The organism is Nitrospirillum guanabarense (assembly GCF_034653355.1).
In the GTDB taxonomy this organism is placed as follows: domain Bacteria; phylum Pseudomonadota; class Alphaproteobacteria; order Azospirillales; family Azospirillaceae; genus Nitrospirillum.
In genome coordinates this window covers 1,654,699-1,885,384 of the sequence record NZ_JAYEER010000003.1, presented here as the reverse complement: position 1 = coordinate 1,885,384, position 230,686 = coordinate 1,654,699, and the positions used below count along the sequence as shown (strand labels likewise).

At 67.4% G+C, this 230,686-nt stretch carries 196 protein-coding genes, 1 tRNA gene and 3 pseudogenes (1 of these 200 cut by a window edge); 103 read left to right on the top strand and 97 right to left on the bottom strand.

Annotation, left to right across the window (positions count from 1 at the left end; all coding sequences use genetic code 11):
* The 9 genes and pseudogenes from UAA55_RS17620 to UAA55_RS17580 all read right to left on the bottom strand — a co-directional run.
* A protein-coding gene (locus UAA55_RS17620; protein ID WP_322954340.1) for an HPP family protein crosses the window boundary here: on the bottom strand, window positions 1-643 show its 5' portion. Its footprint begins 416 nt before the window's first position; only the first 643 of its 1,059 coding nucleotides appear in the window; the start codon lies at window positions 641-643; the stop codon falls past the left edge of the window.
* Between the two features lie 280 nt (window positions 644-923).
* Window positions 924-1,286 carry a hypothetical protein gene (locus tag UAA55_RS17615; protein WP_322954339.1) on the bottom strand — a complete coding sequence of 121 codons (363 nt, stop codon included), beginning with the start codon at window positions 1,284-1,286 and terminating at the stop codon, window positions 924-926.
* A 35-nt stretch (window positions 1,287-1,321) separates the two neighbouring features.
* The gene (locus UAA55_RS17610) at window positions 1,322-2,854 is read right to left on the bottom strand and encodes a SulP family inorganic anion transporter (protein ID WP_322954337.1); all 1,533 of its coding nucleotides are present in this window, start codon (window positions 2,852-2,854) and stop codon (window positions 1,322-1,324) included.
* Between the two features lie 9 nt (window positions 2,855-2,863).
* Complete coding sequence (locus tag UAA55_RS17605; RefSeq protein WP_322954335.1) at window positions 2,864-3,592, bottom strand: carbonic anhydrase; 729 nt, start codon at window positions 3,590-3,592, stop codon at window positions 2,864-2,866.
* 131 nt (window positions 3,593-3,723) lie between these two features.
* On the bottom strand, window positions 3,724-5,100 hold the full coding sequence (locus UAA55_RS17600) for an ATP-binding protein (protein WP_322954333.1): 1,377 nt from the start codon (window positions 5,098-5,100) through the stop codon (window positions 3,724-3,726).
* On the bottom strand, window positions 5,097-5,819 hold the full coding sequence (locus UAA55_RS17595; protein ID WP_322954331.1) for a response regulator transcription factor: 723 nt from the start codon (window positions 5,817-5,819) through the stop codon (window positions 5,097-5,099). Before UAA55_RS17595 ends, UAA55_RS17600 begins: the two co-directional genes overlap by 4 nt.
* Window positions 5,820-5,904: 85 nt before the next feature.
* Entirely contained in the window at window positions 5,905-7,005 is a 1,101-nt protein-coding gene (locus UAA55_RS17590) for a glycoside hydrolase family protein (protein WP_322954330.1), read from the bottom strand.
* Between the two features lie 325 nt (window positions 7,006-7,330).
* A complete protein-coding gene (locus tag UAA55_RS17585; protein ID WP_322954328.1) occupies window positions 7,331-7,777 on the bottom strand; it encodes a DNA polymerase III subunit chi in 447 nt (148 codons plus the stop codon).
* 79 nt (window positions 7,778-7,856) lie between these two features.
* A pseudogene (locus UAA55_RS17580) lies at window positions 7,857-9,349 on the bottom strand (leucyl aminopeptidase).
* Between the two features lie 400 nt (window positions 9,350-9,749).
* Between UAA55_RS17580 and lptF the strand changes: the two are divergent.
* The 6 genes and pseudogenes from lptF (at window position 9,750) to UAA55_RS17550 (ending at window position 15,882) form a co-directional block, all read left to right on the top strand.
* Complete coding sequence (gene lptF / locus UAA55_RS17575) at window positions 9,750-10,913, top strand: LPS export ABC transporter permease LptF (protein ID WP_322954326.1); 1,164 nt, start codon at window positions 9,750-9,752, stop codon at window positions 10,911-10,913.
* Between the two features lie 4 nt (window positions 10,914-10,917).
* A complete protein-coding gene (lptG, locus tag UAA55_RS17570) occupies window positions 10,918-12,024 on the top strand; it encodes an LPS export ABC transporter permease LptG (RefSeq protein ID WP_322954324.1) in 1,107 nt (368 codons plus the stop codon).
* A gap of 120 nt (window positions 12,025-12,144) precedes the next feature.
* The gene (locus UAA55_RS17565) at window positions 12,145-13,500 is read left to right on the top strand and encodes a peptidylprolyl isomerase (protein WP_322954322.1); all 1,356 of its coding nucleotides are present in this window, start codon (window positions 12,145-12,147) and stop codon (window positions 13,498-13,500) included.
* Between the two features lie 35 nt (window positions 13,501-13,535).
* Window positions 13,536-14,559: pseudogene (gene pdxA / locus UAA55_RS17560) on the top strand (4-hydroxythreonine-4-phosphate dehydrogenase PdxA).
* Window positions 14,560-14,580: 21 nt separating this feature from the next.
* Window positions 14,581-15,429: a 16S rRNA (adenine(1518)-N(6)/adenine(1519)-N(6))-dimethyltransferase RsmA gene (gene rsmA / locus UAA55_RS17555; protein WP_322954321.1), complete on the top strand. Its 849-nt coding sequence runs from the start codon at window positions 14,581-14,583 to the stop codon at window positions 15,427-15,429.
* A 165-nt stretch (window positions 15,430-15,594) separates the two neighbouring features.
* Window positions 15,595-15,882: a hypothetical protein gene (locus UAA55_RS17550; protein WP_322954320.1), complete on the top strand. Its 288-nt coding sequence runs from the start codon at window positions 15,595-15,597 to the stop codon at window positions 15,880-15,882.
* 28 nt (window positions 15,883-15,910) lie between these two features.
* Here UAA55_RS17550 and UAA55_RS17545 read toward each other — a convergent pair whose 3' ends face one another.
* A complete protein-coding gene (locus tag UAA55_RS17545; protein WP_322954319.1) occupies window positions 15,911-16,912 on the bottom strand; it encodes a GlxA family transcriptional regulator in 1,002 nt (333 codons plus the stop codon).
* A complete protein-coding gene (locus tag UAA55_RS17540) occupies window positions 16,909-17,469 on the bottom strand; it encodes an isochorismatase family protein (protein ID WP_322954317.1) in 561 nt (186 codons plus the stop codon). The genes UAA55_RS17545 and UAA55_RS17540 overlap by 4 nt, the downstream gene beginning before the upstream one ends.
* A 222-nt stretch (window positions 17,470-17,691) precedes the next feature.
* Between UAA55_RS17540 and UAA55_RS17535 the strand changes: the two genes are divergently transcribed.
* Window positions 17,692-18,867, top strand: coding sequence for a sterol desaturase family protein (locus UAA55_RS17535; RefSeq protein ID WP_322954315.1), 1,176 nt, complete (start codon window positions 17,692-17,694; stop codon window positions 18,865-18,867).
* Between the two features lie 13 nt (window positions 18,868-18,880).
* Here UAA55_RS17535 and xth read toward each other — a convergent pair whose 3' ends face one another.
* Window positions 18,881-19,654 (bottom strand): exodeoxyribonuclease III, encoded by a 774-nt coding sequence (xth, locus tag UAA55_RS17530; protein WP_322954314.1) that lies wholly within the window; start codon window positions 19,652-19,654, stop codon window positions 18,881-18,883.
* A gap of 204 nt (window positions 19,655-19,858) precedes the next feature.
* Entirely contained in the window at window positions 19,859-20,248 is a 390-nt protein-coding gene (gene erpA, locus UAA55_RS17525; RefSeq protein WP_416235200.1) for an iron-sulfur cluster insertion protein ErpA, read from the bottom strand.
* A gap of 179 nt (window positions 20,249-20,427) precedes the next feature.
* Between erpA and dgt the strand changes: the two genes are divergently transcribed.
* The 7 genes from dgt (at window position 20,428) to scpB (ending at window position 27,897) form a co-directional block, all read left to right on the top strand.
* On the top strand, window positions 20,428-21,765 hold the full coding sequence (gene dgt, locus UAA55_RS17520; RefSeq protein WP_322954312.1) for a dGTP triphosphohydrolase: 1,338 nt from the start codon (window positions 20,428-20,430) through the stop codon (window positions 21,763-21,765).
* Window positions 21,766-21,890: 125 nt separating this feature from the next.
* A complete protein-coding gene (gene argS, locus UAA55_RS17515) occupies window positions 21,891-23,645 on the top strand; it encodes an arginine--tRNA ligase (protein ID WP_322954311.1) in 1,755 nt (584 codons plus the stop codon).
* A gap of 3 nt (window positions 23,646-23,648) precedes the next feature.
* The gene (locus tag UAA55_RS17510) at window positions 23,649-24,635 is read left to right on the top strand and encodes an SPOR domain-containing protein (RefSeq protein WP_322954310.1); all 987 of its coding nucleotides are present in this window, start codon (window positions 23,649-23,651) and stop codon (window positions 24,633-24,635) included.
* Between the two features lie 13 nt (window positions 24,636-24,648).
* Window positions 24,649-25,698, top strand: a complete 1,050-nt coding sequence (gene nagZ / locus UAA55_RS17505; protein WP_322954308.1) for a beta-N-acetylhexosaminidase — start codon at window positions 24,649-24,651, stop codon at window positions 25,696-25,698.
* A gap of 5 nt (window positions 25,699-25,703) precedes the next feature.
* Window positions 25,704-26,396, top strand: coding sequence for a site-2 protease family protein (locus UAA55_RS17500; protein WP_322954306.1), 693 nt, complete (start codon window positions 25,704-25,706; stop codon window positions 26,394-26,396).
* Window positions 26,396-27,247, top strand: a complete 852-nt coding sequence (locus UAA55_RS17495; protein ID WP_322954305.1) for a segregation and condensation protein A — start codon at window positions 26,396-26,398, stop codon at window positions 27,245-27,247. The genes UAA55_RS17500 and UAA55_RS17495 overlap by 1 nt, the downstream gene beginning before the upstream one ends.
* Entirely contained in the window at window positions 27,244-27,897 is a 654-nt protein-coding gene (gene scpB / locus UAA55_RS17490; RefSeq protein ID WP_322954304.1) for an SMC-Scp complex subunit ScpB, read from the top strand. Before UAA55_RS17495 ends, scpB begins: the two co-directional genes overlap by 4 nt.
* A 42-nt stretch (window positions 27,898-27,939) precedes the next feature.
* On the opposite strand, the gene UAA55_RS17485 is transcribed toward scpB, so the two are convergent.
* A complete protein-coding gene (locus UAA55_RS17485; protein WP_322954303.1) occupies window positions 27,940-28,404 on the bottom strand; it encodes a HEAT repeat domain-containing protein in 465 nt (154 codons plus the stop codon).
* Window positions 28,405-28,565: 161 nt separating this feature from the next.
* On the opposite strand from UAA55_RS17485, the gene UAA55_RS17480 reads away from it, so the two are divergent.
* Entirely contained in the window at window positions 28,566-29,240 is a 675-nt protein-coding gene (locus UAA55_RS17480; protein WP_322954301.1) for an SCO family protein, read from the top strand.
* Window positions 29,241-29,257: 17 nt separating this feature from the next.
* Here the strand turns inward: UAA55_RS17480 and UAA55_RS17475 are convergent, their stop codons facing one another.
* From UAA55_RS17475 to UAA55_RS17465, 3 genes are read right to left on the bottom strand one after another with little or no spacing between them, the layout of a single operon-like run.
* Window positions 29,258-30,154, bottom strand: a complete 897-nt coding sequence (locus UAA55_RS17475) for a serine hydrolase domain-containing protein (RefSeq protein ID WP_322954299.1) — start codon at window positions 30,152-30,154, stop codon at window positions 29,258-29,260.
* Window positions 30,155-30,183: 29 nt separating this feature from the next.
* On the bottom strand, window positions 30,184-31,299 hold the full coding sequence (locus UAA55_RS17470) for a branched-chain amino acid ABC transporter substrate-binding protein (RefSeq protein WP_322954297.1): 1,116 nt from the start codon (window positions 31,297-31,299) through the stop codon (window positions 30,184-30,186).
* A gap of 39 nt (window positions 31,300-31,338) precedes the next feature.
* Window positions 31,339-32,448 carry a branched-chain amino acid ABC transporter substrate-binding protein gene (locus tag UAA55_RS17465; protein WP_322954295.1) on the bottom strand — a complete coding sequence of 370 codons (1,110 nt, stop codon included), beginning with the start codon at window positions 32,446-32,448 and terminating at the stop codon, window positions 31,339-31,341.
* Between the two features lie 193 nt (window positions 32,449-32,641).
* On the opposite strand from UAA55_RS17465, the gene gor reads away from it, so the two are divergent.
* Complete coding sequence (gor, locus tag UAA55_RS17460) at window positions 32,642-34,006, top strand: glutathione-disulfide reductase (protein WP_322954293.1); 1,365 nt, start codon at window positions 32,642-32,644, stop codon at window positions 34,004-34,006.
* 32 nt (window positions 34,007-34,038) lie between these two features.
* Here gor and UAA55_RS17455 read toward each other — a convergent pair whose 3' ends face one another.
* On the bottom strand, window positions 34,039-35,193 hold the full coding sequence (locus UAA55_RS17455) for a hypothetical protein (RefSeq protein WP_322954291.1): 1,155 nt from the start codon (window positions 35,191-35,193) through the stop codon (window positions 34,039-34,041).
* A 485-nt stretch (window positions 35,194-35,678) separates the two neighbouring features.
* Here UAA55_RS17455 and UAA55_RS17450 point away from each other — a divergent pair, with 485 nt between their 5' ends.
* Genes UAA55_RS17450 through UAA55_RS17435 form a run of 4 tightly spaced genes read left to right on the top strand, consistent with a single transcriptional unit; the run spans window position 35,679 to window position 38,962 of the window.
* Window positions 35,679-36,617 (top strand): aspartate carbamoyltransferase catalytic subunit, encoded by a 939-nt coding sequence (locus tag UAA55_RS17450; RefSeq protein WP_322954290.1) that lies wholly within the window; start codon window positions 35,679-35,681, stop codon window positions 36,615-36,617.
* Window positions 36,618-36,674: 57 nt separating this feature from the next.
* Window positions 36,675-37,973 carry a dihydroorotase gene (pyrC, locus tag UAA55_RS17445; RefSeq protein WP_322954289.1) on the top strand — a complete coding sequence of 433 codons (1,299 nt, stop codon included), beginning with the start codon at window positions 36,675-36,677 and terminating at the stop codon, window positions 37,971-37,973.
* 5 nt (window positions 37,974-37,978) lie between these two features.
* Window positions 37,979-38,677, top strand: a complete 699-nt coding sequence (gene plsY, locus UAA55_RS17440) for a glycerol-3-phosphate 1-O-acyltransferase PlsY (RefSeq protein WP_322954287.1) — start codon at window positions 37,979-37,981, stop codon at window positions 38,675-38,677.
* 54 nt (window positions 38,678-38,731) lie between these two features.
* A complete protein-coding gene (locus UAA55_RS17435; protein ID WP_322954286.1) occupies window positions 38,732-38,962 on the top strand; it encodes a hypothetical protein in 231 nt (76 codons plus the stop codon).
* A gap of 18 nt (window positions 38,963-38,980) precedes the next feature.
* On the opposite strand, the gene UAA55_RS17430 is transcribed toward UAA55_RS17435, so the two are convergent.
* Window positions 38,981-39,751 (bottom strand): alpha/beta fold hydrolase, encoded by a 771-nt coding sequence (locus UAA55_RS17430; protein WP_322954285.1) that lies wholly within the window; start codon window positions 39,749-39,751, stop codon window positions 38,981-38,983.
* 168 nt (window positions 39,752-39,919) lie between these two features.
* Between UAA55_RS17430 and UAA55_RS17425 the strand changes: the two genes are divergently transcribed.
* The 4 genes from UAA55_RS17425 to UAA55_RS17410 all read left to right on the top strand — a co-directional run bounded on the left by UAA55_RS17425 (window position 39,920) and on the right by UAA55_RS17410 (window position 41,856).
* Window positions 39,920-40,507 carry a sigma-70 family RNA polymerase sigma factor gene (locus tag UAA55_RS17425; RefSeq protein WP_322954284.1) on the top strand — a complete coding sequence of 196 codons (588 nt, stop codon included), beginning with the start codon at window positions 39,920-39,922 and terminating at the stop codon, window positions 40,505-40,507.
* Complete coding sequence (locus UAA55_RS17420) at window positions 40,504-41,145, top strand: NrsF family protein (protein ID WP_322954283.1); 642 nt, start codon at window positions 40,504-40,506, stop codon at window positions 41,143-41,145. Before UAA55_RS17425 ends, UAA55_RS17420 begins: the two co-directional genes overlap by 4 nt.
* A 73-nt stretch (window positions 41,146-41,218) precedes the next feature.
* Window positions 41,219-41,479, top strand: a complete 261-nt coding sequence (locus UAA55_RS17415) for an AbrB/MazE/SpoVT family DNA-binding domain-containing protein (protein WP_322954282.1) — start codon at window positions 41,219-41,221, stop codon at window positions 41,477-41,479.
* On the top strand, window positions 41,476-41,856 hold the full coding sequence (locus UAA55_RS17410; RefSeq protein ID WP_322954280.1) for a type II toxin-antitoxin system VapC family toxin: 381 nt from the start codon (window positions 41,476-41,478) through the stop codon (window positions 41,854-41,856). The genes UAA55_RS17415 and UAA55_RS17410 overlap by 4 nt, the downstream gene beginning before the upstream one ends.
* 19 nt (window positions 41,857-41,875) lie before the next feature.
* On the opposite strand, the gene UAA55_RS17405 is transcribed toward UAA55_RS17410, so the two are convergent.
* Window positions 41,876-42,568, bottom strand: coding sequence for an alpha/beta fold hydrolase (locus UAA55_RS17405; protein ID WP_322954279.1), 693 nt, complete (start codon window positions 42,566-42,568; stop codon window positions 41,876-41,878).
* Window positions 42,565-45,447 carry an excinuclease ABC subunit UvrA gene (gene uvrA / locus UAA55_RS17400; RefSeq protein ID WP_322954278.1) on the bottom strand — a complete coding sequence of 961 codons (2,883 nt, stop codon included), beginning with the start codon at window positions 45,445-45,447 and terminating at the stop codon, window positions 42,565-42,567. Before uvrA ends, UAA55_RS17405 begins: the two co-directional genes overlap by 4 nt.
* A 319-nt stretch (window positions 45,448-45,766) precedes the next feature.
* On the opposite strand from uvrA, the gene ssb reads away from it, so the two are divergent.
* Window positions 45,767-46,315: a single-stranded DNA-binding protein gene (gene ssb, locus UAA55_RS17395; protein WP_322954277.1), complete on the top strand. Its 549-nt coding sequence runs from the start codon at window positions 45,767-45,769 to the stop codon at window positions 46,313-46,315.
* 70 nt (window positions 46,316-46,385) lie between these two features.
* Here ssb and UAA55_RS17390 read toward each other — a convergent pair whose 3' ends face one another.
* On the bottom strand, window positions 46,386-49,724 hold the full coding sequence (locus UAA55_RS17390) for a tetratricopeptide repeat protein (RefSeq protein WP_322954276.1): 3,339 nt from the start codon (window positions 49,722-49,724) through the stop codon (window positions 46,386-46,388).
* 89 nt (window positions 49,725-49,813) lie between these two features.
* Window positions 49,814-50,074 (bottom strand): hypothetical protein, encoded by a 261-nt coding sequence (locus UAA55_RS17385; RefSeq protein WP_322954274.1) that lies wholly within the window; start codon window positions 50,072-50,074, stop codon window positions 49,814-49,816.
* Window positions 50,075-50,279: 205 nt separating this feature from the next.
* Here UAA55_RS17385 and UAA55_RS17380 point away from each other — a divergent pair, with 205 nt between their 5' ends.
* From UAA55_RS17380 to UAA55_RS17350, 7 genes are all read left to right on the top strand, one after another.
* Complete coding sequence (locus tag UAA55_RS17380) at window positions 50,280-51,080, top strand: hypothetical protein (RefSeq protein ID WP_322954272.1); 801 nt, start codon at window positions 50,280-50,282, stop codon at window positions 51,078-51,080.
* A gap of 127 nt (window positions 51,081-51,207) precedes the next feature.
* Window positions 51,208-51,726 (top strand): nitrilase-related carbon-nitrogen hydrolase, encoded by a 519-nt coding sequence (locus tag UAA55_RS17375; protein ID WP_322954270.1) that lies wholly within the window; start codon window positions 51,208-51,210, stop codon window positions 51,724-51,726.
* Window positions 51,630-52,946: an NAD(+) synthase gene (gene nadE / locus UAA55_RS17370; RefSeq protein WP_322954268.1), complete on the top strand. Its 1,317-nt coding sequence runs from the start codon at window positions 51,630-51,632 to the stop codon at window positions 52,944-52,946. Before UAA55_RS17375 ends, nadE begins: the two co-directional genes overlap by 97 nt.
* 141 nt (window positions 52,947-53,087) lie before the next feature.
* Window positions 53,088-54,800, top strand: a complete 1,713-nt coding sequence (locus tag UAA55_RS17365) for a ShlB/FhaC/HecB family hemolysin secretion/activation protein (RefSeq protein WP_322954266.1) — start codon at window positions 53,088-53,090, stop codon at window positions 54,798-54,800.
* A gap of 141 nt (window positions 54,801-54,941) precedes the next feature.
* Window positions 54,942-56,390: an MATE family efflux transporter gene (locus tag UAA55_RS17360; RefSeq protein ID WP_322954264.1), complete on the top strand. Its 1,449-nt coding sequence runs from the start codon at window positions 54,942-54,944 to the stop codon at window positions 56,388-56,390.
* Between the two features lie 46 nt (window positions 56,391-56,436).
* On the top strand, window positions 56,437-57,267 hold the full coding sequence (locus tag UAA55_RS17355) for a helix-turn-helix transcriptional regulator (protein ID WP_322954263.1): 831 nt from the start codon (window positions 56,437-56,439) through the stop codon (window positions 57,265-57,267).
* Between the two features lie 95 nt (window positions 57,268-57,362).
* Window positions 57,363-57,509: a hypothetical protein gene (locus UAA55_RS17350; protein WP_322954261.1), complete on the top strand. Its 147-nt coding sequence runs from the start codon at window positions 57,363-57,365 to the stop codon at window positions 57,507-57,509.
* Window positions 57,510-57,571: 62 nt separating this feature from the next.
* Here the strand turns inward: UAA55_RS17350 and UAA55_RS17345 are convergent, their stop codons facing one another.
* The 5 genes from UAA55_RS17345 to UAA55_RS17325 form a co-directional block, all read right to left on the bottom strand.
* Window positions 57,572-58,384 carry a DUF4198 domain-containing protein gene (locus tag UAA55_RS17345; protein WP_322954259.1) on the bottom strand — a complete coding sequence of 271 codons (813 nt, stop codon included), beginning with the start codon at window positions 58,382-58,384 and terminating at the stop codon, window positions 57,572-57,574.
* A gap of 8 nt (window positions 58,385-58,392) precedes the next feature.
* A complete protein-coding gene (locus UAA55_RS17340; RefSeq protein WP_322954258.1) occupies window positions 58,393-58,869 on the bottom strand; it encodes a hypothetical protein in 477 nt (158 codons plus the stop codon).
* Window positions 58,866-59,957, bottom strand: coding sequence for a HupE/UreJ family protein (locus UAA55_RS17335; RefSeq protein ID WP_322954256.1), 1,092 nt, complete (start codon window positions 59,955-59,957; stop codon window positions 58,866-58,868). Before UAA55_RS17335 ends, UAA55_RS17340 begins: the two co-directional genes overlap by 4 nt.
* Entirely contained in the window at window positions 59,896-60,648 is a 753-nt protein-coding gene (locus UAA55_RS17330) for a hypothetical protein (RefSeq protein ID WP_322954255.1), read from the bottom strand. The genes UAA55_RS17335 and UAA55_RS17330 overlap by 62 nt, the downstream gene beginning before the upstream one ends.
* A gap of 71 nt (window positions 60,649-60,719) precedes the next feature.
* Entirely contained in the window at window positions 60,720-61,148 is a 429-nt protein-coding gene (locus UAA55_RS17325; RefSeq protein WP_322954254.1) for a VOC family protein, read from the bottom strand.
* Window positions 61,149-61,381: 233 nt separating this feature from the next.
* On the opposite strand from UAA55_RS17325, the gene gyrA reads away from it, so the two are divergent.
* The 4 genes from gyrA to UAA55_RS17305 all read left to right on the top strand — a co-directional run bounded on the left by gyrA (window position 61,382) and on the right by UAA55_RS17305 (window position 66,214).
* Window positions 61,382-64,189: a DNA gyrase subunit A gene (gyrA, locus tag UAA55_RS17320; RefSeq protein ID WP_322954253.1), complete on the top strand. Its 2,808-nt coding sequence runs from the start codon at window positions 61,382-61,384 to the stop codon at window positions 64,187-64,189.
* Window positions 64,190-64,296: 107 nt separating this feature from the next.
* Window positions 64,297-64,854 (top strand): pantetheine-phosphate adenylyltransferase, encoded by a 558-nt coding sequence (gene coaD / locus UAA55_RS17315; protein WP_322954251.1) that lies wholly within the window; start codon window positions 64,297-64,299, stop codon window positions 64,852-64,854.
* Between the two features lie 166 nt (window positions 64,855-65,020).
* A tRNA-Lys gene (locus UAA55_RS17310) sits at window positions 65,021-65,096 on the top strand.
* A 221-nt stretch (window positions 65,097-65,317) separates the two neighbouring features.
* Window positions 65,318-66,214 carry a SphA family protein gene (locus UAA55_RS17305; protein ID WP_322954249.1) on the top strand — a complete coding sequence of 299 codons (897 nt, stop codon included), beginning with the start codon at window positions 65,318-65,320 and terminating at the stop codon, window positions 66,212-66,214.
* A 2-nt stretch (window positions 66,215-66,216) separates the two neighbouring features.
* Here UAA55_RS17305 and UAA55_RS17300 read toward each other — a convergent pair whose 3' ends face one another.
* Window positions 66,217-66,909, bottom strand: coding sequence for an SOS response-associated peptidase (locus UAA55_RS17300; RefSeq protein ID WP_322954248.1), 693 nt, complete (start codon window positions 66,907-66,909; stop codon window positions 66,217-66,219).
* Between the two features lie 104 nt (window positions 66,910-67,013).
* Here UAA55_RS17300 and UAA55_RS17295 point away from each other — a divergent pair, with 104 nt between their 5' ends.
* The 4 genes from UAA55_RS17295 (at window position 67,014) to UAA55_RS17280 (ending at window position 69,512) form a co-directional block, all read left to right on the top strand.
* Window positions 67,014-67,460, top strand: coding sequence for a nucleotide triphosphate diphosphatase NUDT15 (locus UAA55_RS17295; protein ID WP_322954246.1), 447 nt, complete (start codon window positions 67,014-67,016; stop codon window positions 67,458-67,460).
* Window positions 67,461-67,721: 261 nt separating this feature from the next.
* Window positions 67,722-68,489, top strand: coding sequence for a phosphatase PAP2 family protein (locus UAA55_RS17290; protein WP_322954244.1), 768 nt, complete (start codon window positions 67,722-67,724; stop codon window positions 68,487-68,489).
* 142 nt (window positions 68,490-68,631) lie between these two features.
* A complete protein-coding gene (locus UAA55_RS17285) occupies window positions 68,632-68,895 on the top strand; it encodes a hypothetical protein (RefSeq protein WP_322954243.1) in 264 nt (87 codons plus the stop codon).
* Window positions 68,896-69,134: 239 nt separating this feature from the next.
* The gene (locus UAA55_RS17280) at window positions 69,135-69,512 is read left to right on the top strand and encodes a PilZ domain-containing protein (protein ID WP_322954241.1); all 378 of its coding nucleotides are present in this window, start codon (window positions 69,135-69,137) and stop codon (window positions 69,510-69,512) included.
* Window positions 69,513-69,539: 27 nt separating this feature from the next.
* Here the strand turns inward: UAA55_RS17280 and UAA55_RS17275 are convergent, their stop codons facing one another.
* On the bottom strand, window positions 69,540-70,160 hold the full coding sequence (locus UAA55_RS17275) for an EAL domain-containing protein (RefSeq protein ID WP_322954239.1): 621 nt from the start codon (window positions 70,158-70,160) through the stop codon (window positions 69,540-69,542).
* Between the two features lie 26 nt (window positions 70,161-70,186).
* Window positions 70,187-70,846: a diguanylate cyclase domain-containing protein gene (locus UAA55_RS17270; RefSeq protein WP_322954237.1), complete on the bottom strand. Its 660-nt coding sequence runs from the start codon at window positions 70,844-70,846 to the stop codon at window positions 70,187-70,189.
* Window positions 70,847-71,076: 230 nt separating this feature from the next.
* Here UAA55_RS17270 and UAA55_RS17265 point away from each other — a divergent pair, with 230 nt between their 5' ends.
* The 9 genes from UAA55_RS17265 to UAA55_RS17225 all read left to right on the top strand — a co-directional run bounded on the left by UAA55_RS17265 (window position 71,077) and on the right by UAA55_RS17225 (window position 80,544).
* The gene (locus tag UAA55_RS17265; RefSeq protein ID WP_322954235.1) at window positions 71,077-71,889 is read left to right on the top strand and encodes a YdcF family protein; all 813 of its coding nucleotides are present in this window, start codon (window positions 71,077-71,079) and stop codon (window positions 71,887-71,889) included.
* A 53-nt stretch (window positions 71,890-71,942) separates the two neighbouring features.
* Window positions 71,943-73,046 carry a lytic murein transglycosylase gene (locus tag UAA55_RS17260; RefSeq protein ID WP_322954234.1) on the top strand — a complete coding sequence of 368 codons (1,104 nt, stop codon included), beginning with the start codon at window positions 71,943-71,945 and terminating at the stop codon, window positions 73,044-73,046.
* A gap of 43 nt (window positions 73,047-73,089) precedes the next feature.
* Window positions 73,090-74,175, top strand: coding sequence for a septal ring lytic transglycosylase RlpA family protein (locus UAA55_RS17255; RefSeq protein ID WP_322954233.1), 1,086 nt, complete (start codon window positions 73,090-73,092; stop codon window positions 74,173-74,175).
* Between the two features lie 188 nt (window positions 74,176-74,363).
* Window positions 74,364-75,536, top strand: coding sequence for a D-alanyl-D-alanine carboxypeptidase family protein (locus UAA55_RS17250; protein WP_322954231.1), 1,173 nt, complete (start codon window positions 74,364-74,366; stop codon window positions 75,534-75,536).
* A 7-nt stretch (window positions 75,537-75,543) separates the two neighbouring features.
* On the top strand, window positions 75,544-76,188 hold the full coding sequence (gene tmk, locus UAA55_RS17245) for a dTMP kinase (RefSeq protein ID WP_322954230.1): 645 nt from the start codon (window positions 75,544-75,546) through the stop codon (window positions 76,186-76,188).
* Window positions 76,188-77,306, top strand: coding sequence for a DNA polymerase III subunit delta' (locus UAA55_RS17240; protein ID WP_322954228.1), 1,119 nt, complete (start codon window positions 76,188-76,190; stop codon window positions 77,304-77,306). The genes tmk and UAA55_RS17240 overlap by 1 nt, the downstream gene beginning before the upstream one ends.
* A gap of 64 nt (window positions 77,307-77,370) precedes the next feature.
* The gene (gene metG, locus UAA55_RS17235; protein ID WP_322954227.1) at window positions 77,371-78,924 is read left to right on the top strand and encodes a methionine--tRNA ligase; all 1,554 of its coding nucleotides are present in this window, start codon (window positions 77,371-77,373) and stop codon (window positions 78,922-78,924) included.
* A complete protein-coding gene (locus UAA55_RS17230) occupies window positions 78,924-79,844 on the top strand; it encodes a TatD family hydrolase (RefSeq protein ID WP_322954226.1) in 921 nt (306 codons plus the stop codon). Before metG ends, UAA55_RS17230 begins: the two co-directional genes overlap by 1 nt.
* The gene (locus tag UAA55_RS17225) at window positions 79,777-80,544 is read left to right on the top strand and encodes an MBL fold metallo-hydrolase (protein WP_322954225.1); all 768 of its coding nucleotides are present in this window, start codon (window positions 79,777-79,779) and stop codon (window positions 80,542-80,544) included. The genes UAA55_RS17230 and UAA55_RS17225 overlap by 68 nt, the downstream gene beginning before the upstream one ends.
* 34 nt (window positions 80,545-80,578) lie before the next feature.
* Here the strand turns inward: UAA55_RS17225 and UAA55_RS17220 are convergent, their stop codons facing one another.
* Entirely contained in the window at window positions 80,579-82,189 is a 1,611-nt protein-coding gene (locus tag UAA55_RS17220) for an OprO/OprP family phosphate-selective porin (RefSeq protein ID WP_322954224.1), read from the bottom strand.
* 651 nt (window positions 82,190-82,840) lie between these two features.
* Between UAA55_RS17220 and UAA55_RS17215 the strand changes: the two genes are divergently transcribed.
* Window positions 82,841-84,808, top strand: coding sequence for an SPFH domain-containing protein (locus UAA55_RS17215; RefSeq protein WP_322954222.1), 1,968 nt, complete (start codon window positions 82,841-82,843; stop codon window positions 84,806-84,808).
* A gap of 445 nt (window positions 84,809-85,253) precedes the next feature.
* Window positions 85,254-86,624: a hypothetical protein gene (locus UAA55_RS17210; RefSeq protein WP_322954220.1), complete on the top strand. Its 1,371-nt coding sequence runs from the start codon at window positions 85,254-85,256 to the stop codon at window positions 86,622-86,624.
* Window positions 86,625-86,666: 42 nt separating this feature from the next.
* On the opposite strand, the gene UAA55_RS17205 is transcribed toward UAA55_RS17210, so the two are convergent.
* Complete coding sequence (locus tag UAA55_RS17205) at window positions 86,667-88,091, bottom strand: mannose-1-phosphate guanylyltransferase/mannose-6-phosphate isomerase (RefSeq protein WP_322954219.1); 1,425 nt, start codon at window positions 88,089-88,091, stop codon at window positions 86,667-86,669.
* Between the two features lie 483 nt (window positions 88,092-88,574).
* Between UAA55_RS17205 and UAA55_RS17200 the strand changes: the two are divergent.
* Both UAA55_RS17200 and UAA55_RS17195 read left to right on the top strand, forming a co-directional pair.
* A pseudogene (locus UAA55_RS17200) lies at window positions 88,575-89,577 on the top strand (glutathione S-transferase family protein).
* Window positions 89,578-89,681: 104 nt separating this feature from the next.
* Window positions 89,682-90,350 carry an HAD-IA family hydrolase gene (locus UAA55_RS17195; protein WP_322954217.1) on the top strand — a complete coding sequence of 223 codons (669 nt, stop codon included), beginning with the start codon at window positions 89,682-89,684 and terminating at the stop codon, window positions 90,348-90,350.
* Here UAA55_RS17195 and UAA55_RS17190 read toward each other — a convergent pair whose 3' ends face one another.
* Complete coding sequence (locus UAA55_RS17190; protein WP_322954216.1) at window positions 90,351-91,214, bottom strand: LysR family transcriptional regulator; 864 nt, start codon at window positions 91,212-91,214, stop codon at window positions 90,351-90,353.
* A 208-nt stretch (window positions 91,215-91,422) separates the two neighbouring features.
* Between UAA55_RS17190 and UAA55_RS17185 the strand changes: the two genes are divergently transcribed.
* Both UAA55_RS17185 and UAA55_RS17180 read left to right on the top strand, forming a co-directional pair.
* A complete protein-coding gene (locus UAA55_RS17185; RefSeq protein WP_322954215.1) occupies window positions 91,423-92,679 on the top strand; it encodes a cupin domain-containing protein in 1,257 nt (418 codons plus the stop codon).
* A gap of 82 nt (window positions 92,680-92,761) precedes the next feature.
* A complete protein-coding gene (locus UAA55_RS17180; RefSeq protein WP_322954214.1) occupies window positions 92,762-93,241 on the top strand; it encodes a hypothetical protein in 480 nt (159 codons plus the stop codon).
* A gap of 56 nt (window positions 93,242-93,297) precedes the next feature.
* Here UAA55_RS17180 and UAA55_RS17175 read toward each other — a convergent pair whose 3' ends face one another.
* Complete coding sequence (locus UAA55_RS17175; protein ID WP_322954212.1) at window positions 93,298-93,954, bottom strand: response regulator transcription factor; 657 nt, start codon at window positions 93,952-93,954, stop codon at window positions 93,298-93,300.
* Between the two features lie 250 nt (window positions 93,955-94,204).
* Here UAA55_RS17175 and UAA55_RS17170 point away from each other — a divergent pair, with 250 nt between their 5' ends.
* On the top strand, window positions 94,205-94,717 hold the full coding sequence (locus UAA55_RS17170; RefSeq protein ID WP_322954211.1) for a hypothetical protein: 513 nt from the start codon (window positions 94,205-94,207) through the stop codon (window positions 94,715-94,717).
* Window positions 94,718-94,851: 134 nt separating this feature from the next.
* Window positions 94,852-95,655 carry a hypothetical protein gene (locus UAA55_RS17165; protein ID WP_322954209.1) on the top strand — a complete coding sequence of 268 codons (804 nt, stop codon included), beginning with the start codon at window positions 94,852-94,854 and terminating at the stop codon, window positions 95,653-95,655.
* 158 nt (window positions 95,656-95,813) lie between these two features.
* On the opposite strand, the gene UAA55_RS17160 is transcribed toward UAA55_RS17165, so the two are convergent.
* The gene (locus tag UAA55_RS17160; protein WP_322954208.1) at window positions 95,814-96,311 is read right to left on the bottom strand and encodes an Lrp/AsnC family transcriptional regulator; all 498 of its coding nucleotides are present in this window, start codon (window positions 96,309-96,311) and stop codon (window positions 95,814-95,816) included.
* Window positions 96,312-96,448: 137 nt separating this feature from the next.
* On the opposite strand from UAA55_RS17160, the gene UAA55_RS17155 reads away from it, so the two are divergent.
* Window positions 96,449-97,360: an EamA family transporter gene (locus UAA55_RS17155; protein ID WP_322954206.1), complete on the top strand. Its 912-nt coding sequence runs from the start codon at window positions 96,449-96,451 to the stop codon at window positions 97,358-97,360.
* Here UAA55_RS17155 and UAA55_RS17150 read toward each other — a convergent pair.
* Window positions 97,320-97,898: a DUF4269 domain-containing protein gene (locus UAA55_RS17150; RefSeq protein ID WP_322954204.1), complete on the bottom strand. Its 579-nt coding sequence runs from the start codon at window positions 97,896-97,898 to the stop codon at window positions 97,320-97,322. The genes UAA55_RS17155 and UAA55_RS17150 overlap by 41 nt on opposite strands.
* A 19-nt stretch (window positions 97,899-97,917) precedes the next feature.
* Window positions 97,918-98,745, bottom strand: a complete 828-nt coding sequence (locus UAA55_RS17145; RefSeq protein WP_322954202.1) for a hypothetical protein — start codon at window positions 98,743-98,745, stop codon at window positions 97,918-97,920.
* Window positions 98,746-98,955: 210 nt separating this feature from the next.
* Here UAA55_RS17145 and UAA55_RS17140 point away from each other — a divergent pair, with 210 nt between their 5' ends.
* Window positions 98,956-99,369, top strand: coding sequence for a hypothetical protein (locus UAA55_RS17140; RefSeq protein WP_322954201.1), 414 nt, complete (start codon window positions 98,956-98,958; stop codon window positions 99,367-99,369).
* A 12-nt stretch (window positions 99,370-99,381) separates the two neighbouring features.
* Here UAA55_RS17140 and msrB read toward each other — a convergent pair whose 3' ends face one another.
* Window positions 99,382-99,780, bottom strand: a complete 399-nt coding sequence (gene msrB / locus UAA55_RS17135) for a peptide-methionine (R)-S-oxide reductase MsrB (protein ID WP_322954200.1) — start codon at window positions 99,778-99,780, stop codon at window positions 99,382-99,384.
* Between the two features lie 155 nt (window positions 99,781-99,935).
* Here msrB and UAA55_RS17130 point away from each other — a divergent pair, with 155 nt between their 5' ends.
* A complete protein-coding gene (locus UAA55_RS17130) occupies window positions 99,936-100,652 on the top strand; it encodes an MgtC/SapB family protein (protein ID WP_322954197.1) in 717 nt (238 codons plus the stop codon).
* Between the two features lie 3 nt (window positions 100,653-100,655).
* Here UAA55_RS17130 and UAA55_RS17125 read toward each other — a convergent pair whose 3' ends face one another.
* Complete coding sequence (locus UAA55_RS17125) at window positions 100,656-102,092, bottom strand: helix-turn-helix domain-containing protein (RefSeq protein WP_322954196.1); 1,437 nt, start codon at window positions 102,090-102,092, stop codon at window positions 100,656-100,658.
* A gap of 200 nt (window positions 102,093-102,292) precedes the next feature.
* Between UAA55_RS17125 and UAA55_RS17120 the strand changes: the two genes are divergently transcribed.
* The 4 genes from UAA55_RS17120 to UAA55_RS17105 all read left to right on the top strand — a co-directional run bounded on the left by UAA55_RS17120 (window position 102,293) and on the right by UAA55_RS17105 (window position 109,417).
* Window positions 102,293-103,828, top strand: a complete 1,536-nt coding sequence (locus tag UAA55_RS17120; protein ID WP_322954195.1) for an acyl-CoA carboxylase subunit beta — start codon at window positions 102,293-102,295, stop codon at window positions 103,826-103,828.
* Between the two features lie 11 nt (window positions 103,829-103,839).
* Complete coding sequence (locus UAA55_RS17115) at window positions 103,840-105,846, top strand: acetyl/propionyl/methylcrotonyl-CoA carboxylase subunit alpha (RefSeq protein WP_322954194.1); 2,007 nt, start codon at window positions 103,840-103,842, stop codon at window positions 105,844-105,846.
* A gap of 5 nt (window positions 105,847-105,851) precedes the next feature.
* Window positions 105,852-108,002, top strand: coding sequence for a methylmalonyl-CoA mutase (scpA, locus tag UAA55_RS17110; protein WP_322954193.1), 2,151 nt, complete (start codon window positions 105,852-105,854; stop codon window positions 108,000-108,002).
* 134 nt (window positions 108,003-108,136) lie between these two features.
* Window positions 108,137-109,417: a DUF3422 family protein gene (locus UAA55_RS17105; RefSeq protein WP_322954190.1), complete on the top strand. Its 1,281-nt coding sequence runs from the start codon at window positions 108,137-108,139 to the stop codon at window positions 109,415-109,417.
* A 3-nt stretch (window positions 109,418-109,420) separates the two neighbouring features.
* Here the strand turns inward: UAA55_RS17105 and UAA55_RS17100 are convergent, their stop codons facing one another.
* Both UAA55_RS17100 and UAA55_RS17095 read right to left on the bottom strand, forming a co-directional pair.
* Window positions 109,421-109,801: a hypothetical protein gene (locus UAA55_RS17100; RefSeq protein WP_322954188.1), complete on the bottom strand. Its 381-nt coding sequence runs from the start codon at window positions 109,799-109,801 to the stop codon at window positions 109,421-109,423.
* Window positions 109,802-109,962: 161 nt separating this feature from the next.
* Window positions 109,963-111,027: an NAD(P)-dependent alcohol dehydrogenase gene (locus UAA55_RS17095; RefSeq protein WP_322954187.1), complete on the bottom strand. Its 1,065-nt coding sequence runs from the start codon at window positions 111,025-111,027 to the stop codon at window positions 109,963-109,965.
* A gap of 394 nt (window positions 111,028-111,421) precedes the next feature.
* On the opposite strand from UAA55_RS17095, the gene UAA55_RS17090 reads away from it, so the two are divergent.
* Window positions 111,422-112,129 carry a sulfotransferase domain-containing protein gene (locus tag UAA55_RS17090; RefSeq protein ID WP_322954185.1) on the top strand — a complete coding sequence of 236 codons (708 nt, stop codon included), beginning with the start codon at window positions 111,422-111,424 and terminating at the stop codon, window positions 112,127-112,129.
* Between the two features lie 2 nt (window positions 112,130-112,131).
* On the opposite strand, the gene UAA55_RS17085 is transcribed toward UAA55_RS17090, so the two are convergent.
* On the bottom strand, window positions 112,132-112,560 hold the full coding sequence (locus tag UAA55_RS17085; RefSeq protein ID WP_322954184.1) for a spore germination protein GerW family protein: 429 nt from the start codon (window positions 112,558-112,560) through the stop codon (window positions 112,132-112,134).
* A 198-nt stretch (window positions 112,561-112,758) separates the two neighbouring features.
* Here UAA55_RS17085 and UAA55_RS17080 point away from each other — a divergent pair, with 198 nt between their 5' ends.
* The 6 genes from UAA55_RS17080 to cysN all read left to right on the top strand — a co-directional run bounded on the left by UAA55_RS17080 (window position 112,759) and on the right by cysN (window position 122,493).
* The gene (locus UAA55_RS17080) at window positions 112,759-114,720 is read left to right on the top strand and encodes a CocE/NonD family hydrolase (protein ID WP_416235199.1); all 1,962 of its coding nucleotides are present in this window, start codon (window positions 112,759-112,761) and stop codon (window positions 114,718-114,720) included.
* Between the two features lie 165 nt (window positions 114,721-114,885).
* Window positions 114,886-116,691, top strand: coding sequence for a CHASE domain-containing protein (locus UAA55_RS17075; RefSeq protein WP_322954183.1), 1,806 nt, complete (start codon window positions 114,886-114,888; stop codon window positions 116,689-116,691).
* A gap of 2 nt (window positions 116,692-116,693) precedes the next feature.
* On the top strand, window positions 116,694-119,006 hold the full coding sequence (locus tag UAA55_RS17070; RefSeq protein WP_322954182.1) for a response regulator: 2,313 nt from the start codon (window positions 116,694-116,696) through the stop codon (window positions 119,004-119,006).
* Window positions 118,948-119,286: an Hpt domain-containing protein gene (locus UAA55_RS17065; protein WP_322954181.1), complete on the top strand. Its 339-nt coding sequence runs from the start codon at window positions 118,948-118,950 to the stop codon at window positions 119,284-119,286. The genes UAA55_RS17070 and UAA55_RS17065 overlap by 59 nt, the downstream gene beginning before the upstream one ends.
* Before the next feature lie 376 nt (window positions 119,287-119,662).
* Complete coding sequence (gene cysD, locus UAA55_RS17060; protein WP_322954479.1) at window positions 119,663-120,556, top strand: sulfate adenylyltransferase subunit CysD; 894 nt, start codon at window positions 119,663-119,665, stop codon at window positions 120,554-120,556.
* Window positions 120,556-122,493: a sulfate adenylyltransferase subunit CysN gene (gene cysN / locus UAA55_RS17055; protein WP_322954180.1), complete on the top strand. Its 1,938-nt coding sequence runs from the start codon at window positions 120,556-120,558 to the stop codon at window positions 122,491-122,493. Before cysD ends, cysN begins: the two co-directional genes overlap by 1 nt.
* A 68-nt stretch (window positions 122,494-122,561) precedes the next feature.
* Here cysN and UAA55_RS17050 read toward each other — a convergent pair whose 3' ends face one another.
* Window positions 122,562-123,701 (bottom strand): LGFP repeat-containing protein, encoded by a 1,140-nt coding sequence (locus UAA55_RS17050; protein ID WP_322954179.1) that lies wholly within the window; start codon window positions 123,699-123,701, stop codon window positions 122,562-122,564.
* Between the two features lie 628 nt (window positions 123,702-124,329).
* Here UAA55_RS17050 and UAA55_RS17045 point away from each other — a divergent pair.
* The 7 genes from UAA55_RS17045 to UAA55_RS17015 all read left to right on the top strand — a co-directional run bounded on the left by UAA55_RS17045 (window position 124,330) and on the right by UAA55_RS17015 (window position 130,995).
* Window positions 124,330-125,382 (top strand): efflux RND transporter periplasmic adaptor subunit, encoded by a 1,053-nt coding sequence (locus UAA55_RS17045; RefSeq protein ID WP_322954178.1) that lies wholly within the window; start codon window positions 124,330-124,332, stop codon window positions 125,380-125,382.
* A gap of 84 nt (window positions 125,383-125,466) precedes the next feature.
* A complete protein-coding gene (locus UAA55_RS17040; protein WP_322954176.1) occupies window positions 125,467-126,162 on the top strand; it encodes an ABC transporter ATP-binding protein in 696 nt (231 codons plus the stop codon).
* Window positions 126,159-127,322 carry an ABC transporter permease gene (locus UAA55_RS17035; protein ID WP_322954174.1) on the top strand — a complete coding sequence of 388 codons (1,164 nt, stop codon included), beginning with the start codon at window positions 126,159-126,161 and terminating at the stop codon, window positions 127,320-127,322. Before UAA55_RS17040 ends, UAA55_RS17035 begins: the two co-directional genes overlap by 4 nt.
* A 44-nt stretch (window positions 127,323-127,366) precedes the next feature.
* Window positions 127,367-128,584 (top strand): ABC transporter permease, encoded by a 1,218-nt coding sequence (locus UAA55_RS17030; protein ID WP_322954173.1) that lies wholly within the window; start codon window positions 127,367-127,369, stop codon window positions 128,582-128,584.
* A gap of 492 nt (window positions 128,585-129,076) precedes the next feature.
* The gene (gene flaF, locus UAA55_RS17025) at window positions 129,077-129,589 is read left to right on the top strand and encodes a flagellar biosynthesis regulator FlaF (RefSeq protein ID WP_322954172.1); all 513 of its coding nucleotides are present in this window, start codon (window positions 129,077-129,079) and stop codon (window positions 129,587-129,589) included.
* A gap of 160 nt (window positions 129,590-129,749) precedes the next feature.
* Entirely contained in the window at window positions 129,750-130,475 is a 726-nt protein-coding gene (locus tag UAA55_RS17020; RefSeq protein ID WP_322954171.1) for a hypothetical protein, read from the top strand.
* 160 nt (window positions 130,476-130,635) lie between these two features.
* Window positions 130,636-130,995 (top strand): hypothetical protein, encoded by a 360-nt coding sequence (locus UAA55_RS17015; RefSeq protein WP_322954170.1) that lies wholly within the window; start codon window positions 130,636-130,638, stop codon window positions 130,993-130,995.
* 53 nt (window positions 130,996-131,048) lie between these two features.
* On the opposite strand, the gene UAA55_RS17010 is transcribed toward UAA55_RS17015, so the two are convergent.
* From UAA55_RS17010 to UAA55_RS16940, 15 genes are all read right to left on the bottom strand, one after another.
* Window positions 131,049-131,843, bottom strand: coding sequence for a putative metalloprotease CJM1_0395 family protein (locus UAA55_RS17010; RefSeq protein WP_322954169.1), 795 nt, complete (start codon window positions 131,841-131,843; stop codon window positions 131,049-131,051).
* A gap of 186 nt (window positions 131,844-132,029) precedes the next feature.
* Complete coding sequence (locus UAA55_RS17005; protein ID WP_322954168.1) at window positions 132,030-134,834, bottom strand: flagellar hook-basal body complex protein; 2,805 nt, start codon at window positions 134,832-134,834, stop codon at window positions 132,030-132,032.
* Window positions 134,835-135,276: 442 nt separating this feature from the next.
* The gene (locus UAA55_RS17000; RefSeq protein WP_322954167.1) at window positions 135,277-135,558 is read right to left on the bottom strand and encodes a hypothetical protein; all 282 of its coding nucleotides are present in this window, start codon (window positions 135,556-135,558) and stop codon (window positions 135,277-135,279) included.
* Window positions 135,559-135,570: 12 nt separating this feature from the next.
* The gene (locus UAA55_RS16995; RefSeq protein ID WP_322954165.1) at window positions 135,571-137,757 is read right to left on the bottom strand and encodes a hypothetical protein; all 2,187 of its coding nucleotides are present in this window, start codon (window positions 137,755-137,757) and stop codon (window positions 135,571-135,573) included.
* Complete coding sequence (gene flgK / locus UAA55_RS16990; protein WP_322954164.1) at window positions 137,754-139,163, bottom strand: flagellar hook-associated protein FlgK; 1,410 nt, start codon at window positions 139,161-139,163, stop codon at window positions 137,754-137,756. Before flgK ends, UAA55_RS16995 begins: the two co-directional genes overlap by 4 nt.
* Before the next feature lie 211 nt (window positions 139,164-139,374).
* Window positions 139,375-140,730, bottom strand: a complete 1,356-nt coding sequence (locus UAA55_RS16985) for a LysM peptidoglycan-binding domain-containing M23 family metallopeptidase (protein ID WP_322954163.1) — start codon at window positions 140,728-140,730, stop codon at window positions 139,375-139,377.
* 26 nt (window positions 140,731-140,756) lie between these two features.
* Window positions 140,757-141,521 (bottom strand): protein-L-isoaspartate(D-aspartate) O-methyltransferase, encoded by a 765-nt coding sequence (locus UAA55_RS16980; protein ID WP_322954162.1) that lies wholly within the window; start codon window positions 141,519-141,521, stop codon window positions 140,757-140,759.
* Window positions 141,518-142,300, bottom strand: coding sequence for a 5'/3'-nucleotidase SurE (gene surE / locus UAA55_RS16975; protein ID WP_322954477.1), 783 nt, complete (start codon window positions 142,298-142,300; stop codon window positions 141,518-141,520). Before surE ends, UAA55_RS16980 begins: the two co-directional genes overlap by 4 nt.
* A gap of 10 nt (window positions 142,301-142,310) precedes the next feature.
* Entirely contained in the window at window positions 142,311-143,582 is a 1,272-nt protein-coding gene (gene serS, locus UAA55_RS16970) for a serine--tRNA ligase (protein ID WP_322954161.1), read from the bottom strand.
* 111 nt (window positions 143,583-143,693) lie between these two features.
* Window positions 143,694-144,530, bottom strand: a complete 837-nt coding sequence (gene tatC / locus UAA55_RS16965; protein ID WP_322954160.1) for a twin-arginine translocase subunit TatC — start codon at window positions 144,528-144,530, stop codon at window positions 143,694-143,696.
* Between the two features lie 15 nt (window positions 144,531-144,545).
* The gene (gene tatB / locus UAA55_RS16960; protein ID WP_322954159.1) at window positions 144,546-145,109 is read right to left on the bottom strand and encodes a Sec-independent protein translocase protein TatB; all 564 of its coding nucleotides are present in this window, start codon (window positions 145,107-145,109) and stop codon (window positions 144,546-144,548) included.
* A gap of 130 nt (window positions 145,110-145,239) precedes the next feature.
* Window positions 145,240-145,467: a Sec-independent protein translocase subunit TatA gene (locus UAA55_RS16955; RefSeq protein WP_088873272.1), complete on the bottom strand. Its 228-nt coding sequence runs from the start codon at window positions 145,465-145,467 to the stop codon at window positions 145,240-145,242.
* Between the two features lie 165 nt (window positions 145,468-145,632).
* On the bottom strand, window positions 145,633-146,037 hold the full coding sequence (locus UAA55_RS16950) for a hypothetical protein (RefSeq protein WP_088873271.1): 405 nt from the start codon (window positions 146,035-146,037) through the stop codon (window positions 145,633-145,635).
* Between the two features lie 49 nt (window positions 146,038-146,086).
* Window positions 146,087-146,344: a hypothetical protein gene (locus UAA55_RS16945; RefSeq protein WP_088873270.1), complete on the bottom strand. Its 258-nt coding sequence runs from the start codon at window positions 146,342-146,344 to the stop codon at window positions 146,087-146,089.
* Between the two features lie 26 nt (window positions 146,345-146,370).
* A complete protein-coding gene (locus UAA55_RS16940) occupies window positions 146,371-146,685 on the bottom strand; it encodes an ArsR/SmtB family transcription factor (RefSeq protein ID WP_322954157.1) in 315 nt (104 codons plus the stop codon).
* A gap of 169 nt (window positions 146,686-146,854) precedes the next feature.
* Between UAA55_RS16940 and trmFO the strand changes: the two genes are divergently transcribed.
* Window positions 146,855-148,216, top strand: a complete 1,362-nt coding sequence (gene trmFO / locus UAA55_RS16935; protein WP_322954156.1) for a methylenetetrahydrofolate--tRNA-(uracil(54)-C(5))-methyltransferase (FADH(2)-oxidizing) TrmFO — start codon at window positions 146,855-146,857, stop codon at window positions 148,214-148,216.
* A 9-nt stretch (window positions 148,217-148,225) separates the two neighbouring features.
* Here the strand turns inward: trmFO and UAA55_RS16930 are convergent, their stop codons facing one another.
* Complete coding sequence (locus tag UAA55_RS16930; RefSeq protein WP_322954155.1) at window positions 148,226-149,083, bottom strand: phytoene/squalene synthase family protein; 858 nt, start codon at window positions 149,081-149,083, stop codon at window positions 148,226-148,228.
* 212 nt (window positions 149,084-149,295) lie between these two features.
* On the opposite strand from UAA55_RS16930, the gene UAA55_RS16925 reads away from it, so the two are divergent.
* Window positions 149,296-151,551: a TonB-dependent receptor gene (locus UAA55_RS16925; protein WP_322954154.1), complete on the top strand. Its 2,256-nt coding sequence runs from the start codon at window positions 149,296-149,298 to the stop codon at window positions 151,549-151,551.
* Window positions 151,552-151,632: 81 nt separating this feature from the next.
* Here the strand turns inward: UAA55_RS16925 and wrbA are convergent, their stop codons facing one another.
* Window positions 151,633-152,238, bottom strand: coding sequence for an NAD(P)H:quinone oxidoreductase (gene wrbA / locus UAA55_RS16920; RefSeq protein ID WP_322954153.1), 606 nt, complete (start codon window positions 152,236-152,238; stop codon window positions 151,633-151,635).
* Window positions 152,239-152,284: 46 nt separating this feature from the next.
* Window positions 152,285-152,998, bottom strand: coding sequence for an alpha/beta fold hydrolase (locus UAA55_RS16915; protein WP_322954152.1), 714 nt, complete (start codon window positions 152,996-152,998; stop codon window positions 152,285-152,287).
* A gap of 185 nt (window positions 152,999-153,183) precedes the next feature.
* On the opposite strand from UAA55_RS16915, the gene UAA55_RS16910 reads away from it, so the two are divergent.
* Window positions 153,184-154,023, top strand: a complete 840-nt coding sequence (locus tag UAA55_RS16910; RefSeq protein ID WP_322954151.1) for an IclR family transcriptional regulator domain-containing protein — start codon at window positions 153,184-153,186, stop codon at window positions 154,021-154,023.
* Between the two features lie 14 nt (window positions 154,024-154,037).
* Here UAA55_RS16910 and UAA55_RS16905 read toward each other — a convergent pair whose 3' ends face one another.
* The 3 genes from UAA55_RS16905 to UAA55_RS16895 form a co-directional block, all read right to left on the bottom strand.
* Complete coding sequence (locus UAA55_RS16905) at window positions 154,038-155,192, bottom strand: CaiB/BaiF CoA transferase family protein (protein ID WP_322954150.1); 1,155 nt, start codon at window positions 155,190-155,192, stop codon at window positions 154,038-154,040.
* Between the two features lie 36 nt (window positions 155,193-155,228).
* Window positions 155,229-156,041 (bottom strand): citryl-CoA lyase, encoded by an 813-nt coding sequence (locus UAA55_RS16900; protein ID WP_322954149.1) that lies wholly within the window; start codon window positions 156,039-156,041, stop codon window positions 155,229-155,231.
* A 61-nt stretch (window positions 156,042-156,102) separates the two neighbouring features.
* Window positions 156,103-156,666: a VOC family protein gene (locus tag UAA55_RS16895; RefSeq protein ID WP_322954148.1), complete on the bottom strand. Its 564-nt coding sequence runs from the start codon at window positions 156,664-156,666 to the stop codon at window positions 156,103-156,105.
* A 228-nt stretch (window positions 156,667-156,894) separates the two neighbouring features.
* Here UAA55_RS16895 and UAA55_RS16890 point away from each other — a divergent pair, with 228 nt between their 5' ends.
* Window positions 156,895-157,863, top strand: a complete 969-nt coding sequence (locus UAA55_RS16890) for a squalene/phytoene synthase family protein (RefSeq protein ID WP_322954147.1) — start codon at window positions 156,895-156,897, stop codon at window positions 157,861-157,863.
* Window positions 157,864-158,112: 249 nt separating this feature from the next.
* On the top strand, window positions 158,113-158,709 hold the full coding sequence (locus tag UAA55_RS16885; protein ID WP_088873261.1) for a superoxide dismutase: 597 nt from the start codon (window positions 158,113-158,115) through the stop codon (window positions 158,707-158,709).
* A 111-nt stretch (window positions 158,710-158,820) separates the two neighbouring features.
* Here the strand turns inward: UAA55_RS16885 and UAA55_RS16880 are convergent, their stop codons facing one another.
* Both UAA55_RS16880 and yajC read right to left on the bottom strand, forming a co-directional pair.
* Window positions 158,821-159,198: an Mth938-like domain-containing protein gene (locus UAA55_RS16880; protein ID WP_322954146.1), complete on the bottom strand. Its 378-nt coding sequence runs from the start codon at window positions 159,196-159,198 to the stop codon at window positions 158,821-158,823.
* A gap of 117 nt (window positions 159,199-159,315) precedes the next feature.
* Window positions 159,316-159,666: a preprotein translocase subunit YajC gene (yajC, locus tag UAA55_RS16875; RefSeq protein WP_322954144.1), complete on the bottom strand. Its 351-nt coding sequence runs from the start codon at window positions 159,664-159,666 to the stop codon at window positions 159,316-159,318.
* Window positions 159,667-159,916: 250 nt separating this feature from the next.
* Between yajC and UAA55_RS16870 the strand changes: the two genes are divergently transcribed.
* The gene (locus tag UAA55_RS16870; RefSeq protein WP_322954143.1) at window positions 159,917-160,804 is read left to right on the top strand and encodes an ATP-binding protein; all 888 of its coding nucleotides are present in this window, start codon (window positions 159,917-159,919) and stop codon (window positions 160,802-160,804) included.
* A gap of 306 nt (window positions 160,805-161,110) precedes the next feature.
* Complete coding sequence (locus tag UAA55_RS16865) at window positions 161,111-161,587, top strand: Ros/MucR family transcriptional regulator (RefSeq protein ID WP_145614927.1); 477 nt, start codon at window positions 161,111-161,113, stop codon at window positions 161,585-161,587.
* A gap of 113 nt (window positions 161,588-161,700) precedes the next feature.
* On the opposite strand, the gene torT is transcribed toward UAA55_RS16865, so the two are convergent.
* Window positions 161,701-162,840 carry a TMAO reductase system periplasmic protein TorT gene (torT, locus tag UAA55_RS16860; RefSeq protein ID WP_322954142.1) on the bottom strand — a complete coding sequence of 380 codons (1,140 nt, stop codon included), beginning with the start codon at window positions 162,838-162,840 and terminating at the stop codon, window positions 161,701-161,703.
* Window positions 162,841-163,131: 291 nt separating this feature from the next.
* Here torT and UAA55_RS16855 point away from each other — a divergent pair, with 291 nt between their 5' ends.
* From UAA55_RS16855 to UAA55_RS16840, 4 genes are read left to right on the top strand one after another with little or no spacing between them, the layout of a single operon-like run.
* On the top strand, window positions 163,132-164,499 hold the full coding sequence (locus UAA55_RS16855; RefSeq protein WP_322954141.1) for a DUF1800 domain-containing protein: 1,368 nt from the start codon (window positions 163,132-163,134) through the stop codon (window positions 164,497-164,499).
* A gap of 14 nt (window positions 164,500-164,513) precedes the next feature.
* Window positions 164,514-165,767, top strand: a complete 1,254-nt coding sequence (locus UAA55_RS16850; protein ID WP_322954140.1) for a DUF1501 domain-containing protein — start codon at window positions 164,514-164,516, stop codon at window positions 165,765-165,767.
* 57 nt (window positions 165,768-165,824) lie between these two features.
* Window positions 165,825-166,457, top strand: coding sequence for a phosphohydrolase (locus UAA55_RS16845; RefSeq protein WP_322954139.1), 633 nt, complete (start codon window positions 165,825-165,827; stop codon window positions 166,455-166,457).
* Window positions 166,454-168,475, top strand: a complete 2,022-nt coding sequence (locus UAA55_RS16840) for a tetratricopeptide repeat protein (RefSeq protein WP_322954138.1) — start codon at window positions 166,454-166,456, stop codon at window positions 168,473-168,475. The genes UAA55_RS16845 and UAA55_RS16840 overlap by 4 nt, the downstream gene beginning before the upstream one ends.
* 93 nt (window positions 168,476-168,568) lie before the next feature.
* Here UAA55_RS16840 and UAA55_RS16835 read toward each other — a convergent pair whose 3' ends face one another.
* From UAA55_RS16835 to UAA55_RS16770, 14 genes are all read right to left on the bottom strand, one after another.
* Window positions 168,569-169,591, bottom strand: coding sequence for an aldose epimerase family protein (locus tag UAA55_RS16835; RefSeq protein WP_322954137.1), 1,023 nt, complete (start codon window positions 169,589-169,591; stop codon window positions 168,569-168,571).
* The gene (gene xylE, locus UAA55_RS16830; protein ID WP_322954136.1) at window positions 169,588-171,051 is read right to left on the bottom strand and encodes a D-xylose transporter XylE; all 1,464 of its coding nucleotides are present in this window, start codon (window positions 171,049-171,051) and stop codon (window positions 169,588-169,590) included. The genes UAA55_RS16835 and xylE overlap by 4 nt, the downstream gene beginning before the upstream one ends.
* 144 nt (window positions 171,052-171,195) lie before the next feature.
* A complete protein-coding gene (locus tag UAA55_RS16825) occupies window positions 171,196-172,974 on the bottom strand; it encodes an IlvD/Edd family dehydratase (RefSeq protein WP_322954134.1) in 1,779 nt (592 codons plus the stop codon).
* A complete protein-coding gene (locus UAA55_RS16820) occupies window positions 172,967-173,830 on the bottom strand; it encodes an SMP-30/gluconolactonase/LRE family protein (RefSeq protein WP_322954476.1) in 864 nt (287 codons plus the stop codon). Before UAA55_RS16820 ends, UAA55_RS16825 begins: the two co-directional genes overlap by 8 nt.
* 16 nt (window positions 173,831-173,846) lie before the next feature.
* Window positions 173,847-174,608 carry an SDR family NAD(P)-dependent oxidoreductase gene (locus UAA55_RS16815; RefSeq protein ID WP_322954133.1) on the bottom strand — a complete coding sequence of 254 codons (762 nt, stop codon included), beginning with the start codon at window positions 174,606-174,608 and terminating at the stop codon, window positions 173,847-173,849.
* Between the two features lie 52 nt (window positions 174,609-174,660).
* Window positions 174,661-175,842, bottom strand: a complete 1,182-nt coding sequence (locus UAA55_RS16810; protein WP_322954132.1) for a fumarylacetoacetate hydrolase family protein — start codon at window positions 175,840-175,842, stop codon at window positions 174,661-174,663.
* 138 nt (window positions 175,843-175,980) lie between these two features.
* Window positions 175,981-176,769 carry an anti-sigma factor family protein gene (locus UAA55_RS16805; RefSeq protein WP_322954131.1) on the bottom strand — a complete coding sequence of 263 codons (789 nt, stop codon included), beginning with the start codon at window positions 176,767-176,769 and terminating at the stop codon, window positions 175,981-175,983.
* Window positions 176,766-177,314, bottom strand: coding sequence for a sigma-70 family RNA polymerase sigma factor (locus UAA55_RS16800; RefSeq protein WP_322954130.1), 549 nt, complete (start codon window positions 177,312-177,314; stop codon window positions 176,766-176,768). Before UAA55_RS16800 ends, UAA55_RS16805 begins: the two co-directional genes overlap by 4 nt.
* Window positions 177,315-177,326: 12 nt before the next feature.
* Window positions 177,327-177,677, bottom strand: coding sequence for a cupredoxin domain-containing protein (locus UAA55_RS16795; protein WP_322954129.1), 351 nt, complete (start codon window positions 177,675-177,677; stop codon window positions 177,327-177,329).
* 12 nt (window positions 177,678-177,689) lie between these two features.
* Window positions 177,690-178,655 (bottom strand): metallophosphoesterase family protein, encoded by a 966-nt coding sequence (locus UAA55_RS16790; RefSeq protein WP_322954128.1) that lies wholly within the window; start codon window positions 178,653-178,655, stop codon window positions 177,690-177,692.
* 83 nt (window positions 178,656-178,738) lie between these two features.
* Window positions 178,739-179,785 (bottom strand): LacI family DNA-binding transcriptional regulator, encoded by a 1,047-nt coding sequence (locus tag UAA55_RS16785; protein WP_145610081.1) that lies wholly within the window; start codon window positions 179,783-179,785, stop codon window positions 178,739-178,741.
* A 311-nt stretch (window positions 179,786-180,096) separates the two neighbouring features.
* On the bottom strand, window positions 180,097-183,018 hold the full coding sequence (locus tag UAA55_RS16780) for a TIM-barrel domain-containing protein (protein WP_322954126.1): 2,922 nt from the start codon (window positions 183,016-183,018) through the stop codon (window positions 180,097-180,099).
* 52 nt (window positions 183,019-183,070) lie between these two features.
* On the bottom strand, window positions 183,071-183,670 hold the full coding sequence (locus UAA55_RS16775) for a DUF5597 domain-containing protein (protein WP_322954125.1): 600 nt from the start codon (window positions 183,668-183,670) through the stop codon (window positions 183,071-183,073).
* Window positions 183,671-183,692: 22 nt separating this feature from the next.
* Window positions 183,693-184,709 (bottom strand): beta-galactosidase, encoded by a 1,017-nt coding sequence (locus UAA55_RS16770; protein ID WP_322954124.1) that lies wholly within the window; start codon window positions 184,707-184,709, stop codon window positions 183,693-183,695.
* Window positions 184,710-185,006: 297 nt separating this feature from the next.
* On the opposite strand from UAA55_RS16770, the gene UAA55_RS16765 reads away from it, so the two are divergent.
* From UAA55_RS16765 to UAA55_RS16740, 6 genes are all read left to right on the top strand, one after another.
* Window positions 185,007-185,534 (top strand): isochorismatase family protein, encoded by a 528-nt coding sequence (locus UAA55_RS16765; RefSeq protein WP_322954123.1) that lies wholly within the window; start codon window positions 185,007-185,009, stop codon window positions 185,532-185,534.
* A gap of 975 nt (window positions 185,535-186,509) precedes the next feature.
* Window positions 186,510-189,380, top strand: a complete 2,871-nt coding sequence (locus UAA55_RS16760) for a TonB-dependent receptor (protein WP_322954121.1) — start codon at window positions 186,510-186,512, stop codon at window positions 189,378-189,380.
* Between the two features lie 121 nt (window positions 189,381-189,501).
* Entirely contained in the window at window positions 189,502-191,157 is a 1,656-nt protein-coding gene (locus UAA55_RS16755; protein ID WP_322954120.1) for a tryptophan halogenase family protein, read from the top strand.
* A 487-nt stretch (window positions 191,158-191,644) separates the two neighbouring features.
* Entirely contained in the window at window positions 191,645-194,578 is a 2,934-nt protein-coding gene (locus tag UAA55_RS16750) for a TonB-dependent receptor (protein ID WP_322954118.1), read from the top strand.
* 148 nt (window positions 194,579-194,726) lie between these two features.
* Complete coding sequence (locus tag UAA55_RS16745; protein ID WP_322954117.1) at window positions 194,727-196,253, top strand: tryptophan halogenase family protein; 1,527 nt, start codon at window positions 194,727-194,729, stop codon at window positions 196,251-196,253.
* Window positions 196,254-196,317: 64 nt separating this feature from the next.
* Complete coding sequence (locus UAA55_RS16740) at window positions 196,318-197,562, top strand: DUF418 domain-containing protein (RefSeq protein ID WP_322954116.1); 1,245 nt, start codon at window positions 196,318-196,320, stop codon at window positions 197,560-197,562.
* Window positions 197,563-197,623: 61 nt separating this feature from the next.
* Here UAA55_RS16740 and UAA55_RS16735 read toward each other — a convergent pair whose 3' ends face one another.
* Window positions 197,624-198,373, bottom strand: coding sequence for an SGNH/GDSL hydrolase family protein (locus UAA55_RS16735; protein WP_322954115.1), 750 nt, complete (start codon window positions 198,371-198,373; stop codon window positions 197,624-197,626).
* 58 nt (window positions 198,374-198,431) lie between these two features.
* Window positions 198,432-200,906 (bottom strand): glycoside hydrolase family 3 protein, encoded by a 2,475-nt coding sequence (locus UAA55_RS16730; protein ID WP_322954114.1) that lies wholly within the window; start codon window positions 200,904-200,906, stop codon window positions 198,432-198,434.
* Between the two features lie 480 nt (window positions 200,907-201,386).
* Here UAA55_RS16730 and UAA55_RS16725 point away from each other — a divergent pair, with 480 nt between their 5' ends.
* Window positions 201,387-203,786: a glycosyl hydrolase family 95 catalytic domain-containing protein gene (locus UAA55_RS16725; RefSeq protein WP_322954112.1), complete on the top strand. Its 2,400-nt coding sequence runs from the start codon at window positions 201,387-201,389 to the stop codon at window positions 203,784-203,786.
* A gap of 36 nt (window positions 203,787-203,822) precedes the next feature.
* On the opposite strand, the gene UAA55_RS16720 is transcribed toward UAA55_RS16725, so the two are convergent.
* The 5 genes from UAA55_RS16720 to UAA55_RS16700 all read right to left on the bottom strand — a co-directional run bounded on the left by UAA55_RS16720 (window position 203,823) and on the right by UAA55_RS16700 (window position 212,277).
* The gene (locus UAA55_RS16720; protein ID WP_322954111.1) at window positions 203,823-205,490 is read right to left on the bottom strand and encodes a methyl-accepting chemotaxis protein; all 1,668 of its coding nucleotides are present in this window, start codon (window positions 205,488-205,490) and stop codon (window positions 203,823-203,825) included.
* Between the two features lie 43 nt (window positions 205,491-205,533).
* A complete protein-coding gene (locus UAA55_RS16715; protein WP_322954110.1) occupies window positions 205,534-206,373 on the bottom strand; it encodes a transporter in 840 nt (279 codons plus the stop codon).
* Window positions 206,374-206,460: 87 nt separating this feature from the next.
* Complete coding sequence (locus tag UAA55_RS16710; protein ID WP_322954109.1) at window positions 206,461-207,942, bottom strand: efflux transporter outer membrane subunit; 1,482 nt, start codon at window positions 207,940-207,942, stop codon at window positions 206,461-206,463.
* Window positions 207,939-211,112, bottom strand: a complete 3,174-nt coding sequence (locus UAA55_RS16705) for an efflux RND transporter permease subunit (protein WP_322954108.1) — start codon at window positions 211,110-211,112, stop codon at window positions 207,939-207,941. The genes UAA55_RS16710 and UAA55_RS16705 overlap by 4 nt, the downstream gene beginning before the upstream one ends.
* Before the next feature lie 4 nt (window positions 211,113-211,116).
* Complete coding sequence (locus UAA55_RS16700; RefSeq protein ID WP_322954107.1) at window positions 211,117-212,277, bottom strand: efflux RND transporter periplasmic adaptor subunit; 1,161 nt, start codon at window positions 212,275-212,277, stop codon at window positions 211,117-211,119.
* A 724-nt stretch (window positions 212,278-213,001) separates the two neighbouring features.
* On the opposite strand from UAA55_RS16700, the gene UAA55_RS16695 reads away from it, so the two are divergent.
* From UAA55_RS16695 to UAA55_RS16685, 3 genes are all read left to right on the top strand, one after another.
* Complete coding sequence (locus UAA55_RS16695) at window positions 213,002-213,259, top strand: hypothetical protein (protein WP_322954106.1); 258 nt, start codon at window positions 213,002-213,004, stop codon at window positions 213,257-213,259.
* Window positions 213,256-213,441 (top strand): hypothetical protein, encoded by a 186-nt coding sequence (locus UAA55_RS16690; protein ID WP_040845379.1) that lies wholly within the window; start codon window positions 213,256-213,258, stop codon window positions 213,439-213,441. The genes UAA55_RS16695 and UAA55_RS16690 overlap by 4 nt, the downstream gene beginning before the upstream one ends.
* Before the next feature lie 147 nt (window positions 213,442-213,588).
* Window positions 213,589-214,365, top strand: coding sequence for a ribonuclease T2 family protein (locus tag UAA55_RS16685; RefSeq protein WP_322954105.1), 777 nt, complete (start codon window positions 213,589-213,591; stop codon window positions 214,363-214,365).
* Window positions 214,366-214,436: 71 nt separating this feature from the next.
* Here UAA55_RS16685 and gatA read toward each other — a convergent pair whose 3' ends face one another.
* Window positions 214,437-215,921, bottom strand: a complete 1,485-nt coding sequence (gatA, locus tag UAA55_RS16680) for an Asp-tRNA(Asn)/Glu-tRNA(Gln) amidotransferase subunit GatA (protein WP_322954104.1) — start codon at window positions 215,919-215,921, stop codon at window positions 214,437-214,439.
* Window positions 215,921-216,208 carry an Asp-tRNA(Asn)/Glu-tRNA(Gln) amidotransferase subunit GatC gene (gene gatC / locus UAA55_RS16675; RefSeq protein WP_040845375.1) on the bottom strand — a complete coding sequence of 96 codons (288 nt, stop codon included), beginning with the start codon at window positions 216,206-216,208 and terminating at the stop codon, window positions 215,921-215,923. The genes gatA and gatC overlap by 1 nt, the downstream gene beginning before the upstream one ends.
* Window positions 216,209-216,309: 101 nt before the next feature.
* Between gatC and ruvX the strand changes: the two genes are divergently transcribed.
* Entirely contained in the window at window positions 216,310-216,888 is a 579-nt protein-coding gene (gene ruvX / locus UAA55_RS16670; RefSeq protein ID WP_322954102.1) for a Holliday junction resolvase RuvX, read from the top strand.
* 6 nt (window positions 216,889-216,894) lie between these two features.
* Window positions 216,895-217,821 (top strand): AEC family transporter, encoded by a 927-nt coding sequence (locus tag UAA55_RS16665; RefSeq protein WP_322954100.1) that lies wholly within the window; start codon window positions 216,895-216,897, stop codon window positions 217,819-217,821.
* Between the two features lie 64 nt (window positions 217,822-217,885).
* On the opposite strand, the gene UAA55_RS16660 is transcribed toward UAA55_RS16665, so the two are convergent.
* The 6 genes from UAA55_RS16660 to UAA55_RS16635 all read right to left on the bottom strand — a co-directional run bounded on the left by UAA55_RS16660 (window position 217,886) and on the right by UAA55_RS16635 (window position 227,596).
* Window positions 217,886-219,208 carry a sugar MFS transporter gene (locus UAA55_RS16660; protein ID WP_322954099.1) on the bottom strand — a complete coding sequence of 441 codons (1,323 nt, stop codon included), beginning with the start codon at window positions 219,206-219,208 and terminating at the stop codon, window positions 217,886-217,888.
* A 135-nt stretch (window positions 219,209-219,343) separates the two neighbouring features.
* Window positions 219,344-220,945 carry a carboxylesterase/lipase family protein gene (locus UAA55_RS16655; RefSeq protein ID WP_322954097.1) on the bottom strand — a complete coding sequence of 534 codons (1,602 nt, stop codon included), beginning with the start codon at window positions 220,943-220,945 and terminating at the stop codon, window positions 219,344-219,346.
* Window positions 220,946-221,026: 81 nt separating this feature from the next.
* Window positions 221,027-222,274: a glycoside hydrolase family 3 C-terminal domain-containing protein gene (locus UAA55_RS16650; protein WP_322954096.1), complete on the bottom strand. Its 1,248-nt coding sequence runs from the start codon at window positions 222,272-222,274 to the stop codon at window positions 221,027-221,029.
* 23 nt (window positions 222,275-222,297) lie between these two features.
* Window positions 222,298-223,257, bottom strand: coding sequence for a glycoside hydrolase family 3 protein (locus UAA55_RS16645; RefSeq protein ID WP_322954095.1), 960 nt, complete (start codon window positions 223,255-223,257; stop codon window positions 222,298-222,300).
* Between the two features lie 38 nt (window positions 223,258-223,295).
* Complete coding sequence (locus UAA55_RS16640) at window positions 223,296-225,290, bottom strand: glycoside hydrolase family 3 protein (protein ID WP_322954093.1); 1,995 nt, start codon at window positions 225,288-225,290, stop codon at window positions 223,296-223,298.
* A 110-nt stretch (window positions 225,291-225,400) separates the two neighbouring features.
* Window positions 225,401-227,596, bottom strand: coding sequence for a TonB-dependent receptor (locus UAA55_RS16635; protein ID WP_322954092.1), 2,196 nt, complete (start codon window positions 227,594-227,596; stop codon window positions 225,401-225,403).
* 657 nt (window positions 227,597-228,253) lie between these two features.
* Between UAA55_RS16635 and UAA55_RS16630 the strand changes: the two genes are divergently transcribed.
* Complete coding sequence (locus UAA55_RS16630; RefSeq protein WP_322954090.1) at window positions 228,254-229,288, top strand: LacI family DNA-binding transcriptional regulator; 1,035 nt, start codon at window positions 228,254-228,256, stop codon at window positions 229,286-229,288.
* A gap of 98 nt (window positions 229,289-229,386) precedes the next feature.
* The gene (locus tag UAA55_RS16625; RefSeq protein WP_322954089.1) at window positions 229,387-230,661 is read left to right on the top strand and encodes an Hsp70 family protein; all 1,275 of its coding nucleotides are present in this window, start codon (window positions 229,387-229,389) and stop codon (window positions 230,659-230,661) included.
* Window positions 230,662-230,686: the final 25 nt, after the last annotated feature.

The window sequence follows — 230,686 nt, the reverse complement described above, 5'->3', positions numbered from 1 at the left end:
AAACGGCGTCCAGGTCGTCGCGGTCCACGTCCAACTGCTCGCCGTAATGGGCCAGCACCTGGTCCAGGTCTTCGATGGTGTAGCCGGCGGTGTTGCGGGCGACGTGTGGCTGGGCAGGCGCCACGTGGGGATAACGGTGCCGGGTCAGGTTGTTGAAGGCCAGGCCCATGGCGATGAGGATCGCCGTGTTCACCGCCACGGGGGCGGCGACGAAGCCAACGCCCGCCGCCTGGATGGCCGGGCCGCCCAGCACGGCGGTCAGCGCCACGGCGCCGCCCGGCGGGTGCAGGCAGCGCAGGTAGGACATGCCCAGGATGGCCAGGGCCACGGCGCAAGCACCGGCCAGCACCGGGTCGGGGATCAGCCTGGCGCACAGCACGCCCGCCATGCCTGACACAACGTTGCCGCCGAACACCGCCCAGGGTTGGGCCAGCGGCGTGGCGGGAGCGGCGAACACCAGCACGCTGGAAGCGCCGATGGGCGCCACCAGATAGGGCAGGCCAGCGGCGCTGCCGCCCAGCCACCAGCGGCTGATCAGCGTGGTCAGCAGGATGCCCAGCAGGGCGCCGACAAAGATGCGGATACGGCCCGGCGCCGGCAGGCCCGGCTGGGTGGGTCGGAAGGAGCGCAGATAGGGATGCATGGGGCGGCACGGTCGGCAATTACGCGGACAAAGATGTGGGAAATATCCATGTTATGCCGGCTTGATAGCATGAACGCGGCGAACCGCAAAGCCGACGATCCGGTGGAGCGCGCAGGCCCGCCCCCCTTGTCTTCCCCAAGAAAAAAGCCCATCCCCCGAGGAAGAGGGATGGGCACGGGCGGACGCTGGGGTAGGGACCGGGTGGATGGGAGCCGCACCCGGGCAGTCAAGGACGCCGCCCGATTTCAAGGTTGAGATGAAGGGATGACGCGGATGCCGCTCAGTTCAGCGGCGTCTGGGCGTGGCTGACCGCGGACGCCAAGTGGGCGACGCAGTGGCGGTGGTCGGTGCCGCCGGGGGTGTGGCCCATCTCGGCGCAGGCGCGGGCTTCCGGGACCGGCTGCTGGGCGGCGGCGGCCTGGGTCTTCAGGCTGTCGACACAGGCCGCGAAGTCCACGTTGGCCGGGGCCAGGCCCAGCGTGTCGCGGCAGACGCGGCGCGCGGCATCGGTCTGCGCGGCGGTGATGGTGATGGCGGGCACCTGGGTGCCTGCCGCGGCCGTGCCGGACGCCTGGGCGGCGCCCAGGGGAATGGCCAAGGCGGCCAGCACGGGGATCAGGGCCAGGGTCTTGGTGAAGCGCATGGTTTCCTCCTTGATGAATGATGCCGGGTTGGGGATCAGCCGTGGCTGACCTGAAGCTTGGCGGCGAATTCCTGGTGGCGGGCGACGTCGCCGTCATCGATGACCACCCGCTCGCCCTGGGCACGCCGCCGTTCCATCCAGCCGCTGATCAGCTCGGCGCAGGTGTGGTCCATGAACCAGAGGGACCGCAGGCGCAGGGTGACCCGCCCGGCGGGTGGCAGGCTCTCCAGCGCCTGGGCCAGGCGCGGCAGCTGCACGAGGCTGGCGGAGCCGGACAGCACCACTTCCCACTCGCCCGCCCCCTTCTCGCGGGTGACGACCAGCAGGCGCAGGCGGCGCACCTGGGGCAGCAACTCAATGAGGCTGAGACCCAGGCCCACCAGCACGCCGGTCAGCAGGTCGGTGGCGACCACGGTGATCAAGGTGGCGGCCCAGATGGCGGCCGGCAGGGCGCCATAGCGTTCGAACAGGTGGCGGGCATGGGCCACGCTGACCAGGCGATACCCCGTGACCACCAGCACGCCGGCCAGGGCCGACATGGGGATGGCCCGCAGCAGCCAGGGCAGCAGGGCGACGGCACCCAGGATCCACACGCCGTGCAGGATGGTGGAGGCGCGGGTGGCGCCGCCGGCCTGCACGTTGGCGGAACTGCGCACGATGACGCCGGTCATGGGCAGGGCGCCGGCCAGGCCGCAGAGCATGTTGCCCACGCCCTGGGCGGTCAGTTCCCGGTTGTAGTTGGTGCGCACGCCGTCATGCATGCGGTCCACCGCCGCCGCCGACAGCAGGGTTTCGGCGCTGGCGATGAAGGCGATGGCCACCGCCATGATGATCAGCCTGGGTTCGAACAGACCGAAGCCATTGGCCAGGTCGGGCATCTGGATGCTGCCCCACAGGCTTTCCGGCACGGCCACCTTGGCCACGGGCAGGTTCAGCAGGGTGGCGGCCAGAGTGGCGGCCACCACGCCCACCAGGGCGCCCGGCACCAGGCGCAGGCGCTGGGGCCGCACCCATTCCCACACCAGCATCGTCGTGATGGTCAGCAGGCCGATGCCCAGCGCCGCCTCGGCCGCGTCGCCGTTGAAGGGGAACAGGCCGAAATAGGCGGCGGGGGCGGCCAGGATGTTGGCCAGGCCGCCCGCCTGGGGCTTGGCGTCCAGCATGACGTGCAGCTGACCCGCCACGATCAGCACGCCGATGCCGGCCAGCATGCCGTGCACCACGGCGGGGGAGATGGCGCGGAACCATTGCCCCAGCTTCAGCATGCCGGCGGCCGTCTGGATCAGGCCGGCCATGATCAGCACGGGACCCAGGGCGCCGATGCCGGCGTCGCGGATCAGTTCGAAGACGATGACCGCCAGGCCGGCGGCGGGGCCGCTGACCTGCAGGGGCGACCCCGCCAGCAGGCCGACGACGATGCCGCCGATGATGCCGGTGATCAGCCCCTTTTCAGGTGGCGCGCCGGAGGCGATGGCGATGCCCATGCACAGCGGCATGGCCACCAGGAAGACCACGATGGACGCGGGGAGGTCCCGCGCCAGCGTGGCGGGAAAAAAACGCTGCATCATCACGCTCCCTTACTCGGCCGCGGTGACGTGATGGGCGTGCTGGGCGCAGCAGGGATCGGCCCCAAGGGGCGTCACGGCCCGGCGCATGCCGCGCACGGCCACCTGCAAGGTCTGGTTCTTGTCGCCCACGGGCAGGAACGTCCCCGTCTCGCCGTCCAGGGCCAGGATGTGACCGTTCTCCAGGTCGAAGAACCAGCCGTGCAGGTTCAGCTGTCCGGCGGCGAGCTTGGCGGCGACGGAGGGATGGCTGCGCAGGTGGTTCAGCTGCGCCACCACATTCTCCATGGCCAGCACGCGGGCGGCCTCCGCCTCCGGCAGCAGGCTGTAGGCCTCGCGCAGCACATGGCGGGCGCTTTCGGCGTGGCGCAGCCAGGCGGCCACGTTGGGCATGTCCTTCAGCGCCTCGGGCTTCAGCAGGGCCTTCATGGCGCCGCAGTCGGAATGGCCGCAGACGACGATGTCGTTCACGCCCAGGCCCACCACCGCGTATTCGATGGCGGAGGAGACGCCGCCGTTCACCTGGCTGAAGGGCGGGACGATGTTGCCGGCGTTGCGGCAGACGAACATCTCGCCCGGGCCGCTCTGGGTGATGATCTCCGGCACAACGCGGCTGTCGGCGCAGGAAATCACCAGCGCCTTGGGCTGCTGCCCGTGGTGGGCCAGCTTGCGGTACAGCGACCGCTGTTCGGGGAAGACAACAGATCGGAAGTGCGACACGCCGTCGATGATGCTGTCCATGATGGGAAGACCCTCGCGTTCAAGTCGATGATCCCTGGCCGGACGGTGGGGGGCGAAGGGCGCCTGGAACCACCGTCCCCGTTGGGGGCCATCAAGACTTAAGGCCTGAGTTTTTCCCGGATACGTTTCGATTATGACAAAGTGTGTCTGCCGATCTTTTGCGCCGGATCATCCCGTTTCGGAATCGTAATGATGACCGAAAGCCCGCCCTCCGGTCGGTTCCGCAGGACGATAGTGCCGCCCTCCCGCGTTACCGCCTGGCGGGCGATGGTCAGGCCCAAGCCGGTGCCGCCGGTGCCCCGGTTGCGGGATTCCTCCAGCCGGTGAAAGGGTTCGAACACCGCCTCGGCCTGGGCCTCGGGGATGCCCGGGCCGTCGTCGCTGATGGTGACGACGGCGTTTTTTTCCGTGTCGCGCACCGAGACCCGGGCCGCTCCGCCATACGCGATGGCGTTGTTGATGATGTTGGAAAACGCCCGGCGCATGCCCAGCGGCCGCAGGGTCAGGGGCAGGCGATCCGGCCCCTCATAGCTGGCGACATGGCCGGCGTCGGTGGCGTTGTCCACCAGGGTGGACAGCAGGGCCGGCAGGTCTGTGCGGCGCGGCTTTTCCGGATCCTCCTCGCCGCCCAGATAGTCCAGCAGATCGTTGACCATGCCCTCCATCTCATCCAAGTCGCTGTCGAAGGCGGCGCGGTCCTCGGCGCTGGGCAGGAAGCCGGCGCGCAGGCGCAGGCGGCCGATGGGTGTGCGCAGGTCATGGGAGACGGCGGCCAGGGCTTCCGTCCGGCTGGTGATCAGGCGGTCGATGCGCCGCTGCATGGCGTTGAAGGCCTGGGCCACATGCCGGATCTCCTGCGGGCCCCGCGTGGGGATGAAGACCGGTGGGCCGTTGCCCACCGCGTCCGCCGCCTTGACCAGCATCTTCAGGGGAGAGGCCAGGGTCTGCACCAGGAACAGGGCCATCAGCAGCACGCCAATGGACAGCAAGGCGATGGAGCCCAGCTGGGCGTAGATGACCGGCACGGTGGAGGGCAGGTCGGTGACGCCGAAGCGCAGGCTGCTGCCATCCGTCAGACGCACGTCGCCGTCAAAGGCCTTCTCCGGCGTCGCCGGGGCTGTGCGCAGACGCAAGTCCATGCCGGCCAGGGCGAACCGATGCTGGATCATCTCGCGGCGCAGCAGCCAGCTGGCCGGATTGTCGCCTTGCTCCCCCCGCGCTTGGGACGCGCCCACCCAGGTGAAGGTCAGGTAGGGGGAGGAGAGGGAGGAGGCGACGCTGTCCCGCCGCGCCGGATCGATGGCGGACAGGACATGGCCCGCCGTCTCCACCTGTTCGGCGATATGCCAGGTCTGGGTCTCGTCGCCATAGTGCTGCTCCGCCTGGCCCAGCACGATGGCGTTGCCGATGACGGCCAGCAGCACGGCCCCGAACAGCACCATGCCCAGGCGGCCAATGAGGCTGCGCGGCCAGAGATGAGCCCAGCGATGGAAACGACCCCGCGTCACAGGATGGTCACGTCGGCGGTGAAGATGTAGCCGACGCCGCGTATGGTGCGGATCAGCCGGTTCTCGTCGCCCAGCTTGCGGCGCAGACGGCTGACCAGTACGTCGACGCTGCGGTCGTTCACCTCGCCCAGGCGGGCGCGGGACAGCTCCAGCAGGCGCTCCCGGCCGATGACCCGCTGCCGATTTTCCAGGAAGCTGACCAGCAAGTCGTGCTCCGCCCCCGACAGGTCCACCGCCACACCGTCCGGATCCGTCAGTTCGCGCCGCCGGCGGTCCAGGCGCCAGCCGGCGAAGACCATGACGTCCTGGGGCACCGATCCGATGGGGCTCGCGTCGCCCCCATTACCGGCACGGCGCAGCAGGGCGCGGATACGGGCCAGCAGTTCCTTGGCGCGGAAGGGTTTGGGCACATAGTCGTCGGCGCCCATCTCCAGGCCCAGCACCATGTCGATCTCCTCGCCATGGGCGCTGACCATGATGATGGGCACCTGGCTGGCGCGCCGCAGCTCCCGGCAGATGTCCAGCCCGCTCTGCCCCGGCAGCATGACGTCCAGCAGCACCAGGTCGAAGCTGCCTTGGCCCAGCGCGTCCGCCATCTCCCGGCCGTCGCGCACGCCGGTGGCTTCGAAGCCGTTTTCCTTAAGCACGCGGAGGATCAGGGTGCGCATCGCCGGATCGTCCTCGACCAGCAGGATGCGCGCGATGGATAGGCTGTTCATCGGCCTTAGATAAGGGCCGCCCGCCGCCTTTCCAGGGGCGGGGGAACGATCCATGCTGCATATGCACAGGGGACGAGGGGCGGTGTCAGCCGCCACACCAGTCGAAGGATCGCGGCGACAAGCGTTGCTCCAGATAGCCGCCAGCCTCTTGCAGGTTCCACAGCTCCGTCTGGTTATCGGTGTCCCAGGTCCAGTACGCCCAGCCGGCCAGGCCCAGTGAGCAGGCCTGACGCAAAACCCCGCGCAGCGTGCCGGCCACCTGGCCGATGTCCGCGATCTCGCTCTTGAACGCGCCGGTTTCCGCCAGCACGACGGGCTTGCGCATCGCGGCCGCCGGATATTCCAGGGACGCCATCTGCGCGTCCAGCGTGCCGCCATTGGTGTGGGGATAGAGGTGGATTTCCAGGAAGTCCACCTTTGACGCCGCGATGGCGGACAGGCGGAAGGGCTGGCGCGGGTCGCCCCATTTGGCGTCGCGCTGGTACACGCCGACATAGCCGCCGCGATAGACATCCAGGGGCGGGAAGATGCTGGCGGTAAACAGCATGCCGGGCGCCACCTGTTTGGCCTGGCTGATGACGCCGTCGATCCAGCGCGTGGTGGCCCTGTCCGCCAGGGCTTGGCGGCTGGCGGGATCGGCCAGGTCGACGACGCTGCCATCCTCCGCCGTGAAGCGGCCTGCCTCCCGGGAAAAAGGCAGGTCCTTGGATTCGAAGCCGAGTTCATTCCACACATCGACGCAGAAGATGGCGGACAGCAATCGGGGATCGGCGGCCTTTATGCCGGCCAGGACGTCGGCGATGTAGCGGCCGTAGGCGTAGGCCAAGCCCCGGCTCAACAGCAGTTGGTTAATGCCCGAGGTGTTCTTGCGGTCCGGATCGGGAAAGCCGTCGCGCGACACCAGCATGTAATAGTTGGCGGGCAGCCACTGCCCGGTCAGTTCCACATAGAGGCCGCTGTCCGCCGCCGCACGGACGAAATCCACCACGTTGCCCATGTAGGCCGCGTCCAGCGTGTAGGTTCCCGGTTTGCCGGCGATGGCGTCGGCATCCAGGCGGATGCGGACGAAGGTGTAGCCGTCCTTGGCCATCGCCCGCAGGCTGGCATGGATGGCGGCCCTGCGCGCCGGGTAATAGTCCGGGTTGAAGCTGATGTTCTTTTGCGTGGTGGGGGTACCGGGCGACACGGCGACCCAGTTGACCCCCTGGGGATGAAGGGCTGTCCCGTGGCGGTGACGAAGTGCGGCCGCTGGTCCGGGCCGGCCGCGACCGCGACGGCCGGCGGTGCCGCCCGCGCCGCGGGGCTCAGCGCCAGCAGCGCCACGCACGCCAATGTCCTGATCGTGAGACGCGTCATCCCCATGCCAGCCTCCATATCGGTCCCATGGGACGATGGTGGGGGCTGCCGACGATGGCGCAAACCATGGCGGCGGATCCGTTACAAAAAATCACGGACGGGAAATCCGGGGCGATGGCGGATGGTGGGTGCTTTGCCGTGGTGTTGCGGCAGCGTCAGGCCTTCTTCTCCCAGCCCTTGTCCGTCTGCTGCCAGTAGGTGAGGTCCAGCCCGGCGTCCTTGGCGGCCTTCCATCGCTGGCGGGCGGCGGCCACGGCGTCGGGATCGATGCCGTCGAAGATGTCGCAGACGCGGGTGTAGTCGGCCATGCGGGCGCTGGTGGCCCCGTCGGTCAGGAACAGCACCTGGGCGTCGTTGGGGCGCTCATCCACCGCCGTCAGCCAGATGGGCTGGTCGGCGGCGTGGCCGTCCTTGGCCGTGCCGTGGGGCAGGAAGCTGTCCGGCCGCCAGGTCCACAGGTGCTGGGCCAGCTGCTCCGACCGCTCCTCCACCGTCGACAGCACCACCGCCCGCCAGCCGCGCTTCAGCGACCGTTCCAGCAGGTCGGGCAGGGTCTGCTCCAGGCTGCTGCGCTGCAGGTGGTAGAAGTTGACCTCGGTCATGGGAACGATCCGCGCGGCAAGGAAAAGGGGCGGCCCCTGGGAGCCGCCCCTGATCTTACCCTGACCGCAAAGGCTTTTGTCAGCCTTCGTAATAATCGGCCACCAGCCGGTCCAGCAGGCGGACGCCATAGCCGGAGGCGCCCTTGGGCACGGTGGCGCCGTCCTTCCTGGTCCAGGCGGTGCCGGCGATGTCCAGGTGGGCCCACGGCACGTCGTTGACGAAGCGCTGCAGGAACACGGCACCGATGATGCTGCCGGCCTTGCCCGGGCTGCCGATGTTCTTCATGTCGGCGACGTCGCAGTCGATGTCCTTGTCGTAGGCGGCGCCCAGCGGCAGGCGCCACAGGGTTTCGCCCGTCTTCAGGCCGGCGTCGGTCAGGCGCTGCGACAGTTCGTCGTTGTTGGAGAACAGGCCGGCGTGCTCGTTGCCCAGCGAGACGATGATGGCGCCGGTCAACGTCGCCAGATCGACCATGAAGCGCGGCTTGAACGTCGCCTGGGTGTACCACAGGGCGTCGGCCAGGATCAGGCGGCCCTCCGCGTCGGTGTTCAGCACCTCGATCGTCTGGCCGGACATGCTGGTGACCACGTCGCCTGGGCGCTGGGCGTTGCCGTCGGGCATGTTCTCCACCAGGGCCACCACGCCGACGACGTTGGCCTTGGCCTTGCGGCCGGCCAGGGCGGCCATCAGGCCGATGACGGCGCCGGAGCCCGCCATGTCCCACTTCATGTCTTCCATGCCGGCGGCGGGCTTGATGGAGATGCCGCCGGTGTCGAAGGTGACGCCCTTGCCCACGAAAGCCAGGGGGCGGCCCCCTTCTCACCGCCGTCCCAGCGCATGATGATCAGGCGCGGCGGCTTGGCCGACCCCTGGCCCACGCCCAGCAGCGCGCCCATGCCCAGCTTCTTCATCTGCTTTTCGTCCAGCACCTCGACCTTCACGCCCAGTTCGGTCAGGGCCTGGCAGCGCTCGGCCAGGGTTTCGGGGTAGATGACGTTCGGCGGCTCGGACACGACGTCGCGGGTCAGGAAGACGCCATCGGCGATCTTCTCCAGCTTGCCGTAGGCCTTCTTGGCGGCGGTGTGCTCGGCCGTGGCCAGGGTCAGCTTCTTCAGCGTGGGCTTCTGGTCCTTCGGCTCCTTGGTGCGGTACTTGTCGAAACGGTAGGAGCGCAGGCGGGCGCCATAGCCGACATTGGCGGCGAAGGTGGCCGGCGACAGCACCAGGCCGTCGTGGCCGTCCAGCACCAGGGTGGCGTCGGAGTTGCCGGCGCGGGCCAGGCTGGCCGCCACGGTGCCGCCCAGGGACTGGGCCGACAGATCCGTCACCTTCTCCGCGGCGCCGATGCCCACCAGCAGGATGCGCGTGTGGTCGGTGCCGCCGGGCGCCAGAAGGGTCAGCGTCTCATCCGCCTTGCCGGTGTAGCGGCCGGCTTCCATGGCGCGGGCCAGCGCGCCACCGGTCTTCTGGTCCAACTCGGCGCCCAGGCTGCCCAGGCCGCGGCCCTGCGACACCGTGATGGCCAGGATGCCGGATTGCGGCAGGGCGTTCTGGGCGTAAGCGATCTTCATCTTGCCTCTCTTGGTCGATCCCTTGGGATTCCTTGGGACGGTGGCGCCTCTGGGCGCCTACCCGTCCGGACGGCTTCGCCTTATGGCGTTGGGAGTCCTATACAGGATTTCTCAATGTTGTACGTCAACGCTCGAAATCCAGACCTTTTGTCCCAGGCGGTTGTTTCCGGAGACGGGAGTTGATAAGAACTGCGTGCCAAGCCTAGTCGGGCGGGGTTCCATGCCGGCTGCCGCCGGCTTGGCGGCGGGGGTGTCGCGCCCTGGTTTCGCCAAATTGTGGGGCCCTATAGTGGCCGGGCCGCCGGTGCCTCTTATGTGGGGTGCCGCGGTGTCGGATCGGCGGGATGCGCGGGCGCCGTTGTGGCGGGCGCCGGTCCCGCCTTGTGTGTTGTGGAGCACGATGAACCTGATCGGCCGGTATTTGTCGCGCAACCTCGTCGTGGCGATGGTTTTCATCACGGCCGGGTTGTCCTCGACCATCTGGATGACGCAGTCCCTGCGCCTGATCCAGCTGGTGGTCGAGGGCGGTGCGCCGATCAGCATGTTCCTGCGCCTGGCGTTCTCCACCTTGCCGACCTTCCTGGCGCTGGTCATGCCCTGGGGCGTGCTGATCGCCACGCTGTTCACCTACAACCGCCTGACGCTGGACAGCGAGCTGGTGGTCATGCGCGCGGCGGGCATGGGGCCGCTGACACTGGCCCGGCCGGCGCTGCAGCTGTCGGCCATTGTCTTGTTCCTCTGCCTGCTGCTGAACCTGTTCCTGGCGCCGGCGGCGCAGCGCGAGTTCGTGCGCCTGCGCGAGGAAATCCGCACCGACTATTCCTCCGTCCTGCTGCGCGAGGGCACGTTCAACGACGTGGGCGAGGGCAAGACCGTCTATGTCCGCCAGCGCGGGGCGGAGGGTATGCTGAGCGGCCTGATCATCTATGACAACAGCAAGCCGCAGCGCCCGGTGATGACCATCGCCGACCACGGCATCCTGGTGACGGCCGAGGCCGGCCCCCGCGTCATCGTCTATGACGGCGTGCGCCAGGAATATGACCGGGACACCGGCCATGCCTCCAACCTGGAATTCAAGCGCTACACCGTGGACCTGAAGGTCCTGAACGCGGGCGAGGCGCCGCGCTGGCCCGACCCGCGCGAACGGACCCTGAGCGATCTGCTGTTCGATACCGGCAACCCCACCGACACCCAGTTGCGCCCGCGCCTGAACCAGGAGCTGCACCAGCGCTTCGCCACGCCGCTGCTGGCGCCGGCCTTCGCCATGATCGCGCTGACCGCGCTGATGTCCGGCGAATTCTCACGCCGGGGGCAGGCCCGCCGCATCGCCTTGGCCGTGGTCTTCGGCATGCTGCTGCAGGCGATGATGCTGGGCATCTCCAACCTGGCGGTGAAGACCCAGGCCTTCAATGCCGTGCTGTATGTCGTGGGCATCCTGCCGGTGGCCATTGGCTACTGGTACCTGGAGAACTGGCGACGTTTGAGCCGGGGAGGGGCGGGCCGGTCCGGCACCCCGCCGGCGGGGTCATCCCCCACGGAATCTCTGGGCGGAAAGGCGGCCTGACATCATGCGCATCTCGCCCACGCTGTCCGTCTACATCACCCGCCAGTTCGTGTTCTGGTTCCTGATCATCCTGGGGGGCATGCTGGCGCTCGTCCTGCTGCTGGACACCGTGGAACTGCTGCGCCGCGCCGCCGCCAAGACGGACGCCACCTTCCAGATCGTCCTGAGCATGGCGCTGCTGAAATTACCGGAGATCGGCCAGCAGATCTTCCCCTTCGGCGTGCTGTTCAGCGCCATGTACACCTTCTTCCGCATGACGCGCAGCGCGGAGCTGGTGGTGGTGCGCGCGGCCGGCATCTCGGTCTGGCAGTTCATGACGCCGGTGCTGCTGACCGCGCTGGTGGCCGGCGTCCTGAACATCACCCTGCTCAGTCCCGTGTTCGCCACCATGCTGGCGCGGTACGAACAACTGGAAAGCCGCTACCTGCGGGGCCAGCAAAGCTCCCTGGACGTGGCGCGCTCCGGCGTCTGGCTGCGCCAGGTGCAGGAGGGGGAGAACGGCAACTACCTGATCCACGCCGAATCCGTGGGGCCGGGCAAGCCCGTGAACCTGCGCACCGTCACCATCCTGCTGTTCAACGGCAGTGACCAGATTCCCGTGGGCCGCCTCGATTCCGAGACGGCGGAACTGCGGAAGGGCCAGTGGGTGCTGCGCAACGCTTGGCTGAACCGGCCGGGCCGCCCCACCCAGCATGTCGACGGCATGGCCCTGCCGACCGATCTGACCGAGGCCCGCATCCAGGAAAGCTTCGCCCCCCCGGACACGCTGTCGTTCTGGGAATTGCCGAGCTTCATCCAGACGCTGGAACAGGCGGGGCTGTCGTCGGTGCGGCACCGCATGTACTACGAATTGATGTTGGCCGTGCCCGCCTTCTTCTGCGCCATGGTGTTCCTGGCTGGCACCTTCTCCCTGCGCCACGCGCGCCGGGGCGGCACCCTGCAGATGCTGGGCACCGGCCTGCTGACGGCGCTGGTGCTGTTCGTCAGCCAGAACATTATCCAGGCGCTGGGCCGCAGCGGCGTGCTGCCGGTGTTTCTGGCCGCCTGGGCGCCGGCCGGCGTCTGCCTGATGCTGGGAACGGCCGCCCTGCTGCACCTGGAGGATGGCTGAGCGGCCGCCCTTTTCCGCTGCGTCCGGGGGTGCGGGGGCCGTTTGCCTTCGCCCATCCTTGGCACTATAAGTTTCCGTTCCCGGTTTCTCCCCGGTCCCCGCTTTTCCCGGTAAGGTCAGATGATCCAACTTTCCCGCCGTTCCACCGCTGCCGTGCTCGCCTTCGGTCTGGCCCTGACCTCCAGCCTGGCCACGCCCGCGTTGGCACAGTTGGCCGGCCCCCGGACGGCCGCCGCGACCAACGGCATGGCCTTGGGCCCGCGCGTCGCGGCCCAGCCGCAGGGCCAGCAGGAAGAGCGTATCGTCGCCGTGGTGAACGACGAGGCCATTTCGCAGACCGACCTGGCCGGCCGCATGCGCCTGGCCATTGTCAACACCGGCCTGCCCGACACGCCGGACGTGGAACAGAAGCTGAAGCCCCAGGTGCTGCGCCTGCTGATCGACGAGAAGCTGGAGCTGCAGGAAGCCAAGAAGCAGAACCTGGTGGTGACGGACGAGGAAGTGGACCGGGAGTTCGCCCGCCTGGCCAAGCAGAACAAGGCGCCCTCGCCGGAGAGCTTCGCCGATAACCTGGCACGCGAAGGCGTCCCCGTCTCCTCCCTGAAGGAGCAGATGCGCGCCAACATCGCCTGGAACAAGGTGGTGCAGCGCCGCATCCGCCCCACCATCCAGGTGAGCGACGAGGAGATCGACAGCCGCACCTCGCGCATCATCGCCAACGCGGGCAAGCCCGAATACCTGCTGACGGAAATCTTCATCTCCGTCGACAATCCCAAGCTGGACCAGGATGCCCACCAACTGGCCGACAAGCTGGTCGGTGAAATCACCCACGGCGCCAACTTCGCCGCCGTGGCCCAGCAGTTCTCGCAGAGCGCCACGGCGGCGGCCGGCGGTGACATGGGCTGGGTGCAGCAGGGGCAGCTGGAGCCGGCGCTGGACCGCGCGCTGCAGCGCCTGCCCACGGGCCAGGTCTCGGTGCCGCTGCGCGGCGCCGGTGGCTATTACATCTTCCTGGTGCGCGATGAGCGCACGGTGACCGGTGGCGATCCCGCCGACATCCAGGTGTCCGTGGGCCAGGTTGTGGTGCCCGTTCCACCCGGCACGGACGTCCAGGCCCTGGGCCAGACCGTGAAGAAGATCGGTGACACCTCGCACAGTTGCGAGGCGCTGGCCGCCGCCGCCAAGGCCAACCTTCCGGGTTCCACCACCCGTGCCCAGCCCATGACCCGCCTGGGCGACATCCCCGGCGAGCTGTCGAAGCTGATCGGCCGCCTGGGCGTGGGCCAAGCCACCGATCCGCTGGAAACCCAGGCCGGCCTGATGCTGTTGATGGTGTGTGACCGCAAGGTGCCGGAGGGCAGCGCCCCGCCGCGCGACCAGGTGGCCAACATGATCGGCGGCGAACGTATGGACATGCTGCAGCGGCGCAACCTGCGCGACCTGCGGCGCGCCGCCACCATCGACATCCGCAGCTGAGGGGCGGGGGGCGTCGAAGCCCCCCGATCCGTTTCATGACCGTGCCGCTTCCCTCGTCCGTCCCGCCCCTGGCCCTGACCATGGGCGAACCGGCCGGCATCGGCGGCGAGATCGCCTTGATGGCCTGGCGGCTGCGGCGTGACCGCGGTCTGCCGCCCTTTTTCCTGATCGACAGTCCTGGACCGCCTGGCGGCCCTGGCCCACGCCACCGGCCTCAGTGCCCCGGTGCGGGAGATTGCCGATCCGGCGGAAACCGCCGCCGTCTTCGATGAGGCCCTGCCGGTGTTGCGCCAGGATCTGGCTGCCCCCGTGGTCCCGGGCCAGCCGGATCCGGCCAACGGCGCCGCCGTTATCGCCAGCATTGACCGGGCCGTGGCCCTGGTGCGGGGGGGTCGGGCGGCGGCCGTAGTGACCAACCCCATCCAGAAAAGCAGCCTCTACGCCGCTGGTTTCCGCCATCCCGGCCACACCGAATACCTGGCCCATCTGGCGGGGATGGGCGAGGAGCCCGTCATGCTGCTGGAGGGGGGCGGCCTGCGGGTGGCCCTGGCCACCATCCATGTGGCGCTGAAGGACGTGGCCGGCCTGCTGACGCGCGACGTGCTGCTGCACACCGCGCGGGTGACCTATCAGGCGTTGCGCCGCGATTTTGGCATCGTCCAGCCGCGCCTGGCCGTGGCCGCCCTGAACCCGCATGCGGGGGAGGGCGGCGCCATGGGGCGGGAGGAGATCGAGGTCATCGCCCCCGCCGTGGCCACCTTGCGGGCGGAGGGGTTGGACGTGACCGGCCCGCTGCCGGCCGACACCCTGTTCCATGCCGGCGCGCGCGCCACCTACGACGCCGTCATCTGCCAGTACCACGACCAGGGCCTGATCCCGCTGAAGACCCTGGATTTCGACACCGGCGTCAACATCACCCTGGGCCTGCCCTTCATCCGCACCTCCCCCGACCATGGCACCGCCCTGTCGCTGGCCGGCACCGCCAAGGCCAGCCCGTCCAGCCTGGTGGCGGCCTTGCTGTCCGCCGACCGCCTGGCGCGGCAGCGCGCCGCCGCCTGATCCCCCCTGTAAGATCATCCCATGACCAGCCTCACCCACCTGCCGCCCCTGCGCGATGTCATCGCCCGCTTCGACCTGGGTGCCCGCAAGGCGCTGGGCCAGCACTTCCTGCTGGATTTGAACCTGACGGCGCGGGTGGCCGCCGCCGCGGGCGACCTGGCCGGGGTCACCGTCATCGAGGTGGGGCCTGGCCCCGGCGGCCTGACGCGGGCCCTGGTGGAAAGCGATGCCAAGGCCGTGGTGGCGGTGGAGCGGGACAGCCGTTTCGTCGCCGCCCTGGCCGATGTGGTGGAGGCCGCCGCCGGCCGCCTGATCATCGTGGAGGGCGACGCGCTGGAGGTTGACATGACCGCCATCGCCCCGGCGCCGCGCGCCATCGTCGCCAACCTGCCCTACAACGTGGGCACGCCCATGCTGGTGGGCTGGCTGCGCCAGATCCAGGAATTCCGCAGCCTGACGCTGATGTTCCAGAAGGAAGTGGTGGACCGCATCGTCGCCAAGCCACGCACCAAGGATTACGGCCGCCTGGCGGTCATGAGCCAGTGGCTGGCCGACGCGCGGCTGGTGTTCGACATCCCGCCGCAGGCCTTTTCCCCGCCGCCCAAGGTCATGTCGGCGGTGGTGCACATCACTCCGCGCGCCCTGCCGGCCGACGCCCCGTCGTTCAAGGATATGGAGCGGGTGGTGGCAGCATGCTTCAACCAGCGGCGCAAGATGCTGCGCGCTGGGCTGAAGAGCCTGGTGGCCCAGCCCGAACCCCTGCTGGAAGCCGCCGGCATCCTCCCCACGTGCCGGGCGGAGGAGGTGGACGTGGCGGGTTTCGTGCGCCTGGCCCACGCCTGGCGGGCGCACCAGGGCGTGCAGAGTTAACAAATTGCCCACGGTTAGATTGTCTCCTGGTTCTGCCTGTTATGCGGTCCACGCAGGCTGTCCATGCCTGAGTGGTGACGCGTTTATGACGTCCGTCACTCCCGCTCGCGTCTCGCTTCGCTAGCTTTGCGATACGGAACGACGCTGAAATTTGGGGATGACACCATGACCAAGCAGATCAATCACTGGGTGCGCCGACTGCTGCCCGCCCGCCTGCTGCCCACCCTGGGCGTGCTGTTGCCCATCGCCGCCTGCAGTGGCGCCCCGGACCATGACTACGTCCAGGTGGCAGACGAGAACCCCGCCTTTTCCAGCTGCTCCCAGTCGGCTTTCGACCTGTATCCCGGGGTCGAGCAGGGCGCCCTGCGCGCCGATCACCTGAACGCCTGCCTGGCCACGCACCAGGCCTACGCCAACGATCAGCTGGCCGTGGCCCGTATCCACAGCTTCTAAGATCGGTGTCCGTCGTTCCGGTGTTGAATTAGGCGTTCCCCAATCCCCGCGCCGCCTTGGGTGACGTGAGATGATACACCCGCCAGACGCGCCGCATCTGGCGGGTGGACGCGAAGCCCGCCCGCTCCGCCACGCTTTCCATGTCCAGCCGCGTATGGCCCAGCAACTGGGCCGCCAGTGCCACCCGCAGCCGGTTCACATAGTCCGGCAGGGTCATGCCCGTATGCTCGTTGAACAGCCGCGACAGGTGGCGGGGACTGGCTCCCGCCACGTCGGCCAGGGACTCTTGCGTCCAGGGATGGGCCGGGTCGGCGGCGATGGCGTCCTGCACGCGGTGGACTGCCGGATGCACGTGGTTGCGTCCCTCCAGCCAGGCTGACAGCTGCGGATCGCCGCCCGCCCGCCGCAGATAGACCACCAGGGCGCGGGCGGCCGCCAGGGCCACCGCTGGTCCCACCATCTCTGCCACCAGATGCAGCATCAGATCGATGCCGGCGGTGACGCCCGCGCTCGTGGCCACCAAGCCATCCTCGACATACAGCCGATTTTCCAGCACCCGCGCCCGGGGCGCCAGGCGCGCCAGGGTCTCACAATCGCTGTAGTGGGTGGTGCAGGGCCGGCCGTCCAGCAGGCCGGCGCGGCCTGCCAGCAAGGCGCCGGCGCAGATGCTGACCAGCCTGTGGCCTGGCCCGACGCTGCGCCGCAGCCACTCGACGATGGCCTGATTGCCGCCTTCCGTCTGCGCCGCGTCCGGTCCTTCATCCCCCAGCATCCGCTCCACCGAGCCCACGACCATCACCATGGCCTCGGGCGGCAGGGCGTCGGGCAGGGGCCCGATGCCCGTCACCGTCAGCCCGATGGACGTGAGCAGCGATGCCGCCGGGCCGACATAGCGGACGACGAAGCGCAGCCCGTCCTGTTCCACATTGGCCCGGCGCAACACCTCCACTGGCCCCGCCACGTCCAGCAGCAGCGTACGGGGCGGCAGCACCACATAGACGGGCAGGACGCGGGGGCCGGTTTTCGTCATGCGTCGAACGCCGTGGCGACGGTGGCGATGCGGGCGAAGCGGCCGTCCAGCACCAGCTCAGTGGCGGCCTTGATCTCCGCCGTGGGCCAGGTGCGCCCGTGCGTATCGGTCATGGGGAAGGTCAGCGTCGCCTCCGTCACGTAGGTGACATCGAAGCCCAAGTCGGAGGCATGGCGGGTGGTGGTTTCACAGCACTGCTCCGTCCGCGCGCCGGAGATGACGACGCGCCGGATGCCGTGGCTGATCAGCCAGACGTCCAGCCCGCTGCCCACCAGGGCGCTGTGCCGCGCCTTGTGGAAGGTGGCGTCTGGCGTGATGTCCAGCCCCTCCAGCGTGCGGATGGTGCCGGATTCGTGGGTGAACGGCGCGTCGCCATCCACATGGAAGATCTGGATGACGGGAATGCCGCGCGCCTTGGCCTGGTTCACCAGCGCCTGCTGCGCCGGGCGATAGGCCTCATACTCCGCCTGCATCCAATAGGGCCGGTGGCGGAAAGACTCCTGCGCGTCGATGACAATCAGGGCGGTGGATGCGGTGCCGGCGGTCGCGGTACTCATGGGGGCTATCTCCTGCCATCGGGGTGGGGTGATGGCCCGGATGCTAGCCCGCAGCGTACCATGGGATAATGGAGCTGGCGGACAAAGATGGGACAGTTCACGCCATTTGCGGATTAACCGGAGCCAGCGGATGGCACCTGCCGTTTACACCGTGCTGGTTGCGGCGGGTCGCCATTCTTGATTGATTTGTGACCCATGGTTCAACGGCCGCAGGAGCGGGGCATGGCCTCTGTGAACACCCAGGGCGATGAAACGACGGTTTCCGCCACGTCCTCATCCGGCTTGTGGCACCGGCTGATGTCCAGCCAGGCCGCCGGCACCATCTCCCTGGCCATCGGCCTGCTCAGCATCGGCGCGGTGCTGTGCCTGCGCTATCCCGCCTGGCTGACGACGCCGGAGCTGCGGCCGCACTACGACATGGATCTGCTGCGCCTGATCCTGGCGCTGTCCATGGGCGTGGGCGTGTTTCTGGGGGTGGCGGCGTGCGTCCTGAACCGGCGCCGGCGGGCGGGGGTCATTGGCATCAGTGGCGTGGTGCTGGCCCTGTTGCTGGGCGGGCCCTATGTGCCGTATGAGGATTTTGACCAGGCCCGGACCTGGGTGGGGCTGGACTGGCTGGTGCTGGACCTGTTCTTCACTGGCAGCGCCTTCATCCTGCTGGAGCGCTTGTTGCCCCGTGTGGCTCCGGACCAGCCCGTGCTGCGTGAGGGCTGGCGGCTGGACCTCAGCTATTTCACCGTGAACCATTTGCTGATTGGCGCCTTTCTGCTGACCTCCAACCACTTCGCCCATGACGTCTTCGGTTGGGCGGTCAATGGCTGGGTGCAGGCGCAGGTCGTGGCCTTGCCGGGATTTGTGCGCTTCCTGCTGGTCATCCTGGCCGCCGACGCCGTGGAATATGCAAGCCACCGCGCCTATCATGAGATTCCCTGGCTGTGGCGCTTGCATGCCGTCCACCACTCGCCCCAGCACATGGATTGGCTGTCCGGTTCCCGCCTGCATGTGCTGGAGGTGCTGATCACCCGGTCGCTGATCCTGGTGCCCATCTTCCTGTTGGGTTTCCCTCAAGACACGGTGTTCGCCTATCTGATCTTCGTGTCCATCCAGGCGGTGCTGATCCATTCCAACATCGCCATGGACCTGGGCTGGCTGCGCTACGTCATCGTGACGCCGCAGTTCCACCACTGGCATCATGCGTCGGACGCGGAGGCGCTGGACCGCAACTACTGCGCCCACACCCCCTTCTGGGATCTGGTATTTCGCACCTATCACCAGCCCAAGGACCGGTGGCCGGAGAAATACGGAACGGTGAAGCCGATCCCCGGCGGCTTCGTCCAGCAATTCCTCTACCCCTTCAGCGGCCCCGTGGAACTGCTGACCGGCAAGCGGGAGGGATAGGAAGGGACTGGAATCAAACCGCCAGTTCCAGCACCACCGGCGTATGGTCCGACGCCTTTTCCTGGCCGCGCGGGCCCTTGTCGATGGCGCAGCCCACCAGGCGGTCGGCGGCCTGGGGCGACAGCAGGAAATGGTCGATGCGCAGGCCATTGTCACGGGGCCAGGCGCCGGCCTGGTAGTCCCAGAAGGTGAAGGCGCGCTCGGCGTCCGGGTGCACAGCGCGGAAGGCCTCGACCAAACCCAGGTGAGTGATCTCGCGGAACTTGGCGCGGGTCTCGGGCCGGAACAGGGCGTCGGTGATCCAGGCGGCGGGGTCATAGACATCGCGCGCTTCGGGGATGACGTTGTAGTCGCCGCCCAGCACGAAGGGGATTTCCTGCGCCAGGAGGCTGCTGGCATGGGCCTTCAGCCGGTCCATCCACCGCAGTTTGTAGGGGTATTTCTCCGTGCCCACCGGGTTGCCGTTGGGCAGGTACAGGCTGGCGATGCGGATGCCCCCAACCGTGGCCTCGACATAGCGGGCCTGCTCATCCTCCGGCTCGCCCGGCAGGCGGGTGATGATGTCCGTCGGCTCTTCCCGTGACAGCAGTGCCACGCCGTTGTAGGCCTTCTGGCCCACGACGGCGCAGTGATAGCCCAGATCCTGGAAGGCCAGCAGCGGGAAGGCGGCCGTCTCGCACTTGATCTCCTGGAACAGCACGACGTCCGGCTTGGCGCTGTCCAGCCACTCGGTCACGTTCCCCAAGCGGGCTTTGACCGAGTTCACGTTCCAGGTGGCGATGCGCATGGGAAGGCTCTCATCAGGCGGCGGTTCGCGCGCACCTTAGAGCGAAGCCAAGCCCAAGGCGAGGGGCTTGCGCCGAAGCGTTCTCCGCATCCTTTCTTTCCCAGGACGCGACCGCGTCCGCCGGAGATTTCCGGGGAGCGAAGCGGACTGGAAATCGAGGATGCCCAGCGGCCGGATGGCCGCGCCCGGCACCTGAGGGAAAGCTTAAAGCGAGAAACTCTGCCCGCAGCCGCAGGAGGAGCTGGCGTTGGGATTGTTGACCTTGAAGTAGGACCCGGCCAATTCCTCGACGAAATCCACCTCGGCGCCGGCCAGCAGATCCAGTGAGGTGTCGTCCACCACCAGGCGAGCGCCGTCGCGCTCGAACACATGGTCGTCATCGTTGGTGGTGGCGTCGAAGCTGAAGCCGTACTGGAAGCCGGAGCAACCCCCGCCCGACACGGACAGGCGCATCATGACATTGGGGCCGCCCTCCATCTCCGCCAGCTTGCGCACGCGCTTGGCGGCGCTGGCGCTCAGGCTCATGGCCCGGGGGGCCGAAGGCGCACCGGCGAGGGAGGTCGTCGTCTCGGCGGCGATGTCGGTCATGCTCATCGACGGTGTCTTTCCAGTTGCGGAACGCTGGCCACACACCCACGTACCCGCTGAAAAGGCGACTGGACAGGGGCGGCGTTCCTCTGTAACGCCCATAGTATGTAGGCGCTCCAGACGGTTCCGTCAAAGGACCAGGAACCATTCGGTGCCCGCACGGGTCTGGCATGAGGTATGCGGCGATGATGAACTGGAACAGCCTGCTGTCGCGCAAGCGCTTGGCCAAGACGACGGCCGATCCGGAATTGCCGCACCGCAGCGCCTATGAGATCGACATCGACCGCATCACCTTCACCACCAGCTTCCGCCGCCTGGCGGACAAGCAGCAGGTGCACGGCATCGGCGGATCGGACTATGTCCGCTCCCGCCTGACCCATTCCATGGAGGCGGCGCGGGTGGGCCGGTCGCTGGGCATGTGGGTGGGGCCGGCCATCCTGGAAAGCGTGGACTACGAGGTGAAGGCGAAGCCCGCCGACATCGGCCATGTGGTGGCCGCCGCGTCCCTGGCCCATGATGTCGGCACCCCCTGCTTCGCCCACACGGGCGAGGACGTGATCTCCGACTGGTTCGCCGACAGCGACATCGGCCGCGCCATCCGCGCGGGTCTGAGCGACGTCCAGCAGGCGGAGCTGTGCAAGTTCGAGGCGAACGCCCAAGGTTTCCGCGTGCTGACCCGGCTGCAGGGCTGGCGCGGCGTGGGCGGCCTGCAGCTGACGGCGGCCACACTGGGCGCCGGGGCCAAATACCCCTGGGGGGTGGAGGTGCCGGACGGCCCCCTGAAGCGCCCGCACAAGCGCAAGTACGGCTTCTTCGAGAGCGAGCAGGCGGTATTCGCCGAGGTGGCGGCGGAGGTGGGCCTGGTGGAGAAGGGCCCGGGCGCCTGGTGCCGCCACCCGCTGGCCTATCTGGTGGAGGCGGCGGACGACGCCTGCTACCACGTGGTGGATATCGAGGACGCGGCCAAGATGCGCATGCTGAGCTTCGAGCATGCCGAGGATCTGTTGCTGGCCTTCATCCGCGACGACACGTCCAAAGACTGGGCGGCGGACTACAAGACCCTGGAGGATGAGGACCGCAAGCTGATCTTCCTGCGGGCGCAGGCCATCGACCGGCTGGTGCGCGACGCGGCGGAGATTTTCCTGGAGCGGCTGCCCGGCCTGATGGCGGGGGAGTTCTGCAAGCCGCTGCTGACCCTGTCGGCCCGCGCACCCGCGCTGCGGAAGATCGAGCAAGTCAGTCACGAGCGCATCTATCGCGGCCAGCAGCGCTGCGAGACCGACATCATCGCCGCCCGCACCATCACAACCCTGCTGGATGCCTATGGCCAGGCGCTGCTGGACCGGGAGAAGCTGGGCCCGGGCGCCAAGCTGCCCCGGCGCTGGGCCTCGCTGCTGGAAACCATGCCGGAGTCGCGCCAGCTGCCCTACGAACGCGCGGCCTGGGTGCGGGGGCTGCTGGACTACGTCGCCGGCATGACCGACCGCTTCGCCATCCGCCAGGCGCAGCTGATCGCGGGGTAGTATCCGCAAGCCGCTCCCGCCAACTCCGCCCGTGACCTGCACCGCAGGAACCTTGTAAGGTGCGCCGCCGCCGGTCACCATGGCCGGCGAACGTGTCCCTATTTGGATTTGCCGGTTCTAACGCCATGAACGTCTACAAGGAATTCGAAGCCCTGGTCCGCCGCGCGCTGGAGGCCCTGGCGGCCGACGGCGGCATTCCCGCCGGGCTGGACCTCTCCCGCGTGACGGTTGAGCCGCCGCGCGAGGCGGCGCATGGCGATATCTCGACCAACGCCGCTATGGTGCTGGCCAAGCCCGCAGGCAAGCCGCCGCGCGCCATCGCCGAGGTGCTGGCCCCGCACCTGCGGGCCCTGCCGGACGTGACCGAGGTGACCATCGCCGGCCCCGGCTTCGTCAATCTGCGCGTGGCGCCCAGCTACTGGCGCGCCCGCCTGGCCGACGTCTTGACGGCCGGCGTGGGCTTCGGCGCCAGCACCATCGGCAGCGGCATCCGCGTGAACGTGGAATACGTCTCCGCCAACCCCACCGGCCCGCTGCACGCGGCGCACGCGCGCGGCGCCGTGGTGGGTGACGCGCTGTCGGCCCTGCTGGAAAAGGCCGGCTACGACGTCACGCGCGAGTATTACATCAACGACGCCGGCGCCCAGGTGGACGTCCTGGCCCGCTCCACCCACCTGCGCTACCGCGAGGCCCTGGGCGAGACGGGCATCGAGATCCCGGCCGGCATGTACCCGGGCGAATACCTGAAGGACGTGGGCCAGGCCTTGGCCCAGCGGGACGGCGCCAAGTGGCGCGACCTGCCCGAAGAGGAATGGTTGGCCCCGGTGCGCGCCTTCGCCATCGACCAGATGATGGCCGGCATCAAGGAAGACCTAGCCGCCCTGAACATCCACCATGACCTGTTCAGCAGCGAACGCGCGCTGGTGGACAACGGGGCGGTGGACCAGGCCTTCAAGGCCCTGGAGGACGCCGGCCTGATCTATGTCGGCGTGCTGGAGCCGCCCAAGGGCAAGAAGCCCGACGATTGGGAGCCGCGGCCCCAGACCCTGTTCAAGGCCACCCAGTTCGGCGACGACGTCGACCGCCCGCTGAAGAAGTCCGACGGGTCCTGGACCTACTTCGCCAACGACATCGCCTATCACTACGACAAGTACCGGCGCGGCTGCCCCGTGCTGATCGACGTGTGGGGGGCGGACCATGGCGGCTATGTGAAGCGCATGGCGGCGGCGACCAAGGCCATCTCCGACGGCAAGGCCGCGCTGGACGTGAAGCTGTGCCAGCTGGTGCACCTGCTGCAGAACGGCGAGCCGGTGAAGATGTCCAAGCGCGCCGGCACTTTCGTCACCCTACGCGACGTCATGGACGCCGTGGGCCGTGACGTGGTGCGGTTCATCATGCTGACCCGCCGCAACGACCAGACGCTGGAGTTCGACTACGCCAAGGTGACGGAGCAGTCCAAGGACAATCCCGTCTTCTACGTGCAGTACGCCCATGCCCGCTGCCGCTCCGTCTTGCGCCAGGCCGCCAGCCTGCACGCCGACTGGGACCTGTCCGCCGGCGCCCTGGCCGGCGTGTCGTTCGACGGCCTGGCCTCCACGGCCGAGGTCGACCTCATCCGCCTGATGCTGAACTGGCCGCGCACGGTGGAATCGGCGGCGGAGGCGCATGAGCCGCACCGCGTCGCCTACTACCTGCAGGAACTGGCCGCCGCCTTCCACGGCTTTTGGAACCAGGGCAAGGACGACGCCACCCTGCGCTTCATCATCGAGGGGGACGACGCCCTGACCCGGGCCCGCCTGGCCCTGGTGACGGCGGTGTCCCTGGTCATCGCGTCCGGCCTCGCCATCATGGGCGTGGTCCCGGCCGAGGAGTTGCGCTGATCCATGAGCGACATGCACGACCATCACGGCGACCCGGACTACGACTACGATCCCGGCTATGACTGGCAAGGGCGGCGCCAGCCGGCCCCGCGCCGGCGTGGCTTTCTCAGCCTGGCCGTGGTCCTGGCCGCCGTCGGCAGCTTCGGCGGGCTGATCTACTTCGTCTACACCCAGGGCCAGCGGGCGGGGACGGAGGCCGTGGCCCCCGTCATCCACGCCGACCCTGGCCCGACGAAGGTGAAACCGGAGACGCCGGGCGGGATGGACGTGCCCAACCAGGACCGTCTGATCTACGACCGCCTGCGCGCCGACACCAAGACGGACCAGGGCGTGGAACGCCTGCTGCCGCCGCCCGAAGCCCCCATGGAGCGGCCCACGGCCCCACCGCCAGCCGCTGTCCAGCCTGCGCCCCAGCAGGCGGCCCAGGCACCCGTCCCGACTCCTGCCCAGGCCCCCGCCGCCCAGCCGCCGGCGCCGACCGTCCTGCCGCCCACAGTGCTGCCCCCAACGGTCGCCAATGGCGCCACGCCGAAACCGGTGACGCCGGCGCAAGCCGCACCAGCCGCGCCACAGACAACCCAGGCCAACGCGCCCACCCCCCTGGTGCCGCCGCCCCAGCCCCCGCCTCAACCAGTTGCCCCCAAGCCCATCGCGGCCGCCCCGGTGACGCCCGCGCCCAAGCCGGCGGAAAAGCCCGCTGACAAGCCCGTGGCCCCCGCGGCCGCCGCCCCCACGGCCACAGGCGGTGGTTCCATGAAGCTGCAGTTCGCCTCCATCCCGTCGGAACCGCAGGCGGAGGCGGAAATGCAGCGCATCCAGCGCAAGCACGCCAGCGTCCTGGGCGGTCTCAGCCTGCGCCTGGTCAAGGCGGACCTGGGTGCCAAGGGCATTTACTACCGCGTGCAGTCGGGCCCCGTGGATGAGGCCCAGGCCAAGCGCATCTGCGAGGCGGTGAGGGCGGCCAAGGATGGCTGCATCCCCGTTCACTAAGGCGGTGCCCGCGATGACCGACACCACTGTCCCCGCGGCCGTCATCTTCGGCTGCACCGGCCCCGTCCTGACCGAGGCGGAGCGGGCGCTGTTCGCGGCGGCCAATCCCCTGGGTTTCATCCTGTTCCGACGGAATTGCGAGACGCCGGAGCAGGTGACGGCCCTGACGGCGGCCCTGCGCGACAGCGTCGGCCGGCCCGACGCGCCTATCATGATCGACCAGGAGGGCGGCCGCGTCGCCCGCCTGCGACCGCCGCACTGGCCCACCCTGCCGCCCGCCGGGCGCATCGGCGCCATCGCGGACGATGACTTGGCCAAGGAAGCCGCCTGGCTGCACGGCCGCCTGCTGGCCGCCACCCTGGCGCCGCTGGGCATCGACATGGATTGCGCCCCGGTGGCGGACGTGCCGCAGGCGGGCGCCCACGACGTCATCGGCGATCGCGCCTTCAGCCGCGACCCGGCGCGGGTGGCGTTGCTGGCCGGCGCCCAGGCGGACGGCCTGCTGGCGGGTGGCGTGCTGCCCATCGTGAAGCATCTGCCCGGCCACGGCCGCGCCACGGCCGACAGCCATAAGGAGTTGCCGACGGTGACGGCCGACCTGGCGACGCTGGACGCGGTGGACTTCGCGCCCTTCAAGGCCCTGGCCGGCCAACCGGCGGGCATGGTGGCCCATATCCTGTTCACCGCCGTGGATGCTCGACACCCGTCGAGTACCTCGCCCCTGGTCATCACCAAGATCGTGCGCGGGATGATCGGCTTCGACGGTCTGCTGTTCAGCGACGACCTGGACATGCGGGCCCTGTCCGGCACGGTGGCGGAACGTGCCGCCGCCGTGGTGGCGGACGGCTGCTGCGATGTGGCCCTGCACTGCAACGGCACGGTGGAGGACATGGCCGCCGTGGCCGCCGTGGTGCCCCGCCTGTCGGAAAAGGCGCAGGAACGCTGGGCCCGGGCGCGGGCCCGCCGTCCCCAATCCATCGCACAAGCCGCCGCTGACGACGACGCTGCCACCATCGCCGCCTGGCGTGCACGCCTTATCGACCTTGTCGGCAACTGGGACTGACCCCTTTGGACACCTCGATTCAGGAACTGATCGTCCGCCTTTCCGTGATGGCCATCCCCATGGTGCTGGCCATCACGCTGCATGAGGCCGCCCACGCCTGGGTGGCGTGGAAACTGGGCGACGACACCGCCTATTCCCAAGGGCGGGTCAGCTTCAACCCGGGCAAGCACATCGACCCCATCGGCACCATCCTGATGCCGGCGACGCTGTTCTTGTTCACGGGCTTCGTCTTCGGCTGGGCCAAGCCCGTGCCCATCACCCAGAGCCGGCTGCGCCGCCCGCGCCGCGACATGGCGTTGGTGGCGCTGTCCGGCCCCGGCATAAACTTCCTGCTGGCCATCGTCTTCGCCCTGCTGCTGCACACCCTTTTCCTGCTGCCGGCCTCGGTGGCGGACTGGGTGGGGCAGAACTTCGTGGCGGGCATCCAGATCAACCTGATGCTGGGCGTGCTGAACATGCTGCCCTTCCCGTCGCTGGACGGCGGCAAGGTGCTGGAGCAGATGCTGCCCTACCGCCAGGCGCAGTGGTTCGCGGCCCAGGAGGTGCGGGGCAACATGATCCTGCTGACGATTTTTTTCCTGCTGCCCTACCTTTTCAATAAGATGGGCCTGTCGGCCTACGACCCCTACATGTGGCTGGTGCGTTGGCCGACCAGCGGCTTGTGGAACGTGATCGCCACGGTGACGGGACTGAGCTGATGGCCGATGCGCGGGGCCCGGATGAGGATTGGAGCGCCGCCCCCGCCCTTGAACCGGTGGGGGAGGGGGAGCCCGCCTTGCTGGTCGACCTGGGGGAATTCGAAGGCCCCATCGACCTGTTGCTGACCCTGGCGCGTGACCAGAAGGTCGACCTCACCCGCATCTCCATCCTGGCCCTGGCCGAGCAGTACCTGGCCTTCGTCGAAGAAGCGCGGCGCCTGCGGCTGGAGGTGGCGGCCGATTATCTGGTGACCGCCGCTTGGCTGGCCTATCTCAAATCCCGCCTGCTGCTGCCTACGCCCGAGACGGAGGAGCCGACGGGCGAGGAGCTGGCGCAGGCCCTGGCCTTCCAGCTGCAGCGGCTGGAGGCCATGCAGAACGCGGCCGCCCGCCTGATGGCCCGGCCGCGCCTGGGCCGCGATGTCTTTCCCCGGGGCGCACCCGAAGATCTGCCGGTGTTCGAACGGCGGGTCACGGAGGTAACGCTCTACGACCTGCTGCGGGCCTATGGCGACATCAAGCGCCGGCAGCAGAAGACCGGTCCCCTGCACCTGCCGCCGGTGGATCTGTTCACCATCGAGGACGCCATCCGCCGGGTGGAGGCCATGCTGGGCCGCCTGCCGGATTGGACCCGCCTGGACCGTTTCCTGCCGCCCGACTGGCGGGGCGGCGGCACCAGCCGGGAGGACAAGCTGAAGGCCCGGTTCGCCCTGGCGGCGACCTTCGTCGCCACCCTGGAACTGGCCAAGGCCGGTCAGCTGGAGGTGCGGCAGGACGGCACCTTCGGTCCCCTGTACGTTCGCCGTATCGACACGCCCGCCGAAACCCCGGCCCCGGATAAAGAGCCATGACCGCCCAAACCGTTACCGAGGCGCCCGCCGAACTGGAAGAGGGCTTCGACCGTCGCGCGGAGCAATTGCGCCTGGTGGAGGCGGTGCTGTTCGCCTCCGCCGAGCCGGTGGAGGAGGCGGCTTTGGCCGCCCGGCTGGGCGAGGGGACTGATCTGCGCGGCATCCTGGACGAACTGCAGGCCCACTACAGCCATCGCGGTGTGCACCTGGTGGCGGCGGCCGGCCGCTGGGCCTTCCGCACGGCGCCGGACCTGGCGCCCCTGCTGCAGCGGGAGACGGAAGTGACCTCGCGCTTGTCGCGCGCCGCTGTGGAGACGCTGTCCATCATCGCCTACCACCAGCCGGTAACCCGGGCCGAGATTGAAAGCATCCGTGGCGTGGCCACCAGCAAGGGTACCCTGGACATCCTGATGGAAGCGGGCTGGATCAAGCCCGGCCGCCGGCGAGAGACGCCGGGCCGGCCGCTGACCTGGCTGACAACCCCGGCCTTCCTGGATCATTTCGGTCTGGAATCGTTGCGCGACCTGCCGGGCGTGGACGATTTGCGCGCCGCCGGCCTGCTGGACGCCCGCCCCGCCATCACCACCCTGTTTTCACGCGGCGACGACGCGGCGTTGCCGCGCGCCGTGGAGGATAGCGCGGAGGATTAGTTTTCCCCACCCTGATCAGCTTGCCGCGCTGGTGGCTGCGCGTTACCTCGCGCTGGCCTCACAGGCGGCGAGGGCTTCGGCCACCATCTGGTCGACTTCCTTGTCGCCGGTGGCCTTCAGCCAGCCGCGCAGGGGCTTGATCAGGTCGGGATGGGCGCACAGGGCCGCCGCTTCGAACACGGTGGGGTATATTCCCTCGGCGCTCAACGCTTCCAGCACATGGGGACGGGCCAGGTCGCCGTCGCGCTGGGCCAGGGCCACCAGGGCCTCGGCGCGCACGCTGTCGTCCTCGTCCCCCAGCGCCTGGACCAGGGCGTCGCGCACGGCCTTGGTGTCGACCTCGGATTGGCCCAGCAGAAAGACGGCCCAGTCGCGGTTGGCGGCGTCGGCATCCTGGAAGAAGGACAGCAGGCGGGTGACCGTGGCCTTGTCCTCCACCTCGATCTCCACATCCTCGTCGATCAGATCCCGCAGGAAGTCCGACGGGGGCATGTAGTCCTTGGCCATTCGCTTTTCCTCTCTCAGCCGTGGGCCCGCCGGGGATAGTCGGGCGGGTCGATCTTGTAAAGGGCGCAACGGGTGGGTGGCGAACCATCTGGGCGGATAACCTTGACCCCGTGCGCGGCAGGGTTCCAAATGGCGCGGTCCCTGGTTGCCTTGAGCCTGCCATGCCCCGTCAGACCGTGCCGTCCCACCGCTCCGCCGCCCTGCGCTGGGTGGGGCCCGTCCTGGTGCTGGGGGCCGTCGCCATCGGTGCCTGGGGCGTCATCGGCCGGCCGCTGGTAAGCGCCAAAGGGGATGGCGGCGTGACCAGCCTGGCCAGTATCGGCGGTCCCTTCGCCCTGACCGACCAGGATGGCCAGGCGGTAACGGACAAGACCTATGCCGGCAAGACCCTGATGGTCATGTTCGGCTATACCAACTGCCCCGACGTCTGCCCCACGGGCCTGGCATCCATGAGCGTCATCCTGGATGGCCTGGGCCCGGACGCCGACCGGGTGCAGGGCTTGTTCATCACCGTGGATCCGGCCCGCGACACCACGGCGGTGCTGAAGGACTACATGGCCAACTTCAACCCGCACATCGCGGCCCTGACCGGCACGGCCGGGCAGATCGCCCAGGCCGCCGCCAGCTACAAGGTGACCTACCGCAAGGTCTCGACCGACGGCACGCCCTTGCCTCCCGACGCGCAGCCGGCCGACTATGGCATGGACCACAACGCCGCCATCTTTCTCATGGATCCGGCCGGGCGTCTGAAAAGCACCATCAACCCCTTCGAACCGCCCACCACGGCGGAGGGCAAGGTGCGCCATGCGCTGGGATTGCCGGTGGCGGCTGACTGAGCCCCACCAGTCCTGGTTCAGTCGGCCAAACCGGCCGGGGGACCTTCCATCGTCTGTGTCAGGCGCCGGAAAACCATATCAACCACGAGGTCGGGATTTTGGGTCGACGCATGCCAGATGGCGCACGCTCTTTGGCCGTAGGCGTAGGCCGCGACGGTGCTGCCAGGACCGGCCCCCCGATGGCCTATGGGATGGTCCAGCGGCGTACCCGCAGTCAACATGAGGCCCAGCCCGTACGCCGGGTCCTTGAAGATCTCGTTCCGGTGCTCCGGAAGGGCGCGATGGTCAAGCATCGACGCAAATGTCGTGGGTCGCAGCACGACGCCCGCCGCTAGACCCTTGAGCAATCTGGCCGCGTCCGCGACGGTTCCGGTGACGAGGCCATGATAGACCCAACCCGGATGATAATCCGCCCCGGCGGGCCCCATCTCAACGTCGTGCAGATCCGCCGGTTGGGTGGCCAATCGCGCCGTCGTCAATCCCGCCGGCGTGAACACCAGACGATCGAGGGCGTCGGCCAGGGATAGGCCGGTGGCCTCCTCAATCAATTGCCGTACCTTAAGATAGCCGATGTTCGAATATGCCCAGCCGTTTCCAGGTTGGTAGCGTGATCGCTTCACATCCAGCGCCTGGAGAAGGCGTCCAACCGGCCATGGCGATTTGCCGGCCTGGACATCCTCATGATAACGGGCCAGGCCGCCATAGTCGGGAAGCCCGGCCTCGTGCCGCAGGAGGTGCGCCAGTGTGAACGGCTCTCCAGCGACTTTTCCATTCAAGGAAAGCGAGCCATCCTCAACAAGGCGCAATGCCGCAATCGCCAGGACGGTTTTGGTGACGCTCCACCAGGGCACGGGATCCAGTGTGCCGCTTACCGCGACGGTTCCATCCGCATCGATAAGGGCAATAGACTCCATGTTGTCCATCCTGGCTTTGTGCGCTGGATTTACGGCTTGGCCAGCGGGGCGTAGGCGCCGTTGTGCCAGGCGTAGATGACGTAGTCGTTCTGCTTGCGGTCGCCCTTGGCGTCGTAGGAGACGGGGCCGACGGCGGTGGTGAATTCCTGGCCGCTGTGCAGGACGGCGGCAACCTTCTTGGGATCGGTGCTGCCCGCCTTGGCGGCGGCCTGGGCCCAGACCTGGACGGCGGCGTAGGAATAGAGCGAGAAGATGTTGGGCTCGCCGCCGTTCTTGCGGAAGCTGTCCAGCGCTTCCTTGGCGGCCGGGCTCTGCCGCACATCGGCGTTGTAGGCCATCATCACGCCTTCGCCCATGGCGCCGGCGGTGGTCCAGAACTCATCGCTGGCCAGGGTGTCGCCCGCCAGGAAGGCCGCCTTCAGGCCGGCGGTGCGCGACTGGCGCACCAGCAGGCCCGCCTCCGGATACAGGCCGCCATAGAACACGGCGTCCACGTCCGCCGACTTCAGGCGCGTGACCATGCTGCTGAAGTCCTTCTCACCCGCGGTCAGGGTGCCGTTGAGGGCCACGGGGACACCGCGGGCCTTCAAGGTGGCGCGCACGGCGTCGGCCAGGCCCTTGCCGTAGGTGGTCTGGTCGTCGACGATGGCGATCTTGCCGCCCTTGTAGTGGTCGACCAGGTAGGCGCCGATGACCTGGCCCTGCTGGTCGTCACGGCCGCAGGTGCGGAACAGCGTGTCCCAACCCTGGGCCGTCAGCTCCGGACTGGTGGAGCTGGGCGTGATGACGATGACGCCCTCATCGGCGTAGACCTGGGCGGCCGGCATGGTGGTGCCGGTGGTCATGTGGCCCATGACCATGGCGACGCGGTCGGTCACCAGGCGGTTGGCGGCGGCCACGGACTGCGTGGGTTCGCCACCATCATCCACCGCGTCCACCACCAGCTTCTGGCCCAGCACACCGCCCTTGGCGTTGATGTCCGCCACGGCTTGGTCGGCGCCCCGACGCAGCTGGGTGCCCACGGCGGCGAGGCGGCCGCTCAGGGGGACGCCAACGCCGACCTTGATATCCGCCAAGGCGGGCAGGCTGATCGACAGCAGGGGCAGGGCGAAAACGGCGGCACGCGCGAAGGAAGGGACACGCATCGAACTGTAATTCCTGAACCAAGGGAAAGCTAATTCACACTATTTCACCTCGGTATAGGATCCATCGCGCCATTGGTAAACTGTGTAATCGGCAGTGGTGCGATCTCCTTTTGCATTGAAGGAGAGGGGGCCGATCACAGTCTGGAAGCTGCCCTTGTGCAAGGCGTCCGCCACCTTGGCCGGGTCCGTGCTCTTGGCCGTGGTCACGGCTTGCGCCCAGGCTTGCACGGCGGCGTAGGAATAAAGCGTGTAGGCCTCCGGCTCATAGTTCTGGGCGCGGAAGCTCTTCACGACCTCCGCCGCCACCGGCTGCTGGCGGTAATCCGCGCCGAAGGTGTTCAGCACGCCGTTGCCCATGGCGCCGGTGATGTTCCAGAACTCATTGGAGACGATGCCGTCACCGGCCATGAACTTGGCCTTGAGGCCCTTTTCCGCCATCTGACGCACCAGCAGCCCGGCCTCGGTATGCAGGCCGCCGAAATAGACGAAGTCGACCTGCGCGTCCTTCATGCGGGTGATGACGGAGGACATGTCGCGGTCACCCACCGTCACCGCCTCGTACACCACTTCCTTCAGGCCCAGCTTGGCCAGGGCGGCGCGGGTGGCGTCGGCCAGGCCCCGGCCATAGGTGGTCTGGTCCTGCAGGATGCCGATGCGCGCCTTCGGGTAGGTCTTGGCGATGTACTGGGCCGCCACCTCGCCTTGCTGGTCATCGCGACCGCAGGTGCGGAAGGTGGTGTGGCTGCCCATCTCCGTCAGCTGCGGATTGGTGGAGCCGGGGGAGATTTGGACCACGCCCTCCTCGGAATAGACCTTGGCGGCGGCGATGGAGACGGCGGAGTTGTAGTGGCCGATGACGGCCACCACGCCCTGGGTGATCAACTTGTTGGCCGCGGCCACGCCCTGGCTGGGGTTGCTGGCGTCGTCGGCCTGGACCAGCACGATCTGCTCACCCAGCACGCCGCCTTTGGCGTTCAGGTCCTTGATGGCCTGCTCGCTGCCCCGGCGCAGCTGTTCGCCCACCACGGCGTTGGGGCCGGTCAACGGGGCGCCAAGGCCCAGCTTGATCTCCGCGTGGGCGGCGCCGGCACCCGTGCCCGCCGCCACCATGATCGCCACCGCCGCGACACGACCCTTCATGCGCACCATGCCACTTTTCCCCCATTCCGATGCCGGCGCCCCATGCCAACGATGGGCCCGCCCGGTTCGAAACCGAGGGTAGCATGCCCTTGGCGCCACAATTCCAGCGCATCGCCATCCCTTGCGCGGAATGGAAAAAGATACGACATCTGGGCACACCCGATCGTCCTATACCCCCCTCTCCACCACAGGGAATCCGGCCATGGCCGCCTATGACTACGACCTTTTCACCATCGGCGCCGGCTCCGGCGGGGTGCGCGCCAGCCGAATCGCGGCCGGTCACGGCGCCCGGGTGGCGGTGGCGGAGGAGCGGTACCTGGGCGGCACCTGCGTGAACGTCGGCTGCGTGCCCAAGAAGTTCCTGGTCTACGCCGCCCAGTACTCGGCCGGTTTCCAGGACGCCGCCGGCTATGGCTGGGATGTGGACGCGCGGGACCATGACTGGCGGCGCTTGATCGCCAACAAGGACGCGGAGATCACGCGCCTGAACGGCATCTATCGCCGCCTGCTGGAGAATGCCGGCGCCACCATATTCGAGGCGCGCGCCACCATCGTGGATGAGCACACGGTGGACGTGGGCGGCAAGCGCGTCACGGCGGAGCGCATCCTGATCGCCACCGGCGGCTGGCCGGAGCTGCCGGAGAAGCCCGGCGTGCGCGACTATGCCATCACCTCCAACGAGGTGTTCCACCTGGACAAGCGCCCCGAGCACATCGCCATCGTCGGCGCCGGCTACATCGCCACGGAATTCGCCGGCGTGTTCAACGGCTTAGGCTCCCGCACCACCCAGATCTATCGGGGCGACAAGCTGCTGCGCGGCTTTGACGAGGACGTGCGCGACTTCCTGGGCGCGGAGATGGTCAAGGCCGGCGTGGACCTGCGCCCCGGCACCACCATCGAACGCCTGGAGAAGACGGGCCGCTGCCTGGTCGCCACCCTGTCGGACGGCACCGCCCTGGAACTGGACGCCGTGCTCTACGCCACCGGACGCCGTCCCAACGTGCGCGGCCTGGGGCTGGAGCGCGTGGGCGTGGAACTGAACGAGCGCGGCGCCATCAAGGTGGACGACCAGTACCGCACCACCGTGCCCAACATCTACGCCTTGGGCGACGTCACCGACCGCGTGAACCTGACGCCGGTGGCGACCGCCGAGGGCCATGTGCTGGCCGACACCCTCTACGGCAACAAGCCGCGCAGCGTGAATTATCACAACATCCCGACCGCCGTGTTCTCCATCCCTCCCGTCGCCACCTGCGGCATGACGGAGGCGCAGGCCCGCGCCATCTATCCGGCGGTCGACATCTACCGCACCAACTTCAAGCCCATGAAGCACACCATCTCCGGCCGCGACCAGCGTATGCTGATGAAGCTGGTGGTGGACCGCGCCAGCGACCGGGTGGTGGGCTGCCACCTGGTGGGCGACGACACGCCAGAGATGATCCAGGGCGTGGCCGTGGCCATGAACGCCGGCGCCACCAAGGCCATCTTCGACGGCACCATCGGCCTGCACCCGACGGCGGCGGAGGAGTTCGTGACCTTGCGGACGAAGGTGCCGGATTCGGTTTGAGGAGCGGCGGGAGCGTGTGACCCGGCCTGACCTCAGGCCGGGCGCGCTTGGGTCACCGGCGCGTGCCGGTTGGCGGCGAGGCCGGTTTCGACCAATTGCGCCAGGCCTGGCACCATTTCCTGCCGCAGCCAGTCCAGCTTCTGGCCCGGCGCGCCCCGGCCCACCGTGGGGAAGGCGCGCTTCCAGCCGCCCAGTTTCACCGCCAAGCCGCAGCACAGGGCGCCGACGCCGGTGTGGTGCGCCTCGATCTCGCGTCGCATGGCCTGGAATCCCTCAGCCGACAAATCGTCCCACAGCTGCCGCGTCATGCGGTCGAAGCTGCGGAAGCAGCCCTCCAACTGGGTCATGATGGTATCCAGGCTGGTGTCCACCGTGGTGATCAGCCGCTGGGCGGCGCTGTCGGTCTGCACAAGCGGCGCCCGTTTCAGGTCCACCAGCCACCGGCCGAATTCCTCCAGCAGGGCGTGGGCGCCATCACGGCAGCTGCGGAAATAGGCGACCGACAGGAAGATGTCGCCGTACTGCGCCAGGAACTCCGGGATCTCGGTCAGCTTCAGGCCCAGCCGCCCGGCGATGTGGCGCAGGTTGGCCAGGGTCTCCGCCCGGTCGGGGCTGGAGAGCAGGGCGGTCAGGTCGCCCATGTTCTCAACCCGCGCCGCCTGCTCGCCATAGACGCGGCGCAGCAGGGGGCGGGTGAAGCCCTGCATGTACTGGGTCAGCTCTTCCTGCTTTTCCGGCGACAGCACCAAATGCTGGTGCTCATCGACCGCGATGCCCAGGGCGCGCAGCTCGATGCGCAGGGAATAGACATCGAAAGACGCCACGGCGCCCAGCTTCAGCAGCAGGGCCATGTCGCGCTCCAGCGACATCTTGTCGGCCGCGAACTCCCGCCCCAGACCCTCGATTTGGATCAGGCCGGTGCCGGCGCGGGCGTCGCGGAAGAGTTCCACCATCGTTTCCAGCCGCGCCGTCTTCACCAGGCGCGCGCGCTTCAGACCGCTGACGGTCAAGGGCAGCAGGTGCAGCGGCAGCAGGTGCAGGGCATCGGTCTCATCCGACCAGGCGGCGGTGTCGCGCACCGGGCGGTCGGCCGCCGTGTGGGAAATGCCGTCCGCCCGGGGCGTCTCCAAGGGCGGCGGACGCAGGGGCATGGGACGGGGCAGGGATGAGGGCGGCGGTGGGGCCATGGGGTCGGCGCCTGGCGGCGCATCTTGGACTGCAAGCGGCATATGGTCGTCCTGAAAGCCGTAATGCGGTCCGTCACCCGGTTGGACGGCCGATGGGAAGGGCGGCACGGGGGCTGCCACCCCAGTTCCGTCAATCAGCATAAATCCAATTGAGTACTAGTAAAGTACTAACTCGGCAGGAGGGGCGAGCGGGCGGCATGTTTTCTCCATTTTTAGTGTGACTTGCAGTAATTGCATCAAATCCAATATAACTATTCGTCACAATTCATCATTTTCCGTGAGGGAAGTGCGGCCCCATATGGTTGATCCCGCTGAGGGTTGAGGACCGCGACCGGGCAACCGCGTGGGGGCGGCCCCGCGTCGGTCGCCGGGCAGCCATCCCGTTCTTGCCTGTGGGCGGCGGCGGGGCCATAGTCCGGCCCCGATACGGCGGCGCCACCCGTACGGGGGGCGTATCCGTTCCCCTCTGACCCCCACGGGATCCCATGCGCTTTCCGCACCGGCATCTGCTTGGCATCGAAGGCCTGAGCCAGGCCCAGATCAACACCATCCTGGATCTGGCCGACACCTACGTCGAACAGAACCGCAGCCCCAACAAGAAGTCGGACGTGCTGCGCGGCAAGACGGTGGTGAACCTGTTCTTCGAGAACTCCACCCGCACCCGCACCAGTTTCGAACTGGCGGCCAAGCGGCTGGGGGGCGACGCCATCAACATGTCGGTCGACGGCTCCAGCGTGAAGAAGGGCGAAACCCTGCTGGACACCGCCACCACCCTGAACGCCATGCACCTGGACGTGCTGGTGGTGCGCCATCCGGAGTCGGGGGCGGTGAAGCTGCTGGCCGACAAGGTCAACTGCGCCGTCATTTCCGGCGGCGACGGCGCGCACGAGCATCCGACCCAGGCCCTGCTGGACGCGCTGACCATCCGCCGCAACAAGGGGCGCCTGGACGGCCTGACCGTCACCATCTGCGGCGACATCCTGCACAGCCGCGTCGCCCGCTCCAACATCCAGCTCCTGAACATCATGGGTGCCCGCGTGCGCGTGGTGGCGCCGCCCACCCTGCTGCCCCGCGCCATCGGCGAACTGAGCGTGGAGGTGCATCACGACATGGCCACCGGCCTGAAGGATGCCGACATCGTCATGATGCTGCGCCTGCAGCTGGAGCGCATGCAGGGCCAGTTCGTGCCCTCCGTGCGGGAGTACTACCGCTTCTTCGGTTTGGATTACGAGAAGCTGGCGGCGGCCAAGCCGGACGCCCTGATCATGCACCCGGGCCCCATGAACCGCGGGGTGGAGATCGACAGCCTGGTGGCCGACGACATCAACCGCAGCGTCATCCTGCAACAGGTCGAACTGGGCGTGGCCGTGCGCATGGCCTGCCTGGATCTGTTGACCCGCCACGGCCGCAACGATCCGTCCTGACGCGCCGACACGTTCCCGCCCCGCCTCAACGCCTCTCGCTCTCCCGGGACCATCTCCATGGCCACACACGCCCGCACCGCCATCCTGAACGCCCGCCTGCTGGATCCGGACAGCCGCCTGGACCAGCGCGGTTCCCTGCTGATCGACGGCGGCAAAATCGCCGACCACGGCCCCGGCCTGTTCCGGGACGGCGTGCCGGAAGGCATCGAGGTCATCGATGCGGAGGGGGCCTGCGTCGCCCCCGGCCTGGTCGACCTGCGCGCCCAGGTGGGGGAACCGGGGCATGAGGATAACGAGACCCTGAAGACCGCCAGCCAGGCGGCGGCGGCCGGCGGCGTCACCGCCCTGGCCTGCCTGCCCGACACCGACCCCGTCATCGACGACGTGGCGGGCCTGGAGTTCATCGCCCGGCGCGCCCGTGAGGTGAAGCTGGTCAAGGTCTTCGCCTACGCCGGCGTCACCCGCGACCTGGGCGGCAAGGAACTGACCGAGATGGGCCTGCTGGCCGAGGCCGGCGCCGTGGGCTTCACCGACGGCGGCAAGGCCGTGGCCGACGCCCTGGTCATGCAGCGCGCCCTGGCCTACGCCAGCATCTGGGGCCGCCCCATCTTGCAGCATCCGCAGGAACCGCGCCTGGCGACCGGCGCCATGAATTCCGGGGAGATCGCCACCCGGCTGGGCCTGTCCGGCATTCCCGCCGTGGCCGAGGTCATCATGCTGGAGCGTGATTTGCGCCTGGTGGAGGCCACGGGCGGCCGCTACCACGCCGCCGACATCTCCACCGCCGAGTCCGTGGCCGTCATCCGCGCCGCAAAGCGCAAGGGCCTGAAGGTCACCTGCGACACCGCCCCGCCGTACTTCACCCTGACCGAGCGGGACGTCGGCGACTACCGCACCTTCTTCAAGCTGTCGCCACCGCTGCGCACCGAGGACGACCGCCAGGCGATCGTGGAAGGGCTGGCCGACGGCACCATCGACTGCATCACCAGCGACCATCTGCCCTGGAACCAGGACGCCAAGCGCGTGCCCTTCGCCCAGGCGGCTTTCGGTTCGGTGGGCCTGGAGACGCTGCTGCCCCTGACGCTGGATCTGGTGCACAAGGGGCACTTGAGCCTGCTGGACGCCCTGGCCACCGTCACGATCAAGCCGGCCGCCGTGCTGGGCCTGAATCTGGGCCGCCTGCGCACCGGTGCCGCCGCCGACCTGGTCATCTTCGATGCCGAGCGGCCCTGGCGCGTGGATGCCGAGGCGTTGCACAGCAAGTCGAAGAACAGCTGCTTCGACAAGCACCCGGTGCAGGGCCGCGTGCTGCGCACCCTGGTGGATGGCCGCACCGTCTTCCAGCTGGCGGCCTGACGTCCATGGACACGGCGGCGCTGCCCCTGATGCCCCTGCTGCTGACGCTGGCCGGCGGCTACCTGCTGGGCTCCATCCCCTTCGGCCTGGTGCTGGCCTATCTCGGCGGCTATGGCGACATCCGCAAGATCGGCTCCGGCAACATCGGCGCCACCAACGTTCTGCGCACGGGCAACAAGCCCTTGGCCGCCGCCACCCTGGTGCTGGACAGCGGCAAGGGCGCCATTGCCGTGGGCATCGCCCACTGCCTGGCCATGAGCTTCCTGCCGTCGCCTGACGCACCGCACTTGGCTGCCCTGGTGGCCGGCGGGGGCGCCATGCTGGGCCACACCTTCCCGGTGTGGCTGGGCTTCAAGGGCGGCAAGGGGGTTGCGACCGCCCTGGGCGTGCTGCTGGCCACCTGCTGGCCGGTGGGCGTCATCGCCTGCATGACCTGGTTGCTGATGGCCGTCCTGTTCCGCATCTCCTCCCTTTCCGCCCTGGTGGCCCTGGCCTTGGCGCCGCTGGTCGCGTGGTTCCTGCCGGCGGTGTGGCCGGATACCGCCGATTTCGGCGCCGGCGGGGCGGAGGCGGCCCTGGCGCTTGCCATCGCCGTGCTGGTGTGGATTCGCCACCACGCCAACATCCGCCGTCTGCTGGCGGGGACGGAACCCCGGATCGGGCGGGGAAAAAGAAGGAAGGCTGACCCAGCTCAGCCCGTTTGAACCTCAGGGCGCCTATCCTTATTTCAAGGATTGTCCCCTTGAGGAGGAATGGTGATGAGCAAGAAGACGGACAAGGACGCCGATACCGGCAGCATCCTGGGCAACATCATCCTGGAAGAGGTGGTGGAGGCCATCGAAGAGGCGCGCTCCCCCACGCCCGACATCTTCCCGCCCATCCCGCATGAGGCGCCGCAGCCCAAAGGCACGCCCGCCGTGGACAAGCGGGAGGACGAGCGAGAATCCCCGAGGAAGCGGCCGGACGCGCCGGGGCATCACAGCCGCTAGCCTGCGAGGCATTGTCCTTCAGGACTGACCCGCCGCCTTGAGGATCAAGCCAGCGATTTCCTGCGCGTGCGACACCAGGGTCAGGTGGCCGCCGTCGACCTCGATGGTGGTGGCGTTCATGCGCTTGGCCAGGAAACGCTCCAGGTCGGGAGAGATGGTCAGGTCCTGCTTGGACACGGCATAGTAGCTGGGCTTGTCATGCCAGGCGGCGGCGGTGGTGCGGCCGGCGAAGATGCTGGCCGCCGTCGGGCCCTGTTCGGCGTACAGCGCCTTGGCCTGCGCCGGGGCCACGCCGTTGGCGAAGTAATCCAGGAAGCCTTTTTCCGAGATGACGGTCATGCCGTCATGGTTCTGCACCTCCGCCCGCACGGGCATGGTGGGGAACTTGGCCGACAGGGCGACGAAGTCCTCGTTGGCGTCCGGCGCGCGCGCGGCGACATAGACCAGCGCCGTCACCTTCGGATCGGTGCCGACATCGCTGATCACCGTGCCGCCCCAGGAATGGGCCACCAGCACGGTGGGGCCGTCCTGCAGCGCCAGGACGGCACGGGTGGCGGCGTCGGAGTCCGCCAGCGAGGTCAGCGGGTTCTGCACGGCGGTGACGTGCAGGCCCTTGGCCTGCAGGATCTTGATGACCTCGTTCCAACTGGACCCGTCGGCCCAGGCGCCGTGCACCAGGACGACGTTATGGGCGGCCGGCGCGGTCCGCGTGGATTGGGCGGTGGCGGGCAGGGCGACGGTGGCCGCGGTCAGGGCCAGGGCGGCAACAAAGGACAGCTTGCGGAACATGATGGATTTCCTAGCATGGGGTCGATCAGGGGACGAGGCGTTGGGCCTCATTCCTGTCTTCGGCGGCCCGGCCCGGGGCGTAACAGCGCGGGCAAATTTTTTTTGAAATCTTTTTTCGCCGCCCTGTAACAACCCGGCCGCCCCCGGCGAAGGATGGATATGGACCCGTTGGAAAGTCGGTGGGCGGAGGCGATGCGCGCGGAACGGCGCGGCGACGCCGCCGCCTACCATCGCTTCCTGGCCGAGGCGGCGACACTGTTCCGGCGCGTGGTCCACAACCGCCTGGGCCGCTTCGGTCTGGGCACGGCGGAAACGGAAGACATCGTGCAGGAAATCCTGATCGGCCTGCATACCAAGCGGCACACCTGGGACCCCGGGCGGCCCCTGATGCCCTGGCTGCACGGCATCGCGCGCTACAAATTCCTGGACGCGGCGCGCAAGCTGCGGCGAGAGGCGCTCAGCACCACCGACCTCACCATCGATGATCTGGCGGACGCCCTGGCGGCGCCGGAGGAGGAACAGGAACGGACGCTGGTTGACGTGGATCGCCACATCGCCCAGCTCCCCGCCGGGCAACAGGGCGTGGTGCGGGCCCTGGCCATGGACGGCCTGTCGCCCCAGGCGACGGCCCGGCGGTTGAACCTCAGCGAGGGCTCCGTCCGCGTGCTGTTCCACCGGGCGCTGAAGGCCCTGTGGAACGCCGCCGATCCGCCGGACGGCCCCCCGGACGCGCGCACAGGAAAGAAAACGCCATGACCCGCTCGACCGAGACCCTTATCGCGCGGATGGCGGAGCAGGCGGGGGGGCGCTCCGGCCTGCGCATGGAGGCGTTTTCCACGGTGCTGGCCCTGGTGGTGACCCTGGCCTTGGCCCTGGCCATCGCCGTGGTCCTGGCTTTGGCCGGCGTGCGGCCGGACATCGGCACGGCGGCCATGCAGGCGCCCTTCCTGTTCAAAGTGGCTGGCACCGGCGCGTTGGCTCTGGCCGGCGCCTGGCTGGTACTGCGCTCGGCGGCGCCTGGGCGGGGGCTGCCGCGCCTGGCGCCCCTGCTGCCCGGCTTCCTGATCATGACCTTCAGGGCGGCCACCGACCGCTCCGGCCTGTCCTACTTGGGCTTGCACACCTATTCCGTGGTGACGTGCATGGGCATCATCATCGCGGCCTCCCTGCCGGCGCTGGCCGCCCTGATCCTGCTGCTGCGCCACGGCGCCCCCACGGAGCCCGCGCGGGCCGCCGCCATGGCCGGCGGCCTGGCCGGCGCCCTGGGCGCCATGGCCTACGCCCTGGCCTGCGAAAACGACGCCGGCACCTTCGTGCTGCTGTGGTACAGCGCCGCCATCGCCATCATGGCGGCGGTGGGGGCGGTGGCGGGGCGCATGGCGCTGCGGTGGTAGGGGCTTGGCCCCTTGTCAAAGTCAATTGAGGGACTATTGTAAGGTAACCATAGCCTTACTAATGATGTCTGCCATGACATTGGAACTGACCATCACCGCCAAGGGCCAAGTCACGCTGAAACAGGCTGTGCTTGACCACCTTGGGCTCCGCCCGGGCCAAAAGGTCGGCGTCGTTTTCTTGCCTGATGGGCGTGTTGAACTCCAGCCCGCCGCGGCACGTCCCAGCATTGTCCGTGCCCGCGGCATGCTCCGGCGGCCAGGGCAGCGGGTGATATCCCTGCAAGAGATGCAGGAGGCGATCGAGGCCGAGGCCGCCTGCGCCGTCAAGGGATGAGGGTTGCCATCGACACCAACGTGCTGGTCCGTTATCTGACCTGGGACGATGAGGCACAGGCCCAAAAAGCGGCGGTGGTCATCGAGGATGCTGAAACGCTGATCATCCCTCTGCAGGTCTTGTGCGAGACGGCGTGGGTTCTGAAAAGGCTTTATCGGTATGGCGATCAGGAAATCGCGACGGCCCTACGGACGGTGACCGACGCCAGGAGTGTCCAGGTAAACCGGCCCGCCCTGGAGACCGGGCTCCTGCTGTTGAGCCAAGGCGGGGATTTCGCCGATGGTGTCATCTTGGCCGAAACCGATGCGGCGCGCGCCGACACGCTGATGACATTCGACCGGACGTTCGCGTCGCTATCAAAAGCGACCTTGTTGTAGGATTGACGCCCCTCCGGCCTCAACCGCCGATCCACGCCACCAGCGCCTGGTTCACCGCCGCCGGCTGTTCCAGGGTGGCGGCGTGGCCGCATTGGGGCACGATCACCAACCGGGAATCGGGAATGGCGGCGGCCATGTCGCGGGACCGGTCCGGCGGCATCAGGGGATCGCTGTCGCCCACCAGAACCAGGGTGGGCACGCGGATGGTCGGCAGGATGGCGCGGGAGTCCGGGCGACCGATGATGGCCGTCGTCTGGCGCGCCAGCCCGTCCACCCCGACCGTCAGGCCCATGCGCAGGTTCACCGCCTCCAATTCCTCATCATTCCGGCGATCGGGGTGCAGGATGGTGGCCATCGCCTGGCGCAGCACGGCGGCGAACTTGGCCTTGCGCGCCAGGGCCACGAAGGCCCGGCGCTGATCCGACTGCTCCGGTGTGTCGGGCAGGGCCTGGGTGCTGATCAGTGCCAGCCTCACCACCCGTTCCGGCGCCTGGCGCATGATCTCCAGGGCGATGTAGCCACCCATGGAGAGGCCGGCCAGGGCGAAGTGGGGTGGAGCATCCGCCAGGATGACGGCCGCCATCTCCGCCATCGTCTCGCCCGTCAGCGTGTTGGCCACGGTGACGGGGCCATGGGGCCATAGCGCCGCCACCTGCGGGGCGAACACCTCGGCCGTGCACAGCAGGCCGGGGATGAGGACGACGGGCGTCATGCCCCCTTGGCCCTGCGCTTCTTGGGCGCCACGGCCTCCACCGCCGGCGCCACCTCCGACAGGTAGGGCTTCAGGTAGTGGCCGGTGTGGCTCGCCGCCACGGTGGCCACATGCTCCGGCGTGCCTTCGGCCACGATGCGGCCGCCGCCGGCGCCGCCCTCGGGCCCCATGTCGATGATCCAGTCGGCGGTCTTGATGACCTCCAGGTTATGCTCGATCACCAGCACGGTATTGCCCTGGTCCACCAGGGCGTGCAACACCTCCAACAGCTTGCGCACATCTTCGAAGTGCAGGCCGGTGGTGGGCTCGTCCAGGATGTACAGGGTGCGGCCGGTGGCCCGGCGCGACAGTTCCTTGGCCAGCTTCACGCGCTGGGCCTCACCGCCCGACAGGGTCGTCGCCGCCTGGCCGACGTGGATGTAGCCCAGGCCGACCTCATTCAAGGTTTCCATGCGGTCACGGATGGCGGGAACGGCCTGGAAGAAGCCGGCGGCCTCTTCCACCGTCATGTCCAGCACATCGGCGATGCTCTTGTCCTTGTACAGGACCTCCAACGTCTCGCGGTTGTAGCGCTTGCCGTGGCAAACGTCGCAGGTGACATAGACGTCGGGCAGGAAGTGCATCTCGATCTTGATGACGCCGTCGCCCTGGCAGGCCTCGCACCGGCCGCCCTTGACGTTGAAGCTGAAGCGGCCGGCGCCGTAGCCCCGGGCCTTGGCCTCCGGCAACCCGGCGAACCAGTCGCGGATGGGCGTGAAGGCGCCGGTGTAGGTCGCGGGGTTGGACCGCGGCGTGCGGCCGATGGGCGACTGGTCGATGTCGATGATCTTGTCGAGATGCTGCAAGCCCAGGATGTCGTCATGCGCGCCCGGATGCTCGCGCGCGCCGTTCAGGCGCTTGGCCAGGGCCTTGTACAGCGTCTCGACGATCAAGGTGGACTTGCCGCCGCCCGACACGCCGGTGACGCAGGTGAAGGTGCCCAGGGGGATGCGGGCATGCACGTCCTTCAGGTTGTTGGAGCGCGCGCCGATGACCTCCAGGAACTGGCCCTTGTGGCCGGCGCGGCGGCGGTCCGGCAGGGCGATGCGCCGCCGGCCGGTCAGGTAGTCGCCGGTGACGCTGGCCGGGTTGGCCATGACCTCCGCCGGGGTGCCGGCGGCCACCACGGTGCCGCCATGGACACCGGCGCCCGGCCCCATGTCGACCAGATAGTCGGCGGTGCGGATGGCGTCCTCGTCATGCTCCACCACCAGCACGGTGTTGCCCAGGTCCCGCAGGCGCTTCAGCGTGGCCAGCAGGCGGTCGTTGTCGCGCTGGTGCAGGCCGATGGAGGGCTCGTCCAGCACATAGAGCACGCCCGTCAGGCCGCTGCCGATCTGGGACGCCAGGCGGATGCGTTGGCTCTCGCCGCCCGACAGGGTGCCGGAGGCGCGATCCATGGCCAGGTATTCCAGGCCGACGTTGTTCAGGAAGCCCAGCCGCTCGTTGATCTCTTTCAGGATGCGTCCGGCGATGTCCTTCTGCTTCTGGGTCAGGTGGGCGTCCAGGCCCATGAACCAGGCGCCGGCCTCCTGGATGGACATGCGGCTGACCTCGGCCACGTTCAGGCCGTTGATCTTGACGGCCAGGGCCTCGGGCTTCAGGCGGGCGCCGCCGCAGGCCTCGCAGGGCTGGGCCGACTGGTACTTGGAAAGCTCCTCCCGCATGAAGTTGCTTTCCGTCTCCTTCCAGCGGCGCTCCAGGTTGCGCACCACGCCCTCAAAGGCCTTGTTGGTCTCGTAGGAGCGCAGGCCGTCGTCATAGCGCAGGGTCACCGGCTTGCCGCCGGAGCCGAACAGGATGAGGTTCTTCAAATCCTCCGGCAGGTCGCTCCACGGCGTGTCCATGCGCGCGTTGTGGTGCCGCGCCAGGCTTTCCAGGGTTTGGGCGTAGTACTGGGAGGTGGAGCCCGCCCAGGGGGCGATGGCGCCGTCCTTCAGCGACAGGCGCGTGTCCGGCACCACCAGCTCGGGATCGAAATACAGCTTCTGGCCCAGGCCGTCGCAGGCCGGGCAGGCGCCGAAGGGGTTGTTGAAGGAGAACAGCCGCGGCTCGATCTCTTCAATCGTGAAGCCGCTGACCGGGCAGGCGAATTTGGCGGAGAAGACGGTGCGCTCGCCCCCGTCCGCGTTCTCCGCGAACACCAGGCCGTCGGCCAGTTCCAGCGCCGTCTCGATCGAGTCCGCCAGGCGGTTGCCCAGGCCTTCCTTCACGACGATGCGGTCGACCACCACCTCGATGTCGTGCTTCAGCTTCTTGTCCAGCGCCGGCGCCTCGTCGATCTCCATCATCTCGCCGTTGATCTTCACGCGCTGGAAGCCGCGCTTGCGCAGTTCCTGAAGCTCCTTTTTGTACTCACCCTTGCGGCCGCGCACGACGGGGGCCAGCAGATAAAGGCGCGTGCCCTCCGGCATGGCCATGATGCGGTCCACCATCTGGCTGACCGTCTGGCTTTCGATGGGCAGGCCCGTGGCGGGGGAATAGGGGATGCCGACCCGCGCGTAGAGCAGGCGCATGTAGTCGTAAATCTCCGTCACCGTGCCGACGGTGGAGCGGGGATTGCGGCTGGTCGTCTTCTGCTCGATGGAGATGGCGGGGGACAGTCCCTCGATGCTGTCCATGTCCGGCTTCTGCATCAGCTCCAGGAACTGGCGCGCGTAGGCCGACAGGCTTTCCACGTAACGCCGCTGGCCTTCGGCGTAGATGGTGTCGAAGGCCAGCGAGGATTTGCCCGACCCCGACAGCCCGGTGATGACCACCAGCTTGTCGCGCGGCAAATCCACGTCGACGTTCTTCAGATTGTGTTCCCGCGCGCCGCGGACGCTGATATATTTGTTCATGGTATGTTCTGAATAATCGATCGGGGCAGGCGCTGGCAAGGGGGATTACGCCGGTAGGGCGCCCTCCCACCGGCCAGCCGGCGACAGCGCCTTAATATGGGGATGCCTGTGTCAAAAGGCGACAGCAGGATTTACTCCCTTACGGACGATTTCGTGACGGGGGCCAGGGTGCCCCGAAAGGGCGTCCTGATCGATATTTTGGGTATGCCGGGGGCCTTGACCACCATCGCTGTGGCGTTGAACGCGGGCGGCGGTGTAGGCTCTCCCCATCAACGGCGGGGCGTTTTTCGCCCTCATTTGGATTCAGGACGGATCGGACATGGCTGGCAGCGTCAACAAAGTCATCCTCATCGGCAACCTGGGCAAGGAGCCCGAGGTCAGGTCCATGCAGAACGGCGGCAAGGTGTGCAACCTGCGCATCGCCACCTCTGAAACGTGGAAGGACCGCAACAGTGGGGAGCGGCAGGAACGCACCCAGTGGCACCAGGTGGTGATCTTCAATGAGGCGCTGATCGGCGTGGCCGAGCGCTTCCTGAAGAAGGGGTCCAAGGTCTACATCGAGGGCCAGCTGGAAACCCGCAAGTGGACCGACCAGTCCGGCCAGGAGAAGTACACGACCGAGGTGGTGCTGCGTCCCTTCCGGGGGGAGCTGACCATGCTGGAAGGCCGTGACGGCGGCGGCGGTGGCGGCGGCTACGAGTTGGGTGGCGACTTCGGCGGTGGCGGCTCCAGCTACGGCGGCGGTTCGTCCGGCGGTGGCGGTGGCTACGGTGGGGGTGGTTCCTCCTCCGGCGGCGGTTCGCGCGGCGGCTTCGGCGGCGGTGGCGGCAAGCCGGCCGACGACCTGGACGACGAAATCCCGTTCTGACCAGCGGGCATTGAACAGGGGCGGGTCCTGAGGCCGGGACGCGCCCTTGGTTTTCCGGCGTTTCCTTGGTCTACGCGTCTGCTTCCAGGTGTTCGGCGATCAGTTGCCGCCCCCAATCCCCCAGTCCCTCCCACGCCATGCGCGCCGCCATCAGATGGTTCCGCCGCTGGTTCTCTGTTTCGGCAACGTGGGACAGGAGCAGCGACGTCCAACCCATGGAGTAGGGTTCCGGAATGCGCCCATACAAGTCCAACGCTTGTTGGTAATTCTCGCGGGCGTTTCCCGGACGGTTTTCCCGCTCGAAAATTTCCCCCAAACTCTTGATGCAGTTTGCTTCGCCCAGCACGTTCCCGACCTTTTGGTAAAGCGGCAGAGCTTTCTCATAGCCGATACGGGCCGCGTCGTGGTCGGAGCGTGCCAGGGCGATGTCTCCCAGGCTCTTGATGCAGTTTGCTTCGCCCAGCATGTTCCCGACCTTTTGGTACAGCGGCAGGGCTCTCTCAAAGCGGGCACGAGCCGCGTCGTGGTCGGAGCGTGCCAGGGCGATAGCCCCCAGGCTCTTGATGCAGTTTGCTTCGCCCAGCACGTCCCCGACCTTTTGGTACAGTGGCAGGGCGTCCTCAAAGCGGGCGCGGGCCGCGTCGTGGTCGGAGCATCTTAAGGCGATGTCCCCCAGGCCTTTGATGCAGTTGGCTTCGCCCCGTACGTTCCCGACCTTTCGGTACGGCGGCAGGGCTCTCTCATAGCGGGCGCGGGCCGCGTCGTGGTCGGAGCGTGCCAGGGCGATGTCCCCCAGGCCTTTGATGCAATTGGCTTCGCCGCGCACGGCACCGACCTTTTGGTACAGCGGCAGGGCTTTCTCATAGCGGGCACGGGCCGTGTCGTAGTCGGAGCGCCTTAAGGCGATGTTCCCCAGGCTCTTGATGCAGTTGGCTTCACCCAGCACGGCACCGAGCTTTTGGTATAGCGGCAGGGCTTTCTCATAGTGGGCACGGGCCGCGTCGTGGTCGGAGCGTCTTAAGGCGATGTCCCCCAGGCTCCTGATGCAGTTGGCTTCGCCGCGCACGGCACCGAGCTTTTGGTATAGCGGCAGGGCTTTCTCATAGCGGGCACGGGCCGCATCGTGGTCGGAGCGTGCCAGGGCGATATCCCCCAGGCTCTTGATGCAGTTGGCTTCACCCAGCACGTCCCCGACCTTTTGGTACAGCGGCAGGGCGTCCTCAAAGCGGGCACGAGCCGCGTTGTGGTCGGAGCGCTTTAAAGCGATGTCCCCCAGGCTTATGATGCAGTTCGCCCGGCGTAGGGTGTCATCCAGCGCTTCAGTCCTGGCTGCGGCCTCCTCCAGCAACTTCGTGGTGCCGGCACCTGATAAAGACTGGAACTTGGCTAAAGCCACCACCGCGTCAATGACCGGCTGACAGGCCGTGTCCTTCAGGCATGCCTCCAGGACGCTGTTGATGTTTTGGAATTCTAGCGTGATTCGCACGGCGGCGGCCTGGCCATCCTGCCTCCCTACTTGATGCCCCAGATTGGCCAGGGCGATCATGGTCTTCGCCAGAGCGTCGTTGTCCGTCGCCGTTGGCTGCACCGTTGCCCTCACTACCTCCCTAACCGGTACCAACAGGCGTAACCTATCCTTTTCCTCCCGGGCCAGGGCCAGTTGAATTAGGTTGGTCGCGGCGGACGCCGCCGCGTGTCGCCCCAGCAGATGATCACGCAGGGGACGCGCCAGACCATCCGGCAGCCACCCCAGCAGGCCCAGCAGCCGGCGGCCCTCCGGCGTCAGACGGGTGCTGTCCAGGCTGAGGGATACCGAGGTGGCGAAGTCCGTTTCCCGGTTGTCGGCGCGGCCCTGCCGCAGCAGGGCCGCGCGTTCGGCCTGCCAGCGGGTCCATAGGTCGCGCAGGTCGGCCAGGCCATCCGCCTGCGCCGCCAGCAGCCGGATGGCCAGGGGAACGCCATCGGCCACGTCGACGATCTGGGGCAACAGGGGATCCGTTGCCAGATGGTGACCGGCCAGGCCCAAGAACAAGCGACGGGCTTCGTCTCCGCACAGACCGTCAAGCTCCAGGCGAACCCAAGCCAGTCCCTGGGGACATTGCCGGCCCCGGATGGACAGCAGGATTCGCGCGGCGGCGCCACACTCCGCCAGAACCTGCCGCACGCCATCGGGGTCAGGGGCCCAGGGGGTTTCGGCGTTGTCCAGGATCAGCAAGGTCGGCTGTTGCCTCAAGGCCGCCACAGCGCGTTCCAGGGGTTGGGGCCCGGCCTCCAAGCCCAGGGCGCTGGCGATCTTCAGCGCCATGTCGGCGCCGGTGGTGGCTGCCTCCAGGCGCACGAAAACCCGACGGCGGAATGCCGCGGTGATGCGGGGGTCATGACCCACATGCTGGGTCAGGCCTGTCTTGCCAATGCCGCCATGGCCCAGGATGGCGACAGGGGCGCCGTTCAGCAGGGCGGCCACCACCGTTTCCACCTCTCGGTCTCGTCCCACGAAATTGTCGACGGGACGGGGTACGGTGGCGATCACCGGGGACGGGGCGGTCGCCGCGCCGGTGGGCGGAACCGCTACGCCGGCCGGCAGTAATCCTTCAAGGAAAACGGGCAGGTCACCGTGGTCGGGGCCGAAGGACAGCGGCACGATGCGTTTCCAGCCCTTCGCCCGCCAACCGTTAATCTCACTCTCGCGGCACAGCAGGTAATGCCGATGCTCAGCCCCCAGCAGCACGGTGTCGATCCAATCCAGCAGGGGGCCGATGTTGGGATCGTCCAGGGTACCGCCGCAGCCGACGAAAACCAGGGAGGCGCTGGCGGCCAGCCCCTGTTGCAGGAATTGCTGGAACGGGGATTGGGCCGTTTCCCAATAGCGTCGGTCACCCAGCACGACGCTTTCAGGCTGCCGCCAATGGCCGTGCAGATGCAGGATGCCCTTGTCCTCTCCCTGAAACAGCCGCAGGCAATCATTTGCCCTCGCCAGCATGACAGGGTCGACCTCGCAGGCCTCACACAGTATCGAGTCGTAGTTGGTGGTGGCGATCATGACGCCATGACCGTGCAGGCGGGCCAACGCTGTCGGCACGGATTTGTTGATAACCGTCAGCTCTCCCACGGCGGACCGCAGCCATGAGGTGAATTCGCCGTCGCTGATGCGTTGTCCCAGGCTATCCGCGACGGTCTCGGCGGCGGACAGCAGTTTCTGCATATTGCTGAGCTTGAGGGCCGCCAAGTCCAGATCGAGCGTGCCTTGGTCGATACGGCGCAACTCGTGCGCCCGATGCAGGCCGTGTTCGATCAGGCCGGTCCAACTGGCATGTTTGACGCCCGGCCCCACGGCCGCGATGGTGGTGCCCGCACCCGCCATGATGATCGCCCGCTTGGTTGCGATCGCGTTTTTCAGGTCATCGAGCAACGCCATACCAGTCTCCCGTGCATACTCGCAGATTGGCACGGAATTTCTGGTGATGACAACGGTGCGGCCACATCAATGTGGAGGCCCTGTCAGGAGGTGCTGCCCCGCCCGCGGCTGCTGTTGGCCTTGGTTGCCGTGCCCGCCGTGCTTTCCGACCGGTCGCCCTGCGGGCCGCGCTGGCCGCTGCCGCCGGCGTCCCAGTCGCCTTTGCCGCTCGGGGCGGCGCGGGAGCCCCCTTCCTGGGGTGGCGAGGCATGCTCCGGCCCCGGCCCGCCCGGTTTCTTGGTCGCGGCGTACCCGGTCATGGCCCATTCGTCCTTGAGGCGCCGGGTGTCGCTGGCCTCCCCCACGTCGCGCTTCCTATCCGCCGGGCTGCGATGATCGGGCTGGGGCGCTGCTTGATTGGTAGGGGGATGGTGGTGTTGTGGCATCTTTCCCTCTATCTTTTGGAGTGATTCCTCTGCTGCTTAAATGTCCGAAAGGGGGCAATGGTTCCCTGATAGCATAGTAAGCAGGTGAAAATATTTTGATTTTTTTTATGAAATGGAGGTTGGTTTGGAAGTGACTGAATTGGATATTATTATGACAAGTCCCGGCCCTGGATGGAGCGGCAATGCCGATCAATATTTTGTGGAAATAGTGACTAAATATGGGGATTGTGCCGACTTAATTGCCTTCCCTGGGTGGACATTATCTTCCGACCAGTTCGAAAATATAAAAGGAGAAATCGCCGGTATTTCCAAAAAGAAAGCGCGTGTGCTCTGGGAGGTCGGAGAGCCGTCCGATGCCGAAGAAAAGGCAAAACTTGTTGAGTTGTATAGCAATCAATGTGGGGATTTCACGTGCCATGGGCGGCAGTTTTTTGTTTCTCCAAAGGACCGACAGGGGCGAATTGATTTTATGAATGCCTGCGACGATTGGAATGGTGGAAATAAGCTGGGTCGCTGGATAAAAGTAAAAGGAAAGTATTTCTTCTGGCTTAATTGTGGTGAGATTTTCTTACTCAGAAGTCCACAAAATACCGAATGCTCCTGTCCCCGGGACGACGTCAAGGAGTGGTTTGAGGGAATCAAGAAAAAAGCGGCGGGCTTCTTCAATCCCACGCACACTGAATTTCAACGTCGTCATATCACGGCGAAGCAGGCTCGCTATCTTTCACAGGGTAACCGCATTTTTCTCCGCCCTACCCGACATGATAAAGCAGACCGGACAGGGGATGATGCTTATCGAAAGCGTCACCTCATAGTCTATCGGGGTTCAAAGTTTGAAAATCCCTCTTCCAATGAAGATAGGCGTTGGGGAGACGATGCGGGCGGCGCGTACATGCTGAGCAGGTTCAACGTGCCGGCTCCGTGAGGTCAGCCTTTCGGTATGGCCACCTTCTAATTCGGAGGATTGCAGGCGACAACCCGACTGATGCTAGGGTGACAGCCGCGCCTTGATGATCTTTGGGCGCTCCGTGTCGGTATCGAGAGATGGAAGCATGCGTACGCTGAAGGTCGCCCTGCACCAGATGAACTACACCACGGGCGATTTCCGGGGGAATTTCGAGCGGACCAAGGCCAGCATCCTGGGCCAGCCCGATGCGGACCTGCATGCCCTGCCGGAGTGCGCCGTGGCCAATTACGCCGCCGGCGACTACCTGCTGGAGGCGGACTACCAGCGGGCCATCGTCCACTGGACGGAGCAGTACCGCCTGCTGTCTGAGCAGACCGGCACCGCCATCGCCGTGGGCACCCCTCTACGCGGCAAGGTGCAGGGCCGCAAGATGGGCAACGGCCTGGTGGTGTTCGACCGGGGCCGCGCGGTGCTGAGCCAGTTCAAGACCCATCTGCCCAACTATGACGTCTTCGACGACGTGCGCTGGTTCGAGGCGCGGGGGAACAGACGGGCGCCGATGCCGAAATGGGCGTGCTGCGGTTCCAGGCGGCCGGCGGCGCCGTCACCCTGGGCTTCTGCATCTGTGAGGACATCTGGTTCGACGATGTCACCCATGACCTGAGGGAGATGGGCGCGGAGGTCATCGTTTCCCTCAACGCCAGCCCCTACGCCATCGCCAAGGGCAATTTCCGTCGCCGCCTGTTCGCCCAGCGTATCCAGGAGACGGGCCTGCCCCTGGTCTACGTCAACCAGGTGGGCGGCAATGATGAACTGGTGTGGGAAGGCTGCTCCGCCATCATGGATCCGGCCGGCGCCATCCATGAGATGGAGATCGGCGCGGAGGGGGGTGTCACCGTCCCCCTCGCGGATGAGGGACGGGGCTTCCGCCTGACAGAGACCCGCGCGCCAGTGCAGTTGACCGACCCGCAGGAGCGCTACTTGGTCGTCGGCTTGGGCTTGCGTGACTATATCGAGAAGAACGGCTTCCAGGATGTGGTCTTCGGCCTGTCGGGCGGGGCCAATTCCACCCTGGTGGCGGCACTGGCGGCCGACGTGTTCGGGCCGGCCAAGGTCAACGCCGTCATGATGCCATCGCCCTACACCAGCTCGGGCTCCAACACCCGGGCGGCGGACTTCGCCGCCGGCGTGGGCGGCGGCTTCAGTGCCATCAGCCTGCCCATCACCACGGAGTACGAGGCCGGCCTGGCCAAGTTCCGCAACGCCTTCGGCCGCGATATGGGCAGCCTGGCGGATGAGAACCTGCAGGCGCAGATCCGGGGCAACACCCTGTCCGCCATCTCCAACGACCATGGCCGCCGCGCCATCCTGGGCACCAGCAACAAGAGCGAGATCCTGATGGGATACGGCACGCTCTATGGCGACATGCGTGGCGCCTTCAACCCGCTGAAGGATCTGTACAAGGCCATCGACGTCTTCCCCATCCTGGAGATGCGCCTGGCCCAGGCGCAAAACCCGGACCCGCTGTTCGCCCGCATCTGGGAAGGAGCCTTCGGCAAGCCGCTGGAGGCCTATGACGCCAAGGCCCAGGCCGCCCTGCGCGCCGTCATCGATGTGGAGCCCAGCGCCGAGCTGAAGCACAACCAGCGCGACACGGACAGCCTGCCGCCCTATCCCCGCCTGGACGCCGTGCTGTGGGAGATGGAGGACGCCAAGGAACGCCAGACCGACGCCGAGATCGCGGAAAAGCTGGGCGAGCCGCTGGCGTTCGTGCAGGACATCCGCCGCCGCGTCCGGCGGGCGGAATTCAAGCGCTTCCAGTCGCCGCCCGGCCCCAAGGTCCACCGCAAGTCCCCCACCACCAAGGACCGGCGCTTCCCCTGACGGCGCGCTTCACCGGCTGAATGTCTTAAAAGGGCTCCCGTGACCATTCTGTAGCGGCGCTATCGCGCCGATGCGGCGGGTCCGCTACTGCAGTAGGATGCAACCTGTTGGTGCAGGAACAGGCCTACAGGCTGGTCTCGGATGCCGCTCTCGTTTCCAGCATGGTCCGCCGCGACGCTTGCCGTCCTGGCCCTGGCTCCTGGCCCGGCGTCGGCCCAGCAAACGCCCCAGACACCGGATGCGGGCAGTATCCTGCGCGACACCGAACGGACCACCCCGCGCCTGACCGCGCCGCCGGCGCCCCTGCGCCCGGTGGTGCCGGAAGCCCCGCCCACGGAGCGGCCGGCCCAAGGGCCCACCATCCACGTCACCGCCTTCCATGTCACGGCGACGTTGTTCCCGGAGGCGGAGCTGCAGGCCGTGCTGGCACCTTTCCGCGACCGTGACCTGACGCTGGCGGAACTTCAGTCAGCGGCGGGCGCCATCGGCGCCTATTACCGCCAGCGCGGCTATCTCGCCCGCGCTTACCTGCCCCGGCAGGAAATTCGCGACGGCGTCGTCACCATCGCCGTGCAGGAAAGCCGGCTGGGCCGGGTGGTGGTCGACCCCAGCAGCGAGACCCGTCTGGATGCCGGCATCGCCGCGGGTTATCTGCTGGACCGGCAGGCCGCCGGCGAGGCCCTGCGCCTGGACGCGCTGGAGGATGGTGTCGCCGCCCTGGACGCCCTGCCGGGCCTCGCGGTCACCGCGACAGCGGAGGCGGGGCAGGTCGCCGATCAGACCGACATCCGCCTGAAACTGACCGAGGGGCCGCTGTTCAGGGGCGTCGCCGTCGTGGACAACCAGGCGCAACGGGCCAGCGGCGGCTGGCGCGGCGTCGCCGTGCTGTCGGCCAACGATCTGGCCGGCATCGGCGACCAGACCATCCTGACCGGCGTGCGCAGCCTGGGCACCAACTATGGCCGCCTGGCCGCTATCCTGCCCGTGGGCTATTCCGGGCTGCGCCTGGGCATCAACGGCAGCGCCTTCGACTATCGCGTCGCCCATGACTTCAACGCCGGCACGCCCGATGGCTGGGGCGCCACCGGTGGGGCCACCGCCACCCTGCCGCTGTGGCGGACGGCGGAGGCGGCCGTGGACGGCCGCCTGACCTATGAGCACCGCCGCCTGGTGAACCGCACCGCGGCGGTGGTCACCGGCATCAGCGTCATCGACGCCGCCACCCTGGGTGTCAGCGGAGTGGCGCGCGACGGCTGGAACGGTGACGACCAGGTTGATCTGGCCCTGACCGCCGGCGATGTCGACCTGGGTGGCGTGCCGGAAAACCAGGCGGTCGACGACGCCACCGCCCGCACCAAGGGCGGTTACGCCAAGCTGGCCATGAGCGTCAGCCACGCCCAGCCCCTGGGCAAGGGGGTGGAACTGGTGGCGAGGCTGGCCGGCCAGTGGGCCAGCGGCAACCTCGACAGCTCCGAACGCTTGGCCCTGGGCGGCCCCGACGCCATCCGCGCCTATCCGGTGAATGAGGGGCAGGGGGCCGAGGGGGCTTTGGGCTCCCTGGAGTTGCGCTGGCAACCCGTGGACGGCCTGCGCCTTGCGGCCTTCTGGGATGGCGGCTGGATCCGCCAATTCGTCAGCCCCTGGCGGGACTGGAACCGGGGCACGGACCTACCCAACGACTATGGCCTGCAGGGTATCGGCGTCGCCGTCAATTGGCGGCCGGTGGGCGGCCTGATGATCGACGCCACCCTGGCCCACGTGGTGGGCGACAATGCCGGCCGCATCGCGGGGACCGACAGTGATGGATTGCGCCGCCACACCCGTGCCTGGGTGCGGGTGACGGGCAGCTTCTGACGGGCCGCCGGGGCATCGCAAGCCGGACGCCCACCAGCCGTGCGCCGCTCGCGGGTTGCGATGGCGCGCCCGGCGCGGTAGGCAAGGGGGACGCCCGGACGGTCGTCGGGGCAACGATAACGCCGCCAGAGCACGCCCGTCATGGCCCAGTCCGAGATCCCCGTGCCGCCGGAACTGTCGGCGGCGGTGACGCCCCTGCCGCCCCTGGATGAGGCAGCGGTGGAAAAGGCCTGCCCCGGCTTGCCGCCCCAGGCCCCCGACGAGCGTCTGCTGCCCCGCATCCTGGTCCATGCCCGCGACCTGGTGCTGCTGGCCACGCCCCTGATGCTGACCCGCATCGGCCAGCTGTTCATGCAGACGGTCGATACCGCCATGGTCGGCCGCCACAGCGCGGAGGAACTGGCCTACTTCAGCCTGGGCGGCACCCCGGTGGGCACAGCCTTCGCCACCGTGGTCGGCCTGATGATGGGCACCATCATCCTGGTGGCGCAGGCGGTAGGGGCTGGGCGTCCGCGCGACGCCGGCGCCGTCTGGCGCCGCTCGCTGCCCTACGCCCTGCTGATCGGCGGCGTCGTCGCCCTCGGCTGCCAGTTCGGCGAGGCCTTCTTCCTCCTCACCGGGCAGGAACCGGTCATCGCCCATGGGGCGGCACCCGTCATCGCCATCCTGGGCCTGGGCATGCCGGCGGCGGTCCTGCAGATCAGCACCTCCTTCTTCCTGGAGGGCATCAAGCGGCCATTCCCGGCCATGGTTTCCATGATCGTGGCCAACCTGTTGAACTTCACCCTGGATTACACCCTGGTGTTCGGCCATTTCGGCATGCCGGCGCTGGGGACGGTGGGGTCCGCCATCGCCACCACCACCATACGCTGGCTGACGGCGCTGGGCCTGATCCTGTACGTCTGGACCATGCGCGACCACGCCCACTACGGCGTGCGCGGTTCCTTCCTGGAATGGCGGGAGGGACGGCGGCACCGGCACCTGGGCTATGCCGCCGGCCTCAGCCAGGGTGCTGAATCCACCGCCTTCGGCACTATGGGCATCTTCGCCGGCTGGCTGGGCGCCCTGGGGCTGGGCGCCTACGCCGTGGGGCTGAACCTGCTGGCCCTCATCTTCATGGCGGCCTTGGGCCTGGCCTCGGCCACCGCGGTGCAGGTGGGGCAGGCACATGGTGCCAGCAACCGGCGGGAGGCGACGCTGGCCGGGTGGACGGGCCTGGCCCTGACAGCCCTGATCATGGTCGTCGTCGGCGTGGTGCTGTCGTCGGTGCCGGAGGGCATCGCCACCCTCTACGCCAGCGATCCCGACCTCATCCGCGTGCTGGTGCCCGCCATCGCCTTCATGGCCTGGATCGTGGTGGCGGACGGCGGCCAGACGGTCATGGCCAGTGCCCTGCGCGGCCAAGGTGACAGCTGGATACCCACCGCCCTGCATTTCTTCAGCTATTACGGCGTCATGATCCCCACGGCGGCCTATGCGGCCTTCCACCTGGGGCATGGCATCATGGGTATCTTCCAGGGCATCCTGGTGGCCAGCATCGTGGCGGTCACGGTGCTGATGGGCCGGTTTCACCTGCTGTCGCGGCGCTGAGCCGCTTCTGTTATCCTCGCGGCTTAAGAAACCAAGGCCGCGGGTCATGACGGAACTGACGGTACAGGCGCTGCTGGACACGGACACGGCGCGCATCCGCGACGTGGCCTGCACCGGCACGTGCCGGCATCGCAGCGCGGAGGAATGCGCCAGCGCCACCACCCTGGTCTTTCCCTATCGCGGCATCTATGTCCGCCATTTGGGCCAAGACCAAGCGGTGGCCGAGGCCAACCAGGTGCTGTTTTTCAACAGGGGTGACGAATACAGCGTCAGCCATCCGGTGACGGGCGGCGACGCCTGCCTGTCCATCACCGCGGACGAGGCGTTGCTGCAGGAACTGGCCCCGCGCGAGCATGTGCGCGACCAGGGCGACCTGGCCTTCCGCCATCAGCGCCTGCGCATCGACCCGCGTGCCCAGGTGCTGGCCGCCCTGCTGCGCCACAGCCTGGCCCAGGGTGCCGCCGAGACGCTGGAGGCGGAGGCGCTGACCCTGACACTGATCCGCCGGGCGCTGGGGGAGCGGACGTCGCACGCGCCTCAGGCCAGCGTCGGCCATCGGAAACTGGCGAACCGGGCCAAGCTGGCGCTCAGCGGCGACCTCACCCGCCGCTGGACCCTGGCGGAGATCGCGGGCGAGGTGGGCGTCTCCCCCGTCTACCTCACCCAGGTGTTCCAGCAGGTGGAGGCGGTGCCTCTCTACCGCTATCAATTGCGCCTGCGTCTGGCCCGGGCGCTGGATCTGCTGGGCGAATACGACGACATCACCACACTCAGCATGGACTTGGGCTTTTCCAGCCACAGCCATTTCAGCGCCGCCTTCCGCCAGGCTTACGGCCGCACCCCGGCGGAATTCCAACGCTCCGTCCGCGCCCGGTAAGTCGCTAAAGATTCCGACAGCGGCGGGGCCGGCCGAAATGGTCTCCTTCCCCTCGGCCGAACGATCGGCCCTGAGTGAGACGGAGGAGAACCACCATGAGCGAGAAGACCTGCGCCGCCTGCGACTATCCGCTGGATGAGAACGCCATCAGCGTGACCATCGGCGGCCGCACCGTGGAGGCCTGCTGCCAGGAATGCGCCGACAAGCTGCGGGAGGCCCAGGCGGCCGGCGGCGACGACTGAGCCGGCGGTGAGGGCGAAAAAGGGCGGGGCTTCGCGGCTCCGCCCTTTTTCTTTGAAACGCCTCAGCGCCGGGGAAAGCCGAAGCTGAGGCTGGAGAACACTGTTTCGAAATCCGTCTCCGCCGTTGGCGGCTGCGGCTTGGTCCAGACGACGTTCAGCAGCCAGTCGCCGGAGGCGGGCATGGGGAAGCGGGCGCGACCCTCGGCATCGGTGCGATGGGTTTCCACCGGTTCCGCGTCATGGGCCAGATCGGTCAGCTTGACCAGCGCGCCGGCCAAGGACCTGCCCTCGTAATAGACCCGCACCGGCAGGTCAGCCGGCTGGGGCTGGGCGTAGGGATCGACCTCCGGCACGATTTCCAGGGTCAGACCCTGGGGGCGCGTCGCCAGGGCGCCGTCGCCGAAATCACCCACCCGCACCAGCGCCTTGGCCCGGCGGCTGTAGTTCTCCGCGCCGTCGGCATCCATGCGGCCGGCGGCGCGGCGCAGTTCCAGGGCCGGCGTCAGACCCTCCACCACAAGATAGTCGTTGAAGCGCAGGGCCGGCAGGTGGCTTTGCGCCTTGTCGTCCGTCTCCAGCACCAGGACGTGGGTGCCGGGGGTGGTGAGACGGACCGCGCCGTCCTCCGTCGCCCCGCCCGGATGCAAGTCGGGCCGCAGATCCGTGACCGCGCCGTCCGGCGCCATATCCTGGAAGCGGACGATGCGCCGGACGGCCAAGGGGGAGCGCTGACGGTAAGGTCCGTGGCCGACCTGCAGGGTCAGGGGCAGGGTGGCCTCGGGCGCCGCGCGGAAACTTTCCGGCTGCACCCAGAAATCGTGGGCCGACGCGGGCAAGGTCGCCAGCATCGCCAGCAGGGACAGCGTTCTCAGCATGGGCGCCCTCATTCCAGATGATCCGGCAGATAGCCCGGCGTCACCGGCAGGCAGGCCAGGGCGATCGCCAGGACCGCCACGGCCACCAGCCAGCTGGACATGACCCGCACGACCGGGAAGGACAGGCGGCGCAGGGTCCAGGCGGCAGCCGGCAGCAGGCCCAGGGTGGGCAGGGCCACCAGCAGATCCAGTGGCTCGCCCGTCACGGCCGCCAGCGCGCCGGACCACAGGCCGGCGTTCAGCGACAAGCCCCAGGCCAGTTGCCGGTCGGTGCGGCAGACCAGGCCGGCCACCGCCGTCATCGCGACGCTGATCCAGCAACCGGTGAACACGCTCTCCCGCCAGGGCGGCGGCACGGTGGCGGTGACGCCCGCCGCCACCGCCAGCACCGCCAGGTTCAATCCCCAACCGCGCCGGGGGGCCGAGGCCAGCGATAGCGCCAACGCGGCGTAGAGCAGCAGCAGGGGCGGCAAGGCGCTCCTCATGGCAGCACCACGCGGATAAGGAAGCCTACGCCCAGCAGGGCGATGCCCCCGCCCAGCCCCCGGGTCGCGCGCGCCCCGCCCGGCCGGCGGTTCAGATGGCCGATGGCGACCCCCGCCAGGTGCAGCAGCCCGGTGGCCAGGACGAAGCCGGCGCTGTAACCGGCGGGATCAGCCGCCGATGGCAATTCCCGCCCGTGGGCATAGCCATGGAACAGGGCGAAGACGGCCACCAGGGGCAGGGCCAGCCAGGCCGGCGCCTTGACCCCGCCGGCGATGCAGCCGCCCAGCACCAGGACGGAGCAGGCGATGCCCAGCTCCACCGGTGGCAGGGGCAGGCCCAGCATGCCGGCGATGGCGCCCACCACCATCATGGCCGGAAACAGCACGGGCAGGGCCAGCAGCAGGGGGGCGCCCAGGAAGGCGCCCCATAGCCCCACCGCCACCATGGCCAGCAGATGGTCCAGGCCGCCGAAAGGGTGCAGGAAGCCGGGCCCGAAGCCGCCGGGCAGGCCGGTGCCGCTGTGAGCCGCCGCCGGGCCGCTGAACCCCAGGGCGGCAAGGATCAGGACCAGGCGCCTCATGACGGCGGCACCTCCGGCGCCACCAGGAAGGGGAAGACGGTGTTGGAGGGCGGATATTCGTCCCGCGTCAGGCCATCGGCCACGCCCGTGGCGGTGCCGTTCACCAGGAAGGATCGATAGATGTTGGACGCGTCGTAGGTCAGCGTGCGGCCGCCGCAGTCGGACCCGCGGCGCCCGTTCGTCGGACAAGGCCGCCAGTTCCACCGCGAACATCTGGGTGCAGATGCCGGTGGCGCTGTTGACCCACAGCCTGTCGTCAGCCAGCGCCGCCGCCAGCCGGTGGTAGCGGCGCGCCGGCGGCGCCTTGGCATCCGCCAGCCACTGGTTGCCACATTGGCCGTCGAAGCTGTCGTAATAGGCCAAGCCCCGGGCGATTTCCGCCTCGAACTTGGCGCCATCGGCGGGGGTGGCGGCGTTGTACGCCTCCTTCCACCGGTCGCCCTCCTCATCGGGGCGCAACTGGCCCAGCAGGGCGTTGCCGGTCAGCGGCCGGCCGGCGCGATCCACCTGGCCTTTGGCTCCCGCGGTGGCCGCCCTGGTTCACCGCGTCCACATCCACCGACGCCACGATGGCCATGGGCGTCCAGCCGGCCAGCAGGTTCTTGGCCGGGCCGCCGTCGGTGTGGCGCCACTTGTCCAGGATGTCGGCCGATGTGGCGGCGTCGAAGGCCGGACAGCCGGCCTTGTCCATGCCCGTGCCCCGGGCCAAGGCCGCCTCCGCCACCTGATAGGCCTGGCGGGTGCCGCGCACGTTGTTGAAGAAAGGGTCGTCGCGCAGGCCGGCGTACAGGCGGAAGCGATGGTGTTCGCTCCACAGCCCCTCCGTCGAGCTGGCATCGCCCTGAACGCGATCAATGCCGCCCAGGCGGCAATCCGCCTGCTGCGGGCCGGCGAAGCGGCAGGTCAGGTCCATGCTTCTTCCCGAGACGCTTCCGGGTTTGCCGAAGCGGCGGGCGCTGTCGATATGGAAGGTGTAGTCCAGCCGGTCGGACAGGCTGTGTCCGACGATGGTCATGACCAGGTTCAGCCGATGTCCGTCGGGGGTCATCCAGGCGTAAAGGTCACCGATGTCGGCGCGGGGGCCGGCGATGATGGTGGGCGAGTCCAGATGGTCGGACGCGACGGCGGGGCCCGCGAAGGGCAATCCAAGGGGCAGCAGGGCCGCCAGCAGCGGCAGAAGGCGGGGGCATGGGCGCATGATGGGCTTCCAGCTTGTCTCCAGATGGGTGGAAGCAAGCCGGAAAGCCGACGGGCGCGCTGTCGGATTCTTTAGTGACTTTCGCCCGAGGGGACCGCGGGCAGCAGCAATTCCACCTGCGTGCTCTGCGGGTCGCGGATATAGAGCGACAGGGTGGGGCCATGGCGGTTGTCGCCCACCCGCTCCTCGATGATGTCCAGGCCGTGGGCCGCCAGGTGGCCGCGCACCGCCGCCTCGTCGCAGGGAGCCAGCGCGATGCACAGGTGGTCCAGGTTGCGGCCCGGCCCCGCCGGCGGCTTGGCCCAGGCCCCCTCCGCCAGCGTCACGTCCACCAGGAACAGGTCGGCGTCGCCCACGCGCAGCCGCACCAGCGCGTCCTCCGGCCATTCCGCCGTCACCGGGCATCCCAGGACATCGCGGTAGAAGGCCAGGCTGGCCGCCATGTCGGTGACGGGCAGGGCCAGGTGGTCGAAGCCACGCGGGGTGAAGGGCGGAGTCATGGGAAAGGGCCGTGGGATCAAGGGAAACGCCGGCGCACTGTACCGCCAGGGCCGGGCCGCCGAAACCCTGAAGGCGAGTCGCACCCGCGCGCGCGAACCATAGAGATACGCGGCGTGCCGGTTTCATTGTTCGCATGCGCGAATGGTGCTAGAAAAGCGGCCGATCCCCATCGCCCGGGCGCGGTTGAGCATCCGCCCCTAAGGCTTGGTTTTCCTTGCTTTTGGATTCTGGTTTGGTCACGACTCCGACGCCCCCCGCGGCCCCTCCCGCCAGCGACATCACCCCCATCGCCATCGAAGAGGAGATGCGCAGCAGCTATCTCGATTACGCCATGAGCGTGATCGTGAGCCGCGCGCTTCCCGACGTGCGGGACGGCCTGAAGCCGGTGCACCGCCGCATCCTCTACGCGATGAAGGAAAGCGGCTACGACAGCACCAAGCCGTACCGCAAATCGGCCAAGGCGGTCGGCGACGTCATGGGTAACTACCACCCCCATGGCGACAGCTCGATCTACGAGGCCATGGTCCGCATGGCGCAGGATTTCTCCATGCGCCTGCCGCTGATCGACGGCCAGGGCAACTTCGGCTCCATGGACGGCGACCGCGCCGCGGCCATGCGATACACCGAGGCCCGCTTGGCCAAGTCGGCCGAGGCGATGCTGGACGACATTGATAAGGACACGATCGACTGGCAGAAGAACTACGACGAGTTGAAGGATGAGCCGACCGTCCTGCCGTCGCGTTTTCCCAATCTGCTGGTCAACGGCGCCGGCGGCATCGCCGTGGGCATGGCCACCAACATCCCGCCTCATAACCTGGGCGAGGTGATCGACGCCTGCTGCGCTTATGTCGACAACCCGGACATCACCATCCCCGAACTGATGGAGATCGTTCCCGGTCCGGACTTCCCCACCGGCGCCCTGATCCTGGGCCGCGCCGGCATCCGCTCCGCGTTCGAGACGGGCCGCGGCTCCGTCGTCATGCGCGCCAAGAGCGAGATCGAGGAGATCCGCAAGGACCGCTGGGCCATCGTCTTCACCGAGATTCCCTACCAGGTCAACAAGGCCAAGCTGATCGAGCGCATCGCCGAGGTGGTGCAGGAGAAGCTGGTCGAGGGCATCTCCGACGTTCGTGACGAGTCCGACCGCGACGGCGTGCGCGTGGTGGTGGAACTGAAGCGCGACGCCGTGGCCGACGTGGTGATGAACCAGCTGTTCCGTCACACGCCGCTGCAGACCTCCTTCGGTGTCAACACCCTGGCCCTGAACGGCGGCCGGCCGGAGCTGATGAACCTGAAGGACATCATCGCGGCCTTCGTGAAGTTCCGCGAGCAGGTCATCACCCGCCGTACCGAGTTCGAGCTGGGCAAGGCCCGCGAGCGCGCCCACACCTTGGTGGGCCTGGGCGTGGCCGTGGCCAACCTGGACGAGATGATCGCCCTGATCCGCCGCGCGCCCGACCCGCAGTCGGCGCGCGAGGAGATGGTGGCCCGCGAATGGCCGGCCCTCGACGTGGCGCCGCTGATCACCCTGATCGACGAGCCCGGCCGCGGCCTGTCGGAGGCCGGGACCTACCGCCTGTCGGAGGCCCAGGCCAAGGCCATCCTGGAACTGCGCCTGCACCGCCTGACCGGGCTGGAGCGTGACAAGATCGGCGCCGACCTGACGGCTGTGGTGGAGCAGATCCGCCATTTCCTGGAAATCCTGTCCTCCCGCCCGCTGCTGCTGGACATCCTGCGCAACGAGCTGGTGGAGGTGAAGGCGCGTTTCGACACGCCTCGCCGCACCAAGATCGAGGACCTGGAATTCGAGGCGGACATCGAGGACCTGATCCAGCGCGAGGACATGGTCGTCATCGTCACGCAGGGCGGCTATATCAAGCGCGTGCCCGTCTCCACCTACCGGGCGCAGGCGCGCGGCGGCAAAGGCCGCAGCGGCATGCAGCTGAAGGCGGAGGATACGGTCAGCGACCTGTTCGTGGCCAACACCCACACACCCATGCTGCTCTTCACCAACCGCGGCATGGTCTACAAGCTGAAGGTCTGGCGCCTGCCGCTGGGCCAGCCGCAGACCCGGGGCAAGGCCCTGGTGAACCTGCTGCCGCTGGAGGAGGGCGAGGTCATCACCACCGTGATGCCCATGCCCGAGGATGAGGCCAGTTGGGGCGACCTGAACGTGCTGTTCGTCACCAGCCACGGCAACGTCCGCCGTAACAAGCTGTCGGACTTCACCAACATCCGCGCCAATGGCCTGATCGCCATGAAGCTGGAGGAAGAGGGTGAATTGCTGATCGCCGCGCGCACCTGCGGCGAGGCGGACGACGTGCTGCTGGCCACGCGCCTGGGCCGCTGCATCCGTTTCCCGGTGGTGGACGTCCGCGTCTTCGCCGGCCGCACCTCCACCGGCGTGCGGGGCATCCGCCTGGCCGAGGGGGACGAGGTCATCGGCCTGTCCATCCTGCACCACACCGAGTACACGGCGGAGGATCGCGCCGCCTACCTGAAGCAGGCCAACGCTGAGCGCCGCCAGCAGGGTGAGGAGGTTGAGGAGACCGCCGACGTCGAGGCCGAGGCCACCGGCGACGTCGGCACCTTGGCGCCGGAACTGTACGCCGAGATGAAGGCGCGCGAGGAATTCCTGCTGACCGTCTCGGTCCAGGGCTTCGGCAAGCGCAGCTCGGCCTATGAGTACCGCCTGACGGGTCGTGGCGGCCAGGGCATCTGGAACATGGATATGGGTGACCGCAACAAGGCCATCGCCGCCGTGTTCCCCATCGCCGAGACCGACCAGGTGATGATGGTCAGCAACGGCGGCCAGGTCATCCGCATGCCCGTGCACGACGTGCGCATCACCGCGCGCAAGAGCAAGGGCGTCACCCTGTTCCGCCTGTCGGCGGATGAAGGCGTGGTGTCGGTGGCGCGGCTGGCCGACGACGGTACCGAGGACGGCGGGGCGGACGACGCCGTGCCGGCTGAAGCCATCGCAGGCCCGGCCTCAGATGGTTCGGCTCCGGATGGTTCAAACGAGGGAACCGGCGACTGAGGATGCCTTGGATGTTTGGAGGCGCTCCGGTACCACCAAACATCGGGCCTCGGCAAAGCCGGCGATGGAGCTGACGCGATGGGCGGATTGGATCAGCGGGGGCGAGGATGAGCGAGCGTCGCATCGGGGTGTACCCCGGCACCTTCGACCCCATCACCAATGGGCATTTCGATATCATCCAGCGGGCGGCCAAGCTGGTCGACCACCTGATCATCGGGGTGGCCAGCAACGCCGGCAAAGGACCGCTGTTCTCCACGGCGGAGCGTGTGGCTCTGGTTCAGGACGAACTGGCGCCGCTGACCGCGAAGGGCATCTCGGTCGAGGTGCGGCCCTTCGACACCCTGCTGATGAATTTCGCCGTGGGCTGCCAGGCCCAGGTCATCATCCGCGGTCTGCGCGCCGTTTCAGACTTCGAGTACGAATTCCAGATGGCCGGCATGAACGCGCGCCTCAACCCGCAGGTTGAGACCGTGTTCCTCATGGCCTCGGACCGGCACCAGTTCATCTCCTCCCGCTTCGTGAAGGAGATTGGACGGCTGGGCGGCGACATCGCCCACTTCGTCAGCCCCCGCGTGGCCCATCGCCTGACGGAGCGTTTCGCCCAGGACGCCCGGCAAGGACTGGGTGGAGGTGTCGAGCCCGCCACCGGCGGCGCCGGCGAATAAGCCCGATTACATTTGCGGGCAGGGGCCCTATGCACCGTTGATGTGCCGGACCCCGCCGCTTTCCATTGACCGCGCCCATACCCGTCATTATGGTGCGCGCCACACCGGGACGGGCCCCTAGGACCCGTCTTCGTTCGCGGAAAACCAAAGCGTTTTCCCAGCGGTCGATCCCGTAGCTCAGCCGGTAGAGCACGTGACTTTTAATCATGGGGTCGTGGGTTCGAATCCCACCGGGATCACCAATTTTCAATGACTTTGGCCAAGTTTTGGACGAGCGGGCTTGAGCTTGCGTTGTGCTTGGCTATTGGCGCCACGCGTTGGCAACCGCACGATGTATCAGCTAAACAGATAAAGCCATATTGAATAAAGCGCCTTGTTTGGCGGCAATATTTCCGCTGATTTGCTCCTCATCAGAATAAAAAACGGCACTCCGGTGTACCGTTAAATGAGGAGGATATGCTCTGTGAAGAACTGGGCGGTGTGTGCGGCATTTATGTACGCGGTTTCGTTTGCAAATGTGGATTTGGCGCAGGCCACTGAGAGTGGCGGGAACAGTTATCCGCCGGGGGCCAGCATCTACCTGGCCGGCGCGATGCCGCCGCCGGGTGAGTACATCCTGTTCCAACCCAACTATTACACCGCCGACCAGACGAACGACGGCGCGGGCAATAAGCTGCCGCTGGATTTCAGCGTCGAATCCGTTTCCCAAACTTTCCGTGGTTTTCTCGTCACGCCGTATCAACTGTTCGGTGCTCAGATGGCGACAGAGGTCATCCTGCCTATCGTCAACCTGCATGCCGAGGTGGCCGGGCAAAAAACCAGCAAGCTGGGCTTCGGCGACATCGGCATCACGCCAGTGCTGCTGGGCTGGCACTTCGGTCCCAACCTGTCCCTGGTTTGGGGCACCGACATCTTCATGCCGGTGGGCCAGTACAACGTCAATTCCCTGGCCAACATCGGGCGTAATGTTTGGTCCTTTCAGCCCACCTTTGGGCTGGCTTACATCGATCCCCAGGGCTGGCAGGCCCAGATATCGCCCCGCTTCGCGTTCAACACCACCAATGACGCCACGCATTACCATTCAGGCTCGGATTTCGACCTGGATTTCGCCGTGGCGCGTAACGTCGGCGGCTGGCGCTTCGGCGTCTCCGGCTATTTCTATGTCCAGTATGAGGACGATACCCAAAACGGGCTGAAGGTCGACGGCGACGGCAATCGCGGCAAGGCGTTCGCCGCGGGGCCGGCCATCAGTCATGATATCGGCCCACTGCAGGCGACCTTCACCTGGCAGCACGAGTTCATGGCCGAACACCGTGCCCAAGGCGAGAACCTGTGGATGCAGGTGGGCCTGCGCCTTTAGCCCTAGAACAGCGTTGTCGCCGCCTGGGGCGCCAGCAGGTCGGCGTCGTCATTGCGGACGTTGCCGACACGCGGCCCCACCGGCCAGAAGCGGGTCTCGTTGGCCGGAAAGGGACGCAGCAGGGCCAGCAGGGCGGGGGCGTCCGCTCCCGTCTCACCCAGCCAGGCGGGCCAATGGTCCGGTGTCAGGATGACCGGCATGCGGTGGTGGATGTGGCCGATGGTGTCGTTGGCCGCCGTGGTCAGGATGGTGTAGGTGCGCACCCATTCGCCGCTGGCCGGATCCTTCCAGCCCTCCCACAGGCCGGCGAAGGCCGCCGTGTCGCTGTTGGCCGGCGCGATGGCGTAGGCCTGCTTGGCGCCATTCTCCAACCGCCATTCATAAAAGGCGGTGACCGGCACCAGGCAGCGGCGCCGGGCGAAGGCGTCACGGAAGGTTGGCTTCTCGGTCACGCTCTCCGAACGCGCGTTGATCATCTTGGCGCCATCCGCCAGGTCCGCCGCCCAAGACGGCACCAGGCCCCACCGCAGCATGTCCAGCCGCCGCTCCCCCGTCTGCGCATTCCAGCGCACCACCGGCGCCGACTGCGTCGGCGCGATGTTGAAACGGCCGGGAAAGTTGGGCAGCGCGCCCAGGGTCTGGAACAGCGCCTCCATGGTCTGAGGCGGGGTGACGGCGGCATAACGACCGCACATGGCGGGACAACTCCGGAGGCGGGGACGGGTGCTTGGCGCGGGTGCGTGGGCATGATACCGCTGTGCATGCCCGAAGCGCCACAATTAGTGTCCGGAGCCCCATCGTGACCCCAAATCTAGCTTCCGCCATCACCGGCATGCCCAAGGTCGGCATCGGTGTCCTGATCCAGCGGGAGGGGCGCATCCTGTTGGGCCGCCGGCGCAACAGCCACGGCGACGGCAGCTACTCCTGGTGTGGCGGCCACCTGGAGTATGGCGAGACATTCGAGGAATGCGCCATCCGCGAGGTGCGGGAAGAGTGCGGCTTGGTCGTGCGCCGCCTGCGCTTCCTCTGCCTGCACAATATTCTCGCCTACGACAAGCACTACGTGGACATCCAGTTCATCGCCGAGGAGGTGGAGCCGGGTGAGCCCCAGGTGCTGGAACCGCACAAGATCGGGGACTGGGGCTGGTACGGGCTGGATGCCCTGCCGCATCCGCTGTTCCGCCCGGTGGAGTTGGCCCTGGACGCCTGGGCCGCCCAGCGCAGCTACACGCCGCTGGCGCGATAGGGCGATAGGTCGTTCGGCGCGACCAATCTGTGACCCAAGGTCTATTCCCAAAGAAGGTCTTTGGCGGCGCCGCGGGCGCCATATAAAGTTTTTGTTACATTTTGTTGGCAGTTGCGTGTCGGGGCGGCGGGACCGTCCGACGCCGCCGCAATTTCCGGGGCAAAAAGGGGGTAGGCATACCCGTCCGGCCGCCATCGCGGCCGGCGACGCTTGGGGTTTGCCCGATGGCCGCCGGGTTGGGAACGCGGCCAGGGAGGAAAAATGAACGGCTTCGACAGCGCCATCCAGGAATTCCTGACCACCCACGCCTCCGCCTCGGACGTGGTGAACCATGCCATTCGCACCATCGCCGACTTCTCGATGTTCAAGGGCCTGTTCCCGGTCGCCATCCTGTGGTGGGTCTGGTTTCGCGGCGGCAAACGCGGGTTGTGGGAGAAGGAGATGGTCATCGCCACCTTCGTCAGCGGCCTTCTGGCCCTGGGCATGGGCCGGCTGCTGGCCCATTTCCTGCCTTTTCGGGAACGCCCCATCTACGACCCGGCCGTGCCCTTCCATTTTCCATTGAGCGGCACCAGCGAAACCATTCTTCGGACCTGGAGTTCGTTTCCCAGCGACCACGCCATGCTATGGATGGCCGTTTCCACAGGCATCTTCCTGGTATGGCGCTGGGTCGGCGTGCTGGCCATGGCCTACACCGCCATCTTCGTCTGCCTCGTGCGGGTCTATCTCGGCCTGCACTACCCCACGGATGTGCTGGGCGGTGCCGTCATCGGTGTGCTGATCACGGTGGTCATGACCCGCGATGCTGTCCGGCCGCTGTACGCCACCCCTATCCTGCGGGTCATGATGCGCTTTCCCGCCCCTTGTTATACCCTGGCTTTCCTGTTTTGTTTCGAGTTGGTCACCCAGTTCGACGAGATCCGCATGATCGGGCAATCCGTGCACAAGGTGCTGGAGGCCCATCGTGATGACGCCGATCCGTCCCTGTATGAGGTGGGGCCCGTCAAGACCGCGGCCCGGCCCAACTGAGACGTCGGCGCCCTTGCCCCATCCCGCCCGTGCGCCACTTTGGATATAGCCCGCCCGTCACGATTTCATAGCCGTTTCGCAGCCTGTATAAACAACTTTCGTTGTAGATCAGTGCCCACAATTGTCCGGGGAGACGTGGACCGTGTCCGATCTTCACGACGATCGCGGGGGTGGTCCCACAGCAACGATAGGGAGCGCCTCCCCCAAGAACCGCTCGGCACATCCGTGCACGGCGGCTGACATCGCCCTGGCGCGGGCGGCGGAAATGCTGTCTGGCATCCGCGGCACCCGCGCCTACGCCGACGCCACGCCGGAGGAGCGTCTGGAACTCGAGTCCTACGTTCTCGACCTGGTGGATGAACGGTCGCTGGCCCGCGCGGCGGCGGCGCGCGCCGTTCCACCCTGACGTCACCCACAAGATTGCCCTCAGATTACCCGACGATCCTGGGGTTTGTTTCGCATCCGCAACGACGAGCGCGTCCGCAGTATAAGACGTGCGCGGCGCAAGAACCTCGCGGGAAAGGCATTCCGCCCGGGCATTTGCCTCACGGCACCTTTAACGGCACACTTTGGCTATGGCTTGGCTGACGTTCCCGCCCCGTCGGGGAACGACTTGGCCGCCTGACTTCGCAGGGGAGGGGGTTCATGGCCTGGGGCGGTATCAAGCGTGTGCTGTCCAACCTGGTGCGGCCCAGCAACCGCCGGACCTATGACCGCCTGTCGGTCGACAGCCATGTGCAACTGAGCTGCGGCGACGTCCTCGTTTCCTGCCGCATCGCCGATGTTTCCGCCGGCGGCGCCTTCCTTGTTCCCGATCCCGATCTTCCCATCGGGACGGAGGGGGTGCTGCGCCTGCCAGGCGCGCCCGTGGCCGCCGCCGTGCGCATCGTGCGCCGCACCGACAGCGGCGTGGGCATCGAGTTCCTGCGCGACGGCGTGGGCGCCATCGTCGCCGGCTGGGTCCGCGCCGTCAGCGGCACGGGACCGGCGGCGCAGGATGATGCCGCGCACCCGCGGATCTGATGATCGCCTGGGCAACGGACGCCGCGCCTAAAGCCCGCAGAACAGCTCGAATTCCTTGACGGGCAGGGGGCGGGCGAACAGATATCCCTGGCCTTCCTCCACGCCCATGGCGCGCAGCAGCGCGCGCTCCCCTTCGGTTTCCACACCCTCCGCCACCACCTTCAGGCCCATGGCCTTGGCCATGGCGACGATGGCCTGGACGATGTGGCGCGTGCCGCTGTCCTGTTCCATGTCCTGCACGAACTTGCGGTCCACTTTCAGGCAATCCAGCGGCAGCTCGCGCAAGTAGGACAGCGAGGAATAGCCGGTGCCGAAATCATCCAGCGCCAGGGCCACGCCGCAGTCGGCGATCCACGCCATCTGGCGCAGCGCCCCCTCCAGATCCTCCGGCAGCACCAATTCGGTGATTTCCAGCTGCAGCAGATGGGGCGGGATGCCCGTCTCCCGCAACAGCACGTCGATCAGGGCGGGCAAATGACCCCAGCGGAACTGCCGTTCCGACACGTTGACGGCGATCTGCAACGGCTGGCGCCCGGCCTCGATCCAGGTCTGGATCTGACGGCAGGCGGCGCGCAGGGCCCATTCGCCGATGGGCACCATCAGGCCCGTCTCTTCGGCGATGGGAATGAATTCCATGGGATAGAGCAAGCCCCGCGTGGGATGGCGCCAGCGGATCAGCGCCTCCCCCCGATGGGGGTGCCGTCGGCGATGGCCACCTTGGGCTGATAGTGCAGGACGAAGGCCTCATCCAGGATGGCCTGCCGCAACTCCGTCTCCGTGATCAGCTGGTGGCGCAGCCGTTCCCGCATCTGTTCGGTGTAATGCAGGTAATGGACGGAGCCGGACTTCGCCACTTCACCCTGGGCGATGGCGGCGTTGCGCAGCAGGGCTTGGCCGCTGGTGCCGTCGTCGGGCGACACCGCCACGCCGATCTTGGCCACCATGTACAAGAGCCGCCCCTCCACCAGGATGGGCTCCCCGATGCGGGCGGCCAGGGCGGAGGCGGTGAACAGCGCCTTGCTGGCGTGGCTGAGGTTGGGCAGGAACAGGGCGAACTGCGCCCGGGCGATTCGGCAGACGGCGTCGCTGCTGCCGCAAAGGCCCAGCACCCGCTCCGCCATGACCGCCATGGAGGCGTCCAGCGCCTGCTGACCCAGCAGCTTGTACAACTCCGCCATGCGGGAGATCTCGATGACCAGCACGGCACAGGGGCCGCTGTGGCTGGCCAGATGATCATCGATACGGCGGGTGAAGACGGAAATATCCTGCATGGCACCGGCACCGGGGGGTGCAGCGTCGGTTCTGGCGACGACGGTCAGGCAGGCATCGGTCACGATCGGGGCTAGGCCGGCTTGTTCTCCATTGGGTTTGACCTTAGACCATTTTCTGTCCCGACCGCATGAGGAAACTGCGCCGTCCATGCAATATTCGACAAATGCCACGGAATCTGACGGTATCCGGAAGGGTCACCGCTGAAGCGCTGGCTACAGGTGTAGGCCGGTTACAGGAGTAGGCCCGCTAGGTCCAGGCTTTCCCGCCCCAATGATTATGGGAGGCAAGTGTCTTGAGTTTCGCCCTGTCCAAGATCTTCTGGACGCTGACGGCGCCCGGCAACCTATTGCTTTTATTTTTGTTGGTCGGGCTTTTTGCAACCGGCGGCTTCAGGACGCGCCGCTCCCTTTTCTGCGCCCGCGCCGCCGCCCTGGGCCTGGCCGTCATCGCCGTTCTGCCCGTGGGCGCGTGGGGCATGCGCACACTGGAACAGCGCTTCCCGGCACCCGCGCCCCTGCCGGCCCGCGTCGACGGCATCATCGTCCTGGGCGGTTCCGTCGACCAGGTGGCGACGGCGGAGACGGGCCAGCCGGAAGTCAACGCCGCGGCCGAGCGCCTGATGGTCATCCCCGACCTGGCCCGCCGCTATCCCGACGCCCGCATCGTCTTCTCCGGCGGGTCCGGTGAACTGCGCGATCCCGATGAGAAGGAGGCGCCGGTGGCCCGCGCCGCCCTGGAGGAGATCGGCATGGACATCACCCGTGTGACCTTCGAGGGGGAATCGCGCAACACCTGGGAAAACGCGCTGTTCAGCCGCGACCTGATGCGTCCGCAGCCCGGGCAGACCTGGCTGTTGGTGACATCGGCCTTCCATATGCCGCGCTCGGTGGGCATCTTCCGCCATGTCGGCTGGCCGGTGGTGGCCTACCCGGTGGACATCCGGGCGCCCAGGACGCTGCTGTACCGGCCGGACTTCGACCTGCTGCGCGGGCTGGAACTGCTGTCGCAATCGGTGCACGAGTATATCGGGCTGGCGGCATATCGCCTGCTGGGCCGTACCGACAGCCTGTTCCCCGCACCCGACGCCGCCACTAAAACGCCCTGATCCCCTTTCCTATTGTCCGCCCGCCTATCCCGTTGTTTCAAAGGACCCCGCCTGTGAGCCGTTTCCCCGCCAGCCGCCCCCTTCCGTCCCGCAGCGCCGCCGGCCTGCTGTCGGCGTTGTTGCTGACGGGGTGCGCCGGGGGACCGCCGGCGGCGGCCAGCGCACCCGTGCCGCAGACACCGCCGGTTCCGGCCCAGCCCGCGCCCCCTGTGGCGCCGGCGCCGACGGTCATCACCCCGGAACAGCAGGCGGACTTCGCGCGCTGGCTGGATGGTGTGCGGCAGGAGGCCCAGGCCCAGGGGATATCCACGGCCACCCTGGACCTGGCGCTGGCCAATGTGCAGGAACTGCCGCGCGTCATCGACCTGGACCGCAAGCAGCCGGAAGGCACCGTCACCTTCGCGACTTACGCCGACCGCGTCCTGAGCAAGGACCGCATTCAGCGCGGGCGCGACATGATGCGCCAGAACGCGGCCCTGCTGGCCCAGGTCAGCGCCAAATACCATGTGCAGCCGCAGTACATCGTGGCGCTGTGGGGCCTGGAGACCAACTATGGCCGGATCACCGGCGGCTTCCGCATCATCGACGCCCTGGCCACCCTGGCCCATGACGGCCGCCGCCCAGCCTATTTCCGCAAGGAACTGATCCAGGCCCTGCGCATCGTGGAGGAGGACAAGGTCGATCCCGCCACCATGAAGGGGTCATGGGCCGGCGCCATGGGCCAGGTGCAGTTCATGCCAAGCGCCTTCTTCAAGTTCGCGCAGGACTTCGACGGCTGCGGTCGGCGCGACATCTGGACCAGGACGCCGGACGTGCTGGCGTCGGCCGCCAACTACCTGTCCACCGTGGGCTGGGACGCCAACACCACCTGGGGCCGCGAGGTCAAGCTGCCGGCAAAAGGCCTGGACGCGGCTGGCGCCGCCGGCCTGGACAAGAAGCGCACCCTGGCGGAATGGGGCAAGGCCGGGGTGAGGTCGGCGGATGGCAAGGCGCTGCCGGCGCGGGCGCTGTCGGCTTCGCTGGTCATACCCGACGGGCCGGACGGCCGCGCCTTCCTGGTCTACGACAACTACCGCACCATCATGAACTGGAACCGGTCGACTTATTTCGCGACCACCGTTGGTTTGCTGGCCGATCAACTTGGCGCGGCGCCGTGAGTTGTTGTAGGGTGCAGCCACAATCCATAGCGGTGTGCGAGTGATGAGCCGGGCAAATCTGGTGAGGCGGGCGGCGACGACCCCTGCCGCCAACGAATTGAAGTACGGGCCCCCATGGCGGGCCGCCGCCCTGGCCGGGCTGTGGCTGGGCGCCCTGCTGATGGCCGGCTGCGCCCACAGGCAGGAGGCGCCAGCCCCCGCCACCACCACCAAGGCACCAACTCCAGCCGCCGCCGCGGGGCAACCCACCTACAAGGTGGGCACCCCCTACCAGATCGGCGGCATCTGGTATTATCCCCGCGCCGACTATGATTATGACCAGACCGGCATCGCCAGCTGGTACGGCCCCGGCTTCCACCAGGAACGCACTGCCAACGGCGAAACCTTCGACCAGAACGAGCTGACGGCCGCGCACCAGACCCTGCCCATGCCCAGCCTGGTGCGGGTGACCAACCTGGACAATGGCCGGTCCATCGTCGTGCGCATCAACGACCGCGGCCCCTTCGCCGCCGGCCGCATCATCGACCTGTCCCGTCGTGCCGCCCAGCTGCTGGGCATGGAACAGCAGGGCACGGCCAAGGTGCGGGTGCAGATCCTGGCGGACGAAAGCCGCGCCATCGCGGCGGCGGCCATGCAGGCCGGCGGCAGCCAGGTGGCCCTGAACGCGCCGCCCAGCAGCACCGCGCCGGTGCCCACCACCATGGCGGATGGCAGCCCCGTGCCCAAGGCCGCCCCGCGACCCAGCGTGACGGTGCAGGGCCAGGCCCTGCCGCCGAAGCAAGCGCCCGCCCCCGCTGGGCCCGCCGTGGCGGCCCCCACCACCATCCCCGGCACGACCGAGCCCGACGGTCAATTCCTGCCGGCGCCGGTGGTGCAACAGGTGGCGGTGGGCCCCGGCGTGAAGCGCATCTACGTCCAGGCCGGATCCTTCACCCTGTTCGACAACGCCAACAAGCTGCGCGCCCGGTTGGCCAGCATCGGCCCGTCCTTCCTGGCGCCCAGCATGGTCAACGGCACACAGTTCTTCCGCGTGCGCGTCGGCCCGCTGGACACGCCGGAACAGGCCGACCAGGTGCTGGACCAGGTGGTGGCCGCCGGCAACAACGGCGCCCGCGTGATCGTGGAGTAAGGCGCGGGTTAAGCTTGAAATGTTCCCGCCGGCCGCCGCACCCTGTGCACCAGGGTCGCCGCCGCCTGGGACATTTTGGCCATAGGCCGTCTGGAGACTGGCATGGGCGGCCGTTCATGGGGCATCAGTGCCCCCGCATGCTTTAAGGCTATTAGAGCTATCGGACACGCAGTCGGGATAGAAGAGACATGGAACTGAAGGTTTTGGCGATGCGCAGCGCGGTTAAGGCCGCCCTGGTTATGGGGCTGCTGGGCGGTCTGTTGAGCAGCGTGGCGCCCGCCGCCACCATCGATACCGAGGCGCGCCAGGCCATCCTGATGGATGCCGACACCGGCACCGTCCTGTTCGCCAAGAACGCCGACCAGCACATGCCGACGTCGTCGATGAGCAAGGTCATGACCATGTACATGGTCTTCGACCGGCTGAAGAACGGCAAGCTATCGCTGGAGGACAGCCTGCCGGTCAGCCGCCGCGCCTGGGAACTGGGCGGGGCCAAGACCGAAGGCTCCACCATGTACCTGCCGCTGGGCGCCAACGTGAAGGTGGAGGACCTGATCCGCGGCGTGCTGGTGCAGTCGGGCAACGACGCCACCATCGTCCTGGCCGAAGGTCTGGGCGGCACGGAAGAGGCCTTCTGCCGCAACATGACCAAGCGCGCCCACGACATGGGCATGAAGGACAGCAACTTCACCAACGCCGCCGGCCTGCCGGACGCCAACCACTATTCCACGGCGCATGACCTGGCCATCCTGGCCATCCACACCATCCACGACTTCCCCGAGTACTATCATTATTTCTCGGAGCTGGAGTTCACCTACAACAAGATCAAGCAGGGCAACCGCAACCCGCTGCTGTATCGCAACATGGGCGTGGACGGCCTGAAGACCGGCCATACCGAAGCGGGCGGCTACGGCCTGATCGCCTCGGCCAAGCGCGGCGACCGCCGCCTGGTGCTGGTGATCAACGGCCTGACCAGCATGCAGAGCCGGGCGGACGAACCCGCCCGCATCCTGGAGTGGGGCTTCCACGAGTTCGACGACTACGCCCTGTTCAAGGCGGGTGAGACGGTGGACACCCTGCCGGTGTCGCTGGGCACCGCGGGCAGCGTGCCCGCCATCATTCCCGACGCCCTGAAGATCACCCTGACCGCCGAGCAGCGCCGCGCCATGAAGGTGGCGGTGGTGACCCAGCTGCCGCTGGCCGCCCCGGTGGCCAAGGGCGCCACCGTCGCCACCCTGAAGGTGACGGCGCCGGACCTGCAGACGGTGGAAATCCCCCTGCAGGCGGCCAACGACGTGCCGCGCCTGGGCCTGTTCGGCCGCATGGGCGCCGGCCTGCACCGCATGATCTTCGGCAGCTGAGGCCCTGATGGCGACCGGCAGGTTCATCACCCTTGAAGGCGGGGAGGGGGCGGGCAAGTCCACCCAGATCCGCCTGCTGGCCCAGGCCCTGACGGACCGGGGGCTGGAGGTGGTGACCACCCGCGAGCCCGGCGGTGGTAGCGATGGCGCCGCCGCCATCCGCGGGCTGCTGGTGGCCGGCGACACGCCCTGGCAACGCCTGACCGAGGCGCTGCTGCACAACGCCGCCCGGCACGAGAATGTCGAAGCGCTGGTGCGCCCGGCGCTGGCCCGGGGCGCCTGGGTGCTGTGCGACCGTTACGTCGACAGCACCGTGGCTTACCAAGGCTACGCCATGGGGGTGGACCGGGGCATCCTGGCTGATCTGCACCGCCTGTCCACCGGCAACCTCATGCCCGACCTGACCCTGGTGCTGGACCTGTCGGTCGAGGCCGGTCTGAGCCGCGCCGGTTCCCGGCCGGGGGCGGAAGACCGGTACGAGCGCATGGGCATGGATTTCCATGAACGCCTGCGCCGGGGCTTCCTGGACATCGCCGCCCACGATCCCAGCCGCTGCGCCGTCATCGACGCCACCGGCGACATCGCCACCATCCAGGCCCGGCTGCTGGCGGTGGTGGAACAGCGCCTGGGCCCGCTGGGGAGGGCCGCCTGATGCCGGCAGCCGCCTTCGACCGCGAGAGCGTGCCCGCCCCCATCGCCACGCATGACCTGATGGGCCACGCGGCGGCGGAGCAGACGCTGCTGAAGGCCGCCACCGGCGGGCGGCTGCACCACGCCTGGCTGATCGGCGGACCTCCCGGCATTGGCAAGGCGACCTTGGCCTACCGCTTCGCCCGCTTCTTGCTGTCGGGTGGGGCGGAGCCGCAGGATGACGGCCTGTTCGGCGCCCCGCCGCCGCCCACCAGCCTGTACGTGTCGCCCGAGAACCCCATCGCGCGGCGCGTGGCCGCCGGCGCGCATGGCGACCTGCTGACCATCCAGCGCACCTGGGATGAGAAGCGCAAGCGCTTCAAGCGCGACCTGCCGGTGGAGGAGGTGCGGCGCATCGCCCCCTTCCTGCGGCTGACGGCGGCGGAGGGCGGCTGGCGCATCGTGGTCGTGGACGGCGCCGACCAGATGAACCCCAGCGGCCAGAACGCCATCCTGAAAATCCTGGAGGAGCCGCCGCCCCGCGCCCTGATCCTGCTGGTGGCGGACAATCCCGGCGCGCTGCTGCCCACCATCCGCTCGCGCACCCGCACCCTGATGCTGGAGCCGCTGCCCACCACCACGGTACGCAGCCTGGTGAACCGCATCATGCCGGACCTGGAGATGGGCGACGCCGCCGCCCTGACCACCCTCTCAGACGGCAGCATCGGCCGGGGCTTGGACCTGGCCGCCGCCGGGGGGCTGGATCTTTACCGCGTGCTGCTGGGCGTGCTGGACACCCTGCCGCGCCTGGACCTGGCCACCGCCCATGCCCTGGCCGACCAGGTGGCCCGCGCCGGCCAGGACACGGTGTGGGAGACGACGACAGACCTGCTGCTATGGTGGCTGGCCCGCTTCAACCGCGCGCTGGCCCGGGGCCAGGCGGCGGCGGAGATCGTGGAGGGCGAGGCCGCCCTGATGGAACGTCTGTCCTTCGCGGCGCGCCGGGATCGTGCGCTTGATCGCTGGATGGAGGTATGGGACAACGTCAACCGCCTGTTCGCCAAGGCGGAAGGCGCCAATCTCGATCGCAAGCAGGTGATGTTGAGCGCGCTGCGCACGATCGAGGCGGCGGCGTCCTGAACGCTGAAAAGTGGTCGCGCAGACCTAAATAATAAACCGACAGCCTGTTAGCCGGAGAGTTGCCATGTCCGGGCGCCCGCCCTTCTACATCACCACGCCGATCTACTACGTGAACGACGTGCCGCACATCGGCCACGCCTACACGACGATCGCCTGCGACGTGATGGCCCGCTTCAAGCGCCTGGACGGTTATGACGTCAAGTTCCTGACCGGCACGGACGAGCACGGGCAGAAGGTGGAGAAGTCGGCCGAGAAGGCCGGCATCGACCCGCAGGCCTTCACCGACCGCGTGTCGCAGAACTTCCGCGACCTGACCGGCCTGCTGAACATCTCCAACGACGATTTCATCCGCACGACCGAGCCGCGGCACATCAAGTCCGTGCAGGCGCTGTGGCAGAAGCTGGTGGACAGCGGCGATATCTACCTCGGCTCCTACGCCGGCTGGTACTCCGTCCGTGATGAGGCCTATTACGGCGAGGATGAGCTGCGGACCGAGGCCGACGGCCGCAAGTTCGCGCCCACCGGGGCCGAATGCGAATGGGTGGAGGAGCCCAGCTACTTCTTCCGCCTCAGCGCCTGGACCGACCGCCTGATCGCCTTTTACGAGGCCAACCCGGACTTCATCCTGCCTGCGGGCAAGCGCAACGAGGTCATGAGCTTCGTGAAGGGCGGCCTGAAGGACCTGTCGGTCAGCCGCACCACCTTCGACTGGGGCATTCCGGTCCCGGGCGACGAGAAGCACATCATGTATGTCTGGCTGGACGCCCTGGCCAACTACACCACCGCCATCGGCTATCCCGAGACGGGAGAGGGCACGCCGTATGCCCACTACTGGCCGGCCCTGCATGTGGTGGGCAAGGACATCCTGCGCTTCCACGCCGTCTACTGGCCGGCCTTCCTGATGTCCGCCGGCCTGCAGCCGCCCCGCCGCGTCTTCGCCCATGGCTGGTGGACCGTGGAGGGTGAGAAGATGTCCAAGTCGCTGGGCAACGTGGTGGCTCCGGCCGAGCTGCTGGAAAAGTACGGCTTGGACCAGACCCGCTATTTCCTGATGCGCGAGATCCCCTTCGGCAACGACGGCGACTTCTCCCGCCGCGCCATGGTCACCCGCATCAACAGCGAACTGGCCAACGGCTACGGCAACCTGGCGCAACGCTTCCTGTCTATCATCCAGAAGAACTGCGGCGCCGTGGTGCCCACGCCCGGTGAATTCACCGAGGCCGACAACGCCCTGCTGACCGCCGCGGGCGGCCTGCTGCCCACCATGCGAGCGGAGCTGGACGTGCAGGCCTTCCACAAGGCGCTGGACGCCCTGTGGGTGGTGGTGGGCGACGCCAACCGTTACATCGACGAGCAGGCCCCCTGGGCCCTGAAGAAGACGGATCCGGCGCGCATGGCCACGGTGCTGTACGTGCTGGCGGAGGCTGTGCGCCACGTCGCCATCCTGACCCAGCCCTTCATGCCCGGCTCCATGGCCAAGGTGCTGGACCTGCTGGCCGTGCCGGCGGACGCCCGCGACTTCGCCCACCTGGACCAGGCGCTGGTGCCCGGCACGCCCCTGCCGGCCCCACAGGGCGTATTCCCCCGCCATGTCGAGGAAGCGGAGGGGGCCGCCTGATGCCGGACGGTCTCAACCTCAAGCCCTTCCTGATCGACAGCCACTGTCACCTGGACTTCCCCGACTTCGCCGAACAGCGCGACGCGGTGGTGGAACGGGCGCGGGCGGCGGGGGTCGGCGCCATGCTGACCATCTGCACCCACCTCAGCCGCTTCGCCCAGGTGCATGCCGTGGCGCAGGCCTATCCCGACGTCTGGTGCACCGTGGGTGTCCATCCCCACCAGGCGCTGGAGGAGCAGGAGCTCTGTTCCGTCGACAAGCTGCGTGAGCTGGCCACCCTGCCGAAGGTGGTGGGCCTGGGCGAGACCGGCCTGGACTATTACTACAACAAGAGCCCACAGGCGGTGCAGGAGTCCAGCTTCCGTGCGCACCTGACCGTGGCGCGCGAAACCGGCCTGCCGGTCGTCATCCACACCCGCGACGCGGATGAGGACATGATCCGCATCCTGCGGGAGGAGGGTGGGGCCGCGGGCAAGCTGCGCGGCCTGCTGCACTGCTTCAGCTCCTCTCCCGAGCTGGGACGCCAGGCGCTGGAGATGGGCCTGCATATCTCCTTCAGCGGCATCGTGACCTTCAAGAAGTCGGACGAACTGCGCGACTTCGCCAAGGAAGTGCCGCTGGACCGCATGCTGGTGGAAACCGACGCGCCCTTCCTGGCGCCGGTGCCCATGCGCGGCAAGACCAATGAGCCGTCCTTCGTGGCCCACACCGCCCGCCTGCTGGCGGAGGTGAAGGGCATGGATCCGGCGGACTTGGCCCGGGCCACCACCGCCACCATGCTGACGCTGTTCAACCGCATCCCCCCGCCGAGTGCGGCACCCTCGTCGCGGGGTTCCCGGCGTGAGGGACGGCATGCGCGTCCGGATCCTGGGCTGCGGCGGGTCCGGCGGCGTGCCGATGATTGGCAACATCTGGGGTGACTGCGACCCCGATGAGCCGCGCAACCGCCGCCGCCGCGCCTCCATCCTGGTGGAGACGGACAGCACCAGCGTGCTGATCGATACCGGGCCGGAGATGCGGGAGCAGTTGCTGGACGCGCAGGTCACCCGCGTTGACGCCGTGGTCTACACCCACGCGCACGCCGACCACGCCCACGGCATCGACGACCTGCGCCAAGTCAACTGGATGAACCACAAGCCGCTGCCCGTCTATGCGGACACGGTGACCCTGGGCCAATTACAGGAAAAGTTCGATTATTGCTTCAAGCCACAGGACCGGCCGGACTGGTTTCCGCGACCCTGCCTGGTGGCCCACACCATCACCGGCCCCTTCAGCATCGGCGACCTGCATTTCATTCCCTTCCACCAGGACCATGGCCGCTTTCCCAGCATGGGATTCCGCATCGGCGACTTCGCCTATTCCACGGACGTCGTGCACCTGGATGAGAAGGCCTGGGCCGTGCTGGAGGGCGTGGACACCTGGATGGTGGATGCCACGCGTATCGAACCTCACCCGGTGCATGCCCACCTGGATCTGGCGCTCAGCTGGATCGAGCGGCTGAAACCCCGTCGCGCCTACCTCACCCACATGAACCACCAGATGGACTACCGCACCCTGATGGCGACCCTGCCCCAGGGGGTGCAGCCGGCCTATGACGGCCTGGTGCTGGAGATGGCGTGACCGTTCCGACACCAAGCCGCCACGAAGCCCCTGTTCAGTAAGATACCTGGGCGCGGAAGCCCACGGCTTGATACCGCAGGCCGGTCTGGTTTTGCAGCGTGGCGCCGCTGAGCTTGCTGACATCCACGATCTGATAGTCGGCCATGAACTTCAGGTGCTCGTTGGGGTACCAGTTCATGCCCAGCTGGATCACGTCCTGCTGGCCGCCGGCTGCACCGCCGGTCACCGATTGGGCCAGGAAGCGCTGCACATGGCTGTTCAGGTTGATGTCGCTGTAGCGGCCAACCAGTTCGAAGGCGCCCCAATCGCCCGTTTCCGGATTGAACGGATGCGCCGGCTTCAGGCCGCCGAAGCCGCCGCGCGCGTTCTGATACAAACGCGACTCACCGCTGATGATCCACGACGCGTCCACATAGGCGCCGGTAAAGGTCAAGTCGGGCGTCAGGCGGGAGCCGCCGAGGCCGGCACCGGCCTGGTGCTGCCGGTTCACGCTGATCTCCACATACTCACCCTGGATCAGGAAATTCTGATAGCGCAGGCCGATTTCCGGATTCCAGGTGTAGACCCCCGTGGCCGGCAGCGAGCCCGTGTTGATCAGCTTGGTGGTGTCCACGCGCAGTTCCGGCTGCACCGACAGGGCGATGTTCTGCGCCAGGCGGTTGCTGTCGTTCTGGTTCATGCTGAACACCTTGGACCCGCTGAAGCCCAGGTGGACGTCGTAGTCCTCACCGTACGCGGGCCGGCCGGCCACGCGCACCACGGCGCCGGTCTGCTGGCCGTTGGACGGCTGGGTGGTGGAGATGGCGGTGGTGACCGATCCGGTGGTTCCAACGGAGGACGCCGCGGTTGTCGTGGATTGGCCGCCGTAAGCCTGGCCCGTCAGGAAGCCTGAAACGAAGAAGCGGTCCTGGAAATAGCGGGCGCCCACGGCGGCGCGCGCGTCGCCGGCGGCGATGTTGCGCTCCACGTCCATGATGGCCGGGCGCTCCATGAACATGAAGTCGTTGGAACTGGGGGCATCCTGCAGGCTGATGTTGGGCTGCAGGTAACCCAGCGCCGCCGTGAAGCCCTTGAACGGCGTGTAGGCCAAGTTGGCCTCGTACAGGTATTGGCTGTTCTGCCGGCCGTCCGGCGACCCGCCGAAGTCCGGCGTCACCGTGGCGGTGACATCGCCGTAGCGGAAGACGAAGGGGATGCGGATGCGCCGGGCGTTGACGCCGTCGCCTAGATCGATACCCGAGCGCTTCACGCTGGCGTTGTCCTCGAAATAGGCGGCCGCGTCGAACTGCGCCTGCAGGCCGATCTGCAACGTGCCCTTGCCGCCAAAAGCGGTGAAGGTGGGGCGGCCGCCAGCCATGGTGAAGCTGCCGTTGTCGCCGCCGCTGGCTTCCAGCTTGGCGATGGTCTTGGCCTGGGTGGCCGCCTGCGCCGCCACCTGCTCCGCCTGTGCCTTGGTCGCGGCCTGGGCTTGGGCGGTGGCGGCCTCGCGGGCCTCCAGCGCGTCCAGGCGGGCCTGGATGGCCTCGCTGACCTTCATCTGGGCCTGCAACTCGGCACGCAGGCGCTGCACTTCCTGGGTGGCGCTCTCGGCGGCATGGGCCGGCAGACCGGCCATCAGGCCGCAGGCGGCCGTGAACAGGAGCACGCCGGTTCGCCCGCACGGGGACGTCCGCGTTTGCTTCGACATTTTAAGGAACCCTTCATCTGTATTCGATCGCACATGATCGGGATGCAGGGTCAATTCTAGGCGCTATATTTATATCTTTATTGCGTCACGCCGATAATATTTCGTGATCGGCTGATAATTAAATCTTAATATCGGGTGTAGTTATACGTCGCGCATATCGGAATACTCTGTTTCCGATATGGATCAAGGCCCGTCAGCCTGGCAGACTCCAATCACCCGGCTTGTCCACGGCAACCGGTATGCACGGCGCGCGGTGCTGGGCAAAAATGCCAGCATTGCGAGTGTGCGTTGTGTCACACCGCCGTCATGGTAAAATCCCTGCCATCGACAAACGGTTCGGGTGCCCAAGAATGCGGCGTTCCGGTTCCTGTCCCTCCCGCCAGCGGCCCGTCCGCGCCGCGACCGGCTCTCGTGTCTAAGGCTTCATCGATATCGGCATGAGCCAGCGCCGCCCCTGACACCGGCGGCCTCCTGACACATCCCCCAATTCCCCCCATTCCGCCTGCCGGGCGCCCTATGTCTGGGCGTCGGCAACGGCGGTACTGCGCCCTGATTCCGTCACGGATCCGGATCGGGCGCCCACATCATGGTCCGTTGAACGAGGCTTCCATGCTGGAGTTCCCTTCCTGGGCGCTCACCACGCTTTATCTGGCGGGCGGCGTCCTGGGCGTGCTCATCCTGGCGTTTGTCACCGGTGCCGTCGTCTACATCCGCAACGATGCCGTGGGCATCGTCGAGAAGCTCTGGGCCCTGGGCGGCTCGGTTGAAGAGGGCTTCCTGGCGCTGGCGGGCGAGGCCGGCTTCCGGCCGGAAACGTTGCGCGGCGGATTTCATTTCTTCATGCCGCTGCAATACCGCGTGCACCGCGCCAACCTGGTGACGGTACCCCAGGGCAGCCTGGCCTATATCTTCGCCCGCGGCGGCCAGGCCCTGCCCAACGCCCAGGCGCTGGCCCGCTGGCCGGTCGGCGTGGGGGTGGAGAACGCCCGCGCCTTCGTGAGCCAAGGCGGCCAGCGTGGCCCCCAGCGCCGCATCCTGCGGGAGGGCGTCTACGCCATCAACACGGCGCAGTTCATCGTCTTCACGGAATCGGCCACCCACGCCGTGGTGCTGGGCGATGCCAGCGACGCGCGCGCCGTGGAGACCATGCGCGAGATGATCGAGGAGCGTAACGGCTTCCGTCCCCTGATCATCCGCGACCATGAGGACGCGGTGGGCGTGGTCACCGTCCACGACGGCCCCGCCCTGGACCATGGCGAGATCATCGCCCCCACGGTGGGCACCCACGCCGCCGACGGCGCCACCTTCCACAATTCCTTCCAGGATCCGGAGACCTTCCTGGCCGCCGGCGGCCGCCGGGGCCGGCAGGAACAGGTTCTGGTGGAGGGCACCTACTACATCAACCGCCTGTTCGCCACCATCGAGGTGCGGCCCAAGACCCAGGTGGAGATCGGCAACGTCGGCGTGGTGGTCAGCTTCACCGGTCCGCGCGGCACCGACGTGTCGGGCACGGATCATAAGCATGGCGAGTTGGTGCAGCAGGGCCAGCGCGGCGTCTGGCAAACGGCCCTGCACCCGGGCAAGTACGCCATCAACCCCTATGCCGTGAAGGTCAGCACGGTGCCCACCACCAACTTCGTCCTGCGCTGGATCGAGGGGCGCAGCGAGGCCCACGGCTTCGACGACAATTTGGCGGAGATCAAGCTGATCACCAAGGACGCGTTCGAGCCGGTGCTGCCCCTGTCCATCGTCGTGCACATCGGTTACGACGACGCCCCCTGGGTGGTGCAGCAGTTCGCGGACATCAAGAAGCTAGTGGAGCAGACCCTGGACCCCATGGTCAGCGCCTGGTTCAAGGACGCCGCGCAAAGCCGCACCCTGATCGAGCTGGTGAACCAGCGGGCCGAGGTGCAGCGCGAGGCCCTGGCCGCCATGACCGGGCGCTTCGCCAAGTACCGCCTGAACGTGAAGGAGGTCATGATCGGCACGCCGCGCGCGGCCAAGGGCGACACCCACATCGACACCATCTTTGAACAGCTGCGCGCCCGCCAGGTCGCCCGGGAGAAGGTGGAAACCTATGAAAGCCAGCAGGTGGCGGCCGCCAAGGAACTGGAACTGCGCGCGGCCGAAGCCCGGGCGGCGGCGCAGGGCGACCTGACCAAGTCGTCGGTGTCCATCGAGGTGGCGCAGAACCACGGCCGCGCCGAGCTGGCCCGCAAGACTCAGGAGGCGGAGGCGACCAAGGTGATGGCCGAGGCGACCGCCATGCGCACCCGCACCGAGGGCCGCGCCGAGGCCGACCGCGTGGCCGCCATCGGCGACGCCAACGCCCAGGCGGCCAAGGCCCAGGTCGATGCCTTCGGTGGCGCGGAGATGGCCTTGTCCAAGGAAGTGGCCGCCATGCTGAGCGGTGCCATCACCCAGGCTAAGGTGCCGCTGGTGCCCACCGTGGCCATGGGCGGCGGCGAGGCCGGTCACGGCACCTTGGTGGACGCCCTGATCAGCCTGCTGATGGCCCAGGGCGGACTGGATCAGCTGGTGAAACAGCGCGGCAAGCAGCCGGAGACGGCGGCGTAAGGTCCAATGGGCTCAGGAAGGCCGGGTCGGAAACGATCCGGCCTTTTTATTCATCTGTCGCGAGGCCAATCGCACCAGGGCGCCACGCGGCCACAATCATTTGACCATCAACAATATAGGCAAAATGCCGACGGCCAGGAGGAGGATGGCTTGCAAAGGGTGGTGGCTCGCTAGGATGAACGCGCCACAAATATACGCGAAGGAGAGAGCGCAGAGGGCCATGTCACACATCATGGCGCGCACGGGTGGGAAGGGAGCCATGGCCTCAAGACCACATGGATGACGCCTCCCTTCATAACGTAATCGACGTTGTCGGGCGACTAGGTTACGCAGCCAATGGTCGGGGAGGGTGGCCGCCCTCACCGGGGTGACTGTCTCGGAAATGACTTCGAACCCGGGTATGGTCCGGTCCATCCTTGATGGTCCCGAGAAAACAGGGTCTTAGATGCGCCACTTCCGCCCCCTTCGCCGCTGCCTGTGCCTGACGGCCGCCTTCTTCTTCGCCGCCCAGCCGGTGGCGTGGGCGTGGAGCGGCCACGCCCTGTGCACCTGGGATGCGGTGGGGACGATGCCGCAGGTGGCCGGCCACAGCGTGCCGGCCGAGGCACTGACCACCTTCCTGGCCATGGAGGCGGCGGCCCTGCCCAAGGTGCTGGACGAGGAGGAGCAATGGGCGCGGGCCAATGTGCCCTTCTATGCCCCCCGACCGGATGCCCTGGCATTCAAGGCGGCGGACGGGGCGGAGCCGGCGGCGCTGAAACAGGCCTTCGTCCATGCCATCCGCGTTAACGAGGACGTGCCCTTCGCACTCTACCTACAGCGCCAGCCCGGCACGGTCGCGGCGGCGGGCCGGGAGATGACGTGGTCGGCGCTCAGCATCCTGAAGGACGCTGGCGACATCGACCAGAAGCGGATAGAGCGGGTGGAGGAGGGAGAGGCGCTGAGCGTGGCGGACGTGATCGCCACCGCCACTGATGAACCCGATTTCGGACTGGATATCGGCTTGTTCCAGGACAATGGCCAGAAGCAGGGGGCGCTCTACAATTTCGGTCCACAGCCCTTCGGCAATCCGCTGCTGGACTATGGCAGCCAGGCGCCCTTCCATATGGGCTTCTATCACGAGGCCGGCATCCTCTATAAGGCCGCCCCCTTCCTTCAGCACACCTACCCTGAGGCGCGGGTCCATTTGTACATGACCCTGTCGCGCTTCGCCTTCGCCCAGGGCCACCCCTATTGGGGCTGGCGCTTCGCCGGATGGGCCGCCCACTATGTCCAGGACATGGCGCAGCCCTACCACGCCCGCGTCCTGCCGGGGGTCGGAACGGTTTCCATGCTATGGACCAGCGTGCTGGACAAGGTGGGGGTGCATGGGCCCAGGATCGCGGCCCTGAACCGCGTCACCAACCGCCACACGGCGCTGGAAAATTACCAGAAGAACCGCATGACCGCCGCCTTGGCCCAGGGCGACAAGGACGACCCGCTGGTGGCCGCCCTGCGCGACACCAGCGGCGACGCGACCGTGCAGCGGCTGCAACCCACCACCCTGCGCGATGTCAGCAGCGTGCAGTCGGTGGCCGCGGCCGACGCGCTGGACGCCCAGGTGGAGCGCAGCTTCCCCGCCCGCTACGTCTCGGATGCCGCCACCAACCTGGATGGCAAGGACGCCGACCTCTACGCGCTGTCCCGCCAGGCCACGGCGGCGGAGCAGGCCAAGCTGGCCGGCCTGGTGGCCGACCGCATGCGCCAGGTGGGGCGCGATACGCGGGCGGTCATCCGCGCGGTGGCGCCGGACGGGACCGAAGCCGCCCAGCGCTGAGGGGGTCGCCTGCGCTTGGTTCCCGCACGGCGGCCTTGGCCGTCAGACGCGGCCGTAACTGTCTTCCAGGCGAACGATGTCATCCTCCCCCAGGTAGGGGCCGGACTGGACCTCGATCAGGTTCAGCGGGATCTTGCCCGCGTTTTCCAGCCGGTGGGTGCTGCCCAGCGGCAGGTAGATGGACTCGTTTTCCCTCACGATGTGGGTTTCGCCGTCGCGGGTGACGGTGGCGGTGCCGTTCACCACCACCCAGTGCTCCGCCCGGTGGAAATGCTTCTGCAAGGAGAGCTTGTGCCCCGGCTTCACCGTCAGGCGTTTCACCTGGAAACGCTCCCCCTCATGCAGGGTCTGGTAATAGCCCCAGGGACGGTAGACACGGGGACGGGCCAGCGCCTCGCGCCGGTTGCCCTTCTTCAGGGTGGCGACAATGCCCTTCAGGCCATCCATGCGGTCCTTGTTGGCGACCAGCACGGCGTCCGGCGTCGTGACGACGATGACGTTGTCCATGCCCAGCACGGTGGTCAGGATGCCGTCGGTGCGGACATAACTGCCCGTGGTATCCTCCAGCACCACGTCGCCGTGCAGGAAATTGCCCTTGTCGTCCACGGGCAGCACATCCAGCAGGGATTTCCAGGAGCCGACATCGCTCCACCCGATGCTGCAGGGCACCACCGCGGCATGGGCCGTGCGGGCGAACAGGGCGTCGTCGATGGATATGGAGGGCGCCTTGGCGAAGGTGTCGGCGTCCAGGCGCTGGAAGTCCAGGTCACCGGCGCGCCGCTCCACCGCCTCGCGCACCGCCTCGATCAGCTTGGGCTCGAACCGGCCCAGTTCCTCCACCAGGCGGTCGGCGCGGAACAGGAACATACCGCTGTTCCAAAGGTGCTGGCCGCCCGCGAGGTAGTCCTCAGCCGTGGCGCGATCCGGCTTTTCCACGAACTCCGCGACCCGGAAGCCACCGGCGCACCCCGCCAATCCGTCCCCCTTGCGGATGTAGCCATAGCCCGTCTCCGCCCGCGTCGCCTCGATGCCGAAGGTGACGAAGGCGCCATCGACCGCCGCCGGGATGGCGATATCCAGCGCCGCGCGCCAGGCGGCCTCATCCACGATGGAATGGTCGGCCGGCAGGACCAGCATCAGCCGGTCGGGCCGCGTGGTGGCCGCGACCAAGGCGGCGGCGGCGATGGCCGGCGCCGTGTTGCGGGCCAGCGGTTCCAGGAACAGGCTGTCCAGTTGCAGGTCGATGGCGCGCGCCTGCTCCGCCACCACGAAGCGGTGCTCATGGCTGGCGATGATCATGGCCGGCCCCAAGCCCGCCTGATGGCAGCGGTGCAGGGTCTGCTGCAACAGCGACATCTCGCCCGTCAGGGGCAGGAACTGCTTGGGGTAGAGCTCGCGCGACAACGGCCACAGCCGCGTGCCGGAGCCACCCGACAGGATCAGCGGAAGTATCTGCGCCTTGTCCATGACGTCCCCTGGCCAAATTCCGCCACCCGGTACCATTCGCACCCCGGATGCGAATAATTACATTTTGGTGGCGGTGCGTGATTTACGGCGTATGGTCGCGACCCGATTGATTTTTAATCAAACTGAAGCCTGACAATGATCTATTTCGAGGATCATATTTTCCAACGGCCAAAACGTACTTGATTATTGATCCGCTGAAACGGGAGTTGGGCATGGCCAACAACATAGGCGGTTCCAGCGGGATTCAAGCCTCGGTCCAGCAGCGTCTCTCCAGGATATCACGGCGGAATTCCTCAACCACCTTGCCTATGCGTATTGATGAGATCGCGCACGCGGCGGCGGCATTCCGGAACCGCCCGGCACCGTTCCGGTTTCCTGAATGATAGCCGCACAATTATGGGCCTGCCGCCCGGTTCGCGTCGGCGCTATCTACCATCCGACGGCCGGCACCAAAACGCTGGCCAGGATCACAGGAGACGGACCATGGGTTTGCTGGTTGAGGGTGAATGGCGCGACGTCTGGTATGAGACCAAGTCGACGGGCGGCCGCTTCGTGCGCAAGGACAGCGCCTTCCGCAACTGGGTCACGGCCGACGGATCCGCCGGGCCCAACGGGGACGGGGGCTTCAAGGCGGAAGCCGGCCGCTACCACCTGTACGTCAGCCTCGCCTGTCCCTGGGCCCATCGCACCCTGATCATGCGCGCGCTGAAGGGGCTGGAAGGCGCCATCAGCGTCTCCGTCGTGCATTGGCGCATGCTGGAGGAGGGGTGGACCTTTGCCGAGGGGCCGGGCACGGTGCCCGATACGGTGAACAACGCCCGCGTGTTGTACCAGGTCTACCAGGCGGCCGATCCGCGCTACAGCGGCCGGGTCACGGTGCCGGTGCTGTGGGACAAGCAGCGGCGGACCATCGTGAACAACGAGTTCCTCTGAGATCATCCGCATGTTCAACGGCGCGTTCGACGGCGTGGGCGCCAAGCCGGGCGATTATTATCCCCAGGCGCTGCGGCCGGAGATTGACGCGCTGAACGCCCGCATCTACGACACCGTCAACAACGGCGTCTACAAGGCGGGCTTCGCCACCACCCAGGCCGCCTATGAGGAGGCCATCGGCCCCCTGTTCGAGAGCCTGGACTGGCTGGACGATCGCCTGGCCAGCCGTCAATTCCTGACCGGCGACCATGTGACGGAGGCGGACATCCGCCTGTTCACCACCCTGGTGCGCTTCGATCCCGTCTATGTCGGCCACTTCAAGTGCAACATCCGCCGCATCGCCGACTACGCCAACCTTTCCGCCTACCTGCGCGACCTGTACCAGCTGCCGGGCGTGGCCGGGACGGTCAACCTGACGCACATCAAGGGCCACTATTACGAAAGCCACCGTTCCATCAATCCCACCGGCATCGTGCCCGTGGGGCCGGCGTTGGACTATGGCAAGCCGCATAGCCGGGAACGGGTGTCGCCGGGCGATCCACTGCCGGTGTGAGAAAACAAGCCCGACGACATCGGCGGTGCCTTGCGTCCGCGTGCGTCGACAGGATTGCCATCCCCATCGCAGGATAGTGGCAACCCGACCACGCCGCTGGACCCATGCCTGCCATTCCCCACGCCGACCGCACCTTCGCCGCTTTCCTGTTCGACATGGATGGCACCCTGATCGACAGCATCGCCTCCGCCAACCGCGTGTGGTCCCGCTGGGCCCGGCGCCATGGCCTGGATCCGGCACCGGTGCTGGCCACCATGCACGGGGTGCGTGCGGTGGAGACCATCCGCCGCTGGGCGCCGCCTGGCACGGACGTGGAGGCCGAGGCGGCCCAGCTGACACGGGATGAGATCGATGACGTGACGGGCACTGTGGCCATCCCCGGCGCGCCGGCGTTCGTCGCCGCCCTGCCGCCCGCGTGCTGGGCGGTGGTGACCTCGGCCCCCCGCGCCCTGGCCCATGTGCGCCTCATGGCGGCCGGCCTGACCCCGCCGCCGGTGATGATCACCGCCGACGACGTCAGCCGGGGCAAGCCGGCGCCTGATCCCTTCCTGCTGGCCGCCCGCCGGCTGGAGGTGACGCCAGAGGATTGCCTGGTGTGGGAGGACGCGCCCGCCGGCATCGCGGCCGGGGAGGCAGCCGGCGCCGCCGTTGCCGTCATCACCGCCACCCATCACCAGCCCCTGGAAACCCGCCACCCCTTGGTGCCGAATTATGAACGGCTGCGGGCCACGGTACAGGCGGATGGGCGCCTGCGGGTCACCCCGCGCGATTGACTAGGCCCAGAGCCCGGGGCCCTTTTCGATGATCAGATCGGCCAGGGCCGCCGGCGCGCCTTGCAGGTGGCGGCTGCGGCCCAGCACGACGAACTCCACCTCCCCCAAGGGGGGCAGGGCGGCGCGCGCGTCCACCTCCACCAGGTCGGATCCGGGCGCCCGCATCAGCAGGGGTGACTGCGCCATCACGCCCAAGCCCGCCTGCGCCCCCGCCCGCAGGCCCGCCAGCGTCTCGCTGGAGCAGGCGACGAACCAGGTTCGCCGGGCGCCGTTCAGGGCCTCCATCGCCAGGGTGCTGGTGATGGAGGCGTTGGGGTAGAGCACCAGGGGCACGGCTTCGTCCGCAACCAGCGCCAGATCCGGGTGGGCCAGCCAGACCAGCCGCTCGCGATGGATCAGCGTGCCGCGATCATCGCCGGATTGGCGCTTGGCGAACACCAGGTCCAGCCGGCCGGTGTCCAGCTTCTGGTACAACAGGCTGGTCAGCCCCACCGTCAGTTCCACACTCAGATTCGGGTTGGCGCGGCCCACGTCGCGCAGCAGGTCGGCCAGGCGGGTCAGGGTCAGATCGTCCGACACGCCCAGGCGCACCCGGCCTCGCGGCGCGCTGTCGGCGAAATAGTCGGCCGCCTGGCGGCTGAGCCCCACGATGTCGCGCGCCAGTTCCGCCAGCACCGCGCCGTCGGCCGTCAGCACCACGGTGTGGGTGTCGCGCTCGAACAACTGGCGGCCGCAGGCGGCTTCCAGCCGGCGGATGTGCTGGCTGACGGTGGACTGGCTGATGCCCAGGGTCGTGCCCGCCACCGTGAAGTGGCGCGCGTCGGCGACGGCCAGGAAGGTCCGTAGTTGATTGAGATCGAACACCGTCATTGCATCCAATAATAACTGTTATTTCTGCCCATCTTCCGATGCCTCAGCCATATTGGCTGTGCCGGGACCAAGTCATTGGGTTTAATGGTGGGTCACCCGGCGACAAATCGTCCCAGAAGAGCACAGCAGCCCCAGACGGTTTTGGAAATCATCCTCTCGTATGAGGGGAGGGGACAGCCGTGCCTTGCCCGAGGTACCCGTCATGACCGACTTCACCAGGCGCAATATCATCGCGGCCGGCGCCGTGGCGGCGGCGGCCGCCGCCGCGAACTCCGCCGGCGCCGCCACCTTCGGCAATCCCGATCGGCCGGCCCAGGGCCGCGTCAACCTGTCCAACCCCATCGCCGGGCAGGAGCCGGGGCCGCAAAACCCGGGGCTGGCCAGCCAGTTCCCGTCCTTCCAGGACCCGCCCGCCACCGACGTGGCCGGCATGGACCTGTTCTGGGCCTCGTTCAACAACGCCCACAAGCGCATCCAGGACGGTGGCTGGGCGCGCGAGGTGACCCAGGCCGACTTCGCGATCTCCGAGGCGGTGTCCGGCGTGAACATGCGCCTGGGGCCGGGGGGTGTGCGTGAGCTGCACTGGCACCAGCAGGCGGAGTGGGCGGTGATGACCGACGGCAAGTGCCGTATCACCGTCATCGACGCCGACGGCCGCCCGGCCGTGCGCGACGTGAAGGAAGGCGACCTCTGGTACTTCCCGCCGGGCCTGCCGCACTCCCTGCAGGGCATCGGCACCAGCGGGGCCGAGTTCACCCTGGTGTTCGACAACGGCCGCGCGTCGGAGTTCAACACCCTGCTGCTGACGGAATGGATGGCCCACACCCCGCCCGAGGTGCTGGCCGATAATTTCGGCCTGCCGCAAAGCGCCTTCAAGAACATCCCCGTGGACGACCTGTGGATCTACCAGGCCAAGGACCCCATCCCGCCGCTGGAGGAGGTGCAGAGGGCCGTGCGCTCGCCGGATGGGGAGCCGGAGTATGAGTTCACCTTCTCCATGGGCACGATGAAGCCCACCCGCGTCACCAAGGGCGGCTCGGTCAAGGTGGTGGACAGCCGCAACTTCCCGGTCAGCAAGACCATCGCCGCCGCCCTGGTCACCATCAAGCCAGGCGGCTTGCGGGAACTGCACTGGCACCCCAACGCCGACGAGTGGCAGTACTATCTGAAGGGGCAGGGCCGCATGACCGTGTTCAACACCGGCCCCCGCGCCCAGACGGCCGACTTCCGCCCCGGCGACCTGGGCTACGTCAAGAAGAGCTTCGGCCATTATGTCCAGAACACCGGCACCGAAGACCTGGTGTTCCTGGAGATTTTCAAGGCCGACCGTTTCCAGGAGGTCTCGCTGGCCCAGTGGCTGGCCTGCACCCCGCCGGAACTGGTGGCCCAGCACACCAACATGGATCCCAACCTGATCCGGCAGTTCAACAAGGCCCGCTGGGACGTCCTCCCGGCCTGAGCGCGACCTTGGCCCTCCCACAAACTTCCCGCCGGCCGCCCTCTGATCCCTGGCGGCTGGCGGTCTTTTGGGATGCTCCACCATGCGCAGCGTATTGCCCGCCTGGCGGCAAATCCTGTTGTTCCAGTCGCCCCGCCGAATGGCCTCCTACGGTGCCGGCACACTGGGTGGTGTCGCGGCCGGCTTCTTCCTGTTCGTCGGGCTGCCGCGCCTTATGGGCCACGGCACCATCCCGTCCGACATCCTGGCCGGAACGCTGGCCTTCGCCATCGCCATTTCCCTGCGCGTCCCCTACGAGGTTCAGCCGGTGCGATGGCGGCTCAGCAGCGGCTATCCCGGCCTGGTCGCGGATCGCGCCGCGGTACTTCTGGCGCGCATCGATTATCTGCCGGCGGAGCGATCGGGCGAACGGACCCTCTATCGCTTGGCACAGGCCCCGTCACTCGCTTGGCTACGCTGGCGGGAATGCGCCGTGGAGGTGCGCGTGCAGGGCGCCGATGTCACCATCACCGGTGCCCGTATCGCCGTCCGCCACCTGTACAAAGCGCTGAAGGGCTTCTGACCAACGGCCCGCGATGGAAGGGATGACAAGGCCCAGCTTCGGCGAGGCAGGGCGTTTCAGCCGTGGTTGTAGCGGGACACGGCCTCGCGCACTCCCAGGGCCTCGGCCATGCGCACCAGGTCGGCCAGGGACTCCGCCTCCATCTTACGCATCAGGTTGCCCCGGTGGATTTTCACCGTGATCTCGCTCAGGGCCAAGCGGCCGGCGATCTGCTTGTTCATCAGCCCGGCGGTGACCAGACCCATCACGTCACGCTCACGCCCGGTAAGGCCGTCATAGCGCGCGCGCAGCAGGGCGCTTTCGTTCCGCTTGGCCCGCCGTTCGCGGTCGCGCGCCACCGCCTCGGCTATGGCACGCAGCATCTCGTCCTCCTCGAAGGGCTTGGGCAGGAAGGTGACGGCACCGGCCTTCATGGCGCGGACCGTCATGGGGATGTCACCATGGCCGCTGATCAGGATGACGGGCAGGTGGCTGTCGCTGCCCAGCAGCTGTTCTTGGAAATCCAGGCCGTTGGCGTCGCCCAACTGGACGTCCAGCACCAGGCAGGCGGCGGCGTCCGCCGCGTCGCAGGCCAGGAAGGCGTCGGGGCTGGCGAAGGTACGGACCGCATAGTCGCAGGATCTGAGGAAGCTTTCGAGGGAACCTCGCACCTCCGCGTCGTCATCGATGACGCAGATCAGGCTTTCCGCCGATGCCGCAACCGTACCCGTCATTGCCCGTCCCCCGCTGTCTGGCGCCAAGCCTGTGCGTCGTGATCGACCGAAGGCCTCCCCGCGCCCCATCCATGGGCCTGCGCGACGCCCAGAGCCATTATATCAAGGTATGGGTCCTGATTTTACCATCCAGCGCCAACCGGAACGGAGGCGCGCGCCAAGGGGTGTATCTAAACGTCATGGTTGCAAAAGGCCGTAGCTTCAGCTATCCATGACGCGAGCATCCGGCTGAGAGGAACAGCAGGTCGACATGCAGTGCCTTCTGCCCCGCTGGCGTCAGGTCCTGATCTTCCAATCCCTCCGGCAGCTCGTTTGCCACAGCGCCGGCACCCTGGCGGGGACCACCGCCGCCCTGCTCGTTTTTTCCGGCTTGCTGCGCCTGTTCGGCCAAGGGCCTCTGCACACCGACGTCATCGCCGGCACCCTGATCGGTGGCCTCGCCGGGTCCCTGCGGGCGCCTTATGAGGTTCTGCCGTTCCAGTGGCGGCTGACAGCGGCCTATCCCGGCATCGTCGCCGCGAAGGCCGCCGACATCCTGGCTGGCATCAAGTACCAGCCCGCCGAACGTACTGGCGGCCGCATCCTCTACCGCCTGGCGACGCCGTGGTACCTGTCTTGGCTGGAATGGCGGGAAAGCGCCGTGGAGGTGCGCGTTGACGGTCCAGACGTCACCATCACCGGCGCCCGCATCGCCGTCCGGCGCCTGCACCAAGCGCTGCAAGATGATGTCGTCATCGTGAGGGGAGGGGAGCCGGATGCTTGATGTCGCAAGAACGACAATAGAGAATACAGTATTTAATATTCTTTCGAAGAACATCGAAATTAATCGCGAACGTTAATCAATATAAATGGCCTTCGCCGTCGGCGCCGCGATCCATTTCGTGGGGGGATTTTCATATGGAAAACCTGAGCGCGCACATCCTGCCCGTATTGCGCATCATGCCCGACGGTCCGTTCCGGGAGCCGCTGCTGCAGGGCTTCTCAAGCCACCCGGCGGCCTTCGCCACCATAGAGAATGGCTTCAAGGTCCTGACCGCGGGCCGACAGGACGCCGAGACCCTGCGGCGGTTCTTCGCCAGTTGGAGCCAGACCAACAACAGCGCCATGACGGTCGCCGGCATCAGCAATCGACTGACCCTGAAGCTGCATCGCGGCGAACCGGTTGTCGACACCCAAGCCTTGCTGCAAAGCCTGGTCGCCCTGCACCGCATCATCGATGAAGATCTGGCGGTGACGCACAAGATCCTGCATTCGACGCTGTTCCACACCATGGCGACCAGCATCGTCGGCGACGACGCTTGGCTGCAGACCCGCTACATCGACCCGGCCGCGGCCGACTTCAAGAAGTGGAAGGACCATATGTCCTTGCGCGAGCCCGACGTCGCGCTGGGCCTGCTGACCACCCTGACGCACGAGATTTACACGCATGGCGAGGTCGAGTTCATCCTGCCGTTGTTCAAGCGCTGGCTGGTCGACCAGTACCACTACACCGACGAAGACACCACCCGCCCGCTACGCTGGATCACGGTGCACTGCGGCGGCACGGAGAAGAATCACTTCTTCCACGCGGTGAATACCCTCACGCATTACGCGCGGGCGGTGAGGGTCGACTGGGCCGATTATGATCTGGAAGGTATCGTCGGCCAGTACACGCAGAGGAAGGCCGCCGTCCTGCGCGCGCTGTTCCCGCATAATGACTGACGCTATCGCTCGGCTTGGCACGCGGTGGCATCACGGCCTCCCAGCTGGCACCACCCAACCGGAAGACTGACACTTCTACTTTGCTCTGGACTGACAGTTTAACTTTGCGCCTACATAGGAAAAACCGATAATATACGTTATGGAAATAGATCGCAGGTCTAACCGTCGGCCGGTACCGGGCTCAGCGCCTTGGCTTGCCGCATGACGACCAAGGTCTTGAACGTGCGAACGTTTTCATCGTTCAGAAGGATGCGCCGGGTCAATTCGTCATAGCCCTCCATGTCACGAGCCACGATGCGCAGGGCGAAGTCGTGATCGCCGGTGACGTACCAGGCCTCCACCACCTCCGGCACGGCGGCGATCTTGCGCATGAACTGGTCGATGATGTGCCCGCCGCCGGCATCAGTGGCGCGGCCGCTGTCGCGCTCCAAAGTCACCAGCACCACCATGGTCAAGGGCCAGCCCAGGGTGCGCGGCCGGACGATGGCGACCTCGCGCTCGATGGCGCCCGTCTCGCGCAGGCGGCGAACACGGCGGTAGCAGGCCGGGCCGGACAAGCCCACCCGTTCGGCCAACACCGGCATGGGCAAGCGGGCATCGCCCTGCAGCTGTTCCAATAGCTTGGCATCGATGGCATCAAGGTCAGGCGATATCATTTATGTCTCATGCACATCTCGTGTGATAAAAATTATCATGGATCGACCATAATTGACACGTTTAGACGGGCCAAACCGCTAAACTGTCGTGGCGCTTGAGGTTCCAGGCGTTCCAGCCCCCTTCATCGATCGCCCCCATGTCCCACGACACCACCCTACCCCGGTCCCTGCCGTGGGCCGCCCGCCTGCTCCCGGTCCTGCCTTTGCTGGCCCTGTTCGCCGCCATGGTGTCGGTCACCACAGGCGCGTCGATCGCCAAGACGCTGTTCCCCATCACGGGTCCCCAGGGCACCACCGCCCTACGGCTGACCACGGCGGCCATCATGCTGACCCTGCTGCTGCGGCCCTGGCGTCTGCGCCTGACGCGGAAAAGCTGGCGGCCGCTGCTGGTTTACGGTGGCGCCATGGGGGTCATGAACTTCCTGTTCTACCAGGCGCTGCAGACCATTCCGGTGGGCATCGCCATCGCGGTGGAGTTCACGGGGCCGCTAGGCCTGGCGCTGCTATCATCCCGCCGCCGGGTCGACTTCCTGTGGATCGGGCTGGCGGTGGCTGGGTTGGCGTTGCTGCTGCCACTGGAGCGGTCGGCGGCGCAACTGGACCCGTACGGTATCGCCTGCGCCCTGGGGGCTGGCGTATTCTGGGCGCTGTACATCGTGGCCGGCAAGAAGGTGGGCGGCGCCCATGGCACCCAGGCGACGGCCGCGGGCACGCTGATCGCCGCCAGCCTGGTGCTGCCCGTCGGCATCGCCCAGACAGGGGCGGCCACCCTGTTCCAGCCCGCCATCCTGGGCAGCGCCGTCATGGTCGGGGCCCTGTCCAGCGCCCTGCCCTACACGCTGGAGATGTTCGCGATGCGCCGCCTGCCGGCCCAGACCTTCAGTACGCTGACGAGCGCGGAACCGGCGGTGGGGGCCCTGATGGCCATGATGCTGCTGGGTGAAGCGCTGTCGCCCCTGCATTGGCTGGCCATCGCCACTATCATGGTGGCCTCCATCGGCGCCACGCTCAGCGCCCGCCGTCCGGCGTCCCCCGTGCTGCCGGAGTAAAGCCGGCGACGGCCACCAAGGCCGCCAGCCGGTCATCCGGCGCGGCCGCCAGCAGCAGCAGGGCGGCGTAGGGTTCCCCCCGCAGCTTCAGCACCTGGGCGAAGGCCGGTTCGGTCTTCAGCCCCGCCAGCCGGGCCGCCATGACGGCGGCGCGCAGGCCCGGTCCCCCCAGGGCCAATAGCCGCGCCTCCACCATGAAGTGCCGCCAGCCCGCCTGCATCTCCACCGGGTCGGGGCTGCCGAAGACTTCAAAGGCCCAGCCATGGGCGCGGAAACGGCCGATGACCGGGCGCGGCGCCTGACGCCACTGATGCAGGGTGAAACCTTCCCATTCCGCGCCCAGGGCCCACAGCGCCTTGGCGAAGGCGGCCGCGTCCCGGGCGTGGCAGAGGATGTCGATATCGCTGGACGGCAGGTCCAGGCCCAGGGGCGGCGTGCCCGCGACCCGGGGACCGAACGCGGCCAGCGCCTCGACAATGCCGGTGCGGGCCAAGGCGTCCCGGTAGGGCGGTTTTGCCGTCCAGCGATTGTGCCACATGGCGCCGCCTCCGTTGGCCTCAGGCCGCCGGCTTGCGGCAGTAGTCGGCCAGGGTGTGGGCGGCACGGATATCGTAGGGACGACTGGGCTTCAGGATGAATTCGCTGGCGCCATAGCGCACCGCGCCATCCGGCGCGCCGGTCTGGGGATGCCAGTCATAGGTGTAGCCCAAGCGCGTCCAGGGCGCGCCGCCTTCGACATAGTTGACGCGCATGTTGCGGGCGAACCAGTCCCAATAGCCTTGCTTTTCCAGGCAAGCGGCCTCGCCGGCGGCACAGCTGGGCCGGGCCACGGTGGCGGAGGCGTCCAGGGTGCAGTGGGCGGCGGTCACGTCCGTATCCGGGCACGGGCGGGCCAGCGCCTCGGGCGCCACCCACATCTCCACCACTTCGGAATAGTCGCGGGACGGGTCCAGGCCCAGATACTGCTTTACCCGCTCGGTCTTGGCGGCCGCGTCGCCGGCGGCACCGCCACAGAATTCCTGCAGTTGCGGCACGGCCGTCACCCACATGGTGCCCCAGCTGTCTGGCGAGGTGCCGCCCGCCTTGCCGGCGTAGTACTTCTCATAGGCTGAAGCGGCCATGATGGAGGCCACCAGCACCTGGCGCCCATGAGGGGCGTCGCGCCAGATCAGCTTGGTGTTGTCGGAGGCGATGCGCACCAAATCCGGCCCCAACAGATCGGGCCGCGCCACCGCCGCCGCGTTCAGGGACCGGGCGAAAAGCTGGGCCGCCGTGGCGGTGGTGATCGAGGCGGGCGCACCGGAGCCGGATGTTCCCTGGCCCGTGGCGGCGCACCCCGCCATCAGCACCAAAGCCGACACACCCATGATGATCGTTGCCCGCATCCCAGCCCCCAGAATTCAAGTGACTTGGGTCAGATATGCCGGAAAGCGAAACAATCCGCAACCTATACGAAATTCACCTCACAGACTTACCCGCCATGGGGGCGATGGGCCGAGCACCTGCCGCTCTTCCAGGTCGCTCCGCACGGCGGCGTTGGCGGCGTTGGCGTTTTGCGTGAAGGTGGGTACGGGCCTTGGGTGAGGAAGACTGCGATGAACCTGCGCGGAATGATGACGGTGGCGGCGGTGGCGGGCGTGTCCAACCTGTGTCTTCCGGCATCCACCCGGGCTGGCGCGCCAACCGAGGTGGAGGTACTGCGCGGCGGCGATGACGATGTCACGGTCGCCCTGGCCGGCGCCGTCGCGCAAGCCTTCGCCCGCGACGACGCGTTCGTGCTCAGCAGCGGCCATCGGGCCAATTCCCTGATCGTGGTGGTGCAGGGCCCCACGGCGGCGGCGCGCGCGGGTATCCACTACAGGCTGGCCTTCCCTATCCGCTACGCCTCCGCCCAGGGCCAGACACTGGGCCTCACCGAGGTCACCTGCCAGGAGAACACGCTGAACAAATGCGCCGACCAGGCGGTCAGCGCCGCCGGCCCCGCCGCGGGCAAGCTGGGCCGGCATTGAGCGCCCAAAACCTCAATCCGCTTCGAAGGTCATCGCCACGCCGTTGATGCAGTAGCGCTCCCCGGTCGGCGGCGGGCCGTCGGGGAAGACATGGCCCAGGTGGCTGCCGCAGCGGGCGCAATGCACCTCGGTCCGCACCATGCCGTAGCTGCGGTCCACAGTGGTGGCGACGGACCCCTCGACCGGGTCGTTGAAGCTGGGCCAGCCGGTGCCGCTCTCGAATTTGCGGGTGGACTGGAACAGCGGCTGGCCGCAGCCGGCGCAAAAGAAGGTGCCCGGCCGCTTCTCGTGGTTCAGGGCGCAGCTCCCCGGCCGTTCCGTGCCGTGGCCGCGCATGACGGCGTACTGCTCGGGCGTCAGCAGCTGGCGCCATTCCTCATCCGTGCGCACCACTTCGTATTCGCCATCCATGACCTGACGCTCCTTTTTTACCAAGTCGCTACCGATATGGGCCTTCGGCGCGCGGATTGCCACAGGGGCTTGGCCGCCCGGCGGCTTGCCTTATCGTCCGGCCGGCGCCATAAACGGTGCCGATCGGCGCGGCGCCAAAGACAAGAGAATACAGGATGATAACCGGCGACCTGACCAACCCCTTGGAAGTCGTGCTGCGTCTGGCCACGGCCCTGACCCTGGGCTCCGGCATCGGCTTCGAGCGCCAGCTGCACCAGAAGATGGCCGGCCTGCGCACCAACGCCCTGGTGGCCCTGGGTTCCGCCGGCTTCGTCATCTTCTCGGCCATGGTGAACCAAGGCGACCCCACCCGCGTGGCGGCGCAAGTGGTGTCGGGCATCGGCTTCCTGGGCGCGGGCGTGATTTTGCGCGAGGGTGTGAACGTCCACGGCCTGAACACCGCCGCCACCCTCTGGTGCTCCGCCATGGTCGGCACCTTCGCCGGCGGCGGCTACTGGCTGCCCAGCCTGGCGGCCGCCGGCTTCGTCATCGTCACCAACCTGATCCTGCGTCCCCTGGTGCGCCGCCTGAACCGCCGCATCTTGGTGGCGACGGACGTCGTGACCCATTACACCGTCTCCGTCACCTGCAAGGGGGCGGAGGAGGCGCACATCCGCTCCCTGCTCATGCACGCCCTGACCCATGGCGGCCTGGGCCTGCGCCGCATCGACAGCCAGGACGTGCCGGACACCACCAAGGTGGATGTGACCGCCAAGGCCGTCTCCCCCACCCGCAACGACGCGGCGCTGGAGCAGATGGTGGGGCGCCTCAGCCTGGAGCCCTACGTCTACGCCATCAGTTGGGAAGTGGAACGGGCGGAGCCGGAGAGTTAAGGATTACTTCACCCCCGCCGGCGTCATGCTGAACGGCACCACATGGCGCTCATGCCCGGCGATGGCCAAGCCACGGCCGATGGAGGGGAAGGCGCGGTGGCGGCAGTCGTCGCGGTCGCAGACCTTGCAGCTGGAACCGATGGGCACCGCCGTCTCCTGGTTCTGCACATCCAGGCCAGCCGCGTAGACCAAGTCGCCAGCGTGGCTGATCTCGCAGCCCAGGCCCAGCGCCGCCTCACGCGGGCGGGACAGGTGGCCGCCGCCGGTCATGGTGACGGTGCGGGCGATGCAGAGATAGGTGATGCCGTCCGGCGTGCGCGCCACCTGCACCAGGATGCGGCCCGGCTGGGCGAAGGCCTCGTGCACGTTCCATAAGGGGCAGGCGCCGCCGAAGCGGGCGAACTGGAAACGGGTGGCGCTGCTGCGCTTGAAGATGTTGCCCGCCCGGTCGACCTTCAGGAAGTAGAAGGGGATGCCGGCGTTGCCCGGCCGCTGCATGGTGCTGAGCCGGTGGCACACCTGCTCGAAACTGGTGCCGAAATGGTGCTGCAACCGCTCGATGTCATGGCGCACGGCCCGCGCCTGGGTGAGGAAGCGGCCATAGGGCAGGATCAGCGCGCCGGCGAAGTAATTGGCGAGGCCCGTGTAGGCCAGGCCGCGCGCCTCGGGGCTGCTCAACGGCGCCTTGCGCACCTCCTCCTCGATCAGGGGGGCGAACTGCATGCGGCCGATCTGCTGCGCCAGGAAGAAGGCCCGGCTTTCGCGCGGCGCGCTCTCCGCCAGGTGCAGCTGGCGCAGCGCGGGATCGTAGCGCCACAGCACCCCCTCCCCGCCCAGCGCCGCCGAGACGGCGCAGGTGACGCCGTGACGGTCCCGAAGGTAGTCGATCAGGTCCTCCAGCAGGCGGGTGGCGGTGAAACCCTGGCTTTCGAACAGGGTCTCCGCCGCCACGTCCAGGCTGGCGAAGTGGTTGCGCTTGCTCTGCACGAAGTCGCGCACGTCGTCGTAGGGGAAGGGCGCGGTGCCGCCGGTCTCCGTTTCCAGATCCTGGTCCAGACGGTGGCGCGCCCCCTCCTCCATCAAATGCTGGTAGGCGCGGTAGAGCTTGATGAACTGGCCGGCGATACCGGGGGCGGCGCGTACCGCGTCGCTGATGGCGCTGAGGCTGGAGGCGTCGTCGGCGAACAGTGGGTCGCCCAGCACCTCGCGCAGTTCGCTGCCCAGGCGCAAGTCGCTGTCGTCGGCGAAATGGCGCGGTTCCACCCCGAACACGGCGGAGATGGCCGCGAGCGCCGCCGTGCTGAGGGGGCGTTGATTGTTTTCGATCTGGCTTAAATAGCTCATGGACAGCTGGCTGGCCTGGGCCAGGGCGGACAGCGCCATGCCCCGTTGCTGACGCAGCTGCCGCACCCGTTCGCCCGCGAAAATCTTGCCCGCCATGGCCGTCGCACCCTCACTCGATTTTACAAACTTCACAAATTAACCACCCCAGCGTCGCACGATTTCGCGTGGCATCGGCTTGAACTGGGATCAAACTGTTTGCAAACATCGCAGCTGTCAATCCAGGCGGCCCCGCCGCCATCGCCACACCCAAAAACAGCCGCCATCCGGCGCACCCATAACCGGTCAGGAGACGGGCGTTGACGCTCACGGTCATTGAAACCCTCGAAGCCAAACGCCAGGGCGCCCGCGCCGGCGGCGGTGAGAAGCGCGTCGCGGCCCAGCACGCCAAGGGCAAGCTGACGGCCCGCGAGCGGTTGGAGCTGTTGCTGGACGCCGGTTCCTTCGAGGAATGGGACATGTTCGTGGAGCACCGCTGCGCCGACTTCGGCATGGCGGAGCAGAAGGTGCCGGGCGACGGCGTGGTGACCGGCCACGGCACCATCAACGGCCGCCTGGTCTTCGTCTTCAGCCAGGACTTCACGGTCTTCGGCGGCTCCCTCTCCGAGGCGCATGCCGAGAAGATCTGCAAGATCATGGACCAGGCGATGAAGGTGGGCGCTCCCGTCATCGGCCTGAACGACAGCGGCGGCGCCCGCATCCAGGAAGGTGTGGCCAGCCTGGGCGGCTATGCCGAGGTGTTCCAGCGCAACGTCCTGGCCTCCGGCGTGGTGCCGCAGCTGTCGCTGATCATGGGCCCCTGCGCCGGCGGCGCCGTCTACAGCCCGGCCATGACCGACTTCATCTTCATGGTGAAGGACAGCAGTTACATGTTCGTCACCGGCCCGGACGTGGTGAAGACGGTGACGCATGAGGTGGTGACGGCGGAGGAGTTGGGCGGGGCCGTGACCCACACCGCCAAGTCCGGCGTGGCCGACCTCGCGTTCAACAATGATGTCGAGGCGCTGCTGCACACCCGCCGCTTCTTCGACTTCCTGCCCCTGTCCAACCGGGAACAGGCGCCGATCCGCGTGACCGCCGACCCGGTCGACCGGCCGGAACCGTCGCTGGGCACCTTGGTGCCGGCCAACCCCAACAAGCCCTACGACATGAAGGAACTGATCCTGAAGGTCGTGGACGAGGGCGATTTCTTCGAGCTGCAGCCGGATTACGCCAAAAACATCATCATCGGCTTCGGCCGGCTGAACGGGTCCACCGTGGGCTTCGTGGCCAACCAGCCGCTGGTGCTGGCCGGCTGCCTGGACATCGACAGTTCCATCAAGGCCGCCCGCTTCGTGCGCTTCTGCGACGCCTTCAACATCCCGATCTGCACCCTGGTGGACGTGCCCGGCTTCCTGCCCGGCACGGCGCAGGAATACAACGGCATCATCAAGCACGGCGCCAAGCTGCTGTTCGCCTATGCCGAGGCCACCGTGCCCAAGGTCACGCTGATCACGCGCAAGGCCTATGGCGGCGCCTATGACGTCATGGCGTCCAAGCACCTGCGCGGCGACGTCAACTATGCCTGGCCGTCGGCAGAGATCGCGGTGATGGGGCCGAAGGGCGCCGTCGAGATCATCTTCCGCGCCGACATTGGCGACGCGGCCAAGATCGACGCGCGGACGGAGGAATACCGGCAGAAGTTCGCCAACCCCTTCGTCGCGGCCTCGCGCGGGTACATCGACGACATCATCATGCCGCACAACACCCGCCGCCGCCTGATCAAGGCGTTCTCCATGCTCAAGAACAAGAAGCTGGAGAACCCCTGGAAGAAGCACGACAACCTGCCGCTCTGAGGCTGCCTCTGATGTTCTCCAAGATCCTGATCGCCAACCGGGGCGAGATCGCCTGCCGGGTCATCAAGACGGCGCGCCGCATGGGCATCAAGACCGTCGCCGTCTATTCCGAGGCCGACGCCGGCGCCTTGCACGTGCAGATGGCGGACGAGACCGTGGCCATCGGCCCGGCGCCGTCGGCCCAGAGCTATCTGGTGGCTGACCGCATCATCCAGGCCTGCCTGGAGACGGGGGCCGAGGCCGTGCATCCCGGCTATGGCTTCCTGTCGGAAAAGGCCGCGTTCTGCGAGGCCTTGAAGGCCGCCGGCATCGCCTTCATCGGCCCGGACGTCCACGCCATCGGGGCCATGGGCGACAAGATCGAGTCCAAGAAGCTGGCCAAGGCCGCCGGCGTCTCCACCGTCCCCGGTTACCTCGGCGTCATCAAGGACGATGAGGAGGCGGTGCGCATCGCCCACGACATCGGCTATCCCGTGATGATCAAGGCGTCGGCCGGCGGCGGCGGCAAGGGCATGCGCGTGGCCTGGGACGATGCCCAGACGCGCGAAGGCTTCCGCAGCGCCAGCAACGAGGCGCGCTCCAGCTTCGCCGACGACCGGGTGTTCATCGAGAAGTACGTGACCGAGCCCCGGCACATCGAAATCCAGGTCATGGCCGACGCCCATGGCAACTGCGTCTATCTGGGTGAGCGTGAATGCAGCATCCAGCGCCGCCACCAGAAGGTGATCGAGGAGGCCCCCAGCCCCTTCCTGGATGAAGCCACGCGCAAGGCCATGGGGGAGCAGGCCGTGGCCCTGGCCCAGGCGGTGCAGTACCGCAGCGCCGGCACGGTGGAGTTCATCGTCGACAAGGACCGCAACTTCTACTTCCTGGAGATGAACACCCGCCTGCAGGTGGAACATCCGGTGACGGAGATGATCACCGGCCTGGACCTGGTGGAGCTGATGATCCGCGTGGCGGCAGGTGAGAAGCTGCCGATCACCCAGGATGACGTAAAGTTGACCGGCTGGGCGCTGGAGGCCCGCGTGTACGCGGAGGAACCGACGCGCAACTTCCTACCGTCCATCGGCCGCGTCACCCGTTACCGTCCCCCGGCGGAAGGTCCCGCCGCCCAGGAGGGGGCTGTCGTCCGCGTGGATACCGGCATCCATGAGGGCGGCGAGATCAGCATGTTCTACGATCCGATGATCGCCAAGCTGATCACTTACGGCCCCGACCGCGCCACGGCCATCACCGCCATGGGCGACGCGCTGGACCGCTTCCAGATCCGCGGCGTGGGCCACAACATCAGCTTCCTCGCGGCCCTGGTGGAATCCCGCCGCTTCGGTGAGGGGCGCCTGACCACCAACTTCATCGCCGAGGAATTCCCCGACGGTTTCCACGGCCGCGAACTGCCGGCCGAGGTGCTGACCCGCCTGCTGGCCATGGCCGCCAGTATTCATCGCAGCCGGGTGGAGCGGGACGCGACCATCTCCGGCCAAATGGCCGGCCACCACCGCGTGGTGCCCGCCGCCTGGGTGGTGCGCTGCGGCCGCGACAACCATCCGGCGGAGATCGTCACCGTGGACGGCGGCCATGACGTGACGCTGGACAGCCGGACGCACGCGGTGCGCAACACCGACTGGCACCCCGGCCAATCGCTGTGGTCCGGCACCGTGGACGGCCACGCCCTGGCCGTTCAGGTGGACGGCACCGGCATAGGCTACCGCCTGTTCCACGGCGGTGCGGAGTTGGAGGTGCAGGTGCTGACCGCCCGGGCGGCGGAGTTCGCGGCCCTGATGCCCATCAAGGCCAAGCCGGACATGTCCAAGTTCCTGCTGTCGCCCATGCCGGGCCTGCTGGTCACCGTGGCGGTGGCCGTGGGCGACGAGGTCAAGGCCGGGCAGGAACTGGCGGTGGTGGAGGCCATGAAGATGGAAAACATCCTGCGCGCCGAATCCGACGGCACCGTCAAGAAGATCGCGGCCGAAAAGGGCACGTCCCTGGCCGTCGACCAGATCATCATCGAGTTCGAGTGACCATCATGAGCGACTTCCCCGAGAAGACCCTGGCCGATTGGCAGCGCTTGGCCGCCAAGGAATTCGGTGCCGACCCCGAAGGCCTGGTGCGCACCACGCCCGAGGGCATCGCGGTGAAGCCGCTCTACACCCCGGCGGATCTGGAGGGGCTGGAACTTCAGACCCTGCCCGGCTTCGCGCCCTATACGCGGGGTCCCCGGGCCACCATGTACAGCCACCGGCCGTGGACCATCCGGCAATACGCCGGCTTCTCCACGGCGGAGGAAAGCAACCGTTTCTACAAGGCCAACCTGGCGGCGGGCCAGATGGGCCTGTCGGTGGCCTTCGACCTGGCCACCCACCGCGGCTATGACAGCGACCACCCCCGCGTGGTGGGCGACGTGGGCAAGGCCGGTGTCGCCATCGACAGCGTGGAGGACATGAAGATCCTGTTCGACGGCATCCCGTTGGACAAGATGAGCGTGTCCATGACCATGAACGGCGCCGTGCTGCCGGTTCTGGCCGGCTACATCGTGGCGGCGGAGGAACAGGGTGTCAGCCAGGACAAGCTGTCCGGGACCATCCAGAACGACATCCTGAAGGAGTTCATGGTCCGCAACACCTATATCTACCCGCCCACCCCCAGCATGCGCATCGTGGCCGACATCATCGAGTACACGGCGCTGAACATGCCCAAGTTCAACTCCATCTCCATCAGCGGCTACCACATGCAGGAAGCCGGGGCGACGGCGGTGCAGGAATTGGCCTTCACCCTGGCGGACGGGTTGGAGTATGTGCGGGCGGCGGCGTCCAAGGGCCTGAAGGTCGACCAGTTCGCCCCGCGCCTGTCCTTCTTCTTCGCCATCGGCATGAACTTCTTCATGGAGGTGGCCAAGCTGCGCGCCGCCCGCCTGCTGTGGGCCAAGCTGATGAAGAAGCATTTCGACCCGCAGGATGCGCGGTCGCTGGCCCTGCGCACCCATTGCCAGACCTCGGGCGTCAGCCTGACGGAGCAGGACCCCTACAACAACGTGGTGCGCACCACCATCGAGGCCCTGGCCGCCGTGCTGGGCGGCACGCAGTCGCTGCACACCAACAGCTTTGACGAGGCGCTGGGCCTGCCCACGCCCTTCTCCGCCCGCATCGCCCGCAACACCCAGCTGATCATCGCCGAGGAAACCGGCGTGCCCCATGTGGTGGACCCGTTGGGCGGCAGCTATTATGTGGAAAGCCTGACCCACGGCCTGGCGGCCGAGGCCGAGAAGCTGATCGACCAGGTGGAGGGCATGGGCGGCATGACCAAGGCCGTGGACAGCGGCCTGCCCAAGCTGATGATCGAGGAGGCGGCGGCCCGCCGCCAGGCCCGCGTCGACCGGAGCGAGGAGGTGGTGGTCGGCGTCAACAAGTACCGGCCGCAGAACCCCGAGCGGGTCGAGGTGCTGGACATCGACAACACCGCCGTGCGCGAGGCCCAGATCGCCCGCCTGAACACCATCCGCGCCAGCCGCGACGACGCGGCGGTGAAGGTCGCGCTGGACGCCCTGTCCCAGGGCGCGGCCGACGGCACCGGCAACCTGCTGGACCTGGCCATCAAGGCCACGCGCGCCCGCGCCACGGTGGGCGAAATCTCCGACGCGCTGGAGCGGGTGTTCACCCGCCACCGCGCCGTCATCCGCTCCGTCAGCGGGGTCTACGGCTCGGCTTACGACGGCGATGAGGGCTTCAACCGCATCCGCAAGGATGTGGAGGCCTTCGCGGAGGCGGAAGGTCGCCGGCCGCGCATGCTGGTGGTGAAGATGGGCCAGGACGGCCACGACCGGGGCGCCAAGGTCATCGCCACGGCCTTCGCCGATATCGGCTTCGACGTCGACGTGGGCCCCCTGTTCCAGACGCCGGAGGAAGCGGCCCGCCAGGCGGTGGAGAACGACGTGCATGTCATCGGCGTGTCGTCGCAGGCGGCGGGGCACAAGACCCTGGTGCCGGCCCTGATCGACAGCCTGAAGGCGCAGGGTGCGGGTGACATCCTGGTGGTGTGCGGCGGCGTCATCCCGCCCCAGGACTATGACATGTTGTACCAGGCGGGGGCGGCGGCCATTTACGGCCCGGGCACCAACATCCCCACGGCCGCCGCTGAAATCCTGGAGATTTTGCAGAAGCGGCGCCCGGCGGCGGCCTGACCGGCAAGCCGCCGAGCCATGCAGCGAGGGAAATACCCTGTGCGCCCAGCGCACGGGGCTCCGCCCTGGTTTGACGTCTCCCCTGTGTTAGCATTTCCCGTTACTTCGGCTTACGGCGTGAGGGGTAGGACATCATGGGCATAGAGGCAGACCACCCGCTGCGCGGCGTGCTGATGCAGGAGTTGCACTCCCGCATGGCCATGCCGGTGAAGGCGCCGGTGGAGGTCTTCCACGCCACCTATCTCTGCACCCCGGCGGACGGGTCGGCCTGCGCCGGCCGCCTGCTGACCGTGCTGGAGGCCCTGCCCTCCTCCGACGCCGGCGCGCCGCGCTATGGCGTCATCGCCACGGCCATCGCCGGCCGGCCGGCGCAGGTGAAGTGGGAACACCATACCGAATTCCTCAGCATCAGCGTCGCCATCACCGGCACCGACGGGAATGAGACCCGCCGGGCGGTGGAAACCCTGCTGGACGGCGTGTTCGGCCCCCTGGGCGCCCAGCGCCTGGCGGCCGTCCATATCCAGGTGGAACAGGCGGAGGGACAGCCCGATCCCGGGGCGCTGGCCGCCCGCTTTCCCACCGGCAGCTGCGCCGCCGCCATTGTCAACGGCGGTGAGGCCTGGGTGGCGCTGGACTTCCACATCGATGACGACGGCTACAGCCGCGCCCTGATCCAGAACCGGGGCCTGACCGACGACCGGCTGGGCCGCCTGGTGCAGCGCATCCTGGAGATCGAAACCTACCGCGCCGCCGCCTTCCTGGCCTTCCCCCAGGCGCGCGAGACCATGGCGGTGCTGACCGACATGGAGCGCCGGCTGGAGGACACCGTCGGCCGCATCCGCGACAGCAAGACCCCGGCGGAGGACCGCGCCATCCTGGACAGCCTGACCGACTTGGCGGTCGACCTGGGCCATCTGGTGACGCGCAACCGTTGGCGCTTCGGCGCCAGCCTGGCCTATGGCGAGATCGTCAGCGAGCGTCTGGACGAACTGCGGGAGGACCGCATTCCCGGCCTGCAACGCGTGGGCCTGTTCCTGAAGCGCCGCCTGCGCCCCGGCATCCGGACGGTGGAGGCCGCCGCCCGTCTGCAGGGCGAACTGGCCGCCGGCATGGAACGCGCCCAGGCCAGCCTGCGCACGCGCGTGGATGTCGGCCTGTCCAGCCAGAGTGCGGCCCTGCTAACCTCGCTGGACCGCAATTCCAGCATGCATGTCCGCATCCAGGAGGCGGTGGAGGCCCTGTCCATCGTGGGCATCACCTATTACCTGGTGTCGCTGGTGGAAAAGGTGATGCACGGCCTGCCCGAGACGGAGGGCTGGCCTTCCACCAGCCGCATCGTGGCCATCGCCGTGCCGGTCTGCGCCGGCGTGGTCGCCATCGCCGCCCGCTGGCTGCGGCGCAACGTGCCGCATTGAGATTTATTTCGGCGGCGCGTAACAGGCCACGATGTCGGGACAATTCACCGCCTTGGGCCCGGCCACCGTGCCGGTGTTCTGTGTCTCATCCCGGCTCATGGCATCTCCCCGCGAGATGGGCGGCAACTCCGGTGGACCGAACATGGCTTTGAGGCGGGCATATTCCGCATCGTGGTAGGCCTGCTCCTCCTCCGGCGTCGGCAGCACCTGCGGGGTGACGATGATGTCACGGGGCACTTCGTCCCTTCTCAGCGCGGGCGGTGCCGCCGGGCCGGCCGCCGGGCTGGTGGCTGGATTGGCGGCCGGACTGGTGGCGGTCTGGGCCCAGGCGCCAGAAGACAGCGCGGCGACCACACCGGCAAGGATCAGCACACCAGGACGCATGGGGTCACCGCTTCAGGGTCATTCGATGACCTTGAGCGTAGTCCGCGTCCGGAACGGCCACAACCGGTACGCGCCCAGCGCAACCTAAATTCCATTTCAGCAAAATGAAGCGGACGGCGGAATGGCCCCGCCGTCCGATCCAAAGTCGGAAACGTAACGCCTTAGAAACCGGCGCCGGCGCTCTTCAGCGTCTCCAGATCGATAACGAAACGATATCGGACATCACTGGCGACGACACGCTCATAGGCTTCGTTCACCTGGTTGATGGCGATGGTTTCGATGTCGCTGACGATGCCGTGCTTGCCGCAGAAGTCCAACATCTCCTGCGTTTCCTGGATGCCGCCGATCATGGAGCCTGCCAGGCTGCGACGACCAATGACCAGCGAGAAGGCACCCACCGGCACCTCACCCTCGGGAATGCCCACGACCACCATGGTGCCGTCAACCTTCAGCAGGCCGAGGTAGGCGTTCCAGTCCATGGGCGCCGACACGGTGTTGATGATCAGGTCGAAGGTGCCAGCCAGCTTCTTGAACGTCTCCTTGTCCGAGGTGGCGTAGAAGTGGTCGGCGCCCAGGCGCTTGCCGTCGTCCTGTTTGCGCAGCGACTGGCTCAGCACCGTGACCTCGGCTCCCATGGCATGGGCCAGCTTCACACCCATGTGGCCCAGGCCACCCAGGCCGATGATGGCCACCTTCTTGCCTGGGCCGGCCTTCCAATGCACCAGCGGAGAGTAAAGGGTGATGCCGGCGCACAGCAGCGGGGCGGCGGCGTCCAGCGGCAGCTTGTCCGGAACGCGCAGCACGTAGTTCTCGTCCACCACGATGGCGCTGGAATAGCCGCCCTGGCTGAGCGTCGTGCCATCGCGCTCATACCCATTGTAGGTCGCGGTGATGCCCTGCGTGCAGTACTGCTCCAGGCCTTGGCGGCAGTATTCACAGGTGCGGCAACTGTCGACGAAGCAGCCGACGCCGACCCGGTCGCCCACCTTGAACTTGGTGACGCCGGCGCCGACCTCGGTCACCACGCCGACGATCTCATGCCCCGGCACCATGGGGAACACGCTGCCACCCCATTCGTCGCGGGCCTGGTGCACGTCGGAATGGCAGATGCCGCAGTACTTGGTCTCGATGACCACATCGTGGTCACGGGGGTCCCGGCGCTCAAAGGTGAATGGCGCCAGGGCGTCCTTGGCCTTATAGGCCGCATATCCCAAGGTCTTGATCACGTCAGCCCCTCTCTGATGGCTTGATCCTGATATGAGGCAGGGCTTCCGGTGTCCCCCCCGGTGCGGGCGATCCGCCCCCCAAACCCTACCCGCCCGATATAGGAAGTCGAGTGACTTAGTTCAACCATCCCCAAGCTGGCCGCGCGAAAAATTCGGTGACGCTGGCCATCAAGAATATCGTGACCTGAGACACGACCGACGGCGTGGATAAAAGTGCGACCAATTATCCCGCCCGGCGCGTGTAAAGAACCGAGAGCAGGATGGGGCTCAGTAATATTAGCGGTCGGTAATTGCAATGTTGCAAAATAATGAAAGTGTCGCCGATTTTGGTGACAACGATGCAATAATTTGTGTCGGCATACCGGGCAGCGCTTCAACCTGGTCGTTCAACGTGGTGCGGCAGTTGCTTTCCCATGCCCTTGGCGAGTCCGGCTTCGAGTCCGGCTACGCCAACGACCTGGCGCATTATGTCGGCATCGGGGAAAAGGCCAAGGTGCCGGTGGTGCTGAAGACCCACCATCCGGATACCATGATGCAGTTGCGCATCGCGCACGAGGACATCCCCACCATCATCACCCTGCGCGATCCACGCGACTGCGTCGCCTCGCTGATGCGGCGCTTCGACCAGCCCTTCAACGAGGCGTTCGCCTATGTGTTGCGCAGCGTGCGCCGGGTACAGTCCTGCGTCGCCCAGGGCCGGCGCACCTTGGTGTTCCGCTATGAGGACGGCTTCCACGACCAACCGGAATCCGTGGGGCGCATCGCCGACTTCATCGGCATGACGGCGCAGGACGCGGCGTTGCGCGCCATCCATGAGGGCCTGCTGACCCACACGGTGAAGCGCACGCTGGCCCAGCTGGAGGATACCGGCCGTTTCGTCGAGAATGCCGGTACGGAGGTCAACCCCAACCTCTATGATCCCGTCACCCACTGGCACAGGACGCATATCGGCGATGGCGCGGTTGGCAAGTACAGGACACTGCCGGACCGGGCGCGGGCCTTGATGGACAACGCCTTCTGGTCCTTCCTGGCCGCCTATTACCTGCCGCCTGACGCCCCGGTCCCGGCCGGGATCCCGGCTGAGGTCCCGGATGGGGCCTGAGGTCAGGCGTCGATGGTGGCGGGAACGGTGATCGCGGGAGCGGCGGCCGCCGGGGTCGTTGACGCCGCCGGCACATCGTCCTGCTGCGGCACGCGCGGCCCCCGCATCCGGGCGACCATGGCGGTCACATGCTCCGCCGCGGCCTTGGTGGTCTCGGGCGCAATGGGGTGGAAGGTCACCTTGCCGTCCTGCACCACCAGCACGGCGGCGGGAATGACGCCGCCCCCGCCCCCGCCCCCCACGGCCTCACCCCAGACGCTGCCGCCGTATACGCCGACACCGAAGGTGGTGATGTTGACGGGCACGATCAGGCCGCCGGGAATCTCCACCGGCGCGCCCAGGACCCCTTTGCCCAGGATGGTCTCGAACTCCGTCAGCAGGTCCTGGGTCAGCGTCTTGGTGGGATCGGCGAGAAAAGGATTGAGCAGCATGGCGACGAACCTCCTTGTTGCGACGCAACACTATCACGGCGGGTATCATCATGGAATAATTCCACCCAAAGAATTTACCGAACTTTCTGTAACAGATCCGTTACCGAACGCCATTTGACCGGAAAACCTACCCCGGTATCGTCATTCCGCCCGCGGCACCCGTGGGCCAAGTGGATATCGGATAAAGGGGCTAGGTTCATGGCGTGGTTCAAGGTGGGACGGGCGGGCGGCGGGTGGGCGCGCGCCGGCGCGGGCATGGGTATCGGCGTGCTGCTGGCCACGACGGCCCTGGCGCAAACGGTGCCGACCACGCCGTACCTGGCGCCCGACATCCCGGCCAAGGTCGACAGCACCATCCAGGGCGCCGACTACATCAAGCGCGACGTCATGATCCCCATGCGCGACGGCGTGAAGCTGCACACCGTCATCGTCATCCCCGTGGGTGCCAAAGGCGCGCCCATCATGCTGACGCGCACGCCCTACAACGCCACCAAGCGCGCCAAGCGGTCCACCAGCCCGCACATGCAGGCGACGCTGGCCATGGGCGACGAAAGCTTCGTGGCCGAGGGTTACATCCGCGTCTTCCAGGACATCCGGGGCAAATACGGGTCGGAGGGGGACTATGTCATGACCCGCCCCCTGCGCGGCCCCCTGAACGACAGCGAGGTCGACCACGCCACCGACGCCTACGACACCATTGACTGGCTGGTGAAGAACGTGCCGGAAAGCAACGGCAAGGTCGGCATGGTGGGTTCCTCCTATGAAGGATTCACGGTGCTGATGGCGTTGGTGAACCCGCATCCCGCCCTGAAGGCCGCCGTGCCCATGAGCCCCATGGTCGACGGCTGGAAAGGCGACGACTGGTTCCACAACGGCGCCTTCCGCCAGACCAACTTCGACTATTTCCAGCACCAGACGACGGTGAGGGGCGAAGGCAGCGACATCCCGCGCGGCATCTACGACGATTACGACGCCTTCCTGCGCGCCGGCTCCGCGAACGGCTTCGCCCGGCAATACGGGCTGGAGCAGTTGCCCTTCTGGCACAAGCTGATCGAGCACCCAGCCTATGACGCCTATTGGCAGAACCAGGCGCTGGACGTGATCCTGGGCGCCCGCGCCCCCACCGTGCCCACCATGATCGTGGCCAGCCTATGGGACCAGGAGGACATGTATGGCGCCGTCCACACCTATGAGGCGATCGAGCCCAAGGACGCCAACAACACCTTGAACTATCTGGTCCTGGGCCCCTGGCGGCACAGCGGTGTGAACTATGACGGCAGCACGCTGGGTCCGCTGAAGTTCGAGGGCGACACCGCCCTGGATTTCCGCCGCAACACCATGCTGCCCTTCCTCGATGAACACCTGAAGGACGGCGCGCCCAAGGCCGACACGCCGCCGGTGCTGGTGTTCGAAAGCGGCACCAACGTCTGGCGCCACTTGCAGAAGTGGCCGACGGCTTGCGCCACCGGCTGCGCCGCCACACCCAGGCCCCTATACCTGCAGGCCAACGGCGGCTTGGGCTTCACCGCCCCGGCCAAGGGTGGCCCGGCCTATGACGAGTACGTCTCCGACCCCGCCAAGCCCGTGCCCTACGTGCCGCGCCCGGTGCGCTTCGGCGACGGCGACGCCTGGAAGCGCTGGCTGGTCACCGACCAGCGCGCCGTGGCCGACCGCACCGACGTGCTGGTCTACACCAGCGATGTGCTGACCGCGCCGATGAAGATCAGTGGCGCGCCGGTGGTGAACCTTTACGCCTCCACCTCCGGCACCGACAGCGACTGGGTGGTGAAGCTGATCGACGTCTATCCGGACGAGGTGCCGTCGCATCCGGAGATGGGCGGTTATCAGTTGGCCGTGGGCATGGACATCTTCCGCGGCCGCTACCGCGACAGCCTGGAACACCCCTCCGCCATTCCGGCGGACAAGGTGCAGCGCTATCGGTTTGAACTGCCCAACGCCAACCACGTCTTCCTGCCGGGTCACCGCATCATGGTGCAGGTGCAGTCCAGCTGGTTCCCCCTCTACGACCGCAACCCGCAGACCTTCGTGGACAACATCTTCCTGGCCAAGCCGGGCGACTATCGCAAGGCGACGCAGCGCGTGTTCCACCAGGGCGCGCAGGCCAGCTTCATCGACCTGCCCGTCGTGCCGGCCAGCTGACGCCTAACCCCCGGGGCGGGAAGGACAAAAGGCCGGGCGGCCAACCGCCCGGCCAATTTTTTCGCCCCCCGATTGCACCGCTTCTATCCCCCGGCCCATGCCGTTAGACTTGGCGCCCGTAGAGAAAGCGCGCCACGGCGCGCAGGTGCGAGAACAGGCGGCGTCATGCGTCCATTCCCGGGGTACGCCCTGGCCACTTCGCTGAAGATCCTCGTCCTGGCGGCGGCATATCTGGGAACGGCGCGGCTAGGACTTGCCCTGGCCAGCCTGAGCGACAGCGCCAGCCCGGTGTGGCCGGCCTCGGGCCTGGCGGTGGCGGGGCTGCTGATCTTCGGCATGGGCACCTGGCCCTTCGTCCTTATCGGCGCCTTCATCGCCAATCTGCTGACACCGGGCGTGGGACTGTTGACGGCGGCCTTCATCGCCCTGGGCAACACGGGCGAGGCGATGCTGGGCGCGCTACTGTTCGCGCGCATCGACGGCATCGAGAAGGAACGCCTGCAGATCTCCCGCGCCGCCGCCCACGGGCTGGCCGCCATCGTGGCGCCGGTGTGCAGCGCCACCATCGGCATCAGCGCGCTGCTGGTGGCGGGCAACCTGTCCTGGAACGTGAACCTGGGCGCCATCTGGGTCACGTGGTGGACAGGCGACGCCTTGGGCATCCTGATCATCACCACGCTGCTGGTGGCCCTGCGCGAAGCCAAGGCCGCCGACTATCGCCCGTCCCGCCTGTGGGCCACGCTCTTCAGCGACCTGCTGCCTGTGCTGGGGCTGACGGCGGCCGCGCTGGTGCTGCCCTTCCTGCCGGTGGCGCGCACGCTGCTGGGCCCTGCGGCGGCGCTGGGCATCTTCCTGCTGTATCCCGCCATCCTGCTGGCCGCCCGCCGCTATGGCCCAGCCGCCGCCCACCTGGTGGTGCTGGCGGCGGCCGTGGCCTATGTGCTGGGTACGGCCGCCGGCCTCGGCCCCTTCATGGACGCCACGTTGAACCAGAGCCTGCTGAACATGCAGGCCATGCTGGCCACCTTCGCACTGACCGCCATCGTCTTTTCCGACATCCCCCATCAGTCGGCGCGCTTGGGCTCCACCGTCTTCCTGGTGGGCTGCCTGGTGGCCACCGGCGTCTTCATGGACCGGACGGACATCGCCCGCGCCCGCGACGAGGCCCACTTGGGCAAGATCGTGGACAGCGCCATGGCCCGCATCCATGAACGCCTGCTGGTCTATTCCAACGCGCTCGAATCCGGCGCCGCCCTGTACGCCACCGGCCTGCCCGTGGGTCGCGCCCAATGGCGGGCCTTCGCCGGCACCATCAACATCGACGGCCGCTACCCCGGCATCAACGGCATCGGCGTCATCTATCCCGTGGCGCCCGACGGGCTGGAGGCCTTCCTGGCACGCGTTCGCGCCGATGGCGCGCCCGATTTCAAGCTGCACGCCGCCTCCACCGAACCGGTGCTGGACGATTTCGCCGACGCGCTGGAATACGACGTCATCACCTACATCGAGCCGGCGGGCGTCAACGCCCCGGCCCTGGGCCTGAACGTGGCGACGGAGGCCAACCGCCGCGACGCCGCCTTCCGCGCCCGCGACACCGGCCTGCCAGCCATGACCAAGCGCATCATCCTGGTGCAGGACGCGCAGCGGCGCGCGGGTTTCCTTTACTTCATCCCCGTCTACATGCCGGGCAAGCCGCTGGATACGGTGGCGCAGCGCCGGCAGGCCCTGCGGTGCTGGATCTACGCCCCCTTCATCTCCGAGGTGTTCTTCCGCGAGGCGCTGCGGGACATGGTGGAGGAGGTGAATGTCGCGGTGTACGACGGCGGCGAGGTGCGGCCCGACGCCCTGCTGTATCGCAAGATATCCCCCGATACCCTGGGCGGCCGCCTGGCCGCGCGCCTTGGCCTGAAAGCCGCCGGGCTGGGCATGGCGGAACAGGTCAGCCGGGTGGATGAGGGGGGCACGCCCTGACGTTGGCCTGGTCGCGGGCCGCGAGCTTCGCCACCGCGGGCCAGGCGGGGGCGGCGCTGGCCGCGGCCAGCCTGGCCTTCATCGCCCTGATGCTGTCGGCGCTGACCGCCAATCTGCACCTTGTGCGCGCCCGCGCCACGGCCATCGCGGAGGGCATGACGCGGGAATTGAGCGCCATCAACACCAAGCTGATGGCCGCCGGCAAGCGCCTGACCCTGGCGACGCAGGCCGGCGGCATCGGCGTGTGGGAACTGGATCTGGCGACCCAGGAACTGGTCTGGGACGACCGCATGTTCCAGCTGTATGGCGTCGACCCCGACACCCCCCGGCCCCTGACCTTCGCCACCTGGCAGGCCCGCTGCCATGCGGATGATCTGGGCCGCGTACTGGCCGAGGTGCAGGCCGCCGTGCGCGGCGAGATACCCCTGGACACGGAATTCCGCATCCGCCTTCCCGATGGCGCCATCCGCCACATCAAGGCCAATGGCCTGGTGGAACGCGACGCGCAGGGCCAGCCCCTCAAGATCGTGGGCGTGAACTGGGACGTGACGGCGGCGCGGGAAAGCGCTCGCGCCTTGGCGGCGGAAAAGCGCCGGGCGGAAGAGGCCAATCGTGCCAAGAACGACTTCCTGGCCAATATGAGCCACGAGGTTCGCACCCCCATGAACGGCGTGGTGGGCATGGTGCAGCTGCTGCTGGACAGCACCGGCCTCAGTGCCGAGCAACGCGGCTACGCCGAGACCATCCGCGACAGTGCCGACGCCCTGCTGGGCGTCATCAACGATATCCTCGACATTTCCAAGCTTGAGGCGGGCAAGGTCGACCTGGAGAACCTGTCCTTCGACCTGGGTGACTTGGTGGAGGGGGTGGCCGCCATCCTGGCGCCCCGCGCCCGCGACAAGGGCATAGAACTGGGCGTGCTGGTGGTGGAGGAGGCGCGGCGGCATTGGCACGGCGATCCCACCCGCCTGCGCCAGCTGCTGTTGAACTTGGCCGGCAACGCCGTGAAGTTCACCGACCGCGGCTGGGTCAGTGTCGTCGTCACCTGCCTGCCCGGCACGGCACCAGGCACGCGGCGGCTGCGCTTCACCGTGCAGGATACCGGCATCGGCCTCAACGACGACCAGGCCCGGCGCCTGTTCCAGAAGTTCACCCAGGCGGACGCCAGCGTCACCCGCCGCTTCGGCGGCACCGGCCTGGGGCTGGCCATCTGCAAGCAGCTGGTGGAATTGATGGGCGGTGACATCGGTGTGGAGAGCACGCCGGGCCAGGGCTCCGTCTTCTGGTTCGAACTGCCGCTGGCGCCGGCGGAACCGGCCACGGCGCCCCTGCCCTCGCTGGAAAGCGTGCGGGGACGCCATGCCCTGGTGGTCGACGACCTGGCCATGAACCGGCTGATCCTGACCCACAACCTCAGCTTCGACCTGGGCCTGCGGGTGGATGAGGCGCCGGACGGGGAAACGGCGCTGGCGCGGTTATGGTCGGCGGCGGGCGGCGACGATCCCTATGACATCCTGCTGATCGATAACCGTATGCCGGGCCTGAACGGGCCGGAGGTGGTGGCCCGGGTGCGCGCCGACGCCCGCTTCCGGGACTTGCGCGTCATCCTGGTCAGTTCCATCGAACCGGACCAGCAGCCGGTGGACGCCCGCTATGACGCGCTGCTGGCCAAGCCGGTGCGCCGGCTGTCCCTGAACGAGGCGGTGGCCCGCGCCTTTGGCTGCCTGGTGCCTCCCTGCGCGCCCCAACCGGCGGCGGAGCCGGAGACGGCGCCGGACGGCCGGGGCCGCCGTGTGCTGGTGGTGGAGGACAATCCCACCAACCAGGCGGTGGCCAGCCTGATGCTGCGCAAGGCGGGCTACGCCGTCACGGTGGTTGAGGACGGCGCCCAGGCGGTGGCGGCCTGCGCCCGCGACCGCTACGACATCGTGCTGATGGACGTGCAGATGCCGGTGATGGACGGCATGGAGGCCACGCGGCGCATCCGGGCGGCGGAAACGGCGGAAGGCCGGGCCCGCACCCCCATCCTGGCCATGACCGCCAACGCCATGGCGGGAATGGGCGCCGACTATGCGGCCGCCGGCATGGACGGTTGCGTCTATAAGCCTTTCCGCCAGCAGCAGATGCTGCAGGTTGTCGACGCCAGGTCCAGCGGTGGGGGGGCGTCGCCATGGCGTCGGAGGCTCCCGTCCCCGCCCCCCACCGGCGCCGGTGCCGGCGGGGGCCGGAACCGACCTTCCCCTGCTGGAAGAGACCGTGCTGGGCCGGTTGCGGCCGGTGGCGGGCCCCACCGCCTTCGACCGGCTGGTGCGTGACTTTATCGGCAACGGCGCGAACCGGGTGGACAGGGTGGCGCGCCTGGCGGCCAACAATGACGCCCCCGACCTGCGGACCCTGGGCCAGCAGGCCCACGACCTTATTTCCACGGCCGGGAATTGTGGATTAAGACGACTGGAGGAAGCGGCGCGCCAGCTGCAGTCCGCCTGCGACGCTGGCGACGCCGCCCGCGCCCGCGCCCTGGGCGGGCTGATCGGCACCCTGGGGCCCCAGTCTTGGCGCGCCTTGGGACGGCATTTCCTGGAAACGGCGGACTGAGTTTTGCCGGCCACCCCTCCCGCTTCCCAGGAAACCTGCGTGCCCCTGATCGTTAACGAAAAATACACCGTTCGCGTGTTATTTATTACGCAATCATGCAGGTATTTTTCGCGGCTACAGGAATTCCATAATCGCAATGCCCACTGTGAAAGTTTCCTTTATACATCCGTTGACAGGGTATTGAGGAATAGCCGACGAGCAGTCATGTCCGTTTGGTGTGCGACCGCAGGCGGATTAGATTGTCAGCCGTATAAGACGGCGGCCTAGGCGTGATGGACAGAGTGATTGACGTGAAAGACGCGGCAGTGTTGGACAGCATCATACAGCCCCCCTCCCCCTTCCCGCAGCACTTGCAGGCACCTTTCCAGCCCCCCGGCTGACGCACCTCCAGCGGCTTGAGGCCGAAAGCATCCACATCCTGAGGGAAGTGGTGGCCGAGACGCAGAACCCGGTGATGCTCTATTCCATCGGCAAGGACAGCGCGGTGATGCTGCACCTGGCGATGAAGGCCTTCTATCCGGCCAAGCCGCCCTTTCCCTTGCTGCACGTGGACACCACCTGGAAGTTCCGCGAGATGATCGCCTTCCGCGACCAGCGGGCAGCGGATCTGGGCCTGGACCTGCTGGTGCACACCAACCCGGAAGGCCTGGCACGCGGCATCGGCCCCTTCACCCACGGCTCCGCCATCCATACCCAGGTGATGAAGACGGAAGCGCTGAAACAGGCGTTGGACCGTTACGGCTTCGATGCCGCGTTCGGCGGCGCCCGCCGCGACGAGGAGAAGAGCCGCGCCAAGGAGCGCATCTTCAGCTTCCGCAACGAGCAGCACCGCTGGGACCCCAAGAACCAGCGCCCCGAGCTTTGGCAGCTGTACAACGCGCGCAAGAACAAGGGCGAGAGCATCCGCGTTTTCCCTCTGTCCAACTGGACCGAGCTGGACATCTGGGAATACATCTACCTGGAAAACATCCCCATCGTGCCGCTGTATTTCGCCGCCGAACGCCCGGTGGTGGAGCGTGACGGCGCCCTGATCATGGTCGATGACGACCGCCTGCCCATGAAGCCCGGCGAGACGCCGCAGATGCGCCGCGTGCGCTTCCGCACCCTGGGCTGCTACCCGCTGACCGGCGCCATCGACAGCGACGCCGACAACCTGCCTGCCATCATCCGCGAGATGCTGCTGGCCCGCACGTCGGAGCGGCAGGGCCGCGTGATCGACCGGGACGGTGGCGCCTCCATGGAACAGAAGAAGCAGGAAGGGTACTTCTGATGGCCCCCGATACCCCCCTGCCCGAGACGCCGGAGCCAGGCGTGTCCGAGATCGAGCGCTACCTCGCGGCCCAGCAATCCAAGAGCCTGCTGCGCTTCATCACCTGCGGCAGCGTCGACGATGGCAAGAGCACCCTGATCGGCCGCCTGCTGTACGACAGCAAGATGCTGTTCGAGGACCAGTTGGCAACCTTGGAGGCCGACAGCCGCAAGGTGGGCACGCAGGGCGGCGACCTGGACTTTGCGCTGCTGGTCGACGGCCTGTCGGCGGAGCGGGAGCAGGGCATCACCATCGATGTCGCCTACCGCTTCTTCAACACCGACCGGCGCAAGTTCATCGTGGCCGACACGCCCGGCCATGAACAGTACACGCGCAACATGGTCACCGGCGCGTCCACCGCCGACCTCGCCATCATCCTGATCGACGCGCGCAAGGGCGTGCTGCCCCAGACGCGGCGGCACAGCTTCCTGGTGTCCCTGCTGGGCATCCGCAAGATCGTGCTGGCGGTCAACAAGATGGACCTGATGGGCTATGACCAGGCCGTCTTCGACCGTGTGGTCGCGGAATACCGCGCCTTCGCCCGGCAACTGGACCTGACCGACATCCAGGCCATTCCGCTGTCGGCCCTCAAGGGCGACAACGTCACCACCCTGACGGACGCCATGCCCTGGTACCAGGGGCCCACGCTGATCGGGCATCTGGAGGCGGTCGAGGTCGCCGACGTCCGCGCCAGCCAGCCCTTCCGCCTGCCGGTGCAATGGGTGAACCGCCCCAACCTGGACTTCCGCGGCTATGCCGGCACCATCGCCGCCGGCACCGTGCGCCCGGGCGACAGGGTGCGGGTCCTGCCCTCCTGCCAGGAAAGCCGGGTGGCGCGCATCGTCACCCACGATGGCGACCTGCCCCTGGCCGTCGCCGGCCAGTCCGTCACCCTCACCCTGACGGATGAGATCGACATCAGCCGCGGCGACATCATCTCCACCCTGGATGAGGCCGCCGAAACCGCCGACCAGATGGAGGCGACGCTGGTGTGGATGTCGGAAGCGCCGCTGTTGCCCGGCCGCCCCTACATCCTGAAGCTGGGCGCCAAGTCGGTGCCGGCCACGGTGGCGACGCTGAAGCACAAGATCAACGTCAACACCCTGGAACAGCTGGCGACCAAGACGCTCAGCCTGAACGAGGTGGGCCTGGCGACCTTGAGCCTGGACCAGGCCATCGCCTTCGATGTGTATCGCAACAGCCGCGACACCGGCGGCTTCATCCTCATCGACCGCCTGACCAACGAGACGGTGGCCGCCGGCTTGATCCGTTCCGCCATCGTGCGCACCGTGCCCTGGCAGGTGCTGGATGTGGACAAGCGCGCCCGGTCGCAGATGAAGGGCCAGCGTCCGCGCGTGCTGTGGTTCACCGGCCTGTCCGGCGCCGGCAAGTCCACCATCGCCAACCTGGTGGAAAAGAAGCTGCACGCCCATGGCCGCCACACCATGCTGCTGGACGGCGACAATGTCCGCCACGGCCTGAACCGCGACCTGGGCTTCACCGACGCCGACCGGGTGGAAAACATCCGCCGCGTGGCCGAGGTGTCCAAGCTGATGGTCGAGGCGGGCCTGATCGTCCTGGTCTCCTTCATCTCCCCTTACCGGGCGGAGCGGCGCATGGCCCGCGAGCTGCTGGGCCCGGGCGAGTTCCTGGAGGTGTTCGTGGACACCCCCCTGGCGGTGGCCGAGGGACGCGACGTGAAGGGCCTGTACGCCAAGGCCCGCGCCGGCAAGATCCCGAACTTCACCGGCATCGACAGCCCCTATGAGCCGCCGGAGTCACCCGACGTGCGCATCGACACCCAGGCCATGACCGCCGAGCAGGCGGCCAACCACATCTTCACGCTGCTGTCCCGCTTCGATGAGGATGCCGACCTGGTGGACGGCGCCGCCATCTGAACCGTAACTGGCCTCGGATGTATGCGTGAGGCGTCGTCTTGACAGACGATGCCCCGCGCCGAGGTGTTTTACTGGCACGACACATTGACTGTATTGCTCCACAATGTGCCTGTTAGGTCGGATCTATTAGTCCTCTCGTCGTTTGCTGAAAAATGAAGGACTCCTGGATTGCACGGGATCTGTACCGGATAGTTTATGGCCCCGGAGTTATTAGACGTTGTTGTATAGAAAATGTTGTGGAATGCGTCATCAGCCACACGAATGTGGACTGTTTTATTTGGCAAGAAACCTTGTCCGGTGACGCCGAATGTTTTATTTTGAGCCACGCTGACTGATATTACCGGAGCGCTCGCCGCAGGCACCGGCGAAGGAGATGGAGGTGCCGAACCGGTGGCAATAGGATGTGTTTGAGCGCCGGTCGAGGGACTCCACCATATGGATCCCCTTTGGAAGTCCTGCCTCCGGATGGGAGAACCGTTATATTCCTGATATTCGGGGCCGGTTGGATATCCGAAGGGGCCACGTTCCCAGCCTGTTTCCGCCCATTTCAGCCGGATGGCGCCATAAATAGGCACAGGTCCGGTCTGTGGCGTCCAATAAATTGAAGACTCCCATTTCTCGGGCGTATTTATCAGGCGAAAATGATTAAAGCGGCCGACGCCGTCGGGGGTCGCCAACTCATCCGTAATGGGATAGCCAAACCGTTCCCAACCCAATTCGGCCCATTTAGCCCGTATTGCGCCGTAAATGACATAGGCGCCAGTCTCGCCGGTCCAATAAATTGATGTTTCAGGTTTTCCTGGCAGATTCACCTGCCGAAAATGATTGTACCGGCCCTTTCCATCGGGCGTTCCCGTTTCGTCAGTAATAGGAAACCCGAAATCCTCAAAGTTAAATTGGGCCCACTTTTCCCCAATTTTCCCCCACACACCATGAACGCCGGTTTCTGGATGTGAATAGATGAATCCGTAGGCGAAGCGCGCGAATTGTCCTCCGAATTGAGCACTGCCTTCGTCCGACCGTAGGCCACCCAAGACGCCCCCCTCACCGCCGAGGGCCTTCCACTTGTCCATGATGGCGCCAGAAACTGCGAATGCATAGGCTGTGGATGCGAGCAGAAGGAGCACGGCAAGGATGGAAAGGCAACGCCAGTGGATCAAGCCGACGATTTGACCTCGCTTCCTCTGGATTAAGTCATCTTCGTTCAAGGATCGGTTATGCTGCTTGAGTGGCCCGCACATTGTATTCGGACCGGAAGAGATATTTTTCATAATTCCACTCCCTATAAGAATGAAATGGAGATCAGCCCCAGATTCAGGCGACATTCAAAGTATAATTAACGGTAAGTTAATGGCGGTTATTGGCGAAAACGCCGAAGGCATTTAATCAATAAACGTGATTCTTTTCCTGGGCAATCACCATCCGGTAATTATTGGCAAGATCTATTCTAGAGAGGTATACATTGGCGGAGATTGGTTTTTATCCTGTACATGTAGTGAGGCTTTGCAATTTCTATTACGTCCAATGAGGTATCAATTTCGCCTGGCAATGGCCCCCCAGCCCCATCTAAAAGATTACCGCGTACGCCGCCCCCGACCTTCATCCACAGGCTAGGCTGGCCCTTGGCCGTCGCCATGGCCTTTGTCACGCTGGTGGGCGCGCGCAGAACACCCTGTACGGCTCCGTTGCGTGGACGCGCGGTTCCATGGACCGCGTCGGCCTTGGCCCTCGCCTTGAGGACCTTTCAGATCAACCATTTGTGGTGTGACATTGTCGCCCGCGTTATGATGCCGCCGGGGAAGTGCCAGTTGGGATGACACCAGTCGGGGGACGAAGGTGCAGCGGGACAAAGCGGAGCTTTTGCGATCCATCGCCATTGACCGGACGGCACCGCCGCCGGCGCGGCGTGGGGGTGGGACGCGCGGGCTGGTTGCGGGCCTGGGCGCCGGTGCCGCCGTCGTGGCGGTCGCCGTGGGGGTGGCCTGGTCCGCCGGACTGCTCAACCGCGGCGGCGATCCAGCGTCCGCCACGGCGCCTGCCAAGCCCGCGCCGGCCGCCTCCACCAATCCGGCCCAGCCAGCGCCCGCCGTCCCGGTATCGGAAGTGCGCGGCGGCAACCTCGTCGGTTCCGGTTACGTCGTGGCCCGGCGTGTGGCCACGGTGTCCGCCGATGTCACCGGCAGGGTACGCGAGGTCCTGGTGCAGGAAGGCATGCTGGTGCAGAAGGGCCAGGTGCTGGCCACGCTGGACGACGTGCTGGCCCGCAGCGACCTGGACTTGGCACGGGCCCGCCAGGCCTCGGCCGAGGCCGCCGTGGTGGCCAACCAGGCGGACCTGGTGGACGCGGAAAAGACGCTGGAACGCACGCGCGCCCTGACCGGCCGCCAGTTCTCCAGCGAGGCCGACCTGATCAAGGCGGACGCCCGCGCCGCCTCGCTGCGCGCCCAGCTGGTGAAGTCCAAGGCCGACGTGAACGCCGCCCGCGCCACCGTCGCCTATGACGCGGAGATGGTGGACCGCTATCAGGTCCGCGCCCCGTTCACCGGCATGGTCACGGAAAAGAACGCCCAACCGGGCGAAATCATCTCCCCCATGTCGTCCGGCGGGTTCACCCGCACGGGCATCTGCACCCTGGTGGACATGGACAGTCTGGAATTCGAGGTTGAGGTGAACGAGGCCAACATCGCCCGCGTCCGCCCCGGCCAGAAGGTGGAGGCGACGCTGGACGCCTACCCGGACTGGAAGGTGCCGGCCTCGGTCCTGGCCATCATCCCCACCGCCAGCCGGGAAAAGGCCACCATCAAGGTGCGCGTGACCATCGCGGTCAAGGATCCCCGCATCCTGCCCAACATGGCGGCCAAGGTGACCTTCCTGAACGACAAGGCCTGAACGACGGCAGGGGCGCCTGATCCGGCACGCCCAGCCGTCCCTACATCCCCATCGTCCCACGACCACAATCGGGAGCCTGAGGCCATGACGGGCCAGACGCTGATTCACCTGCAGGATGTTTCCAAGCGGTTCGTGAAGGGCAAGGACACCATCACCATCTTCGACCATCTGGGCCTCAGCATCCCCGCCGGCGATTTCGTGGCGGTGATGGGGCCCAGCGGCTCGGGCAAGACCACGCTGCTGAACCTGCTGGGCGGCATCGACCAGCCGACGGAGGGCAGCATCACCTTCGACGGCGGCCGCGTGGACACCCTGACGGAGGGGCAACTGGCTCGCTGGCGTGCCCACAACGTCGGGTTCATCTTCCAGTTCTACAACCTGATGCCCACCCTGTCGGCGGCCCGGAACGTGGAGTTGCCCCTGCTGCTCACCTCCTTCGGACGGGCGGAGCGCAGGCGGCGGGTGGAGGCGGCGCTCAGCCTGGTCGGTCTGGCGGAACGGGCGAACCATTACCCGCGCGAAATGTCGGGCGGCCAGCAGCAGCGCGTGGCCATCGCCCGCGCCCTGATCTCCGACCCCAAGCTGCTGCTGTGCGACGAGCCCACGGGCGACCTGGACCGCACCACGGCGGATGAGATCCTGGCCATGCTGCGGCTGCTGAACCAGGAGATGGGCAAGACCATCGTCATGGTCACCCACGATCCGGAGGCTGCCAAGTACGCCCGCCGCACCCTGCACCTGGACAAGGGCCGCTTCACCGAGCGGGAGCTGGTGGCATGAGCGACTTCTACCTGCTCTGGCGCAACCTGTTCCGTCGCAAGCTGCGCACCTTCCTGATGATGCTGGCCATCTTCGTGGCCTTCGTCATCTATGGCGTGCTGGGCAGCATCCACTACGCCTTCGAGCACGGCGTGGACTCCTCGGCGGACAACCGGCTGGTGGTGGTCAACAAGATCACCTTCATCCAGCCCCTGCCCTATGCCTACGTCGGCAAGATCGCGGCCATCAAGGGTGTGAAGAACATCACGTTCGCCAACTGGTTCGGCGGCTATTACCAGGATGCGCGCAACCAGATCGGCACCTTCGCCGTCGATCCGGAAAGCTATTTGCGGATCTATCGCGACGACCTGCGCATCGATCCAGCCGCGCGCGACGCCTTCATCCATGACCGCACCAGCATGGTGGTGGGTGAGGCCATCGCCACGAAGTACGGCTGGAAGGTGGGGGACCGCATCCCCATCAATTCCAACATCTTCACCAACAAGGCGGACGGCAGCCACACCTGGGAGCTGACCGTGGCTGGCATCGCCTACGCGGCAAAGGAATCCTTCAACACCAGCTTCATCATCTTCCAGTACGAGAACTTCAATGAAAGCAAGACGTTCGGCAAGGACACGGTGGGCTGGATCACGCTGGAGACGGACAGCGCCGCGGTGAATGACCAGGTGGCCGCCACCATCGACGAGATGTTCGCCAACTCCACCTCCGAAACCGACACCCAGTCGGAAAAAGCGTTCGGCAAGGCCTTCCTGGCCCAGCTGGGCAACATCGCCCTGATCATCACCCTGGTGGTGGGGGCGGCCTTCGCCACCATCCTGATGATCGTCGGCAACACCATGGTGATGGCCGTGCGTGAGCGCACCAAGGAGATCGCCGTGCTGAAGACCCTGGGCTTCCCCTCCTGGCGCATCTGGCGGCAGGTGCTGGGGGAATCCGTGCTGCTGTCCTTGCTGGGCGGCGTGCCGGGCCTGGCCGTGGCCGGCTTGCTGGTGATGGTGCTGTCCAAGGCCGCGTCCGGCGCCATTCCGGGACTGGCGCTGACCCTGCCGGTCGCCGGCCTGGGTGTCGCCTTCATGCTGCTTCTGGGGGTGGTCACCGGCTTCCTGCCGGCCTGGAACGCGCTGCGCCTGAACATCGTCACCGCCCTTGGGCGCCTGTGACCCGCCAGGTCGCAAGAAAACCCGGGCCGTAAGGAAACAACCTCATGCGCGTGTTCAACGAGATCGCGGTGGTCACCACCATCTGCATCAAAAGCATCCCGCAGCGCTTCTGGGCCTCCTTCTCCACGGTGGTGGCGGTGGGACTGGTGGTGACGGTGCTGCTGGCCTTCCTGGCCATGGCGGCCGGCTTCCAGCAGACCTTGCGCGGCACGGGCACCAAGGACATGGCCATCCTGATGCGGGCGGGCGCCCAGGCCGAGCTGAACAGCGGCGTCACCCGCGACCAGGCCCGCCTGATCGAGGAGGCGCCGGGCGTCATGAAGGATCCGGACGGCAAGCCCCTGGTGTCGCCGGAGCTGTATGTCATCGTGGACGGCGTCAAGAAGACGGCGGTGCCCGCCGACGGCAACCTCAAGAAGGCGCCTCGCTCCAACCTCACCCTGCGGGGCCTCAGCCAGGCCGGCATCGCCGTGCGGCCGGGATTGAAGATCGTGGAAGGGCGCCCCTTCAAGCCTGGCACCAACGAATTGCTGGTGGGCCGCGCCCTGCAGAAGGACTTCGTCGGACTGAACGTGGGGGACACCGTCAAGCTGGGCAACAGCAGCTGGCTGGTGGTCGGCGCCTTCGAACTGGGCGGCAGCGTCTTTGAATCCGAACTATGGGCCGACACGCCCGAGGTGCAGGACCTGTTCCACCGCCAGAACGTCTTCCAGTCCATCCGCGTGCGCCTCACGGGGCCCGACGCGTTGAAGGCCCTGTCCGACTACGCCACCAACGACCCGCAGCTGAAGCTGGATGTGACGACGGAGGCCGACTATTACGCCCAGCAGGCTAGCCGCACCTCGGACCTGATACAGAAGCTGGGTTGGCCATTGGCCATCGCCATGGCCTTCGGCGCCCTGGCCGGCGCCCTGAACACCATGTACAGCTCGGTTGCGGCGCGCGCGCAGGAGATCGCGACCCTGCGCTGCATTGGCTTCAGCGGCACCTCCTCCTTCATCGGGACCCTGCTGGAAAGCCTGGTGCTGGCCCTGGTGGGCGGCATCGTCGGCACGCTGGTCACCTGGGTGCTGTTCGACGGGCTGACTGGCTCCACCCTATCGGGCGCCAGCTTCTCCCAGATCGTCTTCACCTTCCACCTGACGCCGGCGGTCGCCCTGCAGGGCCTCATCTTGGCCCTGGTGGTGGGCTTGGTCGGCGGTGTGTTCCCCGCCTGGCGCGCGGCGCGCATTCCCATCGTGGAGGCCTACGGCACGCCCTGAGCCGCCGCCTGGAACACCGGGTGGAACCTGCGGGGCACCCTGTGGCGGGCTTCAAAATATTTTTACCTTTTTGCCCTAAACACGGGACTCAGGACTGGCGACCGCCGCCCTGCCCCCATGGCCTGCCCCTTGCATCATTGAAAGGGTGCCGCCCCCAAGGGGGGCCTGGACCGGCATTTGTTGCCGGGTTGCTGGTCCCAAATGAGTATGGGATACTTGTTGGTCGGCATTTTCGGCATACGTCCCGGGCCTGAAACCCCTTTTGGGGTACGCTGGAAGGGGTAGCCGACGATGCGGGACCGCCCCATCGGGGCGGTTGGAATTGAGAAGGTCCGGCGATGCGGCCCGGTATGGGGCGCACCGCCGGTGAAGGTAGAGGGCGGTATCGGTACCGTCCCGTCCGTCGGGACCCTTCCCCCTGGGGCAGGACCTGCCGGACGGCGTCGCGGACCCGCCGCCTGGAAACGAGTTAGCCAGGGATCACGTGATCTGATGAAGCCTTCGGCCGGATATACCAACCGTCCCGCGTCGGACAACCCCCGCGATATCGAAGCCTGGGGCCTGACGGAAGCCGCCCGCCGGCTGATGCTGGCGGCGCAGACGCCCGAGAATCCTGAGCCCCTGCGCCAGGCGCTGTCACTGAACCAGCGCCTGTGGACCATCTTCCAGTCGTCGATGGCGGAGCCGGACTGCCCCCTGCCCAAGGATCTGCGCGAGAAGATCCTCGTGTTGTCCCTGATCGTCGACCGCCAGACCTTCGAGCGGCTGGGCGACCTGGATGTCACCAAGCTGCACTCGCTGATCGACATCAACCGCAATATCGCCGCCGGCCTGTCGCAGCGCCCCGCCGACACGACCGCGGCCGCCCCTGCGCCCACGCCTGCCGGCATGGCCCCGCGCGCGCCCTTGATGGCGCCGCCGGCAGCCGCCCCTGCGGCGCAACGTCCTGGCATGGCCCCGGGCGTGGCCGCGGGTGGTGTGGGCAAGTTCAACATATCGATCTAAACGAACGGCGGCGCCAAAACGGGCGCTGAAAATGAGACGCTTCGAAGGTTATCATCGTAAATACCTTGCATTTTATGCTTTCATTCCGCAGACTATCGCAAGGTAGTTAGGACCACCCTTTCCCGCGTGGATGCGGGAACCGGCAATGGGGATCGTTCCCGTGAGCAACGTCGCATCAACCTCGGCCGGCGCCAGCACGAACGCCTCGGTGTTCGCGCAGTTGGCGCAAATCCAGTCGCAGTTGGCGGCCCAGAATGATGCCATCGCCGCCCAGGGCTCGGCCCAAACCTCCAACGCCATCGGCACGCCGCAGGACTTCACCAAGTCGGTGTCGAAGTCGCAATACAACACCGTAGCCTCTGCCACCGACATCGGAACGGTGACCAAGGGTCAAACGCGCGTGAACGCCTTCGGCAGCCTCGCCGCCGGGGATCAGGCCGATTACCTCAGTTTCAAGCTCGCCCGCCAGGGCGCCATCAACCTTGGTCAACTGAACCTGGATCAGACACGGGTCCAGGTCATGACCAAGACCGGCGTCGTCTTGGCGGATAGTGACAGCAAATCCGGCAAGGCGTATGACGCCTACAACGCCATGGTCAACGGGCAGCAGTCCCTGGACTCTGGCACCTATGTGCTGAAGATATCGCGCGCCACGGGCGTCAAGCTGACCCAGAAGGTGAACTACGGTGTCCAGGTCGCTGCGGGCGACTATTCCAAGGACTACACCACGACGATCAAGGCCGCGTCCTCCACCGCGGCGATCTCCTCTAGCGCCGCCGCGATCTCTGGCGCACTGAGCGACCAGATCACCACCATGAAGAATTGGACCATCGGCCAAACGGGCACGCAGAAGCTGATGGGCAGCATGATGGATCTGTTTGCCTGAACAGGCCTTTCCGCCTGCAGGAACGCCAAGAAGCCGGCCATCACCGATGGCCGGCTTTTTAATTTGGAATTCCTGGCAAAGGTGTGATGATAAACACACCCTAAGGGTTGCAATCGGCACACCCTGGGCAAGGATTTTATCATAGCGGCGGGAGGTTGGTATGAAGACGATGACCGGCGTGCTGGCGGTGACCTTTATCATTTTGGCGGGCGCCGCCTCCGCCGCGGCGACCACGGGTGCCGCCACTCCCTACTGGAGCCCCGGTGGGGGCCTCGCCGCCGTCAACCCGGTTTTCAGTTATGACGCCTCCACGCCTTACGGTCATCCGCAGATCGTGGAGCCCAAGGGCATGACCGCCGCGACCAAGGCGCGCCTGACCAATGTGGCTCAGCGGGTGGACAGCCTGATCGATCAGCACAAGTGCGCCGACGCTGCCGCGCTCGCCAAGAATGAGGGCGGTGCCGTCATGGCGGACATGGCGACCAAGATCTGTGCCCTGCGGTACAGCGACGCCAAGTAAGACCGCTCCTTTCCGACGAACGGCCAGCGACACCATCGCTGGCCGTTCGCGTTTCAAGCGATCAGCGCCAGAGGCTGGGCGGCGGCGGCCTGGGCGGCTTGCACAATGCTGGCGTCCAGCGCGCCCTGGCTTTTCCGGTAGGCGGCGGCCCCCTGCCGAATGGTGACGCCGCCGGCCCCCACCCGTCCCGCCTCCGCACCGGCTGAACGGCCGGAATCCGAAGCGCCACCGCTGGCAGCCGCGTCGCCATTGGCCGTCCCGCTATTGGGCGTGCCGCCATCGGCTTGCGTTTTCTGCTTAGCCTCCTCCCCTTGGGCGGCGACAATGCCGGCCTGCGCCTGGGCAGCCACGGCGCGGTCCTGACCGGAGGGATCAGCCGGCGCCAAAGCGGCGCGGCGCACCGTTTCCAGCTTGGTGATGGTTGCTTGGGGGTCGCCTTGGATCGAGCCGATGTCGATGGCGACCTCACCCGCCGTGGCATAGTGCTGCCCATCGGGGCCGGTGGTGAAGGTGAAGGACTCCGATCCCGCGTAGGGGCCACCCGCCGCCTTGTGCGCGGCCTCATGCGCCCGCACCGCCCGATCCACGGCCTTGAGCTTGTCGACCTGCTGCTGCTGGGCATCGCTCAGCTTGGTGCCGTCGCTGACCGTGCCGTTGCCGGCCGCCTTGGCGCCACCGGACTGCTTGGCCTGAACCTGGCCCCGAACACTGTAAGGATTGGGCGCCTGGGCGGATGCCGCGCCGCCGGCGGCAACCGTCCCCTGGCCCGCCGCGACGATGGCAGGGGTTGGGCCCGTCAGGGCGCGCGCCCAAACGGGCGACGCGGAAATGGCGCCAAGGGCGGACATGCCAAAGCGGTCGCATTGGTCTTAATAATGCAAATACTTCAGCACCAAGCGCCCGCCCACGCAAGACAAAGCCGCCCGCATCCTGGCGAGGATACGGACGGCTTCGCCCTAAACGCTTGATCCGGCGGCCCTTCAGGTCCTGGACAGCGGCAATCCGCCACGCCCGGGCCGTCAGGACGCTACGCCTTACCGCTTCAGGTTGATGGTGTCCTGCAGCAGGTCGTCGGCGGTGGTGATGACCTTGGTGTTCGCGGTGTAGGACCGCTGCGCCACGATCAGCTGGGTGAATTCCGACGCGATGTCGACGTTGGAGCCTTCCAGGCTGCTGGAGGCGATGTCGCCGGCACCGTTCACGCCCGTGTCGTTGAAGCGGGCCTTGCCGCTGTCCACGGTCTCGGTGAAGACGTTGCCGGTGGAGCGCGACAGGGCGTCCGGGTTGTTGAACAGCACGATCGGAACCTTGGCGATGGTGCGCTGGCGGCCGTTGTCGTAGTTGGCCAGCACGGTGCCGTCGGCGTTGATCTGCACATCCTTGAAGGTACCCGCCGGGCTGCCGTCCTGCACCTTGGAGGTGACGTTGATGTTGGTGCCGTCGAACTGGGTCAGGCCGGAGGACTGGCCGAAATTGCCCAGGTTCAGGGTGAAGTGCTGCAGGCCGTAGCCAAAGTCGACGTCAAAGCCGACGGTGGCGGCGGACCCGTTGCCCTGGTCGGCGGTCACCGTGGCGTTGCCGCTACCGACCGCGGTGGAGTCCATGTGGCTGAGGGTGCCAGCCGCCGCCTGGGTGCCATCGGCCAGGGTTCCACCAAAGCTCAAGTTGATGTGACCCGGCGTCTTGCCGGCGATGACCGGCGCCACGGTCGTGAAGAAGCTGTCACTGTCGGTGTTGCCGGTCAGGGTGATGGTGCCGCCGGATGACAGCGCCTGCACGCCCAAGCCCTGTTGCGACGCCTGGGTGTTGATCAGCGCCGCGATCTTGCCGCTGATGTCGCTCAGGCTGGCTTCGGTACCGTCCGTCTTATACGTGACGTTGATGGCCTTGCCCGGCGGTGTCACCTGGGTCGTCGACAGGGTCGCGCCGAGATCCTTGCTGATCAGGTTCAGCGACGTACCCGTGGGCGGGTTGGCGGGATCCAGGGTGAAGTTCGACCCCGAGTCACCGGCGATCTGGCTCGCCAATTCCGCGACCACCGACTGCAAATCAGGAGTTTGGGTGATGTTGGCCGCGGTGATCTGGTAGTTGTAGGTGGTCGATCCCAAGGTGACCGTATACAACTGCCCAATCGAGGTAGGCGTGGTCGCGGTGATGCTGGGGTTGCCGTTCGTGAAGTCATACGCATACGTGGTCTGCTGCGTAGGATCAGGCGCCGGTGTTCCCGCTGGCGTGCTGGTCGTCACCGTGGCCGTCTGCGCCAGCGGCGGCGCAATCGTGTAGGTATAGGTGGTTCCCACGTCGCCAGGCTGACCGGTGATGGTCAGTTTCTCAGTCTCTTTACTGCCTGTGTGGTTGGCAATATATGTCGACGAGTTGGCGGTATTGAGCAGGTTGGGCGAATCCGTCGCCGTCATGGCGAGGGTGACCGGACCACTGTTGGAGCTGGTGAGGGTCAACGTGCCGCCGCTGGCCGCGGCCGCCACATTCCCTTTGAGGGACGGGCTGGTGCTGGTGTCATTGTTGATCAGATAAGCCAGCTTGGACATCACGTTGCTCAAATTGTTCAACGTTCCGATGTTCTGCGGCGTGATCGTCACGGACACCGTGACGGGGCCAATTGGGTTACCTGTGTTGTCCGTACCGGTGACGGTAGCCGTGTAGACGTCGTCGATGTTGGTACTGTCACCCACCGCCGTCTGGGACACGATGCCCTTGACGTTGGTGGCGACGTTACCCGATACGATGGTCGACATCGTGCCAATCGTGTGGTTGGTGATGGCACCCTTGGAAACGCTGGGCACGGCGCTGAACGACGTACCGGCTGTGCGGGAGGTCAAGCGCAAGGCGCCCGTCGGACTGACCGTGGCGGTGACGCCGCTGGACGTGTCGGAACCGTTGATCTTGTCGGCCAGCGACTGGGCGACGTCCTTCATGGAGCTGAACGACGAGGCGTTGCCGCTGGTGAGGGTCGTGCTGTAGGTCGTGCCATTCACGACGACGGAATAGACGTCACCGATGTTGAAACCCGTCAGCGGCGACACGGCGGCCGTCGAGAAGGAGACGTCCTGCACCTGGCCGCGGTCCAACGTATTCGCCGTAAGGCTGGATTCGCTGCTGGTGGCGGGGAAGCCGGTAGACAGTAGCCCCTCAACCGGCATAGCCGAGGCCGTGCCCTGCGAGCCATCGGCGGTGATGCCCAGTTGCCAGGTGCCAGCGGTGGCGCCCTGGCGCCAGGTCAGGTTGACGTTGTGGGCGGTGCCGGCGGCGTCATAGACCTGCACTTGGGTGGGCGTGATGGAACCGCTGGGGTCGGTCGGCAGGTTGGCCTTGACGTCGATCTCCTTGGTCGGCACTGGGCTGTCGATGTCCGACGTCACCTGCACCGGGGTGGCGGAGGTGTCGAACAGGCCCGTGGTGCTGTTGTAGGCGAAGCCGTTCAGGGCGAAGCCGGAGTTGTTGACCAGGGTGCGCGTGCTATCCAGGGCGAAGCTGCCGTCGCGGGTGTAGTAGCGCTCACCCGACGTTGTCGTCTGCCCGTTCACCGTCGTCAGCTTGCTGACGCTGAAGAAGCCGTTGCCGCGGATGGCGATGTTGGTGGGGGTGTCCGACGACGACACCGTGCCCGACACGCTGTTCACGTAGTCGGGACGGGCCTGCACGCCGCCGGCCTGGTACTGGGTGTTGCTGGCCGAAATGACCAGGGACTCGAACGATGTGTCGATGCGCTTGAAGCCCGTCGTCTGGGCGTTCGCGATGTTGTCGGAAATGTTGCTGAGCGCGGTGGACTGCGCCTGCAAGCCGGAAATACCGACGGACATCGAGCCGAAAATGCTCATGGTGCTGGCTCCCAGAAAAGAGCGGTTGCGTATCTGGACCGCAAGGAAAGCAAGATGGATGCCAGTTTGCGAAGATTGGCGTGGCACCCACCATTTCCCCCCAGCAGGGGGTGCCCGTCCCTGGGTCACATTCAATAAATTATTGTTATTGCTTGCCATTCTTGAAAAATGGCCCCGTCCCTGCCATCACGCCGCGCGTCGGACCACTTGGCAGGATGTGCCGCGGCAGCGGGGCACCGGGGCGTTTTTTCCTACCGGCTACTCCAACCCGGCCGTTTCTTCCCGGTAGGCTTCGACTCGGTCCCGGGCCGGCAGAGCGGCCCCCAAAAGCAAGGAAGGCCAGGCTGGTCTTCCCCCTTTTGGGGAGACCGGCCCGGCCTCTTCCTGGTCCGTTCCTGTGGGTCCCTTTTGGACCCCGACGCGTCGGAGAACGTCTGTCGGATCAGGCGCCCTGCTTCACCGAGAACTCGCCGGAGCGCACGCTCTCAGCCAGGATTTCCAGGTATTCGGCGGTGGTCGTCTTGCCGTACTTGGCCAGGATGCCGTAGACGGAAGCCATCACGGACATGGTGCCGATGGTGTCATAGGGCACGCCTTCGCTGGCGGCGTTCACCCAGTAGGCGTTGAATTGGTCGAACAAGCGGGCGCGTTGGGCCTCGTCGTTCACCGGGGCGGCGGCGACGGTGGCGGCGGCGAAGGCTTCGGCAGGCGTGTAGGCGTTCATGGCTAGGTCTCCTCAGCTCAGGAAGTTGACAAGGGAAAGGGATGCGATTTTGCCGGCGACGGTGTAGGCGCCCTGCTGCTGGTTCAGGGCCGCTTGCAATTGTGCGGCCACCGTCGTGGGGTCGACGTTCTGGATGTCGGCGATCTGGTTTTCGATATCGGCCATGGCGTTCTTGTGGTTGGTGGCCGCCGTGCCCAGGACGCTCTGCGCGTTCACGGTGCTGGCGTCCAACTGCCGGATCTGGCCCTGGGCCGACACGATGCTGGAGCGGGCGTTGCTCATCAGGGTCGTGTAGTTGCCCGGATTGTTCACCGCGGCCAGCATCTGTTTGATGCCGATGATCAGATTTTGGATCGCCGGATCATTGGAACTGATGCCGTAGGTAACGCTGGTGCTGTCATCCACGTTCAGCGAGCTGCTGGCGAAGGCGGCCGGATTTTGGACCCCTGATTGGAATTGGCTGTCATAGGGCGCCAGGTTGGGTGGGGTGGTGGTCGTGGTGCCAAACGAACCGGGTGCTTGGTATGGCGCCAGCGTCACCGCCGTCATCTGGTTCTGGTTGCTGTTGTTCTGCACCGTCGAGGTGGTGGCGAAGCGTTGCGACCCCATGCCGGTCAGGGTCACCTGCGCTGAACCCGGAGGGTTGAGGGTGACGGTGGCGTCGGCGGAACGTTGCGGGTCGGCATTGATCTGCGCCGCCAACTTGGCCGCCACGTACCCCATCGCGTCGCCGGCGGCCACCGGCGGACTGGCCGAAGGCAAGCCCGTGGTCTTCATGGCCACCAAGTCGGCGGAGGTCATGACATAGGTGTAGGCGGTGGGGTTGTTGACCTTGTCATAGCTGATGTTGTTGGCCGGATTGGCATCATCGCTGGTGACGTTGACGGTGTTGCGGTTTCCCATGTTGATGGTGAAAACGTCCCCCACGTCCACGCTGGTGCCGTTCAGATTGATGTTGTCGATCTGCGGCACCGCGGCTGTGGGCGGGACGGCGGTGGGGTCGGCGGCGACCGCCAGCTGCGAGGTGTACTGGGAATAGACGTTGTCCAGGTCGGTATGGCTGGTGTAGCTGGGATAGCCCAGCAGCGTCGGATCGCCGCCCGGCGTGGATGTGTTCTGATAACCGGCCACGGGGTAGACGTTCGACGACACGTTGAATGAATAGCCCGCCGAATTGCCGATCAGGGTCAGCTGGTTGCCGATGACGGACGCCGTCAGCGGCAGCGGCGGCGTCTGCCCGTTGGCGATAGCCTGCTGGTTCGGATCATTGATCTGCGAGGCGAAGGCATTGAGGATGTCGGACATGCTCGTTTCCGAGCCGGTCGTCGTATAGGTGAACTGCTTGCCCGCCACCGACATCGTATAGATGTCACCCGCGGTGCCCAGCGTGCCGCCGGTCAGGGTCACCTGGCTCACTTGCTTGGTGGCCGACAGGTCACCCACGGGAGGCGTGTCATAGCGGCTGCCGGAGAAGATGTAGCGGTCGCCGGCCTTGGTGTTGAGCAAGCTGGACAGCTGGGTCAGCGCACCCTGCAGCAAGGCCTTGGGCGCCGCCAGATCCGGGTAGGCCACACTGAAGGTAGCGCTGCCGGGGCCCTTCAGCTGGCTGATGTCCAGGCTGATGGAAGCGCCGTCACCGGGTCCGCCGGTCATTTCGAAGGTCTGCTCGCCATCATCGGGAGGAATGGATGTCAGGTTCAGTGTCTTGGTGGAGATGCCACCCATGCCATCGTTGACGGTGACGTCATAGCTACCGGCCTTTCCACTGTTCGACGGCACGGCGGTGACCGTATAGGTGGCGGCGGCGCTGAACACCGATTTGCTGCTGTCAACAGACAGACCCAAATTCCCGTTGCTGGAAGAAGTCACGGCGGAAACGGCGGGCGAGCCCGCGCCAGCCGGGATGTTGGCCGAGCTCAACAGGTTCGACACGATCTTCTGCATTGACGACAGCGCCGTCTCCGTCGCGTTCACCTGGGTCGTGGCCGTGGTGATGGCGCTGGAGTAACCGGTGCGCTGGGCATACTGGCTCTTCAGGGCCAGCAGCTGGTTGGCCTGGGTGCCATAGGCGGACAGGTCCTGCGACTTGATGCCGGTGTTGAACTGCTGCTGCAGCTCGGCCAGCGAGGTCGAGGTCCCATTGATGCCGTTCAGCATCGACAGGTAGCTGCCGTAGGTGCTTACACGGGAGATGGTCATGTCACGGCCTGCGAGAGGGTGTCGAACATCTGCCCGATGACCGAGATCACGCGGGCGGTGGCCGAGTAGTTGCGCTGGAGGACCTGCAGGTTCGCGACCTCCTCATCCATGTTGACACCTGTCGAGCTGGCGTAGCGCGTCTGCAGGCTGGTCATGAAGGACGAGGTGGTGGTGGCCTGGGTGTTGACGTTGGACTGAATGGTGGACCAGTTGCTGGACACCTGGTCGGCCATGCCGCCGTAACTGACGTTCGTCAGCGTCAGGCCGTCGGCCGTCATGGTGCGCCCGGTCGCCGTCATGGCGCCGACCATGGCGTTCACGGCCGACTGCTTGATGGTCTTGGTGCCGTTCAGCAGATCCTTGTTCACCGACAGGGTGCCGGCGTCGGCGCCCGAGAACAGGCCGCTGGCCAGCTCGCCGTCATTGGTGGGGCCGGCCTTGTTGTAGGCATCGGTGATGCTGGTGGGCTGGCCCGCCTGCGTCGTGCCGGTCAGGGCGCCAGCGACCGCGTCCAGCTGCGACTTCAGCTTGCGGAAGACTTCGGTGGTGGCGTCACCGCTGGCCGGGGCCGGCGAGCTGTCGGCCACCAGATCCAGCAGACCGCCCAGCTTGCCGCTGCTGACGGCGGCGGTGATGTCGGCGCCGCCGGCGCCCGAGATCACCTTGCCGTCGTAGCTCAACTGCGTGGCGGTGCCATCCACCAGCGTGGCGCCCGTGGGCGTGAAGACGGCGATGGAGCCGTCATCGCGCTGGGTGGTGCGGACATTGATCATGGAGGACAGGTCGCGCAGCGTGGCGTCGCGTTGGTCCTCGAAATCGGCGGTCGGCTGGTTGCTGGCCTTCAGCTGCGAGATGGTGGCGTTCAGCTGGTCGATTTGGGTCAGATCGGTGTTGATCGACTTCACCGTCTGGGTGATGTCGCCCTTGGCCTGCACTTCCATCTGGTCCACGCCCGCCGACAGGGTGTGGATGGTCTGCACCAGGGCCTGAGCCTTCTGCACGACCTGGTTCTGCGCCACGGCACTCTCGGGCGAGGCGGACAAATCCTGCAGGGCCTTGGTGAAATCCTGGAACGCCTGGGTCAGCTTGGGCGTGGCGCTGTCGCTGGAATTGCTGGAGTTGGTGGTGCCCAGCATGCCGCCGATCTGGCTCATGTACTGGGACAGCACCTGCTGCATCCCATTCTCGGACGTCGTCCCCTGAAGCTGGGCCTGCAGGGCCACGTCCACCGACCGCGAGTACTGCGAGATGGTGACGCCGCTCAACGGGTCGGTCGTCTGCGAAACCGTGTGTTTCGTACGATCCGGACTGTTGGCGTTGTTCATGTTGTCTGAAACGACCTGGATGCCGGCCTGAATGACATTCAGGCTGTTGGCGGCCGAATTCAGCGCGCTGAACAAACTCATGGGACCGGGCCTCGGTGGCGGGGGGTTCCGCGCAGGGGACCGGCCCCCATGGCCGATCCGCCCCCCACCACGCAAACCCCGGGCCAACTGGACCAGGAAATTAGAGCACTGGAATCATTCGTATTTTTGCAAACTGCCGGAAATGGCGAGGGCGGCAAAATCTGCCGCCCCGCCCTTTATCCCCGAGTCCCGCTAGGCAGGGATGGCCATGTCAGCGGACACCTTTGCCCGGATCCAAAACATCCATGGGATCCAAGACCTTATTGCCCTGCCGCACCTCGAAGTGCAGCTGCGGGCTGGTCACGTTGCCGGTGGCGCCCACGGTGCCGATGCGCTGGCCACGCGCCACCTTGGCGTTGGCCTCCACCATGATCTGGTCCAGCTGGGCGTAGGCCGTCACCATACCGTCGGCATGCTGGATCAGCACCAGGTTCCCGAAGCCGCGCAGCTGGTTGCCGGCGTATTTCACCACCCCGGCGTCGGCGGCCACCACCGGCGTGCCCGTGGGCGCCGCGATGTTGATGCCGTCATTGTACTGCCCGCCGGGCTTGGCCCCGTGGGTGGAGATCACCTGCCCCGTCACCGGCCAGAGGAAGCGCGCGCCCTTGGAGGCCGCAGGCGGGGCTGGCGTGGGCACCGGTGTGGGCACGGCCGGGGCAACCGCCACGGCCGGCGGCGTGGCGGCCCCTGGCGTGCGGACGACCGGGGTGGGCGCCGAGGAAACGGGCGGCGTGTCCGGGGAAGCACCCGTGGGTTCAGACGAGGAGCCGGGGGTTACCGGCGCCCAGCGGGCGGAGGGGGCGGCCGTGGCGCCCGGCGGAATGGCGGCACCGGTGCTGCCCGTCGGCGGCCGGGTGGCGGGCTGCGCGGACGCGGACGGTGCGGCCAGTTCCTGGCTTTCCACCGTGCGGCGGGGGGGCACCGCGACGGGCGGCGGGGCGGCCGAAGCCTGTGGCGCCGCCGGGCCGACCGTCATCGGCGCGCGGCCGGTGGCCACACCCGGCCGGGGGGCGGCCGCGGGCGGCGGCGCCTCCGCCACCGTGGGCGCGCCGCCCGGCGGCGTCCCGGCGGGGGCCGGGCCGGGGCCGGCGTGCGGCAGGTTCAAGGTCTGGCCCACGCGCAGCAGGTAGGGCGGCGCGAGACTGTTCAAGCGCGCCAGCTCGCTGCTGTCGACGTTGAAGGTGCGGGCGATGCCGTACAGGGTGTCGCCGGGCTTGATGACGTAGGTGTGCGGCGTTGGCACCACCAGGCGCTGGCCCGGCGTCACGGTGTAGGGCGGCTGCAGGCGGTTCTCGTCGATCAGGTCGCGCAGCGGAATGTTGTAGCGCTTGGCCACGTCATAGATCGTCTCGCCCTTGGAGACGAAGATGACGTTGGCCGGCGTGGGCGGCGGTGTGACGACGGGGGCCGGGGGTTCCGACCGGGTGCCGCAAGCCGTCAGGCCGAACGCCAGGGCACCCGCGAGGGCGCCCCGCATCAGCAGTCCGGTGAAGCCGGCGGCAAAGTCGGGGGCTGGGGTCGGAAGGACGGCGGCACCGGCGGTCCGGTGGAAAGTCTTGAAGGCCATCGCGCTTTGTCGTTCGAGGAAAGGCATCACGCCCGCTGATGGATTACGTCGGAAAAGTCGGGCGGAATTAGGGCCGGTGGAGGCATGTCCCCCTGCTCCACCCCACCCTGCCCCGGCGCGGCCGGTCCCCGTCCGGGTTGCGCCCGTCCAGGTTCGGCCGCGACTTCGGGCAGCAGGGGCACGAACCGCACCGGCCACAGCTGTTCACGCTCCACCCCCGTCTCCGTCTTGCGCAGGCGCACGACATGCAGGCTGCGGCGGTCGGCGCCCAAGGGTATGACCATGATGCCCCCCACCGCAAGCTGGTCCATCAGATCCGGCGGCGGATCCATGCCGCCGCCCGCCGTCACCAGGATGCGCTCGAAGGGTGCCGCCTGGGGCCAGCCGCGCATGCCGTCGCCATGGCGCGCGGTGATGTTGTGCAGCCGCAGGGCTTGGAAGCGGCCCTCCGCCTCCGCCAGCAGGGGACGGTGACGCTCGATGGTGTAGACCCGGCGGGCGATCTTGGCCAGGACCGCCGCCTGGTAGCCGGAGCCGGTGCCGATCTCCAGCACCTTCAGCCGGTCGCTCAGTTGCAGGGCCTGGGTCATCAGCCCCACCACCATGGGTTGGCTGATGGTCTGGCCATGACCGATGGGCAGGGCCGTGTCCTCATAGGCCTGGTCGTGGAAGGTCGGGGGCACGAACACCTCCCGCGGGATCAGCTCCATGGCGCGCAAAACGTCCGTGCTGTTCACGCCATTGCGGCGCAACAGCATCAACAGACGGATTTTGCGCGCGGCGCTGCTCACCCGAATACCCCCTCCAGCCGCGCCAAGGTCTCATAGTGCGTCAGATCCAGGTGGATGGGCGTGACGGAGATACCGCCCAACGCCTCCACCACATGGACGTCGGTATCCACCGGCACCTCGTTCAGCCCCCGGGCGGCGCCGATCCAGATATACGGACGGCCCCGCGGGTCCATGCGCTCGAACAGATCGTCGCCAGCCTTGCGGTTGGCGTGGCGCACCACATGGATGCCGGCCACCTTGTCCGGGTCGACCGCGGGGAAGTTCACGTTCAGCAGAACATGGCGCGGCCAGTCCACGGCCAGACCCTTGCGTACCACCTCGGGGCCCCAGCGCTCCGCCGTGGCCCAGTCCGGGTCGCGGCCATCGCGCAGGCGCAGGCTGAAGGCGAAAGCGCGCACGCCCAGCAAGGTCGCCTCCATGGCGGCGGCCACCGTGCCGGAATAGGTCACGTCCTCGCCCAGGTTCTGGCCGTGGTTCACGCCGGACAGCACCACGTCCGGCCGCTGGTCTGCCATCAGCTGGTTCACCGCCAGCAGCACACAGTCGGTGGGCGTGCCATCGACGGTATAGCGCCGGTCGGCCACCCGCTTCATGCGCAGCGGGCGGTGGATGGTGAGCGAATGGCTGGCGGCGGACTGCTCCGCCTCCGGCGCCACCACCCAGACGTCGTCGGTCAGCTGGCGCGCGATGCGCTCCAGCGCCGCCAGGCCGGGGGCGTGGATGCCATCGTCATTGCTGATCAGGATGCGCAAGGGGCGGTCTTCCCCCGGGGCCCGCATCGGCGTGCCGTCAGCCACGGACGATGCGCTCCAGCCCGTTCATGTAGGGCACCAGGACCTCAGGCACGCGGATGGAGCAGTCGGCCTCCTGATAGTTTTCCATCACCGCCAGCAGGGCGCGGCCCACCGCCACGCCCGAGCCGTTCAGCGTGTGGACGAACTGGGTGTTCTTGTCGCCCTTGTTGCGCCAGCGGGCCTTCATGCGGCGGGCCTGGAAGTCCCCGCAGTTGGAGCAGCTGCTGATCTCACGGTACGTGTTCTGGCCCGGCAGCCACACCTCGATGTCGTAGGTCTTGGCGGCGCTGAAACCCATGTCGCCGGTGCACAGGGTGACCGTGCGGAAGGGCAGGCCCAGACGCTTCAGCACCGTCTCGGCGGCTTCGGTCATGCGCTCATGCTCGGCGGCCGACTGGTCGGGCGTGGTCACGCTGACCATTTCCACCTTGTAGAACTGGTGCTGGCGGATCATGCCGCGCGTGTCCCGGCCGGCGGCGCCGGCCTCGGCGCGGAAGCAGGGCGTGCGCGCCGTCATGCGCAGCGGCAGTTCCTCGGCGTCCAGGATGCTGTCCGCCACCAGGTTGGTCAGCGGCACCTCAGCCGTGGGGATCAGCCAATGGCCGGTGTTGGTCTGGAACAGGTCCTCGGCGAACTTGGGCAGCTGGCCCGTGCCGAAGGCGGCCTCATCCCGCACCATCAGGGGCGGCGAGACCTCGGTGTAGCCGAACTCCCGGGTATGGGTGTCCAGCATGAAGTCGCCCAGCGCCCGCTCCAGCCGGGCCAGCGGACCCTTCAGCACCGTGAAGCGCGCGCCCGACAGCTTGGCGGCACCGCTGAAGTCCATGAAGCCCAGGGCCTCGCCCAGGTCGAAATGCTCCTTGGCGTTCTCGATCACAGGCGGGGTGCCGACGCGGTGGCGCTCCACATTGTCGTGCTCGTCCTTGCCTTGCGGCACGTCGGCGGCAGGCAGGTTGGGGATGGTCGACAGCAGGCGGTCCAGCTCTTCCGACAGCGCCTTCTCGGTGGCCTCGGCCTCGGCCATGCCTTCCTTCAGGCTGGCGACCTCGTCCATCAGCGGCTGGGCGTCCTTGCCGTCCTTCTTGTAGGCGCCGATCAGCTTCGACGCCTCGTTCCGGCGGGCCTGCATGTCCTGCAGCGCCGTCTGCGCCGCGCGGCGGCGGGCGTCCAGGTCCAGCACGACGGCGGACTGGGGCGGCAACCCGCGGCGGGCCAGGCCGCCGTCGAAGGCTTCAGGATTGTCGCGGAGAACGCGGAGGTCATGCATGGCAGGCTTCTTGGAAGACGTTAAACGATGGTCCCCGACTTATAAGCGGGAAGCCCTGTCGGGGTCCAGCCCGCCCCGCCATACAAGTTGCCTTGGCCCCGGCGCCGGGACCTAGCCCGGTGTGACCTCGTCGCCGCCGGCCGTCTTTTCGGCCTCTTCCGCCCGCGCCTGTTCCTTGGCCCGGTTGCGCTCGATGCGCCGGGCGGCGAACACCGACACCTCGTACAGGACGATCATGGGGGCCGCCAGGGTGGTCTGGCTGATGGGGTCGGGTGGCGTCAGGATGGCGGCCAGCACGAAGATCAGCACGATGGCGTAGCGGCGCTTGGACGCCAGCTGATCGGCGCTGAGGATGCCGACGCGCACCAGCAGGCTGAGCAGCACCGGCATCTGGAAGGCGATGCCGAAGGCGAAGATCAGCGACATGGCGAAAGACAGGTACTGCTCCACCCGCGTCTCGGCCACGATGGGCAGCATGCCGGCCCCGCCCGTCTGCTCGAAGCTCAGGAAGAACTTCAGCGCCGTGGGCATGACGAAGAAATAGACCATGCCCGTCCCCATCAGGAACAGGATGGGCGTCGCCAGCAGGAAGGGCAGGAAGGCCTTGCGCTCGTGGCGGTAAAGACCGGGCGCCACGAACTTCCAGATCTGCTGGGCGATGATGGGGAACGCGATCAGCGCCGCCGCCCACAGGGACACCTTCACATAGGTGAAGAAAGCCTCCGTGGGGGCCGTGAAGATCAGCTTGCGCTCCGCCGCGCGCTCACCCAGGGCGGTCACCATGGGCAGCAGCAGCCAGCCATAAATGCGGCCAGCGAACTGGTAGCAGATCAGGAAGGCGACCAGCAGGGCGGACAGGGAAATGATCAGGCGGTTGCGCAGCTCGATCAGGTGATCCAGCAGCGGCATGCGCGAGGCGTCGATTTCGTCTTGGGTGGGGTCGGCCATGGGGCGCTGGCCCTATCAGGATTTGGTCGGGGCCGGCGCGTCGGCGCCAGCGTGTTCGGCATGCCGCACCGGGGCCGCCACCGGGACCACCGGCACGGGCTCGGCCGCCGCCTCCGGTGTCGATTCCGGCAGGATCAGGGGCATGGCGGGGGAGCCGATGGCCGGCGGCTCGGCTTCCGCCGACGTGGCTTCGGGTTGGGTTTCGATGGCTCCCTCCGGGGCACCCTCTGGGGCACCTTCGGGTGCCGCGATGGGCGCGGGCGTCACCTCGGTCGCCGTCGCCGACGCGGTGGGATTGATCTCCAGCGCCTGGCGCACGCTGTCGGTGGGGTCCACCATCCTGGTGACCTCGGCCGTCAGGTCGAACTGCGCCACCTTCTGCGCCTGCTTGCGCAGATCCTCCAGCTCGGCCTGGCGCACCATGTCATCCAGGTGGGACTGGAAGTCACGGGCCAGCAGGCGCGCCTTGCGCATCCACTTGCCGGCGGTATAGAGCGCCACCGGCAGGTCCTTGGGTCCGATGACGACCAGCGCCACCACACCGATAAGCGCGAGTTCGGACCATGCGATGTCGAACATGGGCGGCGTGCCTTATTCCCGACAATTCCCCGACGTCGGCCCATAACGGCGGCGGGCGCGCTAGCACCCCGGCCGTTCGGCGCGACGGATCCGTCCAGCGAGGCCGGCGTCAGCCTGGCCCCGAACCGGTTCAGCCCTTGGAAACGGTGTCCTTGGGCGCGGAGGTCGTCGAGGCGTCCGTGTGGCCGTCGATCGAGCGGGGCGCGGACGCGCCGCCTTCTTCCTGTTCGTTCAGGCCGGCCTTGAAGTTCTTAATGCCCTTGCCGAAGTCGCCCATCATACGGGGCAGGCGGTTGCCGAACAGCAGCAGGGCGATGAAAAGAACGATCAGCCAATGCCAGATGCTAAAAGAGCCCATGGGTGGGTCCCGTGTCCTGAATAAGGTGTAGGTCGATTACGACGCCCGTGAAGGCGCGGCACTATGGCATGGCGGCGCCGCCCGCCGCAATGCTTGGCCTCCCAGAGATGGGGACGACCGGCGCCCGATGTAAGCCCCCCGCCCGGCGCCGGTCATCCCGTCGCATCAGCGCCACGCCCAGCGGTCACCGGACTGGGTCACATAGCGGTCAATGACATAGCGCCAGGGGATGATGAACCAGTAGATGGCACCGATACCCACTGCGAAGATGTTTTCCGCCATGCCGTCGTCGATGTGACCGGACATCCAGGCCGGCAGCGCCACCCGCGCCAGCCAGATCATCTTCCACGTCAATTCGAACATCAGCAGGGGCAGCATCTGCAGTGGATAGCGCACACCCAGCAGGCACAGCAACGTCAACGCCCCCAACATGCAACGGACCACGCCCTGGTTGAAGCTCCAGTCCGCCGCCGGGTCCAGGATCTCGGGCCAGGTCAGCCCGCCCATGGCCAGCGCGATCAACAGATAGCCCGCCCGCAACAGATAAAGCCGAAACACCGATATCGTCATTTCCCTGTCCCCTGTTTTGATTTTGATGGGCACGCCCGGCGACCGGGCCCTATTCCACTTCGCGTAGGATGCGTTCCACCGCAGCAAGGCTGGCGGCCAGCTTGGCCATGTCGCCCGTCAGCGCCGCCAGGGCGGCCCGGGTCTCCGCCTGGGCCGCGATCGCCCGCTCGGCCAGGGCGCGATAGCCGGCCTCGGTCTCTAGCTTGGCGCGAGCCGCCACGGCGGCGGAGAAGTACTTGAAGCCGAAGATCAGCACGAAGGTGCCGAAGAACAGCAGCAGGGTGAGCAGATAGATGCTGGGCGACATTTCTTTATTCCTTCGGCTTCAGAGTCTTATTCGGTCTTGGCGCTGAGCGTCTCCACCGCCCGGACCAGCAGGTCCGGCGTGAGATCCACCGCGAAATCCGCCACCGTGAAGAAGTTCAACGCCTTGCCGTCCGGCGACAGCTCCAGCTGGCTGGTGACCAGCCCCGCCTCCTCCAGCTTCTGCAGGTGCAGGTGCAGCAGCGGCCGGCTGATGCCGACCTGCCGCGCCAGCTGGCTGACGTAGCTGCGACCCTCCGCCTTCAGCGTGGCCAGGATCCGCAGCCGGTGCGGATTGGCCAGCGCCGACAGCATCAGCAGCAGGTGGTCTCCAGTGATGGACAAGCGCAAACCTCATCAAACATATGTCAGTAAATTCTTACAGGTGTCAGCGAATTGCAAGCGCCTTTTTCCGGCGCCCGCATCGACCCCACGTCCCAGGGCTTGACGGACGGCGCCGGCTGGCGTCTCTGGCCCCACACGGTTTCAGTTTTGTTGAAGGCAAGATCTGGTCATGAGCGACACCCCCACCATCCCTCCCGTGCACGTCATTGGCGGCGGCATGGCCGGCAGCGAGGCCGCTTGGCAGCTGGTGCAGGCCGGCGTGCCCGTGGTGCTGCATGAGATGCGGCCCGTGCGGGGGACGGAGGCGCACCAGACCGAGCATTTCGCCGAGCTTGTCTGCTCCAACTCCTTCCGTTCCGATGATCATGAATACAACGCGGTGGGCCTGCTGCATGAGGAGATGCGGCGCTGCGGCTCCCTCATCCTGGCCTGCGCCGATGAGCACAAGGTGCCGGCCGGCGGCGCGCTGGCCGTGGACCGCGACGCGTTCGCCCAGGCCGTCACCGCCAAGCTGACCGCCCACCCGCTGGTGACCGTGGTGCGGGACGAGGTGGCGGGCCTGCCGCCCGAGGAATGGGACAGCGTCATCGTCGCCACCGGCCCCTTGACTTCACCCGCCCTGGCGCAGGCCGTGCTGGACCTGACGGGAGAGGCGCAGTTGTCCTTCTTCGACGCCATCGCCCCCATCGTCCATTTCGACAGCATCGACCTCAGCAAGGCCTGGTTCCAGTCGCGCTATGACAAGGTTGGCCCCGGTGGCACGGGCAAGGACTACATCAACTGCGCCATGGACAAGGCTCAATACGAGGCCTTCATCCAGGCCCTGATCGAGGCCCCCAAGACCGAGTTCAAGGAATGGGAAAAGGACACGCCCTATTTCGAGGGCTGCCTGCCCATCGAGGTCATGGCAGAACGGGGCCTGGACACCCTGCGCTACGGCCCGATGAAGCCAGTGGGCCTGACCAATCCGCATGACGAGCGCCGGCCCTATGCCGTCGTGCAATTGCGCCAGGACAACGCCCTGGGCACGCTGTACAACCTGGTCGGCTTCCAGACCAAGATGAAGTACGCCGACCAGACGCGGGTCTTCCGCATGATCCCGGGCCTGGAGAACGCGGAGTTCGCGCGCCTGGGCGGCCTGCACCGCAACACCTTCCTGAACAGCCCCCGCCTGCTGGACCCGACCCTGAGGCTGAAGGCCGCCCCGCGCCTGCGCTTCGCCGGCCAGATCACCGGCTGCGAGGGCTATGTGGAGAGTGCGTCCGTTGGCCTGATGGCCGGCCGTTTCGCCGCCGCCGAACGGCTGGGAACCATCCTGCCCACCCCCCCCGTCACCACCGCCCTGGGCGCCTTGCTGAACCACATCACCGGCGGGGCGGAGGCCGAGACCTTCCAGCCCATGAACGTGAACTTCGGCCTGTTCCCCCCGCCCGAGGAGCGCGACGCGCGCGGCCGCGAGCTGCGCGGCAAGGAGCGCAAGCTGGCCTACACGCGCCGGGCGCTCAACGACTTGGCGGGTTGGCTGGGGTAAGGGACCCTATCACCACCTGCCGCTCAATGCCGCCCAGGCCAGCCGCGCGGCCCGCAGGCCATCGGGGCGCAGCAGCTCCGGGGCCAGCGGATCGTGGCCGGCCTTGGCCAGGCGGGCCAGCGACAGGCTGGCCAGGCGGGCCGGTAGCAGGGCGGGCACGGCGGCGCGCGGAAGTTGACCGCGCAGGCGCCGGGCGGCTGTCAGCTCGGCCTGTGCCGCATCCGCGATCTCCTTGGCCACGACGGCCAGGCCGGGCTGGGGCTTCAGCTCGAACAGGGCGGCCTCATCCACGCCATGCTTCCGCATGAGATCGGCCGGCATGCGCGAGCGATGGGCGCGGGCCAGGAAGGGCACGGCGCGCAGGATGCCGGCCAGGGCCCAGCCCCGACCGACATGGGCCGCCACCGTCGCGGCGGCCCCCTCCGGCGCGACGCCGAGGATCTGCAGCGCCAGGCGCACCAGCGGAGCGGACGTCACCTCGGCATAGCTCACCAGACAGGAGAGATCCGCCGGCGCCGCGTCGTCCATGTCGGCCTCGCGCGCATCCACCAGCAGCTCGAACTGCACGCGGTCAAGGCCGTGGCGTTGCGCCGCCTGGGCCAGGGGTTGCACCACCTCATGCCGGCGGGGTTCACCCTCATAGATGCCGGCGATGCTGTCGCGCCACCACTGCAGGCGGATCTGGCCCAGCATGGGCTCGGTCACCACCTCGCGCGTCTTCGCCACCTCGTGGTTGAAGGCGTACAGCGCGGCCAAATCCTCCCGCCTGTCCGCCGGGGCGAACAGCAGGGTCAGGAAGCGGTCCGGATCCTGGCGGCGGACGGTGTCCAGGCAATAGGACAGGGTGGGCTGGGCGGTGGGGGCCATGGCGCTGCGCATCCGGCGAAAAAGAGGCCGCCTTTATGAACCGCCCGCCCCGCCCCTGACCAGCGCCACCTTCACCACCCCGCCTCCCTCCCAAAGGACGATAGCCGGCCGCCGCCGTGCCGGGGCCGGCGTCTTGACGATCTTCGCCAGAATGCTAGGATACGTTTATAGAAAATATTTTCGTTATACGAAAAAGAACGGGGAGGACAACGATGCCGCTAGCGGCCGTGCACGGGGATCGCCTGACACCTGACCACCACCTGCGCCGCCGCAAGGCGCGCTCCGCCCTCACCCGCATGACCTCGCGGCTGGCGCTGACGGCCGCCCTGTTTTCCGGCGGCAGCGCGCTGGGCCAGACCAACGCCGCGAGCGACAACAGCGCCGTCGGCCAGTTGGAGGACATCCTGGTCATCGCCCGCAAGCGCGCGGAAAAGCTGACCGACGTGCCGGCGGCGGTGACGGCCTTCACCGAAATGCAGATCGAGGCCGCCGGCATCACCGCCCCCCGCGACTTCATCGCCATGACACCCAACGTGACGCTGGTGGAAACCCAGAACGTGGGCACGGCGTTCGTGGTCGTGCGCGGCATCGGCCAGGCGCGCAACAGCGAGCCGTCGACCGCCGTGGTGGTGGACGGGGTGCAGCAGGTGAACCCGTCCCAGTTCAACCAGGACCTGTTCGACATTGCAGGGATCGAGGTGCTGAAGGGTCCGCAGGGTGGCCTGTACGGCCGCAACGCCATCGGCGGCGCCATCCTCATCACCACCAAGGAACCGACCGACGCCTACGAGTTCAAGGTCAAGGCGGGGGTGGAGAACGGCCCCGGCTATACCGAGCAGGCCACGGCCAGCGGCGCCATCGTCCCCGGCAAGCTGAAGTTCATCGGCTCCATCAGCCACACCAGCAACGACGGCACCATCAAGAACGCCTACCTGGATACCGAGGCCAACCCGGTCAAGCAGACCTCAGGCCGGCTGAAGCTGCTGTTCACGCCCACCGAGGATCTGACCGTGGACACGCGCTTTTCCATGTCGGAACTGGATACGCGCGGCTTCTACTACAACATCGTCAGCGACGTGAACGACACCAGCCTGCCGGTGCGGGTCAACAACGCCGGCATCGACAATCGCCGCCTGCTGGACGCCTCCGTCAAGGTCGACTGGAACCTGGGCTTCGCCACCGCCACCTCGGTCACGGCCTATGACGTGGTGCGCGAGATCGTCACCGGCGACGCCTTCGACTTCCTGCCCATCAACAAATCCTTCTTCAAGGGACTGCTGGGCTTCGACATGAACCAGAGCCAATTCCTGGACGTAAAGGCGGTCAGCGAGGATTTCCGCCTGACTTCGCCCAACGAGGGCTTCCTGCGCTGGATCGTCGGCGGCTATCTCATCCATACCGACCGCTACATCTCCACCGGCAATATGGTGGACACCGGCAACGGCGTCTTCCCCGTCTACCGCAGCCCCAGCACCAACCCGCTGAACCCGCAGGCGACCTTCCTGGCCGACAGCCAGGACAACATGGCCTGGGCGCTGTACGGCGACCTGACGGCGGAACTGACCGACCAGCTGGAACTGGCGCTGTCGCTGCGCTACGACAGCGACAACCGGCGCAACACCACCCTGACCCCTACCGCCTTCCTGCCCAACATCCCGGGCTTCCCCCAGGGGGTCAGCGGCGAGGTGCGCGAGCGCACCTTCGACCGGGCCCAGCCCAAGATCGTGCTGCGCTACAAGCCGGACACGACCACCACCCTGTATGCCGACTGGGGGCGCGGCTTCCGCAGCGGCGGCTTCAACCAGACGGGCGTGGGCGCCGTGGCTGCGGCCAACGGCATTCTGGGCGTATCCGACGTGTTCCAAGCGGAATGGGCGGACACCTATGAGCTGGGCTTCAAGAAGACCCTGTTCGACCGCCGGCTGGAGGTGGAGGGCGCCGGCTTCTACACCCGCTCCCACAATCCCTATTTCTTCGTCTTCCTGGCCGCCAACTCCACCCAGAACCTGGGAAACCTCGGCCTGGTGGAATACAAGGGCGCCGACGCCGGCCTGACCGCCCACCTGACGGACAGCCTGCAGGCCAGCATCGGGGCGGGCTACACCGACAGCAACATCACGGAATCCACCGATCGCACGGTCATCGGCAACCAGGCGCCCGGCGTTTCCAAGTACACCATCAACGCCGCCCTCCAGCACACCTGGGACTTCGGCAAAAGTTCATCCCTGGTCTCCCGCCTGGAATACCAGCGCATCGGCGATACCTATTGGGATCCGCAGAACTCCACCGTGCGCGACCCTGTCGATCTGGTGGACCTACGCACCACCTACACCCGTGACGACTGGTCCGTGGCCCTGTGGGCAAAGAACGTCTTCGACAAGCGCTACAACGCCGAATATTCGCCCGGCGGCTTCGTCTTCAAGGCTCTGCCCCGCCGCTTCGGGGCGGAGGCCACCTTCTGGTTTTAAACCCCACCTTCATCCCGGCCGTCACCACCGCCGGCCGGGATATTGGGGCCGCCCCGGACCGACCTCCAGGGCGGCCCTTCTTTATTGCGCGGCCTGCTTGGCGGCCACGCCGGCCACGAAACGGCCCTGGGCGCGGGCGATGGCCAGTTCGTTGGCGCTGGGCTGGCGCTCGCCCTTGGGGCCGGCGATCGTGCTGGCGCCGTAGGGTGTGCCGCCCGTAACCTCATCCATCATCGTCAGGCCCGGCTCGGAATAGGGTACGCCACAGATCACCATGCCGTGATGCAGCAACGTGGTGTGGATGGAGGTCAGGGTGGTTTCCTGGCCGCCATGCTGGCTGGCGGTGGAGGTGAAGGCGGCGCCCACCTTGCCGACCAGCGCCCCCTGGGCCCACAGCGGTCCCGTCTGATCCAGAAAATTGCGCATCTGTGCTGCCATGTTGCCGAAGCGGGTAGGCGCACCGATGATCACGGCGTCGTAGTGCCCCAGCTCCGCCGGATCGGCCAGGGGGGCCTTCTGATCCAGCTTGGCATGCGCCTTGGCCGCCACGTCGGGCGGCATCAGCTCCGGCACGCGCTTGACCGTGACCTCGGTGCCGGCGACCTCGCGGGCCCCGTCGGCGATGGCATAGGCCAGCGTCTCCACATGGCCGTAGGTGCTGTAATAGAGGACCAGGACCTTGGTCATGGCGGTGTTCTCCATGGTGTTGAGGGTGGGATCAAGGTTGGGTCGGTCAGCGCGATAGCCAATCCGCCAATAGGGTGGTGGTGGCCTCGGGCGCCTCCAGCGTCACCATGTGGCCGCAGCGGGGGATGATGGCCAGGCGGCCCTGGGGAATGGCCTCGGCGATGGCGGCCTGCTGCGCGGGCGGGCTCCACGGGTCATCCTCCCCACCCAAGATCAGGGTGGGACACGTCAATGTGGGAAGCACATCGCGTGCGTCCCGGCGATTTAGCGCCGCCCGGATCTGCCCCTCATGGATGGCCGGCGTGGCCCGGCACCACATCGCCTCCAACCGCCCCACCAGCTCCGCATCCCCGCGGCGATCGGGATGCAGCACCGGCGGCAGCCAGCGGCAAGCCAGCGCCGTCATGCCCTGTTCCCAGGCGAAGCGGATCAGTTCCTCCCGCTGCGCCGCCTCGTTGGGCAGCACGGGATGCACGCCCGTGCTCAGCAGGGCCAGCCGCTCCACCCGTTCCGGCGCCTTGCGCATAATCTCCAGCGCCACCCGGCCGCCCATGGAATGACCGGCCAGCGCGAACCGGGGCGGGGCATCGTCCAGCACCTGGTCGGCCATGGCGTCAAAGCTGTCCTGGCCCCAGAAGTCCGCCACCTGGATCATCCGGCGGGAGGATAGGGCCGCGATCTGCGGTTCCCAGACGGTGCGGTCGCACAGCAGGCCGGGCAGCAGGACCAGGGTGGGCTGGGGGACAGGCTCGGATGCCATGGATATCGCTCTCCCTGCGATCTAAAATTCGTTTATCGAATTCTTTTTCTAATATCGCATAGTAGCAGCGCCCATCGGGCGGCGCAATCGCCGGCGGCCCTTGCGGTCGCTTGACAAGGACAAGCGGCCAAGCCGACCCTCCCGCCGCCTGTAGGCATGATTTGAAGAAGCGAAGGATGCGCGGCATGGATGAGGACGCGGGCACGGAGGGCGAAAGCCGCCGCGAAGAGATGGCCGGGCTGGCCAAAGGCCTCAGCGTGCTGCTGGCCTTCAATCACGACCACCCCAGCCTGTCGCTCAGCGAGATCGCCACCATCACCGGCTTGGCGCCGGCAACCGCGCGCCGCTGCCTTCTGACCCTGCAATCCCTGGGCTATGTCGGCTCGGTCAAGCGCCGCTTCTTCCTGCGGCCCAAGGTGCTGGACCTGGGGGCCGCCTATCTGGAGGCCCTGGACATCGAGCGCCTGGCCTCGGTACCGCTGACGGAACTGGCCAACGCCACGTCGGACAGCGCGTCCATCAGCGTGCTGGACGGGGAGGACATCATCTATGTCGCCCGCGCCTCCGTCCGCACCCTGGTGCGGCTTGAGGCGCATGTCGGCAGCCGCTTCCCCGCCTTCGCCACCGCCATGGGCCGCGTGCTGCTGGCGGCCTTGCCCGACCCCATGCTGCGCGCCTTCCTGGACAAGGCGGCCATCGCGCCCATCACCGAGAAAACCGTGGTGGACCGTGACCAACTGTTCGACCTGATCACCCAGGTGCGCAAGGACGGCTACTGCGCGGTTGAGGATGAATTGGCCTACGGCGTCGTCTCCCTGGCCGTGCCCCTGAAGGACCAGGGTGGGCGCACCATCGCCACCCTGAATTCCGCCAGCCATTCCAAGCGCTATGCCAAGGACCAGCTGGTGGCCGAGCGCCTGGACCATCTGCGCGGTGTGGCCGACCAGATTTCCCGCGAGCTGCGCCGCCTGCCCTCGGGTAACGGGCTGCTGCCCGTGGCCGACACGATGGCCCTGGGCCGCTGATGGGTCGGCGCTGATCAGCCGGGCCAGGCGCCAGGGTTCTCGGCCAGGGCGGCACGGATGCCGGCGCTGTGCTGGCCCAGCAGCGGGGCCGCCACCACCGCGTCGTCGCGGGCGCCACCATAGGCGAAGGGCGAGCGTACCAGGCGGCTTGCCCCCTCGATCCGCTTGGCCACGGGCACCAGCATCTTCAGGTGCTCCACCTGTGGATCCGCGGCGGTGTCGGCGATGGAATTCACCGGGGCGAAGGGCAGGTCCGTATCGCTCAGCAGCGCCACCCACTCCGCCCGCGGCCGGGTCGCGAAGATGGCGTTCAGCGCCGCCACCAACTGTGGATAATGGTCGATGCGGGCCAGGCGGGTGGCGAAGCGCGGATCCTGGGTCAGGGCCTGCCCACCGATGCCGGCCACCAGCGCGTCCCAGAACTTCTCCAGTGACGACATGTGCACGGCCACGTGCTTGCCGTCGCCGCAGGTCAGGATCATGGCCTGGGCCAAGCGGGGCCGATCCATGCCCGTCGGCACCTCGCCCAGGGCGAAATAGCCGGCGAAGGGTTCGATGGCGAAGTGCATCATCGCCTCCAGCATGGAGATTTCCAGCAGGCGACCCGCGCCCGTCCGCCCCCGTTCCACCAGCGCACCCAGGATGCCCAGGGCGGCGTACAGGCCGGTGATGGCGTCGGCCAGGGCGGGGCCCAGCAGGCGCGGGTTGGCGGGGTCGATGGCGACACTGAGGAAGCCGCTCAGCGCCTGGGTCACGCTGTCATAGCTGGGCCGGCGGCTGTAGGGCCCGTCCGGGCCGAAGCCGCTGATGGAGCAATAGACCAGCCTGGGATTCACCGCCGACAGGTCGTTCCAACCGGCACCGATGCGGCCGGCGACGCCGGGGCGGAAGTTCTGGATATAGACGTCGGCGCTGCTGACCAGCCCGTGGAACAGCGTGCGGTCCTCCGCCTTCTTCAGGTCCAGGCACAGGCTGCGTTTGGCATGGTTGTAGGCCTGGAAGTGAGCACTGTAGTGCCCGTCCTTGAAGGTGCGGTAGGGGTCGCCGCCCTCGGGCGATTCGATCTTGATGACGTCCGCGCCCAAATCCGCCAGCAGCATGGCGGCACAGGGACCCGTGATGAACGTCCCCTGCTCCACCACCCGTATGCCTTTCAGCACCTCAACCATCAGCCTGCAACCTTTCGACTATCCGTTCTCATCCACTCAATTCTCATCGGCGACAAAACCGTCCGGCGCCGGCCCGTCGTACCGGATGGCGCCGCTCGCCGCGTGCGACATGCGGAAGCCGATAGGGCGCCCCTGCTCCTCCAGCAGGTGGGCCACCAGGCTGGCGGTGCGCGCCAGCAGGGGCACGCCCTTGACCGCCAGCAGCGGGAATCCCGCGTCCAGCAGCACGGCTGGAATGGCGGCCGACACGTTCATCTTCAGCGGCTTGCCCACCAGGTCGGGCAGCAGGTGTTCCGCCCGGCGCGCCACCTCCATGTGCGGGCCCGCCAGCGACGCCTCCTCCGCCAGGGTGAACAGGCGCAGGGCGCGGGGATCGCCGTCCTTGTGCAAGGGATGGCCATACCCCGGAATGGCCCGCTTCTCCGCGCGATAGGCCCGCACGGTGGCGGTGATGGCGGCGTCCAGGTCGCCGTCGTTGCCGCCGGCCACGTCCAGCACCTGGCTCTGGAAGCGGCCCGCCGCCTCGGCACTGCCCAGGATGACGGAGCCGCAGCCAAGCAGGCCGGCGGCGACGGCGCCCTGCAGGGCCTCCGGCGCGGCGGCAAGGGTCATGCGCGCCGCCTGCACGCTGGGCACCAGCCCATGCTCGGCGATGGCCACCAGGGTGGCGTCCAGCACGCGCCGCTGGGCCGCCGTGGGCAGGGTGCCGCAGATCAGCAGCCAGACATGGTCCGTGAAGCTGACCGCGCCCATCAGGTCCCGGGTCAGGTCATGACCCCGGACGATGATGGTCTCGGCATTGGAGCCGGAAATGGCCGTGGTCGGCGTCGTGTCAGGTCCGATCTTCATCAATGGCTTTCCTTGAGGCGGCGGTGGCCGTCGCCTTGACGTCTGTAGGAACGGCGTCGGTTCATTGCGGGCGGTACAGATTGTTGGAACGGTGGTCGCCGCCCAGCCAGCGGGCGAGGTCGGCGTGCGCGTTGCGCTTGCGCTCCTCATCCGTGTCCTCGATGCCGGGCGCGTCCACCGTCAGCTCCACGATCAGGCCGTTGGGGTCGCGCACGTACAGCGACTGGCAATATCCATGGTCCAGGAAATAGCAGTCGTCCGACGGCTCGGGCACGCCGGCGGCGCGGAATCGGCCGTGGACGGCGGCCTGGGTCGCGGCGTCCACCTTGAGCGCGATGTGATGGAAGGGCGAGGGCGGCATGGCCGGGCCGAACAGGGCCTGGTCCTCAGGGCTGGCGAATTGGAAGAAGGCCAGGGCGCCGCCATCGCCGAGCGCGAAGAAGCAGTGGCAATAGACCCGGTCGGCGCCGAACAGATGGTCGGTCTCGCAATAGGTGGCCACCAGCGGCATGCCCACCAGATCCTCATAAAAGCGGCGCGTCGCCTCCATATCCGCCGTGACATAGGCGTTGTGGTGCAGCCGCAGCGGCACCCCGGCCCCCGCCGTTCCAGCCTGAACAGTCATGCCCCGCCCTCCCCTGCCTTATTTTCGTATATCGAATATATATTCGATGTTCGTATGTTAGGCAAGCGGGCCGGGAAGGTCAAGGCGGCCCCACGTCCATGCCCCTTCCGCGCCTTTCCTCCCACCCACTTCGGCCCTCTCCCAAACGCAAGCTTCATCCGGCGACCAAGCTCTGGCACTCTGTGTCCCTATCCCGCGTCCCTCCGCTGCCCGGACAGAAGACCGCCCATGGCCGACTTCCGTATCAAGACCGCCCATATCGGACGCACGCGCGCGGCCCCTCGCCGCCCGCCCGTCCAGGGTGGCTACGCCTCGGCCCTGCGGCGGGTGCCCAAGGCCATGCGACGCCACGCGGCGGCCTTCGCCTCGTTCCTGAAGCTGGCGCACGACATCACCGGCGACGCCAACCTGGAGCCGGAGGCCAAGATCGCCCAGCTGGACGCGCTGGAACGGGCGCTGGTCAGCGGCGGCGGCGTGCCCTCATGGCTCAGCCCCGCCCTGGAACTGAAGGCCAGCCTGGCGATCACTGGCGGTTCCTCCCTCCATGCCCGGCAGCTGCTGCAGGCGTTCCGCCGCGATGCGGAGGGGTACAGGGCGCGGACCTGGGGCGATGTGCTGATGGCTTGCCGGCTGGCGGCCAACCCGGTGGGCCACCACGTCCTGGAACTTTATGGTGAAAGCGCCGACGCGCTGGCCGCCACCGACGCGTTGTGCACCGCCATCCGGCTGCTGCGGGTGGTGCAGGAATGCCGCGACGACTGGGTGCGGCTGGGCCGCTGCTATTTCCCGCTGGATTGGTTCGACGCCGTGGGCGCCAGTCCGGAACATCTGGTGGAGCACCGGGCGACCCCGGCCGTCCGTGTCGTGCTGGACCGCATGCTGGATCGTATCGACCGCCAGCTGGACCATGCCCGCGCCCTGCCGGGCGCGCTGCGCGACCCCGGCTTGCGCATGGAAACGGCCGTGCTGCTGCACGCCGCGCGCCTGATGGCCGGGCGCCTGCGCCGTCGCGACCCCTTGGCCCAAGGCATCAGCCTGGGCCCCCTGGCCCGCGGCTGGGTCATGATCCGCGCCCGGCTGGCCCTGGCGCGCAGCATGGCGGGCATGGCGCCGGCCCCACCCTCCGGCCCGCCCATCGACCCGGGCGGGGAGAGTGATCAGGACACCCCCGGGCCGGAACGGCATCCGCAGCAATAAGGTTAATCTTTCCGCCCCCAAACCGGTTCTATTCGCTTCCCGGGATGGGAATGTTCGTGTTACCCCCTTGCTCCGGGTGCGCAAACCAGGGCGCGGGCGGCTGCCCTGATGTGATCGCGCCCACATGCCCGGGCGTCCCCGCCGGGGCATGATTTCGTTGAAGAATAACGGTCCCGGTGGACCGCCGGCCCCCGCATGACGGCCGCGTCGGCCCACTCCCGAATAACCCCGTAGAAGACGAGGAAAACCATGGCTTTCGAACTTGCCCCTCTGCCCTACGCCAAGGACGCCCTGCAGCCCTACATGTCGTCCGAGACGCTGGATTTCCACCACGGTAAGCACCACAACGCCTACGTGACCAAGCTGAACGAGCTGATCGCCGGTACCGCGTTCGAGGGCCAGAGCCTGGAGGACATCGTCAAGGCGACCGCCGGCAAGGCCGAGTCCCAGGCCATCTTCAACAACGCCGGCCAGCACTGGAACCACACCTTCTTCTGGAACAGCCTGACCCCGAAGGCCTCGGCCATCCCCGGTGAACTGGAGAAGCGCATCATCTCCGACTTCGGCAGCGTCGAGGCCTTCAAGAAGGCCTTCGTGGACGCCGGCATCGGGCAGTTCGGCAGCGGCTGGGCCTGGCTGGTGGAAGACACCAAGGAAGGCAAGCTGAAGATCACGAAGTCGGCCAACGCCGACACGCCGCTGGCCCACGGCCTGAAGCCGCTGATCACCGCCGACGTGTGGGAACACGCCTACTACATCGACTACCGCAACCGTCGCCCCGACTTCCTGAAGGCCTTCGTCGACACGCTGGCCAACTGGGAATTCGCCGCCCAGAACCTGGGCTGACGAACCTCGGCCGATGACCCTGGGCTGAAAAGCCCGGGGCGGAAGCTCAAATACGAACCCCGGCCTTCTTGCGAGGGCCGGGGTTTTTGTTCGCCTGAATTCCGGGGGCGCTCAAGCCGGCAGCAAAGCCGCGGCGACGCGGCGGCCTTCCGCCAGCAGCACATTATAGGTGCGGCAGGCGGCACCCGTGTCCATGGCATCAATGCCGCCCAGCCCGCGTTCCTTGACGGCACGGCGCAGGGTGGAGGTGAACAGCTGCATGGTGGGCCCGGTGCCCAGCAGCACGATCTCCAGCGACGGCTGTTCGGCGATCAGGGCCGCGAAATCATCCGGCTGCAGGCCGGCGAACCCACCGACGGTCCAGGGGATGGTGCGGTCAGGGAAGACGATGATGGGCGTCTCATAGACCACGTTGCTGACGCGGAAGCGGCCGGGACCGTAGGCGTCGATGACCTGGCGGTCTGCCGGAATCAGGGGGGTGATGTCCATGGGCTTACAGCCCTCCCACAATGAAAAAGGCCTGACACTCGCCCCTTGGGGGATGCGGGTGCCGGGCCTTTTACCTGGCGTGCGGCGGCATCGGTTTCAAACCCGACCCGCCCTGGCTCACTTGGAATCGGTCTCGGTCTTGGCTGGTTCGGTCTTGGCCAGCACGGTGGTGATGGTGCTGCGCAGGACGCGGAACTTCACGCCTTCGCCGGCGTCGATGGTGACCTCGTCGTTGTCGCCGACCTTCACCACGGTGCCGATGATGCCGCCGCCGGTGACGACCTTGTCGCCGCGGCGCAGCGACTCCAGCATGTTCTTGTGTTCCTTCATCTTCTTCTGCTGCGGGCGTATCAGGAAGAAGAACATGACCAGGAACACCGCCACGTAGGGCAGGATACCCATCAACTGGCTTGAATCGACGGGGCCGGCGCCGCTGGTGGTCTGGGCCTGGGCGGTGGACACGAACATGGGACGGTTGCTCCAGCGTGCGGGAATATCAGAACCAACGGGGCGGGCATGCCCACGTTTGGGCGCGACTATACCGACCGCCGGCCATGTTGCAACCCAATCTCAGCCCCCCGCCCGGCGCGGGTTGCCCGCCCGCCGCCATCCCCGTACCGTTCACCGGTTGAATAGGCAGGCAGGCGCCAACCCGCCGCCCCCTCCCCGGGGTGGCGATGACGGCGCCGTAAGAAATCGACAGAAGGAAACCAGCCCCGTGACCGCCCCCGTGCCGCTTGAATCCGCCCTGCTGCCGCTGCTGGCCCGCATCGCCGACGCGCTGGACCGCCTGGCCCCTCCGCCGCCGGGCCCCATCGACTTCCATGCGGCCGACGCCTTCGTCTGGCATGCCGAAGGCGACCGCCTCAGCCCGGTGCCCGAGGTGTCCAAGGTGGACATCGGCCTGCTGCGGGGCGTGGAGCGCCAGCGTGACATCCTGCTGGAGAACACCCGTCGCTTCGCCCAAGGCCTGCCCGCCAACAACGCCCTGCTGTGGGGTGCGCGCGGCATGGGCAAAAGTTCGCTGGTGAAGTCGGTGCACGCGGCGGTGAACCAGGAGGCGGGCACATCGGCCGGCCACGGCCCCCTGGCGCTGGTGGAAATCCACCGCGAGGATATCCCCTCCCTGCCGCGCCTGCTGGCCGCCGTGCGCGACAGCGGCCGCCGCTTCGTCCTGTTCTGCGACGATCTGTCCTTCACCAACGACGACGCCCATTACAAGTCGCTGAAGGCCGTGCTGGAGGGCGGGGTGGAGGGGCGGCCGGCGAACGTCGTGTTCTACGCCACGTCCAACCGCCGCCACCTGATGCCCCGCGACATGATCGACAATGAGCGGTCCACGGCCATCAACCCGTCGGAGGCGGTGGAGGAGAAGGTCAGCCTGTCGGACCGCTTCGGCCTGTGGCTGGGCTTCCACAACTGCGACCAGGACACCTACTTCGCCATGGTTGACGGCTATGCCGCGGCCTTGGGCCTGACCCTGTCCTCGGAGGAACTGCACGCCCGCGCCGTGGAATGGGCGGTCACGCGCGGCAACCGTTCCGGCCGGGTCGCCTGGCAATTCATCCAGGACATCGCCGGCCAGAAAGCCGCGCCTGGCGCCTGAGTCGTTGAACCGCCGTTAACGGCCCATTCAACTTTTCCCAGCGAAGCGTTTGAAACCGGATCGGGAGTCGCCTTCAAGGCAACTCCTGGTCCGGGGCATGTAACGGGTTATGGCTTCCGATTCTCCCGGGTTTTCGCCGTAATGGGGCGCGTAACTCGACCACCCATTACTCTAGCCCCCCAAGTTTTCCCCCATTTCTGCAATTCCAAGGGGGAAACCACTTCTTTTCAATACAAACAAGATAAATTCGGTTATAGTCCGTCCAACAAAACCTGCAACAAGTGACAAACAACGCCAGGGCTGGACATGACACAACCGATATCCGATTCCAATGACGACCTGCAGATCATCGCCCTGACCGGAAAGATCGTCACGAGCTATGTTGCCGGTAACACGCTGGCGCCCGCCGCCCTGCCTGATCTGATCAAGCAGGTGCACGACACCCTGCGTCGTCTGGTCACGCCCGAGGAAGTGGTCGCCACCCCGGCGGAGCCGCTGACCCCGGCCGTTCCGATCCGCAAGTCGGTCACCCCCGACTACATCGTGTGCCTGGAAGACGGCCGCAAGCTGAAGATGTTGAAGCGCCACCTGCGCACCGCCTACGGCCTGTCGCCGGAGGAATACCGCGTGAAGTGGGGCCTGCCCTCCGATTACCCCATGGTCGCCCCCAACTATGCCGAGCAGCGTTCGGGTTTGGCCAAGGCCATCGGCCTGGGCCAGCGTTCTCGGACAGAGGGGAAGCCCAGCGGCAAGCGTCGCCGCAGCAGCGCCGCCGCCGAGTAAGGCTCCGGCGCATACTGTCACAGCGAAGAAGGCGGGCCGTGTTGCCTGCCTTCTTCATTTGGGCTTTTCACATCGGACCTTCAACTGAGAAGCCCCTGTCCCAAGCCCCCGGTTCATGATCCCCAGCCGGGCGCCGGTTCGCCCAAGGCGCCCGGTGAGGGTGCAGCCGGCCCGTTGGGGCCAGGCGGCGGCAAGGGGCGCAGCTGGAACCGCTCATCCGCCGGCACGGCGATGCGGGACAGGTCGTAGCCGGGCAGGTGCGGCTGGTCCAGCCTGTCCACCATCATGATGTTCCAGACGCCGTGGGGCTGCCCCTCCAGCGCGCGTACAGCCAGATCCACGGCGATGCGGGCCTGCACGATGGGGGAATCGGAGGCCGCGAGTTCCACGGTGCCGTCGCGGATCAGGTCGGTGATACCGTCGGTGACATAGGTGGCCACCAGGTGGGTGCCGCCGTCGTGGCGGGAACGCAGATAGTTCGCCGCCGCCTGGATGGCGACCGCGTTGCCAAAGACCACGTCGAGGTCCGGCACCTGATCGAACAGGGCGCGCACCAGATCCATCTGCGTCGCCATTCCCGTGGCGCCATAGCTGCCGTGGATGACCTCCACGCCCGCGCGCCGCAGGACGCCCAGGGCCGACGCTTCCATGGCATCCGCCCATTCCGCGCCCTTGGGGCCCGGCAGCCACCCCACCTTCAGCGGCCGGCCAGCCGCCTTTTCCCATTCCGCGCGGTGCGCCAGGATATGGTCTGCGCCTAAGCGGCCGTTCTCGCGAAAGTTTCCCAGGATGTGGGCGGTGACGTAGGGGGAGGCCATGCCGTTGATGAGATCGATCAGCGGGCGGCCGCTGTCGGCGATGGCCGCGGCCTCGGCGTCCAGCCCGTCGCTGGTGATGGCGGCCACGATATAGGCGTCGGGCTTCAGCGCACGGCAGGCGTCCAACTGCGCCTTCTGCACATCCAGCTTGTCGTAGCCACCCGCCTGGTAGACACCTATGACGACACCCTGCCGTTCGGCCTCACGCGCCAGCCCCCAGGACACGCCCCACCAGAGCTTGTCCTGCACGCCCGGCAGCAGGGCGCAGACCCGCCAGGGACGCGCCGCCCGCGCCAAGGGGACATAGGGGCCCACATGCCCATCGCGCGACACCGATACCGGTGGCCAGCTGTCCGGCGCCGGCGACATCTGGCCGGCGGATCCCGGCGGCACGCCCGCTTGCGCCTTTCCCAATTCCAAAACCATACCGGCCATGGCGAGAAGGCCCCCCAGCCCCCGCCACCGACACCGGCTTCGCCCAAAAGCCATGCCTGCCCCCGCGTTGCTTCCCCCAATCTGACACCCCAGGCGTGGCGATGAAAGGCCGACGGCGCGACGGCGCGCGCCTTCTTCCCGGTCTTTCGAGGCGCTGCAGGGTCCGGGCGGCATCGGTCGTACCAGGGGCAAGACGGGATGTTTCCCCTGGCGCCGGACGTGGCCTTGAAACCCCGGGCGCGGAAACATCGGGACGCCGATCCAGGAATCGGCCTGTTCGAGGACATCTGAATGACCTTGCAAGCGGCCATCGCCACCAACCAATTCGGTCTGGGCGCCCGCCCCGGCGACATCGCGGCGGCCCAATCCGACCCCCGCGGCTGGCTGGAGGAACAGTTGGCGCGAAACGACGGCGTGCCGCCGGACCTGCGGGACGTGGAGGACAGCGCCACCCGCCTGGCCGCGACCTACGCCGCCCGCAAGGAAAAGGACGAGGAAGCGCGCAAGCCCTTGCGCGAGGCGCTGCGCGCAGCCTATCGCGGCGACGCGGCCCGGCGCACCCGGGCGGCGATCGCCACCGACGCGCCGCTGCGCGAACGGCTGGTGCACTTCTGGTCCAACCACTTCACCGTTTCCACCAGCCGGCCCATCGTCGCCGCCGCCGTGGTCCCCTATGAGAACGAGGCGATCCGCCCGCATGTCACCGGCCGTTTCGCCGATATGCTACTGGCCGTGACCCGCCATCCGGTCATGCTGGCCTATCTGGACAACGCCGTGTCCGCCGAACCGGACAGCATGGCCGGCATCCGGCGCCAGCGCGGCTTGAATGAAAACCTGGGCCGCGAACTGCTGGAACTGCACACCCTGGGCGTGGACGGCGGCTATAGCCAGGCGGACGTGCGGGAACTGGCCCGCATCCTGACGGGCTGGAGCATCGCGGCCGAGCGGGATCGCGACACCGGCGTCTTCCTGTTCCGCCCCAACCTGCACGAGCCGGGCGACAAGATCCTGCTGGGCCAGCGCTACAGCGAGGACGGCATGGGCGAAGGCTTGCTGGCCCTGCAGCGCCTGGCCCGCCATCCGGCCACGGCCCGCCACGTCGCCACCAAGCTGGCCCGCCACTTCGTCGCCGACGAACCGCCACCGGCCGTGGTGGCGGCGCTGGAGAAACGCTACCGCGACAGCGACGGCCATCTGGGGGAGGTGACCCGCACCCTGCTGCGCCAGGATGCGGCGTGGACGCCCGAGGCCCGCAAGATAAAGACGCCGACGGAACTGGTGGTTTCCACCGCCCGCGCCCTGGGGGCGGACATCCACCCGGCGGCGGACGACGGCGACACCGACATGAAGACGGCACGCACCGAGCCCGCCCTGCGCTCCCTGGCCTTGCTGGGGCAGTTGCCCTTCGCCGCCCCCTCGCCCGCCGGCTGGCCCGACCAAGCCGCCGATTGGGTGGGGCCGGAAGCCATGGTGCAGCGTGTCGACTGGGCCTTGACCGTGGGGGAAAAGCTGGGCGACCGCATCGACCCCCGCCAGATCGCAGAGCAGGCGCTGGGCCCGTTCGCGGGTGACGCCACCCGCCAGGCCGTGGCCCGCGCGCCCAGCGCCGCCGAGGGCCTGGCCCTGCTGATCTCCGCCCCCGAATTCCAGCGGCGCTGAAGGAGTGCCTGGCCATGACCGCCCTTATTTCCCTGAATCGCCGTCACTTGCTGGGCGGCCTCGGCGCCGCCGCGACGCTGTCGCTGCTGCCGCAGGTGAGCTTCGCCCGTACGGTGGGCGAGCAGCGCTTCATCCTGATCGTACTGCGCGGCGGCATGGACGGCCTGGCCGCCGTCGCCCCCTATGCCGACCGCGACTATGCGGCCTTGCGCGGCCGTCTGGCACTACCCGATCCCAACGCCCAGGGCGGCGTGCTGGATTTGGATGGCTTCTTCGGCCTGAACCCGGCCCTGGCCGATATCCATCCCTGGTACAAGGAGGATCAGTTGCTGGTGGCCCACGCCGTCGCCACGCCCTACCGCGACCGCAGCCATTTCGACGCCCAGGATCTGCTGGAGAACGGCACCGTGACGCCGCACGGTGTGGCCACCGGCTGGCTGAACCGGGCCATCGCGCAACTGGGCCGCGACACCAACGGACGGCGCCTGGGGCTGGCCGTGGGCCAGGGCGTACCCCTAGTGCTGCGCGGGGCCGCCCCAATCGCCTCATGGGCGCCATCGCCGCTGAAAGAGGCGGACGGCGACTTCCTGGATCGGGTGGCGGCGCTGTACGCCAACGATCCGCTGCTGGCCGGTGCGCTGAAGGCCGGCCTGGACTCGGCCAGCATGGCCGACCATGCGCTGAACGCGGACGCCGACAGCGCCATGGACGGCGCCATGATGGACGGCGCCCCCACGCCCAAGGCCGTGCGCCTCGACCCGACCCAGTTGGGCACCACCACCGGCCGCCTGCTGGCCGACGCCAACGGTCCCCGCGTGGCGGTCATGGACCTGCAGGGCTGGGACACCCATGCCCAGCAGGGAACGACGGCCGGCCGGCTGGCCGGGGCGCTGGGTAACCTGTCCAAGGTGCTGGTGGCGCTGCGCGGCGGCCTTGGCCCCGCCTGGCGGCAGACGGTGGTGGCGGTGGTGACCGAGTTCGGGCGCACCGCCAGGCCGAACGGCACCGGCGGTACCGACCACGGCACGGCCACGGCCGCCTTCCTGGCGGGCGGCGCCGTGCAGGGTGGGCGCGTGCTGGCCGATTGGCCCGGCTTGGCGGACAGCCACCTCTACCAGGGCCGCGACTTGGCGCCCACACAGGATCTGCGCGCCCTGATGAAGGGCATCCTGCGGGACCATCTGGGTTTGGACACCGGCGCCCTGGACAAGGCCGTCTTCCCCGGCGGTGGCACCCCCGCCGCCACGCCCGGCCTGATCCGGACCTAGCCCTGACCCCATCCGACGCGTTATCTGTTAGGGATGGCGGTGGATGGAGCGGCAGGCATGAGCGGTGAGGCACGGGCCTGGGTCAGACTACCCTCGCGGCGCCACCTGAACCTGTTGGCGCCCACGCCCCTGGACTGGGATGACGAGGACTTGGCCATGGGCCTGGCGCGCACCTACCGCTGGGGCGGGCATTCCCGCTGGCCCCTGCCCTTGTCGGTGGCCCAGCACTCCCTGACCGTGCTGGCCCTGTCGCGCGCCCAGGCCGAAAAGCCTCTGAGCCCGGCGGCGGAGTTGCGGGAGCTGCTGCATGACGCCGATGAGGGCCTGTTGGGCTTCGACGCCATTTCACCGCTGAAGCCCTTCCTGGGACCGGAGTACAAGGCCCTGGCCGCACGGCTGGAAGGGGCGATCACCCTGCGGTACCAGATCCCGGTCTGGAACCTGACCACCAAGAAGAACCACAAGCGGGCCGATCGCATCGCCGCCGCCAGTGAGGCGCTGCACGTGGTCGGCTGGTCACGGGATGAAATCCGCCGCACGCTCAAGATTCCCTATCAACCCCTGGACGACGATCCCCTGCACCAGGAATACGCCGGCATACCCTGGGAGCCCTGGCCGGCCGACGTGGCGGCGCAGCGCTTTCTGGCCGCGCTGCGGGTCCTGCTGCGGAAGCGGGACGGCCAGGCATGAACACGCCTCTGCTGGGCCGGGCGCAGGCCGCCCTGGCCGCCGGCCGCATGACGGATGCGGCCACCCTGTACCGGGAGGTGGTGGCCCGCTGGCCGCACGAGGGCGCCGGCTGGCTGGCCTTGAGCGTGGCCGCAGCCGCCCTGGGCCAGGCGGACGACGCGCTGGCCGCCGCCGAGCGGGCGGCATCCCTGCTGCCCACGCACGCCTCCGCCTGGGCCAACGTGGCGGAGCGGCGGCGCCAGGCCGGCCGCATGGATGAGGCCGGTGCCGCCTTTGCCCGCCTGGCCGCCCTGCCCGGCCTGCCCGCCGACCTGGCCGCCGACGCCGAGAACGGCTTGGCCTTGGTGGCCCGCCATAACGGCCAGACACTGGCGGCGGAGGCCCACTGGCGCCGCGCCATCGCGCTGGACCCCACCTTCGCCGGCGCCTACGCCAACCTTGGGAAAATGCTGTTCGACCAGCAGGCCATGCACGCGGCACGCGCGGCCCTGCGCCAAGCGGTTACCCTGGATCCCACCGACGGCGGCGCCCGCATGAACCTGGCGCTGGCCCACAAGGCGTTGGAGCAGCAGGCGGTGGCGGTGGAGGAACTACGCCACCTGCTGGCCCAGCCTGGGATAAGCGAACAACTGGCCCACGACGCCCGCCACAACCTGGCCCGCCTGCTGCTGCTGCAAGGGCCGGGGTCGGAGGCTTGGGCTCTGCACGAAAGCCGATGGAAGGCCAGCCATTTCCCCTCCGTCCGGCGGTCCTTCCCTGTACCGGTTTGGCAGGGCGACAGCCTGATGGGACGGCGGCTGCTGTTGTGGGGCGAGCAGGGCCTGGGTGACGAGATCCTGTTCGCCAGCCAAGTTCCCGACCTGGCCGCCGGCCTGACCGACGCGGTGCGCGCCGCCGGCACCGACATCCTGCTGGAATGCGACGAGCGGCTGGTGCCGCTGTTCGCCCGGTCCTTCGCCCCGGTGACGGTGGTGGGGCGGCCGGCGGCGGTGGCCCTTAGCGGGTCCCGCGACGCCTCGGCCGATTCCCGCACCGCCACGGCCACGGCGCAGCTGCCCACCGGCAGCCTTGCCCGCTATTGCCGTCCCAGTCTCGCCAGCTTCCGCGGCGCCCGCCCCTTCCTGAAGCCCGACCCAGATCGCGCCACCCCCTGGGCGCGGCGGGTGGCGGCTCTGGGGCCTGGACTGAAGGTGGGGCTGTGCTGGACCAGCGGCCTGCTGACGGCGGAGCGCGCCATCAGCTACACCACCCTGGCCGACTGGCTGCCCTTGGCCCAGGTGCCGGGCATCCACCTGGTCAGCCTTCAGTACAACCGCGACATCTCCGCCATCGAGATACCCCAAGCGCGGGCCCGGGGCCTGGACGTCGCCGACTGGCCCGACCTGGACCAGCGCAACGACCTGGAGGGGGTGGCCGCCCTGATCTCCACCCTGGACCTGGTGCTGACGGCCCCCACCTCGGTCGGGGAGATCGCGGCCGGCCTGGGCGTGCCCACTTGGCGCATCTCCACCCCCAGCCAGGACTGGAGCGGCCTGGGCACCATGGTCCGCCCCTGGTATCCCGCCATGCGCATCTTCCCCGCGCCTAGGGAGGAAGAGACCCTGGCGGATGTGATCCAACGCATGGTTCACGCCTTGACGGCCCTGATCACGCCCGCCGCGTCCCCGACCTCGTTGGCCGAGGCTCTGGCCCTGCATCAGGCCGGCCGGGTGGATGAGGCGGAAGCCGCATATCGCCGCCTGCTGGCCGATGGGCCGGCGGAGGCCCAGGCGCGGGGCGATACCCTGCATCTGCTGGGCCTGCTGCTGCACCAGGTCAGCCGGCCGGAGGAAGCCGAACCTCTGCTGCGCCAGGCGCTGGCGGCGGAACCAGGATTTTTCGAGGCCTGGAACAGCCTGGGCGCCGTGCTGCTGGCGCTGGGCCGGCGAGCCGAGGCGGCGGAGGCCTGGCGCACCGCCCTGCGCCTAAATCCCAACTACGACAAGGCGGCGGCCAATCTGGGCCGTTTGGGGCCGTGAGCCAATCCGACGCCGACGCGATGCTGGTTTCACCAAGAAAAAGGGCACCCATCCCAACGGATGGATACCCTTTCTTTGAGGCGGCGCCCGCGCCTACCAGCTGAGGCTGAAGCGCATCACCCGGCTGTAGCGATCACCCGCCTTCAGCATGGTGTCGGGGAAGGACGGCTGGTTGGGCGCGTCAGGGAAGGCCTGGGGCTCCAGGCAGACGCCCGTGCCCAGGTCCGGATACTGCGAGGCCAGGCCCTGGCCGCCATAGAACTGCACCGACGGCTGGTCGGTATGCAGGCGCAGGCTGACCCCGCTGTCGGGGGATGACAGCGTGGCGGCCCAGTCCGCCGCTTCGTCCCAGGTGTCTTCCCGGTCCAGGACGAAGCAATGGTCGTAGCCGCCGGCCTGGAAGATCTGGGGATGGTTGTGGCGCGGCGTCGCCAGGCGCGGCCGGCGGAAATCGAAGGCCGTGCCGGCCACCGGCTCCAGCGCGCCGGTGGGAATCAAACCGGGGCCCACGGGGAGGAAATGCTGGGACCGAAGGCGCAGCATCTGCCGGTCGGCCGCCACTTGCGGGTCACCCGCCAGGTTGAAATAGGGATGCCAGGTCAGGCTGACCGGCGTGTCCGCGTCACCGATGGCGGTGAAGCGCAGGGTCAGGTCACCGCCGCTGATGGTGATTTCCGCCGTCACCTCCAGGGTGCCGGGGAAGCCGTTCTCCCCATCCGGGGAGGTCAGGCCCAACACCAGCCGGGAGTCCGCCCCACCCTGGAAATCCTGCAGACGCCAGACCTTGCGGCCATAGGCACCCGGACCGCCGTGCAGCTGGTTGACACCCTCATTGGGCACCAGCTCAACCGTCCGGCCTTGGTACGTGTAGCGGGCGTTGGCGATGCGGTTGCCATAGCGCCCCACCAGGCATCCCAGATAAGCCGGGTCGTTCTCATAGGCCGCCACATCCGGCAGACCCAAGACCAGGTTGCGCCGGCCCTTGGGGCCGGGTACCGACAGCTGTCGCAGGATGCCGCCGAAGGTCAGCACCTCCGCCTGAAGGCCGTCCGCCGGCCCGAGCGTCACCGCCCGGACCGGCGCACCATCCCTGGTCGTCCCGAAGGATCGGATCATGACCGCGCCGCCCTCACCTGTTGCACGGCGTCATGCAGGGGCTTGTGGGTCCACAGCTCCTGGATGGCTTCCAGGCTCCGGCCCTTGGTTTCCGGGACGAAGCGCCACACGAACAGGGCGGACAGTAGGCTGAACAGGCCATAAATCCAATAGGCGAAGCCGTGGTGGAAATGGGCGTTCAGTACCGAATTGCCGTCCATGACGTTAAAGGACCAGGTGACCAGCAGGTTGGCGATCCACTGCGCCGCGACCGCGATGCCCAGCGCCTTGCCCTTGATGGCGTTCGGGAACATCTCGGCCAGCAGGATCCAGACCACCGGGCCCCAGGAGAAGGCGAAGCCGGCGATATAGACCAGCATGGCGGCCAGCGCCGCCAGCCCCGCCTGGCCGGTGGCGAACAGCGTGCCCAGCGCCAGCATGGAAACGGTCATGACTAGGCCGCCCGCGATCAACAAGGGCTTGCGCCCCAGGCGATCGACCGAGACGGTGGCGACCAAGGTGAAGGCGACGTTGGCGATGCCGACGATGACCGTCTGCCACAGCGAGGCATTGGTATCCATGCCCATGTTCTGGAACATCTGAGGGGCATAGTAGAGCACGGCGTTGATGCCCACGAACTGCTGGAAGACCGACAGCAGGATGCCGACGAACACCACCAGACCGCCGAACGCGAACAGGCGTTCGTTGGTCACGACCAGGCTTTCCTCGATCTCGACCAGCGTGACCTTCGGGTCGGTGGCGCCGCCCAGACGCTTCAGCACGTCCAACGCCTCATTGTCACGGCGCTGCATGACCAGGTAGCGGGGGGTGTCCGGGGCAAACAGCAACAGGACGGCGAACAGGATGGAGGGCAGCCCTTCGGAGGCGAACATCCAGCGCCAGCCGGTGCTATGCAGCCAGGTTTCGTCCCCGAGGCCGGCGATGGCCCAGTTCACGAAATAGACGCCCACCATGCCGCCGACGATGGCGATCTGGTTGAAGGAGATGAGGCGGCCGCGGGACTCGGCCGGCGCGATCTCGGCGATGTAGAGGGGGGAAACCAGCGAGGCGATGCCCACACCGACGCCGCCGATGATGCGGTAGATGTTGAAGGGCGTCAGCGCGTCCGGGCCCATCTGGCCGATGGTGCCCAAACCGAACTCCGGCCAAGCCGATCCCAGCGAGCAGATGAGGAACATCAAGGCAGCGAAGATCAGCGTCGGCTTGCGGCCGAAACGGTCGGCCATCTTGCCCGCGACCAGACCACCGACGACGCAGCCGGCCAGCGCGCTGGAGATGGTCAGGCCCTTGAGGCTGTCATGCGCTGTTTCCGTCAAATTCAGCGGCTTGATGAAATTGATGTCGATGCTGGCCATCGCGCCGGAAATGACGGCGGTGTCGTACCCGAACAACAGACCGCCCAGGGTGGCGATCAGTGTCAGGCCCGTCGTCAGCGACAGTGCGCCTTGCTTGTTGCCCATTCATTCCTCCCCGACGGGCCACGTCGCCCGCCATTTGTCCTAAAGCCAGGCGCCCCCACTCCACCTGGAACGGGGACGCCTTTGCACCTCAGATCACCGCCGGCACCCCGGACGAGACGTCGCCGGGCACCGGTATCCTTCAAATCAATGGTTATGCCGCGGCGGGTGGGCCACGACGCCCCGGTACTTCAGCGCCGGCTCCATGCAGCCGCCGCTGTCCAGTTGGCCCACGGTCTGGCGGTACATCTCCTGCCACGGCGTGTAGCTGGGCGGGGTGGCCGGGATGCCGTCAGCCTTGCGCTTCTGGATCTCGGCATCATCCACCAGCATGTCGCAGGTGCCCTGGTTCAGGTCGATGCGGATGGTGTCGCCGGTGCGCAGCCATGCCAGCCCTCCGCCCACGGCACTCTCCGGCGAGGCGTTCAGGATGGACGGGCTGTCCGAGGTGCCGGACTGGCGGCCGTCACCGATGGTGGGCAGGCTGGTGATGCCGGCCTTCAGCAGCGCGTCCGGCGGCTGCATGTTCACCACCTCGGCCGAGCCGGGGAAGCCCAGCGGACCGGCGCCGCGCACCACCAGGATGCAGCGTTCGTCGATGTTGAGCGCCGGGTCGTTGATGCGCTCGTGGTAATCGTCCGGCCCGTCGAAGACGATGGCCCGGCCCTCGTACACGCCTTCGCGGCCCGGCTCGCTCAGGTAACGCTGGCGGAACTCTTCCGAGATCACGCTGGTCTTCATGATGGCGAAGTCGAACAGGTTGCCCTTCAGCACCAGGAAGCCGGCACGCTCCTTCAGGGGGGCGCTGTAGGGCGTGATCATCTCCCGGTCCGGGCTCTCGCGGCCCTCCAGGTTCTCGCCGATGGGGCGGCCGGTGACCGACATCGCCTTGTCGAACAGCTTGCCCGCCTGCTGCAGTTCCCACATCACGGCGGGCACGCCGCCGGCGCGGTGGAAGCGCTCGCCCAGGTACTTGCCGGCCGGCTGCATGTTAACCAGCAGCGGCACGTCATAGCCGTGGATGCGCCAGTCGTCGGCCGTCAACTCCACGCCCGCGTGGCGGGCCATGGCGTTGATGTGCGGCTGCGCGTTGCTGGAGCCGCCCAGGGCGCCCACCAGCTTGATGGCGTTCAGGAAGCTCTCCCGCGACAGGATCTTGGACGGGCGCAGATCCTCATACGCCATATCGACGATGCGGCGGCCCGTCTCGTAGGCCATTTGCCCGCGCTCGCGGTAGGGGGCGGGGATGGCGGAACAGCCGGTCAGCGACAGGCCCAGCCCCTCGGCCACGGCGTTCATGGTGCTGGCCGTGCCCATGGTGTTGCAGTGGCCGGCCGACGGCGCCGAGGAGGCGGCCGCGTCCAGGAACTCATCCTCGTCGATCAGGCCGGCCGCCAGCTTGCGGCGGCTGCGCCAGATGACAGTGCCCGATCCCACCAGGTCGCCCTCGTGCCAGCCATCCAGCATGGGTCCGCCGGACAGGACGATGGCCGGGATGTCGACCGTGCTCGCCGCCATGATGCCGGCCGGCGTGGTCTTGTCGCAGCCGGTGGTCAGCACCACGGCGTCGATGGGGTAACCGTACAGGATCTCCACCAGGCCCATGTAGGCGAGATTCCGGTCCATGGCCGCCGTCGGACGGCGGCAGTTCTCGAAGATGGGGTGGACCGGGAATTCCATGGGAATGCCGCCAGCGTCGCGGATACCGTCGCGGACACGCTTGGCCAATTCCAGGTGAATACGATTGCAGGGGGAGATGTCGCTGCCGGTCTGGGCGATGCCGATGATGGGCTTGCCGGAACGCAGTTCCTGCGGCGTGATGCCGTAGTTCATGAAGCGCTCAAGATAAAGCGCGGTCATGTCGATCCGGTCCGGCGCGTCAAACCAATCGCGGGAGCGGAAGCGGACAGAAGGACGGTCAACCATACGCAATCTCCGCCGGGGGCAGGCCCGGCACGGTGGCCCTGAAGTGAAACAAGCCGCCAGCAAGCGGCTGGACGGCGCGATCGTCGTCGCTCAGGCCCTTGGCGGCGGTGGTGGCGTAGAGATCCAAGCGGTCATCGCCGCCGAAGGCAAGCTTGGTGATGTTGGCGCAGGGGAAGCGCACGACCTGCAACAACTCCCCCGCCGGGGAATAGCGCCGGGCGGCCCAGCCGCCAAACAGGCCCACCCACAGGCACCCTTCCGCGTCCACCACCGTTCCGTCGGGCCAGCCGGCGCCCTCCTCGATGATGATCAGCAACCGTCCTTCGCTGAGCGCGCCATCGGCCGACAGGTCATAGGCGGTGATGGTCTTGCCCAAGGTGTCGGTGTGATAGAAGGTCCGGCCATCGGGGCTGGTGCAAGGCCCGTTGGTGATGACGATGCCATCGACATGGCGCCTCAGCGCCCCGGTCCAGGAATAAAGGGCGCCGGTCGCCGCCTCTTCCGCGTCATCCATGGAGCCGAACCATAGCCGGCCCTGGGCATCGACGAAACCGTCGTTCAGGCGGTTACCCGCGCGGTCCCACTCCACCGCCACCAGCGGCTCGAACACACCCGTTTCGGTATCGAAACGGGCCAGCTTCCCCGGCAGGCCCACGATCAGGCCGCCCCCGGCGCGCGGCAGGGCGAAGCCCGGCTGGTCGGGCGCGTCGAAGCTGCGGGTGGAACCGTCCTGGGGGCGGAAGCGGTGGATCCGCCGCTTCTTGATGTCCACGAACCACAGGGCCTGGTCACGGGCGGACCACACCGGCCCTTCCCCCAAGGTGGCCCCCAAGGCCCAGATGCAGCGCGGCTCCATGGTCACGGGCCACTCCTCAGCGCCAGCCGGCGTCGACGAAGTATTCGTGGCTGGTGCACATGCGGCCATCGTCGGAGGCCAGGAACAGCACCATGGCGGCCACATGCGGCGGGTCCACCCGTTCCTTCAGGCACTGCTGCGACAGGATGCGGGCCTCTTCCTCCGGGTTGTGCCACAGGCGCATCTGACGCTCCGTGCGCACGCCGCCCGGCACCACGCAGGTGACGCGGATGTTGTGCTCACCCAGGTCGCGGGCCAGCGAACGGGTCATACCCTCGATGCCGGCCTTGGCTGTCTGGTACATCAGCAGTTCCGGCAGGGCCACATGCCAGGAGATGGAGCCGAAGTTGATGATGGCGCCGCTGCGCTGAGCCTTCATGCCCGGCACGACGGCCTGGGACGCGAAGAACATGTGCCGCAGGTTCACCGCCATGCGGTTGTCCCAGTATTCCGGCGTGATCTGCTCGATCGTGTGGCGGTCGTCGTTGGCGGCGTTGTTCACCAGCACATCGACCGGGCCGGCGTTCTGGATTTCCGCCAGCGTCGCCTTAAGCTGATCCAGGTTGGTCAGGTCGCACTTATAGAACTTGGGCGCGTGCTCCGCGTCCTCGGCCAGCGACTGTTCCAGGGCGCGGGAGTCGGCCTCCGCGATGTCCAGGAAGGAAACCTGGGCGCCCTGACGGACGAACGCCTCGGTGATGGCGGCGCCGATGCCGGAGCCGCCACCGGTGACAATGACCCGCTTGCCCCGCAGGCTGGGATAGATGGCGTGCGTCATGATGTATTTCAGGCCCAACAGAAAAGGGTGTGGATGGGTGGCGCCAGCGGCATCACCCGTTCAGCAGGCCGCGGCGGGCCAGGTTGCGCATCAGTTCGGTCAGGCCGAAGGTCCAGGGCGCCGCCTCGTGGCAGGGCACCACCTTGTTGACCAGGGTGCCCAGGCGCGGGCTGGAGACGCTGACGATATCGCCGGTCTTGTGGGTGAAGCCGCGGCCCGGCGCGTCGCGATCCTCGACCGGCGCGAACAGCGTCCCCAGGAACAGTGCGAAGCCGTCGGGATACTGGTGGTTCTTGTTCAGGGTCTGGCCGACCAGGTCCAGCGGATCGCGGCTGATCTCGGACATGGTGCTCTTGCCATCCAGGACGAAGCCGTCCTCACCCGTCACGTTCAGGTGCACCACGGCCTCGCGGACATGGTCCATGGTGAAGGTGTCGTCGAACAGGCGGACGAAGGGGCCGATGGCGCAGGACGCGTTGTTGTCCTTGGCCTTGGACAGCAGCAGGGCGCTGCGGCCTTCAAAGTCGCGCAGGTTGACGTCGTTGCCCAGTGTGGCGCCGCGCGCGCGGCCCTGGCCGTCGCACAGGAGGACCACCTCGGGCTCCGGGTTGTTCCAATGGCTGTCGGCGCGCACACCGATCTCCACACCCCAGCCCATGGCGGACAGGGTCGGGCCCTTGGTGAACACCTCGGCGTCCGGACCGATGGCCACTTCCAGGTACTGCGACCACAGGCCGTCGGCGATCAGCGCCTCTTTCAGGCGGGCGGCATTCTCGGAACCGGGCTTCACCAGGCGCAGATCGGTGCCGACGCGGGACGACAGGGCCTGGCGGATTTCCAGGGCCTTGCCGGCATCGCCGCGCGCCCGTTCCTCGATCACGCGCTCCAGGGCGGAGACGGCGAAGGTCACGCCGGCGGCCTTGATGCACTGCAGGTCGATGGGGGTCAGCAGCTTGGCGCCTTTAGTGCCACCGGCCCAGGTGGGGTTCAGGGCCCAGTCAGCCACGCGACCGATGGACTTGCCCTCGGGGATCCGGCCGGGCTCAAGGCGGTTCATCAATTCGGACACGGTCGGGGCGACGCCCGACAGGTCAAAAATCTCGCCGTTGCGGATCAGGATGGGCGTCGGCCCCTCGCCCGCGTCGATACGGCCCAACAGAACGGCGGCGGCGCTGTCCTCGGGAAAAATGCTGTCGTGCGTAGTCTGCACCGGCGTGTCGACCGGGTACCCCATCTCTTGAACTCCTCCCAAGGTGCGTTATCGCCAGGCGGCCCTTGTTAACGCTAACATTAGAGGCCAGGGAGAAGCGCTGTCAAGGCGACGTTACCATACCAGTCCGGAATTCGACGCGGGACGCACGAAGGTTTCGCGCTAAGGTTTGCCAGGATTCTGGGCCGCGACGGCCCCGGCCAGGGCTGTGGCAAAGGCGTGCATCTCCTCCGCGCCCACGTCGCTGACCGCCCAATAGGCCATGCCGCCGTCCCGCCACCTCATGAGGTTGTAGCCGTCACGCGCCTCGAAGGCCGGCTGGCGGGGCCCCTCGCCGGGCCAGACGTAGAGGTTCAGGACATGGGCGCCATGGCGATAGACCAGGGCCGCCACCGGCCGGCCGGCCACGTAGTCCAGGCGCCCGCCCTGCAAGGGGAAGCCCGCTGCCGCCAGTTCCGGCACGGGCGGGGAATAATCCAGCTTGCCCGCGAACCAGGGCTTCACCGTATGGTGGTCGCTGGTCGGCACGTCCAGCAAGTGCTGCGCTTGCAGCGAGCGGACATGTCCCGCCACCAGCTCCCTCTCCAGCCCGGCGTCACGGTCGAAGGGCGCCACCATCAGCAGCAGGCTGGCGGCGATGGCGACACCCATCCCCGCCCCGCCCCAGCGGCGCAATTGCGGCGACCAACGCCGCCCTTGAGGCTTGGCGACGTGGCGCAGAGGATCGACCGCGCCGATGTCGGCCAGGATGCGGGCGCGTAGGGCCGCCGGCGCCGTATGCCGCAGGGACGGCTGGGCCAACAGGGCGCGCAGGGCCCGCAGCTCGCTCAGCGCCTCGGCGCAGGCGGGACAGGCGGCAATGTGCGCCTCCAGCTCGCGGGCATGCGCCACATCCAGTTCATTATCCAGCAGGCCGTGCAGCAGCTCCGCCTTGTCCGGGCATGCCGTCATCTCGTCTCTCCAGCCTCTCTGCGCCGCCAGGCGGCGGCCAGCAGGTCACGCGCGCGGGCCAGCCGCGACATGACGGTGCCCACGGGCGCCCCGGTCACGGCGGCGATGTCGCGATAGGACATCTCTTCCATCTCCCGCAGCAGCAGGGTTTCACGAAAGGCGGGCGGCAGTCCCTCGATCAGGGTGCGCAGGTCGGCCGCATCCTCCTGCGCCGCCAGCCAGGCCTCTGGGGTCGGCGCCGCCTCATCGGCGATGTCCGCGCCCTGCCCGGGCACCGACTCCAGCGCCTGCTCGGCCCGGTCACGGCGGGCAGCGGCCCAGCTGCGGACATTGTTGCGCACAATGGTCAACAGCCAGGCCCGCGCGTCGCCGCCGCGAAAACCATCGAAGGCGCGATGGGCCCGCAGGAAGGCGTCCTGGACGATGTCCTCCGCCGCCACCGGGTCGCGCGTCATGCAGCGCGCCAGGCCATAGGCGGCATCGAGGTGGATCAGAACCAGGTCCTGGAAGCGGCGGGTCCTGTCCGCCGTCTCGTCACCCCTCAAGGCGCCCGCCTCCTAATGCCCCGCCGGCCCCCCGGCACCGCCGCCATCGACAATGATGCGGCCGGTCATGTGTGGGTGCAGGGAACAAAAGTAATCGATCGTGCCCGGCCCCGCCACGGTGCGGCTGTACTTCTCTTCGGTGTCCAGGACCTTGGACTTGAAGGATTTGTCGTTGGCGGCCACGGCGTGGGGGATGTCGTCGGCGTTCACCCACACGATGGTCGTGCCCGGCGCCACATGCACCTCCGCCGGGCTGAAGGTGAAGTTGTCGATGCGGATCTCAACGGCTTCGGCGTGGGCGAAACCCGCCAGGGCGCAGAACAGCACGGCCGCGACGCGCGCGGCGGACATAAGGGTACGCATGGGTCTTCTCGCTTAACCGAGGGTGGCGTCGACAACGGCCAGGGGGCCGGCCTTGGCGTGATAGGTGATGGTGGTGACGCCCAGGGCGCCGCGCAGCTTGTCCGCCGGCAGCTTCATGGGCCCCGGCGAGGGCGCGCTGCCCGGCGACGGTTGGGGGAAAGCGGTGGAGCGGGCGGTGTGGAAGGCCACGTTGCCCTCCACCTTCTGCAGGATCTGGTGGATGTGGCCATTCAGCACGGTGACGCTGCCAAAGCGGGCCAGCAGGCCTAGCGCGCGGGCGCCGTCGTCGGTGCCCCAGCCCCACTCGGGGTAGACGGTCCACAGCGGGATGTGGGCGAACACCACCACCGGCGTGCTGGCGGACAGGGCGCGCAGGTCGTCGGCCAGCCAGACCAGCTGATCCTCCCCCAGGTTGCCCAGGCCGCCGCCCTTCAGGTTCACGACGTTGACCAGGGCGACGAAGTGCACGCCGTCGTGGTCGAAGCTGTACCAGCCGGCCCCCAGCGCCTTGCCGTTGGGTCCCTTGCCATAGCGGGCCAGGTAGGCCGCCCCCATGCCGTCGTCCAGCACGTCATGTTCACCAGGCACGAAGAAGACGGGCACGCCCAGTTCCTTCAGCGCCTGGTCGGCGGCGTCGAACTGCTCATCATGCGACAGATGGCTGATGTCGCCGGTATGGATGACAAAGGCGGGCTTGGCGGGCAGGCCATGGACGCCGGCCACCGCCTCACGCAAGGTCGCCAGCGCGTCGGGGTTCGCGGGCTTGTCGAAGCCGACATGGCTGTCGCTGATCTGGACGAAGGTCAGGCCCGGGTTCACCGGCGCCGCTTGCGCGCCGCGTGCCAGCAGGCCGGCCGTCAGCGGCACGCCGCCGGCCAGGCTCCACACCAGGCCGGTTCCGGCCCAGGTCATGCATTTCAGGGCGTTGCGACGCCCAGTGTCGATCTCATCCCCTGATATGGAAGGCTGCTTGGCCATGATGCCGCTCCCCTGGAAAAGGTGGTTCCAGGGGGCAAGACCGGCCGGTGCCCCGGCTTATTCCCGATCGACGGAAATTATTTTCAGGCGGGCGCGGCCGTGGACTCGCGCTCCACCAGCGTGTGGCGCAACAGCTGCTGCGCCGGGGCGCCGGTGCCGCCACCGCGGCGGCGCTTCACTTCATCCAGCAGCATGCTGACGGCCGCCCGCCCCATGGCCGCGATGGGCTGGCGGACGGTGGTCAGGGCCGGCCAGATGGTGCCGGCGATCAGCGTGTCGTCGAAGCCGGCGATGGACAGGTCGACCGGCACGTTCAGGCCCAGACGGTGGGCCGTGGCCAGCACGGCGGCGGCCATGTCGTCGTTGGCGGCGAAGATGGCGGTGGGCCGGTCCTTCAGGGCCAGCAGCTTGTCCGCCGCCGCCAGGCCGGAGCGGTAGTTGAAATAGCCCTGCTCCACCGGGGCGGCTTTGGGATCCAGCCCCGCCTCGCTGAGCGCGTCCAGGAAGCCGTGCAGGCGCTGGTCGCTGACGGTCTGGTTGGGGTGGCCCTTGATGAAGCCGATGGTGCGGTGGCCCAGCGACAGCAGGTGCTGGGTCATGCGGTGGGCGGCCTTGTAGTTGTCGATGCGCACCGTGGCGACATCGGGGCCCGGCTGGCCGGCCGCCACGGCCACGGCGGCCACGCCGGACTTGGCGATCTCCGCCAGGATGCTCTTGGCCTCGCACAGCGGAGGCGGCAGGACGACGCCGTCGACACCGCTCTGCAGCAGCTTCTGCAGCGCCGCCTTTTCCGTGGCGGCGGTGGCGCCGCACTTTTCCACCACCAGCTGGTGACCAGTCTTGCTGCTTTCGTCCAGGGCGCCCAGCAGGAACTCGCTCAGGAAGGCGACGCTGGGGTTGCTGTACAAGAGGCCGATGCGGAAGGTTTCCGAACCCGCAAGGCGGCGGGCCGCCGGGTTGGGCGTGTACTTCAGTTCCTGGATGGCGGCCATCACGGCGGCGGACGTGGCCGGCGTGACATTGTTCTCATTGTTGATGACGCGGGATACCGTCATCGGGGAAACGCCGGCGCGCGCCGCCACCTCACGAATGGTGACTCCCTGCGAACTCCGCCCACGCCGCTTTTCCATACGCTTCCTGCTCCGCTTCTCGGGCCCGCGCATCCACTGCCGGTTTGCACCGGTGATAGCAGTACCATTGGGACTTGCGCAATCGCCTGCTGACAGTTTTGTGTAAAAACTGGCTGGGATGCAGGCCCGCAGGGATGTTTGAGGCCGCTTTACATGCGTGGGCGGCGTTAAAGCGGCGCCAATACAGGCTTATGAGGTTCGCAACTTGGACTCGGGCCCTGCCGGCGAGTCGGCAAAAGGCCCCGCCGCCTTGCCAAATCTGCAAAGCGGCGGAGCCTTTCCCCCTTAAGGACTTGACCACACTCGCGTTTTCACACCTTGGCCCACGTCACCATGATGGCCTGCCCGGTGTAACGCACCGTCTGGTCCGGTTTGACGGCGAAGTCGGCCGGGGGCGCCTTGGCACCGGGGCCGACGAAGCGGACGTTGATCACCCGTTCCTGCACCATGCCCGGGAAGCTGCCGGCGCGCGCGCCGATGGTCAGCGTGCCCGACGCTTGGTCGAAGGACAGCGGGATGCGGCTGAAGGCGCCGTGCTCGTACCCATAGGTCGTGCCCTCGTCCTCATAAAGGTCGAAGTGACCATCGGCGCCCGTATAGACGACAACGGTCAGCGGCGCGTCCGGCTTCTCCCCGGTGTACTGGGTCACCGGCGCGGTCGGCACGATGGACCCGGCGCGCACGAACAGCGGCATGCGCTTCAGCGGTGCGTCGGCGGCGATGCGCTGGCCGCCGTCATACAGCTTGCCGGTCTGGAAGTCGTACCACTGGGCGCCCGAGGGCAGGTAGACGGCCCGGCTGCGCGCCTGATAGTCCGTCACCGGTGCCACCAGGAAGGCATGGCCGAACAGGTACTGGTCATTGATGCCCCAGACCTCGCGGTCGCTGGGGAAGTCCATCACCAGGCCGCGCATGATGGTGCCGTCGCGGTGATAGGTGTCGGCCGCCAGGGTGTAGATGTAGGGCATCAGGCGGTAGCGCAGCTCGTCATACCAGACCAGGCTGTCGTAAACTTCCGAGCCCTTGGGCGCGAGATTGTAGATTTCGCGGTAGGGGAATTCCCCGTGCGAACGGAACAGGGGTGAGAAGGCGCCAAACTGGAACCAGCGCAAATTCAGCTCCCGCCACTCCGCCACGTCGGACGCCTTGGGATTCTTGGCCGAATAGCGCTTTTCCAGGGCGAAGCCGCCGATGTCCGTCGTCCAGTTGGGCACGCCGGACAGGGAGAAGTTGACGCCGGCCGAGATCTGGTTGCGGAGGTCGGTCCAGCGCGAGGCGACGTCACCGCTCCAACTGGCCGCAGCGTTGCGCTGCTGCCCCGCGAAGCCGGAGCGGGTCAGGATGAAGGCGCGCTTGTCCGGGTTGGCGGCGCGGTTGCCCTCATACACCGCCTTGGTGTGCATCAGCGGGTAGGAATTGAAGAACGCCGCCGACGGCCCCATGGCGGTGGGCCCCATGCGCCGCATGCGCTCCGGAATGTCGAGGTTGGAGTGGGTGTCGGGTTCCGACGCGTCCAGCCACCAGGCGTCAATGCCCAACTTGTTCAGGTTCTCGTTGATCTGACGCCAGTAGATCTGCCGCGCCTCCGCCGAATAGGGATCGTAGAAGGCGTTCTCATAGCCGTCCTTGCCCACCCAGTCGTGCTCATGCACCTCGACATTGCGGCGGTAGATGTGGCCCTTGGAGTCCAGTTCCTTGTAGTTGTCCGTGGTGGGGTAGAACTTGGGCCACACGGAAATCATGAAGTGCGCGTTCTGGCCGTGCAGGGTGTCGACCAAACCTTGCGGGTCAGGAAAGCGGGTGGGGTCGAATTTGTGGCTGCCCCAGTCGTCCTCGCGCCAGTAGAACCAATCCTCCACGATGTTATCCAGCGGCAGCTTGCGCTTGCGGAACTCCGCCACGGTGCCGGTCAGCTCATCCGCCGTCTTGTAGCGCTGGCGGCTCTGCCACAGGCCGTAGGCCCAGCGCGGCATCATGACGGCCTTGCCCGTCAGCTGGCGGTATCCCGCGATGACGTCGTCCATGTCCCTGCCGGCCACGACGTAATAGTCGATGGCGCGGGCGACATCCGAGGTCAGCGACAGCTCATGCCGCTCCCCATCCGGCAGCGGATTCTGATGCATCAGGGAGATGAAGCCCCCTTCCGGCACCCATTCCACCTTCAGCGTCTGGGCCTTGCCCGCCACCATGGGCAGGTCGAAGTTGTGGTACCAGGGGTTCCAATCCTGGCGCCAGCGGTCCATGACCACCTTGCCGTCCAGCGTCACCTTGAAATAGCCGCTGGCATAGACCTGGAAGCGATGAACCCCGTCCACCGAGGATTCGATCTTGCCTTCCCACATCACGGACTTGTCCTTGGTGGCGCGTAGCTTGGCGTTGACGCGGCTGCCGCCGACCTCCTCCGGCCAGGCGGCCAGGTCCTTGATGTACTGGTAGTTGATGTCGCCTTCGACACGGGTCAGCTTCAGCTTGCCGTCCTGGTAATAGCGGGCGGTCAGGCCGCCTTCTTTCCCATCGGCGTCATAGAGCTTCAGCTCCTTGGACATCAGCGGGTATTCGCGGACGTCACCGAAGCGGGTGATCCCGTTGTTGTCCCACAGGACGCCGTAATTGCGCGTCGACACCAGGAAGGGGATGCCGATGTCCATATTGTGCTGGGCGAGTTCGACATCCTCGCCATTGTAGTTCATCTGGGCGTTCTGGTGCTGGCCCAGACCGTAGAAGCCCTCGTCCGTGCCGCGGTTGAACTGTTGGCGCACCTGGAAGAAGCCGGTCTCGCCCGTGGGCAGGGTAGCCGGTTTGAAGCTGCCGCCATCCACCGCCGTCAGCAGGGGCTGTCCCTTGGCGTCGAAAACATTGACGGCGCCGCTGGCGACACTGACCTCGGCCCGCAGCCGAGGGGTGGTCAGGACCACCTGGCCACCCTGCTGGGCCACCGTGAAGCCGCCGCCGACGGGCTTGGCCACGGTCATCAGGCTGGCCGGCAGGTCCAGGCTGTCGCCAGGCACCGCCGTCACGCGCACGATGCGGTCACTGACGACCTGCAGCCGCACCTTGCGGACAGCGGCACCGGTGACCGTGACCACCACGCCATCGGCGGCTTGCTGGAAAGAGGGGGCGGACACCACCTTGGCGGCGCTATCGGCGGAGGGGGACTTGGTCGCCTCGCAGGAGGCGAGCAGCAGCACGGGCATCAAGGCGGCGGACGCCAAGGCCCAGGAACGAACGTTCATGGCGATTCTCCATGGGAGAAGGTCGGAAAGGTGGGGCGGGCGCCAGGCCGGCTCAGTAGGTGGCGAACCGCACCTTGAGGATCTGGGGTATGGAGGCGAAGTTCAGGCCGTAGTCGGTCTGGTCACCGTTCCACAGGCGCTCGAACACCCATTTGCCGTTCTCGAAGTGCCCCTCCTCCACGCTGGCCATCATGAAGCCGTTCTTGCCGGTCTTGGTGGTCTGGGCGAAGTCAACGCGGGCGTGGTATCCGGCCACCAGATACTCGTTGGGAGTCATCTCGGCGATGACGACGCCGCCGCTGGGCTTCTCGTTGCCGGTGGGCTTGGCGTCGCCGAACTGCGGCAGGCCATAGCTGATGGTGGCCTTGTATGGCCCCAGATCCAGGGTGTTGCTGTGATCCGCCGTTGGCTCCGACGCCCCCCAGACCTTGCCCTTCAGGCTGAGCGCCGCCAACTCCCGGTTCATGGAGCCCAGCAGCTTGAAGTTCATGGTGAAGGGCTCAAGCGCCTCCGCGTCGATCTTGGCCGCGCCCAGCGGGTAATTCACATAGCGGGTGTAATCGATGCCGAAGGGCGCGAAGCCGATGCCCTGGTGGCCCAGGGTGGCGAAGACATAGCGGGCGTAGACGCTGTCGTTGCCGGTCTCAGCCACGAACAGGGCGTTGTCCGGCCGCTTATACTGTTCCAGCGTCTTGATGTAGAAATCGTAACCGCGATCGTAGATGTCCGGTCCCGACCAGATCGATGCTGGGGGCCGCCGCCTTCCAGATGTCCAGCACGTTCCAGGTGGGGCCGCCGCTGGAATAGCTATAGGGGTCCTGGTCCTTGAACGGGTCGCGCAGGGCGGCGTTCACGTACATGGGGATGGGGTATTCCGCCTTGCCGGCCGCCGCCACCTGGTCGACGAAGCGGGCGATGTGATAAGCGTGGAAGAACTCATCCGCGTCCTTGCCGAACACATCCTTCCAGGTGCCCGGCTGCTTCTTCAGCGCCTTCACCAGATCGTCGGGCACCTTGCCCTCGAACACCTTCTGCGCCATGGGGGTGAAGTCGCGGACGGCGCCATAGGTGCCGGTCTCATTCTCCACCTGCACCATCAGCACCGTGTGCTGCTGGCCGTCCGCCTGCTTCAGGTGCCGCATGAAGGCGACGAAAGCCTTCCTGTCGGCGTCCAGCGTGGCCGGGGCCAGCGGCGAGAGGGAACCGCGCATGACGCCCCTGGCCCCCACGACGCGGGGGAAGCGGTCGTTGTCCAGCTTCACCCAGTCCGGCGCGTAGGACGGGCCGTTGTTCTTCCAGGTGCCGAACCACAGCAGCACCAAGTGCTTCCTGTGCTCGCGCGCCTGCGCCAGCAGGGTGTCGAGGAAGCTGAAGTCGAACTTGCCCTCCGTGGCCTCGATCTGCTGCCAGGCGATGGGCATGAACAGGGTGTTGGCCTGCACCTGCTCCACCGCCGGCCACACCTGCGGCAACACCGAGGGCCAGTTGCTGGAATTGTTGGCCTGGGCGCCCAGCACCAGATAGGGCGCGCCGTCGACCATCAGGGCATAGCGGCCGTCCTCACGCACCAGGCGCGGCATCTCGGCGCTCTGGCCGTCGGCGGCCCGCGCCGTAGGCGCCAGCGCGGCCAGCAGGGTGGCGGCCATCAGCAGGGAACGGCCAGCCTTCATCATGTTCGGAACGCTCGTCATCGGCAGGCCCTCCCAAGCCCGTATCTCATTATTCGGGGACCGATCACGCCGACCCCGTCCAACCGCCAGCGGGCCGCATTTATATGATCATAGCGGCACGGGCGCGATCATACGCGTTAGCGGTATCAAATCAATCCGGATGTCTGATACCGCTACCAGGGCCTTGATGGCGGATTGCCCCTTACTTTCGGCTTAACCGTTCGCGCCCGATCCAGGCGATCCGCCGTTGTTGCCGGCCCCGGCGCGCGCGTCCATAGTCGGGTTACATGCGCCCTGCCCCAGCCGAAAAGCCTACCCGTGCCCCGCCTTGATCCCCGCCGCGGCATCTTCGCCGTCATCGACCTGCAGGCCCGCTTGATGCCGGCCATCCTGGGTGGGGCCGCCGTTGTGGCCAACACCCGCCGCCTGCTGGCCGCCGCCGGCATGCTGGCCGTGCCCACCCTGTTCACCGAGCAGAACCCGCGCGGCCTGGGCACCACCGTGCCGGAGTTGGCCCCCGATCCGGCGTCGGTGGTGTCCAAGATGACCTTCGACGCCACACCCGCCCTCATCGATCACCTGCCTGACGGCCATGCGGTGGTGTTGGCGGGCTGCGAGGCTCACGTCTGCGTGCTGCAGACAGCGCTGGGCCTGCTGGAACGGGGCCGTCCTGTTTATGTGGTGGAGGATGCCGTGGGCTCGCGCACGGCGGAGAACAAGGCCGCCGGCCTGCGCCGCATGGCGGCGGCGGGCGCTGAGATCATCACCACCGAGATGGCCGTGTTCGAATGGCTGGAAAGCGCGGAGCATCCGCGATTCCGCGAGGTCGTCGCCCTTATCAAGTAGAAAGGCGGCATTTCCTTGCGTGCGGCGGCGCCCTACCGGCTTGCGCAGCCGGCGACCACAGCTTGGGCAGGTACCGCCCGCCGGGCATGGGCGGAACAAACGGTCGCAGCGACCGGAACCGCGAGTAATGAAGCCCGATCCAGCGACCCATGAGGCCAGGGGCCGGCCCTCTTGGCTTTGACTTGCCCACCGTCAAGTTTCTTACGCCCAAGCCAAACAAAATCGCCGGAACAACACGGACTGCGCCCCCTCCGCTTCAGCAGGGCTACATCTCCCGGTGAGTGGAAATTGTCATATTTAGCAGATTCACACGAAGGCAAGGCCTTTCGTGACGAAAGGCGCATATTCTATTTTATAACTCGACGATTTATCTTTCTATCATTTATGAATTCACTCCATTCCGACCATATCATTTAGCATCAGGAAATGTAGATACAGAATTGCATAATTTTTCCGCAATAAATATTACTATTTTGACGTGTGGATTTTGATGCTGCCGTCAGCAGTTTCCCTGACAGATCCCCGATGGCGGCCATAGCTGGCGGCAAAGGCTTAACCGCGCCCAATTCGCGAAAACGCGGCCAGTCCGTCCCTCCCAAAATCAGGCCAGTCAATCCCTTGGCATGGGCGCCGGGCTGACCAATCAGTCAGGTACACAGTCCGCCCGCCCTCTTCCTGAAGGGGTGGAAATGGGGTGAAAAGTTCCCTAAAAGGAGCATCTGTGCCTTTGCCGCAACACAGACCTATAGTTGAATACGTTGATTTTACTGATAAATTCGCAAAATCGCCGTGATAAAAAAGGGATCGGTACCATTTTTCATGTGAGCGCTAACATTCTCCCGTTGCGGGCCCGCATGAATCTCCATATGGATTTATATGACTACGGCGTGACGCGCTAAAAAGCGGCACTCCGGGGCGAAATGCGCGGGCCTTATCGACCCGCGAGAAATAAGATACCCAGGGAAGGGAAACGCCATGAGTTGGCCCCAGAATTCCTATCGTTCCTTCGTGCTGGCCGGCGCGTCCGTGCTGGTTCTCGGCGCCCTGACCGCCGCTTCCGTGGCGCGGGCCCAGGCCGCCGCCGCCGATGACGAACTGCAGGAGATCGTCGTCACCGGTCAGCGCTTCGCCGTTTCCGACGCCGCCAAGCGCAAGGCCAACGCCGACCAGATCCTGGATAGCATTTCCGCCGACGACGCTGGCAAGCTGCCGGACAACAGCGTGACTGAAGTGCTGCAGCGCGTCCCCGGCGTGTCCATCACCCACTTCGCCGCCGTGGGCGACCCCGACCACTACTCGGTGGAAGGCTCCGGTGTGACCGTGCGCGGCCTGTCCCAGGTCAGCAGCACCCTGAACGGCCGTGAGGCTTTCAGCGCCAACGGCGGTCGCGCGCTGCTGTTCGAGGACGTGCCGCCGGAACTGCTGGCCGGCATCGACGTCGTGAAGAGCGGTACCCCCGACATCATCGAGGGCGGCATCGGCGGCACGGTCAACCTGCGCACCAAGATGCCGTTCGACTACGACAAGCAGACCATCAGCGGGTCCGTCGGCGCGAACTACGGCGACTTCATCCAGCAGACCAAGCCCAACGCCTCGATCCTGTACGCCAACCGCTGGCAGACCAGCATCGGCGAGATCGGCGCGATGTTCGACGTCGCCTACAGCGACATCAGCACCCGCCACGACACCATCCAGGTCGAGCCCTACTTCCCGCAGACCTTCAACGGCAAGAACGTCTACGTTCCGGGCGGCTTCGACTGGCGTTCGGGCAACTTCGACCGCAAGCGCCTGGGCGCCTATGAGGCCCTGCAGTGGTCGCCCAACCCGGACCTGACCTTCTACCAGACAGGCTTCCGCTCGGATTACTGGAGCAAGTCGACCGAGGCCGGCGTCTACAACACGGGCGGCAACGCCGTCACCGTGTCCCCCGGCAGCACCAGCACCTTCGGCCCCTCGGGTGGGCTGCTGACCTCCAACAACCTCAGCTCCACCGGCTGGGATCCGCTGCAGGTGGGTTCCGAGACCGGCGGCAGCCTGGCCACCGTCAACCCCGGCCTGACCAACCAGCACAACGTCACCACCGACCTGTCCCAGGGCATGAAGTGGACGCCGACGTCGAACTGGACCATCAACACTGATTTCCAGTACGCCATCTCGCAGGCGCAGACGCAGCGCATCGACCTGTTCTCGCAGGTTTCGGTGCCCAGCTACGCCATCGACCTGACCGGCGACCTGCCGTCCATCAAGGTCAGCAACCCGGCGCAGGTGGCGGATCCGTCGCGCACCATCTGGTACGCGACCATGGACCACCTGGAAAACCACATCGGCCGCGAGCTGTCATGGTCGGGGGATGCCGAGTACAAGGTCTCAGAGTCCAGCTTCCTGCGCGCCATCAAGGTCGGCGCCCGCTTCGCCGACCGGACGGAGAAGGACAACGTCTCGGGCTACAACTGGGTGGGCCTGACGCCGTCGTTCAACGACCCGTCCACCTTCAAATACCTGAGCAACGCCGCCCCTGGCGACGTGACCGTCAGCGGCTTCAGCAACTTCTTCCGGGGCGCCACGGCCCTGCCCAGCGCCGCCGCCTTCCCGTCCTGGGCCCTGGCCGAGGGCTATCCGGAAAACCTGACGGCCATTCACCATGCCTATGGCCTTCCGGGCGACAACACCCAGCCGGTGACCTACACCGCCGCCACCCTGTCGCACACCAAGACCCGCACCGAATCCGCTTACATCATGACGCGCTTCGGTGAGGACGACCTGTTCGGCTGGAAGATGAACGGCAACTTCGGTGTCCGTATCGTCAACAATGAGAACAGCAGCGAAGGCTCCATCCAGCAGCCGACCGGCACCGTGTTCTACAACGGCGCCTCGGGCACCCTGCCGGGCGGTTTCACCGCCAACAGCGGCGGGCACAACAGCCTGATGGCCCTGCCGTCGTTCAACATCCAGTTCATGCCGCAGGACGACATCCACCTGCGCTTCGCGGCGTATCAGTCCATGTCCAACCCGAGCTTCAACGCCTTGAACGCCTCGGGCCAGATCAGCCTGATCACCAATGCCAACCAGCAGATCACCGGCGCCACCACCTACGCCGGCAACCCGGACCTGAAGCCGCAGCTGTCCAACAACCTGGACGTCTCGCTGGAATGGTACATGCCGGACGGCCAGGTGCACTTGGCCGGCTTCTACAAGCAGATCAAGGACTACATCTCCTACGGCGTGACCCCGCTGAACCTGCCCATCAGCCTGCCGGGCGGCGTGACGCAGACCATGCCGGTGTCGTCCAGCGGCTACTTCAACGCCTCGCCCGCCTACATCAAGGGCGCCGAATTCGGCGTGCAGAAGTTCTTCAGCTTCCTGCCCGCCCCATTCGACGGCCTGGGCATCGACGCCAACTTCACCTACATCAACAGCCGCAGCCCCGGCGACCTGTCCTACGACATGCTGGGCAACCGCATCACCGGCCTGCCGGTCGATCTGCTGTCCAAGTACAACTACAACATCACCGGCATGTACGAGAAAGGCCCGATCTCGGCCCGCCTGGCCTACACCTGGCGCAGCAAGTACCTGCTGACCCCGACGGCCAACGGCACCAACGGCACCTACACCAATGCCGCCGGCCAGACGGTCACCTACAACCTGCCCATCTTCTCCGACGACTACGGGTCGCTGGACGCGTCCATCGCCTATAGCTTCGACGACCACATCACCCTGACGCTGGAAGCCCAGAACCTGACCAACAGCGAGACCAAGACGCTGATGGGCTATGGCAGCCAGCAATACGGCCGCAGCTGGTTCGTGGCCGACCGCCGCTACAGCGCGGTGGTGCGCTTCACCTACTGATCGACCCCAGGGGCGACATGGTAGTGATAAAGGGAACCCTCGGCCTGTCACGGGCCGGGGGTTTTCCTTTGCCAAGGTCTGAGGCCCTATTGGGTCCGGATCATCATGGGAGGGAACGAGCATGGCCGACACCAACGCCCCCGATGGCCCCGGCGCCAAAGGCGCACCGGTCAGGAACGTCCTCATCGTTGGGGGTGGCACCGCCGGCTGGCTGGCCGCGGCCTACCTCGCCCGCACGCTATCCATCGGCCAGCCGGGCGGCGCGCGCATCACCCTGGTGGAATCGGCCGACATCGGCATCCTGGGCGTGGGCGAAGGCACCTTCCCCAACATCCAGCGCACCCTGCGCCGCATCGGCATCGATGAATCGGTGTTCATGCGAGAGAGCGAGGCGACCTTCAAGCAAGGCATCCGCTTCAGTCATTGGCAGCATGCCCCGGGGTCCGGGGAACGCGACCACTACTTCCATCCCTTCCAGTCCGCCATCGGCCAGCAGGACCTCGATCTGGTGCCCTACTGGTTGCTGGGTGCCGCCGGCGACGGCGTGCCGCTGGACACCGCGCTGACGGTGCAGAAGCGGGTGGCCGACGCCGCCCTGGCGCCCAAGCGCTCGGGGGACGCCGACTATACGGCGCCCCTGAACCACGCCTATCATTTCGACGCGGTGAAGTTCGCCCGCCTGCTGCGCGTCGTCGCCACGGATCTGGGCATCCGCCACGTGGTCGACACGGTGGATGCCGTACCCCTGGACGAAACGGGGGCCGTGGCCGGCGTGGTCACGCGCGAGAACGGGACGCTCACCGCCGACCTCTACATCGACTGCACGGGCTTCCGCGCCCAGCTGATCGGCCAGGCGCTGAAGTCCCCCTATCAGTCCTGCCGCCAGTGGCTGTTCTGCGACCGGGCCGTGGCGCTGCAGGTCCCCTACGACCAGCCGGACGCTCCCATTCCCAGCTATACCGTTTCCACGGCGCAGGAGGCCGGCTGGACCTGGGACATCGGGCTGGAAGGCCGGCGCGGCATCGGTCACGTCTATTCCTCCGACCATACCGACGACGCACGGGCCGAGCAGGTCTTGCGCGACTACATCGGCCCGGTGGCCGGCGACAAGACGGCCCGCACCTTCCGCTTCGAAGCCGGGTATAGGGCGGAACCCTGGGTACGCAACTGCGTCGCCATCGGCCTGTCCAGCGGCTTTTTCGAGCCGTTGGAATCGACCGGCATCGTCCTGATCGAAGTGGCGTCCGTGCTGCTGACCAGCCTGTTCCCCTGGGCGGGCGACATGGCCACGGCGGCGCGGCAGTTCAACCGCATCATGCGCCAGCGCTATGAACGGGCGCTGGACTTCCTGAAGCTGCACTATTGCCTGACGCGGCGTACCGACACCGCCTTCTGGCGCGACAACGCCGACGCCGCCACCGTACCCGACACGCTGCACGATCTGCTGGACCGCTGGCGCCATCGCCCGCCGGAGGGGTTGGACTTCGACCTCAACCTTGACACCTTCAGCGAGGCCAGCTGGCAGTTCGTGCTATACGGCATGGGTTACCACACCGATCTCAGCGCCCAGGCCGGCGCCTTCCGCCACATGGAGGAGGCGCGGCGGCAGTTCGCCGCCATCCGCGCCGGCACGGAACAGGCTCTGGCCGTCCTGCCCCGCCATCGCGACCTGATCCGGCAGATCTACCGGCACGGCCTGCGCCCCCGCGCGCCCTTCGGCGGCGCCCCGGCGAGCCGGGCCAACCTGTCTTCCGGCATGGCAGGCCTATCCCGCTGAACAGCGGCTCCGGCAAAGACCAATGTCTGATAAATCGCCGGAGCCTTCCTTCGGCGTTTTTGCCCTGTTGTCTGAAAAATACGATCTGAGTCCAATCCTACGAGGGTAGCGGCGTCGCGGCCCATCCGCCGGGGCTTTTCGGCGCCCATGCAACCTTTCTTTGTCGCGATAGCGGCATCCGCGCAACACCTCGCCCCTACCGAAAGGTAGCCATCCGAGGAGGTCGCTATCTGACTGACTTCAATAAACTTTTTTAATATTCGCTACGCTATGGAGCGTTTGAATATTGTCCAGGAGGCTAAATCCCTGACGTTATGCAAGGGACCGGTACCATTTTTGATGGGAGCGCTAACATTCTTTAGTTGCACGCCAGCGAGAAGTCCCATATGGATTTATATGACCACAGGCCGGCGCTCCAGAGCGGCGCCTTGGCAATAAGAGCCGCGGTTCCGCCGCGGAATAATATAAATCAGGGAAGGGAAACGCGATGCGACGCTTCAATCGCTCCTATCGTAATTTCATGCTGGCGGGCGCTTCGGCGCTGACCATTGGCGCGGTCGGCACCACCTCTTTCGCATATGCACAATCCGCCTCCCCGGCGGCGGGCGATGATTTGCAGGAAATCGTCGTCACCGGCCTTCGCAAGAGCATCGAGAGCTCGCAGGCCATCAAGCAGAACTCCGAGCAGATGGTGGATTCCATCACCGCCACGGACATCGGCGCCCTGCCCGACCGCAGCGTGACCGAAGCCCTGCAGCGCATCTCCGGCATCACCATCCAGCGCACGCCCGACCCGCGCGACGCCGACCGCATCTCGGTCGAGGGCGACGGTGTCCAGGTCCGCGGCCTGAGCTGGGTGCGCGGTGAATTCAACGGCCGCGACAGCTTCTCGGCCAAAAGCGGCCGCACGCTGAGCTTCGCCGACATCCCGTCGGAACTGATGGCCGGCGTCGACGTCTACAAGAACCCGTCGGCCGATTTGGTCGAAGGCGGCATCGGCGGCACCATCAACCTGCGCACGCGCCTGCCCTTCGACAGCGAAGAGCGCATCCTCGCCTACTCCGCCGATTACAGCTACGGCGACCTGGTCGGCAAGGGCAAGCCGTCCGGTTCCGCCCTCTACAGCGACCGTTGGAACACCGGCATCGGCGAGGTGGGCGTGCTGATCGACGTTGCGGACGGCAAGTTCGCCAGCCGCACCGACACCGTGTCGGTCGACCCCTTCCAGGCCCGCACCGACCTAGTGCCCGGCCAGACCGTCTATGTCCCCACCGGCTTCGGCTACCGCAGCCTGGAGTTCACGCGTGAGCGCAAGGGCATCGTCGGCGCCCTGCAGTGGCGGCCCAGCAGCGACCTGGAATTCACGGCCCAGTACATCCGGTCGGAAGCCACGGAAGAATCGCTGGAAAACGCCATCGGCCTGGATTCCGGCACCGGCAACGGCCCGGCCGCCGGTACCAGCTTCAAGTACGACGCCCAAGGCAACTATATCTCCGGCACCATCGCCGACACCGTGGGTGGCACGACCAACAATCCCGACGTCATCGACAGCCGCTATGACATCAAGGAATCGGTCACCTCCGACTATTCCCTGCACATGAAGTGGACGCCGACCAAGAACTGGAACATCAGTGGCGACGCCCAGTACATCGACGCCACCAGCAAGCAGCTGGACTTCACGGTTTTCGAAGCCCTGACGAATCCCCTGCCGGCGGCGACGCTGACACTGAACGGCAGCGGTCTGCCCACCATCAGCATCCCGGCCAACACCAGCTTCATCTCCAATCCCGCAAACTACTACTACAACGCGGCGATGGACTATCATAACAACAACGAGGCGCACGAGTGGGCCGAGCGCCTGGACGCCGAGTACAGCTTCGACGACGCCGATTGGCTGAAGTCCTTCCGCTTCGGCGTCCGTCACACCGACCGCAAGTCCATCACGCGTGAAACCAACTACAACTGGGGCGGCGTGGTGCAGAGCTGGGGCGCCAACGGCATCCAGACGCTGAACCAGACCACGCCCGGCGCGTCGTCGGCCAGCGTGTGGCCGCTGCAGAACTTCTATCGCGGCGGCGTGACCGTCCCCACGCAGTTCGTCATCCCCAGCGCCTCCCTGAGCAAGGGCTTCTATAATGGGGTCGCGGCCCAGCTGAAGGCGCTTTCGGCGGCTAACTCGTTCGGCAACTGGGTTCCGTTCAACGGCGACTACAGCAGCTACAACGGCGGCGGCGCCGGTGTGAACACCCAGACGGAAGAGACCACGGCCGGTTATGCCCTGGTGCGTTTCGAACATGACGTGCCCTTCTTCGGCGGCAACAAGCCGTTTGACGGCAATGTCGGCTTCCGCGTCGTCAACACCGACGCCCAGGGCTCCGGCAACGCCAACTTCGTGACCGTGACCAACCTCAACGGCGCGCCCTCGTCGGACCTGGCCTTCGCCAACGGCGCCCGCACGGTCATCAGCGGCGGCCGCAACTACACCGACCTGCTGCCCAGCGTGAACCTGCGCCTGAAGCTGCGGGACGACCTGCAGTGGCGCTTCGCCTTCGCCCAGTCCATCGTTCGTCCGGACTTCTCGCAGTTGCAGCCGTCCTTGAACATCGGCGCGACCGCCGGTCTGCTGGACAGCAGCGGCCACTGCCAGAGCCTGGGTACGGGCGCCACGGGCAACTGCGTCTATCAGTGGACGGGCTACGCCGGTAACCCGAACCTGAGGCCGATGCGGTCCAACCAGTTCGACACCTCGATCGAGTGGTACTTCGCCCCCACGGGCAGCATCACCGCCGCGGTGTTCAACAAGGACGTGTTCGACTTCATCACCACGTCGCCCCAGAACGTCGCGTTCACCAACAACGGCGTGACCCGGAACGTCCTGGTGGTGCAGCCCTACAACGCCGGCCAGGGCAGCGTTAAGGGCTTCGAATTCGGCTACACCCAGTTCTATGATTTCCTGCCGGGCATCCTGAGCGGCCTGGGGTTCCAGGGCAACGTCACCTTCGTGCAAAGCGAGGGTGGCCGCAACGCGGCGGCCAACCCCTACGACGCCACCCAGGTGACCAACGCCGCGCCGACCAACACCAGCCTGCCGCTGGAGGGCATGTCGAAGTGGAGCTACAACCTGGCGGGTATCTATCAGAAGGGCCCGTTTGAGTTCCGCCTGGCCTACAACTGGCGCCAGCGCTATCTGCTGACCACGTCGGCGGCCAACATCAACATCCCGGCCTGGTCGGACGATTACGGCCAGTTGGACGCGTCCTTCTTCTACACCGTCAACAGCTACCTGAAGGTGGGTGTGGAAGCGGCCAACCTGACCGATGCGCAGACCCGTATCCTGGTCGGGTACCCGGGCCACTTGACCTACCACAACTGGGTCGACGCCGACCGGCGCTACGCCTTCGTCATCCGCGGCTCCCTGTAACGCTTGCTCCCAGGGAGTCTCGTTGTCCGGCCCTGTCTCCTCCCGGTCGCGCCCGTCGCGGCCGGGGAGGCAGGGCCGCCTTTTTCAAGGCCGTTCCCTGCCGTAAGCTGGGCGGCCAACGATAAGATCCTGTGGGGAGTGCGCGGCAATGGCCGAGGCGATGCGGAATGGGCGCAAGATCGTGATCGTGGGCGGCGGCACCGCCGGCTGGATGGCGGCGGCCGTCCTGGCCCGGGTGCTGAAGGGCAAATACGGCACCATCGAGCTGGTGGAATCGGCCGAGATCGGCATTGTCGGCGTGGGTGAGGCCACCATCCCCCCCATCCAGTTCCTGAACCACCTGCTGGGCATCGATGAGGTCGACTTCGTCCGTAAGACCCAGGCGACGTTCAAGCTGGGCATCGAGTTTGTCGACTGGACCCGGCTGAACCACCGCTATTTCCATCCCTTCGGGCCACATGGCCACGCCATCGACGCCGTGTCCTTCCATCATTACTGGCTGCGCCAGCGGGCCAAGGGCGACACCAGCGACATCGGCGACTATTCCCCCTCCACCGTCGCGGCGCGGATGGGCAAGTTCCAGCCGCCGGCACCGGACGCGCGGCCCGGCGGCCCCGTCATCGCCTACGCCTATCACTTTGACGCGGGCCTATACGCCCAGTACCTGCGTGGCATCGCCGAGCGCAACGGCGTGAAGCGCACCGAGGGCAAGATCGTCCAGGTGACGCGGCGCGAGCCCGATGGCTTCATCGACAGCCTGGTGCTGGAGACCGGTACCCGCGTGCAGGGCGACCTGTTCGTCGACTGCTCCGGCTTTCGCGGCCTGCTGATCGGGGAGACGCTGAAGGCCCCGTACGAGGACTGGTCCCATTGGCTGCCCTGCGACCGCGCCGCCGCCGTGCCGTGCGAGGGCGTGGCGGCGATCACGCCCTACACCCGCTCCACCGCGCGGGCGGCCGGCTGGCAGTGGCGCATCCCGCTGCAGCACCGCATCGGCAACGGCCACGTCTACAGCAGCCGCTTCTTGAGCGATGACGAGGCGATCGCCACCCTGCTGGCCAGCCTGGATGGCAGGCCCCTGGCCGATCCACGCCTGCTGCGCTTCACCACCGGGCGGCGCCGGAATTCCTGGACCAAGAACTGCATCTCCCTGGGCCTGGCCTCCGGCTTCATGGAACCGCTGGAGTCCACCAGCATCCACTTGGTGCAGAGCGGCCTGTTCCGCATGGTCTCGCTGCTGCCCCGCGACGGGTTCGAGCAGGCGACGGTGGATGAGTACAACCGCCTGACCAACATCGAATACGAACAGATCCGCGACTTCCTGATCCTGCATTACCATGCGGTGGAGCGAGATGATTCCCCCCTGTGGAACTACTGCCGCACCATGGAAATCCCCGACAGCCTGCGGCACAAGATCGACCTGTTCCGCGCCCGGGGCCGCATCGCCCGCTTCGACGAGCAGTTGTTCGCGGAGCCCAGTTGGGTTGCCGTGTTCCTGGGCCAGGGCATCCGGCCGCACTCCTACGACCCGGTGGCCGACGTCATGCCGGAGGCGGAGGTGACGGCCCGCCTTGCCCGCATCCGCGAGGCCATCCGGCGCATGGCCGACGCCCTGCCCACCCACGCCGACTTCATCAACCGGCATTGCCGCGCCGACCGTCCGGTGGCAGCATGACAACGCTGGCATCCCCGGGAAGATGTCCAGCCAGGGGGTAAGAAGAACAACGGGATGGCCTGATATGAGTGCATCGGGAAGCGCATCGGGATCGGGCGTTGACGGATCGGGCGACCGCATCACCGTCATCGACGCCTTGCGGGGAACGGCCCTGGTGGGCCTGTTCCTGCTGCACACCATCGAGCATTTCGATTTCCTGAGCGACGTGGCCGTGCCGCCGGCCTGGCTGAAGCCGTTCGACACTGCGGCCCACGACACGGCCTTCTTCCTGTTCGCCGGCAAGGCCTACGGCATCTTCGCCCTGATGTTCGGCATCAGTTTCTCCCTGATCCTGGGCAGCTGGTCGCGGCGGCCGGGCAGCGCGCCGCTCCGCTTCCTGTGGCGGCTGGCCGTACTGTTCGCCATCGGCTATCTGCACGGCCTGATCTATTGCGGCGACATCCTGACCATCCTGGCCGTCGTGGGCGCCCCCCTGGTGCTGCTGCACCGCCTGGGCGACCGGGTCTTGCTGGCCCTGGCGGCCGTGCTGCTGATCCAGCCGCCCACCCTGTGGCAGGTGGCGGGCCTGCTGAGCGGCACCGCCCCCACGCCGGCCGTCCCCGTCCACTGGACGGTGTATGAGGGCCTGATGCCCATCTACGCCAACGGCGGCTTCTGGGATGTGGTGAAGGCCAACCTGTGGCATGGCGTGCTGGCCCGCACCTTCTGGACCATCGAGACTGGCCGCTATATGCAGATGATGGGCCTGTTCCTGGTGGGCCTGGTGGTGGGGCGCAACCACGTCCTGGAGCGGGCATCCCAGCATCGCCGCCTGCTGCAGGGCATCCTGGCCGGCGGCGCGCTGGCCTTCGCCGTGCTTTATCCCCTGAAGCGCCTGGCGGAGAGCGCCGGCCTACCGTCCATGACGGCCTATGAGGTGACGAACCTGGCCAACGCCTATTGCGGCCTGGCGCAGATGGCCATCTGGGCCAGCGGCTTCGTCCTGCTGTATCCCCGCATCCACGCCCTGATACCAGTGCGGGCACTCGCGTCCTTCGGGCGCATGAGCCTGACCTGCTACATCACCCAGGCCCTGGTCTTCGTGCCGCTGTTCTACGGCTTCGGCCTGGGGCTCTATAGGTTCATGGGCCCGTTCTACAGCGTGGCCAGCGGCCTCGCCTTCGTCATCCTACAGTGCAGCGTCGCCCACTGGTGGCTGCGCCACTACCGCTACGGCCCCCTGGAATGGGTCTGGCGCGCCGCCACCTTCTGCACCCTGTCCCTGCCCTTGCGCCGCCCTCCGAAAGCGGCACTGGCGGAGGCGGCATAAATCAAAACGCCCGGGACCAGCCGATCCCGGGCGTTCGTCGTTCCAGCAACGTTCGGCGGACTTACTTGGCCTTGGCCAGCGCTTCCTTCACCACCTTGTCGGCCAGGGGCGCCATGGCCACGTAGCCAGCCTCGGTTGGATGCACGCCATCGGAGGCCAGGCCCGGCTTGAAGTCGCCCTTGCCGTCGCCCACCACGTCCTTGTAGTCGACGAACAGGGCGCCCACCTGGGCCGCGTACTCCTTCAGCCAGGCATTGTGCGCGGCGATCTTGGGTGCAGGGTCCAGGCCCTGGTGCCATTTGAAGTCCAGCGCCGGGGGAATGCCGGCCAGGATCACGGTGATGCCGTGCTTCTGGGCCAGCTCCACCATGCTCATGATGTTGTTCTTCAGCTGCTGCGGCGACACCGGCCCCCAGTTCTGGGCCAGGTCGTTGGTGCCGGCCATGAGGTGCACGACCTTGGGGTGCAGGTCGATGACGTCCTGGCGGAAGCGCAGCAGCATCTGCGCCGTGGTCTGGCCGCTGATGCCCCGGCCGACGCGGCCCGGCGTGAAAAAGCCGGGCGTCTTGTCCACCCACAGCTGGGTGATGCTGTCGCCCATGAACACCACCTGGACGGAGCCGGGCGCCAGCTTCTCATTGTCCGCAGCATAACGGTTCAGGTAGGCGAAGTCGTGGTGCAGGCGGTCCTCTTCCTCCTGGTGCCACTTGGCCACCTGCTCAGGCGTCGGCGGCTTGTTGTCCTCGGCCAGCGCCGGGGCGGCCACCAGGCCGGCCAGCATCAGGGCGGCGGCCACGTTCAGTTTCTTCATTCCAAGGTTCCTCCCATGTGGACCCGCAGATGGACCCGAATTAATAAGACATCTTGATTTAATGGGCTTTCAATGCCCCGGGGCAGACGGATCCCGCCGGATCGGCCGACAGCCGCACCGTGGCCAGGGACAGACGCAGGGTGCCGCCGGTGCTGAGTGCGAAGGGCGTGGTGACCCGGGACAGGTCGGCCCCGGCCTGCTTGAAGCAGGACAGCTTGACCTTCAGCGTCTGCCATTGGCCCAAGGGGGCCGCCTTCAGCACGGCGGTCAGGTCCAAGGCGCCCGGCGTGCCGGGTCCGGTGCCGGAGGCCAGCCAGACGGTGCCGGCCGGCGCCTCATCCACCCGATAGTCCACCTGCAAGGACAGGGCGCCGTTGGCCTGACGCGTCAGGTCCAAGGCGTTGCCGCCTGTCACGGCGATGGCTGCCTCTCCCTTGCCGGTCCAGCTCAGCTGACGGCCAGCACCTTGTATGCCGCCGGCGTCCACCGGCCTCAGCGCCAGAGCGCCCGCCACCTCCGTCGCCGTACCATCGCCCGGCACGGGCACGCTGGCAGCACCCTGGCGCAGCACGAAGCTCCATGGCGCGGGGTTGCGGCCCTTCACGAAATAGGTGTCGATGTTGGCCGCCGCCGCGTCCACGCCCGACACCTCCGACAGTTGTGGCACGGTGGGGGGCTTGGCGTCGGCGTAGCGCAGGCCGTAGCCGAAGGGGAACAGGGGGTCATAGGGTTGGCGCAGGCGGTTGAGCGTCGATTGCGCCGCCGTCTTGGGCCATGAATAGGAGAGCTTGCCGGTGAAGTCGTAACGCGGCCGGCCCAGCATGTCGCCCACCAGCACGTCGGCCACGCCGCCGCCCTCCGACCCCGGGAACCAGGCGGCCACGAAGGCGTCGGACGCGTTGATCTCCGGGTTCACCCACAGCGGACGGCCGGACAGGAAGATGGAGACGACCGGGATGCCCTGGGCCTTCAGCCTCTTCAGCAGCGCCAGATCCTGCTTGTCGCCCGCCTGGAATTCCAGGCTGGGAATGTCCCCCTGGAACTCGGCATAGGGCAGCTCACCAAACACCACCACCGCCACGTCCGGCTTGGTGGTGTAGTTGCCGTCGGCGCTGAGATCCGCTGTGCCGCCACCGGCGGTCACCGCCTGGCGGATGCCGTCGTAGATGGACTGGGCGCCGGGGAAGTCGCCGTTCTTGTTGCCCGTGCCTTGCCATGACAGGGTCCAGCCGCCGGTCTGGCGGCCGATCTCGTCCGCCGCCTCCCCCACCACCAGGACGTGGGACTTGGCCTTCAGTGGCAGCACCTGACCATTGTTCTTCAGCAGCACCAGGGACTTGCGCACCGCCTCGCGCGCCAGGGCGCGGTGCTCGGCATTGCCGATGACGCCATCCTTCAGCTCAAATGGGCGGGCGGGGTCGAACAGGCCCAGCTTGGCCTTCACCCGCAGGATGCGGCGCACGGCATCGTCGATGCGCGCCATGGGAATGGCGCCCGCCTTCACCTGGGCGACGGTGTTGGTGAAGAGCGCCTTCCAGTCGTTGGGGGCCATGAACATGTCGAGGCCGGCCAGGACAGCGGCGGGGCAGGAGTCCGCCGTGCAGCCCGGCACCTGGCCGTGGCCGTTCCAGTCGCCGACGACGAAGCCGTCGAAGCCCATGCGCCCCTTCAGCACGTCGGTCAGCAGCGATTTGTTGCCGTGCATCTTGGCGCCCTGCCAGCTGGAGAAGCTGGCCATCACCGTCATGATGCCGGCGTCCACCGCCGCCGGATACCCCGCCGCGTGGATGCGGATCAGATCCTGTTCGCTGACGTCGGCGTCACCTTGGTCCACGCCGTTGATGGTGCCGCCGTCGCCCAGGAAGTGCTTGGCCGAGGCCGCGACATGGCCATGCTGCAGCGTCTGGCCGGCGCCCGCCTGGCCCTGCAGGCCCAGCACCATCTCGCCCGCATACTGGCGGACGATGTCCGGATCCTCGGAATATCCTTCGTAGGTGCGGCCCCAGCGGTGGTCTTGCGGTACGGCCAAGGTGGGGCCGAAGGCCCAGTCGATGCCGGCCGCCGCCGTCTCCTGCGCCGTGGCGACGCCGATGCGGCGGATCAGGGCGGGGTCATGGGCGGCCCCCAGGGCGGAGTTGTGGGGGAACAGCGTGGCGCCCACCACGTTGTTGTTGCCGTGCACGGCGTCGATGCCGAACATGATGGGGATGGCCACGTGCCCGGGCCGTTCCGCCAGCGAGGCCGCGCGGAAAGCGCGCGCCGTCTCCACCCACTTGTCGGGGCCGGCGCGGTCGTCGCCGCCCGCCGGCGCGCTGTCGCCGCCCGCCAGGATGGAGCCCAGGGGGTAATTGGCCAAGTCGACCGGGGTCACGGTGGAAATGTCGGCCTGGATCATCTGGCCGACCTTGTCCTCCAAACTCATCCTGGCCATCAGGCCGGTCACGTAGGCTTCGGTCTTGGCGTCCACCAGGCCCCTGCTCTTGGCGGCCGGCCACAGCTCAGGGTGGGCGACGCCGCGGGCGCTGTCTGTCACGGTGGAAGCTGCCTTTTGCGGGGGATTTGAAGTTTGCCGGGCTGAAACCTGGAGCGGCGCCAAGGCCGCAAGCAGTAAGGCCGGCGTCACGGACGCCAGAAGGGCCATGCGGTGCTTCATGGATGTTCCTTGTTCTTCTCTAGTCTTCTTGGGTGCCGCGAACCGAGCTGCCACCTTACGCCGTGCCTCCCTAGCGCCGGACAGGTGGATTTGCGGCCCCGTCCCGCCTCTATTCCCGTCGGGATGGGCGGATTTCCAGGGGCGCGAATTAATAAGATGATAACGCTATCATCCAACCCCCGCAAGCAAGCCACGCCTTGCCCCATGATACCGGTCACATTAGGATCACCGGCAACGGCGGCGCTGATCGCCGGTGACGGAGGAAACGGGCGCCCCAGCGCGGCCGGCGGCCTGACGGGCCCGCCGAATACCGATCCCCTGTCCTGACTGTTGATCCACCGAGGGGAAGGTCGCCCGCCCATGTCCAGCATATCGCGCCGGGAAATCCTGATGGCCAGCGCCGCCGCCCTGCTGTCGGCCAGCGCCGCGCGGCCCGCCTTGGCGCAGGAAGCGCCGCCCGCCGCCCCGGTGGCGCCCCTGCCTACCCCGGATCCGGCCCAGACGCTCTGGTACAACCAGCCGGCGGCGCAGTGGGTGGAGGCTCTGCCCGTGGGGAACGGCCGGCTGGGTGCGATGGTGTTCGGCGGCATTTCCATGGAACGGCTGCAGTTGAACGAGGACACGTTCTACGCCGGCGGGCCTTATGACGACGTGAACCCGGAGGCCAAGGCCAACCTGGCGCAGGTGCGCGAGCTGATTTTCCAGGGCAAGTACAGGGAGGCGGAGGCGCTGGCCGGTGCCAAGCTGATGGCCAAACCCCTGAAGCAGATGCCCTACCAGACGCTGGGCGACGCCGTGCTGCTGTTCCAGGGTCTGGACACGGTGCACGATTATCACCGCCGGCTGGATCTGGACACCGCCGTGACCACCACCCGCCTTGTCAGCGGCGGCGGCGCCTGGTCGTCCACCCACACGCGCGAGGTGTTCGCCAGCGCGCCGGACCAGGTGATCGTCACCCGGCTCTCGGCCAACAAGCCGGGGCTGGTCAGCGCCAACCTGTCGCTGCTGACGCCACAGAACGCCACCTTGATGGCGGATGGCGCGGACGGCCTGCTGCTGACCGGCATCGGCCCCAGCCGCTCCGGTATAGAGGGGCGGCTGAAATTCGCCGTGCGCCTGAAGGTCATCGCCACCGGCGGCACGGTGCGGGTGGGCAGCGATGGCATCATTATCGACCACGCCGACGAGGCCGTGGTGCTGGTCACCGCCGCCACTGGCTATAAACGCTACGACGACATCAGCGCCGACCCGGCGGCGCTGACCGCCGCGACCCTGGCCCAAGCGGCGGCCAAACCCTACGCCCGCCTGCTGGCCGACCATGTGGCGGACCATCAGCGCCTGTACCGCCGCGTAGCCCTGGACCTGGGGACGACGCCCGCCGCCGGCCTGCCCACGGATGAGCGGGTGCGCGCCGCCGCCCCGCAGGACGACCCTGCCCTGGCCACCCTCTACTTCAACTATGGCCGCTACCTGCTGATCAGCAGTTCCCGCCCCGGCGGCCAGCCCGCCAACCTGCAGGGCATCTGGAATGAACAGGTGGATCCGCCCTGGGAATCCAAGTGGACCATCAACATCAACACCGAGATGAACTACTGGCCGGCGGAGCTGGTGGACCTGGGTGAATGCGTACAGCCCCTGGTGGGCATGCTGAAGGATCTGGCGGAGACCGGCGCCCGGATAGCACGGGACATGTATGGCGCCGGCGGCTGGATGGCCCACCACAACACCGACGTCTGGCGGGTGGTGGGGCCGCCGGACGGCCCTAAATGGGGCCTCTGGCCCATGGGTGGGGCGTGGCTCTGCCGCCATTTGTGGGACCATTACGACTATGGCCGGGACAAAGCGTTCCTGGCCGACATCTACCCCATCCTGAAGGGCGCCTCGCAGTTCTTCCTGGATACGCTCATGGTCCTGCCGGGCAGCGACTGGCTGGTCACCAACCCGTCGCTGTCGCCGGAAAACGTGCATCCCCTGGGCACTTCGCTGTGCGCCGGACCGGCCATGGACCGGCAGATCCTGCGCGACTTGTTCGCCATCACCGTCAAGGCCGGCGAAATCCTGGGCAAGGACGCCGACTTCCGCGCCAAGGTGACAGCCGCGCGCGAGCGCCTGCCGCCCGACCGCATCGGCGGGGCCGGCCAGTTGCAGGAGTGGCTGGAGGACTGGGACATGCAGGCACCGGAGATCCACCACCGCCACATCTCCCACCTCTACGCCGTCTATCCCAGCGACCAGATTACCCGGCGCGGCACGCCGGACCTGATCAAGGCCGCGCGCAGGACGCTGGAGATCCGGGGTGACGACGCCACCGGCTGGGGCCTGGGCTGGCGCCTGAACCTGTGGGCGCGCCTGGGTGACGGCGACCACGCCCACGCCGTCCTGAACCTGCTGTTGAGTCCCGACCGCACCTACCCCAACCTGTTCGACGCCCACCCGCCCTTCCAGATCGACGGCAACTTCGGCGGTACCGCCGGCATGGTGGAGATGCTGGTGCAGAGCATCGGCGACGATATCGAGCTGCTGCCCGCCCTGCCCCGCGCCTGGGGCCACGGCAGCCTGCGCGGCGTGCGGGTGCGGGGCCAAGGGCGGCTGGACCTGGCCTGGAAGGACGGCGCCTTGGACCAGGCCAGCCTGCGCAACACGGCCAAGCAGTCCCGGCGCTGGCAGGTGCGCCTGGGCAAGGACGTCGTGGCGGTGACGGTGCCGGCTGGCGATGAAAGGTGCCTGGCCCTTAAAAGCGGCAGGCTGGCCCTCGCCTGAGGACCAGCCCACCACCGGTCATAGATGCCCCTGCGGTTACGCCGCGCGCAATTGCGCCAGGAAGGCGTCAACCTGGGTGCGCAGCACCTGGGCTTCACTGGTCAGCTCGGTGGAGAAGGCCTCCACCTCCACCGACTTGCGGGCGGTCTTGCCCGCGCGTTCGTTGACGCCGTAGATGTTCTCCGTGATCTCCTCCGTCGCCCGCGCCGTCTCGCCCACGTTGCTGACGATGGCCTGGGTGGCGGCGCCCTGCTGCTGCACGGCGGCGGCGATGATGGAGGCGATCTCGTCGATGCGGCGGATGGTGGCGCCGATATCGCCAATGGCCATCACCGCCTGGCCGCTGGCCCCCTGGATGGCGCCGACATGGGCGGCGATCTCGTCCGTGGCCCGGGATGTCTGGGTCGCCAGCGCCTTGACTTCCGACGCCACGACAGCGAAGCCCTTGCCGGCCTCACCCGCCCGCGCCGCCTCGATGGTGGCGTTCAGCGCCAGCAGGTTGGTCTGGCCGGCGATGTCGCTGATCAGCTGGACCACGGCGCCGATGCGGTTGGCGACGTCGGCCAGGCCGTCGACCGTGCCACGGGTCGCATCAACCTGGACCACCGCCTCGCGGGCCACGGCGGCGGAATTCTCCACCTGGCGGCTGATCTCCCCGATGGAGGAGGACAGTTCCTCGCTGGCGGTCGCCACGGTGCGGACGTTGCCGGTGGACTGGCTGGCGGCGGCCGATACGGTGGTGGTCTGGCGCAAGCTCTCCTCGGCGGCCGCGCCCAACTCGCGGGCCGTCGTCTGGATGTCGGCGGCGGCGGTCGCCACCTTGTCCACCACGGTGCGCACCGTCGCCTCGAAGTGGTCGGCGGCGTGGGCCATGGCGGCCTTGCGTTGCGCCTCCGCCTCGGCCTTCAGGGTCGCCTGCTCGGCGGCCAGCGCGTCACCCTGGATCAGGCTCTCCTTGAACACCTCGACCGCGCGGGCCATGGCGCCGATCTCGTCGCCCCGCGTCACGCCGGGCACCTCGACCTGACGGGCGCCACCGGCCATGCTCTCCATGACGCCGCGTAGCAGGTTCACGGGACGGGTGATGGACCGGCCCGTGGCCCAGGACAGCACCAAGCTCAGCGTGATGGCGATGCCGGCGAAGGTGACGCCCATGGCATGGCCCTTGGCGGAGGCGGCGTCGAAGGCCTTCTCCGCGCCCTCGGACTGTTTCAGGTTCAGCACCGCCATCTTCTCCAGGTTCAGGGTCATCTGGTCGCGCGCCGCGTCCACCTTGCCATCCAGCTCACGGATGGCAGGGGTCAGGGTGTCGCTCTTCTCCAGCGCCGGCAGCATCTGCTGTTCGAAGATGGCCATGTAGTCACGCAGCCCCGCCTCGGCGCCATCCAAGGCGGCCTTCTCCTCCGGCAGGTCGGCCTCGGCCCGCAGATCCTTGAACATGGCCAGGATGCCTTGCTTTTTCTCGGCCCAGTCCTTGCGCGTCTCATCCAGGTTGTGATTGATCTCCGCATCCGCGACGATGGCGTAGAGATCGTTGCCGGCCGACACGGCGCGGACCGACTTGGCGGCCACGCCCGAGGTGCCCGTCAGCGTTCCCTTGCTCTCGGCCAGCCAACCCAGGGTCAAGGTGAAGACTCCCGCGATCAACAGGATCATCAGCACGGTCATGGCCGACGATAGGGTCAGTTTGTGCGCCAGTTTCATCGCGGGCCTCCGCCAGGTTCAGTCACGGGGTCGGTGTCAAAAATCAGAAGCGTATGGTGAAGCCGATGAAGGGGTTCACATCGTCGGCCGCCTTACTCAGGCCGATGTTCACGCCGCCATCCACGGAGAAGTTCGGCGCCACTTGATAGGTCACGCCTAAGTCCAGGGTGGCGACGGTGGCGGCGTCGGGGCCGGTCTGGCGCTCACCGTACAGCTCGACATAACCGTCCAGCACCTCGCCCAGCGGATGGCTGAGGCTGACGGAAAAGGCCAGGTCGGGATCGTAGCCGTCGCCGATGGCGTTGCGGTTCACGGCCAGCGTCGCCTGCGTGCCCAGTTCCCACTCCCCACCCAGCTTGATGGCGAAGGGCACGCCGATGCCGCCCTCGAAGGCGCCATTGCCGTAGGCGGTGGCGGCCGTGGGCAGTTTCACGAAGGGGATCAGGCCCAGGGCGGTCGTGCCCTCGCGATCATTGCCCCACAGGTTGATCTTGGCCCGCACGGTCATGTCCGACCAGCCGTGAAGGCGGGTGTGGCCGCCGCCCCGCTCCGACAGGCCCATGACGGTGTAGGCGGGGGCGATGATGTCGACTTCCGTGTCGTCCCAGACGCCGATGCGGATGTTGGGCGCCATGAAGACGGATTCGTGCTTGCGCGTGCCGTCGTCGTTGTAGAAGTCGCGGTTGTGGCTGACGATGTCCGTCTCGATCTGGACGTGGCCGGGATCGATCGTATAGGGGCCGTCGGTCTTGTCCGGCCGGTCGGGCGCGAACTCACGCAAGTCCCCCTCCCCCGCCTGCGCGGGTGCCAAACCCAGCGTGACCAGCACGGCCAGCGCCAACAACCCGGTCCCGAAGTAGAGAGTCCGCAAAGCCAGCCCCACCCGTGTCGCCTGTGACAAATCGTCTCTGCGACATCACGGTGCCAGAAATGGGTTTCCCGATGGTTAACCAGAAAAACCATCCAAAGATCAGCGGATGACGAAGCCCCCGTCAGGCGGCAGGGCGTGGCCGGGCTCAGCCCCCGGCTCCGCCGGCGGCGCATTCCACCAGCCGCCGCCCAGGGCCTGGAACAAGGCGGCGGTGTCCATCAGGCGTGCCGCCTGGGCCTGCACCAGGGCCAACCGTGCCTGGGCCGCCGCCTGCTGCGCCGCCAACACGGCCGAGGGCGCCGCCGCCCCCAGCACCAGCTGACGCCGGGCGAGTTCGAGGGCGTGCGACGCCGCCACCTCCGCCCGCCGCGCCGCGGCCAGGGCGTCGCCATCGCTTTTCAGCGCCGACAGGGTATCCGCCACGTTCTGGAAGGCCAGCACGACGGTGGAGCGGTATTGCGCCGCCGCCTGCTCCAGGGCCGCCCGCGCCGCCTTTTCCTTATGCGCCAGGCTGAAGCCCTCGAATACCGGCTGGGTCAGGGTGGCGCCGAAGTTCCAGAAGCCATTGCCGGCGGTGAACAGGCTGTTCAACGCCGAAGCGCTGGACCCCGCCGCCCCGCTGAGCGTCAGGTTGGGCAGACGGTTGGCCACGGCCACGCCGACATTGGCGCTGGCGACATGCAGGTTGGCCGCGGCCAGGCGGATGTCGGGTCGCTGTTCCACCAGTCGGGCCGGCAGGCTGTAGGGCAGCTCCGCCGGCAGGGCCAAGTCGCCCAGCTGGAAGGTTTCCGGCGTCGGGTCGCCCGGCATGCGGCCCAGCAGGGCGTTCAGCTGATGGCGCTGCTGTTCCAGCTGCTTTTCCAGCGGCGGCAGCGTCTGCTCCGCCTGGGCCAGCGCCGTCTCCCCCGCCGCCACATCGGCGGCCGAGACCTGGCCCAGGTCCCGCTGGCGGCGCAGGATGGCCAGGGCCTTGCCGGCGTCGGCGATGATGGACCGGGTGGCGCCGATCTGGCCGCGCAGGCTCGCCTCCATCACCGCCGCCACGACCACGTTGGAGGTCAGCGTCAGGTACGTGGCTTCAACCTGGAAGCGCTGTCCCTCGGTGGTGGCGTCCAGCGCCTCCTGCCCCCGGCGGGTGCCGCCCCACAGGTCGGGGCTGTACGACACCGACAGCTGCGGGGTGAACAGGTTCAGCTGCGGCGCGTTGTTGGCCGCCGTGGGCGCCACAGTGCCGGTGGGGTCCTTCTGCCGCGTGGCTTGGAAGCTCGCGTCGATGGCGGGCAGGAAGGAGCCAGCGTTGGCGTAGGCGTTCTCCCGCGCCACGCGCAGGGCCGCCTGCGCCGCCGCGACGTCGGCGTTGTGGGTCATGGCCTCACGCACCAGCCCGTCCAGGGCTGGCGACTTGAACAGCGCCCACCAGTCGGCCGGGATATCGCGGTCCGCCAGCAGGGTCTGGTCCGCCACCTTGGGCGGCGGGGCCAGCGCCTCTTTCGGCGGAGCGGCCGGTGTCTGGTAATCCGGGCCCACGGCGCAAGCCGAAAGCAGGAGAGCGGGGACGAGGGCGAGGCTACGGCGCATCATTCGGCCTCCCCTGCGGTGACGGGCCCATCTTGCATAGGCAGGGCCGTGCGGCTGGAGAACAGGCTGATCAGCGCCGGCAGCACCACTAGGATCAGGATGGGCGCCAGCAGGATGCCGCCCACCACCACCATGGCGAGCGGCCGCTGCACCTGCGACCCGATGCCGTGCGACAGGGCCGCCGGCAGCAGGCCGACGCAGGCGGCGATGCAGGTCATCATGACGGGGCGCAGGCGCGTCTCCGCCGCCTTCACCAGCGCCGCCGCCCGTTCCATCCCCGCGTGAACCAGCTGATTGAAGTAGGAGATGACGATGATGCCCTCCATCACCGAGATGCCGAACAGGCCGATGAAGCCGATGGCGGCGGAGATGGAGAAGGGCGTGCCGGTGGCGGCCAGGATGAAGATGCCGCCGATCAGCGCCATGGGCATGACGCTGGCGGCCAGCAGCGTGTCGGTCATGGAGGCGAAGTTGAGGTACAGCAGCACGCAAATCAGCGCCAGGCTGACCGGGACGGCCACCGCCAGGCGGCGCACCGCGTCCTGAAGGTTGCCGAACTCCCCCACCCATTCCAGGCGATAGCCGCCGGGCAGCTGCACCTGCTCCGCCACCTTCTGCTGCGCCTCCAGCACGGCGCTGCCCAGGTCGCGTCCGCGCACGCTGAACTTGATGGGGATGTAGCGTCCCTGCCCCTCGCGATAGATGAAGGACGCGCCGGAGACCATGCGGATGTCGGCCACGTCGGCCAGGGGGATGGGTGCTGTTCCCGTGCCCAGCGCGGTCGTCCCCACGGTGATGTGGCGGATGGCGTCCAGGCTGCCGCGATCCTCTGGCGACAGGCGCACCATGATGGGGAAGTTGCGGTCGCTGCCGTCCTCATACAGGTTGCCGGCCGCCTGCCCGCCGATGGCGGCCTGGACAACGGCGTTGACGTCGCCGGTGGACAGGCCGTAACGGGCGGCCTTGGCCCGGTCCACCGTGATCTTGATCGTGGGCTGGCCCAGCGACTTGAAGACACCGAGGTCGGTCACGCCGGGCACAGTGGACATCACCTGCTTGATGCGGTTCGCGGTCTTCTCCAGCGTCTCAAGGTCGTTGCCGAACAGCTTGACCGAGTTCTCGCCTTTAACGCCGCTGGCCGCCTCCTCCACATTGTCCTCAATGTATTGGGAGAAGTTGAACTCGATGCCGGGGAAGCGCTCGGTCAGCTTCGCCTCGATGTCGCGGGTCAGGCGTTCCTTGTTCCAACCCTTGGGCCAGCTGTCGAAGGGCTTCAGCGGCACGAAGAATTCGGCATTGAAGAAGCCGGTCGCGTCGGTACCGTCATCGGGTCGACCGTGCTGGGAGATGACGGTCTCCACTTCCGGATAATCCTTGATGATGCGGCGGATGCCGTCCACCGCCTCGGTCCCCGCCTCCAGCGAGATGGACAGCGGCAGATTGGCGCGGATCCAGAGGTTGCCCTCCTCCAGGTGCGGCAGGAATTCCATGCCCATGAAGCGGGTGCAGACGATGGCCAGCACCATCAGCGCGCCGGCCACGGCCAGCACCAGGCGCCGGTTGGCCAGGGCCAGGCGCAACAGGGGCGGATAGAGGCGGTGCAGCGCGCGCACCACCACCGTGTCACGCTCCCGCACCTGCTCGGGCAGCAGGATGGCGCTCAAGGCGGGGGAGATGGTGAAGGTGGCGATCAGGCCACCGGCGATGGCGTAGGCGTAGGTCTTGGCCATGGGGCCGAAGATGTGCCCTTCCACCCCCGACAAGGTGAACAGCGGCACGAAGCCGGCGATGATGATGGCGGCGGAGAAGAAGATGGCGCGGTTGACCTCGACGGCGGAGTTGGCGATGACGCCGAACCGGCCGCGCAGGATCACCTCCTGCCGCACGCTGTGCATGATGGAGGATTTGGCGAAGCGCTCCTTGGGCGGCTGCGCCAGGTGGCGGAAGATGTTCTCCACCATGATGACGGTGGCGTCCACGATCAGGCCGAAGTCGATGGCGCCGACGGACAGGAGGTTGGCCGACTCCCCGCGCAGGGTCATGATCAGGATGGCGAAGAACAGGGCGAAGGGCACCGTGGCCGCCACGATGACGGCGCTGCGCAGATCACCCAGGAACAGCCATTGCACGAAGAAGATCAGGACGATGCCCATGACCATGTTGTGCAGCACGGTGTGGGTGGTCAGGTCGATCAGGTCCGACCGGTCGTAGATGGTCTTGAGGTACACGCCCGGTGGCAGGATGCCGGACGTGTTGATCTTCTCCATCTCCGCCTTGGCGGCCAGGATGGTGGGTTTGCTCTCCGCCCCCCGGCGCATCAGCACGATGCCCTGGACAATGTCGTCCTGGCCGTCGCGGCCGGCGATGCCCAGGCGCGGCTGGTTGCCCACGGTGACGGTGGCGACATCGCCCACCAGCACCGGCGTGCCGTTGTTGGCCGCCAGCACGGTGCCCCGGATGTCGTCCAGGGAATGGATCTGGCCCACGCCGCGCACCACCATGGCCTGGTCGCCGATGTTCACCGTCTGGCCGCCGACATTGATGTTGGCGTTGTTCAGGGCCTGCAGCACGCCGGGAATGGTCAGGCCGTAGGCGGTCAGCTTGCGCTGATCCACCGTCACCTCGTACGCCTTGGTCTTGCCGCCCCAGCCGGACACGTCAATGACGCCCGGCACGGCCTTGAACCGGCGCTGCAGCACCCAATCCTGCAGGGTCTTGAGGTCGGTGACGGAATAGCCCGGCGGCCCCACCACCTGATAGCGCAGGATCTCGCCGATGGGGCTTTCCGGCGAAATGGCCGGCTGCACACCCGACGGCAGGTTGGACAGCTGCGACAGCTGATTGATCACCCGCTGCACCGCCTCGTCATAGGTGAAGTCGTAGGTGAACTGGATCTTGATGTCCGACAGTCCGAACAGCGAGACGGAACGGATGGCCGTGACATGGGGGATGCCGGCCATCTGCACCTCGATGGGCACGGTGATGTAACGCTCGATTTCCTCGGCCGACTGGCCGCTGTTCTGGGTCACGATCTCCACCATGGGCGGGACCGGATCGGGATAGGCCTCGATGTTCAGGCGCAGGAAGGCGCCCACACCCACCACCAGCAGGGCGGCCAGCGCCGCCAGCATCAGGACGCGCTGGCGCAGCGCGAAAATGACGACCTTGTTCATGATGTCAGTCGCCCTGCGCCGCGCGGTCGATGAACAGCGCGCCCTTGGTCACCACACTGTCACCAGCCTTCAGGCCGTCCAACACCTCTACCAGCCCGTCCTGCTGCCGCCCCAGGGTCACGGGGCGCAGCGCCAGGGCGTGGTGGGCGGCGTCGGCCACCCAGACGCGCGACACCTCGCCCTCATGGATCACCGCCCGTTCCGGCACGGCCAGGGCCGGGGCGGCGGGGGCGCTGGCCCCAGGGTCGGTAAACAGGCGCACGGTCGCCATCATCTCCGGCTTCAGGGCGCCATCGGCGTTGTCCAGGGTGACGCGCACCGCCAGGCGCCGGGTGGCGGGGTCGATGGCCGGCGCCACCGCCGTCACCCGGCCCCGGAACACCCGGGCCGGATAGGCGGGCACCCGCACCTCCACCTCCTGCCCCACGGCCACCGCGGGGGCGTCGGCCTCGCGCACGTTGGCCAGCAGCCAGACGGTGGAAAGGTCGGCCAGGCTGAAGGCCATGGTGCCGCCGCTGGCCGCCCCGTTGACGTACTGGCCCGGGGAAACCTGGCGCTGCAGCACCGTGCCGGCGACGGGTGCGCGCACCGGCGTCGGCGCCAGGGCGACGCCCCCCTGTGTCAGGGCCGCGATCTCCTGCGGGGTGCGGCCCAGCACGCGCAGCCGGTCGCGAACGGCGGCCAGGGCCGCCTGCGCCGTGCGCGCGGCCGTTTCCGCCGTCACCAGGTCCACCTGCGCCTGCTGCCAATCCTTCAAGGCGCCGCCGTCGGCCTGGTACAGGTCACGCTGGCGCTGTTCCGTCATGCGCGCCTGGCGCAGTTGGGCATCAGCCGCGGCGGCGGCCGACGCGGCAGCCGCCAGATCGCTGCGCCCCTGCGCCATGTCGGTGGCGTCGACGGTCATGAGCACGGCGTCCTTGGCCACATGATCGCCCACGCGGGCGGTCACGGTGCCCACCTGACCGGAAACGGGGGAATAGACCGGCGTCGTCGCCTCGTCATTGGCGGTCACCCGGCCATCGGTGTCGATGTGGGTTTGGAAGGGGTGCGGGGCCACGGTTTCCATGCCCAGCGTCGCCCACTGGCCCGGTGTCGCCTGGAAGGTGCCCGGGGCGGCCTCGGGCTGGGGCGGCGGCGCCGGCGGCGCATCGCTTTCCCTGATCACGATCATTCCCACGACCGCGGCCACCAGCAAAGCGGCACCGAGCCACTGCAGCCCACGACCGGGACCGGGAAGAAAGCGGAAAGAAGGCACCCTAAACACTCCACACGACAGTCGCGGGCAAACGGGGGAAGGCCTAAACAGCCGCGTCGCGATGACGCATCCGCACGGTGCACCGCAAAAACCAAGGAAACGCGGGATCGCACCTTTGCAGGACCAGGGCAATGGGCCATTTCAGCGCAGGTGCCGCCCGATTTATTGGAGACATTCCTGAATTTCATGGTTAGCGCCTCATCGCTGTGACGATTTGATTACGCCGCATCGCGCGCGCCGTGGGCGGAACGCTTGTTTTCCTTGGAATGCCCCACATAGCCGGCCCGCCGACGGACTTCCCGGACGGCCAGTGGAGGGTTGGGAAGGCGCCCTTCGGCCAGCCGGGCCATTTGACGCAGGCCGTAGGCCGAACGGCCGAGAGCACAGTCCCGGCTCTCCATCCGCCGCCTTTGGTCATGCCGTCCGGAAGGCCGGATATTCCCATCCTCGACCCACCTGGTGGGTGGATAGGCATTCCGGCACGGCCCTTAGCGCTTTGGCCCGCCTGCTAGTTGCCACGGCAACCGGCCCCGCTATTTCCCGATTTGTTACCAGGGAAAGGCCCGGTGGGTCCTTCCGAATGGATCGTGAGATGCGCCGCTGGGGGCCATCGAGGAATGTCTGGAGGTCGCCTGTGCTGAACGCCCTGCGCAACCTTTTGTCGATCACCGTCGTTCTTCTGCTGCTGGTTCCCCTGACGGACCTGGCCATGCAGGTGCTGCCCCCCGTCATCGGCGCGCTGCCGCCGCTGCTGGTGGGCCTGGTGTTCCTGGCCTTCGTCGGCCAGGTGCTGGCGGCCGCCGTCCGCCATGCCCGCCTGCACGGCATACAGTTGACCAAGCCTGGAAACGGCCCCCATGCCGGTTCCCTGACGAGAGAGATCACGCCATGAACGCACCCCTTCGCAACATCCTCTATGCCATCCTCAGCCTGCTGCTGATCATCATGCTGGTGGATTTGGCCGTGACCCTGCTGCCGCCCATCCTGGCCGAGGTGTTGCGCATCATCGTCGGCATCGGCGTCTTCCTGTTCCTGCTGCAGTTCCTGGCGGGCCTGTTCCGCAGGACGCCATGACGCCTTAAGGTCCCGACGAAGCCGAATAGGCCTGGCCATCATCGCCAGGCCTATTTCTTTTGTTCCCCTTTTGGACCTCTTTCCCCTTGACGGCGACTGCGCGTTCCCACACTCCATAAGGGCAAACCGGATGGAGAGATGCACGCGATGCGCAAGGGTCTTCGGAACACCACCACGGCTTTGTTTACGGCTGCCTGCCTGGCCAGCGGCACCGCCCTGGCCGCTGATGCCGCCGGGGGCGCATCGGTTCCCGGCGACAAGCAGACGCCGGGCCACCACACCTACATGTTCGTGCTGAGCTGGGAGCCGGAGTTCTGCTACCTGCACGGCGATGGCCATCCGGAGTGTGCCGCCGGCGACCGCGCCACCAGCTTCGGCGCCACCCACCTGACCCTACACGGCCTGTGGCCGCAGTGGAGCAGCGCGTGCTCCCTGTCCGCCAAGGACAACGACCCCACCTGGAAGGACCGCGTGCTGCCGCCCCTGTCCCCCGCGGTACAGGGCACGCTGGCGGAGGTCATGCCCGGCATCGCCTCCGGCCTCACCTTGCATGAATGGCAGAAGCACGGCTATTGCAGCGGCCTGTCCGCCGACCAGTACTATACCCAGGCCGGCGCTATGGTTAAGACGCTGGGGGCTGCCAAGGCCGGTACCCTGCTGGCCGAGGCCACGGGCAAGAGCGTGACGCGCAAAGCCCTGTGCGACGCCCTGGCCGCCGACTTCGGTGAGGCCGCGCGCCAGTCCGCCGTGCTGGGCACGGGCAAGGCCGCCTTCCTGACCCAGATCACCTTCACCCTGAAGGCGGCCGACGACGGCACCACCGCCCTGGACGCCGCCCACCTGACCGACAGCCCCGCCGACCAGCCTGGGCGCTGCGACAAGGGCAACCCGGATGAGGCCGTGAAGGTGGCGGGGTTCAAGTAAGAAAAAGGCGGCGTCCCCGCGGGCGCCGCCTTTCTCATTTCGCTACCGAAACAGCGTTGCGGCCACGCGCCCTACGACACCAGCGGCGGCAGCGGCTGCGGGCCGGCGGCCTGTTCGATGACGTGGCCGACCTTCAGCACGGTGGCCTCATCGAACGGACGGCCCAGCACCTGCAGGCCCAGGGGCAGGCCCTCGCCGCTCAGGCCGGCCGGCACCGACAGGCCGGGCAGGCCCGCCAGGTTGGCCGGAACGGTGAAGACGTCGTTCAGGTACATGGCGATGGGGTCGTCCATCTTCTCGCCGATGCCGAAGGCGGCCGACGGGGCGGTGGGCGTCAGGATGACGTCGCACTGCTCGTACGCCTTGGTGAAGTCCTCGGCGATGCGGGCCCGCACCTTCTGCGCCTTCAGGTAATAGGCGTCGTAGTAGCCGGCCGACAGCACGTAGGTGCCGATCATGATGCGGCGCTTCACCTCGGCGCCGAAGCCCTCGGCGCGGGTGTTCTCATACATCTCCTTCAGGTCCTTGCCCTCGACGCGCAGGCCGAAGCGCACGCCGTCATAGCGGGCCAGGTTGGAGGAGGCCTCGGCCGGGGCCACGATGTAGTAGGCCGGCAGGGCGTACTTGGTGTGCGGCAGGCTGATCTCAACCGGCGTGGCGCCGGCGGCCTTCAGCCATTCGATGCCCTGCTGCCACAGCTTCTCGATCTCCGCCGGCATGCCATCGACGCGGTATTCCTTGGGAATGCCCACGCGCAGGCCGCGGATGTCGCCGGTCAGGGCGGCGGCGTAGTCCGGCACCGGCACATCGATGGAGGTGCTGTCCTTGGGGTCGTAACCGGCCATGGAGCGCAGCATGAGCGCCGCGTCCTTCACCGTGCGGGTCATGGGGCCGGCCTGGTCCAGGGACGAGGCGAAGGCGACGATGCCCCAGCGCGAGCAGCGGCCATAGGTCGGCTTGATGCCGACGATGCCGACAAAGCTGGCCGGCTGGCGGATGGAGCCACCGGTGTCGGTGCCGGTGGCGCCCAGCGCCAGGCGGGCGGCCACGGCGGCGGCCGAACCGCCCGACGAACCGCCGGGCACCAGCTTGCGGGTGAAATTGCCTGCCGCGTCCTTGGGCGACCACGGGCTGATCACCGGGCCGTAGTGGCTGGTGATGTTGGCGGAACCCATGGCGAATTCGTCCAGGTTCAGCTTGCCCAGCATGACCGCGCCGTCGCGGAACAGCTGGGTGGTGACCGTGCTCTCATACGGCGGGACGAAGCCATCCAGGATGTGGCTGGCGGCCGTGGTCTGCACGCCCTCGGTGCAGAACAGGTCCTTGATGCCCAGGGGCAGGCCGTCCAGGGCCCGCTGCTCGCCCTTGGCGTAGCGGGCGTCGGCGTCGGTCGCCTGCTTCAGCGCCACGTCCGGCGTCTCGATGATGTAGGCGTTCAGTTCCTTGGTCGCCGCCATGGCGTCCAGGTGCGCCTGGGTCAGCTCGACGGCGGTGAACTCCTTGGCGGCCAGGCCGGCCAAGGCGTCGGCCATGGTCAGGTGGGTCAGCTTCGTCATCACTCGACAACCTTGGGCACGGAAAAGAAATTCTCGGTGGCATCGGTGGCGTTGGCGACCACCTTTTCCGGATAACCGCCGTCGGTCACAGCGTCGGGGCGCCGGCGCAGGTTGGCGGCGACCACGCTGGTCATCGGTTCCACGTTTTGGGTGTCCACCTCGCCCAACATCTCCACCCAATGCATGATGGTGTTGAGTTCGCCGGCCAGCTGCTCCAGATCGGAGTCCGGGACCTTGATGCGGGCGAGATGCGCGATCTTCGCCACGGTGGCCTTGTCGAGGGACATGGTGCTAAGTCTCTCCTTCGGAATAAGGAGCCACGAGGGCGATGACAGGCGGCGTGTCGTATGCCGCCGGCCCCCGGGCGGCGCGGAAGGTAACACCCGGTATGGCGATCCGCAACATCAGGGACCTCAAGGCCCAGCTGCCCCCTGGCGGGCGGCTGATGGGCCTGGATTTGGGGTCCAAGACCATAGGCATGGCGATCTCCGATCCCGGCCTGACCGTGGCCTCGCCGGTCGGCACCATCATGCGGCGCAAGTTCACGACCGACGTGCAGGACCTGGCCAAGGAGCTGCGCGGCCGCAACGTCGCCGGCTTCGTCATCGGCCTGCCCCGCAACATGGACGGCAGCGACGGCCCGGCCGCCCAATCCGCCCGCAGCTTCGCCCAGAACCTGATCGAACAGCCCCACCTGCTGGGCGGCCAAGTGCCCGAGATCGCCTTCTGGGACGAACGCCTGTCCACATCGGCCGTCAGCCGCATGATGATCGAGTGGGACATGACCCGCAAACGCCGGGACGAGGTGGTCGACCGCATGGCCGCGGCCTACATCCTTCAGGGCGCCCTGGACTTCATGGCGGCCGAGGCCGCGCGCGCCGCCCTGGCCGCCCGCGACGAAACGGAGGGTGACGCGGCGGGTCTGGATGGAAGACACGATGAAGAAGACGGCGACCGGGATGACTGACCAGGCATGCTGCAGGTCCTGACGGCGCTGGCGCCCACCTTCCTCCTGATCGCGATCGGCTTCGGGGTGCGGCATTTCAAGCTGATCGACGCCGCTTTCTGGGGGGCGGCGGAACGGCTGATCTATTACCTGCTGTTCCCCGCCTTGCTGATCGACGGCACGGCCAAGACCGACCTGTCGGGCATGGACATCTGGGCCATGGGCGGCACCCTGGTGGGCGGCATCCTGCTGCTGAGCCTGGGGCTGCAGTTGACCTGCCGTCGCCTGTCGGGCAGCGACCCGGCCTACACCTCGGTCTTCCAGGGGGCGGTGCGGGTCAACACCTACGTCGCCATGGCCTTGGGCGCCGCGCTGCTGGGCCCGCATGGCACGGCCCTGATGGCCATCGGCGTGCTGTTCTGCATGCCCACGGTGAACATCCTCAGCATCCTGGTGATGCAGCGCCACGGCGACATGCCGGCCGGCATGACACGCCATCCCCTACGCACCTTGTGGCAGATCCTGAGCAACCCACTGGTCTGTTCCGTCATCGTCGGCGCCGCCCTGAACCTCGCCGGCGTCCGCCAAATCCCTGTGGTGTCGCCCGTCATGGCCGTGCTGGGCCAGGCCAGCCTGCCGCTGGGCCTGCTGGCCGTGGGCGCCGGCCTGGGCTTTTCCGCCATCCGCGGCGCCAAGGTGGCGGTTGCCATCAGCAGCGTGGCCCGCCTGGCCGTCCTGCCCCTGATCACGGCGCTGCTGGCCAAGGCGCTGGGCCTGGAGGGCAACGCCTTCGTCGCCGTGGTGCTGTACAACGCGCTGCCCACCTCCGTCAGCGCCTATGTCCTGGCCCGCCAGATGGGCGGCGACGCGCCGCTGATGGCCGGCATCATCACCGTCCAGACCCTGGCGGCGGCCGTCACCCTGCCGGTACTTCTGGCGCTCTTGACCGCTTGAAACGACTTCGGCGGCGCAGGGGTGCCCTACGCCGCCGATCGTCACGTCAAAAAGCCCACACGCGTCAGTGCATGGACACCGCACGCGGCGAACCGCCGCCCTTGGCCGCGGCCTTGCCCGACAGCAAGTGCAGGCCGGTCAGCAGGCCATAGCCGGCGATCATCAGATAACAGGCAACGGGAACGATGAAGGCCAGGACCAGGCTGGTCAGGTCTGCGACCTTGCCCGTGATCATGGGCACCACGGCGCCGCCGAAGATGGCCAAGCACAGCATGCCGGCACCCTGCGGCGTCTCTTCCTCCAGCCCATCGATAGCGATGGTGAAGATGGTGGGGAACATGATGGAGTTGCACAGCCCCACCGACAGGATGGTGGCCATGGCCAGCGTGCCGCTGCTGGCCATGGACAGGCTGACCAGCAGGGCGGCGGCCAGCGAGCACGCCATCAGCACGATGCCGGGCCGGGCGAAGCGCAAAACGACAGAGCCGATGAAGCGGCCAAACATGGCGCCGCCCCAGTACAGGCTGACCAGCACGGCGGCCTTGGACTCCGGCGTGTTCAGCACGTCATGCAGGTGGACCAGGCCGGCGAACCAGGTGCCCAGCTCCGACGCCACGTCCCGCGTGCGGTCCAGGATCAGGTAGTTGACCATGGCGCTGCCGATGGACACCTCCGCCCCGACGTAGACGAAGATGGAGACCACGCCCAAGGCCAGTTGGCTGTGGCGCAGCACCTTCAGGCTGAGGCCGCTGCCTGACTGCTGGTCGGTGGAGGCCCCCTCACGGCCCCGCAGGAACCAGAACAGCACGGACAGGACCACCAGCAGGGCCGCGATCATGAGGAAGGGCACATGCACGCCCCGCGCGCTGGCATCCCCATCCGCCGCTTTGGACAGGATGAAGACCGAGCCCAGGATGGGCCCCAGCGTCGTGCCAAGGGAGTTGAAGGCCTGCGCCAGGTTCAGGCGGCTGGACGCTGTCTCCGGCCGGCCCAGCAGCGACATCAGCGGATTGGCCGCCACCTGCAGCACGGTGATGCCGCCGGCCATGACGAACAATGCCAGCAGGAAGGCGGCGAACAGCCCCATGCTGGAGGCCGGCACGAACAGCAGGCAGCCCAGGGTCATGATGACCAAGCCGGCGACGATGCCGCGCAGATAGCCCAGGCGCGCCAGCAGGGCGCCCGCCGGAACCGACACGACGAAGTAGGCCAGGAAGAAGGCGAACTGCACCAGCATCGCCTCGGTGTAGTTCAGCGAGAACTGTTCCTTCAGCTTGGGGATCACGGCATCCACGATGGACGTGGCGAAGCCCCAGGCGAAGAACAGCATGACGACGATCGGGGCCAGCGACGTCATGGATTTATTGTGGGCGGATGCGGTCGACATCGATCGTTCGTCCAGTCGGTATGATAAGTCCGGGCCCGAGGGGTTTGACATCCGTCGGGCCCGGGTTCAATGGCTATTACGACACATTCGTATTTTATTGCGTTGCGAAATGAAATTTTCCGCAACGCAGCATATTTAGTTCGACGCCGCCTTGGTCCGCTGCTCCGCCACCTTCTGCGCCAGGTCCAGCCGGTCCTTCATCGGGTCGACCTCCAGCACCGGCCCCTTGGTGCCGAAGTCCATCAGGCGCTCATCCTGCCCAGCCTTGAAGGGCGTCCAGGCCGGCAATCCCTGGGGCTCCGGCTTGCCCGTCTTGGCGAAGGCCACCCAGTAGGCGTGCGCCGCCTTGGCCGCCGCCGCGTCGGCCACTGTCAACGCGTCGCCGTAGCGGGCCTTCACCGTGTCGAAGACGAAGGGGATTTCGGTCGCGTGCGGCGTGCCCCACCATTCCTTGCGCATGCTCTCCGCCACATAGGAATAGCGGAACAGGTAGACGGGCGATTTGTGGGCCGACAGCAGGCGGGCGGTCTCGCGCGCCGGCTCGATGAACATGAAGGCGCCCGCCACACGGTGGCCGATCAGCTTCACATCGCGTGACCCGTCGGGATCGAACAGGGCCAGCGCCTTGTCCTTGTCGGCGCCGAAGGGCGCCAGCACATCGTCCAGCGAACCACCGAAGAAGAAGCCGTCGGCCCCGGTGGCGCCCACCATCACCGGCACGTCCGCCCCCTCGCCCGCGGCATAGGCCGCCACGGCGGAAGACCGGCGCACCACGGCACCGTCCACCATGGGTCCGGAATAGGTCGGCGTGTTCATCGTGGCCATGTTCAGCCCGTCCACCACCGTGTCGGCCGGCAGGGCGCGCAACGCGGCCAAGCCGGCGGCGCCGGTGTCGCTGATCCCATGCTGGGCGGCATAGGCCACGCCGGCCTTCTCCCCCGACGGGGCGTCGCCCTCCGCCCGCAGGGGCGGGGTGGGCAGGATGCGGTCGCGCCCGGCGCCGGACTGGATGATACCCCGGTTGAACAAGCCCTTGGCCAAGGGCGAGGTCAGCAGCATGTGCACCGAAATGCCGCCAGCGGACTCGCCGAACACCGTGACGTTGTCGGGATCGCCGCCGAAGGCCGCGATGTTGCGCTTCACCCACTGCAGCGCCGCCAGTTGGTCCAGGTAGCCGAAATTGCCGGTGGGGCCCTGCCCCGCCTCGGCCGACAAGGCCGGATGGGCGAAGAAGCCGAAGCGGCCGACGCGGTAATTGAAGCTGACCAGCACCACGCCGTCGCGGGCGAAGTTGGAACCGTCATAGACGGCGGGGGAGCTGCCGCCGTTCACGAAGCCGCCCCCGTAGATCCAAACCATCACCGGCCGCTTGGCGCCCGGCTTGACGGTGTCGGCGGGCGCCCAGACGTTCAGGTACAGGCAATCCTCCGCCGGGGCCACGCCCAGGGGCGCCGCATCGCCCGGCAGCGGTTTTTGCATGCAGTCGGCGCCATACTCGGCGCCGGAGCGTACGCCGGCCCAGGCGGCAGCCGGCTGCGGCGGGCGCCAACGCAAGGAGCCCACCGGCGGGGCGGCAAAGGGGATGCCCTTGAACGCCGCCACATCGCCAGTGACCACGCCGGAGACCCGGCCCTGTTCCACCTGCACCACCGGCGCCGCGGTCTCCGCCGCGAAAGCCGGCACCGCGGCGGTCAGCAGCAAGGCCGCGACCGCCACCCGTTTCATCATCTTGGACATCGCATTTCCCCTGTTCTCAGGATCATCGCCGCCGGCTCCAGGCTCAACGGAAGCCGGCGACGATCCAAGTTCCAAAAAGGCTTATGGCTGGCGGGTGGAGGCCTTGACGGCCGCCCCGCCCTTGAGATCCAGGTCGGTGGCCGACGCGCCCACGGCCACCTGGTACTCACCGGCCTTGACCTGCCAGGCGTGGGCGGCCTCGTCGAAATTGCCCAGCAGGCGGGTGTCGGCGGTGACGGTCACACGCTTCTTCTCGCCGGGGGCCAGGGCCACCTTGGACCAGCCGATCAGGCGCTGGGTCTTGGTGCCGGCGGCATTCGTCAGATAGACCTGCGGCACGTCCTGGCCGGGGCGCTTGCCGGTGTTGGTCACCTCGAAGCTGACGGTCAGGGTGTCGCCGCCCGTGACCTTCACGTCACCGTAGCTGAAGCGGCTGTAGCCCAGGCCATAGCCGAAGGGGAACAGGGGCTTGGCCCCCGTCTTGGCGTAGTGGCGATAACCGACGTCGGCGCCCTCCGTATAGGTGATCTCCGCCGGACTGAACTCCGGCTTGTCGGCGCCGGGAATGTCCTTGTACAGCAGCTGGCCGTCATCGGCCGGGAAGGTGATGGGCAGGCGGCCGGAGGGGTTGGCGTCGCCGAACAGGATGTCGGCGATGGCCTCGCCCCCCCGGCTGCCGGGATACCAGGCTTCCACCACGCCGGCCACCTTGTCCAGCCAGGGCATGTGCACCGGCCCGCCCGTCTCCAGCACCACGATGGTGTTGGGGTTGGCGGCGGCCACGGCGGCGATCAGGGCGTCCTGGCCGTTGGGCAGGCTGAGGTCCGGCGCGTCGGCGCCCTCGCTCATCCACTGGGTGGCGAAAACGATGGCCACGTCGGTGGTCTTGGCCACGGCAGCGGCCTCCGCCGGGTAGGAGCCGTCGTTGAAGCGCACCTGTTTCTCCCCCGCCTTGGCGCGGATGGCCTTCAGGGGCGAGGACGCGTGATAGACCACGGTGCGGAAGGGACCCATCATGCCGTCGCCGCCCAGGGGGATGCTGGCGCCTGGGCCCCCGTCCGACACCACCTGCGAGGAGCCGCCACCCGACAGCACGCCGGCGTTGGCGAAGCCGCCGATGACGGTGATGGTCTTGCCTTTCGTGGCCAGGGGCAGCACATCGCCCTTGTTCTTCAGCAGGACGATGCCCTCGGTTCCCGCCGCCTTGGTCACCTGGGCGTGGGCATCGAAGTCGATGGGCGCCTTGACCGCCGGGTTGTCGAAGAGGCCGGCCGCGAACATGGACCGCAGGATGCGCCGCGTCATGTCGGACAGGCGCTCGACCGGCACGGTCTTGTCCTGGACGGCGGCCTTCAGCGGCTCATTGAACCAAACCTTGCCAGCCCCCCTGGCGCCAGCAGCGCGTCGATCTGCTCCCCCAATTCCTGGTCCAGGCCGTTCACAGCCGCCTGCACGCCGTGCACGGCGCCCCAGTCGGACATGACCCAGCCGGGAAAGGCCCAGTCGGTCTTCAGCACCTTGTTCAGCAGGAAAGGGTTGTCGCAGGCATAGGCGCCGTTGACCTTGTTGTAGGCGCACATGACGGAGCCAGGCTTGCCCTTCTCGATGGCGATCTGGAAGGCCAGCAGGTCGCTTTCGCGCGCCGCCGCCTCCGCGATCTTCACATCGATGGTCATGCGCTGGGTTTCCTGGTCGTTCACCGCGAAGTGCTTGATGGTGGAAACGACGTTCTGGTCCTGGATGCCGCGGATGGATTCGCCACCCAGTGTGCCGGCCAGCAACGGATCCTCACCCAGATATTCGAAGTTGCGGCCGTTGCGCGGGTCGCGCGCCAGGTTGACGCCGCCGGCCAGCAGGACGTTCAGGCCCTTGGCGTGCGCCTCCTTCCCGATCATGGCGCCGCCCTTGTAAGCGGTTTCAGGATTCCAGGTGGACGCGAGCGACAGGCCGGACGGCAGGGCCGTGGACGGGTCGCCCGGCCGCACGTTCATGGGGTTGGCCACGCCCAGGCTGGCGTCGCTCTCCTGCAGGGCCGGGATGCCCAGGCGCGGCACGCCGGGGATATAGCCGGCGGACCCGATGGCACCTTCCGGCAGCTTGGCGCCCAGGAAGGGCATGGCCATGGGCCCGTGGACCAAGCCGATACGCTCATCCACCGTCAGCTCCTTGTTCAGCAGGTCGGCGCGCTGGTCGGGCGACAGCTTGGTGTCCATCCAGGGGCGGACCGCCTCGGCCGCGAGGGCACCGGTGGCGAACGAGGTGGCGAGGGAGAGCGACAGGGCCGTGCTCAGCAGCAAGGTGCGTACCGTCATGGGGTGCGTTTCCATCCAGTTGTTTCTTTTGAAAAGGGTCACGGCTGACGCAGGCCGGCGCCGATGGGGTAGAGCGGGTCCGGGCTGTCGTGGGGGATGTCGGAGGCCTGGGCCGCCACCGCTGCCATGCTGCGCGGCAACTCAAACGGCAGGCGCCCCTGCGCCGCCACCTTTCCGGTGACCACGTCCAGGAAGGCCCGGTCGCTGACGCCGAAGTCGACATAGAGGCGAGCGGCCTTGTCGCGGATGTCGGTCAGGATGGCCGGGCGGTCGAGATAGACGCTGACGATGGCCGGCACCCCGGCGGCGGCCACGGCCTTCAGCGCCTCATAGTCCGCGTTGCCGTCGTGGAAGCCCAAGTCGCCCTCATGCTGCAGGCTGCCGAAGGTGTAGTTGGGATGCAGGGTCTGGAAGGGGGCGGACAGGCGCATAACGGCGACCTCCGCCTGTTTGGGGTCGTCCACCACTGTCAGGCCGGCGGCCTTGGCGGCCTCGGCCGACACGCCGCGCAGGTAGACCTTGCGGCCCGCGAGGGCCACGGGCCCCTCCCCCGCCTCCAGCAGCACCATGGAGCGGGACTGGGCGGCCAGCCCTTCGGCCAGGAACCGCGGCGTGCCCACCAGTTTGGCGGCGGCGTCGGCATCGACGTAGGGGTTCTCGAACAGCCCCTGCTGGAACTTCAAGGCCAGGATACGGCGTACCGACTGGTCCAGCCGCGCCTCCGTCACCAAGCCCTGCTTCACCGCCGCCAACAGGGGCGCGGGGTCATCCACGCCGCCGAACTGGTCCAGCCCCGCCTCCAGCCCCTTGGCGAAGCGCGCCGGGGTGGAGAGGTCCTCCACGCCCCAGGCGGTGGAGAAATCCTTGAAGGTGGGCCGCTCACCGGCGGGGAAGCCGTTGCGGCACACCGCGTTGCAGTCATTGGCGATGGCCCAGTCGGACAGGATGATGCCCTGGAAGCCATAGGTGCCGCGCAGCAGGTCGGTCAGGAGCCAGCGGTTGAAACCGGCGCCCACCTGCTCCACCGGCTTTCCGTCCACCACCATCTCTTTCAGAATGGAATAGGTGGGCATGACGCCGGCCACATGGGCGGCGAAGGCGCCCTTGAAGGGCAGGACGTGCTGGTCGAAATGGGACGGCCGCACCAGGGAATAGCGGCCATAGCTGTTGTGGCTGTCGAAGCCCTCCGCCGCCGCACCATAGCCCACCCAGTGCTTGACCACCGCCGAGACGCCGGTGACACCAGGGCCGTCATCGCCGCCCTGGAAGCCCTCAACATAGGCCCGCACCAGTTGGCCGTCCAAGGCCGGATCCTCACCGAAGGTGCCGTTGATGCGGGACCAGCGCGGCTCCGTCGCCACATCGGCCTGGGGCGACAGGGTCTGGTGGATGCCCACCGCTCGGTATTCCTGGCGCGCGATGTCGGCGAAGCGGCGCACCAGGGCGGGGTCGCCGATGGCGCCCAGGCCCAGCGTCTCCGGCCATTGCGAGAAGCCGGCGGACAGCTGGCTGGCACCGGCCGTCACCTGGAAGTGGTTGCGCGGGTCGGTGCTGAGCGTCAGGGGGATACCCAGGCGTCCGCCCTCCGCCACCGCCTGCAGGCGGTTGTCCTGCTCCGCCAACTGCTGGGGCGGCGTCGCCTGGCGGGTGATCAAGGTGGTGATGCCGAAGTCCCGGATCATATGGGTGGCCAGCGGGAAGTCGTAGGGCCCGCGCATGGTGGCGAAGGTGAAGCCCCCCTCCGGTGGAACCGTGCCGTGCAGCAGGGTGCCGGCCTTTTCCGCCAGCGTCATGCGGCCCAGCAGGTCGGCCACGCGGGCGTCGACCGGCAGGCGCCAGTCCTCGTAAGGGTCCAACCTGCCGTTACCGTTCAGGTCGCGGAAGGACAGGCCATCCACCGCCAGCAGCGGCTTCACCCGGCCGCCCAGCACGGGCTGCGGCGGCTCGCCGGCCGTTCCACCCCCGAGGGCGGGGGCGGCCAGCAGCAGGCTCAAGGTCACCAGTGCGGTCAGGCGGCGGCGCGGCGAAGGCATGGGCTTTTCATCCCGTCAGGCGAAATGGAAAAAGAGGCGTGCCGCCGGGGAAGGAGATTCCTGCGGCACGCCCAGGGGGAAGTGAGGCGACAGGCCTCGGAGGAAGCGGGTTAGAAGTTGGCGGACACCCTCACGCCGTAGGTGCGGGGCGGGGCATAGGAACCGCTGCCGGCCAGGCGGTTGCCCGACCCGTTGGTATCGGGATTGGCCACGACCAGCACGGCGTTGTTCTCCAGGTTGCGAACATAGGCCATGACCCGCCAGCGCCGGTCGGCGTCGTCATAGGCCAGCGACAGGTTGGTCTTGGTGTAGGCCTTCTGTTCGGTGACGGCGAAGTTGCGGTAGTCCAGGTTCTGGTCACCGACATAGACGCTGTCGACACGGGCCGTGATCATGGCACCGGACGCCAGGTCCCACATGTGCTGGTAGCCCAGGTTGATGGTCCATTCGGGCGACTTGGCCAGCGTATTGCCGGTGTAGACGGCGGCGCTGCCGCGGTGGAAGACGTCGCCCGTGGCCAGGACGAAGTCGGTATAGCGGGCGTGGATGTAGGAGACGCTGCCGTCCACCCGGTCGCTCTGGGTCAGCAGGGCGGCCCCTTCCACCTCCACGCCATAGACCTCGGCCGTGCCGGCGTTGACCGTGACGGTGGAGGCCTGGCCCGCCACCTGGCCGATGGCGCTGACCTGGAAGTCCTGATAGTCGTAGTAGAAGCCGGTCAGGTTCAGCTGCAGCTTCTTATCCATGAACTGGTTCTTCACGCCGACCTCGTAGGCGGTCAGCTTCTCCGGCTGGTAAGGGTTGTTGTTCGGCGGCTCGCCGTCGCCATAGCCGCCGGCCTTGTAGCCCGTGCCGATGGAGGCGTAGAGCATGCTGTCCGGCGCCAGGTCGTATTCCGCCCCCACCTTCCAGTTGGTGGAATGCCAGGTCAGGTCCGCGTCGTTGAGGTAGAGGGGGGAGCCGCCGACATAGGTGTTGCCGACAATGTGGCCGAAGGCCTCGGTGGCGCCGGTGCGGGCCTTGTTGTCCTCGGTATAGCGCAGGCCGCCCGTCACCCGCAGGCTGTCGGTGAGGCTGTAGGTCGCCTGGGCGAAGGCGGCCTTGGACTCCTCCGTCACCACCGGCTGGACGAAAGCCAGCGAGGTGATGCCGGCGATAGGGTCCAGCGCGAACAGGACGTCGTTGTTTTCCTTGAAGTAATAGAGGCCCGTCACCCACTTCAGCGGCCCGTCGCTGTTGGCCAGGCGCAGTTCATGCGACATCTGGTCCTCATCGGACCGGAAGATGGTGGAGGCGCAAAGGGCGCCGGAGGGGGCGGCGCAGGTGGCGCTCTGCGTGGAACCGCCATGGGTGTGGTCGGTGTCCGTACGGTAGGCGCCGACGTAGGTCAGGGTGGCGAATCCCAGATCCCAGTCGGTGGTCAGCGAGACACCCTTGTTGGTGTGGTTCAGGCTGCCGTCCGCCGACACCGGATAGGTGTAGGGCGAACCGAACTTGGCGTACTGGCCGATGGGGGCGGAGGCGTAGCCCACGCCGCCCTCATGGAAGATGTCCACCGACAGCAAGGCCTTGAACGTCTCGCTGGGCGTCAACTGGACCTGCAGGCGGCCGGCCTGCGTATCCTCATCATTGAAATTGCTGGAGCGGCCGTTGTTGGTGTAGCCGTCGTGCCGGCTGGTCTGGAAAGCGGCGCGCACGGCGAGGGTATCGCTCAGCGGCACGTTCAGCATGCCGGAGGTCTGCAGGTTGTTGTAGTTGCCGTAATCCAGCGACGCGTTCCCTTCGAACTTGTCGCTGGGCCGCTTGGTGATGACGTTGATGCTGCCCGCCGTGGCGTTGCGGCCGTACAGCGTGCCCTGGGGGCCACGCAGCACCTCGATGCGGTCGATGTCATAGAGCGCGCCGATGGCCGCGCGGGACCGGGCCATGTAGACGCCGTCGACGTTGAAGGCCACGGCGGGATCGCCCACCTCGGTGTCGTTGGTGCTGCCGATGCCGCGGATGGCGATCTGGACGGAACCGCTGCCGTTGTTGCCCACCGCCAGGCCGGGAACCATGTTGTTCAGGTCGGTGGAGCTGGAGACGCCGCGCTGCTGCAGGGTGTCGCCGGAAAAGGCGGTGATGGCGATGGGCGTCTTCTGCGTCGTCTCCTGCCGCCGCTCGGCGGTGACGACGATGTCCTCCAGTTGCTGGGACGCGGCCGCGGCTCCCTGAGGAGCGTTCTGCGGGGCGGCGGTCTGAGCCAGGCCAGGGGTGGCGATCAGGCTGGCCAGCGCGGTGGCGGCCAACAGGGTATACGTACGCATCTCTCCCAATTCTCCCATTCTGCTTCTTTGTTCTTGTCGTCGTGAAGACAAGCCGTTGGCCGCTGTGCCGAGCCTCTTTCGGGCTTGTCTTGAGGATGAGCGGCCCCCGCGCCGGCCCCTGTCACCCAGGGGCCGGCCCGCACCCAAACGGGTGCGCGAACCGGCAGGCTTTCATCGCGGTTCCCAAAGGCGGGCCATGGCCGGATCCGGGGCAAAGCCGGGCCGATCACCGCCGCCCCGTAGGGGCACGATGGCTCATATCCGATGATGATTCTTAAGAAGGCGGCCGGCTTACCGGATGACCCCGCCCTTGAACGCGCAGGCGTCACTCATGATCGTCTCTCCCGTTTTGTCGGGCCTCGCCTTGTTGTTGTCCTTCGGCTTCAGGGGCTGAATGACAGCGCTGTCCCTGATGCCGAAAAAATAAGGAGGCCTCGTTGGCCCTATTTTGTTATCATCCAGAACAACCCCGCGCAAGAGGGTTTCTTGAATCCCCCCCGACAGGAACATGCCGTTTCGTCGCCGGCCCGCCGCCCGGCGGTTTCCCCCACTATCTTTGCCGCCCGCCGATGGTATGATCCCGCCCGCCTTCCCAGGGGCGTGGGCAGACGTTCCGGGAATGGCGCGGGGCAGCGGTCTGGTTGGAGTTTCGGGGCGTTGAGCAAGGCCACCATTTACGATGTCGCCCGCGTGGCCAACGTCTCCATCAAGACGGTGTCCCGCGTCCTGAACGGGGAACCCAAGGCCAGCGCGGAGACGCGCGCGCGGGTGATGGAGGCGGCGCGCAGCCTGAACTACACGCCCAGCCTGTCGGCCCGCGCCCTGTCGGGGTCGCGCAGTTTCCTGATCGCGTTGGTCTCTTCCGGCGGGGTGTCGGACAACGCCATGCTGTATTTCACCGAACTGCAGATGGGCGCCATCCAGGCCTGCCGCGGCGGGGGGTACCATCTGCTGACGGAATATACCGACCTTGGCGCGTCCGACTATGGCGCCTTGATGGAAACGCTGGTGTCCACCCTGCGGGTGGATGGCGTCATCCTGGTCCCACCCCTGTGCGACGACCCGCAACTCCTGTCCCTGCTGGCGCAGCGGGGGGTGATCTGCGTCCGCATCTCCCCCACCCAGGATGGCGGCACGGAAGAAAAGTGGGGCTGGGGCGTGGACATTGACAATTACCGGGCCGCCTTTCAGATGACACGCCTCCTGATGGACCAGGGGCACCGCGACATCGGCTTCATCCAGGGTCATCCCCAGCACGCGGCGGCGGCCCAGCGCGAAGCGGGCTACCGCGACGCCCTGTTCGACGGCGGCCCCATCCCGGAACGGCTGATCCAGCCCGGCTTGTTCACCTTCGACAGCGGCCTGCCCGCCGCCCGCGCCCTGCTGGGCCAGAAGCGACGCCCCACCGCCATCTTCGCCGCCAACGACAGCATGGCCATGGCCGTGCTGTCCGTCGCCTACAAGATGGGCATCCCCGTCCCCGGGGCGCTGTCGGTCGCGGGCATCGACGACCTGCCGGCGGCCAGCGTGGTCTGCCCGCCGTTGACCACCGTGCGTCAGCCGGTGATGGAAATGGGCGCCGCCGCCGCCCGCTTCATCATCGACCGCCGGGCCGGCCAGGTGGGCAGCTATCTGAAACAGATATTCGACCACAGCCTGGTGGTGCGGGAGTCGACCGCGCCGCCGGCGTGAGGCGCCCCCTTTTTCCTGGCCCAACCCGGCTATTTCCGTTACAAACCGCGCCCCCGTTCAAAAACCCGATTCTTTCGGCCGTTGTTGGAGCGCGCACCATGGGCTATTGCGGCCTGGACTTTGGAACGTCGAACAGCACCCTGGGTGTCGTCGAGGATGGCCAGGCCCGTCTGCTGCCGCTGGAGGGGGAAGAGACCACCCTGCCCAGCGCGCTGTTCTTCGACTTCGCCGCCAAGCGCGAGGAATTCGGCCGCGCCGCCATCCAGATCTATGCCGAGGGCGCCGACGGCCGCCTCATGCGATCGTTGAAGTCAGTGCTGGGCACCGACCTGATCGACATGGAAACCCAGCTGGACCGGCGGCGCATCAGCTTCCGCGACGTGTTGAGGACCCTGCTGACGGAGATCAAGCGCCGGGCGGAGGAACAGGCGGGCCGCCCCCTGACCCAGGTGGTGCACGGCCGCCCGGTGCATTTCGTCGACGGCGACGACGCGGCCGATCGCCGGGCGGAAACGGCCCTGGCCGATATCGCCCGCGATATCGGCTACACCGACATCTCCTTCCAGTTCGAACCCATCGCCGCCGCCCTCGACTACGAGCGCCAGGTGAACGCGGAGGAGATCGCGCTGATCGCCGACATCGGCGGCGGCACCTCGGATTTTTCCATCGTGCGCATCGGGCCGGATCGGCGGAACGCCGCCGACCGGGGCCAGGACATCCTGGCCAGCACCGGCGTGCGCATCGGCGGCACCGACTTCGACCGTCTGCTGTCGCTGCACGGCGTCATGCCGCACCTGGGCTACCAATCCGCCATGAAGCGCGCCGGCCTGCTGGCGCCCAACAGCTATTTCAACGACCTGGCCACCTGGTCCAAGATCAACTTCCTCTACGCGCCCAAAGTGGTGGCGGAGCTGCGCCAGGTACTGCGCGAATCAGCGAAGCCCGACCTCATCGGACGCCTGATCCATGTGGTGGAAGAGCATCTGGGCCATCGCGTCGCCATGACGGTGGAGCGCACCAAGATCCGGCTCAGCGCCACCGCCGCGCAGCCGGGCGGGGAAGCCATGGTTGTGGAAGTCCCGTTCGACTTCGTCGAGCGGGGCCTGCGCATTCCCTTCACCATGCCCGGGTTCGCCACCGCCACCACGCCGCTGACCGACGGCATCGCCGGCATGATCCGCAAGGCCTTGGCCGACAGCGGCCTAGCCCGCGACAAGATCGACGCCGTGTTCCTGACCGGCGGGTCCACCCTGTTGCCCAACGTGCGCGCCAGCATCCTGGCGGAATTGCCGGAGGCTCGCGTGGTGGAGGGCGACAAGTTCGGCTCGGTCGGCCTCGGCCTGACCTTGGAAGCCCAGCGGCGCTATCGCTGACCCGGAAAAACACCCGCCGGCGGGG

What these genes read in the sequence shown, in the direction of transcription:
- UAA55_RS17615 (WP_322954339.1), bottom strand. Translation starts at nt 1,286, where the DNA reads ATGCGCTTCACCAAGACCCTGGCCCTGATCCCCGTGCTGGCCGCCTTG.
- UAA55_RS17610 (WP_322954337.1), bottom strand. Translation starts at nt 2,854, where the DNA reads ATGATGCAGCGTTTTTTTCCCGCCACGCTGGCGCGGGACCTCCCCGCG.
- UAA55_RS17605 (WP_322954335.1), bottom strand. Translation starts at nt 3,592, where the DNA reads ATGGACAGCATCATCGACGGCGTGTCGCACTTCCGATCTGTTGTCTTC.
- UAA55_RS17595 (WP_322954331.1), bottom strand. Translation starts at nt 5,819, where the DNA reads ATGAACAGCCTATCCATCGCGCGCATCCTGCTGGTCGAGGACGATCCG.
- UAA55_RS17585 (WP_322954328.1), bottom strand. Translation starts at nt 7,777, where the DNA reads ATGACCGAGGTCAACTTCTACCACCTGCAGCGCAGCAGCCTGGAGCAG.
- lptF (WP_322954326.1), top strand. Translation starts at nt 9,750, where the DNA reads ATGAACCTGATCGGCCGGTATTTGTCGCGCAACCTCGTCGTGGCGATG.
- lptG (WP_322954324.1), top strand. Translation starts at nt 10,918, where the DNA reads ATGCGCATCTCGCCCACGCTGTCCGTCTACATCACCCGCCAGTTCGTG.
- UAA55_RS17565 (WP_322954322.1), top strand. Translation starts at nt 12,145, where the DNA reads ATGATCCAACTTTCCCGCCGTTCCACCGCTGCCGTGCTCGCCTTCGGT.
- rsmA (WP_322954321.1), top strand. Translation starts at nt 14,581, where the DNA reads ATGACCAGCCTCACCCACCTGCCGCCCCTGCGCGATGTCATCGCCCGC.
- UAA55_RS17550 (WP_322954320.1), top strand. Translation starts at nt 15,595, where the DNA reads ATGACCAAGCAGATCAATCACTGGGTGCGCCGACTGCTGCCCGCCCGC.
- UAA55_RS17545 (WP_322954319.1), bottom strand. Translation starts at nt 16,912, where the DNA reads ATGACGAAAACCGGCCCCCGCGTCCTGCCCGTCTATGTGGTGCTGCCG.
- UAA55_RS17540 (WP_322954317.1), bottom strand. Translation starts at nt 17,469, where the DNA reads ATGAGTACCGCGACCGCCGGCACCGCATCCACCGCCCTGATTGTCATC.
- UAA55_RS17535 (WP_322954315.1), top strand. Translation starts at nt 17,692, where the DNA reads ATGGCCTCTGTGAACACCCAGGGCGATGAAACGACGGTTTCCGCCACG.
- xth (WP_322954314.1), bottom strand. Translation starts at nt 19,654, where the DNA reads ATGCGCATCGCCACCTGGAACGTGAACTCGGTCAAAGCCCGCTTGGGG.
- erpA (WP_416235200.1), bottom strand. Translation starts at nt 20,248, where the DNA reads ATGAGCATGACCGACATCGCCGCCGAGACGACGACCTCCCTCGCCGGT.
- dgt (WP_322954312.1), top strand. Translation starts at nt 20,428, where the DNA reads ATGATGAACTGGAACAGCCTGCTGTCGCGCAAGCGCTTGGCCAAGACG.
- argS (WP_322954311.1), top strand. Translation starts at nt 21,891, where the DNA reads ATGAACGTCTACAAGGAATTCGAAGCCCTGGTCCGCCGCGCGCTGGAG.
- UAA55_RS17510 (WP_322954310.1), top strand. Translation starts at nt 23,649, where the DNA reads ATGAGCGACATGCACGACCATCACGGCGACCCGGACTACGACTACGAT.
- nagZ (WP_322954308.1), top strand. Translation starts at nt 24,649, where the DNA reads ATGACCGACACCACTGTCCCCGCGGCCGTCATCTTCGGCTGCACCGGC.
- UAA55_RS17495 (WP_322954305.1), top strand. Translation starts at nt 26,396, where the DNA reads ATGGCCGATGCGCGGGGCCCGGATGAGGATTGGAGCGCCGCCCCCGCC.
- scpB (WP_322954304.1), top strand. Translation starts at nt 27,244, where the DNA reads ATGACCGCCCAAACCGTTACCGAGGCGCCCGCCGAACTGGAAGAGGGC.
- UAA55_RS17485 (WP_322954303.1), bottom strand. Translation starts at nt 28,404, where the DNA reads ATGGCCAAGGACTACATGCCCCCGTCGGACTTCCTGCGGGATCTGATC.
- UAA55_RS17480 (WP_322954301.1), top strand. Translation starts at nt 28,566, where the DNA reads ATGCCCCGTCAGACCGTGCCGTCCCACCGCTCCGCCGCCCTGCGCTGG.
- UAA55_RS17475 (WP_322954299.1), bottom strand. Translation starts at nt 30,154, where the DNA reads ATGGAGTCTATTGCCCTTATCGATGCGGATGGAACCGTCGCGGTAAGC.
- UAA55_RS17470 (WP_322954297.1), bottom strand. Translation starts at nt 31,299, where the DNA reads ATGCGTGTCCCTTCCTTCGCGCGTGCCGCCGTTTTCGCCCTGCCCCTG.
- UAA55_RS17465 (WP_322954295.1), bottom strand. Translation starts at nt 32,448, where the DNA reads ATGGTGCGCATGAAGGGTCGTGTCGCGGCGGTGGCGATCATGGTGGCG.
- gor (WP_322954293.1), top strand. Translation starts at nt 32,642, where the DNA reads ATGGCCGCCTATGACTACGACCTTTTCACCATCGGCGCCGGCTCCGGC.
- UAA55_RS17455 (WP_322954291.1), bottom strand. Translation starts at nt 35,193, where the DNA reads ATGGCCCCACCGCCGCCCTCATCCCTGCCCCGTCCCATGCCCCTGCGT.
- UAA55_RS17450 (WP_322954290.1), top strand. Translation starts at nt 35,679, where the DNA reads ATGCGCTTTCCGCACCGGCATCTGCTTGGCATCGAAGGCCTGAGCCAG.
- pyrC (WP_322954289.1), top strand. Translation starts at nt 36,675, where the DNA reads ATGGCCACACACGCCCGCACCGCCATCCTGAACGCCCGCCTGCTGGAT.
- plsY (WP_322954287.1), top strand. Translation starts at nt 37,979, where the DNA reads ATGGACACGGCGGCGCTGCCCCTGATGCCCCTGCTGCTGACGCTGGCC.
- UAA55_RS17435 (WP_322954286.1), top strand. Translation starts at nt 38,732, where the DNA reads ATGAGCAAGAAGACGGACAAGGACGCCGATACCGGCAGCATCCTGGGC.
- UAA55_RS17430 (WP_322954285.1), bottom strand. Translation starts at nt 39,751, where the DNA reads ATGTTCCGCAAGCTGTCCTTTGTTGCCGCCCTGGCCCTGACCGCGGCC.
- UAA55_RS17420 (WP_322954283.1), top strand. Translation starts at nt 40,504, where the DNA reads ATGACCCGCTCGACCGAGACCCTTATCGCGCGGATGGCGGAGCAGGCG.
- UAA55_RS17415 (WP_322954282.1), top strand. Translation starts at nt 41,219, where the DNA reads ATGACATTGGAACTGACCATCACCGCCAAGGGCCAAGTCACGCTGAAA.
- UAA55_RS17410 (WP_322954280.1), top strand. Translation starts at nt 41,476, where the DNA reads ATGAGGGTTGCCATCGACACCAACGTGCTGGTCCGTTATCTGACCTGG.
- UAA55_RS17405 (WP_322954279.1), bottom strand. Translation starts at nt 42,568, where the DNA reads ATGACGCCCGTCGTCCTCATCCCCGGCCTGCTGTGCACGGCCGAGGTG.
- uvrA (WP_322954278.1), bottom strand. Translation starts at nt 45,447, where the DNA reads ATGAACAAATATATCAGCGTCCGCGGCGCGCGGGAACACAATCTGAAG.
- ssb (WP_322954277.1), top strand. Translation starts at nt 45,767, where the DNA reads ATGGCTGGCAGCGTCAACAAAGTCATCCTCATCGGCAACCTGGGCAAG.
- UAA55_RS17375 (WP_322954270.1), top strand. Translation starts at nt 51,208, where the DNA reads ATGCGTACGCTGAAGGTCGCCCTGCACCAGATGAACTACACCACGGGC.
- nadE (WP_322954268.1), top strand. Translation starts at nt 51,630, where the DNA reads ATGGGCGTGCTGCGGTTCCAGGCGGCCGGCGGCGCCGTCACCCTGGGC.
- UAA55_RS17365 (WP_322954266.1), top strand. Translation starts at nt 53,088, where the DNA reads ATGCCGCTCTCGTTTCCAGCATGGTCCGCCGCGACGCTTGCCGTCCTG.
- UAA55_RS17360 (WP_322954264.1), top strand. Translation starts at nt 54,942, where the DNA reads ATGGCCCAGTCCGAGATCCCCGTGCCGCCGGAACTGTCGGCGGCGGTG.
- UAA55_RS17355 (WP_322954263.1), top strand. Translation starts at nt 56,437, where the DNA reads ATGACGGAACTGACGGTACAGGCGCTGCTGGACACGGACACGGCGCGC.
- UAA55_RS17350 (WP_322954261.1), top strand. Translation starts at nt 57,363, where the DNA reads ATGAGCGAGAAGACCTGCGCCGCCTGCGACTATCCGCTGGATGAGAAC.
- UAA55_RS17345 (WP_322954259.1), bottom strand. Translation starts at nt 58,384, where the DNA reads ATGCTGAGAACGCTGTCCCTGCTGGCGATGCTGGCGACCTTGCCCGCG.
- UAA55_RS17340 (WP_322954258.1), bottom strand. Translation starts at nt 58,869, where the DNA reads ATGAGGAGCGCCTTGCCGCCCCTGCTGCTGCTCTACGCCGCGTTGGCG.
- UAA55_RS17330 (WP_322954255.1), bottom strand. Translation starts at nt 60,648, where the DNA reads ATGCGCCCATGCCCCCGCCTTCTGCCGCTGCTGGCGGCCCTGCTGCCC.
- UAA55_RS17325 (WP_322954254.1), bottom strand. Translation starts at nt 61,148, where the DNA reads ATGACTCCGCCCTTCACCCCGCGTGGCTTCGACCACCTGGCCCTGCCC.
- coaD (WP_322954251.1), top strand. Translation starts at nt 64,297, where the DNA reads ATGAGCGAGCGTCGCATCGGGGTGTACCCCGGCACCTTCGACCCCATC.
- UAA55_RS17300 (WP_322954248.1), bottom strand. Translation starts at nt 66,909, where the DNA reads ATGTGCGGTCGTTATGCCGCCGTCACCCCGCCTCAGACCATGGAGGCG.
- UAA55_RS17290 (WP_322954244.1), top strand. Translation starts at nt 67,722, where the DNA reads ATGAACGGCTTCGACAGCGCCATCCAGGAATTCCTGACCACCCACGCC.
- UAA55_RS17280 (WP_322954241.1), top strand. Translation starts at nt 69,135, where the DNA reads ATGGCCTGGGGCGGTATCAAGCGTGTGCTGTCCAACCTGGTGCGGCCC.
- UAA55_RS17255 (WP_322954233.1), top strand. Translation starts at nt 73,090, where the DNA reads ATGAGCCGGGCAAATCTGGTGAGGCGGGCGGCGACGACCCCTGCCGCC.
- UAA55_RS17250 (WP_322954231.1), top strand. Translation starts at nt 74,364, where the DNA reads ATGGAACTGAAGGTTTTGGCGATGCGCAGCGCGGTTAAGGCCGCCCTG.
- tmk (WP_322954230.1), top strand. Translation starts at nt 75,544, where the DNA reads ATGGCGACCGGCAGGTTCATCACCCTTGAAGGCGGGGAGGGGGCGGGC.
- UAA55_RS17240 (WP_322954228.1), top strand. Translation starts at nt 76,188, where the DNA reads ATGCCGGCAGCCGCCTTCGACCGCGAGAGCGTGCCCGCCCCCATCGCC.
- metG (WP_322954227.1), top strand. Translation starts at nt 77,371, where the DNA reads ATGTCCGGGCGCCCGCCCTTCTACATCACCACGCCGATCTACTACGTG.
- UAA55_RS17230 (WP_322954226.1), top strand. Translation starts at nt 78,924, where the DNA reads ATGCCGGACGGTCTCAACCTCAAGCCCTTCCTGATCGACAGCCACTGT.
- UAA55_RS17225 (WP_322954225.1), top strand. Translation starts at nt 79,777, where the DNA reads ATGCGCGTCCGGATCCTGGGCTGCGGCGGGTCCGGCGGCGTGCCGATG.
- UAA55_RS17215 (WP_322954222.1), top strand. Translation starts at nt 82,841, where the DNA reads ATGCTGGAGTTCCCTTCCTGGGCGCTCACCACGCTTTATCTGGCGGGC.
- UAA55_RS17210 (WP_322954220.1), top strand. Translation starts at nt 85,254, where the DNA reads ATGCGCCACTTCCGCCCCCTTCGCCGCTGCCTGTGCCTGACGGCCGCC.
- UAA55_RS17205 (WP_322954219.1), bottom strand. Translation starts at nt 88,091, where the DNA reads ATGGACAAGGCGCAGATACTTCCGCTGATCCTGTCGGGTGGCTCCGGC.
- UAA55_RS17195 (WP_322954217.1), top strand. Translation starts at nt 89,682, where the DNA reads ATGCCTGCCATTCCCCACGCCGACCGCACCTTCGCCGCTTTCCTGTTC.
- UAA55_RS17185 (WP_322954215.1), top strand. Translation starts at nt 91,423, where the DNA reads ATGACCGACTTCACCAGGCGCAATATCATCGCGGCCGGCGCCGTGGCG.
- UAA55_RS17180 (WP_322954214.1), top strand. Translation starts at nt 92,762, where the DNA reads ATGCGCAGCGTATTGCCCGCCTGGCGGCAAATCCTGTTGTTCCAGTCG.
- UAA55_RS17175 (WP_322954212.1), bottom strand. Translation starts at nt 93,954, where the DNA reads ATGACGGGTACGGTTGCGGCATCGGCGGAAAGCCTGATCTGCGTCATC.
- UAA55_RS17170 (WP_322954211.1), top strand. Translation starts at nt 94,205, where the DNA reads ATGCAGTGCCTTCTGCCCCGCTGGCGTCAGGTCCTGATCTTCCAATCC.
- UAA55_RS17165 (WP_322954209.1), top strand. Translation starts at nt 94,852, where the DNA reads ATGGAAAACCTGAGCGCGCACATCCTGCCCGTATTGCGCATCATGCCC.
- UAA55_RS17160 (WP_322954208.1), bottom strand. Translation starts at nt 96,311, where the DNA reads ATGATATCGCCTGACCTTGATGCCATCGATGCCAAGCTATTGGAACAG.
- UAA55_RS17155 (WP_322954206.1), top strand. Translation starts at nt 96,449, where the DNA reads ATGTCCCACGACACCACCCTACCCCGGTCCCTGCCGTGGGCCGCCCGC.
- UAA55_RS17150 (WP_322954204.1), bottom strand. Translation starts at nt 97,898, where the DNA reads ATGTGGCACAATCGCTGGACGGCAAAACCGCCCTACCGGGACGCCTTG.
- UAA55_RS17145 (WP_322954202.1), bottom strand. Translation starts at nt 98,745, where the DNA reads ATGCGGGCAACGATCATCATGGGTGTGTCGGCTTTGGTGCTGATGGCG.
- UAA55_RS17140 (WP_322954201.1), top strand. Translation starts at nt 98,956, where the DNA reads ATGAACCTGCGCGGAATGATGACGGTGGCGGCGGTGGCGGGCGTGTCC.
- msrB (WP_322954200.1), bottom strand. Translation starts at nt 99,780, where the DNA reads ATGGATGGCGAATACGAAGTGGTGCGCACGGATGAGGAATGGCGCCAG.
- UAA55_RS17130 (WP_322954197.1), top strand. Translation starts at nt 99,936, where the DNA reads ATGATAACCGGCGACCTGACCAACCCCTTGGAAGTCGTGCTGCGTCTG.
- UAA55_RS17125 (WP_322954196.1), bottom strand. Translation starts at nt 102,092, where the DNA reads ATGGCGGGCAAGATTTTCGCGGGCGAACGGGTGCGGCAGCTGCGTCAG.
- UAA55_RS17115 (WP_322954194.1), top strand. Translation starts at nt 103,840, where the DNA reads ATGTTCTCCAAGATCCTGATCGCCAACCGGGGCGAGATCGCCTGCCGG.
- scpA (WP_322954193.1), top strand. Translation starts at nt 105,852, where the DNA reads ATGAGCGACTTCCCCGAGAAGACCCTGGCCGATTGGCAGCGCTTGGCC.
- UAA55_RS17105 (WP_322954190.1), top strand. Translation starts at nt 108,137, where the DNA reads ATGGGCATAGAGGCAGACCACCCGCTGCGCGGCGTGCTGATGCAGGAG.
- UAA55_RS17100 (WP_322954188.1), bottom strand. Translation starts at nt 109,801, where the DNA reads ATGCGTCCTGGTGTGCTGATCCTTGCCGGTGTGGTCGCCGCGCTGTCT.
- UAA55_RS17085 (WP_322954184.1), bottom strand. Translation starts at nt 112,560, where the DNA reads ATGCTGCTCAATCCTTTTCTCGCCGATCCCACCAAGACGCTGACCCAG.
- UAA55_RS17080 (WP_416235199.1), top strand. Translation starts at nt 112,759, where the DNA reads ATGGCGTGGTTCAAGGTGGGACGGGCGGGCGGCGGGTGGGCGCGCGCC.
- UAA55_RS17075 (WP_322954183.1), top strand. Translation starts at nt 114,886, where the DNA reads ATGCGTCCATTCCCGGGGTACGCCCTGGCCACTTCGCTGAAGATCCTC.
- cysN (WP_322954180.1), top strand. Translation starts at nt 120,556, where the DNA reads ATGGCCCCCGATACCCCCCTGCCCGAGACGCCGGAGCCAGGCGTGTCC.
- UAA55_RS17040 (WP_322954176.1), top strand. Translation starts at nt 125,467, where the DNA reads ATGACGGGCCAGACGCTGATTCACCTGCAGGATGTTTCCAAGCGGTTC.
- UAA55_RS17035 (WP_322954174.1), top strand. Translation starts at nt 126,159, where the DNA reads ATGAGCGACTTCTACCTGCTCTGGCGCAACCTGTTCCGTCGCAAGCTG.
- UAA55_RS17030 (WP_322954173.1), top strand. Translation starts at nt 127,367, where the DNA reads ATGCGCGTGTTCAACGAGATCGCGGTGGTCACCACCATCTGCATCAAA.
- flaF (WP_322954172.1), top strand. Translation starts at nt 129,077, where the DNA reads ATGAAGCCTTCGGCCGGATATACCAACCGTCCCGCGTCGGACAACCCC.
- UAA55_RS17015 (WP_322954170.1), top strand. Translation starts at nt 130,636, where the DNA reads ATGAAGACGATGACCGGCGTGCTGGCGGTGACCTTTATCATTTTGGCG.
- UAA55_RS17010 (WP_322954169.1), bottom strand. Translation starts at nt 131,843, where the DNA reads ATGTCCGCCCTTGGCGCCATTTCCGCGTCGCCCGTTTGGGCGCGCGCC.
- UAA55_RS17005 (WP_322954168.1), bottom strand. Translation starts at nt 134,834, where the DNA reads ATGAGCATTTTCGGCTCGATGTCCGTCGGTATTTCCGGCTTGCAGGCG.
- UAA55_RS17000 (WP_322954167.1), bottom strand. Translation starts at nt 135,558, where the DNA reads ATGAACGCCTACACGCCTGCCGAAGCCTTCGCCGCCGCCACCGTCGCC.
- UAA55_RS16995 (WP_322954165.1), bottom strand. Translation starts at nt 137,757, where the DNA reads ATGACCATCTCCCGTGTAAGCACCTACGGCAGCTACCTGTCGATGCTG.
- flgK (WP_322954164.1), bottom strand. Translation starts at nt 139,163, where the DNA reads ATGAGTTTGTTCAGCGCGCTGAATTCGGCCGCCAACAGCCTGAATGTC.
- UAA55_RS16985 (WP_322954163.1), bottom strand. Translation starts at nt 140,730, where the DNA reads ATGGCCTTCAAGACTTTCCACCGGACCGCCGGTGCCGCCGTCCTTCCG.
- surE (WP_322954477.1), bottom strand. Translation starts at nt 142,300, where the DNA reads ATGCGGGCCCCGGGGGAAGACCGCCCCTTGCGCATCCTGATCAGCAAT.
- serS (WP_322954161.1), bottom strand. Translation starts at nt 143,582, where the DNA reads ATGCATGACCTCCGCGTTCTCCGCGACAATCCTGAAGCCTTCGACGGC.
- tatC (WP_322954160.1), bottom strand. Translation starts at nt 144,530, where the DNA reads ATGGCCGACCCCACCCAAGACGAAATCGACGCCTCGCGCATGCCGCTG.
- tatB (WP_322954159.1), bottom strand. Translation starts at nt 145,109, where the DNA reads ATGTTCGACATCGCATGGTCCGAACTCGCGCTTATCGGTGTGGTGGCG.
- UAA55_RS16955 (WP_088873272.1), bottom strand. Translation starts at nt 145,467, where the DNA reads ATGGGCTCTTTTAGCATCTGGCATTGGCTGATCGTTCTTTTCATCGCC.
- UAA55_RS16950 (WP_088873271.1), bottom strand. Translation starts at nt 146,037, where the DNA reads ATGACGATATCGGTGTTTCGGCTTTATCTGTTGCGGGCGGGCTATCTG.
- UAA55_RS16945 (WP_088873270.1), bottom strand. Translation starts at nt 146,344, where the DNA reads ATGTCGCCCAGCATCTATCTGCTCACCCTGCTGCTGTTCTTCGGCACC.
- trmFO (WP_322954156.1), top strand. Translation starts at nt 146,855, where the DNA reads ATGAGCGACACCCCCACCATCCCTCCCGTGCACGTCATTGGCGGCGGC.
- UAA55_RS16930 (WP_322954155.1), bottom strand. Translation starts at nt 149,083, where the DNA reads ATGGCCCCCACCGCCCAGCCCACCCTGTCCTATTGCCTGGACACCGTC.
- UAA55_RS16925 (WP_322954154.1), top strand. Translation starts at nt 149,296, where the DNA reads ATGCCGCTAGCGGCCGTGCACGGGGATCGCCTGACACCTGACCACCAC.
- wrbA (WP_322954153.1), bottom strand. Translation starts at nt 152,238, where the DNA reads ATGACCAAGGTCCTGGTCCTCTATTACAGCACCTACGGCCATGTGGAG.
- UAA55_RS16915 (WP_322954152.1), bottom strand. Translation starts at nt 152,998, where the DNA reads ATGGCATCCGAGCCTGTCCCCCAGCCCACCCTGGTCCTGCTGCCCGGC.
- UAA55_RS16910 (WP_322954151.1), top strand. Translation starts at nt 153,184, where the DNA reads ATGGATGAGGACGCGGGCACGGAGGGCGAAAGCCGCCGCGAAGAGATG.
- UAA55_RS16905 (WP_322954150.1), bottom strand. Translation starts at nt 155,192, where the DNA reads ATGGTTGAGGTGCTGAAAGGCATACGGGTGGTGGAGCAGGGGACGTTC.
- UAA55_RS16900 (WP_322954149.1), bottom strand. Translation starts at nt 156,041, where the DNA reads ATGAAGATCGGACCTGACACGACGCCGACCACGGCCATTTCCGGCTCC.
- UAA55_RS16895 (WP_322954148.1), bottom strand. Translation starts at nt 156,666, where the DNA reads ATGACTGTTCAGGCTGGAACGGCGGGGGCCGGGGTGCCGCTGCGGCTG.
- UAA55_RS16890 (WP_322954147.1), top strand. Translation starts at nt 156,895, where the DNA reads ATGGCCGACTTCCGTATCAAGACCGCCCATATCGGACGCACGCGCGCG.
- UAA55_RS16885 (WP_088873261.1), top strand. Translation starts at nt 158,113, where the DNA reads ATGGCTTTCGAACTTGCCCCTCTGCCCTACGCCAAGGACGCCCTGCAG.
- UAA55_RS16880 (WP_322954146.1), bottom strand. Translation starts at nt 159,198, where the DNA reads ATGGACATCACCCCCCTGATTCCGGCAGACCGCCAGGTCATCGACGCC.
- yajC (WP_322954144.1), bottom strand. Translation starts at nt 159,666, where the DNA reads ATGTTCGTGTCCACCGCCCAGGCCCAGACCACCAGCGGCGCCGGCCCC.
- UAA55_RS16865 (WP_145614927.1), top strand. Translation starts at nt 161,111, where the DNA reads ATGACACAACCGATATCCGATTCCAATGACGACCTGCAGATCATCGCC.
- torT (WP_322954142.1), bottom strand. Translation starts at nt 162,840, where the DNA reads ATGGCCGGTATGGTTTTGGAATTGGGAAAGGCGCAAGCGGGCGTGCCG.
- UAA55_RS16855 (WP_322954141.1), top strand. Translation starts at nt 163,132, where the DNA reads ATGACCTTGCAAGCGGCCATCGCCACCAACCAATTCGGTCTGGGCGCC.
- UAA55_RS16850 (WP_322954140.1), top strand. Translation starts at nt 164,514, where the DNA reads ATGACCGCCCTTATTTCCCTGAATCGCCGTCACTTGCTGGGCGGCCTC.
- UAA55_RS16845 (WP_322954139.1), top strand. Translation starts at nt 165,825, where the DNA reads ATGAGCGGTGAGGCACGGGCCTGGGTCAGACTACCCTCGCGGCGCCAC.
- UAA55_RS16840 (WP_322954138.1), top strand. Translation starts at nt 166,454, where the DNA reads ATGAACACGCCTCTGCTGGGCCGGGCGCAGGCCGCCCTGGCCGCCGGC.
- UAA55_RS16835 (WP_322954137.1), bottom strand. Translation starts at nt 169,591, where the DNA reads ATGATCCGATCCTTCGGGACGACCAGGGATGGTGCGCCGGTCCGGGCG.
- xylE (WP_322954136.1), bottom strand. Translation starts at nt 171,051, where the DNA reads ATGGGCAACAAGCAAGGCGCACTGTCGCTGACGACGGGCCTGACACTG.
- UAA55_RS16825 (WP_322954134.1), bottom strand. Translation starts at nt 172,974, where the DNA reads ATGGTTGACCGTCCTTCTGTCCGCTTCCGCTCCCGCGATTGGTTTGAC.
- UAA55_RS16820 (WP_322954476.1), bottom strand. Translation starts at nt 173,830, where the DNA reads ATGGAGCCGCGCTGCATCTGGGCCTTGGGGGCCACCTTGGGGGAAGGG.
- UAA55_RS16815 (WP_322954133.1), bottom strand. Translation starts at nt 174,608, where the DNA reads ATGACGCACGCCATCTATCCCAGCCTGCGGGGCAAGCGGGTCATTGTC.
- UAA55_RS16810 (WP_322954132.1), bottom strand. Translation starts at nt 175,842, where the DNA reads ATGGGGTACCCGGTCGACACGCCGGTGCAGACTACGCACGACAGCATT.
- UAA55_RS16805 (WP_322954131.1), bottom strand. Translation starts at nt 176,769, where the DNA reads ATGACGGCATGCCCGGACAAGGCGGAGCTGCTGCACGGCCTGCTGGAT.
- UAA55_RS16795 (WP_322954129.1), bottom strand. Translation starts at nt 177,677, where the DNA reads ATGCGTACCCTTATGTCCGCCGCGCGCGTCGCGGCCGTGCTGTTCTGC.
- UAA55_RS16790 (WP_322954128.1), bottom strand. Translation starts at nt 178,655, where the DNA reads ATGGCCAAGCAGCCTTCCATATCAGGGGATGAGATCGACACTGGGCGT.
- UAA55_RS16785 (WP_145610081.1), bottom strand. Translation starts at nt 179,785, where the DNA reads ATGGAAAAGCGGCGTGGGCGGAGTTCGCAGGGAGTCACCATTCGTGAG.
- UAA55_RS16780 (WP_322954126.1), bottom strand. Translation starts at nt 183,018, where the DNA reads ATGAACGTTCGTTCCTGGGCCTTGGCGTCCGCCGCCTTGATGCCCGTG.
- UAA55_RS16770 (WP_322954124.1), bottom strand. Translation starts at nt 184,709, where the DNA reads ATGACGAGCGTTCCGAACATGATGAAGGCTGGCCGTTCCCTGCTGATG.
- UAA55_RS16760 (WP_322954121.1), top strand. Translation starts at nt 186,510, where the DNA reads ATGAGTTGGCCCCAGAATTCCTATCGTTCCTTCGTGCTGGCCGGCGCG.
- UAA55_RS16755 (WP_322954120.1), top strand. Translation starts at nt 189,502, where the DNA reads ATGGCCGACACCAACGCCCCCGATGGCCCCGGCGCCAAAGGCGCACCG.
- UAA55_RS16750 (WP_322954118.1), top strand. Translation starts at nt 191,645, where the DNA reads ATGCGACGCTTCAATCGCTCCTATCGTAATTTCATGCTGGCGGGCGCT.
- UAA55_RS16745 (WP_322954117.1), top strand. Translation starts at nt 194,727, where the DNA reads ATGGCCGAGGCGATGCGGAATGGGCGCAAGATCGTGATCGTGGGCGGC.
- UAA55_RS16740 (WP_322954116.1), top strand. Translation starts at nt 196,318, where the DNA reads ATGAGTGCATCGGGAAGCGCATCGGGATCGGGCGTTGACGGATCGGGC.
- UAA55_RS16735 (WP_322954115.1), bottom strand. Translation starts at nt 198,373, where the DNA reads ATGAAGAAACTGAACGTGGCCGCCGCCCTGATGCTGGCCGGCCTGGTG.
- UAA55_RS16725 (WP_322954112.1), top strand. Translation starts at nt 201,387, where the DNA reads ATGTCCAGCATATCGCGCCGGGAAATCCTGATGGCCAGCGCCGCCGCC.
- UAA55_RS16720 (WP_322954111.1), bottom strand. Translation starts at nt 205,490, where the DNA reads ATGAAACTGGCGCACAAACTGACCCTATCGTCGGCCATGACCGTGCTG.
- UAA55_RS16710 (WP_322954109.1), bottom strand. Translation starts at nt 207,942, where the DNA reads ATGATGCGCCGTAGCCTCGCCCTCGTCCCCGCTCTCCTGCTTTCGGCT.
- UAA55_RS16705 (WP_322954108.1), bottom strand. Translation starts at nt 211,112, where the DNA reads ATGAACAAGGTCGTCATTTTCGCGCTGCGCCAGCGCGTCCTGATGCTG.
- UAA55_RS16690 (WP_040845379.1), top strand. Translation starts at nt 213,256, where the DNA reads ATGAACGCACCCCTTCGCAACATCCTCTATGCCATCCTCAGCCTGCTG.
- UAA55_RS16685 (WP_322954105.1), top strand. Translation starts at nt 213,589, where the DNA reads ATGCGCAAGGGTCTTCGGAACACCACCACGGCTTTGTTTACGGCTGCC.
- gatA (WP_322954104.1), bottom strand. Translation starts at nt 215,921, where the DNA reads ATGACGAAGCTGACCCACCTGACCATGGCCGACGCCTTGGCCGGCCTG.
- gatC (WP_040845375.1), bottom strand. Translation starts at nt 216,208, where the DNA reads ATGTCCCTCGACAAGGCCACCGTGGCGAAGATCGCGCATCTCGCCCGC.
- ruvX (WP_322954102.1), top strand. Translation starts at nt 216,310, where the DNA reads ATGGCGATCCGCAACATCAGGGACCTCAAGGCCCAGCTGCCCCCTGGC.
- UAA55_RS16665 (WP_322954100.1), top strand. Translation starts at nt 216,895, where the DNA reads ATGCTGCAGGTCCTGACGGCGCTGGCGCCCACCTTCCTCCTGATCGCG.
- UAA55_RS16660 (WP_322954099.1), bottom strand. Translation starts at nt 219,208, where the DNA reads ATGTCGACCGCATCCGCCCACAATAAATCCATGACGTCGCTGGCCCCG.
- UAA55_RS16655 (WP_322954097.1), bottom strand. Translation starts at nt 220,945, where the DNA reads ATGTCCAAGATGATGAAACGGGTGGCGGTCGCGGCCTTGCTGCTGACC.
- UAA55_RS16645 (WP_322954095.1), bottom strand. Translation starts at nt 223,257, where the DNA reads ATGACGGTACGCACCTTGCTGCTGAGCACGGCCCTGTCGCTCTCCCTC.
- UAA55_RS16640 (WP_322954093.1), bottom strand. Translation starts at nt 225,290, where the DNA reads ATGCCTTCGCCGCGCCGCCGCCTGACCGCACTGGTGACCTTGAGCCTG.
- UAA55_RS16635 (WP_322954092.1), bottom strand. Translation starts at nt 227,596, where the DNA reads ATGCGTACGTATACCCTGTTGGCCGCCACCGCGCTGGCCAGCCTGATC.
- UAA55_RS16625 (WP_322954089.1), top strand. Translation starts at nt 229,387, where the DNA reads ATGGGCTATTGCGGCCTGGACTTTGGAACGTCGAACAGCACCCTGGGT.